The organism is Methyloversatilis sp. NSM2, assembly GCF_038066675.1.
In the GTDB taxonomy this organism is placed as follows: Bacteria; Pseudomonadota; Gammaproteobacteria; order Burkholderiales; family Rhodocyclaceae; genus Methyloversatilis; species Methyloversatilis discipulorum_A.
The window spans coordinates 222,055-444,932 of sequence record NZ_JBBUKV010000004.1 but is presented as its reverse complement, the minus strand read 5'-3'; the positions used below and the strand labels follow the sequence as shown (position 1 = coordinate 444,932).

The window sequence follows — 222,878 nt, the reverse complement described above, 5'->3', positions numbered from 1 at the left end:
TGAACCGCAACCTGCCGGGCGTACCGGTCATCGCGGTGGCCAGCAACGCCGAGGCGGCGATCCGTGCGTCAGAGGAAGAGCGTGCCGCGGCGATCGCCGGTGAAGCGGCTGCGGCTGCATATGGCCTGAAGATACTGGCGGCGAACATCGAGGACGATCCCGCCAATACGACCCGCTTCCTGGTGATCGGCGAACACGATGCCGGCCCGTCCGGTCGTGACAAGACCTCGATGATCTTCACCGTGCAGAACAAGTCGGGCGCGGTCGTGCGCCTGCTGCAACCGCTGGCCGAGCAGGGCGTCAGCATGACCAAGCTGCAGTCGCGCCCGGTGCGGGGCTTCGGCAACGGCGGCTGGCAGTACGTCTTCTATGTCGATATCGAAGGTCACCAGAGCGAACCTGCGGTGAGCGAAGCACTCTCACGCATCCGTGCCGAGGCCGGATCGTTGAAGGTACTCGGTTCCTACCCCGTTTCCGTGAGCAGTTCATGAGCGTCTTCGACCGCGCTGCGGCGCACATCCGTTCGATTTCCCCTTACCAGCCGGGCAAGCCGATTTCCGAACTGGCCCGCGAAATGGGGCTGGACGAGTCAGGCATCGTCAAGCTCGCGTCCAACGAGAATCCGCTGGGCATGAGCGACAAGGCTCGGGCGGCCGCGCTGGCGGCGATTGCCGACGTGCCGCGCTACCCAGACGGCAACGGTTTCGACCTGAAGCAGGCGGTTTCCCGGCATCACGATGTCGCGATGAACCAGATCGTGCTTGGCAACGGTTCGAACGACATTCTCGAAATGGTCGCCCGCGCGCTGCTCGGCCCAGGCAGCAGCGCCGTCTATTCGAAGCACGCCTTCGCCGTCTATCCGCTGGCGACGCTGGCGGCAGGCGCCATCGGCATCGAGGTGCCGGCGCTCGACTATGGTTGTGACCTCGACGCAATGCGCGCGGCAATCCGCGACGACACGCGCGTCGTGTTCATCGCCAACCCGAACAATCCGACCGGCACCTTCATCGAGGCCGGTGCGCTGGAGCGTTTCGTCGCCGCCGTACCGCGCGACGTGCTGGTCGTGCTGGACGAGGCCTACAGTGAGTACCTGCCCTCACATCTCGCCTACGACAGCGCGCGCTGGCTGGAGCGATATCCGAACCTGCTGGTGTCGCGCACCTTCTCCAAGGCCTATGGCCTGGCGGGTCTGCGCGTCGGCTATGGCATCGGTCAGTCGGACGTGATCGATCTGCTCAATCGCGTGCGTCAGCCGTTCAATGTCACCAATGTCGGTCTGGCGGCAGCCGTCGCCGCATTGGCAGACCAGGACTTCGTCCGCCGTTCGGCCGAGCTGAACGCGGCCGGCCTGAAGCAGATGGAAACCTTCTTCGACGGAGCTGGGATCGGCTACATCCGTTCCTATGGCAACTTCATCGCCTTCCGCGCCGGTGACGGTGCGGCAGTCAATCGTCGGTTGCTGGAACAGGGCGTCATCGTGCGGCCGATTGCCGGCTACGCGATGCCCGAGTGGCTGCGCGTCTCGATCGGCCTGGAAACCGAGAACGCACGCTTCATCGACGCGCTGAAGAAGGCGCTGGCGTGAGCGCACCGCTGATCGGACGTCTGGTCGTCGTCGGTGTCGGCCTGATCGGCGGCTCCTTCGCCGCCGCGCTGCGTCGTGCCGGTCAGGTGGGCGAGATTGTCGGCGTCGGCCGCAGCGCGGACAGCAAGCGCGAAGCGCTCGAACTCGGGCTGATCGATCGTGCTGAATCCGACTGGGCCGCTGCGCTCGCGGGCGCCGACCTGGTACTGCTGGCGATGCCGGTCGGCCAGATGGAGGCCGTCATGTCGGCGATGCTGCCCCACCTGCCGGCGCATACCGTAGTGACCGACGCCGGAAGCACCAAGGGCGACGTCGTGGCGGCGGCCCGTAGCTGCTTTGGCGAGCGCGTGGGGCAGTTCGTACCGGGGCATCCGATCGCCGGTGCCGAGAAGAGCGGACCGCAGGCGGCGCGCGCCGATCTGTACGAAAGACGCCGCGTGGTACTGACACCGCTCGCCGAGAATGGCGGCGCGGCCATCGAACTGGTGCGCCAGGCCTGGCTGGCCTGCGGCGCGCTGCTGACGGTCACCACGCCCGAGCACCACGATCGCTGGCTGGCGTCGGTCAGCCATCTGCCGCACCTGCTGTCCTTCGCGCTGGTTTCGGAACTGGCTGCGCGTCCGAATGCCGAGGAGATCTTCAATCTGGCCGGCGGCGGTTTCCGCGATTTCACGCGCATCGCGGCCAGTCATCCGGAGATGTGGCGCGACATCTTCTTTGCCAATCGTGAGGCGCTGCTGACCGAACTGAGCGCCTACGAAACCGAACTTGCACGCTATCGCGCGCTGATCGAATCCGGCGACGCGGCCCGACTCGAGGCGCTGATCGGTACCGCGCGCGAAGCACGCACCGCCTGGGCGCAACGCCAGGGCTGAACACAACATGAGGCGCCCCGGCGCCGTTCGAACACGATGAAGACCGAATTCCTTGATCTCCCCCCCGCGTCGTCCGCGCGCGGCACGCTGCGGCTTCCGGGCTCCAAGAGCATTTCCAACCGCGCTTTGCTGCTGGCCGCGCTGGCCGAGGGCGATACGCTGCTGCACGACCTGCTGTCGTCGGACGATGTCGACCGCATGCTCGACGCGCTGCGCACGCTGGCCGTTGACTGGCGCCACGCCGGTGGCGACGACTACCTCATCAGCGGCACCGGTGGGCGCTTCCCGGTCAAGAAGGCGGATCTGTTCCTCGGCAATGCCGGTACCGCCTTCCGTCCGCTCACCGCCGTGCTGGCGCTGATGGGCGGCGAGTACCGCCTGCATGGCGTGCCGCGCATGCACGAGCGGCCGATCGGTGATCTGGTCGATGCGCTGCGCCAGGTCGGAGCGCGCATCGACTACGAGGGCAACGACGGCTTTCCGCCCTTGCGCATCCATCCGGCGCAGATCAACGAAGTGCCGGTGGTGCGCGTGCGCGGCGACGTGTCCAGCCAGTTCCTGACCGGGCTGCTGATGGCATTGCCGCTGACCGGTCGCGCGGTGCGCATCGAGGTCGAGGGCGAGCTGATTTCCAAGCCCTACGTCGACATCACGCTGGCGTTGATGCGCCAGTTCGGCGTCAACGCCGAACGCGAAGGCTGGGCGGCGATCAATCTGCCGGCTGGTGCGCGCTACGTGTCGCCCGGCGAGTGCTTCGTCGAGGGTGACGCGTCGTCGGCGTCCTATTTCCTGGCCGCAGGCGCCATCGGCGGTGGGCCGGTGCGGGTTGAAGGCGTCGGCCGCGACTCGGTGCAGGGCGATGTCGCATTCGCGCAGGCGCTCGAACAGCTGGGCGCCGTGGTGGCGATGGGACCGAACTGGATCGAGGCGCGCGCGCCCGAGGGCGGGCGACTGCGCGCATTCGACCTCGACCTGAACCACATTCCGGATGCCGCGATGACGCTGGCCATCTGCGCGCTGTTCGCCGATGGCCCGAGCCGGCTGCGCAATATCGCCAGCTGGCGGGTCAAGGAAACCGACCGCATTTCCGCGATGGCGATCGAACTGCGCAAGCTCGGCGCCACGGTCGAGGAGGGCGCCGACTACCTCGCCATCACGCCGCCTTCGACCCTGACGCCGGGTGCTGCCATCGACACCTACGACGATCACCGGATGGCGATGTGCTTCTCGCTTGCCACGCTGGGGGGCGTACCGGTGCGCATCATGGATCCCGGCTGCGTGGCCAAGACCTTCCCCGAATACTTCAGGCGCTGGTCCGAGGTGGCGGCATGAACGACGTTCCGGTCATTGCAATAGACGGCCCGTCGGCCTCCGGCAAAGGTACGGTCGCCGCGCGTGTGGCGGCGGCACTGGGCTTTCACCTGCTGGACAGCGGCGCCCTCTATCGCCTCACCGCGGTGGCGGCGATGCGTGCAGGCGTTGCGCTCGACGATGAGCCGGCGCTCGGAAAGCTGGCGGCAGCGCTCGATGTACGCTTCGCCGACGGCTCGACCTGGCTGGCCGGGGACGAGGTGTCGGACGCCATGCGCAGCGAGGCGGCCTCGGTCGGCGCGTCGAAAGTGGCGGTTCATGGTGCGGTGCGTGCGGCCCTGCTTGAGCGCCAGCGCGCCTTCCGGCAGGCGCCCGGGCTGGTCGGCGACGGCCGCGACATGGGTTCGGTCGTGTTTCCGGACGCGCGCCTGAAGGTGTTCCTGACCGCCAGCGTCGAGATTCGCGCCGAACGCCGATATAAGCAGTTGATCGAAAAAGGTGTTTCTGCTAGTCTGGAAAGTCTTTCGCAAGATTTGCGGGAACGGGACGAGCGGGATCGCAACCGGGCACATGCGCCACTGGTGCAATTGCCTGACGCCATTCTGCTCGATACCAGTTCAATGACCGCAGATGCCGCCGTCCAGTTCGTGCTGGATGCGTGGGAAAAAGTGAAAGCGGGCTGAATGGCGTGTTCGCTTCCGGATGGTTCCGGATGCACGTCGGCAGCCCAAGGCGCACGGGGCGAGCAAGTCGCTCCCTGCTTTGTTCATACCTAACCCGTTGCCGCGCAAGCGGCTTTTGCCAATGTCCCAAGTTGCCCAGTCGTCCGACTCCATGGAAAGTTTTGCCGCGCTGTTCGAGGAAAGCCTCACGCGCCAGGAAATGCGCGCCGGTGAAGTCATCACCGCCGAAGTCATGCGCGTGGATCAGAATTTCGTCGTCGTCAATGCCGGCCTGAAGTCGGAAAGCTATATCTCGATCGACGAATTCCGCACCGATCGCGGTGAACTGACGGTCGCCCCCGGCGATTACGTCAGCGTTGCAATCGAAATGCTCGAGGACGGCTACGGTGAAACCCGCCTGTCCCGCGACAAGGCCAAGCGCATCGCCGCATGGAACGAACTGGAAAAGGCACTGGGCGATGGCTCCATCGTCAAGGGTCTGGTGTCGGGCAAGGTCAAGGGTGGCCTGACCGTCATGACCAACGGCATCCGCGCCTTCCTGCCGGGTTCGCTGGTCGACCTGCGTCCGGTCAAGGACACCACGCCGTACGAAAACAAGGAATTCGAATTCAAGGTCATCAAGCTCGACCGCAAGCGCAACAACGTCGTTGTGTCGCGTCGCGCAGTGCTCGAACTGACCGCCGGTGAAGAGCGCGAAAAGCTGCTCGAAAACCTCAAGGAAGGCACCGTCGTCAAGGGTATCGTCAAGAACATCACCGACTACGGCGCGTTCGTCGACCTCGGTGGCATCGACGGCCTGCTGCACATCACCGATCTGGCCTGGCGCCGCGTGCGTCACCCGTCGGAAGTTCTGGCGGTCGGTGACGAAGTCGAAGCCAAGGTGCTCAAGTTCGACGCCGAGAAGAACCGCGTGTCGCTGGGCCTCAAGCAGCTGGGCGAAGACCCGTGGGTCGGCATCTCGCGCCGCTACCCGCAGGGCACCCGCCTGTTCGGCAAGGTGACCAACCTGACCGATTACGGCGCATTCGTCGAAATCGAGCAGGGCATCGAAGGCCTGGTCCACGTGTCCGAAATGGACTGGACCAACAAGAACATCCACCCGACCAAGGTTGTCCAGCTGGGCGACGAGGTCGAAGTGATGATTCTGGAAATCGACGAAGACCGTCGCCGGATTTCGCTGGGCATGAAGCAGTGCATGCCGAATCCGTGGGAAGACTTCTCGATGAACCACAAGAAGGGCGACAAGGTCCGTGGCCAGATCAAGTCGATCACCGACTTTGGCGTGTTCATCGGTCTGACCGGCGCCATCGATGGCCTGGTTCACCTGTCCGACCTGTCGTGGTCGCTGCCCGGCGAAGAAGCCGTGCGCAACTACAAGAAGGGTGACGAAGTCGAGGCCGTCGTGCTGTCGATCGATGTCGAGCGCGAGCGCATCTCGCTCGGCGTCAAGCAGATGGATGGAGACCCCTTCACCAACTTCATCGCCACCCACGACAAGAACAGCGTCGTGCGCGGCACAGTGAAGACGGTGGATGCCAAGGGCGCCGTGATCGCGCTGAACGAAGATGTCGAGGGCTACCTGCGTGCTTCGGAAGCTTCGCGTGACCGCGTCGAAGACCTGACGACCATCCTCAATGTCGGCGACGAAGTCGAGGCGATGATCGTCAATCTGGACCGCAAGACCCGTTCGATCACGCTGTCGGTGCGTGCGAAGGATCAGGCTGAACAGAACGACGCGATCCAGAAGATCCAGGCTGAAGGCACCTCCGCCAGCAGCGGTACGACCAATCTGGGCGCGCTGCTGAAGGCAAAGCTGAAGAACTCCTGATCGTTTCGCACGATCGGTGTTCAAGTGACAACGCCGCCTGCGGGCGGCGTTGTCTTGTCATCACCCGGCAAGGTTGAAATCGCTCATCTGATACGTCATGACCAAATCCGAACTGATCACCCGGTTGGCCACCCGCTTCCCGCAACTGGTCGCCAAGGACGCCGATTACGCCGTGAAGATGATCCTCGATGAAATGACTGCGGCGCTGGTCCGCGGTGATCGCATCGAAATCCGCGGTTTCGGCAGCTTTTCGCTGAACCATCGTCCGCCGCGCGTGGGCCGTAACCCGAAGTCGGGCGAGAAGGTCATGGTTCCGGAGAAGCGGGTACCGCATTTCAAGGCGGGCAAGGAACTGCGCGAGCGCGTCGACAACGCGCTGAACACTGCAGGCCTCGTGGCCTGAAATCCGCCGCAATGGCGATACTTAACTGGCTGCTGCGCATCGTCGTCTTCCTGTTGCTGCTCGGCCTCGCGGCCCGCAACAGTGATCCGGTGACGGTGCGCTTCTTCTTCGGACACGAGTGGCGCGTGGAGTTGTCCCTCGTACTGCTCGCTCTGTTCTTCTTCGGCGCGCTGCTGGGCGCATTGGCCGGGTGGTCGCTGGCGCGCAGTCGCGCCGCGCACGACGGACAATCGCCGACCGCCGACTGACCCCCTTCCCACATGGAAATCGAACTCTGGTGGCTCCTGGCCCTGCCGCTCTTCTTCGGGCTGGGCTGGCTTGCCGCGCGCATCGACATCCGGCATCTGGTGCGCGAGTCGCGCGCGCTGCCGCGCTCCTACTTCGCCGGCCTGAATTTTCTGCTGAACGAACAGCCGGACCGCGCGATCGACTCCTTCATTGAGGCGACAAGCAAGGATCCGCAGACGGTGGAGCTCCAGTTTGCGCTGGGCAATCTGTTCCGCCGTCGCGGTGAAACCGATCGCGCGATCCAGATCCATCAGGCGCTCGCCGCCCGCGAGGACGTGCGTGCCGAACAGCGGCTGAATGCGCGCCTCGAACTGGGTCTCGACTTCCTCAAGGCCGGCCTGCTCGATCGTGCAGAGGAGACATTCGTCGGCCTGCGTGGCAGTGCGGTCGATATCGAGGCGCTGCACCACCTGCTGGATATCTACCAGCAGGAAAAGGAATGGCACAAGGCGATAGACATCGCCCGTGCACTGCCGGAAAACGAATCGCACCGCGCGCAGAAGGACATCGCGCAGTTCCTGTGCGAACTTGCCACACAGGCGTTGGCGCAGTCCCGCATGGGCGACGCGAGAAGCCTGCTCGGCGAGGCACTGGCCACGCATCGCAAGTGCGTGCGCGCATTGATGCTGCTCGGTGACGCCGCCGCCGCCGAGCAGAAGTGGGAAGAGGCAATCGAGCACTGGCAGCGCATCGAGCAGCAGAATCCGGTCTATCTGGCGCTGGTGGCCTCGCGCATGGCCGACGCCTACCGCAAGCTCGGACGCGAACGTCAGGGCATCACGCTGCTGAAGAGCTATCTCGAACGGCACGCCTCGCTCGATCTGCTCGACGTCGTGTTCAAGGAGGAGCTCGACACCGAAGGCCCCACGGGCGCGCTGACACTGGTGCGCGAGGAACTGCGCCGCAATCCGACCCTGCTCGGTCTGGACAAGCTGCTGGAGGCGCAGATGCAGACGCTGCCGCCCGAGGCGCGCACCGATTCCGATCTGATGAAGAACATCATTCACGCGCACACGCGGCGCGTCGCGCGCTACCGTTGCGACAGCTGCGGCTTCAAGGCGCGCCAGTTCCACTGGCGCTGCCCGGCCTGCGGCGGCTGGGAAACCTATCCGCCGAAGCGCACCGAAGAATTCGACCTGACACCCTGATCAACGCACCGAGCACCGCATGAGCCTGACGCTTCCCGATACCCGCAACGCGCGCATCCTGGTCGCCGGCGACGTGATGCTGGACCGCTACTGGTTTGGCGACGTGCAGCGCATCTCTCCCGAAGCGCCGGTGCCGGTGGTCAAGATCGACCGCGTCGAGGAAAGACCGGGCGGTGCCGCCAACGTGGCGCGCAACTGCGCGGCCCTCGGTGCGAAGGTAAGCCTGCTGTCAGTGGTCGGCGCCGACGACGCCGGTCGCACCTTGCGCGCGCAGATGAAGGCCGCGCACATCGCTGCCAGCCTGCACGAAGACCCGCAGCTCGACACCACGATCAAACTGCGCGTGATCGGCCGCCAGCAGCAGTTGCTGCGCATCGATTTCGAGAGCGCTCCGGCGCGCGAGGTGCTGTGTGCCAAACTCGACGAGTTCGCACGTCGCGTGAAGGACGTCGACGTGGTCATCCTGTCCGACTACGGCAAGGGCGCGCTGGCGGACATCCGCGACATGATGGACATCGCGCGTGCGGCCGGAAAGCCGGTGCTGGTCGATCCCAAGGGCGACGACTACACCCGTTACGCTGGTGCCACGCTGCTCAAGCCCAACCGCAGCGAGCTGCGTGAAGTGGTCGGCAGCTGGACTGACGACGACGATCTGGCGCGCCGCGCCACCGCATTGCGCGACGAACTGGGGCTGGGTGCGCTGCTGCTCACCCGCTCGGACGCTGGTATGAGCCTCTACGCATCCGATGGCGTGACGCACGAGCGCGCGCTGGCGCGCGAGGTGTACGACGTCAGCGGTGCCGGCGACACCGTGATCGCCGCCATGGCGGTCATGATGGCCAGCGGCTGTTCGCAGGTCGATGCAATGCGACTGGCCAATCGCGCCGCCGGCATTGTGGTCGGCAAGCTGGGCACCGCCGTGTGCGCGCTCGACGAACTCGCCGCCGACCTGCGCCACGGTGCCGCCTGAGCGGTATCCTTTCACGGTCATCCTTCCGGGAGTCGTCATGCGTCGCCTGTTCTGCATGCTGCTGTGCCTGCTTGCTGCGCCCGCCTTCGCAGTACTCGACCTGAACAGTGCCACGGAAGCCGAACTCGACGCATTGCCCGGCGTCGGGCCGAGCCGCGCGCAGGCCATCATCGAACACCGGACGAAGAACGGGCCTTTCACCTCGGTTGACGAACTGCGCAACGTGAAGGGTATCGGTGACAAGACCTTTGCCGAACTGAAGCCGCTGCTGGTCGTCGGCGCGGGCGCGCCGGCATCCGTCGCGCCGCGGGCCGACGTGCCCGCAGCTCCGGAAGCCGCGCCGGCGTCGTCCGGCGGTTTCCCTTGGTGGATCGTGGCAGTCGTTGCCGTCGGCGCAGCGATCGCTTTCGTACTGATGCGTCGGCGCGGCACGGCGCAGGCGCCCGCGCAAGCCCCGGTGCCGGTACCCGAAGCACCTGTGCCGCCCGCCAGGCCTGCTGCCGCCAGCGCACCGAAACCCGCAGCATCCTCGCCGCCGCCGCGTCCGGCAGGCGGCGCAGCGCACGCTACATCGGGTGCCGCATCCGCACCGCCGGCACGACCGGCGGGCGCGCCGCCTCGGCCGGCGGGCAGCAGTGCGCCCGCCCAGTCGTCTGCCGCACCGGCCGATACTGCAGCCGACGCTCCATCGTCCGCGCCGCCAAAGCCGGCGGGCGCGCCTCCGAAACCGGCCGGCTCGCGCTGAGACGGCTTCACCGAACCCAAGGCAGCCATGCAATACAAGACTCTCGAAGATTTCGTCGGCAACACGCCGCTGGTCCGTCTGCAGCGTATTCCGGGGGCCGACAACGACCGCCGTGGCAACGTCATCCTGGCCAAGCTGGAAGGCAACAACCCGGCCGGTTCGGTCAAGGACAGACCTGCACTGTCCATGATCAAGCGCGCTGAAGAGCGCGGCGACATCAAGCCGGGCGACACGCTGATCGAGGCGACCAGCGGCAACACCGGCATCGCGCTGGCGATGGTGGCGGCCATGCGCGGCTACAAGATGATTCTGGTGATGCCCGAGAACCAGAGCATCGAGCGCCGGCAGAGCATGGCCGCCTACGGCGCGGAACTGGTGCTGACCGCGAAGGAAGGCAGCATGGAACTGGCGCGCGATACGGCCGAGAAACTGCGCGACGAAGGCCGCGGCGTCATCCTCGACCAGTTCGGCAACAGTGACAATCCGCGCGCCCATATCGAAGGAACAGGGCCGGAGATCTGGCGCGACACCGACGGGCGTGTCACCCACTTCGTCAGTTCGATGGGCACCACGGGCACCATCATGGGCACCTCGACCTATCTGAAGTCGCAGAATCCGGCGATCCAGATCATCGGCTGCCAGCCGGAAGAGGGTGCGCAGATTCCGGGCATCCGCAAGTGGCCCGAGGCCTATCTGCCGAAGATCTACGACCGTAGCCGTGTCGATCGGCTGGAGTACGTCGGCCAGCACGACGCCGAGGAAATGACCCGCCGCCTGGCGCGCGAGGAGGGCATCTGCGCCGGCATCAGCTCGGGCGGCGCGCTGGTCGTCGCGCTGCGCATCGCGGCCGAGGTCGAGAACGCGACCATCGTCAGCATCGTGTGCGACCGCGGCGACCGCTACCTCTCCACGGGTGTTTTCCCTTCCTGATCGCCTGCGGGGCTTTTTTCTTGCGCTGACGCTGGCGGCGATGCCGCTCGCCGCCGATGCCGCGTTCGAGCTTCGCTTCGACCGGCTGTCGGCGTCGGCCATCACGCTGGACGATGTGCACGTCGAGGCCACGGCGCTGGGCGGTGGCCGTGCCCGCGTCCGTGCGGCGCGTGCGTTGATTGCCGGGCACACGCTGCAGCAGGTGCAGCTCGACTGCGCGGATTTTTCCGCCTTGCCCGAACAGCGCTGTCGCGGTGGGGTGCTGCGCGCGCGCGGCTACGGACCGTGGCCGCTCGAGTTTTCGGTGCGCGGTGCGCAGCGGGTGCTCGACGCGAATGTCCGCTTCTCGCCGGACCTGCGTGTCACTGTCGGCGGCATGCTGGCTGGCGCGCGCCGGCATCTGGCGCTGCAGGCCAAGGCGATCGACATCGCCCGCCTGCTCGCGCTCGAGCCCGCGCTGCAGTCCTTGCTGAAGGACTACGCGCCGGCCGGGCGCGCCGACGTCGAAGCCGTGCTGAAGGATTTCGGCGCCGCCCGATCGCCGTATGTCGAGGCGCGACTGCTGCTGACCGATGCACGATTCGCGTCGGCTGACGGTCTGCGTGCCGCCGAGGGTATTTCGCTCGCGCTTGCCCTCGATGCCACCCGGCAGGGCGAAGACTGGCTGGGCCGTGCCTCGGTGGACTGGAAGACCGGCGAACTGCTGTGGGACAGCATCTATCTGAAGGGCGGCGGGACGACGCTGGCGAGCGATTTCGTGCTGACTGCCGGCGGCCTTGAACTGCGCGCCGGCACGCTGGATCTGGCCGATGTGGGGCGGCTGAACCTGGAGGCGCGCTTCGCGCGGTCGCCGGCAACGCTGACGCGCGCGCGCGTCGAGGGTCGTTCGTTCGATCTCGACGCGCTGAACACGCGCTTCGTCGAACCGCTGTTCGCCGCGCGCGGCTGGCCGACCTTCGCATTGTCCGGCCGCGCCGACCTTGTCGCCGAATTCGACGCACAGGGAGCGACGGCCTCGACGCTGCATCTGGCCAATGCAGCCGTCGCCGACAAGTCGGGGCGCTGGTCGCTCGACGGCGTAAGCGCGGTTCTTCCGTGGCAGCGCGATGCGCAGACCGAGCCGCACGCAGCGATCACCTCAGCGCACTTCGACCGCTTGCCCTTCGGCGCGTTCGAACTGAAAGCACGCCTGGCGGCCGACCGGGTGTCGCTCGAACCGGTGCGCATACCGGTGCTCGATGCCGGGCTGCGACTCAATCTGCTCGATTTCCGAAGAGCCGACGGCCGCTGGCGCGGCGATCTGTCCTTTGATCTGGAACCGGTGTCGATGCCGGAACTGAGCGAAGCGCTGGGCCTGCCGCGCATGGCCGGCAGCCTGGGTGCCAGCGTGCCGCACGTCAGCTGGCGTGACGGCGTGCTCTCACTGGATGGTCAGTTGCTGATCCGCGTGTTCGACGGCTATGTTGCCGCCACCGGGCTGCGCGTCATCGAACCCCTCGGAACGACGCCGCGTGTTCTTGCCGACCTTGAGATGCGTTACATCGATCTGGAGGCGCTGACCGACACCGTCAAGTTTGGCCGCATCACCGGTCGACTCGATGGTGACGTGAAGGGGCTGGAACTGCTGCGCTGGCGGCCTGTGGCCTTCGACGCGCACATACGGTCGAGTGAGGGTGACTATCCGCGCGTGATCAGCCAGCGCGCGGTGCAGAACATCACCGCGCTCGGCGGACCGGGTGCGGCGGCGGCGATACAGCGCAGCTTCCTCGGTTTCTTCGAGCGCTTCGGTTATCGCCGCATCGGCCTGTCCTGCGTGCTGCGTGGCGACGTATGCGCAATGGACGGTCTGGCGAGCAAGGGCGGCGGATTCGTGTTGATCGAAGGCGGTGGCGTCCCGGCGCTCAGCGTGGTTGGCTACAATCGACGCGTCGATTGGCCGGAGCTGATCGAGCGACTGCGGCGGGTGACTGACGCGAAGCCGGTCGTCAAATGAATGGAGACACGATGACGAATGCGATGACCAGGACGATCTGCCTGATGCTGACGGGTGCTGCGCTGTCGGCAGCGTGCGTCACCATCAATATCTATTTCCCCGCCGCTGCCGCAGAGAAGGCAGCCGACCGCATCATCGACGAGGTGTGGCAGCTGAAGAAGGAACAGGACAGCAAGGCCCAGCCGGAAGGAAGCCAGCAATGAACACACTGAAACGCATGGTCCTGCTCGGTGCGATGTGGGCGACGACGGCATGGGCGCAGGGCAATATCGAGATCAACACGCCGGCGATCAGCCAGATCAAGTCAAGCATGCAGGCAAGACACACGCAGCTTGCACCGCATTACGCCTCCGGTGCAGTCGGTCTTGGTGCCGACGGCAACGTCGTGCTGCGCGATGCCAATGCAGTGCCGTTGGCGCAACGACAGGCGGTACAGGGCCTTGTCGCGCAGGAGAACACGGATCGCGCCGCGCTCTACCGCGAGATCGCCCGCGCCAACGGTCACCCGGAATGGGAGGCGGACATCCGCTCGACGTTTGCCCAGCGCTGGATCGAGCGCGCGCAGTCGGGCTGGTACATCCAGTCCGGCGCTCAGTGGTCGCGCAAGTAAGCGAATTCGAACAACACAAAGTCATCACGGGATTTTCATGGCCGCCGTACTCGTATTCGATATCGAAAGCATTCCGGACATCGCCGGCATCCGCACGCTCAACAACCTGCCGGATGAGCTGTCCGACGCCGAGGTGGCGGAGTTCGCCTTCCAGCAGCGTCGTGCCGCGGTCGGTCACGACTTCCTGCCGCTGCACCTGCAGCGCGTGGTGGTGATCTCGTGTGCGCTGCGCGACGCGAAATCGCTGAAGGTGTGGTCGCTGTCCGAGCCGGAGAACGGCGAGGGCCAGATCATCCAGCGCTTCTACGAGGGCATCGAGAAGCTGACGCCGCAGATCGTGTCGTGGAACGGCGCCGGCTTCGACCTGCCGGTGCTGCACTACCGCGGCCTGATCCATGGCGTGACCGCACCGCGCTATTGGGAAATGGGCGAGGGCGACGGCCCGGATGCGCGCGAGTTCAAGTGGAACAACTACATCAGCCGCTATCACTCGCGCCATCTGGATCTGATGGATCTGCTCGCGCTGTATCAGGGCCGCGGCAATGCGCCGCTCGACGATCTGGCGAAGCTGATCGGTTTCCCCGGCAAGCTGGGCATGGATGGCTCGGCTGTCTGGGGCGCCTGGCAGCGCGGCGAGATCGCTGGCATCCGCGATTACTGCGAAACGGACGTACTGAATACCTTCCTCGTGTTCCAGCGTTTCCAGCTGATGCGCGGCGTACTTGACCGCGCGCAGTACGACGCCGAGATCGCCTTCGTGCGCGAGTGGCTGGCGACCCAGCCGGGTGATCACTGGAAGGAATATCTGGCGGCGTGGAAAACAGCCTGACTCGACTGGCGTGAAAAAATGTCTTGAACGGGGGCGAGATTTCGCTATACTTGCGCCCTCTCTTCAGGCGCGTAGCTCAGCTGGTTAGAGCACCACCTTGACATGGTGGGGGTCGTTGGTTCGAGTCCAATCGCGCCTACCAACACACACTGCAGGGCTTGAAAGGCAGCGTTATGACACCGCGAACTCGTTTCACCCCGGTATCGATCACTGCCTGAGGCCTGCAGCCAAAGACGCACGTTCTGACGTGCGCAGACAGAAAAGTGCGGCCCAGGCCGCACTTTTTTTTCGTCTGCAGATTCCATTACATCCCCGTTACCGATTTCCGGAGCAAGACCATGGTCAACATCACCCTGCCTGATGGTTCGGTCCGCAGTTTCGAATCCGCCGTGACCGTGCGCGACGTCGCCGCGTCCATCGGCGCAGGTCTTGCAAAGGCGGCACTGGCCGGCCGCGTGGACGGCAAGCTCGTCGATACCTCCTTTGTCATCGAGAACGACGCGCAGCTGGCCATCGTGACCGACAAGGACGCCGACGGACTCGACATGATCCGCCACTCGACTGCTCACCTGCTGGCGTATGCGGTGAAGGAGCTGTTCCCGGACGCGCAAGTGACCATCGGCCCGGTGATCGACAACGGCTTCTATTACGACTTCTCGTACAAGCGCCCGTTCACGCCGGAAGATCTGGTGGCGATCGAGCAGCGCATGGCCGAACTGGCGAAGAAGGACATTCCGGTGTCGCGCGAGGTTTGGCAGCGTGACAAGGCGGTCGAGTTCTTCAAGTCCATCGGCGAGCACTACAAGGCGGAAATCATCGCGTCGATTCCGGCCGACCAGGACGTGTCGCTGTACCGCGAAGGCGATTTCATCGACCTGTGCCGCGGCCCGCACGTACCGTCCACTGGCAAGCTCAAGGTGTTCAAGCTGATGAAGGTGGCCGGCGCCTACTGGCGCGGTGACGCGAAGAACGAAATGCTCCAGCGCATCTACGGCACGGCCTGGGCGAAGAAGGATGAGCAGGACGCCTATCTGAACATGCTGGAAGAGGCGGAAAAGCGCGATCACCGTCGTCTGGCCAAGCAGCTCGACCTCTTCCACATGCAGGAAGAGGCGCCGGGCATGGTGTTCTGGCACCCGAAGGGCTGGGTGGTGTGGCAGCAGATCGAGCAGTACATGCGCAATGCGCTCGACCGCGCTGGCTACCGCGAAGTGAAGACGCCGCTGATGATGGACCGTGTGCTGTGGGAGAAGTCCGGCCACTGGGAGAACTACCGCGAGAACATGTTCACCACCGAGTCGGAGAAGCGTGACTACGCGGTGAAGCCGATGAACTGCCCGGGTCACGTGCAGATCTTCAACAACTCGCTGCATTCCTACCGCGACCTGCCGCTGCGCATCGCCGAATTCGGTTCCTGCCACCGCAACGAGCCGTCCGGCGCGCTGCATGGCCTGATGCGCGTGCGCGGTTTTGTGCAGGACGACGCGCACATCTTCTGTACCGAGGGCCAGATCACGTCCGAGGTGATCGCCTTCAACGAACTTCTGCAGACCGTGTATCGCGATTTCGGCTTCACCGACGTCGCGGTCAAGCTGTCGCTGCGTCCGCCGAAGCGGGCCGGTTCCGACGACGTGTGGGATCGCGCCGAGGCTGGCTTGCGCGACGCGCTTTCGGCGTCCGGCATGCAGTGGGAAGAACTGCCGGGCGAGGGCGCCTTCTATGGCCCGAAGATCGAGTACCACATCAAGGACGCGATCGGTCGCTCGTGGCAGTGCGGCACGCTGCAGCTCGATTTCGTGCTGCCTGAGCGTTTGCACGCCGAGTATGTGGCCGAGGACAACTCGCGTCAGCGTCCGGTCATGCTGCACCGCGCCGTGCTCGGTTCGCTCGAGCGTTTCATCGGAATCCTGATCGAAAACCACGCCGGAAACTTCCCTTTGTGGCTCGCGCCGGTGCAGGCGGTCGTGATGAGCATCACCGAAGCCCAGGCCGATTACGCTCAAACCGTTGCAAATGCGCTACGCGACGCCGGTCTGCGCGTCGAATGCGATTTGCGCGGAGAGAAAATAAACTATAAAATCCGCGAACATAGCTTGCAAAAGCTGCCTTACCAGATTGTCGTAGGCGACAAGGAGAAGGCAGCAAACGTGGTGGCCGTGCGTGCCCGCGGAAATATCGATCTCGGGCAGATGCCTTTGAGCGACCTGATTCAGCGTTTCGCTGATGAAATCGCTTCCCGGGGCATCGATCGCACGGCTTGATTTTTTTCGTCTCGGGAGTACGAGCATCAGTCAGCAAAAATCGCAGCGCACCAATTCGGAGATCAACGCCCCTGAAATCCGCCTCGTAGGCGACGAGGGCGAACAGCTTGGAATCATGTCTTCACGCCAGGCATTGGCCATGGCGGAAGAGGCTGGCCTTGATCTGGTCGAAATTGCGCCGCTTGCCAAGCCGCCGGTCTGTCGTCTGATGGACTTCGGCAAGTTCAAGTACCAGGAAGCCAAGCGCGCTGCCGAGGCGAAAGCCAAGCAGAAGCAGATCCAGGTCAAGGAAGTCAAGTTCCGTCCGGGTACGGACGAGGGTGACTACCAGATCAAGCTGCGCAACCTGACGCGCTTCCTTCAGGACGGCGACAAGGCGAAGGTCACCCTTCGTTTCCGCGGTCGTGAAATGGCGCACCAGGAGTTCGGTATCCGCCTGCTTGAGCGCGTGAAGACGGATCTCGAAGCACTGGCTGTGGTCGAGCAGTTTCCGAAGCTTGAAGGGCGACAGCTGATCATGGTGCTGGCTCCCCAGAAGAAGAAGGTCTGACCGACGCTTCTCAGGAATCTGCCGGGGTGATACCCGGCGATGCGCGAGGCAAAAGCCTCGCGTCGCCGACACATCAGTGTCGGCAAAACAAGTATTCACGGGTCTGAAAGTGCAGCGAGGGGTTCGCGGCCACCTGTGAAGATGACATAAATGGAGTTTTTGTCATGCCCAAGATGAAGACCAAGAAGGGCGCTGCAAAGCGCTTCAAGGTCCGGGCGAGCGGCAGCATCAAGCGTTCGCAGGCGTTCAAGCGCCACATCCTCACCAAGAAGACCACCAAGTCGAAGCGTCAGCTTCGCGGTACGACGGCGGTGCACGCCACGGACGACGCACGCGTCCGCAACATGTTGCCCTACGCATAAGGAGGCCGAACCATGCCGAGAGTGAAACGTGGCGTGACGGCACGTGCCCGTCATAAGAAAGTTCTTGACCAGGCCAAGGGTTACCGCGGCCGTCGCAACAGTGTCTACCGGATCGCCAAAGAAGCGGTGATGAAGGCGGGGCAGTATGCCTACCGCGACCGTCGTCAACGCAAGCGTCAGTTCCGTTCGCTGTGGATCGTGCGTATAAACGCCGCCGCACGTGAGCTGGGCATGACCTACTCCACGCTGATCAACGGCCTGAACAAGGCGTCGATCCAGGTGGACCGCAAGGTGCTGGCTGACCTCGCCGTGTTCGACAAGGCTGCGTTTGCCGCCATTGCGAACCAGGCCAAGGCCAAGCTCGCCGCCTGAGCGTCCCGTACGCAAAAAAAGGAGGCCAGGCCTCCTTTTTTTGTCCCTGAAATACCCGGGTAGAAGTCGATGAGTGATCTGGAAGCCCTTGTTTCGCAAGCTGAATCCGATTTTTCTGCCGCGGCCGACGCGGTCGTGCTCGAGCAGGTCAAGGCGCGCTACCTCGGCAAGTCGGGCAGCCTGACCGAACTGCTCAAGGGGCTGGGCAAGCTCGATCCCGAAGCGCGCAAGGAAGCGGGTGCGGCGATCAACGTCGCCAAGCAGAAGGTCGAGGCGGCACTGGAGGCGCGTCGCGACGCGCTGCGCCGTGCCGCACTGGAAGCGCGGCTCGCGGAAGAAGCGCTGGACGTCACGCTGCCTGGCCGTGGCCGTAGTCGCGGCGGTCTGCATCCGGTATCGCGCACGCTGGAGCGCATCGAAACGCTGTTCCGCGGCATCGGCTTCGACGTCGCGGATGGCCCGGAGATCGAAACCGACTTCCATAACTTCACCGCGTTGAACACGCCGGAAAATCACCCCGCGCGTTCGATGCACGACACTTTCTATCTGGAAGGTGCCAGCGACGTCATGCTGCGCACCCATACGAGCCCGATCCAGGTGCGCTACATGCAGGCGCACGTGGCGCGTCATGCGGGCGTCGACGTGATGCCGGAAATTCGCATCATCGCGCCGGGCCGTGTCTATCGCGTCGATTCCGATGCCACGCATTCGCCGATGTTCCATCAGGTCGAAGGCCTGTGGGTCGGTGAATCGGTCAGCTTCGCCGACCTGAAGGGTGTGGTGAGCGACTTCCTGCACCGCTTCTTCGAAACCGATCAGCTGGACGTGCGCTTCCGTCCGTCCTTTTTCCCGTTTACCGAGCCGTCGGCGGAAATCGATGTCGCCTTCATGAGCGGGCCGCTGGCCGGGCGCTGGCTGGAGATCGCCGGCTGCGGCATGGTGCATCCGAACGTGCTCGGCCACTGCGACATCGACGCCGAACGCTACACCGGTTTCGCCTTCGGCTTCGGCCCGGATCGCCTGACCATGCTGCGTTATGGCATCAATGACCTGCGCCTGTTCTATGACGGTGACGTGCGCTTCCTGAGCCAGTTCCGCTGAGGTTTCACTGACATGCAATTTTCCGAAAAGTGGTTGCGCAGCTTTGTCGATCCGGAGATCGACACCGCCGCGCTGTCTCACCTGCTGACGATGGCCGGCCTCGAAGTCGAGGAACTGGATCCGGCGGCGGCGGCCTTCACCGGCGTCGTGGTTGCGGAAGTGCTGTCGGTGGCACCGCACCCGGACGCGGATCGCCTGCGCGTCTGCCAGGTCAATGCCGGCGGCGAGCCGTTGCAGATCGTCTGTGGCGCGCCGAACGTCGCCGCAGGCATGAAGGTGCCCTGCGCTATCGTGGGTGCGAAATTGCCGGGCATCGACATCAAGCGCGCCAAGCTGCGCGGTGTCGAAAGCAGCGGCATGCTGTGTTCGGCACGGGAACTGGGCATCTCGGAAGAGGCCTCCGGTCTGCTCGCGCTGCCGGCCGATGCGCCGGTGGGTACCAGCATCCGTGAATACCTCGATCTCGATGACAATGTGTTCGTCATCAAGCTCACGCCTAACCGGGCGGACTGCTTCGGCATGACCGGCATCGCCCGCGAGGTCGCAGCGCTGACCGGTGCGCCGCTGAGCCTGCCGACAGTTGCCTCCGCACCGGTGAGCATCGCCGACGTGCTGCCGGTGAAGGTCGAGCACGCCGATCTGTGCGGCCGTTTTTCAGGCCGCGTCATCCGTGGCGTCAACGCCCGTGCGGCGACGCCGGACTGGATGAAGCGCCGCCTGGAGCGTGCCGGCATGCGCTCGATTTCGGTGCTGGTCGACATTTCCAATTACGTCATGCTGGAAATGAACCGCCCGAACCACGTGTTCGATCTTGATCGCGTGCAGGGCGGCCTGCATGTGCGCTGGGCGAAGGCGGGCGAAAAGCTGGTGCTGCTGAATGAACAGGCCATCGAACTCACCACCGATTGCGGCGTGATCGCCGACGACGCCGGTGTCGAAAGCTTTGCCGGCATCATGGGCGGCGCGTCGACCTCGTGCACCGACGACACGCGCAATGTCTATGTCGAGGCCGCCTTCTGGCTGCCCGATGCGATCCAGGGCCGTGCCCGTCGTTACGCCTTCTCCAGCGAAGCGGCGCACCGCTTCGAGCGTGGCGTCGACTTCGCCGACACGGTGGCCGGCGTCGAGCGCGTCAGTCAGCTCATCCTTGAGTTGTGTGGCGGCCAGGCCGGTCCGGTCGATGACCAGATCACCGCACTGCCGTCGCGCGATCCGGTGCGCCTGCGTCCGGCCCGCGCGGCGCGTGTGCTCGGCATCCGTTTCAGCGACGACCAGATCGCTGCGCTGCTTGGTCGCCTCGGCCTCGCATTCACGCGCGACGGTGCTGATTTCATCGTGCAGCCGCCGAGCTGGCGCTTCGATCTGCGCATCGAGGAAGACCTGATCGAGGAACTGGCGCGTCTGCACGGCTACGACAACATTCCGACCGTGCCGCCGGTGGGTCGCCTGGCGATGCCAGTGCTGCCGGAAGCGCGACGCGGCGCGTTTGCGCTGCGTCACCTGCTGGCTGACCGCGATTATCAGGAGGTGATCAATTTCGCCTTCGTCGAACGTCGCTGGGAAAGCGACTTCGCAGGCAACGATGCGCCGGTCGTGCTCGCCAATCCGATCGCCAGCCAGATGTCGGTCATGCGCTCGACGCTGATTGGTGGACTGGTCGACAACGTTGCCACCAACCGCCGTCGCCAGACCGAACGCGTGCGAGTGTTCGAGATCGGCCGCTGTTTCGCGAAGGATGCCGGTGCCCAGCCGGTTGCCGGCTATGCACAGACGCTGCGTATCGCGGCGCTGGCCTGGGGCGGTGACAGTGCCGAACAGTGGGGCGTCGCCACGCGCGCGGTCGACTTCTTCGACGTGAAGGCCGATGTCGAAGCGCTGCTGTGGCCGCGTCAGGCGACCTTCGCGGTGGCACGTCATCCGGCTTTGCATCCGGGGCGATCTGCGTCGGTCAGCCTCGACGGACAGGTCATCGGCTGCATCGGAGAGCTGCACCCGGAACTGGTCCAGCGTTACGAGCTGGGTTCGGCGCCGGTGCTGTTCGAACTCGATCTCGAACCGCTGCTCGAAGTGCCGATGCCGGCACATCGCACGCTGTCGCGTCAGCCCTCGGTGCGTCGCGATATCGCGCTGCTGCTGCCGCGGACGACCGCCGCATCGGCTGTGCTCGACGGTCTGCGCAGCGTCGCGCCAGGCATCGTGCAGGAGATCGCACTGTTCGACCTGTATCAGGGCAAAGGCATTGCAGATACGGAAAAAAGCTTTGCTTTCCGTATACTTATGCAAGATACTGAACGTACTTTGGCGGACGCGGAAGTCGACGCGGCCGTGCAGGAACTGGTGAGCTATGCACAGCGTGAGTTCGGGGCAAGGCTGCGCGCCTGAGGCGGCAGGGCGACAGGAGTTGAAGGGAGCCGCATGACCACACTGACCAAGGCCGAACTGGCGGAGATGCTGTTCGAACAAGTAGGGCTGAACAAGCGCGAAGCCAAAGATATGGTCGAAGCATTTTTTGACGAAATCCGTGACGCGCTTGAAAGCGGCGATGGCGTGAAGCTGTCGGGCTTCGGCAATTTCCAGCTGCGCGACAAGCCGCAGCGGCCCGGCCGCAACCCGAAAACCGGCGAAGAGATTCCGATTACGGCGCGGCGTGTCGTCACCTTTCATGCCAGTCAGAAACTGAAGTCGGCAGTCGAGGGCATCGCCTACGATGGAAACGACGAATAAGGAATCGCAGGCGCTGCCTGCAATTCCTGCCAAGCGCTATTTCACGATCGGCGAGGTCAGCGAACTGTGCGGCGTGAAGCCGCACGTGCTGCGCTACTGGGAACAGGAATTCACCCAGCTCAAGCCGGTGAAGCGGCGCGGCAACCGGCGCTACTACCAGCACCACGAAGTGTTGCTGGTGCGCCGTATCCGCCAGTTGCTGTACGAGGAAGGCTTCACCATCAGCGGTGCGCGCAACCGGCTCGACGATTCCGATCCGCGTGCGGCGGCGGCCGACGCTGCATCGACCGGCGGAATCGACGTCGCGGCGCTGCGCAGCGAACTCGAAGCGCTGCGCGATCTGTTGAGCTGAACGTATTCATTTTTAGTGCATCGCGGCCCCGCAAGCGGCAGTCCGCTGTTATACTTGCAGGCTGAGTCGGGGCGTAGCGCAGCCTGGTAGCGCACTTGCATGGGGTGCAAGGGGTCGCGAGTTCGAATCCCGCCGCCCCGACCATTTGTTTGTTTCCGGCAGTGCTGATGCGCTGGCCGATCTGCTCAAGCCGTTCCGTTCAGGAACGGCTTTTTGCTTTCTGGCGGTCACTGCGGCAGAGCGTTGTCGGCCACGCCGTCGTACCGCTCGGCACGGAGGAAGTCCATGCGCATGTCCGCGCAGATGACCGGCGGTGTTGTGGGGACGTTGATCGCGCTGGCGGTCTATGTCCTGGGTCCGGCCGGTGACACGCTGCGCGCCGGTCTGGCCATCTTCGTGTTCATCGGCGCACTGTGGCTGACCCAGGCGCTGCCGCTGACTCTCACCGCACTGCTGGTGCCGGTGTGCGCTGTGCTGTCGGGCCTGACGAGTGTGCAGCAGGCGCTCGCGCCCTTTGCCCATCCCATCATTTTCCTGTTCCTCGGTGGCTTCGCGCTCGCCGCCGCATTGTCGCGGCATGGCCTCGATCGACTGCTCGCACGTCGCGTAATGGCGCTCGCCGGCGGACGTCGTCTGCGCGCGCATCTGCTGCTGTTCGGGCTCGTTGCTGCGCTGTCGATGTGGATCAGCAACACGGCGGCGGCCGTCATGGCGCTGCCGCTGGCGCTCGGACTGCTGCCCGCCACGGCGGATGCGCGCGAGCGCACCTTCGTGCTTCTCGGGGTCGCCTACAGCGCCAGCATAGGCGGCATCGGCACCCTGGTAGGCAGCCCGCCGAACGCCATCGCGGCGGCGCAGGCCGGAATCGGCTTCGCCGAGTGGATGCGCTTCGGCATTCCCGCGGTGCTGCTGCTGATGCCGCTGATGGTCGGTGTGCTGTGGTTGCTGTTGCGGCCACCTGTCGACGGCGACGCGCCCTTGGTAACAGAAGAGCATTACGCGTGGACACCGGGCGCGCTTCTGACGCTCGTCGTGTTTGCCTGCGCGGTGCTGGCCTGGGTGTTCGGCGCACCGCTGGGTCGCCTGCTGGGTGTGGCCGGCGACATCGATGCGCTGATCGCGTTGATCGTGCTGAGTGCACTCGTGGCGGGCCGGGCGGTCGAGTGGAAGGACGTCGAGCGGCAGACCGAGTGGGGCGTGCTGCTGCTGTTCGGCGGCGGGCTTGCACTTGGTGCCGTGCTCGGAAGCAGCGGTGCAAGCAGCTATCTGTCCGACCGTCTGCTGAGCGTGATGGCCGACGCGCCGGGCTGGCTGATCGTGCTCGGCGTGGTGGCCTTCGTGGTCATGTTGACGGAGTTGGTGAGCAATACCGCTACTGCGGCGCTGCTGGTGCCCTTGCTCGTTGCGCTGGCGCCCGATGTCGGCCTCGATCCGCGGGGACTGGCGGTGGCCGCGGCGATTTCGGCGTCCTGTGCCTTCATGCTGCCGGTCGCAACGCCGCCGAACGCTCTGGTGTTCGGCACCGGCGCCGTCGCGGCGCGCGACATGATGCGGTGCGGGCTGCTGCTCAACCTGGTCTGCATCCTGGTGATCTCCGCTCTCGTCGGCGTACTCTGAACGCGTCCGGACGGCTGTGCGCGGCGCCGTGCTATAGTCCGCGGCTGATTTCGCGGGGCTCCGGCAGGGCGTGCGGCGGTGTGCCGGCAAGCCCGACGGCAAGACCTCGCGCCGTTTTCCCATGTGCGTCGCCGACATCCGGACCGCAATCCGGCCGCAGCTCCGGCGCACTCGACCGGCACCCAGGCGTCCGGTCGCAACCTTCGTTCCGCAGCCTTTCATGCGCATCCTGTTGTCTAACGACGACGGCTACTTTGCCCCCGGCCTCGAGGCGCTTGCCCGTGCGCTGACAGAGGTCGGTGATGTGACCGTCGTGGCCCCCGAGGCCGACCGCAGCGGCGCCAGCAATTCCCTTACGCTGGACCGCCCCCTCATCCTGCGCCGCGCGCGCAACGGTTTCTATTATGTCAATGGCACGCCGTCGGACTGCGTGCATCTGGCAGTGACCGGCATGCTCGACCATCTGCCGGACATCGTCGTGTCCGGCATCAACGACGGCGCGAACATGGGCGACGACACCATCTACTCGGGCACCGTCGCCGCCGCCACCGAGGGCTTTCTGCTGGGCGTGCCGGCCATCGCGATGTCGATGACACGCAAGGGCAGTGCGCACTACGAAACCGCTGCCCGCATCGCCTGCGACCTGGTGCGCCGCCTGACCGAGCGACCCTTTGCGGCGCCGGTGCTGCTCAATGTGAACGTGCCCGACCTGTCGACCGAGGAACTGAAGGGGATACAGATCACCCGCCTGGGTCGGCGCCACAAGGCGGAACCGGTGGTGCGCACGATCAACCCGCGCAACGAGACTGTTTACTGGGTCGGCGCCGCAGGTGCCGCGCAGGACGCCGGCGACGGCACCGACTTCCATGCAACGGCGAACGGCTTTGCGTCGATCACGCCGCTGCAGATCGACCTCACGCACGTGGCCCAGATGGGGCAGGTCCGGGACTGGCTGGGCGCATGACGTCGAAGGACGAGAGCCTCGCGCTGACGCGCGCACGGGCGCGCATGGTCGATCGACTGCGTGCGTCAGGCATCCGCGACGAGGGCGTGCTGGCGGCAATGCAGGCCATTCCGCGCCATCAGTTCGTCGAAGAGGCGCTGCGCAGCCGTGCCTACGAAGATACGGCGCTGCCGCTCGGTTATCAGCAGACCATTTCGCAGCCCTTCATCGTCGCGCGCATGATTGAACTTCTGCGCGTCGGCGGACGTCCTCTCGGCAAGACGCTGGAGGTCGGTGCGGGTTGCGGCTATCAGGCCGCCGTATTGTCGAAGCTGGCAAAGGACGTCTACGCGGTCGAGCGCATCGCGCCGCTGCTCGAACTGGCCAAGCGCAATCTGCGTCCGCTGCGTCTGCCCAATGTGCGCTTGAAACATGCGGATGGCACGGTCGGTCTGGCCGCGGAAGCGCCCTTCGATACAATCATTGTCGCCGCGGCGGCCACCACCGTTCCGATGCCGCTGCTCGAACAGCTGGCCGAAGGCGGCCGCCTCATCCTGCCGGTGGGCGCCGGCGACCAGACGCTGCGCATGATCGAGCATCAGCCGCAGCATCGCTTTGTCGAATCGAAACTGGATGCGGTGCGCTTCGTGCCGCTCCTGCCGGGGGTTGAATGAATAGAAGGCTGTGTGCGCTGTCCGTCGTGAGCCTGCTGCTGGCCGCGTGCGCCGGCACGCGTCCGGCTCCGGTGGAGGACCGCACTTCGGCGCCGGCAGCCGCACCGACGGCTGCGCCTGCGGCGACCGCAGCGCCGGCCACACGTGCCGGCTTCCACATCGTGTCCAAGGGCGAGACGCTCTACAGTATCGCGCTGGAGCATGGTCAGGACTGGCGTGATCTGGTCATCTGGAACCGCATCGAGAACCCCAATCTGATCCGCGTCGGGCAGGAACTGCGTGTCGTGCCGCCTGAGGGCGCGGTCGAAATACGTCCCATCGTGACGCCGGGAGCGGTCGAGTCCCGACCGCTCGAGCCGGCGCCGCAGCAAGCGGCGGCAACTGCTGCACCGACCGCGGAACCGGCCAACAGTGCCGTGCTGAAGCGTGAGCCGCGCGGTGGCGTCGAAGCCTATTCGGAAGAGGCGCTGGCGCGCATGAAGGGGGCGCCACTGGCAGCCGCCACCGTGGCACCGACACCGGCTGCTGCAGCGGCCGCGACGACGCCGGCAACGCCCGTCGTCGCGCCCGAGTCGTCCCGCTCGGAGGACGGTATCGAATGGAGCTGGCCGGCACAGGGCCGCATCATCGGCCGCTTCGGGGAAGGATCGAGCAAGGGCGTGGATGTCAGCGGCAAGCTCGGTGATCCGGTGCTCGCCGCGGCCGGCGGACGTGTCGTGTATGCGGGCGAGGCGATGCGCGGTTATGGCAAACTGGTCATCATCAAGCATGACAACACCTATCTGTCCGCGTACGCGCACAACAGCCGTATCCTGGTTCAGGAACGCGATACGGTGAAACGCGGACAAAGGATAGCCGAGCTCGGTGACACAGATACCGAAGCCGGCAAGCCCCGGCTGCACTTCGAAATACGGCGCCAGGGCAAGCCCGTCGATCCGCTGAAGTATCTGCCACCGAGATAGCCGCCATGTCCGATCTGTCGCTGCCTGATGATGCCGAACCCGTCGAGCCCATCGAGGACGACGCGGCGATCAGCGACATCGATACGCCGGAAGCGGTGGTCGAGGCGGTCGAGCCCGCCGAGGCGGAGTTCTTCGGCGACGCGACCCAGCTCTACCTGAACGAGATCGGCGCCAACCCGCTGCTGACGCCGGAAGAGGAGCTGTCGCTGTCGCGCCGCGTGCGCCTCGGCGACTTCGAGGCGCGGCAGATCATGATCGAGCGCAACCTGCGCCTGGTCGTCAATATCGCCAAGCATTACCTGAACCGCGGCATGCCGCTGCTCGATCTGGTCGAGGAGGGCAATCTCGGCCTGATCCACGCTCTGGAGAAATTCGATCCCGAGCGCGGTTTCCGCTTCTCGACCTACGCCACCTGGTGGATACGGCAGAACATCGAGCGCGCGATCATGAACCAGTCGCGCACGATACGGCTGCCGGTACACGTGGTGAAGGAGCTGAACCAGGTGCTGCGCGCAATGCGCAGCCTGGAATCGCGCAGCGGCGGCGACTGCTGCGCCGAGGACATCGCGCAGCTGCTGGCCAAGCCGGTCGAGGACGTGCGCCACATCCTGTCGCTGAACGAGCACACCGCCTCGCTCGACGCGCCGCTGGACATCGACCCTTCGCTGTCCATCGGCGAATCGCTGGCCGATGACGAGCAGGACGGGCCGGACGTGCAGATCCAGAACGCCGAGATCGGCTCACTCGTACACACCTGGATTTCGCAGCTCGGCGACAAGCAGCGCACGGTGATCGAGTACCGCTACGGCATCAATGGCTGCGAGATCGCGACGCTGGAAGAGCTGGCCGAACGGCTGGGCCTGACGCGAGAGCGGGTGCGCCAGATCCAGCTCGAAGCGCTGGCGCAGCTGCGCAAGATATTGCGGCGGGCGGGGGTGTCGAGGGACGTGTTGTTGTAGATTCCTGAGTGGCTCTCCCGCGCTCGCGGGCGCTTCGTGCTCAGTGATGCGACGGCGTCTCTTCTGCAAGCGCTGCAGTCGCGGTCAGAAGACCGCTCCCACGGGTACCCGCGCGGCGCTCTTTGTAGGAGCGGTCTTCTGACCGCGACGCGGCGGGTGATGCCGCATCGTGTCGGGTTCAAGCGACACCCGCGTTGAGTCGGCAAAGGGGGGCGCGCGAAGCCCCATTTGAAGGAGTGCCGGCCTTGCATGGCCGGCCCGTTCAGCGGGCGCGATCAGGGGCAGGCTTTCTGCGTATGCCCGCGCTGATCAACCAACCCAGGGCTGGCTTTGCACAGCCAGCCCGTTCGTCAGGCGCGATCACGGGTATGCCTTCTGCGTATGCCCGCGCTGATCGACGACCCCAGGGCTGGCCCTGCATGGCCAGCCCGTTCAGCGGGCGCGGCGCAGTGCGCCGCGAAACCCCCGCTTCACCCCATCGCCAATTGCGCTACGGTGCGCAGGCCGTAGTCGAACAGTTGCTGCAGCGCCGGGGCGAAGAAGGGCATCGACAGCAGCAGCATGACGAAGCCGGCGATCAGCGTGACCGGGAAGCCGATCGCGAACAGGTTCAGCGTCGGTGCAGCGCGGGTCAGCACGGCCAGTGCGATGTTCACCACTAGCAGCGCCGCGATCACCGGCAGTGCGAGCATCACGCCGGCCGAGAAGATGGTGCTGCCCCAGCGTGCGATCGCCATCCAGCCGCTGGCCGGGAACAGGTCGGCGCCGACCGGCCACCACTCGAAGCTGTTGCCGATCACCGCCAGCAACATCAGGTGGCCGTTGATCGACAGGAAGATGAGCATCGCGAGCAGGCCGAGAAACTCCGAAATCACCGGCGACTGCGCGGCGTTGTCCGGGTCGTAGAACATCGCGAAGCCCAGACCCATCTGCAGACCGATCAGTTCGCCAGCCAGATCGATCGCGGTAAACACGACGCGCATCGAAAAGCCGAGCGCGATACCGATAAGCATCTGCTGCAGCAATGCGAGCAGACCCGGCCACGAGCCGACGATCAGCCCCGAGGGCGGCAGCGCCGGGATCAGCGCCAGCGTCATTGCCGCGCCGAAGCCCATGCGGATGCGCGCCGGAATCGCGCGGTTATTCAGAATGGGCGCTGTCGCGATCAGTCCCAGGATGCGGGCCAGCGGAAACAGGAAGCCCGCCATCCACAGGTCGAGCTGGGCGGCGGACAGATTGATCACGTCAGCCGATCAGCGACGGAATGGACGAATAGAGGCGACGGATGTAGTCGGTCATCAGCGTAATCATCCACGGCCCGGCCAGCACGATGACCAGAAACACCGCAATCAGCTTCGGGATGAAGGAAAGCGTCATTTCGTTCACCTGTGTCGCTGCCTGGAAGATGCTGACGATGAGACCGGTGATCAGTGCGGCGCCGAGCATGGGCGCCGACAGGATGAGCAGGATTTCGACTGCGTGGCGGCCGATGTCGACGACGGTGGTGGGGGTCATGGGTACGGCTCCTTCAGATCTGGCCGAAGCTCGACACCAGCGTGCCGAGTATCAGGTTCCAGCCATCGACCAGCACGAACAGCATGAGCTTGAACGGCAGTGACACGATGACCGGCGACATCATCATCATGCCCATCGACATCAGCACCGACGCGACCACCATGTCGATGATGATGAAAGGGATGAATACGATGAAGCCGATCTGGAACGCCGTCTTCAGCTCCGACGTGACATAGGCGGGTACGACGACGCGCATCGGCAGTTCTTCCTGGTTGGCCACCTTGGGCGTGTTCGACAGCCGCATGAACAGCTCGACGTCGGGCTCGCGTACCTGTTTCAGCATGAAGGCCTTCAGCGGCTTCGAGCCGATGTCCAGCGCCTGTTCGAAGGTGATGCGGTTTTCAGACAGCGGCTGGTAGGCGTTGGCATAGATCTGCTCGCCGACCGGCGCCATGATGAAGAAGGTGAGGAACATCGCCAGCCCGATCAGCACCTGGTTGGGCGGGCTGCTCTGCGTGCCGATGGCCTGGCGCATCAGCGACAGCACGATGATGATGCGGGTGAAGCTGGTCATCATCAGCAGTACCGCCGGCAGGAAGGACAGACTGGTCAGCAGCAGCAGCGTCTGTATTGACAGCGACCAGTTGGTACCGCCGCCGGGCGCCGGCGTGCTGGTCAGCGCCGGCATCGACTGCGCCAGCACCTCCGGGGCAAGTGCGGCGGCGACAGCACCGGCGCCGAACAGCGGGAGCAGGCGGCGCGTCATGAGCGGGGCGCCTTCAACCGGGCGAGCAGCGCGCCGAAATCGGCGGCGGCCGGCTGTGCGCTGCTCTGCTGCAACTCACCGCGCGGCAGCGTGGCGATGCCGGTGACCGAACCGGGCGCGACGCCGACCACCAGCCAGTGCTCGCCGATTTCGAGCAGCAGCACGCGCTCGCGCGAGCCGACCGCGATGCCGCCGACCGTGCGTATCGGTGCCGGCCCGGCCAGCTTGCCGCCGGAAATGCGGCGCAGCAGCCACAGCACCGCGAACAGCGCCGCCAGCACGACGCCGAGCGCGCCCAGCATCTGGATCACTGCGCCGGCGCCACTTGGCGGCGTCGCGGGAGCAGCCGCGTCGGCGGCGTGCAATGCGCCACTCGATGCGAGCAACAGGAGAGCCATGCGTATCTTCATGGCCGCAGGTTAACGCGCGGGCCGCTATGGTCAGACCGGGAATAGACCCGGTTTCGGGCGGCAATTTCTGCCGCCGTGGCGCGAGGGCACGGACGCGCCTGTGGTACTTGAATCCGCTGCGCTCAGCCCTCGGCCGCCAGCGCCGTCAGTGCTTCGCGCTCGCGTACCTCGATGCGTCCGCGCGTCATCGCGATCCAGTTGCGCCGCTCCCACTGCTTCAGGATGCGGCCTACCGGTTCGCGCGTGCTGCCCAGGTCGGTGGCGATGCGGCTCTGCGTGTCTTCGAGCGCTGCGCCGTCGGCCGTGCGCGCGAGCAGCAGGTCGGCCAGGCGGGCGTCGAGGCGGCGGAATTTCAGTTCGTCGAGCAGGGCGATCATGTCCGACAGCAGCCGGCCGTAGTGTTCGAACACGAACTGGCGGAACTCGTCCGAGGTGTTCAGCAGCTTGCGGAAGGTGGCGCCGGCGATCGCCACCTCGCGCAGGTCGGTTTCCGCCGTGCTGGCAGCCGGGTAGCGCGCCACGCCGAGCAGGCATGAGGTGGTGAGCACGCAGGAGTCACCCGGACCGACGCGGTACAGCAGCACTTCGCGGCCATTGGCCGACAGCCGCTGTATGCGTGACCAGCCTTCGATGCGCAGGATGAAGTTGTTGCAGGCGTCGCCCTCGCGGTAGCCGGTCTCGCCCGCCGACAGCCGCACCTCTAAGCTGTTGGCGAGCAGTTCCTCGCGTGCCGCCGGTTCGAGGTCGGCGAGCCGCGGGAAGTGCGTAATCCAGTCGCGCCACTGACCGGGCGCGCCGACATATCGGCTCATGACTCCTCCATCCATCTTTGTTGTTGTCGAGGGATGCTATCCCGTCGGTGCGCAGCGAATGTGACTAAGTCGCAGATCGCCGGCACGGCGGCGCGTTCAATCGCAGGCAAACGACAACGGAGGAGACCGCCATGTCCCTGAATTCCTTGCGCGCGCTGTTGTGCGCCTGCGCAGCGCTGTGGCTGCTGCCGGCCGGTGCGGCCGACGAGCCTTCGTCCGACACCGAAGTCTGGCAGGGCGTGCGGGCCACGGTGTTTGCCGGACGCGAAATCGTCGAATCGAACGAGGTGATCGAGATCGAGGCGCCCTTCCGTGCCGAGGACGCCGCGGTGGTGCCGGTGGCGCTGCGTGCGCGGATCGACCAGACGCCCGAGCGGCACATCCGCAAGCTGTGGCTCATCATCGACGGCAACCCGACGCCGGTGGCCGCAGCGATCACGCTGAGCCCGGAGGCGGGGCGCGCCGACATCGAAACCCGCGTCCGCGTCGAGCAATACACCTGGATGCGCGCGGTGGCCGAAACCAGCGATGGCAAGCTGCACGCGTCCAGCAAGTTCGTGCGCGCCTCCGGCGGCTGTTCGGCGCCGGCCGGCAAGGACTTCGAGGAAGCGATGGCGCGGCTGGGCAGGATGAAGCTCAAGGTCGAGAACGACGCCGGAAGTGCCGCGGCCGCGACGCTGATGGTGAGCCATCCCAACCTGAACGGCATGCAGATGGACCAGGTCACCCGCCACTTCACGCCGGCTCACTTCGTGCGCCGCATCGAAGTGAGCTACGCCGGCCGCACGCTGCTGACCGCCGACGTCGACTTCGCATTGAGCGAGAACCCGCAGCTGCGCTTCCAGTTCAAGCCACAGGAAGGTGGCGAACTGCAGGCGAGGGTGATCGATTCGAAGGACCTCACCTTCACCCAGACCGTCGCCGTGAAGGGCGGCGCGCTCGCCAGTTCGAAGTAAGTCGGGCGCTCAGCGCCGGCTGAGCGCTTCCTCGATCTTCTTCTCGGTCTTGTACTGGCTCAGTGCATAGACCGCCCACAGAGCGGCCGGAATCCAGCCCAGCAGCGTGAGCTGTAGGATGAGACAGATGATGCCGGCCACCGGGCGGCCGATGGTGAAGAACACCATGAAGGGCAGGAAGATTGCGAGCAGCAGTCGCATGACGGACTCCCGGTTGAGCGAAGTGCGCTCAACGGTACAAGATTAAGCGGTCGAGTTGAAGCCCGCGTAAGCGCCCGGAACTGGCGATGCTGCTCCGCCGCAAGCGGCCTGTCAGCTAATCCGGGATAATCGCGGCATGGTATCCGTCGTTCATTCCCTCTCCAGCGCCGACGCGGCGCGCACCACACTCGAATTGCTGACCGACGGTCTGGGCGACGCCGAAGCGGACACGCTGCGCCGCGCCCACGACATGGTGACGCCGCTGTATGCCGAGCGCTGGCTCGGCACCGGCGAGCCGATGCACGAGCACGTGGTCGGCCAGGCGCTGATCTGCGCCTCGCTGCGGCTCGACCTCGAAACCCGGCTGGCGGCCTTGCTGTTTCCGCTGCACGAGGTGCAGGACGACGCCGGCGAACACATCGCGGCACATTACGGCCCGGCGGTCGCCGAACTGGTCGCCGGCCTGCAGCGTCTCGACAACCTGCGCCTGATCACCCGCGCCCACGCTTCGCAGAGCGTGACCGGCAACGACGCCGGCGGCGATCAGGCCGAGGTGCTGCGCAAGATGGTGCTGGCCATGGTGGCCGACGTGCGCGTAGTCATGCTGCGCCTCGCTTCGCGTGTGCAGAGCCTGCGCTGGCTCACCGCGCACCCGAACGACGACCGCCTCGACATGGCGCGCGAATCGCTCGACATCTATGCGCCGCTGGCCAACCGGCTGGGTGTCTGGCAGCTCAAGTGGGAACTGGAAGACCTGTCCTTCCGCTTCCTCGAACCCGACACCTACAAGCGCATCGCCAAGCAGCTCGACGAGAAGCGGGTCGAGCGCGAGGCCTTCATCGCCGACGCCATGGTGAAGCTGAAGGCCGAGCTGGAAGCGGCCGGCATCAAGGCCGAAATCCAGGGGCGGCCGAAGCACATCTACAGCATCTGGAACAAGATGCGGGCGAAGAAGCTGGAGTTTTCCGAGGTGTACGACGTGCGCGCGCTGCGCGTGCTGGTCGATTCGGTGCGCGACTGCTACGGCGCGCTCGGCATCGTGCACCAGCTCTGGCATCCGCTGCCGCGCGAATTCGACGATTACATCGCCCAGCCCAAGGGCAACAACTACCAGTCGCTGCACACCGCGGTGATCGCGCCGGATGGCCGTTCGCTCGAAGTGCAGATCCGCACCTGGGACATGCACCGCCACGCCGAGATGGGCGTGGCCGCGCACTGGCGCTACAAGGAAGGGTCAGGCCAGGACAAGGACTACGACGACAAGATCGCCTGGCTGCGGCAGCTGCTGTCCTGGCGCGACGAAATCGCCGATCACTCCGAGTGGGTGGAGCAGTTCAAGCGCGCCGCGCTCGACGACACCATCTACGTGCTGACGCCGCAGGGCAAGGTGATCGACCTGCCGCAGGGCGCGACGCCGGTCGACTTCGCCTACCGCCTGCACACCGACCTCGGCCACCGCTGCCGCGGTGCCCGCGTGAACGGCCAGCTGGTGCCACTGAACACGCCGCTCGACAACGGTCAGCGGGTCGAAATCATCGCCGCCAAGCAGGGCGGACCGTCGCGCGACTGGCTGGTGCCGCAGCAGGGCTACATCACCACGCACAACGCGCGGGTGAAGGTGCGCCGCTGGTTCGCCCAGATCGAGGAAGGCGAAACGCTGGCCCAAGGCCGCGCATGGTTGGCGCGCGAACTGGCGCGCGAGGGCGCGTCGCAGACCAGCCTGGAAGAGCTGTCGAACAAGCTGGGTTACAACAGCGTCGATGCGATGCACATCGCCTGCGCGCACGGCGAGGTCGGTCCGCGCGCCATCCACGTCGCACTGAAGGGCGAGGAGCCGCCGCCGGACGAGCCGGAAATCAAGCCGCGCGCGCCGCGCGCCACCGGCGAACGCGGTGTGCTGGTCGAAGGCGTCGGCAAGCTGCTGACCCAGCTCGGCCGCTGCTGCAAGCCGGCGCCGCCGGACCCGATCTCCGGCTTCGTCACCCGCGGTCGCGGCGTGGCCATCCACCGCAGCGACTGCCCGAACTACATCAATATGGTGGCGCGCAACCCGGAGCGGGTGATCGACGCGCAATGGGGCGAAGTGGCCGGCCGCGATCCGGACGCGCGCTTCGCTGCCGACATCCACGTCGAGGCGCACGACCGTCAGGGCCTGCTGCGCGATATCTCGGAAGTGCTGTCGCGCGAGAAGATCAACGTCACTGCGGTCAGCACGCAGTCCAAGGCGGGCATGGCGCGCATGAGCTTCACCGTCGAGATCGCTGGCGTCGGGCAGATCCAGAAGGTGCTCGGACTGATCCGCGACGTCGACGGCGTGGTCGAGACGCGGCGCGGCTGATTGCCGGCGCGCCGACGCCCCGTGCACTAGAACAGTTCGACCTCGCCGGTGCTCATCGTGCCGCGCGGCCCGGATTGCAGGGTCATCGACCGCGCGGCCTCGCGCGCATCGGCCAGCAGGCGTGACAGCACCTCGTTGCGTTTCTCGACCCGGGCGATGCCGTCGCGCTGTTCGCGGTCGCGGTGCGCATCGAACACGCCGTTCACGTAACGCGCCATCAGTTCGGTCTGCTCGCCGACCTTTGCCAGCAGCTGGCTCACCATGTCCTCGAACTGCATAGACACCATGCCCTGCATGACGGCCTCGTGGATCGCGGCCGACAGGCGGTTGATGCGGTCCGCCTGCTCTGCCGCGTGGCGGTTGATGTCCGACATCTGCTGCCACAGCTGGGCCGCGTGTGCTTCGGATTCGCGTGCCGCGCCGATGTCCGTGCTTGCCGACGCCGACACCGCGGCACCTGCTTCGCTGATTGCCTCGTGCACATCACTCAGCAGAGTGCTGATTTCCTCGCTGAACTGTTCGGTCCGCTGAGCGAGCTTACGCACCTCGTCGGCGACGACGGCGAACCCCCGTCCTGCTTCGCCGGCCCGGGCGGCTTCGATCGCCGCGTTCAGCGCCAGCAGTTCGGTCTGGCGGTTGATCTGGTTGACCTGGCCGATCAGGCCACGCACTTCGTCGAGCTTGCCGCGCACGCCATCGAAACGCGCCGAGATCGCGGCGCTGCCTGCGCTGAGCGCCTCGACCGTCTGTACGAATCCGGACAGCGCCTCCTGCGTCTGCGCGGCGAACCGTCCGATCTCCTCGCGCCGGCTTGCCTGTTCCTCGTCCGTCGCGAGGAGGCGCAGTTCCTCGACCATGTCCCGGAGTTTCGAGCGGCCGTTGGTTTCCCGCAGGTTGGCCGCTGCACCGGCCACCACGTCCTGCGAGCGCGCCAGGGCCTCTCGCAGTCGCTCGAACTGCTCCTGGCTGCCGCCGGCGAGGGCCGCGCACAGGTCGTCGTACTGGCTCACATTCCTGTCGATCTCCGCCATGCGCGCGCGCTGGTTTGCCGCAAAGCGCGCCCGCGCTCTGCTGCTCATCACCCGTGATGCGGCCAGGCTGGCAATCACCACGCCGATCAGTGCCGGGATCGTCCAGCCGGGGGGCTGGCTGAAGCTCAGGGCGGCGCAGCCCGCGCTGGCTGCGATCGCAATCCATGTCGCGATGTCGTCACCTCTCACACCCGTGTTCCTGCTCATTTCGCGCTTCCTTTCCGCATGATTTCTTGTTGTCCGATCTACGACCAAAGTGATATCGGAAAAGCCCCTCTGGCCTTTACGGTCTTTGTGTGAATTTTTCCCGGGAATGGTTCGGTACGGAGACCGGGAAGGAAAGCGTCGAGGGGAGCGAAGGGAGGGCGGGTCTTGCGGAGCGGGAAGAGGGCTGGCGGCCCCAACAGGAATCGAACCTGTACCTACCCCTTAGGAGGGGGTTGTTGTATCCATTCAACTATGGAGCCGCAGGGGCGCGATTGTAACCGCGCGCCGCGTCAGCGGACGAGGGTGTAGCGGTATTCGATCGGCGGGTGGCCGGGGTGGGCGTGGCGGTAGCGCAGGCGGAGCAGGGCATAGTCGCCCGTGCCGGCGCGGTCGAACATCGCGCGGCCCGCTTCGCCGCGGCCGATCAGTAAGTGCGCTCCCGGCTGCATCTGCGGCGCGGGTGCGTCGTCCTTCCAGACGACGACCTGCGCCCGCGGAAAGCGCACGCGCAGTACGCCGCCGAGCACCGGGTCGTGGGTGACGATGGGCGCGCGGCCGTCGTAGCCGGCGCTGCGCAGCGCGAGCGCCAGTTCGGCCGCGGGTTCGTTCAGTTCGTCCGGCCGGTTGCGCCAGCCGTCGAATACCGGCCGCATGCTGGCCATGAAGAGGTAGAGCAGCGCGAACACGATGAGCGTGCCGCGCAGCCAGTACAGCCGCGAGTGCGTGCTCAGCTGCGGTCGGCAGCAGAAGAAGGCCAGCGGCGCCATGAACAGCAGCGGCTGCAGCCAGCGACCCTTGAAATGAGTGGCGCCGCCGACCACCACCAGCGCGATCATCAGCAGCGCCAGCAGTCCGAGATAGCGGCCCCACAGGCGGCAGTGTGGCGATGCGGCGGTGGGCGCCCACGCGGCGCGGCCGAAGATCGCGGCGAAGGCGAGCGCCAGCGCGGCCAGTGTGGCCAGCGTGGCGCCGAGCAGGCTGCTCAGGCCGCGCACGACGCCGCCCGCCATACCGGGCACGGCGTCCAGCTTTTCCAGCGTGCGGGCGCTGGCCAGCTGCCAGTTGTCGAGCAGCCACAGCGCGTGCGGCGCGAGCACGACGAGCGCCAGCAGCGCCGCCGCGATCAGCCACGGGCTGCGCAGCATGGGCCGCGTGTCGCGCGACAGCAGTACCGCCAAGCCGAGTGCGGCCAGATAGACCGCGAAACTGTACTTGGACAGCAGGCCGAGCGCTGCGCACAGGCCGAGCGCGAGGTAGAGCAGCGGGCGCGGCTTCTCGATCAGTCGCTCGACCACGTACAGCGTGGCGGTGGCGACGGCGGTGGCCAGCACCGAATGCGTCAGGTCGCGCTGCGATTCCCAGCCGATCTGCGGAATCAGCAGCATGGACGCCGCGGCGAGCAGCGCGAGCGGCGGCGCCATCAGCCGGCGCGCGGCCAGCCAGACGAAGGCGTAGGTCGATGCGAGCAGCGTGTTCTTCAGCAGCGACAGCGACAGTACCGACACGCCGGCCACCTGGAACACCGCCCACTGCAGCCATGTGTAGAGCGGCGGCTGCGTGCCATAGCCGGCGGCCAGCTGCTGGGTCCACAGCGCCTGCTCGGCCTCGTCCAGTTCGAGCGCGTCCGACACCAGCGTGCGAGCCACGATGTGGGCGCCGAAATAGAGCAAGAGCAGCAGCCACGGGGCGCGGTGCGACGGTGTGGAAGCAGGGGCGTTCATGGCGTCGCAGTGTCGCCGCACATCTTTAATTTGGCGTTAACCGCGGCGCTGCACGATGACGGCTCTTCATGCCGGATCGTCCGCCCATGCCCCAGGTTCTCGAATTCGCCCAGCCGGAGTTGCCGGCGCGCGCCACCGCCGAGGCGCCGGAGGTGTCCGTCGTCGTGCCGGTGTTCAACGAATTCGACAATCTCGGCGATCTGGTCGATCGCATCCACGCCGCACTGGCCCCGACCGGCCGCCGCTTCGAGTTGATCGTCGTCGACGACGGCTCGCGCGACGGCAGCGGCGCGCTGCTGACGCGGCTGGTGGCCGAACGCCCGTGGCTGCGGCCGGTGCTTCTGGTGCGCAACTACGGTCAGTCGAGCGCGCTGCAGGCCGGCTTCGACCGTGTGCGCGGTCGCTACGTCGTCACGCTCGACGGCGATCTGCAGAACGACCCGCTGGACATTCCGGCGATGCTCGACCGCCTCGACACGGATCCCGACGTCGACATGATTTCCGGCTGGCGCCAGCAGCGGCAGGACAAGGCGCTGTCGCGCCGCCTGCCGTCGCTCATCGCCAACAAGCTCATTTCCGCCTCGACCGGCGTGCATCTGCACGACTACGGCTGTGCGCTGAAGGCCTACCGGCGGGACATCATCGACCGCATCCGGCTGTACGGCGAACTGCACCGCTTCATCCCGTCGCTGGCGCGCGACGCCGGTGCGCGCATCGCCGAAGTGCCGGTGCGTCACCACGCGCGCACGCGCGGCGTGTCGAAGTACGGCATCGACCGCACCTTCCGCGTCATCCTCGACCTGGTGCTCATCGTCTTTTTCATGCGCTACCGCCAGCGTCCGCTGCACGCGTTTGGGGCGCTCGGCCTGTGGCTGGCCACACCCGGTGCCGCCGTCCTTTGCTGGATGGGGCTGCTCAAGCTGTTCGGCCACGACATCGCCGGCCGGCCGCTGCTGATGGCCGGCGTCATGCTGCTGCTGATGGGCGTGCAGCTCATCGTTGCCGGCCTGATCGGCGAACTGCTCATCCGCATCTATCACGAAGGCCGCGGCCGGCCGCAGTACCACGCGCAGGAGCCGGAGGCGCGATGACGCGCGGCGCCGCGCTGCGCCTCGCCGCAGCCGGCGCGCTGCTGGCTGCGGTCATCCACGTGGCGGAACCCGCTGCGCTGATCGCGACGCTGCGGCAAACCGACCGCGACTGGCTGCTGCTCGGCCTGGTCGCGGCGCTGCTGTCGAACGTCGCCTCCGCGCTGCGCTGGCGTGCGCTCACCGCCTGGCTCGGTGCGGCCGTCAGCCCCTCGTTCGCGCTGCTCGCCTACTTCCGTGCGATGGCGCTGAACGCGCTGCTTCCGGGGGCCGTCGTCGGCGGCGATCTGTATCGCGCGCTGGCGCTGCGTCAGGCCGGTCTGCCGACACTCGACGCCGGCCTGTCGGTGCTGCTGGACCGCGGCAGCGGCCTGTGGGTGCTGCTCGCACTCGGTGCCGGCGCATTGCCGTTCGCTGCATCCTCCATCGCACTCCCACTGCCGCTGCCGGCTGTCTGGATCGACCTGTCGTGCGCGGTGGCGGCCGTGCTGCTGCTCACCGCGCCACTGCTCATGATTGCGTGGCCTATCAGCGGCGCTCGCGCGTTCGCCGCGCTGGCGCGCGTGCAGTCGCGATTGCGGCGTCCGCGGGTGCTGCCGCAGTACGCGCTGCAGATGGGCGCTTCGCTCCTCGTGCAGGCGCTGTCCATCGCCGCGCTTGCCTGCGGCGGCCGGGCGCTCGGGCTCGACCTGTCGCCGGCCGTGTGGGCGACGGTGGCGGCGCCGATCTTCCTGATGGCGGCGCTGCCGGTCAGCGTCGGCGGCTGGGGTACGCGCGAAGCGGCGGCGGCGGCGGTACTCGCCGCCTTCGGCGTGCCGGCCGCGCAGGCGGTCGCCGTGGCGCTGATCTACGGCGTGTTCGGTCTGCTGCAGGCGGCGCTGGGCGGCGCGCTGTTTGCCTGCCGGCCGCAAGCGGTGCCGCGCCTGGGCTGAGTCACCGCCGGGGCAGGGCGTATACTGCGCGCCCGCCTCCGAACCGCCCTCGCACGCCGCCCACCATGCCGCTGATCACCCTCGACAATGCCTGCCTTGCCTTCGGCGACCTGCCACTGCTGGACCACACCGCACTGGTGGTCGAACCGGGCGAGCGGCTGGCGCTGATCGGCCGCAACGGCACTGGCAAGTCCAGCCTGCTGAAAATCCTCGCAGGCGATGCGGCACTCGACGACGGCATCGTCTGGCGTCAGCCCGGCACGAAGATCGCCTACGTTGCGCAGGAGCCGCAGTTCGCCGCCGGTGCCCGCGTGTTCGATGCCATCGCGCAGGGCCTGGGCGAGCTGTCGCAACTGCTGATCGACTATCACGACGTGGCCGAGGCGGTCGCGCACGGCGACGAGAGCAAGCTCGACCGCATGGCCGAACTGCAGGACGCGCTGGAGCACCATCAGGCCTGGCGTTTCGAGCAGCGCATCGAACAGGCGCTGGTCCGGCTCAACCTGCCGGGCGACGCGACCGTGGAATCACTGTCCGGCGGCATGCTCAAGCGCGTGGCGCTGGCGCGCGCGCTGGTCGCCGAGCCGGACATGCTGCTGCTGGACGAACCGACCAACCACCTCGACCTCGACGGCATCGCCTGGCTGGAAGCGCTGCTCAACGATTTCCGCGGCGCCAGCCTGGTCATCACGCACGACCGCCGCTTCCTCGACAGCTTTGCCACCCGCATCATCGAACTGGACCGCGGCCTGCTACGCAGCTACCCCGGCCGCTACGCGCAGTACGTCGCGCGCAAGGCGGACGAACTGGCGGCCGAGGCGCTCGAATCGGCACGGGCCGACAAGCTGCTGGCGCAGGAGGAGGTGTGGATACGCAAGGGGGTCGAGGCGCGCCGCACGCGGGCCCAGTTCCGTGTAAAGCGGCTCGACGAACTGCGTGCACGGCGCGAGGCGCGGCGCGAACAGATGGGACGCGCGCGTATCGGACTGGATCGCGGCGAGGCCTCGGGCGAACTGGTGGCCGAGCTCGAAGGCGTGAGCAAGCGTTTCGGCGATCGCCCCATCGTGCGCGACTTCTCGACCCGCATCGTGCGCGGCGACAAGGTGGGCCTGATCGGCCCGAACGGCGCCGGCAAGACCACGCTGCTCAAGCTCATCCTCGGCCAGCTGGAGGCGGACGAAGGGCGTGTGCGCACCGGCAGCCGCATCCAGGTCGCCTACTTCGACCAGTTCCGCACCCAGCTCGACGAATCGGCCACACTGGCCGAAGTGATCAGCCCGGGTTCGGATTTCGTCGAGATCGGCGGCAAGCGCACGCACGTGATCGGCTATCTCGGCGACTTCCTGTTCCCGCCTCAGCGCGCGCGCGCCAAGGTCGAGTCGCTGTCCGGCGGCGAGCGCAACCGGCTGCTGCTTGCGCGATTGTTCGCGCGACCGGCCAACGTGCTGGTGCTGGACGAGCCGACCAACGACCTCGACATGGAAACGCTGGACCTGCTCGAACAGCTGCTGCAGGACTACGACGGCACGGTGCTGCTGGTGTCGCACGACCGCGCCTTCCTCGACGCCGTCGTGACGCAGACCATCGCGTATGAGGGCGACGGTCGCTGGCGCGAATACGTCGGCGGCTACAGCGACTGGATCGCCCAGCGCCCGGCCGCGCCGGCGTCGCCCGCCGCCACGCCGGCAAGATCAGCGCCGCCAGCGCCCGCGGCTGCGCCGGTCAAGACCGACAAGCCGGCCGCGGCGCCGAAGAGCAAGCTCAGCTTCAAGGAACAGAAGGAACTCGACAGCTTGCCCGACCGTATCGCTGCGCTGGAGGATGAACAGACCACGCTGACCGCACGGCTGTCCAGCGGCGCACTGGCGGGTCCCGAAGCGGCCGTCGTGTCGACCCGGCTGGGCGCGCTGGCCGCAGAAATCGACGCCGCGATGCTGCGCTGGGAAGAACTGGAATCGCGTCGCTGAGCCCGGTTTCTGTCGAATTTATTTACAGTTCATGGGCCGGCGAACGGCGCTATCCAGGATAGGTAAAAAACTTCATATATTTCAGTTTTGTGTAACACCCTGTTTTTCTGGAACGTGACTTGCTAAACGGCGGGTGACCACTCGGGAAAATATCCCTTGCCGTCGTGACAAGAACCCAGGAGACAGATCATGGCCATCCCCTTCCGCAAGAAGGTTCGCCTCGCCGCACTGACTGCGGCCCTTGCCGGCATCAACGCCGCACACGCCGCACCGACCGTTGATCTCGAGAACGTCGGTTGGGTCACCTACGGCGATGCCCGTTCCTATTCGCTGCCGATTTCCGGTCTTGAAGTGATGGCCGGGCCGGGCCAGATCGACATCTTTACCAAGCTCGGTCTGGGCGCCAACGGCCAGACAAGCAATGGTACGCCCGGTGTCGACGACGCCTTCGATACCCCGCAGGCAAACACCACCGAAGGCTTCCGCACCACGGCCGCAAACGAACCCAACAGTCTGGCTGGTGTGCTCGACGGCAGCTGGGACCGTTCCGGCTGGTGGGATGCCAGCCTGTCGGCGCTCAATGCCGAACTGAACTTCGACGAGAACTCGATCGTGTTCTTCTTCGCCAACAACGAAATCGGCTCCGGCGAGGACCGCGCCAGTCTGGCGGCGTGGATGCGCGTCGAGGTGTCGCAGATCAGCACGGGCACCATCCTCGGCCGCTTCGACCTGAGCAATGACTTCGACCAGGATGGCGTGTCGGTTTACGGCGGTCTGCCCACCTTCGACGGCTCGGGTGGCTCCGGCATCATTCTCGGCGGCTCAGATCTGTACACCGCGCCCGGCGCGCTGACCGAAGCAGGTCGTGTCGAACCGGTGCTCGCCGATTTCGTGCGCTCCGGCGGTCCGGTCTGTCTGGCAACGGTGCCGGGCGGTGAAGTCATCGTCGATTGCGCCGGCCCCTACGACCGCAAGGTCGAGCACAACCTGGGCGGTGATCGCGCTGCCTACGCCATCGTGATGACCGAGCTCGACGCACTGATTGCCAGCCTGCTCGGCGGCGACCTGAGCGACTACGCGATCCATGTCGACTATCGCCTCGGCTGTGGCAGCGAGGACGGCTTCGGTACCGTGCGGGAAGCGCCGCGTCAGAACCAGGACGTCGGCAACTGTTTCGACCGGTACGCGCTGAACGGCGGTGACGAGAAGCTGTTCATCGGCACCCAGGCGCGTACGGACATCAATGTGCCCGAGCCCGGTTCGCTGGCGCTGATCGCCGCGGCGCTGGCCGGGGTCGGCGCGCTGCGCCGCCGTCGCGGCTGATCGCGGCTTCTGCGGCACGCCGCACGTGAACGACAAAGGCCACCCGCGGGTGGCCTTTGTCGTTGTGGTGGCGTCAGGCGGGGCGTCAGTCCGCGTCCGGGGCGGCGTGATCGGGGAGCGTCGGCGGCGGCGAGCCATCCATCGGCAGACCCAGGCGGCCGAGCAGCGTTTCGTGGCTGATCCGCAACAGCTCCTCGATGTCCTTGAAATCGTCCGGCAACGCCGGGTCGTCCCAGCCCTTGGCGCTGTGACGGGCCAGATTGACCGCGTACTGCACGTTGCGCACGCGCGGCGACGGGTGGGCGGAACCACCCATCAGTTCGACCAGCAGCGCGGGCAGTCGCCAGCTCTTGGCCAGCGCCAGCTGCAGGTCGTGCGAAGTCACGTTGAACACCACCTTCTGCGCGGCCGCCGTGCGCATCGTCGGATTGGCGCGCAGCAGGTCGCGCAGCTTCAGCGACAGCTTCGGCGCGAACACCCAGCAGAGGATTTCCGCCACGTCGTGAAGCAGCGTGGCGACGGTGATCTCGTCGACGTCGATGTCGTGGCGCATCAGTGCCCACTCGCGCGCCCAGCCCGACGCCTTGCGCGCCCGCGCGATCACGCGCATGACGCCGAGCAGTGCCTGCTGATGATCGCGCAGGTGCTCTTCCAGCGTGGGCATCGACTCGAAATGATTGAAGAAGGGCGTGATGCCTATCATCATCAACGCCCGCTCAATGGTCGTGATGTCGGTATGCTGGCTGCGGCCGCGCTTCGCTTCGATGAAGGCGAGGACGCGCAGCGTCATCAGCGGGTCATGCAGGATGACCTGGGCGATGGTGCGGGCACTGACCGTGTTTTCGGCCTCCCGCAACAGAGCCAGTTCGCGGGTGGTGCGGGCAAGTACCGGCAGGGGCTTGTCGCTCATGAAAGCGACCCAGCCCTCCAGGGTGGCGTTCGACGCGTCGCGCATGTGTCAGGTCCTGTGGACGATGACCTGTTAACGGCTCCGCACGCCGCCTACTGAAGAGGTGGCGCCATGAAGCTTGTGTCTGTCTGCAAGCTGCGCAGGGCGCTCATCGGCGAGCCTCAGCTCCCGTCGTCGTCCTCGTCGCCGTCGGCGCCCTGCCAGCTGTCGTTGTCGGCGTCACCATCGGCCTCGGCCACCATCGTCATCGCGTTGATCTGCGCGATCTGGTCAAGCAGGCTCGGCATGGCCGGAATGCGCTCGTCGGACTTCAGCGGACGGCGATGATGGCGAAAACCCAGTGTTTCGGACGTCGGGCGCGGCATGGACATGACGGGACTCCTGATACTGTTTGACGGTGGTTGATCGCTGCTGCTCTGCTGATTACGACGTTTGACTCGCGGACTTGAAGGCATGTCGCACCCTCTTTGTGAAGATTCCTCAACGATGCAGCACCTGCCACGCCCGGATTGCGATCTGTTCTGCCGCGTCGTCGACAACTTCGGCGATGCCGGCGTGTGCTGGCGCCTCGCTCGCACGCTGGCGCGCGAGCACGGCTGGACGGTAAGGCTTTGGATGGACGCGCCACAGGCGCTGGCGCGGATCAAGCCGCAGGGCGCCGACGAGCCGGGCGTCGAGTTGAGGCACTGGACCGATGAGCTGCCCGACTGCGAACCCGCACATTGCGTCATCGAAGCCTTCGCCTGCCATCTGCCGCCGGCCCTCGTCGCGGCGATGGCGGCGTTGGCGGTGCCGCCGCGCTGGATCAATCTCGAATACCTGACCGCCGAGGAATGGGCGGACGGCTGTCACGGCCTCGCCTCGCAGGACCCGGCGACCGGCCTGACCAAGCACTTTTTCTTCCCCGGTTTCAGCGCGCGCACCGGCGGCCTGTTGCGCGAGCGCGACCTGTTCACTCGACGCGACGCCTGGCGCGCGGATGCCGCGCTGCAGCAGGCGACCTGGGCGCGTGTCGGCATGCGGCCGCAGCCCGGAGCGCTCCAGGTGTCGCTGTTCAGCTACGAGAGCCCGTCGATGTCGCCCCTGGTCGACGCGCTGGCTGCACGCGCTCAGCCGACCCAGCTCTGGGTGCCTGAGGGCAGGGCGCTGATCGCGCTGGCCGGCGTGCTGGCGCGGCCGCTGGTCGCTGGCGACGAAGTGCGACGCGGCGCGCTGCGGATCTGCGCGCTGCCTTTCATGGACCAGGACGACTACGACGCACTGCTCTGGCACTGCGATCTGAACATCGTGCGCGGCGAGGATTCATTCGTCCGCGCGCAGTGGGCGGCCCGTCCGCTGCTGTGGCACATCTATCCGCAGGACGAGGGGGCGCATCTGACCAAGCTCGATGCCTTTCTCGACCGCTATTCGGCCGGCCTCGACCCGGCGCCGGCAGCACGCTTGCGCGTACTGCATCACGGCTGGAGCGGCGGGGCGGCGATCGCACCGGCAGACTGGCTGGCGGCGCTTGCCGACCTGCCGCTGCTGACCGCGCACGCACGGGACTGGGCGACGCGGCTAGCGGCCACAAGCGACCTCGCAACCCAGCTTGTGTTGTTTAATCAGACACCTATATAATGCCGGGTTTGCCGCGACGGGCGTTGCAACAGGGGTTGCAAAGGTTCGCATGGCGGCCTCAACCCCACAGGAACACTGCATGAAAACCGCTCAGGAACTGCGCGCCGGCAACGTCGTGAAAATTGGCAACGACGCCATGGTCGTACTCAAGGCCGAATACAACAAGTCGGGCCGCAACGCCGCCGTCGTCAAGATGAAGATGAAGAACCTGCTGACCGGCTCCGGTCAGGAGACGGTCTACAAGGCCGACGACAAGTTCGACGTGGTCATCCTGGAGCGTCGCGAAGTCACCTACTCGTACTTCGCCGATCCGCTCTACACCTTCATGGATGCCGACTACAACCAGTACGAAGTCGAAGCCGAGAACATGGGCGACGCGCTGAACTACATCGAAGACGGCATGGCCTGCGAAGTCGTGTTCTACGAAGGCCGCGCCATTTCGGTCGAACTGCCGAACTCGGTCGTGCGTGAAATCATCTACACCGAGCCGGGCGTCAAGGGCGACACCTCGGGCAAGGTGCTCAAGCCGGCCAAGATCAACACCGGCTACGAAGTGGCGGTGCCGCTGTTCTGCGATATCGGCGACAAGATCGAAATCGACACCCGCACCGGCGAGTACAAGAACCGCGTGAAGTAAGCAGCCCGATCCGACCGCGCGCTCGGGCGGTCGGCGGACGAAAGAGGCCCTGCCATCGTGCAGGGCTTTTTTTTGCCCGGCGTCGCTGTCTTGCATGAGCGTCTCGGCGACCGCGACAGCGGCCTGAATTCAAGCCGGCAGACCGCAGCCGCCGCGGCCGGGCTTTTGTGGGAGCGAGCTTGCTCGCGATGGCGGCCTGAAGCGAAGCCCGCGGACCGCAGCGGCCGCGTCGCGGCCAAGGCCGCTCCCACAGGGGGCGCGCGCGACCTGCGGGCGGAACCGGGTTCTGTGGGAGGGGGCTTCTGACCCCGACAGCTGCCTTGATCGAAGCCTGCGGACCGCAGCGGCCGCGTCGCGGCCAAGGCCGCGCCCCACAGGGAGTGCCCCGGATCTGCAGCCGGCAGCGCGCAGTCCCGGGACCGGTTCCCGCAATCGACGTTTTCGTTGCACTGCGACAGGAAATCCCCGCGTCGACTTCCTAGACTGAAATCTTTCCGTCAAGCAGCCGTGTCATGCTGCCTGCATTGTTGGAGTTCAGACATCCACAACGAGGGGGATGGTCCATGTCACATATCGCCGATCTGCCGTTTCTGCCGAACGCACTCGAATCCGAATTCATCCCGCCGCTCGAACTGATCGAGCACGGGCAGTTCTACCTCATTTCGTGGGAAACGCAGCTCGCCGCGGCCGTCGCCTGGCAGGCGGCCGGCGGCAATGCGGACAACGATGGTGCGACGCTGCAGGCGGTGCCGCCGCGCGTCGAGCGGCGTCGGCGGGCCGAGGTGATTGCCTTCCCCGACCGCCGCGCCGCCTGAGTCAGACCTCGACCGGCTGCGCCGGGTCTTCGTCTACCTCGGCGTCCACCTCGGCACCGAGGAAACCGCCGCTCTGGTGTGCCCACAGCCGGGCGTACAGCCCGCCGCAGGCCAGCAGGCTGCGGTGGTCGCCTTCTTCGACGACGCGACCGCGGTCCATCACGATCAGCCTGTCCATCGCCGCGATGGTCGACAGCCGGTGGGCGATCGCCACCACGGTCTTGCCTTCCATCAGCCGGTAAAGACTGGTCTGGATGGCCGCCTCGACCTCGGAGTCGAGCGCGCTGGTCGCTTCGTCGAGCAGCAGGATGGGCGCGTCCTTCAGCATCACGCGGGCGATGGCGATGCGCTGCCGCTGGCCGCCGGACAGCTTGACGCCGCGTTCGCCGACGTGGGCGTCGTAACCGCGGCGGCCCTTCGGGTCGACCAGACCCATGATGAAGTCGTGCGCCTCGGCGCGTCTGGCGGCCGCGATCATGTCGGCGTCGGTCGCGTCCGGCCGGCCGTACAGGATGTTGTCGCGCACTGAGCGGTGCAGCAGCGAAGTGTCCTGGGTCACCATGCCGATCTGCGCGCGCAGGCTGTCCTGGGTGGCGTTCGCGATGTTCTGCCCGTCGATCAGGATGCGGCCGGACGGCAGGTCGTGGAAGCGCAGCAGCAGGTTGATCAGCGTGGTCTTGCCGGCACCCGAGCGGCCGACCACGCCTATCTTTTCGCCCGGGCGGATGTGCAGCGTGAGCCGGTCGATGACCGCGCCACCGTCCTGGCCGCGCGGCTTTTCGTAGTTGAAGGTGACGTCCTCGATGCGGATGTCGCCGCGCGTCACGTGCAGCGGCTGCGCGCCGGGCCGATCCACCACCAACTGCGCGCGCGACAGCGTATTGATGCCGTCGCGCACGGTGCCCACCTGTTCGAACAGCGACGCCAGTTCCCACATCACCCAGTGCGAAATGCCGTTCAGCCGCAGCGCCATCGCGGTCGCGGCCGCCACCGCGCCGACGCCGACCTGACCCTGTATCCACAGCCACAGGGTCATGCCGGCGGTCGATGCGATCAGCGCCATGCTCAGGATGTGATTCACCACCTCGAAACCGGTGACCAGCCTGAACTGCGCATTGACCGGGCGCATGAATTCGCGCATCGCCTCGCGTGCGTAATCCGACTCGCGGTCGGTATGCGAGAACAGCTTCACCGTCGCGATATTGGTATAGGCGTCGGTAATGCGACCGGTCATCAGCGAGCGCGCGTCGGCCTGCGACTGCGCCACCTTGCCCAGACGCGGCACGAAATACACCATCGCGCCCACATACAGCGCGAGCCAGCCGCCGAAAGGCAGCAGCAGCGTGAGGTCGAAGCCGCCCACCACGGTCACCATGGTGACGAAGTAGATGATGATGAACACCAGGATGTCGGCCACGATCATCCAGGTGTCGCGCACCGCCAGCGCGGTCTGCATCACCTTGGCGGCGACGCGGCCGGCGAATTCGTCCTGGTAGAAGCTCATGCTCTGGCCGAGCATGTGGCGGTGGAAATTCCAGCGCAGTCGCATCGGGAAACTGCCGGCCAGCGCCTGGTGTTTGATCAGGGTCTGCAGCGCAATCACCAGCGGGCTGGCGATCAGGATGCCGGCGAGCAGCAGCAGCGTGTCGCCCTCCTGCGCCCACAGCCGGGCCGGTTCCGTTTTGCCCAGCCAGTCGACGATGTCGCCCAGCATGGCGAACAGCATTGCTTCGAACACGCCGATCAGCGCAGTGCACACCGTCATCGCCGCGATATAGCCGCGCATGCCCTGCGTGCATGACCAGAGGAAGGCGAACAGGTCGTGCGGTGGCGTCGGCGGCTGGCCGGCGGGGTAGGGATCGATCCGTGTTTCGAAAAACTTCAGCAAGACGCTCTCCGCGTTGGGGCCCCGTGACAGCGGCCCCGGACCTTACAGGACAAGAACGCGGTCCGGCAGTTCGTTCTTCTTTGCGCCCGTGCCCGGAAAATGCTGCGCCAGCGTCGTGGTGATCGCCTGCACGCAATGCAGTGCGCCGTCGTGGAATTCGCCGCGGCGGAAACGCGTCTCCAGTTCGGAGCACAAGGCCGTCCAGTGCGCGTCCGGCACGCGGGCGCGCACGCCGCGATCGACCACGATTTCGATGTCGTGATCGGCCATCAACAGATAGATGAGCACGCCACTGTTGTGTTCGGTGTCCCAGACGCGCAGTGCCGAGAACACCTCGATCGCGCGCTCGCGCCCGCTCTGGCCACGCAGCACCGCGAGCGGGTGCAGTGCGTTCTCGACGACGAAGCGCAGTTCACCGGCATGGCGCGCTTCGCTTGCCTCGATCGCCAGCTCGATCGCCTCCAGCGTACGCGCCGGCAAGGCGCGGCGCAGCGCCCAGGGCAGGGCGAACAGATGTCTGAAGAAACGTCCGATCATGTCACCACCGTCCCGAGGCGCCGCCGCCTCCGAATCCACCACCTCCGCCGCCGAAGCCGCCTCCGCCGCCGTGACCGAAACCACCCCCGCCACCGAAGCCGCCGATGCCGCGACCGCCGCCGAACAGCGTGATCAGCAGCGCGGCGATGCCGGCGAGGATGGCGATCGGCAGCAGCCCGACCACGATCCAGGCGATGAATCCGACCACACCGCCGGTCGTCAGTGCGCCCGGCAGCCGACCCAGCATGGCGCGCAGGACGCCGCCAAGGCCTAGGGCGACGATGAAAAGCATGGGCGCGTACTGTTCGATCCCGCCGTCCCCGCCCGCCGCGGCGCGCGATGGTTCGGGCAACGGCTCACCGTCGATGACGCCTATCATGCGATCCACGCCGGCGCGGATGCCGCCGGCGAAATCGCCCTGGCGGAAGTGGGGCACGATCACGTCGGACACGATGCGCTTGGCCGCGATGTCGGTCAGCGCGCCCTCCAGCCCGTAGCCGACCTCGATGCGCAGTGCCCGGTCGTCCTTGGCCACCAGCAGCAGGGCGCCGTCATCGACGCCCTTGCGCCCGAGCTTCCACGTCTCGGCCACGCGCAGCGCGTACTGCTCGACCGTCTCCGGCGCCGTGCTCGGCACGACCAGCACGGCGATCTGGCTGCCCTTGCGCTGTTCGAAGTCCTGCAGCGTGCGCTCCAGCGCGGCGATGTCGGCACCGCTCAGCGTCGCCGTCTGGTCGCTCACGCGGGCGACCGGCGGCACCGCGAGCTGCGCGAAGGCGCTGGTGGCGACGAGGAACAGCGCGCCGAGGCCGGCGCGCAGGGCACGCATCCAGTTCATCTATCTATTGCGCCGGCTTCGGCGCCGCACCGCCGAAATCGACCGTGGGCGGACGCGATATCGCGGCCTCGTTCTCGACCGTGAAACCTGGCTTCACCTGATGACCGAACATCATCGCGGTCAGGTTGCTCGGGAAGGAGCGCACCGTCACGTTGTACTCCTGCACCGCCTTGATGTAGCGGTTGCGGGCGACGGCGATGCGGTTCTCGGTGCCTTCGAGCTGCGCCTGCAGATCGCGGAAATTGGCGTCGGACTTCAGGTCCGGGTAGTTCTCGGTCACCACCAGCAGGCGCGACAGCGCGCCCGACAGTTCGCCCTGGGCAGCCTGGAATCTTTCGAAGGCCTGCGGATCGTTCAGCAGTTCGGGTGTCGCCTGGATGGCACCGACGCGCGAGCGCGCCTCGGTCACGCGGGTGAGCACTTCCTTCTCCTGCTCGGCGAAACCCTTGACCGTATTGACCAGATTGGGAATCAGGTCGGCACGGCGCTGGTACTGGTTCAGCACCTCGGCCCAGGCGGCCTTGACCTGCTCGTCACCCGACTGCAGCGTGTTGTAGCCGCAGCCGGACAGCAGCGTGACGGTGAGAAGAGCGAGCAAAGACATCCACAACTTGCGCATTTCCTGCCTCCAGTGACCGGTTTGACCCGGACGAAGATGGGGGCGGGCGCCCCCGGATGCAAGAAGGATACAGGCGGGATGTGACGCTGCGGCCGTCCGGCCGCAGCGAACGGATCAATCCACTGCGGTCAGTGCGGTCTGGCTGAAGCCGGCGTCCACATAGGTGATTTCGCCGGTCACGCCGCTGGCGAGGTCGGACAGCAGGAAGGCGGCGACGTTGCCCACTTCCTGGATGGTCACGTTGCGGCGCAGCGGTGCGTTCTTTTCGTTATAGGCCAGCAGCTTGCCGAAGTTGCCGATGCCGGAAGCGGCCAGCGTCTTGATCGGACCCGCCGACACCGCGTTGGCACGGATGCCCTGCGGGCCGAGGCTGGCCGCGAGGTAGCGCACCGACGCCTCCAGGCTGGCCTTGGCGAGACCCATCACGTTGTAGTTGGGCAGTGCGCGCACCGCGCCCAGGTAGGAAAGCGTCAGCACCGAACCATTGCGGCCCTGCATCATCGGGCGCGCGGCCTTGGCCAGCGCCGGGAAGCTGTAGGCGCTCACTTCGTGCGCGGTGCGGAAGGCTTCGCGCGACAGACCGTCGAGGAAATCGCCGTCCAGCGCTTCGCCCGGCGCGAAAGCGATCGAGTGCACCAGGCCGTCCAGCCCGTCCCACTTCTTCGCCAGTTCGTCGAACAGGCCGGTGATCTGCGCGTCGTCACTGACGTCACAGGGCAGCACGATGTCGGAACCGAACTCCGCGGCCATCTTGGCCACGCGGTCGACGAAGCGGTCGCTCACGTAGGTGAAGGCCAGTTCGGCGCCTTCACGGTGACAGGCCTGGGCGATGCCGTAGGCGATCGAACGGTTGGACAGCAGTCCGGTGATCAGAATTTTCTTGCCGGCGAGAAAGCCCATGTGCGTCTCCAGAATTCCGGCATCCGGCCGGTTGGGGGAGGGCGGATTATAGGGGAAGCCGGCCCGGTCGCCACGCAGCTGCATGGACCTGCGCCGCACGTGGCAACATCGGGCTTTGCACTGCCCCGCCACACCGTGTCCTCACCCCCCGATCCGCACGCCGGACAAGCCGATGCCGACCTCTGGCAACTGTGGTTCGACGGCTGCGCGCTGCCGAATCCGGGCCGCCTCGGCCTGGGTGCGCTCATCATCGCGCCCGACGGCCGGCGGATCGAACTGTCCCGACCCGGCAGCCGCCACGGCTGCAGCAACGAAGCCGAACTCGAGGCGCTGCGCGTGGCGCTCGACCGCGCCCACGCCGAAGGCGCCCGCCGGCTGCTCGTCACCGGCGACAGCGACTTCGTCGTGCGCCACCTGAAAGGCGAGAAACAGACGGCGGTCGATGTCCTGCGTGACCGGCTCCAGGGTGTCGACGCCGTGCTGGCGAGCTTCGACGCGGTCGAACTCAGATGGGTGCCGCGCCACCGCAATCGCGACGCGGACCGACTGTCGCGTGCGGCACTCGGCCTGCCGGACAAGCCGGCGCCCGTGCCCGGTCGCGGGCGTCGGCGCTGAGCCGCGCCGCTCCCTTACGGCGCACTCTCCTGCACGCCAAGTTGTGCGGAGACGTGGTCGATGAAGGCGCGTAGCCGCGTCAGATGGCGCAGGTCACGGTGATAGCCGATGAAGACGTCACGGCCCGGTGGAGTTTCGCCCAGATCGATGCGACGCAGGTGGGCTACGCGATCGCCGAGCAGGCAGGGCAGCACCGCGATACCGGCGCCTGCACCGCACTGCGTGGCCTGCGCTTCCCTGCTGTTGCTGGCAAAACCGATGCGGGCGCGGGGCAGCTGCCGGCGCAGCCACAGCGCGTCAGGAATGTCGGCGAAGGCGCTGTCCATCGTGATCAGCACGCAGCCGGATCCATCGCCGGCCACCGGCACCGGCACCTGCGGCGCGGCATAGACCGCGTAGTCGAGGCGCATCAGCCGGCGCTGGACGATGTCGGGCTCGTCGAACGGCGTGATGCGGAACACCAGATCGGCTTCCCGTCGGGCGAGGCTGAACAGGCGGCTGTCGGTGACCAGTTCGACCGAAACGCCCGGATGCGTCTGACGGAAGCTCGCAATGAGCGGACTCAGCACATGCGCGCCGAACCAGTCCGACGACGAAATCCGCAGCAGACCTTCCAGCACGCCGGCGCTACCGGCCAGCGCACGTTCCAGTGCGAGTATGTCCTCTTCCACCCGGACCGCATGACTCAGCACCGTTGACCCGGCATCGGTGAGCACCAGACCGTCGCTGGTGCGCTGGAACAGCGTGTGGCCGACAGCGGTTTCGAACGCCCGCAGGCGCCGGCCCATCGTCGGCTGCGTCTGCCCGGTCAGGCGCGCGGCGCCGCCGAGCGTTCCGGCCCGGGCGATGGCGAGGAATATCTTCAGGTCTCTCCACTCCATGTCGGCTACGGCCCATGCAATTCTGAATGGAAGATGTTCATTTTATTGAATGTACATGCGTCGGTGCATGGAAAAGAATGGGCCACTTTCAACGACCGCGAAGCGAACGCCATGTACGCCCACACCCCCACCATGCAGGTTCTCACCGTCGAAGCCATCGATGGCCCCTTCGTTCGTCGCCAGCAGCTACGGCCGCAGCCGGCGCCCGGCGAGGTGCTGGTGAAGATCGCCGCCAGCGGCGTCAATCCGCTCGACACCAAGATACGTGCCGGCAAGGCGGCGCACGCGCGACATCCGCTGCCGGCCGTTCTGGGCATGGACATGGCCGGCACCGTGCTGGCCGTGGGTGAGGGCGTGACGCGCTTCCGCCCGGGCGATGCGGTGTTCGGCATGACCGGCGGCGTCGGCGGCGTGCCCGGCACACTGGCCGAGTATCAGGCCGTCGACGCCGATCTGCTGGCGCTCAAGCCGGCGGCGCTGTCGATGGCGGATGCGGCGGCGCTGCCGCTGGTCTTCATCACCGCGTGGGAGGGGCTGGTTGACCGCGCCCGGGTGAAGCGGGGTGACCGCGTGCTGATTCATGGCGGTGCGGGCGGCGTTGGTCACGTGGCGGTGCAGATCGCCGTTGCGCGCGGCGCGCGCGTCCATGCAACGGTGTCGGCACGCGACATGGAAGCGACGCGGCGCCTGGGTGCCGTGCCCATCGACTACCGCCACAGTGCGGTCGCCGACTATGTGGGCGAACACACGGCAGGCGAAGGGTTTGACGTCGTGTACGACACGGTTGGCGGCGCGACGCTGGATGCCTCGTTCGCGGCAGTGCGCACCTATGGCGGACACGTGGTGAGCTGCCTGGGCTGGGGCACGCACGCGCTGGCGCCACTGTCCTTCCGCGCGGCCAGCTATTCGGGCGTGTTCACGCTGCTGCCGCTGCTGACCGGCAAAGGGCGCGCCCACCATGGCGCCATTCTCGCCGAGGCGGCGCGCATGGCCGCGGCCGGCGAACTGCGTGTGCGGCGTGACGACTGCCGCTTCACGCTGGGCGACGTCGAGGCCGCGCATGCGCGGCTGCGTTCGGGCGAGGCGCGCGGCAAGATCGTGATCTAACTCGAATGAGACGGCGCCGCTGCGCGCTTACGCCGCAGCCCGCGTGCCGCGCCGCACGGCCGCTGGCGGCACGCCGAAACCGCGCATGAAGGCTTCGCGCATGTGGCGGCGGTCGCGGAAACCGGTTTCGCGTGCAATCACGTCCAGCGGGTGGCGGCTCTGTTCGATCATCAGGCGCGCTGCCTCCAGCCGCAGTCCTTCGACCGCCTTCGCCGGCGACTGACCGGTTTCGGCCGTGAATACGCGGCTGAACTGGCGCGGGCTCAGGTGCACCGCCTCGGCCAGTTCCTCGACCGAAAGAGGGCGGTTCAGGTTACGGCGCGCGTAGTCGAGCGCGCTCTGGATGCGGTCGGACTTGGGCGCCAGATCGAGCATTTCCGAGTGCTGGGTCTGGCCGCCCGAACGGCGCTGGTGCATCACCAGCTTGTGTGCCACCGAGCGCGCCACCTCCTCGCCCAGGTCCTTTTCGACCATGGCCAGCGCCAGATCGAGGCCGGCCGTCATGCCGGCCGAGGTCCATACCGGACCGTCGATGACGAAGATGCGGTCGTCCTCCATCCGGATGTCCGGAAAGCGCTTCTGCATCTCGCGCGCGAAGGCCCAGTGCGTGGTGGCGCGCCGGCCGTCGAGCAGGCCGGCCTCGGCCAGCACGAAGGCGCCGGTGCACACGCCGGCGACGCGCCGTGCGTGACGGCCGGCGCCGCGCACGAAGTCGCGCAGCGCTGCCGGCACAGGCTGGTCGAGCGGGTTGATGACGCCTGACAGCATCCAGGTGTCGGCGCGGCTGTCCGCATCGAGTGCGCGGGTCGCCACCTGCAGCCCGCCGGACGAACGCACGTTGCCGCCGGTGACCGAGTAGTTCTCCAGCGCGTAGAAGGGCTTGCCGGTCACGATGTTGGCGAACTCGAACACGGCCTGGGTGGCCAGCGACATGAGCTGGAAGCCTTCGGTCAGTACGAATCCGATGTGGTGCATGGCCGTTTTCAGGTGGTGTCTTAAAATATAACCATAAACGTCATTTGAGACATTCACAAGCGGCCCTAGCATGACCTCACCTTCACACCGCACAGGAGAACCGTCATGTCCCGCATCCATCAAGGCACTGCCCTCGTCACCGGCGCTTCGTCCGGCATCGGCGCCCTCTACGCCGACCGCCTCGCGCGTCGTGGCTACGATCTCATTCTGGTCGCCCGCAATCGCGAGCGGCTCAACGCGCTGGCCGGACGCATCACCCGCGACACGCAGCGCGTGGTCGAAGTGATCGTCGCCGATCTGAACGACCGCACCGGCCTGCGCGAGGTCGAACAGACGCTGCGCCAGGACGCAAGCATCACGCTGCTGGTGAACAATGCTGGCGTCGGCACCCACACGCCGCTGCTGGAAAGCAATGTCGACGACATGGAGCGCCTGATAGATCTCAACGTGACCGCGCTCACCCGCCTCACTTACGCCGCCGTACCCGGCTTCGTCGCCCGTGCCCGCGGCGCCATCATCAATATTTCGTCCGTCGTCGGCATCGCGCCGGAGACGCTGAACGGTGTCTATGGTGCGAGCAAGGCCTATGTGACCGCACTGACCCAGTCCTTGCACCACGAACTGGCCGAAACGGGCGTCCGCGTGCAGGCCGTGCTGCCGGGTGCGACCGCGACCGATTTCTGGGCCACCGGCGGCCTGCCGGTCGAGCACCTGCCGAGCGAAATCGTCATGCGTGCGGACGATCTGGTTGATGCCGCGCTAGTGGGCTTCGACCGCGGCGAGCTGATCACCATTCCGCCGCTGCACGCACTCGATCTGTGGGAGCGCTACGAGTCGGCGCGGCAGGCGATGAGGCCGCAGCTGTCGACCAATGTGCCGGCTGCACGTTACGGCGTCACGGCCTGAGGTCGGTGCCCGGTCCGCGGTGCTGCAGGTGCCGCTCGGTCCGGGTGTGTTCTTTGCGTCGGCGCTGGGCGGCCTTGAGTACTCGGCCGCGAGGCGCTGGCCTAGCTATCCGATGAAGAACAGCGCGATGCAGCAGCCCAGTCCGAGCACCCACAGCAGCGAACGCAGGTTCGCGCGATCGGCCAGATAGGCGCCGATATAGGCGACGCGCGCGGCGATGAAGGCCATCGCCAGGCCGTCTATCGTGCCCTGCGCGGCCTGCATGCGCTCGGCGACCAGCACGCCGGCGATGAAGATGGGCAGCGCCTCGAAGCTGTTCATCTGCGCCGCATGCGCCCGCGCCGGCAAACCCTGCAGCGTGGCCAGCCACTGCCGCGGGTTGTGATTGTCGAATCCGCCCTCGCGGCGCGGTTTGCCGAAGCCCTTCTGCTTGGCGATCCAGGCGCAGACGATGGGCAGCAGGCAGGCGATCAGGATGCAGAGTTCGGCGATGGTCATGGTGGGTTCGTGGTCCGGCGCAGGGGCGCAGTTCAGGGGGAGCAGCACGCGGCCCGCATTGTCGCGCAGTCACGCCGAGGCCGCGACACAGGGCTTGTTCCTGGCCGCCGCGCCGCCGCTGTAGGCGAATTCCGACAGCGCGTCCGGCGCGGGAACCGGAGCGCGAGCGCCCGGCTCTACGGGACGCTTCGTGCGCTCACGAAGTCGCGCCCGGTCTTCGACGCTGACGGCCGGGTGTGCAGGGAGGATAGACAACAACACCGGCACCGCCGGAATCCAATCCATCTATCCACAGGAGCGTCAGTCCCATGATGAAGAAGCTTGCAGTCTCCGCCGCGCTCGCGGCACTCGCCGCAGCACCGCTGTCCGCATCCGCCAACACTCCGGTCTCGCCGATCGGCCCCACCGTCACCGTACTGACCGCGACCCCGACGCTGGTCGGCGCCGGGGTCGGTGTCAGCGCCCTGGGCACCGGTTCGCTCAGTTTCGACGCCTCGGGCAACGCGGTCGGACTGTTCCCGATCACCGGCGGTTTTCTCGATCCGGATCTGTCCAACGCCAAGATCGAGCATGTCGGCAGCGGCCTGCGTCTGTCGCGCAGCGGCGTCGATGTCGATCTCGAGAACTTTCTGATCGACACCACGCTGGCACAGGACACCATCTTCGGTCAGGTGACGGTGGGCAGTACCGTGCTGAATGACGTTCCGCTGTTCACGCTGAGCGGCCTCAACCTGTTCCTGTCGGACACCGCCGGTGCGGCGCTGAACAGTTTCCTCGGCATTCCGAATCTCGCCGGTGCCCAGCTCGGCTTCGCGCTGACCAACCCGGTCGCGGCCGTTCCCGAGCCCGAGACCTACGCGATGATGATCGCCGGCCTTGGCGCCATCGCGGTGATGGCGCGTCGTCGCCGGCAGGCGCTGAAGATCTGACACACGCATGCTGAACTCGGGAAGGGCTGCGCAACGCGGCCCTTCCCGGCAAAGCAGTCCCCTGCAACCCCTGAAGTTTCGCGGCCTGCAACAGCGGCCGCGCAAATCGGCACGAAACGCCTGTCGACGGTCCGCGCGCACGGTCCGGTACGTGCCGCCGGCCCGCAAACCCTATGCCGGGACACTGTGCCGATCTTCCGATGCACACAGTTGTCGCCATGGTGCGCGCCGCATTCGTCCTGAGCGATGCAAGGCGCCGCTGCGCAGTTCCGCCGCCCGACGCGGATTTCAGCTGCCCCTCACCTAATCCGCAGGCATATCGATGAGCCGATCGGCCTAGCCATCGCGCGCCATGGAGTCATTGCACAGTCATCCGTGCTTTTGAGAATCGTTTAGCGGCATAGCCGACGCCAACCGCATTCCCCAAAAACAGATTCCTGGAGCACTCATGTCAACGTTGAAACTCACCGTGTCCGCGCTGGTCTCGGCCGGCCTGCTGACGCTGGGCGGGCCGGCCCATGCGCTGTCCAGCTTCGGCCTCGCCGTCCTGCCCGACACCCAGTTCTATTCCCGCTACGCGACACCCGCCGAGGGCAGCCAGTTCTCGAACCGCTACGGCAGCGAACCCTATATGGCGCAGACGCAATGGCTGGCGCAGCACGCGCGCGTGCTGGGCATCCCGTTCGTCGTGCATCTGGGCGACGTGGTCGACCAGCAGGACAAGCCGGCACAGTGGGGCGTGGCCGACAACGCGATGAAGGTGCTGGAGCAGGCCGGACTGCCGTATTCCATCCTCGCCGGCAACCACGACGTGACCAATGGCTGCGGCTACAACGGCAGCCAGAGCGACTGCACCGACGCCCAGCGCAACCTGGCGAACGAGCCCTATCTGCGCTGGTTCCCGACCACCCGCGCGCAGCAGAACGCCACCTTCGGCGGTCGCGACGCGAGCGGCTTTCACGAGTACCACGTATTCGAGGCGCAAGGTCAGCGCTTCATGGTGCTGGCGCTGTCGTGGCGCGTATCGGACGCCGGTTTCGCCTGGGCGCGCGAAGTGATGCGCGCCAACCCGACGCTGCCGGTCATCGTCACCACGCACGATGCGCTCGCCATCGAGAGCGACGGCAAGACCGCGAAGCAGACGCCGTACAGCGAACTGCTGTGGGAACGCCTGATCCGCGACAACGACCAGATCTTCATGGTGATCAACGGCCACAACCACGGCGCGGCCCGCACCACGCGCGTGAATGACTTCGGCAACAAGGTCGAGCAGTTCGTCGTCGATTACCAGATGGCCTATCAGGGCGGCAACGGCTACATGCGCGTGTACGAATTCGACCTCGGCGCCAACCAGATCAGGGCGCTGTCCTTCTCGCCCTGGGTACCGCAGAAGCCGCAGAACACGCTGAACCAGTTCGACGTCGCGGTGCTGACCGACGAGAACAACGAGTTCTCGATTCCGATGAATTTCGCCGAGCGCTTCCGCCGCTTCAACCCGCAGTTCGCCGCCGGTCAGGACAACCGCGAGGAGCCGCTGGTCGAAACCGTGCGCGAACTCATCCTGGCCGAGTACGACGACATCGAGCCGACCGTGCCGGTCGAGCCCTTCGACGCCGATGACTACGCACGCGCCCAGAACACGCTGGCCCACTGGCGCTTCACCGGCACGCCCGGTACCGCGGTCGTGGACGGCGGTCGCGTCGAGGATCTGACCGGCCGTAACCCGCTGGTGCGCGTGCCGCTCGAACGTGGCGCTCTGCTGGCTCACGCGAAGTGGTCGGACGACCACCACGCGCTGTCTGCCGCCAAGGGCAGCGTGTGCTTCGACGCCAACTCGAACCAGGGCGTGCGCCAGAGCTTCTTCCAGACGCTGCAGGGCGCGCCGCTGAACGACGACATGCTGCGCAAGGGCTATACCGTCGAAGCCATCGTCAAGTTCTCGAAGGACTGGACCGCCGCCAATAACCAGTGGATGACCGTGATGTCGCGCTTCGGTACGCGCGGCGACCTGCAGGGTTTCCTCGGCGGCTGGAAGGGCTCGTCCACGCTGCAGTTCGCGGTGTCCAACCTGCGCGAATTCCAGTGGGAGCCCACCATCTTCACCGGCGGCGCCGCATGGGTGAGCTGCGCCAGCGAGAACCAGACCTGCTCCTTCCCCGGTACCGCTCAGGTGCGCTACGGCGCCAACGGCCGCTTCAACACCCGCACCGCCACCGGCAGCATCCAGTGCAGCAACGCGGTGTTCGGCGATCCGATCTCCGGCACCGCCAAGTCGTGCGCCTACCTGACCGAGAACACCTACAACTCGAAGACCAACTGGTCCGGTGAAATCATGCTGGATACTTGGCAGCACGTCGCCATCGTCAATGACCCGGTCAGCCGTGACACCACGATGTACGTGGCCGGTGCGCCGGTGCTGCGCAACGTGCAGGCGGCCGACGGCGTGGCGGGCTTTGCCGGCACGCCCTGGCTGATCGGCGGTCACGCCACGGCCGGCGGCAGCGCCAACGGCTTCCTCGGCTGCATCAACGAAGTGCGCATCACCGAAGGCGCACTGACGCCGGAGCAGTGGCTCACCGCGCGCAAGACCCGCGTCAGCGGCACTGGTGGCCGTCAGGCCATCACCGGCACCGACGGCGACGACCTCATCGTCGGCAACGCGGCGGCTGACACCATCACCGGCAAGGGCGGCGCCGACACCTTCGTCTATCGCTCGCTGCGCGACGGTATGGACACCATCACCGACTTCGTGCCGGGCGAGGACAGGCTGAACCTGCGCGGCGTGCTCGCTTCGGTCGGCTACGCCGGTGCCGACGCGCTGGCCGATGGCCGGGTGCGCGTGATCGACAGCGCCGCTGGCGCGGTCGTGCAGGTCGACGCCGGAGCGGGCGCCTTCCGCAACCTGGTCGTGCTGCGCGGCATCAGTGCCGCCCAGGCCGCCGCGGCCGCGAACTTCGCCTACTGAGTGACCCGCGCACGAAACGCACTGCACTGAGCTGAAAGAGGGCGGGCCACCCGGGTGCCACCGCGGGCCCGCCCGACAAACCGACTGACCAAGGACTGAATCATGAAACTGAAAGCACTGATCCCCGCGCTCGCACTGTCATTTGCAGCGCCGTTTGCCTCCGCCGCCACCTTCAGCGACACCTTCGACACCGGCCTGTCCGGCTGGACGGCGCTGGGCGATGTCGCCCTCGTCAATGGCACGGTCGCACTGACCACCGCCAGCGCGACTTTCGAAGACGACATCGGTCTCGCGCTGAACCTGTCGGGCCACGATCCGCTGGCCGTCGGCATGCCCGATGGCCTGGAACAGGGCCTGAGCCTGCCGCTGGGCGCACTCGACGGCGACGCGCTGTCGCAGGCCACCGAAGGCTCGGCGCTGGTGCGCACCTTCAGCGTGACCGCCGGCGATCGTCTGCGCTTCGACTGGATGCTGTCGACCGTCGATACCGCCGAAACCGGCTTCGGTCTGGACTACGCCTTCGTCGTGATCGACGGCCAGCGCATCGATCTGGGCACCGCCGCCTCGGCCACCCCGTCTGGCAACGCGCCGTACGCCGCCCACACCGGCTGGTCGACCTTCGAATACGTGTTCACCGGCAGCGGCTCGGTCACGCTGGGCGTCGGCGTGGTCGACGTGCTCGACTACACGGCCAGCAGCCAGCTGCAGCTCGACAACTTCTCGATCGCCGCCGTGCCGGAACCCGAAACCTACGCGATGCTGATCGCGGGCCTCGGCCTGATAGGCGCGGCCGCCCGTCGCCGCGCACGCGACTGATTCCGGGGTCGTCTGGCAATGAAGAAGCCGGCGGGGCGTGCGCTCCGCCGGCTTCTTCCTTTCGTGGGCAGGGTCTGATGGCCGGATGAAAATGGGCGTACCCGGCTGCAGCGTGCCGCCCGGATGTCGCGCAGGGGCTTCCGTCCCGCCGAGGCGCTTGGCTGTTCCTCATTCGATTCGGCATTGCCGGAGCTGATCGTCATACGCACCACCGGCATCCAGGCACCTGTCCATCTCGGCCGCTTCAGAAAACTCTCCCCAAGCTGCCCACGCGGCCATCACGAGCGTTATCCAGAACAGGATGCTGACAACCGCTACGCGCATGCCGTTCGGATCGACATCCCTGCTAAACAGACGGCAGATGAGATAGCCCGGCCCTTTGACGATGACTTCGGCGACGACATCAATCAGAACCTGTCCGACGAAGCGGAACACGGTGCCGAGGACTTCGCTGGCGATTTCTCCGAGAGGCATGGTGAACTTAGGGTGGGAGACGATATAGCGGCGAGATATCGAGGCCTGTCCCCTACAAAGCGGATTTCTATCTAGCGCCTGCCTACTTGATGTACATGTACATAATCCGACTTTGGGCGTACGAGTAAGCGTTCTCGGACAGCCCCGGAAGGCACTTTCGAAGATGGAGCCGAACGTTTTCGTGGACCCTTTCATATGGTTCGTTGTAAAACGAGTGGGCACTTTTCTTCACAACGGCTTGTAGTCGTGTAGCCATGACAATTGCCTCCCTTACAGCCAGGGGGGAGGTGCTGGAATACTTGTTGAAAACTCTTTCTTCAAAATTATTGTCCGGTGGCTCTCCCCACTTTCCCATCTCCGAAAATATTGCTGCGATAAGATCAATTTTCGAATTTTCATTCATAGGAAAGATCAACGTGCAAGCTCAGGGGTGCGAAGCCGGCTTGTCGGCGAAGCGTCCCTCTGGAGCGGAACGTTAGACATTGGTATTACTCTCTGCGTAGATTCTTTCAAGCTCAACTTCGTCTTCGAGTGGTGAGAATTCCCAACACAATTGTTTTGAAATGCCGTTCAGATCTCCGAATAAGGTTCCAGCGTTTAGGCCGCAACGACTGAGATCTTCACGTAGCGCTGGAAAATATTTGCTAGGGATTTCGATTTTCCAAAGGCGATTTTTTTGCCGGGAGTTATTTTCTAGCGGGATAAAACCTGGACGGGTTGGCATGTAGCGATGTACAGTGAACCAACCGGATTGAGCAATTATTCTCGGTGTGAGATGGCGCGGACGAAAAATCAAAGTTCTTCTGGTGCTTAATGGATCGGCCATCTTTTCTTCGTCGGCATAATCATTTGATGTGCCAAAGAACATCCAGACTGCGCCGTTGGTTTTTCCCATGGGTGGTTTTTCGATAGCAAACCAAAGCGCTACCAGTGCATTAGTTGTCCAGTCCAGAAGACGAGTGGGTAAGCCGTGATGTTGAGCTAAAGCTAGCCAGTCCCAATCATCTCGAAGGTCACGAGACAGATGAGGTAGAGCCTGCCTCTTAAAGTCCCTGAGCATTTCTCTTTCGGCGTCGGGCATGCTGAACCGAGTACGAAAAGTAATGCGAGAAATTTTTGGCTCCAACTTCCATTTGGAGTCTGTATGGCCGCGAAAAAGCACATTCCGTTCACCTGTACATTGTTCTTCGATGTGTTGTAAGTAGTCTGGAAGTGAACAGACTTCTATGGTGGGGAAAGTATTTTTCTTGGTCATTGCAGATGAGAAAAATGTCTAGCGTTGGAGGTAACCGGACTGCCGCTTGCGGCAGGTCCGGTTGACCGAAAGGTTAGGCCTGCACGCCATTAGCTTACCTCCACACCGAGTGCCTCAAGTACTTCTTTAATTTTCATAGAGGTTGATGCGTAGCTGGGCGCATAGATTTTTGATGGGCTGGCAGCATCGCGAAGATGTTTTCGTGCCAGAAGCAATACTTGAGTCAAACTTTCGGCTTGCTCGCTTGTTAACGATTGAGGAATAGATGAATTAGACATAGTGGTTTAATTAGGTTAGAGAATTAATGCTGATAGGCACTCAGCTAGTTTGGCCTAACGACGCTGTAGAAAAACTCCATCTCGGGGCAAGCGCTTGCTTCCGGCCTTCGCCGGCTCGAAGTCGTTCGTCATCTTCTCAGCCTTCCGATCTTCGCTTCATCGTCGTTCCCTGACGTGTGCCGTGGCCGTTGCGGTGTGCGCCATTTCGCCCGCCAGCTTACCTAAGTCGCGTATCCGTGGTGCCCAAGCTTTTCGGTGTTGTGCGCCAGGACGTACAGCTTCCATTGCCCATCCACCTTCTCCCGCCCGCGCAACGTGAAACGGGCGAGCCGCTTGTGGTGCCACAGGTTGCCGAACACCGGTTCGACGGTGACAAACCGCGCGACAATCATCCGCTGGCATAAATGGGGTCCGTCCCTAATAACGATATAAGGCCCAATGTTGAAGGTAAAGGGCGGCCCGCTCGCGGAGCGGCTTTGACCGTAATGTTAGGAAAGGGCATTGGCATTTATCTATTTTGTAAGGATGTGCAGATTAAAATCTGAACTTAAGTTCTTCAAGTTTTTTAATCAAATCTTGCTCTGTTAGTACCATTTCATGCTTAGGAACGATGGTGATGGCAATTTGTCTTAACCATTTTCCAAAAACACTTATGCTAAGGACTAAAGTGGTAGTGCGCGGAAAAATTTTATCTGGCGCATAACTTGTAATAAATGCGGAATGCCCAAAAAATAAAATTTTCTTTGGCTTTTGAAGTGGGGGTGTTTTTGTGGCAAGAGCGTTGTTGTAAATTACTTGATTGGCTATTTCGTCAACCGATCCACTCAAGCCATAACTTTCATGTGGCCAAGCAGTTACAGATATATAAAATAGATCGCCGCTTGGGTTAATGAATTTGGCGCGTATGGCTCGATACGCCTCATCTTCGTGATGACTGATTTCTGCATTGTCAGCCACGATCGCAGAAACTGAGATAGTCTTGTCTTCAATAACCGCTGCAGAAGCTGCAACTGTTAAGAACAGGGGAATTACTCCTGAGATAATATGTCGCATATGCGCATTTCCTAACTTTGTTTTCTGGCGCAAATTTGCGCCATAACTATGGACGGCGGCGGGTAAACATACAGCCGTGACTGCTCTGAAACCCGCGTGGCAGCGTCATTATGGATGTTCCGACTGTTCATTCATACAGTATTAAACGGATGTGAAAAACCTCACCCTTTGATGCCGTCCGGTTTTTGATCACTGTACCGGAACATGCATCTGCCATCTACGCGGTCTACGGCTTCACGTACCGGGGACCGACCGGGCTCGTCGCGCGAGTGGCGAGATCGTCCCGTCCGGTCCCCGGCGCCGGCCGGATCAGAGGTAAATGCCGCCCGCTACCTCGATCCGCTGACCGGTGATCCAGCGTCCGCCGTCCGACAGCAGGGCGGCGACGGCGGCGCCGATGTCGTCCGGCAGGCCGACGCGGCCGAGGGCGGTCTGGTCGGCGATGGCGCTGTTCATCTGCGGGGTGTCGCGCACCATGCCACCGGCGAAATCGGTTTCGATGGCGCCCGGCGCAAGTGTGTTGACGGTGATGCGGCGATCGCCCAGTTCGCGCGCCATGAAGCGCGTCAGCACTTCGACGCCGCCCTTCATCGCGGCGTAGGCGGCGAAGCCGGGCAGGCTGAAGCGGGCCAGGCCTGAGGACACGTTCAGGATGCGGCCGCCGTCGGCGATCAGCGGCAGCAGCGCCTGGGTCAGGAAGAAGGGCGCTTTCAGGTGGATGCGGAACAGTTCGTCGAACTGCGCTTCGGTGGTGTCGGCGAACGCGGCATGGATGCCGATGCCGGCGTTGTTCACCAGATAGTCGAAACGGTCGCGTTGCCACTGCTGGCCGAGCGCCGACTTCAGCGCGTCGGCAAAGCCGGCGAAGCCCGCGCTGTCGGCGACGTCCAGCTGCAGCACGAGGGCGCGTGCGCCTTCGGCGATCACTTCAGCGGCGGCGGCTTCCGCCTCGTCGCGATGGCTGCGGTAGGTGATGACGACATCCACGCCCTGGCGGGCGAGGTGCAGCGCCATATTGCTGCCGAGGCCACGGCTGCTGCCGGTGATGAGGGCGATCTTGCGGTCTGCGTTCGTGCTCATGGATATCTCCTGGTAGCGAGGTCTGAAGGTGCGCGACGGGTAGGTCGCCAGCACGGATGCAGTCTATTGATCGGGTTTGTTGAGATAAACGCGGCTGGCTTTGTTACTCTGTCCATAATATTTGGACAATAAGACCGCTCATGGACCAGATCGAAGCGATGCGCATCTATTCCCGGGTCGCTGAACTGGGCAGCTTCACCGCCACCGCGGAGAACCTGGGACTGCTCAAATCGACGGTGTCGAATGCGGTGCAGCAGCTGGAGAGCGCGCTCGGTACGAGACTGTTTCATCGCACCACGCGCAAGGTGCAGCTCACCCAGGACGGCCAGGCCTATTACGAGCGCTGTCGCGATCTGATTGCCGACTTCGACGAACTGAATGCGCTGTTTGCCGCCGGCGGACAGGCGGATCTGCGGGGTCGGCTACGCGTCGATCTTCCGCTCGCGTTCGCGCGCGATCTGGTCATTCCACGCCTGCCGGAATTCCTGGCGCGTCACCCGCAGCTGGAAATCGAGGTGAGCAGCACCGACCGGCGGGTCGATCTGGTGCGCGAGGGTTTCGACTGCGTGCTGCGCGTGGGCGCGGTCGGCGACCACAGCCTGATCGCGGTGCCGCTCGGGCGCTTCGAACAGTTCAACTGCGCCAGCCGTGCCTACCTTGAACAGCACGGCACGCCGCGCACGCTGGCCGACCTGTCGATGCACAGGCTGGTTCATTACGCGCAGACGCTGGGCGCGCGTCCGTCCGGCTTCGAGTATGTGTCGCCGGACAGTGGCGAGGTGGTGAGCGTGCCGATGCAGGGCGCGATCACCGTCAACAACTCCGACGCCTACCGCGAAGCCTGCCGCGCCGGACTCGGGATCATCCAGGCGCCGCGTGTCGGCCGCTATCTGAACGACGACACATTGGTCGAAATCCTGCCCGACTACCGTGCCCCTTCCTTGCCGATCAGCCTGGTCTACGCCAACCGCCGCCATCTGCCGCTGCGGGTGAAGGCCTTCATCGAGTGGATGAAGGCAGTGATGTCCGAAAGGATGTGAAGCCGGCCGCACGGATGTCGGCTGCAATCGCGAGCAAGCTCGCTCTCACAGTTATCCGCACAGGAACGAGCGAGGGACCGCCGTGGGAAGCAGCCGATGTTGCCGACTGGGCCCTGACCCGGCGGCGCGCACTGCCCACCGCCGCTGTCGGGGTCAGAAGACCCCTCCCACAGAACCGCAGCTCCGGGCTGGGCCGCAGGCCACAGGCGCAACCTCTGTGGGAGCGGTCTTCTGACCGCGACACGGCTGTTGCTCGCCGCCGGCTTCGATCCCCGCAGCAATCGCGAGCAAGCTCGCTCCCACAATCTTCGCTGCAGGCCTGAGCGGGGGCTCTGTGGGAGGCGGCCTTTGCTGCTGATTCGGCAATGACCCGGCGCCGGGCACTGCCCGCCGCAGTCGGGGTCAAGACCCCTCCCACAGAAACCCCGCGCCGGCCTCGGATCGGGCGCGCCCCTTGTGGGAGCGGCCTTGGCCGCGATGCGGCCGGTGCACACCGCTGGCGTCCGTTGCGGAACGCCAGCGGGACACGCCCTCAGTAGGCGGTCTCGACCGCCCGCAGGTCGAACACCAGCACTTCGGCGTCACGCCCTTCGCTCAGCCACACCGCGTCGGCGCCGCGCAGCTTGAGGCCGTCGCCGCTGCCCAGACGCACGCCGTTCACCGTGACCTCGCCACGCGCAACGTGCACGTAGGCGTGACGCTCACCGCGCAGCGGCAGCGTGGCCGCCTCGTCGCCATCGAACAGGCCGGCATAGACCAGCGCGTCCTGACGGATGCGGATGCTGCCCTCGGCTCCGTCCGGCGTGACGACGGGGCGCAGACGGCCGCGCTTTTCCTCTGCGGCGAAATGGATCTGCTGGTAGCCCGGCGGCGTGCCGTGCTCGTCCGGCAGGATCCAGATCTGCAGGAACTTCACCTGCTCGGTCTGCGAACCATTGAATTCGCTGTGCGCGATGCCGCGGCCGGCGCTGATCATCTGGACGTCGCCCGGGCGGATCTGCGAGCCGTTGCCCATGGTGTCCTTGTGCTCCAGCACGCCGTCGAGCACGTAGGAAAAGATTTCCATGTCGCGGTGCGGGTGCATGCCGAAGCCGGCGCCGGGGGCGACGGTGTCGTCGTTGATCACCAGCAGGTCGGAAAAGCCGCGCTGTGTCGGGTCGTCGTAGTGGGCGAACGAGAAGGTGTGGCGCGAACTGAGCCAGCCGTGTTCGGCGACGCCGCGCTGGTCGGCGGGGCGGGTTTCGATGGCCGGGCGGGCGCTGAGGATGGGGGTGTTCATGGCGATCTCCTTCGTTGCGGGGTGCCGCGCGGCGGCACCCCTGCGTTCATGTGGGGCTCGGGTTCAGGCGGTACGGCGGGCGTCGAGCGACAGGGCGCCGCCACCGAAGGCGACGATCTGCAGCAGGCCGCCGGCGATGGCGACGTTCTTGAAGAAGTGGATGAACTGGTTCTGGTCGGACAGGTTGAAGTGGAAGCCGAAGGCGGTGACCAGGCTGAAGGCGGCGATCGCGGCGGCGACCCAGCGGGTGCGGTAGCCGACGACGAGGGCTGCGGCCAGACCGATCTCGACGAACAGCGCGCCGGCATAGGCCAGTTCCGGGAAGGGCAGGCCGACCGAGGCGATGTAGCCGATGGTGCCTTCCGCCTGGGTGAGCTTGCTGAAGCCGGCGAGCAGGAAGAGGGCGGCGAGCAGCACGCGGCCGGCAGCGGCGGCGATCTGTTGGGCGTCGGTGCTGCGCGCGGCCTGCTGAGCGGAGGAGGCCTGGATCGTCGAGGTGTTCATGGTCTGTCCTTTCGAGGGTGTCTGGGGTTGTCTGCCGGTGCGCTGTACTGATGCCGCAACCGATGGCTGAACTGTACTGTCGCGGAATTGGTTGATAAATCGGCCGTGGGTTGAAAGACTGTCACAATGGAGTGGACAGTAAGGTCGTGGAGCGCCGGATGAGCCAGCTTGAGGACATGCAGATTTTCGTCAGCACCGTGGATGCGCAGAGCTTCACGGCCGCGGCTGACCGGCTCGGGCTGTCGAAGCAGCTGATCAGCCGCCGCATCATGGCGCTCGAAGAGCGGCTGGGTGCCCGTTTGCTCGTACGCACCACGCGCCGGCTCAGCATCACCGACACCGGACGCGGTTTCTACGAGCGCGCGGTGAAAATCCTGCAGGACGTCGATGAGGCCGAGCAGCTCGTCGCCAATCAGAACGCGGCGCCGCGCGGCACGCTGCGGCTGACCGCGCCGATGTCCTTCGGCACGCTGCACCTGGGTCCGGCGATCGCGCGCTTCATGGCCACCTGGCCGGAAGTGACGATGGAACTCGATCTGAGCGACCGCTTCGTCGATGTCGTGGGCGAGGGCTACGACATGGCGGTGCGCATCGGCCAGCTCGGCGATTCGTCGCTGATCGCGCGCGCCATCGCGCCGACCCAGCTGGTCGTATGTGCCAGCCCCGCCTACATCGAACAGCACGGTCGGCCGCAGACGCCGACCGACCTGAAGGACCATCAGTGCCTGCTGTACGGACATTCGCGCAATGTCGAATGGCCTTTTCTCGACAAGGGCCGACCGTTCGCACTGCCGGTCAGCGGCCGTCTGCGTGCGAACAACGGCGAACTGGCATGCGACGCGGCCATCGCGGGTCTGGGCGTCGTGCTGCTGCCCACCTTCATCGTCGGCGAGGCGCTGCGCGCCGGCAGCCTGGTCAGCGTGCTCGACGAATACGCGCCGGCACCGCTGACCATCTACGCGGTGTATCCGCAGCACCGCCAGCAGTCGCGCACGGTCAAGGTGTTCACCGAATTCCTGCGCAACACCTTCGGCAAGACCAGCTTTTCCTGAGCGGCCAAGGGTTTCCGGGCGATCGACGCCGGTGCTTCGAAATTTTCCTTGAAAAAAGCACGACCGTTCGTATTATTGTCGTATGGGCAAGGGAGAACACACACGCACGGTCATTCTCGAAGCGGCGCTGGCGCAGGCCAGTGAGAGCGGCTTCGAATCGCTGACCATCGGTTCGCTGGCCGAACGCACCGGGTTGTCGAAAAGCGGGCTGTTCGCGCATTTCGGCTCACGCGAGGACCTGCAGTGCGCGGCCATCGATGCGGCGGCGCAGCTGTTTGCCGACACGGTGATGAAGCCGGCCTTCGCTGCCCCGCGCGGCGTGCCGCGGTTGTGGGCGATGTTCGAGGGCTGGCTGGGCTGGACGCAGCGCGGCGGTCTGGCGCACGGCTGCCCGATCCACGCGGCGTCGGTCGAGTACGACGACCGGCCGGGGCCGATGCGTGACCGGCTGGTCGGCCACTACCGCGCGCTGCAGCAGGCGCTGGACAAGGCGGTGCGCATCGCCATCGACGCCGGTCACCTGCGCGCCGATCTCGACATCGAGCAGTTCGCCTTCGACATGTTCGCCATCGTGCTCGGCTACTACCACGCCGCCCGACTGATGGACGACGCACGCGCCGGCGAGCGCGCGCGCGCCGCCTTTGCCCGCCTGCTCGCCGATTTCGCCGTTCCGGGAGCACTGCCATGAGTTCGATCGCCCTCCATCCGCCGCTGCGCGTGCGCCGCGCAGCCGGTCCATCTCTGGCGCCGGTGCTGCGCCACTACTTCCGCTTCGCCAGCCGCGTAGCACCCGAACTGGCACGCCGGCAGGCCGAGCGCCTGTTTACGACGCCGCCGCGGCCGCGCAGCGTGGCGCCTGCCGCATCACCCGCCCGGCGCGAAACGGTGAGCGCCGGCCGTCACGACCTCGCGGTATGGAGCGCCGGTCCGGCCGGCGCACCGGCGGTGCTGCTGGCGCATGGCTGGGGTGGGCGCGGTGCGCAAATGGGAACGCTGGCGACCTCGCTGCTTGCGGCCGGCCGGCGTGTCGTGTGGTTCGATCAGCCGGGTCATGGCGACAGCGGCCATGGCCGCGTCGGACTGCCGGATTTCGTGCAGGCGCTGCACGCGCTGGTGGCTACGCACGGACCTTTCTATACGGCGGTCGGCCACTCGCTGGGCGGCGCGGCGATCGGTCTGGCGCTGCGCGAGCGGGCCGATTTCGGGCGCGCGGTGTTCATCGGCGCGCCAGCGTCGATGCGCGAGCACACGCTGCGCTTTTCCGCGCTGATCGGCATTTCGCCGCGCGTGCGCGAGGCCATGCGCCGTCGCATCGAGCACCGCTACAACGTTCGCTTCGACGACATCGACCGCATCGACGCGCTGGGTGACGTAAACGTGCCGGCGCTGTTCGTGCACGACGTCGATGACGCGCAGGTGCCGTTCGAACACGCGCTGCGTCTGTCGGCCGCGATGCCGCAGGCGCGGCTGCTGCGTACCTGGGGGCTGGGCCACAACCGGGTGCTGAAAGACGCCGCCACCGTGGCCGCGGTCACGCATTTCATCTGTGGCGACGAGGCGCTGCCCGAGGTGCTGCCGGCCCTGCCGCAGCCGGCGCCGATCTACTGAACAGACGACGTTTCCGCGGCGCGTCTCTTTATGTGAATCAAAGTTGTATCATGTGAAACTTGTGCCCGCGTGCCTGCCGCGCCGGGCGCTTTTACACAGGACAACCAAGGAGACACAACATGTCGGAACGCATCGTCTTTCGCAGCGGTGAAGCACTGGTCGCCGGCGGCCCCCCGGGCACTGCAGCCGAACCCGAAGTCATCATCGGCGAACTGGACGGCCCGGTCGGCACTGCGCTGGCCACGCTGACCGGTGACCAGGTGAAGGGCCACACCCGCGTGTTCGCCATCCTGAACACCGACATCCAGGTGCGCCCGCTGACGCTGATGGTGAGCAAGGTGACGGTCAAGGACGAGCGCTACACCAACATCCTGATGGGCACCGTGCAGGCCGCCATCGCCAACGGCGTACTCGACGCCGTGCGCGCCGGCGACATTCCGAAGGAGAAGGCGAACGACCTCGGCATCATCGTGTCGGTGTGGCTGAACCCCATGGTGTCGACCGCCAAGGATCTCGACCACAAGATCCTGTTCGACATCCATCGTCAGGCCATGGCCAAGGCGATCAAGAAGGCGATGAACAATCAGCCGGACATCGACTGGCTGCTCGAGAACCAGGACAAGATCACCCACAAATACTACCAGATGGGGCTGGACGGGAAGATCTGATCCGCATCCGGCGGCACCTCTGAGGGTGCCGCCTCGGTTTCCCGCTCAGGTGGCGACCGTCTTGTCCTTGAAGCGGCAGATATCGACGATGCCGCACTGGCCGCACAGTGGTTTGCGTGCGGTGCAGGTGTAGCGGCCATGCAGGATGAGCCAATGGTGGGCGTGCTGCATGAATTCCGCCGGCACCACCCTGAGCAGTGCGTGTTCGACTGCCAGCACGTCCTTGCCGGGCGCCAGGCCGATGCGGTTCGAGATGCGGAAAATGTGGGTGTCGACCGCCATGGTCGGCTCGCCGAACACGATGTTCAGCACCACGTTGGCCGTCTTGCGGCCGACGCCGGGCAGCGCTTCGAGCGCGGCGCGATCGTTCGGCACCTCGCCGCCGTGCTTCTCCAGCAACTGGTGCGACAGCGCCACCACGTTCTTCGCCTTGGCGCGGAACAGGCCGATGGTCTTGATGTAGTCCTCCACGCCCTCGACACCGAGACTGACCATGGCTTCGGGTGTCGGCGCGACCGGGAACAGCTTGCGCGTCGCCACGTTGACGCCCTTGTCGGTCGCCTGTGCCGACAGCACGACGGCGACCAGCAGCTGGAACGGCGAGCCGTATTCGAGATCGCTCTTCGGCTGCGGGTTGGCTGCGCGCCAGCGCTCGAACAGGGTCTGTATTTCGGCCCGCGTGAGCCGGCTTGCACGCCCCGCCATCAGGCCGACGCGGCTTCGGCCGGCGTGTGCGGTGCGGCAGCGCGCGCCTGTACCCGCGCCACCCAGGCGTTGCGCGCGGCGATCAGCAGACCGAGGAAGATGAAGGCGCCGGGCGGCAGGATGGCCATCAGCAGGCCGCGGTATTCGTCGCCGAACACGCGGATTTCGTGGGCACCCGGGACGATCATATCGATGCCGGAGAACAGCGTGCCGGCACCGATCAGTTCGCGCGCGCCGCCCAGCAGCGCCAGCACCCACAGCAGGCCCACGCCCATTGCTGCGCCGTCCCAGGCAGCGGCCAGCGGCGAGTTCTTGGCGGCGAAGGCTTCGACCCGCGCCAGCACGATGCAGTTGGTGACGATGAGCGGAATGAAGATGCCCAGCACCAGGTAGAGGTCGTGCAGCCAGGCGTTGAAAGCCAGATCGAGGCAGGTGACCAGCGCCGCGATGATCAGGATGAACACCGGGATGCGGATCTCGTGCGGAATGAGCGTGCGCAGCGCGGCCACCGCGCCGCTGGCCAGTGCCATCACCAGCACCGTCGCCAGCGACAGGCTGACTGCGTTGACGAGCGTGTTGCTGACCGCCAGCAGCGGACACAGGCCGAGCAGCTGCACCAGCGCGGTGTTGTTCTCCCACAGGCCCTTGCGGCCGATGTCGCCGTAGACGGCGCGTTCTTCAGCGTTCATGCCGGTATCCCCCGAAGTGCTTGCTGCGCCGTGACGGTGGACGCGATGCGGCGCTCGATCATTCGAACACCTTGTCCGCTGATGTGCCGGCCGGCAGTGCGAACAGCGCATCGCGCACCGGCGCGATGGCCGCGGCGGCGCGACCGGCGGCGCGGATGACGGCGCGCGGCGAAATGGTGGCGCCGGTCATGTAGGTGAAATCGCCACCGTCCTTCCGGACTGTCCAGCTGGCGGCCTGCGCGGTGTCGCGGCCCGTGAACTGGCTGATCCACTTCGGCGACGCACGGTCCTTGGCCGGATCGATGTAGTCGCCCAGCCCGGGCGTTTCCTTGTGCGCCACCACGCGCACGCCGCCCAGCGTGCCGTCGGCGCGCACCGCCATCAGCAGCCGGATGGCGCCGCTGTAACCGTCCGCCGCCTGTGCCTCGAACACCAGTGCGACCGGTTCGTTGCCGCGGCGAGCGCGATGCAGCGTCACCGGGCCGTCGATGCCGAGCGCGGGCAGGGCGGGCAGCTGCACGGTGTCTTCGAGCAGCGCGTTGTCGTAGTCGCCACGCTGCAGCACCTGGGCGATCAGCTCCAGCCGGCGCGCCTCGACAGACGCCTGTATCGGCGCCTCGGTGGCGTCGTGGGTGAGCGCCATCAGTGCGGTGAAGGCGAGCGTAAACACGGCCAGCAGTGCGGCCGAGCGCATCGCGCTGCCGGCCGCGGTCGGTGCCGGCGGTTCCGGCGCCAGTTCGGCGGCGGCCAGCGCCTCGTCGACCACCGGCGTCTGCGCCTCGTCGCTCATGGCGCGCCTCCGTTCTTGTGGCCGAACACCGGCGGCTGCGTCTTCATGTCGATCAGCGGCACGCAGATGTTCATCAGCAGCACGGCGAAGGCGATGCCGTCCGGGTAGGCGCCGAAGGCGCGGATGAGCCAGGCGATCAGCGCGATGCCGGCGGCGAAGATGAGCTTGCCGCGCGGCGTGGTCGCCCCGGATACCGGATCGGTGGCGATGAAGAAGGCGCCCAGCAGGGTGCCGCCCGCCAGCAGATGGAAGGCCGGGCCGGCGTAGTGCGCCGGATCGATCAGCGAGGCGATGCCCGATACCAGCGACATCACCGCCAGAAAGGCGACCGGTACGTGCCAGGTGATGATGCGCAGCGCGAGCAGCAGCAGACCGCCTGCGCCCCAGGCCAGCGCCACCCACTCCCAGCCGGCGCCGGCGACATGGCCGAAGGCGGTCGAGTTCATCACGGCGGCGGTGTCGCCGCCGGTCATCAGGCCGGTGCGCAATGCGTCCAGCGGCGTGGCGCCGGTGACGCCGTCGAGCGCGCGGGCGCCGCCGAACACCCAGTCCATCTGCGTCGCGAAGTCGCCGAAATTGAGGCCGGGCCACTGCGACATCAGCGCCGGGAAACTGACGATCAGCAGCGCATACGCCAGCATGGCCGGGTTGAACGGGTTCTGCCCGAGGCCGCCATACAGGTGCTTGCCAATGATCAGCGCGAAGGCGGTACCGAGCACGGTGGTCCACCAGGGCAGCAGCGGCGGCAGGCAGACGGCGATCAGCCAGGCGGTGACCAGTGCGCTCATGTCGGTCAGTGCCGGCGCCACCGGGCGGCCGCGCAGCGCCAGCATCAGGGCTTCACAGGCGAGCGCGGTGGCGCTGGCCAGCGCGATCTGTACCAGCAGCGCGGCGCCGAACAGCCAGCTCTGCACGGCGATCGCCGGCAGCATGGCGACCAGCACCGTGGTCATCACGCGGCGCACGCTGGTGTTCTGGCGGAGGTAGGGTGAGTTGTACATCGTGTTCCGTCGTGATGGGGCGCGCGGCAGGCGCGCCCCGGTGTCATTCCGTCGGCTTGTCCGCCGTTGCGGTTTCGCTCGCCGTTTCGCCGCTGCCGGTGGCCACCATGTCGGCGGCCATCTTCCGCCGCGCCTCCGCGGCCTCGACCTGCGCCTGCTGGGCCGGCGTCAGCGTGTCGGTGTTCTTCGCCGCAACGGCCTCCTTCTGCGCCTTGGCGCGCGCCATCGCGGCCTCGATCAGGGCCTTCTTCGGATCCTCGGCAGCCGGGGCCGTTGCCGTTCCGCCTTCAGCGGCCGGCGCGTCGGTGGCAGCCGGTTTCGCCGCCGGCTTGGCTGCGCTGCGTGCCGCCAGCTTGGCCGCCTTCTCTTCCTTCTCGCGTTCGGCCCGCCAGTTGCGGAACTCGAAGCGCTCGCGTGCCGAGTCGGCGGCGTCCTTGTCGCGCTCGCGCGCCCAGATTTCGCTCTTCGCGTAACGGTAGTAATCGACCAGCGGAATGTGCGACGGGCAGACATAGGCGCAGCAGCCGCACTCGATGCAGTCGAACAGGTGGTATTCCTGTGCGCGGCCGAAGTTGCGTGCGCGCGAGTGCCAGTACAGCTCGAACGGCTGCAGATCGGCCGGGCAGGCGCGTGCGCATTCGCCGCAGCGGATGCAGGGCAGTTCCGGCTCGGGCGGCGGGAACAGCGCCGGCGACGAGGCGAGCAGACAGTTGGTGGCCTTCACCACCGGCGCTTCGACGCCGGGCAGCGGGATGCCCATCATCGGACCGCCCATGATGAGCTTGTCGGTGTCCGGCTTCAGACCGGCGTGTTCGAACACGAAGCCGATCGGTGTGCCGATGGCGACGTCGAAATTGCGTGGACGGTCCACATTGCCGGCGACGGTGACGATGCGGCGGGTCAGCGGTTCGCCATGTTCGAGCGCGTTCCAGACGGCGAGCGCGGTCGCCACGTTGAAGCACTGCACGCCGAAGTCGGTCGAGCGGCTGCCGTGCGGTACCTCGATGCCGGTCAGCACGCGGATCAGCTGCTTGGCGCCGCCGGCCGGGTAGCGCGTCGGCACGACGACGACGTCGAGCGAGGCGTGACCGAGCGCCGCGGCGGCGGCCTTCAGTGCGGCGGCGGCCTCAGGCTTGTTGTCCTCGACGCCGACCAGCACCTGCTTTGCCGCCAGCATCTTCTGCATCACCAGCGCGCCGCGCAGGATGTCCTCGGCCTCGCTGCGCATCAGCATGTCGTCGCAGGTGATGAAGGGCTCGCACTCGGCCCCGTTCAGCACCAGCGTGTCCGTGCCACCGGCCTTGCCGGGCGCGAGCTTCAGGTGACTCGGGAACACCGCGCCACCGAGCCCGACCACGCCGGCGTCGCGCAGGTAGTCGCGTACCTCGCCCGGTGTGGCCGCGTGCCAGTCGAAGGGCTCGCGCTCGATGCGCTGGTCCTGGCCGTCCGGTTCGATCACGACCGCCATCGACGACAGTCCTGAAGCGTGCGGCATCAGCCGCGGCTCGATCGCCACCACGTGGCCCGAGGTCGGCGCGTGCACCGCACTCGACACATTGCCGTCGGCCGCGCCGATGCGCTGGCCGTGCAGCACCCGGTCGCCCACCTTGATCAGTGGACGCGGTGTGCCGCCGATGTGCTGGTGCAGCGGAATGATCAGCTGCGGCGGCAGCGGCAGACGGGCGATCGGCTCGCGCGTCGATGCGCTCTTGTTCGGGTCCGGCTTGACGCCGCCATTGAACGAAAACAGCTTGCGCAGCATCAGGCGGCTTCCTTTGCTGCGGTTTCGGTCGATACCGGCTTCAGGTCGAACACCGGGTAGCGCCATTTCCAGGTTTCCACCGTTTCGGCCACCGGCACCATGTCGATGCAGTCGGCCGGGCAGGGCGGTACGCACAGTTCGCAACCGGTACAGAGGTCGGTGACGATGGTGTGCATCTGCTTGGCGGCGCCGACGATGGCGTCCACCGGACAGGCCTGTATGCACAGCGTGCAGCCGATGCAGGTCGCCTCGTCGATGACGGCCACCGATTTCGGCTTCTCGACGCCGTGCTCGGCGTTCAGCGGCTTGTATTCGCGGCCCAGCAGGTCGGCCAGCTTGCGCACGCCTTCGTCGCCGCCGGGCGGGCACTGGTTGATGTCCGCCTCGCCGCCGGCGATCGCGGTGGCGTAGGGCTTGCAGCCGGGGTAGCCGCACTGGCCACACTGCGTCTGCGGCAGGATGGCGTCGATCTTGTCGACCAGCGGGTCGCCCTGGGTCTTGAACAGCACCGACGCGGCGCCGAGCGCGGCACCGAGCGCCAGTGCAAGACCGGTCATCACGAGCAGTGCGGAAATCATGAGTCGAGCCCGGCGAAGCCCATGAAGGCCAGGCTCATCAGGCCGGCGGTGATCATGGCGATGGCGTTGCCGCGGAAGGGCACCGGGATGTCGGCGCCGTCCAGCCGCTCGCGGATGCTGGCGAACAGCACCAGCGCCAGCACGAAACCGGCGGCGGAGCCGAAGCCGAACAGCAGCGACTGCAGCAGGTTGTGGCGCGCCGCCTGGTTCAGCAGCGGTACGCCGAGCACGGCGCAGTTGGTGGTGATCAGCGGCAGGTAGATGCCCAGCACCTGATGCAGCAGCGGACTGGTCTTCTGGATCACCAGTTCCGTCAGCTGCACGATGGCGGCGATGACGACGATGAAGCTCAGCGTCGACAGATAGCCCAGGCCGTAGGGCTTGAGCAGGAAGGTGTCGATCAGGTAGCTGGACCCGCAGGCCAGCGTCAGCACGAACATGGTCGCCAGACCCATGCCGATCGCGGTTTCGAGCTTTTTCGACACGCCCATGAACGGGCACAGGCCGAGGATGCGCACGAACACCACGTTATTGACCAGCGCGGTGCCAAGCAGGATGAACAGGTAACTCGTCATGACGGGGCGAGGATTCGCCGGATGTTTTCCGCAGGCCGCGGCGCAGGATGCGCCGCGTAACCGGCGGATTATCCGGCACTGCAGCGCAGCACTCAAGCTGCCGCAGGCGTCGGCGGCCGGTTATGTGGACAGAACCGCAGCCGGGGCGGCCGTCCGGCCGCGTTCAGACCAGCGCCGGGGCGGCGGCGATGCAGTGCGGCAGTTGTTCCACCGGCAGCGGTCTGCTCAGCAGATAGCCCTGGAAGGCGTCGCAGCCGTGCGCGGACAGGAAAGCCATCTGGGCCTCGGTTTCGACGCCCTCGGCCACCACGTTCAGCCCGAGATTGCCGGCCAGCGACAGGATGGTGCGCACGATGGCGGCCGAGTGCGGGTCGCTCAGCACCTCGTCGACGAAGCTCTTGTCGATCTTGAGCTGGTCCAGCGGCAGCTTCTTCAGGTAGGCGAGCGAGGAGTAGCCGGTGCCGAAGTCGTCCAGCGCGAAGCGCACGCCGCGCTGCTGCAGCGTGCGCATGGTGGCCAGCGTCATGTCGAGGTCGCGGTGCAGCATGCTTTCGGTCAGTTCGAGGCGCAGCCGGCGCGGATCGGCGCCGCTGTCGGCCAGCGCCTGCTCGACCCGGGCGACGAAGCCGGATTCATGGAACTGCCGCTCGCTCACGTTCACCGCGATCGTCCACTGCGCCCGCAGCGGATCGTCGGCCCAGGCGCGCAGCTGGGTACAGGCGGTATCGAGCACCCACTGGCCGATCGGCAGGATGTGGTTGCTCTGTTCGGCCAGCGGAATGAAGGCCGCCGGCGACACCATGCCGCGCACCGGGTGCTGCCAGCGCACCAGCGCCTCGACACCGGTGATGCGCCGCTCGGCGTCGGTCACTGGCTGGTAGTGCAGCCGCAGTTCGCCGCGCTCCAGCGCGCCGCGCAGGTCGCGCAGCAACTGGGCGCGGGCGGTGGTGTTCTCCTGCAGCGTGGGGTCGAAGAAGCTCAGCCGGTTGCGGCCGCTTTCCTTCGCCTTGTACAGCGCCATGTCGGCCTGCTTCAGCAGTTCGTCGGCACGGTCTTCGGCGCAGTTGAAGAGCACGGCGCCGATGCTGGCGGTGGAGCTGACCATCTGTCCGCCGAGGTCGCATTCGCCCGCCAGTGCGTCGCGCAGCTTGTCGCCGATCTCACCGACGCGCAGCGAAGCGGCCTGCAGATCGATGCCGAGATTGCCCAGGATGACGACGAACTCGTCGCCGCCCAGTCTCGCCACGGTGTCCGTGTCGCGCACGCAGCTGCGCAGTCGCGCCGACATCTGCTGCAGCAGCGCGTCACCCTGGGCGTGGCCCAGCGTGTCGTTGATTTCCTTGAAGTTGTCCAGATCCATCAGCAGCAGTGCGCCGTGCTGCCCGTCGCGCACGGCACCGGCGATGGCCTGGTCGAGCCGGCTGTTCATCAGACGGCGGTTGGGCAGGCCGGTCAGTTCGTCGTGAAAGGCCAGCCGTTGCGCCTCCTGCTCGGCCTTCTTGCGCGTCGTGATGTCGGCGCGTATCGCGATGTAGCGCTGTGGCACGCCATCGGCGTCGACCAGCGGCACGATGGTGGTGTGCACCCAGTACAGCGAGCCGTCCTTGGCCCGGTTGCAGATGTCGCCGTGCCACACCAGCCCTCTTGAAATGGTTTTCCACATGTCGGCGAAGAACCCGGGCGCGTGCGTGCCCGAGTTGACGACGCGGTGACTGCGGCCGACCAGTTCTTCACGCGCGTACTGCGAAATCTCGCAGAACTTGTCGTTCACCCGGGTGATGACGCCGCGAGCATCGGTTTCCGCGACGATGGCGTGCGCGTCCAGCGCCGCCTTCAGCTCGCCAACCTCGCGCAGCGAGTCGAGTACGCGGCGCTGCGCGCGCTCGCGCTCGGTGGTGTCGTTGAGGATCAGCACCACGCTGTCGATGCCGCCGTCGGCGCTGCGTTCCGGCACCAAGGTCGATGACAGGTGGACGGCGTTGCCGTCGTCTCCCGTGAAATGGCAGTCGAACTCCACGCGCCGCCCCTGCAGGGCCTCGGCCAGCCGTGGCCGCATCTGTCCGGCCAGCTGCGGCGGCATCACCTCGTCCACCGTGCGGCCGACGATGTCGCTGGCGGTCCGGCCCAGGTGCAGCTCGTGCATCGGGTTCACGTAGCGGAAACGCAGGTCGCGGTCGATGCGCGCGATGTCGGCCGGCACGTTGGACAGTATCGTGTCCAGCTCGCGCTCGCGCTCGCGCAGCGACCGTTCCGAGCGCTGCAGCAGTTCGTAGGGCTCGCGCAGGCCGATGACGAAGGTCGCGCGATAGACGAAGGTGTAGGCGGCAATCTTGTACAGATGGCCGAACATGTTCATGAAATCCGACGCCGTCGTGTAATTGGTGAACGCCAGTTCGCCGATGCCCATCACGAAACAGGCGCAGGCAAGGTAGCGGGTGCGCTGGTCGGGCGTGACCCGGTTCTGCCAGAACAGCCAGCCGGCCACCGCCAGATTGCCGATGCACAGCACGTACTCGAAGCCGGCCTTGAACGCCGTAACGCCGACGCCGGGCACGAAAGTCATCGGAAAGAGGTCGAGAAACCAGGTACCAGCGACGAACAGCGCACCGGTGGCAAGCAGGCCGAGTGTCAGCCAACTGCTACGTGACCCGGGCAGCGCGATGCGTGCCGCCACCAGCGCGACAGTCAGCAGTTCGAACGAGCGGCCGGCCAGCCAGAAGAAGATGGCTTTCGCGGTGCTGCTCTCGGTCAGCAGGGCCGGCATGCCGGCGTAACTCAGTGCGTGGATCAGGTCGCTGCCGGCAACCACCGAAAAACCGAAGATGAGCGTGTTGGAGGCGTAGTCGCCGGACTGGTCGAAACGGTGCCAGGCCATGATGACGACCAGCGCCGACACCACGACCGAGAAGGTTTCGAGCAGAAGATGAAAGGCCAGCATCGCGCCATGCCGGCCCTCGAACAGCGGAATCGGCGGCAGCAGCGCTGCAACCAACATCAGCAGCAGGGCGATCAGGCAGACGACAGCCGGCGAACGCAGGCCGGCGGCACCGTCGACGGGTTCGGCATTTCGTGTGGGCATGTCGGTGACCGGGCCGGCTTCGCGTTGATCCAGGGTAAACGGCCGCCGCAGGCGGGGCCTTAAGCACGGATCGCACGCTATTGCTTATGTTGCAGCCGGTCAAGCTGCCCGGCCACCCCGGCAGATCATGCTGGCGGGGTGGCGGTCGAACGGGGGGTGAGCCTTAGAAATCGACCGTGGCGCTGAGCATGGCGGTACGCGGCGCGCCCTGCACCAGATAGCTGGAGCCGGGGTAGCCGCCAGCCGCCGCCCAGTAGGCGCGGTCGCTCACGTTGTCGACGCGGGCGCGGAAGGTGACGTCCTTGCCGGCGACTCGCGTGATGTAGCGCGCGCCGAGGTCGAAGCGCGTCCAGCTCGGGATGGACGCGGCGTTTTGCGCATCGAAGTACTGTGAAGCGGTATAGATGGTGCGTGCGTCCAGGCTCAGGCCGCGCAGCAGCGGCACATCCCACTCGACACCGAAAGTGTATTGGGCGGATGGCACGCCGATCGCACGATTGCCGTCGTTGCTGCCGCCGGCCGTGCGCTCCATTTCGGCGTCGATCCAGGTGGCGCCACCGAGCAGGCGCAGACCCTGCAGCGGTTCGCCGTACAGCGTGAGTTCGATGCCAGTGTTCTGCTGCTCGCCGCTGGCGCGGAACACGTTGTCGGCGCCGACGAAAGCACTCGGCAACTCGATCGAGAACACCGCCAGACCGGCGCCGAAGCGCTTGTCCTCGTACTTCACGCCGGCTTCCGTCTGCTTCGACACGAAGGGCGACAGGCGCTCGTTGGCATTGACCGCGGTGTTCGGCGCGGTGCCGCCACGGGTCAGTGCCTCGGCGTAGTTGGCGTACAGCGACATTTCCTGCGTGAGCTTGTACACCGCACCGACCGCCGGTGTGAGCTTGGTCTTGTCATAGGAGGTGCCGAATACCGCGTAGTCGTTGTAGGGAACGTCGATGATCTTCTGCAGCCGCGCGCCGAGTGTGAGCAGCAGTCGGTCGTTGGCGAAGGCCATCGTGTCGGCGAGGGCCAGACTGAAGCTGCGGGTCTTCTGCTGTGTCTGCGGCGAGTTCAGCTCGGGATTGGCGGCACCGCCCGGTCGTGCAACCGGTTGCGGGTCGTAGAGGTTATCGACGAAGGCGGCGCCGAACTCGTTCTCGTTCTTCTCGGTGCGCCAGTGGCCGGCTATCGACGCCGTCAGGCGGTGCTGGACCGCTCCTGTCGTCACCTGGGTACGGATACCGGCCTCGCCCGTTACCACCGTCTCGTCGCGATAGTTGTCGAAGCGGCTGGAGTTGATCGTGCCGTTCGAGTCCAGGAAGTGAAAGGGCAGCGAGTTGCGTTCCTTGCCACGGCGCGCGCCCACCGCCACCCAGGTAGTGGTGACGTCGCTCAGATCGAACTCTGCACGCACCGTGCCGAACACGGTCTGGTCGCCGGAGTAGATCCACGGCTGCGAATAGTTTGACGACGCGCTCGGCGGACGCGGGACGAATGTGAGACCGCCGCCGCGCAAGAGGCTTGGACGGCCCTTGATCAGGTTCTGGTCCTGCATGCCGACGTCCGCCGACAGCCGGAAGTCGCGGCCGCGGTAATCCGCGCCCAGCGAGAACATTTCGAAGTCCTTGCGTTCGTTGTCGATGCCGGTGCCGCCGACGCGTCGGGCTGCGTTCACGCGCAGGCCCAGTTCCTTGTTTTCGCCGAAGCGGCGCGCCACATCGGCTGCGAGGTAGTCCTGACCGCCGGTCTGCAGACCGTAGGTCAGGCGTGTCAGGTCCTCGTTCGGTGCGCGCTTGGGCACCAGATTGATCGAGCCGCCGATGCCGCTGCCTGCTGTGCCGCCCGGGGCGGCGCCGTTGACGAAGGTATTGGCGCCGCGCAGCACCTCGACGCGTTCGAGGAACTCGGTTGCCACGTACTGCCGTGGCAGCACGCCATACAGGCCGTTGTAGGCCATGTCGTCGGAGAACAGCGGGAAGCCGCGGATGACGTACAGCTCCTGGAAATTGCCGAAGCCGCGCGAAATGCGCACGGTCGGGTCATTGCGCAGCACTTCGGCGACGCCCGAGGCCTGCTGGTCCTCGATCAGCTGACTCGTATAGGCGGTGGTGCTGAACGGGGTGTCAAGCGTGCTCTGGTTGCCAAGTATGCCGATACGCGCACCCTTCGCCACCTGTCCGCCGGCGAAGGCGGGCGGCAGGCCGGCGGCCGACGCGTCGGCGCTGGCTTCGACCACCACCGGTGCGAGCGTGATCGGCGCCGACGGATCTTCGGTCTGCTGGGCGTGAGCGACGGTGCTGGCGAGCGCCGCCATGATGGCGAGCGCGAGGGGAGGGCGCGGGAAGGCTGGGGCGTTTTTCATTGCAGCGGAGGGCACGGTGTGCTGAGGTAGAATCGGAATCAACGAATCGTATTACGAATCGTTCTTGTTTTCGTGTCGTTTGCGACTTTTTGCACACCGTCGCGGCGTGCTGTCGTATCCCCGCTACCCCGAGTCCGGCCCCGTCCATCGATGAAATCCGCTACGCCCGACACCGCCACGGCTTCCTGTACGTCCGCCGTACGCCCCCGCGCCACCTCGCTGCAGCGATGGGTGTGGGTGCACAAATGGTCCAGTCTGGTGTGCACGCTGTTCATGCTGCTGCTGTGTCTGACCGGTCTGCCGCTGGTTTTCTATCATGAGATCGACCACGCTCTCGGCAAGCACATCGAGGCGCCGGAAATGGCTGCCGGCACCGCGCATCTGCCGGTCGACCGCATCGTCGAGTCGGCGCGCCGCCACCATCCCGATCTGGTGCCGCTCTACCTGTTCAAGGAAGAGGACGAGCCGGACATGTGGGTGGTCAAGATGGACACCCGGCCCGACACCGACGAGACGCAGGCGAAGTTTTCGGTGGTCGATGCGCGCACCGGCGAAGTCCTTGGCGAGCCCCGTTTCGACGAAGGTTTCATGCACCTGATGTACCGGCTGCACGTCGATCTGTTCGCCGGTCTGGCCGGCCGGCTGTTCCTCGGCTTCATGGGCCTGCTGCTGGTGGTCGCGCTGGTCAGTGGCGTCGTGCTGTACGCCCCTTTCATGCGCAAGCTTGATTTCGGCGAGGTGCGTCGCAGCCGCTCGACCAAGCTGTGGTGGCTGGACATGCACAACATGCTGGGCATCGTCACCATCACCTGGGCGCTGGTCGTGGGTGGAACCGGCGTCATCAACACCTGGGCCGACCTGATCCTGAAGGCCTGGCAGGCGGAACAGGTTGCCGCGCTGAAGACCGCCGGAGCCGGTGCCGCGCACGGCGGCAGCGCGGCGCCGCTGCAGTCGCTGGTCGACGCTGCACTGGCCGCCGAGCCGGGCATGGCCGTGGCCACCGTCGCCTTTCCCGGCACGCTGCTATCGACGCCGTCGCACTACGCCGTCTTCCTGCACGGCGAAACGCCGCTCACTGCCAAGCTGTTGAAGGCCACGCTGGTCGACCCGGTCAGTGCGGCGGTGATCGAAACGAAACCGCGCCCCTGGTACGCCACCGCGCTGCTGCTGTCGCAGCCGCTGCACTTCGGCGACTACGGCGGCCTGCCGCTCAAAATCCTGTGGGCGCTGCTCGACCTCGTCACCCTCGTCGTGCTGTGGAGCGGGCTCGTGCTGTGGTGGCGCAAGCACAGGCATGCCGCTGCGGCGCCTGCCAACGTCGCGCACGCCGCGACCACCGCGCGAGGTGGCGCATGAAGGGCGCGAAATCGAATGCCGCCATCTTCCGCTGGCCGCTGCTGATCGCCGTGCTCACCGCCGCCGGCCTGCTGTCGGCCCTGGTCGGCGACGAAGCCTGGGACGCCTTGTCGTGGGCGCTGCTCGCGGTGCCCGTGGGGCTGTGCGGGCATTTCAGTTTCGCCAGGCGATGAGCTGACGGCGTTGCGGGGGATGGCGGCGGATGCGGCGCCTCACTCGTCTATACGGCGCACTGTCAGCGTGAGGCCCTGCGTCTCGCAGTACGCACCAGATTGACTAAGGCGATCAGCAGGCAACCCAGCGCCGGCAGGCACCACACGAAGGCCGCATCGGTGTGCACTGTCTGCGTCGCCGCGTCGTAGTGGCGGCCGAGTTCGTTGAAGTCGATCCTGAGGTAACGCGAGTACCAGAGCCAGAAGAACGGCAGCGATGCCGCGAGCGGCAGAACGTCGCCGGAGGCCCTGATCAGTCGCGACAAGGGGCGCGCCCGGACCTTCATCGGAAACTCGTGCGGATCAGGCGGTGATGCCGCGGTATGCGGTCGCAACCAAAATTCACAGCTGATATACCACCTTGTCGCCGTCAACCTTCACCTTGCCAGTCGCCTGCAGATGGCGAACGATGGCCGCAACCTCGGCTTGGGAAATGCCCTTCGGAAACAGCGCCGCGACGGTGCTCGTCAGCGTCTTCAGCGTTCGTGGCCGTGAATTACCGCGCGTCTTCAAATTGGCGACCACCATTGCGATGCGGTCCGTCTTCTTCGGTGTGGGCGGCGCGGTAGGTTTCGGAGGAGCGGGCTCTGCGGGTGGGGTTGCGACGGCGACCGGTTTCGATATGGCCGGTGCGGGCGACGGGGCGGGCACTGTGACGGGCTTTGGTGTGGAAGCGACCGAGATGTTCGGGCACCTGAAGTGCCCCTTCTGATTCAGCACCACTTCGAACTTCTGCTTGATCGACATGCTGCCGAGCAGGGCATTCACGGTCTTGCAGCAGGCGACGCAGTTGTCGTCGCCATTGGCGCCGCCGTTGGCGATGGCCTGCAGGTGTTCGACGCTGGCGTCGTCGCGCGGCAGAGGCTGCTTGCAGAAGAAGCAGAGGCCGCCCTGGACGAACAGCAGGCGGTCGAGTGGTCGGGTCGGCATGGGCGTTTCCGGCTCTGTGCGGTCGACTATCCCGAAATCGTAGCGCATTCGCGTCGCTCTACCCGCCGGGCATGCGGTCCAGGGCGTGCTGCCACGTAAGGGATGAGTTGCAGGCCTTCACCCGCGTTCCTGCAGAAGACAAAATCGCGGGGCAACCCACCCGCGAATCGGTCTGATGGTTCAACCACCTCCGCCTGTTCGAACTGATGGGCCGCACCTCATCTGCCGAGCCCGGGAAAATTGCTATTGGCAACTCACCCATAGGACCGACCGCCTGCCCGCCGGACAGAACCCAGTTGGTCTGAGCAAAACCCAGTACGGGTCACACATGTGCGAAAGCGTTTGGCGGACGCACGTTCAAGTGGGGTTCGGATTAGTACGTCGTCTGCGAACACGTGCGGCCAGTGCAGCAATGCCGACCAAGGCGAGCGAACCCGGTTCAGGCACTGCCTGAAGTTCGATCGACGAAACCGTAAATACATTCTTGTCCAATTCCAACGGTATGATCACGAACGAGTTCGGATCACCGAACCAAGCGGCTGCCGAGCCTTTCGCCCGATAACATTGGTCTGTTGGGGGTAGAAAAATTCCAGTCGAACCGCCGATGCCGCCAAATCCGCCCAAATTGCAGGCGTAGCTATAAGTGCCGATATTTGACTCCGCAGACGAGGAGAAAACAGAGGTGAAGTCGATGGTTTCGGTGGGTAGGATCACTCCTAGGTCGATGTTTATGATGGTCGTGCTCCACCCGAAGTAGCCGTCTTCGAAGTTGTCGCTGCTGATTATTTCTCCCGTTGTGCTGCCGGTAATTCCATTCTTGTCTGCGGCAATTGATGCCCCTGCTTGCCATAGGGATTGGCCATTTACCAGGAGTCTTGCGTTGAAATTCGAACGCAGATATTCACCTTCGTCTAACGCAGCATAGATGTCGCTTTGCAATGCGCCAGAGAAAAGCTTGATGGATAAAGTGTAGTTTCTGGGGGTGTTGCTTTCATTTCTTATTTGACCGAAGAACGTAGTTGTGGCAGAACTCTGTTCTGTCGGACTGGTTGCTGAACTCCGAACTTGATATGAGCTCTCATCTGAAGCCATGGCGGAAGAACCGTAAGAACTCAATGTTGTCCTGCCCATAAATTGGCTGTAGTCGCGTTGCGACTGATAAAACGGGTTGCCAACGTAGCCAACCTCTAGCAGGTTGTTTTGAATAGGACTCGCCCATGCCGACGAAACAAGAAACACTGAGAATGGAAGTAAAGTCGCCGCAATCAGATGAAGGCGCATGAATGTCGATCTCCGAGTTTTTGGGGGTGATTTGAAACCACAGCTCGCTAGCAATATCCATGCCTTTTGGTTAAGTCTTTGAAGATGCAACGGCTGAGCAAAGATCTCTCTTCGGGATGTAAGGATCATCGACAGGTGGAGGTTGATGTCGAATTGGATCGGCCCTTGAATGCTGCTCAGTGAATGAGATCTACGATGTATGGCTGACCAGTCGTCCGGCGCTAACCGTTCATCAAGCGTCTCTGCGACGACCTCGCCTATTGTCCCCTGCTCTGGATCGTTCGCAGGGCGCCGTGCTCGGGCGGCCGACTGCAGTTGAGAGCTGTTTCTTGGAGCGGGCCTACATCCCGTTGTTTGGAGTATCCGTTTGCGGAGAGCGCTGACCCTGTCGGGAGGACTGAAGATTCTCTCGTGTGTGGTTCGACACGAGCACGACGTCGTCGGATATCGCCGGGCTGGCGCGTGTCAGTCGGCGACTGGGGGTTGAACCGTGGCCGAGAGCGTGCTTTAGCGCAGGGGAGCTGGCAAATCCTGTCGAACTCGTGGAGATTGCTCGGGCCCGTGTCGGGTCTGCTCAGCACGATTCGGGCACTCTTAGCTGTCAGGTCCCGGGAGAGGGCGTCCGCCGGCAGGCGTGCAGCCGGACGGTAGTTGCGAGTGATGCGGTCGCAACAATTGTGATGGGCTTCTCTTGCGTCGAAATGCCCAGATCGGATACCGCTGCGATCCCGGTTGCTCGGAGCTGCAAAATCTGGCGCCGGACTGCGATGCCTGCCTCAGGCACCGCACGCCGTTGAAGGCTCTACGACTTCATCAGCCCACCCAGCACCCCCATCGCCGCCTGCAACGCGTCGCCTTCGGGTGCCTTGCCATCGGGTGACAGCGTGTCGATAAGCTGCGGCAGCAGGCTGGCGAGGCCGGAGGACACTTCCTGCGAGGACATGCCGACCTGCTGGGCGACGCCGCCGATCTGTTCGGCGCCGAATACGGCCTTGATCTGGTCGCCGGAGATCGGCAGGTTGGGGCCGGAACCCAGCCACGAGGCCATGACTTCGCCCAGGCCGCCCTGCTGGAACTTCGCGATCAGCCCCTGCAGGCCACCGATCTGCGGACTGTTGATCAGGCTCATCGCGGCCTGGATCAGTGCGGCGTTGCCGCCGGCGCCGGATTGTCCGCCGAGCGCGCCGGCAACCTGTCCGGCGATCGAGTCGAAAAGTCCCATGACGTTCTCCTTCAGTGAATGAAAGGGCAGATTACGCCAGCCGCGTGACGAGTGGGAGGCAAGGCTTTCAGCCTATGAGTGGCCGCGTGTGCAGCCGGGTGTTCAGCGTATCAACCGTTTCCGCCCAGTCGGCGTCCTGGGCCACGGCGTCGCGCAGGAAGGCGGCCTGGGCGGGGTTCCAGAAGCGGGCTTCGTGCAGCGGGACGCCATTGTCGAGATGGCCACAAGTGGCGATGAAGCGCTCGATCGACCGCGCGTCGTTCGGCAGACCGAGCTGGGCGAACAGGGTTTCCATCGAATGCGGGCTGATGTCCATGACGTTCTCCTGACTGAGTGGGTACTTCAGGTACGAATGCGTGACGCGTGCGAAGTTCATTGCGTGCCCGACGCGCGTTCGCCCACCATTGCGCTGGGCGTCACCCATTGGTCGAACTGCTCGCCGCTCACGTCGCCCGAGGCAAGCGCCGCCTCGCGCAAGGTCAGGCCTTCGCGGTGGGCGCGGGCGGCGATCTTCGCCGCGCGGTCGTAGCCGATGTGCGGCACCAGCGCGGTCACCAGCATCAGCGACTGCTGCATCAGCGTGGCGATGCGATCGCGCCGCGCTTCGATGCCGGCGACGCAGTGGGCGTCGAAGCTGCGCATGCCGTCGGCGAGCAGGCGGATGCTCTGCAGCACGGCGCCGGCGATCAGCGGCTTGTAGACGTTCAGTTCGAAGTTGCCCGAGGCGCCGCCCATCGTGACGGCGACGTCGTTGCCGATGACCTGGGCGCACAGCATTGTGAGCGCTTCGCACTGGGTCGGGTTCACCTTGCCCGGCATGATGGAACTGCCGGGCTCGTTCTCCGGCAGCGCCAGTTCGCCCAGACCACTGCGTGGGCCGGAGGCGAGCCAGCGGATGTCGTTGGCGATCTTGCTCAGCGCGACGGCCAGCGTCTTCAGCGCACCATGCAGCGCAACCAGCGGCTCGTGCCCGGCCAGCGCAGCGAACGGGTTGTCGGCGCGCACGAAGGGCAGGCCGGTGCCGTCGGCCAGCTTGTTCGCCACCCGGGTGCCGAATTCCGGATGGGTGTTCAGGCCGGTGCCGACCGCGGTGCCGCCGATCGCCAGCGCATGTACTGCCGGCAGTGCTGCGACGATGGCCGAGCGGGCCAGCGCGAGCTGGGCGGCGTAGCCGGAGAATTCCTGGCCCAGCGTCAGCGGCGTGGCATCCTGCAGATGGGTGCGGCCGATCTTGACGATGTCGGCAAACGCGACCGCCTTGTCGGCCAGCTGCGCGTGCAGCGCGTCGAGTGCCGGCATCAGCGCGCGCCGGACGGCGTAGGCGGCGGCCACGTGCATGGCCGTCGGGAACACGTCGTTCGACGACTGGCCCATGTTTACGTCGTCGTTCGGGTGCAGCGTGCGCGCCTCGCCGCAGTCGCCGCCCATCAGCTGCGAGCCGCGGTTGGCCAGCACCTCGTTCATATTCATATTGGTCTGCGTGCCGGAGCCGGTCTGCCACAGCGACAGCGGAAACTCGTCGTCATGCTGGCCGGCGAGCACCTCGTCGGCGGCAGCGACAATGGCGGTCATCCGCTCGGCCGGCAGTTTGCCCAGCCGGCCATTGGCCAGCGCTGCCGCGCGCTTGACCGCGGCCAGCGCGTGTATCAGTTCGCGCGGCATGCGCTCGGTCGAGATCGCGAAGTGCTGCAGCGAGCGCTGCGTCTGCGCGCCCCACAGGCGGTCTGCCGGCACCTCGATCGGGCCGAAGGAATCGTGTTCGGTACGGGTGACGTTGGGCGGCTGCGTGGCGGTATCCATGGCGGTCTCTCTTCGAAGCCAGTTTTCAGGATAGGACATGACGACGCCACGGTCCGGCCGCCGGTGTGATGACGACGGTGCTGCGGTACACTCCGGGCCGGTTTCAGCCGTCTTCCGCACTTCATCCCTCTCCGTGTCCGACATTCCCGCCACCTTTGCACCCGACGGCCCGCTGGCCCGCGCCATCCCCGGTTTTACGCCGCGCACGCAGCAGACCGAAATGGCCGAACGCGTGGCCCAGGCCATCGCCGACCGCAGCGTGCTGGTGGTCGAGGCAGGCACCGGCACCGGCAAGACTTACGCCTATCTGGTGCCGACGCTGCTGTCCGGCGCCAAGGTGATCGTGTCTACCGGCACCAAGACGCTGCAGGACCAGCTCTACGGCCGCGATCTGCCCACCGTGCGCGGTGCGCTCGGCGTGCCGGTCAGCATCGCGCTGCTCAAGGGACGCGCCAACTACCTGTGCCATTACCACCTCGAACGTTCGCTGCAGGAGGGCCGTTTCGGCTCGCGTGAAGACGCCTCTCACCTGCAGGCCATCGCCCGCTGGGCCAAGGTGACCAGCACCGGCGACAAGGCGCAGTGCAGCGAGGTGCCGGAAGAGTCGGGCGCCTGGTCGCATGCGACCTCTACGCGCGACAACTGCCTGGGTCAGGACTGTCCGAACGCCAAGGAATGCTTCGTCACCGCCGCGCGCCGCGAGGCGATGGAGGCTGACGTGGTGGTGGTGAACCATCATCTGTTCTTCGCCGACCTGATGCTGCGCGACGAGGGCGTGGCCGAACTGCTGCCGGCCTGCAACGCCGTCGTGTTCGACGAAGCGCACCAGCTCGCCGAGACCGCCAGCCTGTTTTTCGGCGAATCGGTATCGACCTCGCAGATGCTCGAGCTGGCGCGCGACACGCGGGCCGAGGCGCTGGTCGGCGCCAAGGACTTCAAGCAGCTGCCGGAATCGGCCGAGCGCCTGGTGAAGGCGGTGCGCGACCTGCGGCTGGTATTCCGCGAGGAGAACGTGCGGCTGTCGGCGGCACAGATCGACGAGCGCCCGGCGTTCGCACCGGCGCTGGCCACCGTGCTGGAGGCGCTGAACGAACTGGCCGGTCTGCTGGAAACGCAGGCGGCGCGCAGCGAGGGGCTGGAGAAATGCTGGCAGCGCGCGCTCGACCTGATCGCCCGCGTCGAGCGCTGGCAGGCCGGCGAGAAAGCGGGCGAGCAGTCGGACCGCGTGCGCTGGGCCGAGGTCTATACGCAGGCGCTGGCGCTCAACGCCACGCCGCTGTCGGTGGCCGACATTTTCCGCCGGCAGATGGAAGACAACCCGCGCGCCTGGATCTTCACCTCGGCCACGTTGTCGGTGGGCAACGATTTCGGCCACTACTGCGGCGAACTGGGGCTGCACAACGCCGAAACCGCGCAGTGGGGCAGCCCCTTCGCCTACGAACAGCAGGCGCTGCTGTACGCCCCGGAAAACATGCCGGAGCCGTCGGCGCCGACCTATGCCGAAGCGGTCGCGAAGGCCGCGTGGCCGCTGATCAAGGCCTGCCGTGGCGGCGTATTCGTGCTGTGCACCTCGCTGCGCGCGATGAAGCGCATCCACGAACTGATCGAGGACAAGCTGTCGGCTTACGATCCGGAGCGGCCGCTGCTGATGCAGGGTCAGGCCACGCGCAGCGAACTGCTGGACCGCCATCGCGCCGCCGGCAATGCGGTGCTGGTCGCCAGCCAGAGCTTCTGGGAAGGCGTGGATGTGCGCGGCGACGCGCTGCAACTGGTCATCATCGACAAGCTGCCGTTTGCGCCGCCGGACGACCCGGTGCTGTCGGCGCGCATCGAACACCTGAAGAAACAGGGGCGCAACGCCTTTTCCGAATACCAGCTGCCGCACGCGGTGATCAGCATGAAGCAGGGCGCCGGCCGCCTCATCCGCGACGAGCGCGACCACGGCGTGCTGATGGTGTGCGACCCGCGGCTGGTCGAGAAGCACTATGGCAAGGTGATCTGGCGCAGCCTGCCGCCGATGCGCCGCACCCGCAGCGCCGACGTCGCGGTGCAGTTTCTTGAAAGTCTTGCCGGCTGAAAGCTGGCGGGAGTCGAAGCCGGCGGCCCGCAGCGGCCGCGTCGCGGCCAAGGCCGCTCCCACGAGGTCGGCGCCCGAACGGCGGCTGGAGCTCGGGGTCGGGGCTCTGTGGGAGGGGTCTCCTGACCCCGACGGCAGCTTGCGTCGAAGCTGGCGGTCCGCGGCGGCCGTGTCGCGGCCAAGGCCGCTCCCATGGGGTCGGCGCCCGAGCGGCGGCTGGAGCCCGGGAGCGGGGTCCTGTGGGAGGGGTCATCTGACCCCGACAGTGGCCTGAACCGAAGCCCGCGGCTGCTGCTTACCGCCGGTACCGCTCCGGCGATACCGGGCGCTTGCTACACGTCATGAACGCAGGCGCCTTGGCGTGCCACACTGCGCGGCGTGTGATCGGGAGGCGGTGTGTTCGCAATCGAAATCTGTCTGCTGCTGCTGGCGCTCGGCGTCAGCGCACTCATGCGGCCCTGGCGCATGCTGGCCGGGCCGCTCGGGGGCCCGTGGGCAGCGTCGCTGGTGGTGCTGTCGCTGCTGTGGGTGCTGCCGCAGATGCTGCCCAGCGGCATATCGATCCAGCTTTCGGGCGCCTGCCTGCTGGTGCTCATGTTCGGCTGGCCGCTGGCGGTGATCGAACTGGTGCTGGTCGCGCTGGCGGTATGGCTGCTCGGCAATCTCGGTTTCGCCGCGGTGCTGTCGCAGCTGGTGTGGATAGGTCTGGTGCCAGCCACGCTCGCACTGGCGCTGGGCGAAGCCTTGCGCCGCGGCCTGCCGGCGCATCCCTTCATCTATGTGCTGGGTCGCGGCTTCATCGGTACCGCGATGAGCATCTTTGCGGCCGGTGCGGCCTACGAGTTCATCCACCACCTGCTTGGCGGCGTCGCCGTCGAGCACGCACTGGTCGCGCGCTGGCTGATGGCCTGGGGCGACGCCTTCCTGACCGGCATGCTGGTGGCGGTCTTCGTCGCCTTCGTGCCCGAGTGGCTGGCCACCTGGTCGGACCAGCGCTACCTCGGGTCGCCGCCCCCGCCGCCACCTTCGTCCTGAGCGCGCTCAGGCACTGCGCACGCGCGGTGCGTCCGGCTCCGGTTTCGCGAAGGCGCGCTCGGCGCGCAGGGCTTCGGCCAGCGCACGCTGACCGTCGCGTTGCGCCGCCTCGATCAGCGTCAGATCGATGATGTCGCGCTGCGCGTGGCTGCCGCCGAAGCGGTGCGACACGTGGCGGATCGGCCGCAGCAGGCGCACGGTACTCGCGTAGTCGCCCTCACCAAAGGCGGCGATGCCGCGCGTGGCGGCACGGCCGACTTCGGCGATGAAGCCGGCGTTGTCGCCTTCGCCTGCCAGCGCCATTTCCTGGGCGTCGATCAGGCTGCGCATCTGCGCGGTGCGGCCGGTGGCAGCGAACGCCATCATCGCGTGCATGTCGCTGAAGGCGTAGAGGCTGCGCGCGGCCATCGGTGCCCAGCGATCGGCCACGGCCTGCCAGCGTTCGCCGACATCGATGCCGCGCAGATGCAGCCGCCACAGCAGCGCCGACATGTCGATGAAGTCGAATACGAGGCCCGGTGCGCGGCCGAATACGGCCTCGTCGAACAGCGCGAGCACTTCGTCGATTTCGCCGACGCCGAGATGGAACAGCGCCAGATGCCAGTGGTTGTGCACGGCGAGGAAGCTGTCCTGTGCCCATGCCTGAGGTGCGGCGCGCATCCAGGCGATGCCGTCGCGGCGACGGCCCTGCATTTCCATCACGTGGGCGACCGCGTGCTGCGCCCAGCCGTCACGCGGCTGGATCTCGACCGCCTGCCGGCCGTAGCGCTCTGCACGCAGGTAGTCGCCGGTCTCTTCCAGTCCGAAAGCCAGCATGCCGGCCACCGCGTGCCAGGCCGGCATGTCCATGCTCCAGGCCGGAAGGGCGCGGGCGATGCGGTCGCGCAGCATGCGCGAGTCGCCGAGCAGGAAGTCGCATTGCTGGCCGGCCTGCAGCGCCAGCACGTCGAGCGGGTGATCGATCGCGATGTCTTCGAGCACGCGCGCGGCGGCGCGCCAGCGGCCCGCGGTCATCAGCGCGACCGCACGCAGGTGGCGGCTTTCGCGTTCGTTCGCCGGCAGCTTCGCCGCCGTGGCGTGGGCGGCGGCGGCGACCGGAATGCCGGCCGGCTCGGTGCCGAGCAGGTGCAGATAGGCACGCAGCACGTGGCCCATCACCATGTCCGGCGCCTCGGTCAGCGCGCGGTCGATGGTGGCGACCGGGTCGCCGATGAAACAGCGCAGTTCGTGCTCGGCCTGTTCCAGCAGTTCGATGCTGCGGGCGGTCGCACCGGTGAGCGCGAGGCCGGCGGGGTTGTTCAGGGACATCGTTTCACTCCTGTGGTGGTTGAACACAGGCGTATCTACGTACTCCGCTGCGGACTGGAGACAGGCGGGGCGTGACCGGTGTCACGCCCGGTCTTCATTGTTGATAGGCCAGTTCGAGGTCGGTGTCGAGTTCGATCACGCAGTCGAGCACGCGGCTGGTCAGGGTCTCGTCGTCGTCGGTCCACATCGAATCGGGTTCGTCGTCGCGGGTGGACAGCGGTGCGATGTCGAAATCGACGAACTGGTCGCCGATCTTCAGCACCGTCATGCCGGAAGCGTGGTCGGCCAGGGTCCAGTCGTCCGGCACCTGCAGCTCGGCGGTCACGCGTACGGTCAGTGTCTTCATTGCAGTCTCCTATGGAAGTGCAGCACTGTACCGCGCATGCGTCCGCTCACACAGCGTTGTCGACACGCGCCCGGCTGAGCATCTGAAGTGCCTGCAGTACGGCCTTGACCTTGAACGGGCGCAGCAACACATGATCGATGCCCAGATCGCGCAGGCGTTGTACGTCCTCCACGCCACAACTGCTCATCGTGACCGCCAGCGGCGTACGTGCGCTGCATAGCGTCCTGCCACTCCGCAACTGCTCGATCAGGGCGTAACCACGGTCGTCGATACAGACCAGAACGCCGTCGTAGGAAGCGGTGGCGAGCAGCGATGCTGCGGCGTCGCTGCCACTCGTTTCGTGGACGTCGGCGATGTCGAGGTCGCGGGCCACCAGTGCGATGGTGCGCCGGACCATGAAATCCGGCTCGATCACAAGCAGCAGCGGGCGTCGTGTGCGGTGCGCGCTTCTCTCCACGTCAGGCGCCTCCTGCGCCGCGCGGACGCGCGGTCAGTTCCTCGACGACCAGCGCACGCAGGCTGCCCAGTATGCCCAGATCCATTTCATCGAGCCTGCGCGGTGCCTGGTCTATCAGACACAGTGTGCCGACGACCAGGCCGGACGCCAGACGCAACTGGGCGCCGGCGTAGAAGCGTATGTGCGGTGGGCCGGTTACCAGCGGGTTGTCGGCGAAGCGCTCGTCGAGCAGCGCATCCTCGATCACCAATGGCACATCCATGCTCAGCGCATGGCCGCAGAAGGACACTTCGCGCGATGTTTCGCAGGCGTCCAGACCGACGCGGGACTTGAACCACTGACGGTTCTCGTCGACCAGAGAGATGAGCGCGATCGGCACGTCGAACTCGCGCGCCGCGAACTGCACGATGCGGTCGAAGCGCTCTTCCGGCGGTGTGTCGAGCAGAAGCAGCGCGCGCAGCGCGCCAAGTCGTTCGCTTTCGTTCTCGGGGATCGGGGGCTGCTTCATGGTCAACTCGACTGGACAGACCGTTGAGGGGCGGAAGGAGGAGCCTTCCGGTTGCACATCCGTCGGCCGCACCGTACCGTGTCGCCCGGACTTTTCGCAAGGCCTCGTGGGAATGACCGTCAATCTTATCGAACTCGAAAGCGGCGATGCGCCGATCGCCACCGTCATCGTGCTGCACGGTCTTGGCGCCGACGGCAACGACTTCGTGCCGGTGTGCCGGCGGCTGGATCTCGATGCCGTCGGCCCGGTGCGCTTCGTGCTGCCGGACGCACCGGAACGCCCGGTCACGCGCAACGGCGGCTACATCATGCGCGCCTGGTTCGACCTCTACGCGCCAGGCGCCGGGCAGGAAGCCGAGGCCGACGTGCGCGCGTCGCAGGCGCTGGTCGATGCGTTGATCGCACGCGAGGTCGAACGCGGCGTGCCGGCGTCGCGCATCGTGCTGATGGGGTTCTCGCAGGGCTGCGCGATGGCGCTGTTCGCCGGGCTGCGGCACGCCGAGCGGCTGGCCGGCATCGTCGGGCTTTCCGGCTATCTGCCGCTGGCGGCCGCGACCGCCGATGAGCGCAGCGAAGCGAACGCCGACGTGCCGGTCTTCCTGGCGCACGGCACGCAGGACGGCGTGGTCACGATCGACCGCGCACTGGCCACGCGCGAGGTGCTCGACGCGCTGGCCGTGCCCTACGAGTGGCACGACTACGACATCGACCACGAGGTGAGCATCGAGGAAATCCGCGACATCAACCGCTGGCTGCTGCGCGTGCTGGCCTGACGGCGTTGCCTTCCGCGCAGGCGCCTCTGCGAACGCGATGCCCGCATCGTTGAGGTGCTTGACCCGGTGCGGTGTCCGATCAGGGGCACTGTCGCGGTCGGAAGACCGCTCCTGCAGCGGCTGGGCTCTTCAGCTCAGTCCACCCAGCCTATCCGCCCCTGTCCGGCGTCGTTGAGCCGGGCGATGAACGATGCCGCGTCGGGCTCCGGCAGGCTGATCGTCATCGTGACCACCGAGTCGTGGGTGACGTCGACCAGCGTGGCGCGAGCGGCGTCGATCTCTCGCCGCACCGTACCTTCGAGCGCATAGGGCAGGGTGCAGCGGAGCATGCGCAGCTTGGTCAGTGGCACCTTGACCGCACCGGTCAGTGCCGACGCGACCGCGTCGGTGTAGGCTCGCACCAGACCGCCGGCGCCGAGGTTGATGCCGCCGTAGTAGCGCACGACGGTGGCCAGCACGCCTTCCAGATCCTGATGGCGCAGCACTTCCAGCATCGGCCGGCCGGCCGTGCCGCTGGGCTCGCCGTCATCGACCGCCGCCGACTGACCGCCGGCCAGCAGCGCCCAGCACACGTGGGTCGCACCCGGGTGCTGGCGCCACAGTTCGAGCACGCGCGCCTGCGCCGAAGCGCGGTCGCGCATCGGCTCGACGCAGCCGATGAAGCGGCTCTTCTTGATCGTGAGGTCGCTGTGGACCGCGCTGGCGAGGGTGTTCGGCATGGGGCGGCAAGCTTAGCGCAGTGCGCCCCCGGCCGGGCTTCAATGCGTCAGAGCATGGCCTCCTGCTCGCCCTTCTCGTCGTGTTCCAGCATCCAGTGCGCCAGCTCAAGCCGTTCCGGCGGCAGCCCGGCGTCGAGCCACGGCATCGCCGCCTGCAGCGCGATCGCGATGCCATCCGGTTCGCAGGCGATGCGCCGCCGCGGCTGTACGGGGCGAACGCCCTTGCGTATGCTCCGCGCGTGGCCAACGCGCGGTTGGCGATGCTCCGGGGGAGAGCGGAATGCGTGGCATGTTCGTATTGATGGCGATCTGCGGTGCGCTGAGTGGCGCGGCGCAGGCGCAGACTGACTGGCTGTCGGGCATGCCGACGGTGAAGCAGGTTGAGTCGGCGGTGCAGGGACGCAGCGAGCGCGACACTGCTGCGCAGACCAGTGCCGTGCTGCAGATCATGGACGGCGTGGTGCAGAGCCTGTCGCCCAAGCCCTTCGATGCGGACCGGCTGGCGCCGGACGTGAAGCGCCGCCTCGGCGAATACCGCGCTGCACGCGAGCGCATCGACGCACGCGAGACGGCGAAGTTCTCCGGCAGCAGCTGCGAGGGCGATCACTGCGAGAAGTACCTCTATCCGCGCTGCCAGCAGAAGTACGTGTTCTCGCCCGAGTTCTACCGCGTGGTCATGGATCGCCACTTCGCACCCGAATGGCAGCGCAGCTGGGTGCCGAAGGTGCATGGCACCTTGTGGCAGCGCGCGCTGAAGCTGCCGGCCGGCACCACCTTGCCCGCCGGCTTCGGTGATGGCCCGCCATGCTCCGGTCGGGTGGCCGGCGCCGACTACAGCGAACCGGGCATACTCGATTACGCCACCGCCGGCACCGACATCGGCCTCGACCTCGTTGCCAGTCTGCTGGTGGGCGACGTGCGCACCTACCGCAAGCCACGCGAGCTGCTCGACGACGTGATGCCCGGGCTGCTGCTGGCCGCTGGCGCTGCGGTGATGCTCATCGTGCTGGCACTGCGCCAGACCTTGCGCGATGTGTCGCTGGACCGCGGCAATGCGCGCAAGCTTGTGTCGTCGGTGCCTTACGAACTGGATATGTTCGCCGGCGACATCCAGGGTTACAGCCGCGGCATCGAAACCATCACCACGGTCAGTGGCGGACAGAACAACACGCCGGTCACCAGTTCGTCGCGCAGCGTACTGCACGAGCGCTTCTTCCTGGTCGGGCCGGTCGGCGGCGAGGTCGAAGTGAAACTGACCGACGCCGACTCGGGTGCGCGCGACGGCCACCGGATGACCGCCGCGTGGATACAGAAGCCGGGTAAGACCGGCGGACCCTGGCTGTTCATGCGCAACCACACGATGCGCACCACGATGTGGTTCGGCAACAACGCGAAAAAGCCTTACGGACTGCGCAGTTGGCCGGTGTGGGCGCTGGCCGCGCTGTTCGTCGGCACCTGCATCTGGATCGGCGTGCGCGCCGATGCACTGCGCGTCGTCAAGGACGGCTGGGACGTGACCGGTCATCTGCTCGTATGGTTCGGTCTGCCGGCGCTGCTGGTGGTTGCCTCGCTCTTCATGTGGATCTACGCGGTGCGCGGCCGCAGGCTTTCGCGTTTCCGCCGCGAGGTGGACGAACGACTGATACCTGAACTCGATCGCGCTGCCGGCCTCTGAGCTGCCGCAGTCGCTCGCCCTTTTTGCTTCCTGGAACTTCCCGATGTCTGCCGATGCCCGCCGTTTTCTTTTCTTCGCAGCGCTGACCGGCGCACTCGCCGTGATGCTCGGCGCCTTCGGTGCCCATGCGCTGAAAGCGCGGCTGGACGAGAACATGCTCGCCGTGTGGCAGACCGCAGTGCAGTACCACTTCTGGCACGCGCTGGCGCTCGGGCTGGTCGGCCTGCTGGCCATTCACCTGCGTGATTCAGGGGCGCTGCGCGTTGCCGGGTGGTTGATGCTGCTGGGCATCGTCGTGTTCAGCGGCAGTCTTTACGCGATGGCCTTGAGCGGTGTGCGCGCACTTGGGATGGTGACGCCGCTGGGCGGCCTTGCCTTCATCGCCGGCTGGCTGGCGCTGGCAATCGCCGTCAGGCGCTGAGACGGCGAGGGCACCACCTCCCGCCCGGCCGAGAGACGACCGCTACCGGTAGGGGCCGCGCCGTGCGCTCAGTGCAGTTCGGGCCGGTGCACCGCGCAGAAGCGCTCGACCGCTGCCTTGGTGCGTGCCCGCTGCTCCATGTCGAGGCGCTGCGAGGCCTGTTTTTCCGCGTCCTGCAGGATGCGCAGCATCAGGTCGGCGCCGCCGTCGCTCTGCAGCATGGCGCCCGCCAGCGTGGCGGCCAGCATGGTGGGCAGGCCGGTGTAGTCGGCGAGCACGTCGACTTCCAGTTCGCTCAGATTGCTGTGATCGAGACAGTCGCGCAGTGACAACATGACGTTCGCGTGAAAGGTGTGGGGCCTGGGCACTATACCGCCCCGGACGGCGGTCGCTGTTAGAATTTTGCGTTGCAATGTGACGACGGCTGCCGGATGCGGGGCCGCTCACATCCGTTCCATCAGCCACAGGTTTCCTTTCATGCTAGACGCCCAACTGCTGCGCAGCCAGCTTGCTTTCGTTCAGGAACGACTCGCCCTGCGTGGCTACACGCTCGACGTCGCCCGCTTCCAGTCGCTGGAGGAAGAGCGCAAGCGCATCCAGACCGACACCCAGGACCTGCAGGCAAAGCGCAACGCTGCATCGAAGCAGATCGGTCAGCTCAAGGCCAAGGGCGAGGACACGTCGGCGGTGATGGCCGAGGTGGCCGGGCTGGGCGACGCGCTGAAGGCGGGCGAGGAACGCCTCGCCGCGCTGCTGGCCGACATCCAGGCCTTCGTCGCTTCGCTGCCCAATCTGCCGCACGAGTCGGTGCCGGTCGGCAAGTCCGAGGCGGACAACGTCGAGGTGCTGCGCTGGGGCACGCCGCGCAGCTTCGATTTCGAGGTGAAGGACCACGTGGACGTCGGCACGGCGCTCGGTGGCCTCGACTTCGAAACCGCGACCAAGATCAGCGGCGCGCGCTTCACGCTGCTGCGCGCCGGCATCGCCCGGATGCACCGCGCGCTCGCCCAGTTCATGCTCGATACGCATACCACCGAACACGGCTACACCGAGCTGTACGCGCCCTATATGGTCAACGCCGACAGCATGTTCGGGACCGGCCAGCTGCCGAAGTTCGAGGAAGACCTGTTCCTGGTGTTGCCTGGTGGCGCATCAACGTTGAAGGGCTTGACCGATCCGTCGACGGAGCAACTCGTCCGCAACCGGTACTACCTGATCCCGACCGCCGAAGTGCCGGTCACCAACATCGTGCGCGACACCGTGCAGCCGGCCACCGGCCTGCCGCTGAAATTCGTCTGCCACACGCCGTGCTTCCGGTCGGAAGCGGGTTCCTACGGGCGCGACACGCGCGGCATGATCCGCCAGCACCAGTTCGACAAGGTCGAACTGGTGCAGATCGTGACGCCGGACCGCTCGTGGGACGCGCTGGAGGAACTGACCGGCCACGCCGAAACCATCCTGCGCCGGCTCGAACTGCCTTACCGCAAGGTGGCGCTCTGCACCGGCGACATGGGTTTCGGCGCCGCCAAGACCTACGACCTCGAAGTGTGGCTGCCGGCGCAGAACACCTACCGCGAAATCTCGTCCTGCTCGAACTTCGAAACCTTCCAGGCCCGCCGCATGCAGGCGCGCTTCAAGAACGAACAGGGCAAGAACGAAATCCTGCACACGCTGAACGGCTCCGGCCTCGCGGTCGGTCGCACGCTGGTGGCGATCCTGGAGAACTACCAGCAGGCCGACGGTTCGGTCGTCGTGCCGGAAGCGCTGCGCCCGTGGATGGGCGGCGTCGAGCGCCTCGGCGCCTGACACGCAAAAATCGCGCCGACGCTTTCCGCCGGCGCGACCCCTGTGCTACACTGCGCGCCGCTTCGCGACCACGAAGTTCGCAGTAACCCGGAGAGGTGGCAGAGTGGTCGAATGTACCTGACTCGAAATCAGGCGTAGGCGCAAGTCTACCGTGGGTTCGAATCCCACCCTCTCCGCCAATATTCAAGCACTTAGGCCAATCCTTCGGGGTTGGCCTTTTGCTTTTCTGCCCCTGTGTAGCCACCTTGTAGCCAAAAAGCGTTAGTCAGCGTGGGCTGCATCCTTCGTTTGCCCGTGCCTTCCCGTTGCATCTACTTCCCTTCGGATGCCAACATCAACCCCCGTAGATATTCATCAATAGCCGCACATGACAGAGAAGCGTTCCAAGCTGGGGCTTTGGGCAACTGCTGTTTGGATTGTGGGTGCAATTGCCTTGCTGCTTGTGCGCCAAGAAGCAGCCTTGAAGATGACTCCGAACGAATGGGGTGACTTCTTCTCAGGGCTGTTTGCGCCGCTGGCGTTCCTTTGGTTGATCCTGGGCTATATGCAGCAAGGGGAGGAGCTGCGGCTGAGCACGGAAGCGTTGCGCCTTCAGGCCGAGGAGCTGAGGAACTCCGTGGAACAACAGCGAGCGTTAGTAGAGGTTTCGCGCCAACAGGTCGAAAGTGAGCGAGCGGCTCTTGAGTATGAGCGCGAGCTGCGGGAGGTAGATACCAGTCCAAAGTTCATGATTACGCCAGGCGGAGGCGTCTTTCTAGGCGATGGCCAATCAACCTACGAATTGATCTTCACCAATGCTGGCGCTGCAGCATCTTCCTTTACCGCAGTCGTCACCTTTGGCGACGGGAGGCTCATTCACCTTGTGAGCAGGACCTTCGTTAAGGCGGGAGACGAGTGGCGAGCGCAAATGACATTGCCGAAGCCTCTTACAGACCATGAGGCAAAACTGACGCTAAAGTACAAGAATCCAAACGGAGTCGAAATTCGGAAGTCTTTTAGCGTTGGTCCTGAAACAGATGAGCTACATAGCCAACTAGAAATCCGCACAGTTGCATAGTTCGATGAAGCTCTTAGCCCGCTGCTGGGTAGAGGATTCCAACCGGATGGTGCTATTGGAACGGCGTCTGCTGATGGGCACCTCTTTCGCTTTCGCTTCCGTTGCGGCTCAAATCGAGGAGCTGGTCAGCCAAATTGTCGCGGTCGCTGACGGCAACACCATAATGGTTCTGGACGTAGACCCGCGCTAGCACGAGGTGAGGCTGCAGGCCATTGATGCCCCCGAGAAGGCGCAAGGCCGCTGGCGCGCACCGATGCGGCATCTAGCCTCCCGCGTGTTCTCACAGCAGGTGGTGGTCGAGTACCACACGAAGGACCGCTACGGCCGGATCGTCGGGCTTGTCCGGCTTGATGGAGTCGACATCAACCATGATCAGATTGCGGGCGGTGCGCATGGCTCTGTTGGAAGCACACCAGGGAGTTACCGAGAGAAATGCAAACGGACTATGCTGTGGCCGAAGACGTTGCCAAGGCGCGCCAAGTTGGTGTGTAGCAATCCTCACTTGCCGCGCGTCGTTGGGAGTGGTGGCATAGAAATCCTATCAACTAGAACAAAGCAAGGAGAGTCGTGGCAATGGGAATTGTGCTCTTAGTGACGATGGTTTATGTGATGATCAAGACCTCGGGCGAACTCAAGAGAGAGTCGGCGGTTATCACTCAGTTCTATGGTGCTGACAAGCTACGTTCGTTGGTGTTTCTGTTCCCGTTTCTCGCCTTGCCTCTCTTAGCTCGCACGCTATTCCCTGCCGCAATGTACTTCTTACCGCTTGCCATCGCCTTCTTCGTCTTTGTCTACTTCACCGCTCGCAAGCAGCGTCTCGGGCTGGAGTGCTCAGGCACGGACCGCGTGAAGACAGCCATTGCGGCGACATCGTCAGTCGAGGTCTGGAGTGCGATTGCCGCGGCATGGAATCTAGTGGCTCTCGTCTATGACGTTGGAACCACTACAATGATCCGCGCAGGCACATATTCCTGAAGAGACTAGAAGGCGATATTGCGAGGACTTCAAGGAATCGGTTAGCCGACATCAAGGCTAATCGCGTGTCGCAAAACGAGAACCAGACTGCGTTCTGGTGAATCGCCCCGGGTTTTCTGGACGCCGATCTGCGGTCTGTCTTGCAGGCGTAGTCCCGGGGCGCGTCACTCACTGCGCGACGGCCGAAAGCAGTTCTTCCTTGCGCTGTTTCATCTGCTCGCCCAGTTCCGAAAGGTCGAGATCGGTGTCCTTCACCTTCGGGAACATTTCGTTCTGTTCTTCTTTCACGTGATGCTTCACGTACTCGGAGAGCACTTTCACCTTTGCGTCGTACATCTCGCCGTCCGGTTCGACGTCCTTGATCTGCGCGATCAGGTCTTTCAATGACGCGTGCTCGACGGTCGCCTCGGGTACCAGTTCCTTGTCCTTCAGTGCAGCTTTTACAGCCGGATAGAAGATTTCTTCTTCAATCTGGGCGTGCACGTCGAGCTCCGTACAGATTTCATGCACGAGTTTCTTCTTCTGAGCGCTTGTGCGGGCGGCCTCGTACTGCTCGAACAGTTCGCTGACGTGCTTGTGGTCGGCGCGAAGAAGGGTCAGCGCCTCCTGCGATTTGCGCGGGGATGAGTTTGACGAATCGGCCTTCATGTCGGGAATCTCCGGTCAGTAGATGGGATGTGTGCGAGGAGCCTCGGCGGCGCCCGCCGGCACTTGCTAGCAAAGCGGGTGCCCTGCGGGCCGCGTGCGGGTCACATCCTCTTGATCGGGCTGCGGGGCCGGTCGTACGCGCCTAGGTCGCGTCGTTGCACGGCCCGGGGGCGTACTCGACCCGGTTGCGGCCGCCGCTCTTGGCGCGATAGAGCGCTTCGTCGGCCTTGCGCAGCAGGGCCGAGAAATCGAGGCAGTCGGGCATCAGTTCGCCGATGCCTATGCTCAGCGTGTAGTGCGCCGGCTGGCCGTCGAATTCGGGCGGGTTTTCGGCAACCCGCTCCATCAGGCGCTCGGCGAAGGCGCGCGCGCCGTCCAGTGCGGTGTGCGGAAGCAATACGGCGAATTCCTCGCCGCCGAGACGACCTGCGCTGTCCGAATCGCGCAGCAGGCTGGACAGGATGATGGCGAAACTGCACAGCACGGCGTCGCCGCCGGCGTGGCCGAAATGGTCGTTGATGCGCTTGAAGTGGTCGAGGTCGGCCATCAGCACGGTGAGCGGCGTTCCGTAGCGGCGGGCGCGCACGAACTCCTCCTCGGCGACTTCGAAGAAATGGCGGCGGTTGGCGAGGCCGGTCAGCGCGTCGGTGTTGGCCAGGATGCGTACCGCCTCTTCGGCCAGCTTGATGCGCGTGATGTTCTCGTGGCTGAGCAGCACGCGTTCGCGCGCCGCGTCCATCGGCGTCACCTTCAGGCTGAACCACTGCCGCTCGTGCGGCGCGTGGCACGCGTACTCCATCTGGAACAGCGCCGACCGGCCGAGCATGACCGACAGGATGCCTTCGCACGCGGCCTCTGCATGGGGGGCCTCGTCGCGGTCGCAGCGGGCGAGGGCGTCGAGATAGTTCACGCCGATGAAGGTCATGTTGCCGGTGTAGCCGCCGCGCTCGGCAAAGGCGCGCCAGCTGGAATTCGTCTCGACGATGACGCCGCGTTTGTCGAGCACGGCGACGTGGGCGGTGATGGCGTTCAGCGCTGCGGTCTTGAGCTGACGGTCGGCATCGCGCTCGGCTTCGAGCCGGCTGCGGTCGGTGATGTCGACGAACATGACGACGATGTGTCTCAGACGATGCTGGGTGTCGAACTCGGGGTAGGCGTGGACCAGCACCCACAGCGTATCCGTGTCGTCGTGACGGACGCCGACCACGACGTCGTTCATTTCCTGGCCGGACACGAGCACGCGGCGCAGCAGATCGCGTTCCGGTGCCAGCGCCTCGCCGCTCTGGTCGATGAAGCGGCAGCCAAGCTGGGCGATCGTCCGGCCGGCGAGCAGCGCCGAATCCATGCGCAGGATGCGGCAGGCTTCCGGATTGCCGTACAGGATGCGGGCGTCGGGCGCGCAGACCAGCACGGCCGCGTGCAGGTTGTGCATCAGCAGGCGGTGGCGCAGTTCGCTGTCGGCCAGCGCGGTCTGCGCCAGATGGCGGTCGTGGACGTCCTCGATCACCGCGATGAAGTGCGAGGGGGCGCCCATCTCATCGAGCAGCAGAGAGATCGTCAGGCGCGCCCAGGTGGCGGTACCGCTCTTGTGCAGCAGGCGCTTCTCGATCGAGTAGGTGGTCTGTTCGCCACTGCGCACGCAGCGCAGCGGGTGAATGTCCAGCGAGATGTCTTCCGGATGGGTGATGGCCTCCATCGTCAGCGTGCGCAGTTCGCTGGCGCGAAAGCCGAGGATGTCGCACAGCTTCGGGTTGACGCGCAGGAAGCGGCCTTCGAGGTCCATCAGTGCAATGCCGACGGCGGCCTGGTCGAAGGTGCCGCGGAAGCGCTGTTCGCTCTCGCGCAATGCGTGTTCGGCGAGCTTGCGGCCCGACATGTCGCGCACGATGCCGAGCACGCAGCGCTGGCCGTCGAACACGACGCGGCTCGCGTTCAGTTCGATCGGCAGTTCGCGCCGGCCGCCCTTCATGCGGAAGCGCAGTTCGTAGCGCCCGGGCGGTTCCTCGCCCTCGCCGGTCCGTTGCCGGAAGCGCTGCACCCACAGTTCGAGGAAGTCCGGCGCCACCACCGCGTCGAAACCAAGTCCGACGAAGTCGTCGTGCTCGTAACCGAGCATGCGCGGCAGCGCGGCGTTGGCAAAGATGAAGCGGTAGTCGCGGGCGATGAACACGCCGTCGGTCATGCGGTCGAGCAGGGTGCGGAAAACCGCACCGTCGGCACCGGTACCCTGACCGATGACGGTTTCCGTGCCCGTAATGTTCAGCCCCGGATTGCTGTCCACGCCGTCCGCACCTCCATCCGCAGCATGCGGCGCCTCAGGGCGCCGACCCGCCGGCCGCCTATGGTGCGCTTGTCATGCGCGCCATGACAAGCGCTCGGTCCCGCTCACGCGGACTTGCTCTGCGCCAGCTCCTGCAGCGCATACGCATACGCCTCGGGAAAATCGATCAGCGCTGGCGACGAGCCGGTCTGAATAGAGCGGTAGAGACCGAACTGCGTCTTGTATTTCAGGCTGCCGATGGCCAGCGGGCCGATGCTGAGGAAGCGGGCCGGACCGACTTCGACCGGAATCGCACGATCGTTCACGCCTATGCCTTCGATGCCGGACGGCGGCACGGCGTTGGTGTCGGCACAGGCGATCAGCTTGCCGCCGGCCTCCAGCACTTCGGCATCGAGGATGCGGATGCCGGCCTTGGCGGCGCTGACGGCGATTTCGCTGTCGGCGATCACATTAACCTTGTCGCGGTGGGTTTCAGCGGACACCCATTCGACCTTGGCGTTGTAGCGCTCGCAGAAGCGCAGCGCCGCCTTGGAGTCGTCGTCGGCCGTGAGCTGGCACAGCCGCGCCTTCGCGCCCTGTCGTGCGGCAAGGATGGCGGTGCACAGGCCGACCGGGCCGGTGCCGAACACCGATACCGTGCGCCCGGCCAGACCGGAGCCGGTGCTCGCATTGACCGCCTTCTCGACCAGCGCGACCACGGCGGCCGAGGTGGTGTAGGCGCCGTTCGGGTCGGCGAACACGCCGACCTGGAAGTCGCCGACCATGGCGCTCTTGGCGGACTGGAACATGTCGGTCGCCATATGTACGTCACGGCCACCGATGAAGATGCCGGTGTCGTTGAAGCGATTGGGCGGGCGACAGAAGATGGCGTCCTGTACCAGCGCGGTCACGTTCTCCGGGCGGATGCCGGTGAGCGGTATCACCTGATCGAAGCCCGCATCGGCGGCGATGGTCACGTCGAAGGGGCTGATATTGCTGCCCGGCACCAGGAAATAGAGTATGCGTTGGGTCATCTAGTTGTCTCCTCGCTCCACCATGGCGTGTGGCTGCCGCCGTACCGCGCGGGATGCTGCGGCGCACGGCGTACAGACCAGTCATATCGACGGTGGGGGACGACAACTTGAATCGGCAGGCCTTCAGTCCGCCGGCGCCCGGCATGCGGCCTGCGGCGCGTCGCTGACGCCAAAGTCGCTGATTGCCCAGGCCAGCCGCGTGCCGTGGCTGCGGTTGAAGGCGTCCATCCAGGTCTCGACCGCGTCGCTCAGCGCGCGGGCGCCCGCGCTGTCGGGGCGCAGGAAGTCGGCGTGCGGCACCGCGCGGGTCAGCTGCGTCACCTGTTCGGTAATACCCTGCATGAAGGCGTCGACCGGCAGTCCGGCCGGGGCGGCTTCGCCCCGTGCCACCTCGACGCCCGGTCTGGCGAGCAGGCTCAGCGTGTGGCCGTCCTGCGTACAGGCGCGGATCAGCCGGTCGGTGCCGGCGCGCACATAAGCGCGTTCGGGCGGCTCTCCCGCCTGTGCGCCGGTCGTCGCGGCGGCCAGAAGAATGAGTGCAAGTAACTGTTTCATCGATTCATTGCGCTTCGCCGGTCGGCAGGAAGCGGGCGTCGACCACTGTCCAGCGCTGGGCGCCGGAACGGGTTTCGGAACAGCCGAGCTGGCGGACGCTGCCGTCCGGAGGCAGGTCGTGGCGGCTGCGGTCGGCGGTCAGTACGTCGAGGTACCAGCGCTCGACCCACACCCGCAGCGTGCGGCTGCGGTCGCGATTGCGCAGCCCGGTCATCGTGCCGCCCAGCTGCACGCACTGAGCTTCGGGCTCGGCCACCCATTCGAGCGCGGCGTGCGCTGCATGATCGACGTCGCTGGCTGCAGCCGTGGCCGAGCACAGCGCCAGCAGTGACCAGGCTGCCCTCACTTCACCACCGCGCGCGCCTGCAGTTCCTTCACGTAGCTGCGCCATTTCTGCTCGATCAGCGACTCAACGATGCGCGGCTTCACGTCCTCGAAACGCGGCGGCTGCGCCGGACGCACGTCCTCCAGCCGGATCAGGTGCCAGCCGGCGCCGCTGCGCACCGGGGCGTCGCCCACCTTGCCGCGCGTCATCTGCGGCAGCGCGGCAGCGAATTCGGGCGAGAACTGCCCCTCCGGCGTCCATTCGAGCAGGCCGCCGGCCGGCGCGCTGTCGCTGTCCTTCGAGTGGGCCTTCGCCAGATCCTCGAAGCGGGCGCCCTTGCCCAGCTGGTCCTGCAGCGATTTCGCCTGTGCTTCGTCGGCGACCAGGATGTGGCGCACCCGGTATTCGCGCTCGCCGGCTCGACTCGACAACGTGTCGTAGACCTTGCGCACCTCGGCGTCGGCCGGCTGCGTGTTCAGGAAGAAGTCCTCGCGCAGCGCGTTCAGCAGCGCCTGCTGGCGCATGAATTCGATGCGCGTCTTCAGCGCTTCGCTGCGGCCGAGCTTGCGTTCCGCCTCCTGCGCCAGCACTTCGCGCCCGATCAGTTCCTCGCGCGCCTGGCGCGACAGATCGGGCGATGCCGGACGGCCCTGGCGGATCTGCTCCTTGATGATGAAATCGAGCTGGGCGCGCGGTACCGGCCGGCCATTGACCGTGACAACGGTGTCGGTGGCGGCGACGGCCGGCAGGGCGACGAGTGTGGCAAGAGCGGTGGCAAAGGCGGTGGCGAGCAGGCGGCTGCGATGCATGGCTTCGATGTGCGGACGTGACGGAAAAGGAAAGCACTATCCGCGACTGCGGACGTCGCTGCAGGCGGTGTCTGCCCCGGATTCCGGTGAGGATGTCCCGACTGCCCCTGACCCTCTTTCGCTGCGGGGGCTTGTTGCGGCGCACGAAAGGATTACGCTGTCGGTTCTCGTAAACACCCGCTGCTCACGAGGCGGCGGCACAGGGAGAACCCTCATGTCCAAGCACCAGAAAACCTTCCAGCTCACGATCCGCCACATCGACCTGATCGAAGACGCGCTGCGCGACAAGATCGGCTGTCTGGCGCAGGTCGCTGTCGCCAGCGGCGACGTGGCCGCGAGCGCCGGCAACGATGCGCTGATCCACGAACTGAACGAGCTGCTCGGCAGCCTGCACAACCAGAAGATCTTCTACAGCCAGGTCAACCGGACCGGCGTGCCGGCGGGCTGAGCCTGCCCCGGCGAGTCAGCGCGCCGGCCGGCGGCTTCAGTCGCCGCGCGGCAGCGGACGCAGCCGTGCCAGCGCCGTCGTGCTGGCGGCGACGGCCTCGTCCAGCCCCTCGCTGCGCGCCCAGGCGGCGATGCGCGTCAGTTCGATCTCGCTGTCGCGCGCGCCGTCGAGCGCCTGCTGCAGGCACTGCGACATGCGCGCCGGCCGCGCCAGTGCGCGCGCCGCGCGGGCGCACATCAGCGCGGCGGCCGGCGCGTGCGGCTCCGCCTCCATCCACTCGTCGGCCATCTGCGCCACTGTCGGCCAGTCCTTGCGCGACAGCGGTTCGAGCAGGCGCATGAACCAGGGCTGATGTGCTGGCAACTGCGCCCACAGCGCAGAACCGGGCAGTGGCTTCGGCGCCTCTTCGGCGCGTTCGCGCAGGCGGTCGGTCCAGTCGGCAGGCATCGCGAAGTACTCGGTGCGGCCGGCGCTGGTCAGGAAGGTGGTGATGCCGATCAGCCGGCCTTCCTCGTCGAACAGTCCGCCGCCGCTCGCACCCTGCAGGAAGCCGGCCGAGGTCTGGATGACGTGGCTGCCACCTGCTGAATGCAGATCGACGATGAGGCCGCGCGCAAAATGCGCTTCCATGCCGCCCGAGTAACCGTGGGCGAGCACGCGTTCGCCCAGCGCCAGGGTGTGAGTCGGGCGCAGCTCGACCGCCGGGTAGGGCAGCGGCTCGGCGGTGCGCAGCAGGCAGAGATCGCGCGACACGTCGGCGCGCTGGCCGACCACCGCGTGTCGCGCCAGCCCGCGCGACAGCACGATGATGCGGGCGTGGCGCGTGACGTGGCAGTTGGTCAGTGCGCTGTCCGGCCCGATCACGACGGCCGAGCCGACCGACAGATTGTCGTCGTCGCCCAGTGCCGACACCTTCAGCACGGCGCGCGACATCTTCATCATGGCTTCGGCTGATGGCGCGGCGCCAGTCGCGGTCGAGGCGCCGATACAGGCGGCGGCGATCAGCAGCCGGCGCTTCACGGCGTGGCGGTGTCCGGCGGAAAGCGTGCGTTGAAGTGGCGTTCGCGGCTGTCGTCGACCTGCACGTCGAGGTGGCGCGCATCGGCGGCGATGCCAAAGCGCAGATAGGGATTGCGGCTGATCGAAATGTCGAGCTCTGCGTCGAGCAGCGGGCGTCCGTCCTGCAGCAGGCGCAGTGCGCGCACGTAATCGGCGGCGACGTAGCCGCGCGTGTCCAGATCGACTTCGAGTCCGGAGTGGTTCGGGTGGCGGATGCGCAGTTCGACCTCGCTGCGCCCGCCTGCCGTGTCGAAGCGGCGCATCGACATGCGGCCGATCGCCGCCTCGCCGTCGTCTGCCGGACCCATCGGCGCCGAACAGCCGCCGGCGGCGCGCACGAAGTGCTCGGCCATGTAGAGCCGGCCGTCGTCGGTTTCGCCGATCGCGCGCACCATGGTGTAGCGCTCGACGCGCAGCCGCGTCTCGATGCTGCCCACCACCGCGTCGTGCAGCGTGAAGCGCGCGGCGAGCGGCGACGGGTTCTCGTCGACCAGCAGCCACAGCGTGCGCAGTGCGCCGCCCGCCGGGCCCACGTGCAGCGCAACCGGCACCATCGAAGCGTCTTCGGCGCGGTCCGGCGCTTCGAGCGCCAGCACGGCGCTGTCGGTGTGCAAGCGGCGTTCGCCGAACAGCGCGCTGCGCACTTTCGGCCAGGCCGCATCGGCCGACGCCGGCGGCAGCGCGCCGACGAACAGCGACACCGCCAGCAGCCAGCGCGCCGGCGAGGTCGCCGCCCGCAGTGTCGGCAGCGCGTTCATCAGGGTTTGGCGGATGCTTCGATCTGCGTGCGCACCGCGTCGAGGCCGGGGCGCATCAGCGCGCGCAGTGCCTTCACCGCGCTCTCGTCGTCCATGCCGGCGGCCGGATCGTTGCCGGTGTCGGCGCGGTAGCCGCGCGCCTGCCACACCAGCTTGCTGCCGCTGCCTTCGGCCTTGACGGTGAGCCGGCCGGAGTAGGAACTGACCGGCAGCACGGCCGGGTCGGCGTTGCCGGAGCGGTAGTTCATGCTCATCGCGGCCGCGTCGTAGTCGTCGAGCTGTTCGGTCACGGTGCCGGTCGGCAGCGTCAGCGTGCGGGTCGAACCGGCTTCGTTGCCGCGGTCGGCCGACGAGGCCTTGATCGCCGGATTCCACTTCGCGATGCCGGCGAAGTCGCCGACCACCGCCCATACGGCGGCCGGCGGCGCGGCGATGACGACCGACTCGTCGATCTTCTGCGGCGTCGGTCCGTGCGCCACGGCGAGCGGTGCGAACAGTGCGAAGGTGAGAACGGACAGCGGGGCTTTCATGGATCAGGCACTCCTGAAGGTGAACAATCGTTGGGCGCGGCGGCGGACGGCCGACGGCGCCGGTGCGAGGCTGGCGAGCAGTGCCGCGAGGCCGGCCAGCGCGAACAGCGGGCGCAGCGCGAACCGGGTGTCGGCGACGCGGCCGCCCGGCAGTGCACGAAGCTGGGCGGCGATCTGCTCCGGCGAGCGTGCGACCGCGACGCCGAGACCGGTGCGCTGGGCCAGGTCTTCGAGCACGTCGTCGCGGCGCAGCGACAGGTGGTCGTTGTCGGAGCCGGGCGCGCGCTGCGGCGCGTTGCGGATGTCGCCGCCCAGCTTCTCCATGTCGAGCACCGACAGCGTCGGCGCGCCGGCGCTGGCGAAGCCGGCGGTGTCCTCGGCGGTCCAGTAGCCGTCGATGCGGCCCTTCTCGCCGAGCTTGGGTACCGGCTCCGGCTGTTCGCCGCCGACCCCGAACAGCAAACCCGGTACCTCGCCTGCCTCGCCGTCCCAGGCCGGTATGCGGCCGGGGTGCAGGGCCGGCGCCTGGTGGCCGTCGGTGAAGAAGGCGAGGGCGGCGCCCGGCGTCATCCGGCGGATGTCGTCGAGTGCGGAGTAGGTGCCGTAGTACAGATGGCTGTCGGCCGCCCACGCCATGCGCCAGTCGATGTGGCCGATGGCGTCGCTCAGTGCGGCGCGGTCGATGCAGACGTCGACCGGCATCAGCAGCGGCTGCGTGCGCCGCTCGACGAAGATGGACACGCCCACCTGCGTGCCGCAGGGCAGACGGTCGAGTGCCGCGATGGCCAGCTGTTTCGCGTGGTCGAGCCGGCCGATGCGGGCGTCGGCCGGGCCGACGTCGCGGGTGTTCATGCTTTGCGTGATGTCGAACACCATCATGTAGGTGCCGACGCGCCGTTCGATCGGCACGGCCGGATCGACCAGCGCCACGCCAAGACAGGCGCTGGCCGCGACGAGCAGCCAGAAGCGCGCGCCACGGCCGCGCAGGGTGTCGGCGAACTTCAATGCATGCCCCGCGGTGCGCCGACCATCTCGGTCCACGCCGCCTTGTCGGGCAGCGCGTCGTCATCGACCTTGGTTTCCTTGCCGTCCTTGCGCCAGTTGCGCACTTCGTAGTCGGGCACCAGCACCTGGGCCAGTTCGAAGTTGTAGCGCGTGCCCCAGTCCTCAGGCTGTTCGCGCAGTGCGCGGCGGTAGCCGGTCTTGGCCAGTTCGACCAGGGTGATGGCGCGCGCCGCCGCACCCTCGCCGGTGGCGACCTCGATCGCCCGCCGCAGGTAGATGTTGGCGGCATTGACCCGGGCGGCCCGTGCCAGCACCGGGTCGCCACGCAGTTCGGCCTGCGCTTCGGCTTCGCTGTAGGCGGCCAGCGCCGCGTCGTTATCGCGCTTGCGGTCCAGCGTTACGGCGCGGGCGAACAGCACCATCGGTGGTGCGCCGGCGTCGGCCACGCCGTCGCGCATCTGCCGGTTGGCGTCGTGCGCGCGCCAGCCCTGCCACAGTGCGTGCAGGCTGGCGGCCGCGGCGAGTGCGGCCAGCAGGTAGAGCAGTGTGGCCGAGCGGCGGCGCAGCAGGTGAAGGAGTGCGGACGGCGACATCAGCGTGACCATGCGGGAACCTCGAAAGTGCGGGCGGCCAGCAGCAGCAGGCTGCAGGCGAAGGCGATGCCGATGAACAGCCCGCCGAGGTCCTGCCGCGGCGGTGTTTCGCGGTAGCGCAGCGGCTGGTTCTGCAGGCGGGCGACGTCGGCGATGGCGCGGGCGAGCGCGTCCGGCGTGTCGGCTTCGTACAGCCGGTAGGGCACGCCGAGGTCGCGGAAGTACTCGTTCAGGAAGTACTCCGGTGCCGGATCGAAGCCGGCTTCCGGGTCCGGCGGGTCGGACGGACCGCGGCCGCCGGCGGTGCGCAGGAAGATCCAGTACAGCGCGCTGCGGTTCTCGGCGAACAGGCGGCGGATCTGGTTCTGCTTGCGCACGTCGATCTGCGCGGCGCCGTCCGACACCAGCAGCACCACGCGCGAGCCGGTCACCGGCTTGTCGCGGAACTGTTCCAGCGACATCGTCAGGCCAGCGGCGATATTGGTCAGCCCGACGCCGGGCGCGGCCGACGCGCGTATCGCGGCGCGCACCGCGTCGTGGTCGGCGGTCAGTTCGAGGCCATGCACCGGCGCCGTGCTGAAGGACACGACGCCGAACAGGTCGCGCGGGCGCTCGCGCACGAAGTCTTCGAGCAGGCGGGCGGCGGCGCGGCCCTTGGCTTCGTCGCCCTGCTGCGCGTCACGGCCGGCGAAGCCGTCGCTCATGCTGGCGCTGCGGTCCAGCGTGATGACGACGTGGGCGCCGGTGCCGATCCGTTCGACGTCCTCGCCCTGGCGGTGCGGACCGGCCAGCGCGACGACGCTGCTGAGCACCGCCAGCGCACCGAGCAGGCGCAGCGCGACGGCCAGCGCGCGCGATGCCGGATCGGCCGGCACGCCGGGCAGCCAGCCGTGCGGCAGCGTGCGCTGGCCGTGCCACAGCAGCGGCAGCAGCGCGAGCAGTGCAGCCCACAGCCAGTGCGGATGATCGAAGGACATCATGTCGCGCTCACGCCGCTTCGACGACGGCGGACGGGGTGACCGGACACCGCCGCGCGCCGAGCCGTTCGCGGTCGCGCAGTGCCGCCAGCAGCGGCAGCAGCGCGTCGGGCTGCGTGTAGCGCGGGTCGGGCGGCAGGCCGTAGAAGCAGGCTCGCGAGGCGGCGAAGGCTGCTTCCAGTGCCGGCGCCTGATCTGCAAAGGTCGGGTGGGCGGCGATGAAGTCCGGCAGCGTGGAGGCGAAGAGGGTCTGCCCGGCGCTTTCATTGCACGCGTGGTGCAGCGCGCGGAAGGCCAGTTCGAGCGCTTCCGCGTCGTCGCGGCCGCGCAGCGCGCGCACGCTGCGCCAGGCGCGGGCGAACGGACGTGCGCGCTGCGCGCCCAGCCGGCCGGCCACCCACAGTGCAGCCAGCAGCAGTGCCGCCGCGGCGCCGGCCCAGCCCAGCGCACGCGCGAGCGGCGCGCTGCTGTCGAAGCCGGTGGCGCGGTAGCCCGGATGCACGCTGCTGACGATGTCCTTCTTCGACGCCCAGTGCAGCAGCGGCGCCGTGCTCAGATCGAAGGCCGGCACCTTGATCTCGGCCACCGCGTTGTCCTTGCGAAAGCGCAGCACGGTGGGCGACAGGCGCAGCGTCTGCGGCGCGCGCACGCTTTTCATCAGCTGCCACTCCAGCGTGTAGAGGCGGCAGTCGGCACAGCGCCCGGGCGCGTCGGCGACGGCGAGGCTGCGCAGTTCGAACTGGCGGTCGCCCTGGCCCGGCTCCGGCAGGCCGTCGCGGTCGGGCGTCCAGCCGGGTGCCACTTCGAGTGTCAGTCGCACCGGCACGGTGTCGCCGATGCGGTAGCCGAAGTTGCGCGGCCACTCGATCTGCTTCAGCGTGACCGTCGCCATCGCCGGCACGGTGAACAGGCTGAGCAGCAAGGAAAGAAGTGCAGGGACGGAGGACCGTTTCATGTCTGCAGGAAGTAGCGGTTGAACTGCACCGGATCGATGCGATCGTCGATGAACAGCGGCGGGCGTCCATGGCGCAGCGCGATGTGGCGCAGCCGTTCGCGGCGGGCCGTCCGTGCCTCGTCGAAGGCGCGGGCGAGAGCCGGGCGCTGCAGCAGCAGGCGCTCGGCGCCGCTTTCCAGGTCGCGCAGGCGGGCGATGCCCCAGCGCGAAGAGGCGTGCTGCTCCCGGCTGTCGCCGAGTAGCACGGTGACCACGTCGTGCCGGGCGAGACTGCCGAGCACGCGGTTCAGGCGCTCGTCCGGCATATGGCCGTCGGTGAGCAGGAACACCAGCGAACGCCGGCGCGGCAGCAGCGGGGCGGCTTTGAGCAGTGCGCTGTTGTCTTCGCCATCCGGCGCGTGGGCGCGCAGCCGGGCGAGCGCGGCGCGCGCACCGGCCGCGCTGCGGCAGGGCGGCAGTGTCAGTTCCGCACGTATGCGGTGGTCGCAGGCGATCAGTGCGAACGGATCGCCGATGCGCCACGCGGCGTGCGCGATCGCCTCCGCGAGTTCGGCGGCCAGCGCATGCCGGTGCGTCGCGCCGTGGTAGTCCATCGAGCGCGACACGTCGACCAGCACCACCACCGGCACCACGGCCTGTTGCCGGAACAGCCGCACCCACACGCGCTCCGACGGATCGCGCAGCGTCGCCCGCAGGTCGAGCCGGCGCGCGTCGCGGTTGCCGGTCAGCGGCACGCTGCGTTCGAAGTCGTGCCCCGGGCCGGACAGCGTGCCGCGGTGCGCGCCCGGCGTGACCGCGCGACTGCGCCAGCGCAGCGCGTAGGCGAGCGCGGACGCTGTCATGGCGAGGCGACCTGGCGCAGCACCTCGGCGACGAAGGGACGGGCGTAGAGCGGGCGCTGCGTCTCGTACACCGGGTTCAGGCACAGGCGGTGCGCGATCGCCTCGAAGAACACCGCGTGCAGGTCTTCCGGCACCAGGCGGTCGCGGCCTTCGAGCCAGGCCTGCACGCGGGCGGCGCGCGCCAGCATGGCCACACCGCGCGGGCTGGCGCCGGACAGGATGAACTGGTCGATGTCGACGTCGGACAGCTGCACGCCGTAAAGCGCGGGCTGGCGCGTCGCCAGCCAGAGGTCGACGCCGTAGTCGTCGAGTGCCGGGCTGGACTGCACGGTGTCCTGGATGGACTGCGCGACGTCGTTCAGGCGCGTGTGGTCCAGCATGCCGGGCTCGACGCTGGAGATCAGCGCGTCGGCGTCGTGGAAGCGGGTGTCGAACATCAGGCCGCGCAGCTGGTCGCGCGCGTCCGGCGCCTCAACCGACACTTCGAGCAGGAAGCGGTCGCGCGCGGCGGAGGGCAGTTCGAAGGTTTCCTCGCGTTCGACCCGGTTGCGGTCGGCGAACACCTGCATCCACGGCAGCGTGTACTCGCGGTTGAACGCGCTGACCGTGCGTTCGGCCATCAGGCGCAGCAGCAGCGCATGCACCTGTGGCCGCGCGCGGTTGATCTCGTTGAAGAAGAACACCGCCAGTTCGCTGCCCTGCGCGATCAGCGGGCCGGGTTCGACGCGCGGCCGGCCGTCGTCGCCGACATAGGTGTGATAGACGAGGTCGCCCGGCATCAGGTCCACGGTGCCTTCGATGCGCTGGTAGGCACCGCCGATGCCGCGTGCCACCGCCTTCAGCAGCGTGGTCTTGCCGACGCCGACATCGCCTTCGAGCAGCACGTGGCCGCGGGCGAACACGGCGATGGTCATCAGTCGCACGGTGCGCGGCATGCCGACCAGCACCGCGTTGAGCTGGCGCTCGAAATCGAGCGCACGGACCCGCCATGCCGACAGGTCAACAGGTTCGGAGTGCATCCGGGATTCCAGATCGGGTTGGCCGCGAGGGCGCGGCTGGAAAGGCGTGACGGACGGCGCGCAGCGCCGCGTTCCGCGAGGCCTTCGGGAGCCCGGCCGGACGAGCGGGGCGCTCGCCCGGCCGGGAAGACACGACGATCAGTTCACGTCGTACTTGAAAGTGCCGGTGGCGTTGAGCTGCTCGACGCGCTTGGCGTTGCGCGCTTCCATCTGCTTGATGGAGTCGCCTTGCTTGGACAGTTCCTTGGCGTCGTGCTTCGGGTCGTACTTGGAGCCGGCGACCTTGGCCGGATAGCCCGGCTTCGGCTCCCAGCAGTCGCCGGCCGCCTTGCACTTGGTGCCGTCGTAGGCATGGGCGCCGCCGGCCAGCAGCAGGAGTGCGGAAGTGGCTGCAAGACGGGCTGCGGTGCGGATCTTCATTGTCATTCCTCCGTGGTTGTGATGTGGGTGCTGCACGTGACGACCCGGACGGGGCCGGGCCGAAAACTTCGCCTTCCTCAGTTCGCCTGCTTCCACAGCGCCTTGGCCGGATCGCCCTTGTAGACCGAGCGGATCCAGCTCATGATCACCAGGATTTCGTCCTGCGACAGGTGCCCGCTCTGCGGTCCCATCATTCCCTGCAGACCGCCGTAGATGCTGGAGAACAGCCCCGGATCGGTGGCATTCGCCGGGTAGGTCCAGTAGTCGTCGGCCAGGCCGGGGCCGAGCTTGCCCTCGGCGTGGTGACCGTGACAGCCCGAGCAGGCGGTCGAGTACAGCGACTCGCCTTCGGCGATCTTGGCGGCGTCGGTGTTGTAGGGGTTGATGCCCGTCTGTTTGAAGGACTTCACCGCCGGGCTTTCCTCCTTGCCGGAGAAATCGAGCGGCGAACCTTCGATGATGTTGTAGAAGCGCGGCGGGCTGCCGGCGGCGATCGCCGTGGCGATGGCGCCACCCATCAGGGTTGCCGCGACCAGTTTGCTGACTTGAAACTTCATCCCTTGCTGTCCTTGTTTCCTTCGGCCACCGGGTGCGGCGGCAGAATCTGTATGCCTTCGGCGCGCAATACGCCCTCGATGTCGTCGCGACTGCGCGCGAGCGCGGCTTCGATGCGGGCGAGCAGTGCGTGGTCGTCCTTGCGCACGGCGATGGCGGTATCGAAGTGGAAATGCACCGGCTCGCCGTTCGACTTGCTGGCCTGGGCCGGTACCTGCGTGACCTTCAGCGGCGTCGCTGCGCTCTTGATGTAGCGGGCGACCGACGGTGCCCAGGCCACGGCGACGTCGATCTCGCCGGCGGCCAGGTCGCGGATCAGCTTTTCGCTGTCATAGCGCACGTAGCGGTTGCGCGGCGCCTTGTTGCCGCCGAGCGACATCATGTAGCGGAAGCTGTCGGCATAACGGCCGAGCTGGACCAGCATCACTTCGGCCGGTGTGCCGGGTATGACGCCGATGTGCGCGGTCTGCAGTGCGGGGCTGTCCCAGCCGGTCACCTCCTGGCCGAAATCGGCGCGGGTGACGAACACATAGCTCGAACGGTAGTAGGCGCGGGTCGTGGCGACGCGGGGATCGCCCGCATCGACGCCGAGCATGACGTCGCACTTGCCCTTGTCGAGCAGGTCGCGCACCACGTAGCGCGGGTCGCTGAAGCCGACGCGCTCCAGTTTCATGTCCATGGCCGCCGCCAGCTTTTCGGCGATGCGGTCCTCGAATCCTTCGCCCCGCTCGTTGGCGTAGGGCATCTCGTTATCGGCCGCGCACACCTTGAGCGTGCCGGCGGCGTGCGCGACGCTGCCGAGCGCGCACAGCAGCGCTGCAATGAGGGTCTGTTTCATCGTGGATCTCCTGCCTGAAACGGGCATGGCGCCACGCGCCATGCCCGGTACGTCTTACAGCGAGAACACCATCACGCCGCCGCCCATCTTGGTGTACTGCTGGAGCTCCTTGAAGGCGCCCACTGCACCGAGACCTGCGGTCGGGTCGGTCAGGTCGAACACGAGGCCGACACCGGGCCAGCCGCCGACGCCGTAGTAGATGGCGACGTACTGCTTGCCCTTGTGCTCGTAGGTGACCGGGTGGCCGATGACGCCGGACGGGAGCTTGAATTCCCACAGCGTCTTGCCGTTGTCGGCGTCGACCGCCTTGATCAGACCGTCCAGCGTGCCGTAGAAGACGAGGTCACCCGCGGTGCTGGTCGTGCCGCCCCAGACCGAGAACTTCTCGTCCTTCACCCACTTGAACTTCGACGTCTTGACGTCGTAGGCCTTGACCTGACCCATGTTGCCGTTGTTGCCCGGGGTGGCGTACATGTTCAGCGTGGCACCGACGAAGAACTGACCTGCGCGGTAGGGCAGCATGAACGGCTCCCAGTCCATGCAGATCATGTTGGTGCCGAGCATGACCAGTTCGCGCTTCTTGTCGATCGAGTCGTGGCCCTGGTTGTGATAGCCCATGGCGGACGGGCAGATGCCCTTGGCCAGGTGGTCCATGCGGGTCGAGTACTCGGGATCGCGGATGGGCACGCCCTTCTTCATGTCGTAGCCCTTGAACACGTTCACCGACGGGTCGATCTTGTCGGCGCGAACGAGGTTGCCGTTTTCGCGGTTCAGGGTGTAGACGATGCCGTTGCGGTCCGGGTGGGTCAGCAGCTTCTGCTTCTTGCCGTCGACCACCTGGTCGGACAGGCCGATCCAGTTCACGCCGGCGTAATCCCACTCGTCATGCGGCGTCTTCTGGAAGGCGAACTTGGCCTTGCCGGTCTTCACGTCGCGACCCCAGATGGCCATCGTCCACTTGTTGTCGCCCGGGCGCATGGTTTCGTTCCACGGTGCCGGGTTGCCCGAGCCGTAATACATCAGCTTCAGTTCCGGGTCGTAGGCGTACCAACCCCAGTTGGTGCCGCCGCCGATCTTCCATGCGTCGCCTTCCCAGGTCGAGGTGCCGAGGCCCTTCTGACCGTAGTGCGGGTTGGCCATGTTGAAGTCGTCGGCCAGCAGGATGTCCTCGTCCGGGCCGGTGGCGTAGGCGCGCCAGACCTGCTTGCCGTCCTTGATGCGGTAGGCGGTGACGTAGCCGCGCACACCCAGTTCCGCACCCGACGAACCGACGATGACCATGTCCTCGACCACCATCGGCGCCTGCGTCAGCGTGGAGCCGACCTTCGGGTCGGAGTTCTCCATCTTCCACAGTTCCTTGCCGGTCTTGGCGTCCAGCGCGACGATGTGGCCGTCGAGCTGGGTCTTGAAGATCTTGCCGTCACCGTAGGCCAGACCGCGGTTCACGACGTCGCAGCAGGCGACCGCGCGCACCGAGGCGTCCTGCTTGGGCTTGTGTTCCCACAGGATCTTGTTAGGGTTGTCCAGATCGATGGCGTAGGTGATGTTGGGGAAGGGCGTGTGGATGTACATGATGCCGTTCACCACCAGCGGACCGCCTTCGTGGCCGTGCAGCACGCCGGTCGAGAAGGTCCACGCGGCCTTCAGGTTCTTCACGTTGCTGCGGTTGATCTGCTTCAGGCCGCTGTAGTGGCTGTGGTCGTAGTCCTTGCCCTGCATGACCCACTGGCGATCGTCCTGCGAAAGCTTGATCAGCTCGGCGTTGGCGAGCGCGGCACCCGATGCGGACGCCAGCGCGAAACCGGCGATCGCGGTGGCGACGGCGCGGCTCAGACGTTTCTTGTGCAGACCGGTCCGGCCGGTTGCTCTTTTCAGTGACATAGCGGTTTTCTCCTCCTTGGGTGGGGCGCGTGGGGATACGCGCATTCGCTTTCATGCGATCCGGGAGCCGGACCAGAACAGACCTGTGGGCCCGGAGATCGCAACCGCGGACGCTGCCGTCGACAGTCGGCCAGCGCTGCGGTCGAGCGAACTATAGGAATGTGCAGTGCAGCGATTGCGGTGTGCTGCGCATTGCAACGAGGGGATTTTGTCCCTCGGCTCCGGCGCTACCATCGACGGCACCGGCACCCCTGAAGCCGGATGTCCCGCCGCACTTCCATCGCCTCCGAATGACACTGAAGAACCGCCTGCTGCTGATCGTGCTCGTGCTCATGTGCCTGCTGCTGCTCACGCACGGCTTCCTGCACTACAAGGCGTGGCGCAGCGACTCGGTCGAGGAGATCGAGTCGGGCACACGTCTGGTGCTCCTGCTGCTGCCCGAGGACATGCCGCTGAACGCCGGCGACGGCCGCTCACCCATGCTCGATTCGCTGCTCGAACGCGTGCAGCGCATGAAGGACATCCGCCACGTGCGCATCGACGTGCTCGACCTTGCCGGTCGTGTGCTCGCCTCGTCCGACACCCGAGGTGCCAGCGGCTGGCCGGCGCCGGACGAGGCGCCGGTGCAGGCCGACGGCACGGTGCGCATGAAGCCGTGGCGGCTCAATGGCGAGATCGCCGGCTTCTATCGCGTGTCGCCGATGCCGTCCGACGAGATGCGCGAGAAGTGGGAAGGCTTCAAGCGGCTGAGCTATCTCACCGTGGCCTACAGCGTGCTGCTCGGGCTGCTGCTGTACTGGGCCATCTGTCGCGCGCTGGAACCGGTGCATGCGCTGCGCACCGCGCTGCGCGACATCGAGTCGGGCCGTCTCGACGCGCGCCTGCCGGCCTTCCGCCTGCCCGATCTGGCGGAACTGTCGGCCTCGTTCAACCGGATGGCCAATTCGCTGGCCGAGGTGAGCCGCGAGCGCTCGGCGCTGCTGCGCAAGATCATGGTGATGGAAGAGCAGACGCGGCGCGCCATCGCGCGCGACCTGCACGACGAAATGAGCACCTATATGGTGGCGATGCAGCCGCACGTCGCGGTGCTGTCGGCCGCCTGCCGGCGTGAGCCGGCGCTGGCCCGCTACAGCGGCAGCGCCGAGGCGCTGGGCGGCCACCTGGCGCAACTGCTGGGCCGCGTGCGCGTGCAGCTGGAATCGCTGCACCCGGTAGAGATCGACGCGCTCGGTCTCTACAACGCGCTGCGCCAGCTGGTCGAGCAGCGCAGCGCGCAGGCGCCGCGGCCGCTCGAACTGGTGCTCAACCTCGAAGGCGAATCGGCCGACGCCGGACCGACGGTCGAGGCCAGTGCCTATCGCATCGTGCAGGAGGCAGTCACCAATGCCTTCAAGCATTCCGACTGCTCGCGCCTGCTGATAGGCGTGAGTACCGAGCAGGGCAGCGACGGCCGCGTGCTCAAGCTCGACATCTGGGACAACGGCAGTGCGCACGGCATACCGACCGGCGTGGCCGGGCTGGGCATGCTGGGCATGCGCGAACGCGCGCTCGCGCTGGGCGGCGTCTGCAGCGCCGGCCCGGCTACCGGCGGCGGCTGGCGCGTCACTGTGCGTCTGCCCTTCGCACGCAATGAACAGGAGATCACCGCATGAACAACCGACAGACCCGCATCCTTCTGGTCGATGACCACGCCGTCGTGCGCACCGGTTACCGCGCGCTGCTGGAGATGAACGAGGCGCTGCTGGTGGCGGCCGAGGCCGGCACCGCCGACGAGGCCTACGCGGCCTACCGCAAGCACGCGCCGGACGTGGTGGTGATGGACATCATGCTGCCCGGCTCCAGCGGCATCGAAGCCACGCGGCGCATCGTCGCCTTCGATGAACAGGCGAAGGTGCTCATGTTCACGATGTGCTCGCACCCGACCGTGGTGCAGCAGGCGCTCGACGCCGGCGCACTCGGCGTGCTGACCAAGGACAGCCCGGCCGAGCAGCTGGTCGACGCGGTGCAGTCGGTGGCGCGCGGCAAGCGCGTGCTGAGCCGGCAGGTGGCGGAAAGCGTGGCCTTCTCGCACTACCTGCCGGAATCCAAGCTGTTCGGTTACCTGACGCCACGCGAATTCGAAATGTGCCGCCTTCTGGTGTCCGGCCATTCGATCGACGCCATCGCCGAACAGCTCAACCTGAGCCCGAAGACAGTGGCCAACAAGCTCAGCACCGCGCGGCGCAAGCTCGACGTCAGTTCCGACATCGAACTGGTGAAGCTCGCCTCTGAAGTCGGTCTGGTGCCCTGGGTGACCGAGCGCCGGCTGGGCCTGACCGACGCGCCGCCGGCGTCGCGCTAGGGACTGTTGCCAATGAATCGCGCGCGGCCCGCGATTCAATGGCAACAGACCCTAGGTGCCGTGCTCCGGCTCGTCGTCGGCGGCAAGCGCCCACGGATCGAAGGGATCCGGCAGCGTGCGCCAGGCGGCCGACCCGGCGGCCATTTCGGCGTCGGTCAGCAGACAGGCGTCGAGTTGCTGGCGTATCCACGCCTCGTCCATGTCCATGCCGATGAATACCAGTTCCTGGCGACGGTCGCCGAAGGGCGCCAGCCAGCGCGCCTCGATCTGCTTCAGGTAGTCGAGGTCGGTCGGCCAGTCGGCGCGGTCCACCGCCGCCCACCACAGGCCGGCCGGGCGGTTGCGACAGATGCCGCCGGCCTGTGCCCATTCGCCGGCGAAATCCATGCGGCTGGCCAGCCAGAAGAAGCCCTTGCTGCGGATGACGCCTGGCCATTCGTCGTGGATCAGGTTCCAGAAGCGCTGCGGATGGAAGGGGCGGCGCTCGGTCCACGAGAAGCTGCGGATGCCATAGGTGTCGGATTCCGGCACGTGGGTGCCGCGCATTTCCTGCAGCCAGCCCGGCGCTTCGGCGGCGGCGTCGAAATCGAAGCGACCGGTGTCGAGGATGCGGTCCAGCGGCACGCGCCCTTCGGTCGACTCGACCACGTCGGCGCGCGGGTTCAGTGCGCGCAGTATTGCGTGCAGGCGGCTGCGTTCGTCGGCGCTGACCAGATCGCACTTGTTCAGCACGATCACGTCGGCGAACTCGATCTGGTCGACCAGCAGGTCGACCACCGTGCGCGCGTCCTCGTCGCCGAGCGATTCGCCGCGTTCGGCGATCATGTCCTGGCTCGAGTAGTCGCGCAGGAAGTTGTACGCATCGACCACCGTCACCATGGTGTCCAGTCGCGACACCGATGACAGGCTGCTGCCATCCTCGTCTTCGAAGGTGAAGGTTTCGGCCACCGGCAGCGGTTCGGAAATGCCGGTCGATTCGATCAGCAGATAGTCGAAGCGGCCTTCGCGCGCCAGCCGCGATACCTCGATCAGCAGGTCTTCGCGCAAGGTGCAGCAGATGCAACCGTTCGACATTTCGACCATGCGGGCGTCGGTGCGCGACAGCTGCGCGCCGTTGGCGACGAGCTGGGCGTCGATGTTCACTTCCGACATGTCGTTCACGATGACCGCCACGCGGCGGCCTTCGCTGTTGGACAGCACGTGGTTGAGCAGGGTGGTCTTGCCGGCGCCGAGAAAGCCCGACAGCACGGTGACCGGAAGTCGTTCGTTCATGATGGTGTGGTTTCCGTTGTCAGAACACCGCATCGAAGGCGGCGACGATGCGCAGCCGGTGCGGGGCGTCGAGGTGGGGGGAGCGGTGGATGACGCCGCGGCCGGCGTTGTCCGGCCACAGTTCGCCCTTGAGCAGCATGATGTCGCCGGCGGTGGCGCGACCGATGCCGGCGGCGTCGGTCATCACGGCGTCGCTGCCGAGGCGGCTGCGGTCGGCGCAGCGCTCGTCCAGCCATTCGGTGGCCGGACCGATCCAGGTACAGAGCAGGCGCAGGGCGACGCGGTCGACGTGCCAGCGCGGACACATGGCGCGGTCCAGCACTTCGATGCGCACACCGACGCGCGTGCAGCCGGTGAGGTCGGCCAGCAGTTCGGACAGTCGTTGCACGTCGGCATCGACGGTGTCGCGCCCCGGCAGTTCGGGCAGGGTGCCGGTGGGCAGCGGGCTGCCGGCGTCGATCACCGCGCGCCGTCCGCTGCCCAGTGCGCCGCTGGCGTGCGCCGCATCCAGATAGTCGGCCAGGCCGGGCGGCAGAGGGCGGTGCAGTCGCACCAGATTGACGAACGGATCGAAGACCTGCGCCAGATCGGTCAGCGTGACGGCGTCGACGGCGCGGGGACAGGATGTCGCGGGGGCGGGAGGTTGAAATCGAATGTTCATGGTGCTTGCAGGCGGGGCGTGCCCGCCTGCCTCGCCCTCAGCGCGCGCGTTGTGCAGCCACCGTGCCCAGCATCAGCAGACCGCCGAGCAGCATGGCCCAGCTCGCCGGTTCAGGCACCGGCGGTGCGACCGCGAAGTCGATGTAGAAAGTGCCACCGTCGCGCACGGCGGTATTGCTGCCCAGGTTCACCAGCGAGAACTGCGCGGTGTAGGTGCCGACCGCGGCGGCCGCGTCGGTGTAGAAGGTCGGCACGAAGTCGAAGCCATTGCCGTCGCCCAGCAGATAGAGGTTGCCGCTGTCGAACAGGTCCATGTCGCCATTGGCGGCGACCTTCAGACCCGGCGTGATGTACTCCAGCTTCAGCGCGACCTGCACGCCGTCGAGCTGTGCGTTCCAGCGGTTGGCGCTGCTTGCGTACAGCACCGCCTCGGCGCTGCCGGCGGCGCCGTCGGCCAGCGACTGGATGGACGACGCACCGAGGTAGCTGTAATCGTGATGAGCGACGCTGTCATCGAGCACGCCGCTGACCAGCTTGCCGGCGAATGCTCCGCTGCCTGCGCTCAGCGCGAGCGTGCCGGGCAGCGGTGAAATGCGTGCCGACAGTTCCGGAATGCGGTTGTTGGCGTTGCTGCCGTTGATGACCGGCGCTGCGGCGCTGCCGGTATAGCTGTAGGCGCCGATGCCGTGGAAGTGGTTGCCGTGCTCCATCAGATAGGTGAGGCGGCCGTAGTTCGGATTGGCCAGGCCGGCATAGGTGCCGCTGGCAATCGTCGCCAGGCTGTCGATCCCGATGTAGAAGCCGATGCCTTCATCGGCGCGCAGCGGCTCGCTGGCGTGTGCGAAGCCGGACATGAGGCCGGCAATGACGAGCAGGGCGCGGACTTTCAAGATGCTCTCCTTTGTTGATAATCGAATATCAAAAGATACGGGGCGTAGTCTTTTTTGTAAAGGAGATTGCATTATCATTAGAGGCTGATCATCCGGAGACCTCTCATGCGCGCGCCCATCCGCTTCATGCACCTTGCTGCAGCATTGCTGTCCTTCCACGTCGGCGCGGCACACGCCCTCCACTTCGACGTCGCCATCGGGCTCGACCAGGGGCCGGCGGCCGGCAGCAGGATCACGGTCGGTGCCTACGGCGACCTGCCGTTCGAGCAGTTGCCGATCGACGTCCACACCGGATACATGGTGTTCCCGGGCGACTTCGGCGACTTCGAGGGCGGGCCGAAAAGCACCGACGATCCGGGTTTCCAGGCTTTCCCGGGCAGCCTGTCCGGCGCCAGCGGTGCCCGAGATTTCATCGGTTTCAAGGCGGTCGGCACGCTGTTGCAGTGGGATGCCGCCAGCGGCACATGGTCGGCCGCCGATGACGGCGTCGGCATTCGCCTGTACGGCGCGGTGCCACCGGCGGTGGCCAACGCCTACATCCAGTCGCTGATCAATCCGCGCCTGGCACCGCCCGGTGCAGCGGCGAATTTCGAGTTCTATTCGCAGGGCACGCTGTTTACCGGCGCCGGCATCGAAGGCCCGGTCGCGGCGACGATAGACGACGCGAACGCCAACGGCGGCTTCCATGCGCACCTGGACTGGTTCATCGAAGGCGCGGCACCGTCCAGCGCCTACATGGTGACGCTGCAACTGACCGACGCGACGTCGATAGGGGGGCGCGGACGCTACATCGATTCCGATCCCTTCCACGTGGTGTTCAACTACGGCCTCAGTGCCGAACAGTACGAAACTGCCTTCATGTCGCGCGTCAGCCTTCCGGTGCCCGAGCCATCGAGCTGGGCATTGATGGTGGCCGGTCTCGTGCTGACGACTTCGCTCGCGCGTCGGGTCAGAAGCTGACGCTGAGGCCGGCTTCGACGCTGCGCCCCGGTTCCGGCGAGAAGCTGCGCAGGAAGGACACCGGGTTGCGCGCTTCGGCATTGAGCAGATTGCGCGCCTTCAGGTACAGGGTCAGCGTGCGGCCGCCGTCGAGCGGACGCACGTGGTTCAGGTTGGCGCTGACCAGGGTGTAGCCGTCGCTGGCGGTTTCGTTGGCGCCCGGCCTGTCCTGCGCCGCCTGTCGCGTCACGCGCACCCGCCCGGACCACGCCTCCTTGCTTATCGCCAGCTGCGTGCCGAAGCGCAGCGGCGGCATGCGCGGCACGTCTTCGTCCAGCGCCGGCAGCCGGGCGCGCACGGCGTCGGCGAAGATCGACCACTCGACATCGCCGAAGCGGCTGGCCGCCCACTTCAATGCCAGTTCCGCTTCGAATCCCCTCAGCTTGGCGCGGCTCTGCGCGTACTGAACCACCTGCAGACACTCTTCCAGGCGGACACAGGCGAAACGGAACTGCTCTTCGGCGGTGTCGTAGAAGAAGGCTTCGCTGCGCTGGAAGATGTAGTTGCTGACGTCGTTGGCGTACACGCTGACCGCAGCGCGCAATCGCGCATCCTCGTACAGCGCCGACAGGTCGATCGAGCGCGCGCCCTCCTTGTTCAGCCCGGGGTCGCCCAGATCGTAGGTGCGGGTCGCCAGGTGGGCGCCCAGCGAATAGAGCTCGTGGATTTCCGGCGCGCGTTCGGCATGCGCGGCGCTGACCGTAAAACTCAGTGCATCGGCAGCCTGCCAGCGCAGCGACGCGGAAGTGCTCTGTGCGTTGATGTTGCGCCGCGGAAAGCTCACCGCGAAGCCGCCGGCAAGTTCGCGATCGCCGGCTTCCATGCGCGTCATTTCGCCGCGCCAGCCCAGTTCGAAGCGCAGGCTGGAGACGTCGACATGCTGCGTTGCGTAGAGGGCGGAACTGCGCATAGAGGTCTGCGGAATGAAAGCTTCGACGCCGAGCGCCGAGAAGTCGCGCCGTGTGTGGTGCACACCGACCGTGCCACCGAGGTGTTCGCCGAAAGCGAGCTCCAGTTCGATGCGCTGTTCGATCGCCTTATTGCGGAAGGTGGTGGCGACGGCGCCCTGATCGACTTCGTCGTGCCGGTAATCGACGTGCGCCCCGGTATAGCGCAGCGACTGCAGCCAGCCTTCGCCCAGCCATTCGGCGCGGGTGTCGACGCGGCGGTTGTCCATCACGATGCGCACCCGGTCGTCGCCACCGTGCGAGTGGCCGGGGGCGGGCGGAATGCCGTAGTCGTTCGACGCGTTGTTCACGGCGGCGCCCAGCAGCGCGTTGCCGATGAACAGGCTGCCGCCCAGCGTGCCCGAGGCGGCGCGTGCATCGCTGTTGTACAGACGCCCGCAGCTGTTGCGCGTGTTGATCAGGCCGAACTGCTGCTGCACGGCGTCGTCGTCGACGGCGCAGCCGGCGATGCGGGCGTCACCGCGATCGCGGCTGCTGGCCGAGGCGTGCAGCGCGAACGGGCCGCGGCCGCCGTCGAGCCGCAGTGAACTGATCCTTTCCGACGCGTTGGTGTTGTAGCCGAGGTCGACCGCGCCGCTGAGTGCCTTCTGCGGCAGTCGCGTCGGAATGCGTTCGTCGGCCACGTCGACCACGCCGCCGATGGCGCCGCCGCCGTAGCGGATGGTGGCCGGGCCGCGCAGGATGCGCACCGAATCCGCCACCGCCGTATCGGCAGTCGATGCGTGATCGGGGCTGAAAGTAGTGGCGTCGTGCGTGCCGCCGCCATTGCTCAGTACTTTCACCCGCGCACCGCTGAGGCCGCGGATGACCGGCAGGCCGACGCCGGTGCCGAAGGAGGCGTTGTGCACGCCCGCTTCGTCGCCCACCGTTTCGCCCAGCGTCGCGCCCTTGCGGTCGCGCAGCGCTTCGCCGCGCAGTCTGGATGCGCCCGCTTCGTTCGCCGCGCCCGGCGTCTGGGTGTCCTCGACGCGGATGGCGGGCAGTTCGATGGCGTCGGGGCTGTCGGCGACGTCCTGCGCTTGCACGCAGCAGCACGCGCAAAGCAAGAGTATGGACAGGCTTCCGGCGATGCCAGGGGGCCGGATCGCCTTCGGGCGAGGACGGACGGATCGAGAGGACATGCTGCGGCGGGGAGAACGATGATTGCTATTGCTAATAGTATCGCGTTATCGTTAACGGCGATGTTCTGTCCCATTCCGTTCTCACCAAGGAGCAAGCGATGAAATATTCCGGACCCGGTTCTGTACTGCGTGCGCTAGGCATGACCGCATTTCTCTCAACCCAGCTCTTCGTGGCGGCGCAGGCGGCCGATCACGCGGGCGATATCGAGGTCGGCATGGCGGCGGGCGCGCTGGTGGTCGATCCCGAGGGGTTGGCGCAGATTGCCGCCAATGGTTACCGCCTGTTCGAAGCGGATTTCCGTGATTTCAGTGGTGGCCTGTTCAAGACCGACGACCCGGGCTTCGTCGCGGAAGAGGGCGCGCTCGATGTCGGGCTGGTCGTCGGCTACCGCGGCCTGGGCGTGCTGCAGTCGTGGAACGGTTCGATGTGGACCAGCAGCGGTCCTTCGGTCTTTGTATCGATCGAGGACGTGCTGGGCACGATCACTTCATTCGGCTACGGCGCGGTCACCGATCCTGCCGGCGCGATCGCCCAGGTGTCCGGTGCCGGCGACATCCACTCGCACCTGGATTTCTCGATCGGCGGCACGGACCGCGCGCTGGCCGGCGCCTACCTGATCACGCTGCAGCTCGAAGCGAACGGCGTGCTGGCGTCGTCGCCGTTCTACATCGCCTTCAATAACGGGCTCGATGAAGCGGCTTTTGAAGGCGCGGTCGGCGCGCTGATGGCGCCGGTGCCGGAACCGGCAACGTGGGCGATGCTGATTGCCGGCGTCGGTCTGGTGGGCGCGCTCGGCCGTCGCCGTCAGTGCGTGTGATCGTGGTCGTGCGGATGCGTGTGCCCGGCTGAGGGCGCACCGTCCGCGTTTCCTTTTCCGCTGCACGCGCTGCAGCGGCCGAACAGCGTCACGTCGTGCGCCTCGACCGAGAAACCGGCGGGCGCCAGTGCGTTCCAGTCGGTCTGGCATTCGGCGATGTCGAACACGCGGTCGCACTGCAGGCACTTGAAGTGATGATGGTGGCCGAGGTGGGCTACCTCGTAGCGCGGTGCTTCGCCCGGCAGGCTGACTTCGCGGATGCGGCCTTCTTCGAGCAGCAGCTTGATGTTGCGATACACGGTCGCCAGCCCGAGCGCCGGCGCCTCGCTGCGTGCCAGCGCGTGCAGTTCAGCCGGCGACAGCGGCCGGCCGGCCGCTTCGATGGCGCCGAGTATCGCGGTGCGCTGACGCGTATTGCGCTCCATGAGTGCGCTCAGACCTCGTCCGGCACGGCGGTGCCGGTGTGCAGATGCATGATCTGCCAGCCGTGCGCACGCGCGTGCGCGTCCAGCGTCGGGTCCGGATCGACCGCCACCGGATTGGTCACCCGGGTGAGCAGCGGCAGATCGTTCAGCGAGTCGCTGTAGAAGGTGGTGCGGCGGAAGCTGCCGAAATACAGCCCCAGTTCTTCCAGCCAGCGTTCGACGCGTTCGATCTTTCCTTCGCGGAAGGCCGGCGTGCCGCGCGGCTTGCCGGTAAATTCGCCGTCCTGCTGCGCGGGGATGGTGGCGACCAGATGCGGCACGTCGAGCTCGCGCGCGATCGGACCCGTGATGAAGCTGTTGGTAGCGGTGACGATGGCGCACAGGGCACCGCTTTCCAGGTGACCGTTCACCAGGCCGCGCGCACCGTCGGTGAGGCGCGGGCGGATCTGCTGCACCATGAACTCGGCATGCCAGGCGTCCAGCTCGGCACGCTTGTGGCGCGACAGCGGCGCCAGCTGGAAGTCGAGGAATTCGTGGATGTCCAGCGTGCCGGCCTTGTACTGCGCGTAGAAGGTCGCGTTGCGCGCCTCGTACAGCTCGCGGTCGAGCACGCCCTTGGAGATCAGGAATTGCGCCCACTCGAAGTCCGAGTCACCGGCGAGCAGGGTGTTGTCGAGGTCGAAAAGTACCAGTTCCATGGCGGTATCCGTATCAGATCAGTCTGGTCTGCATGACCTCGCGCAGCAGCGGCAGTGTCACCGGGCGCTGGCGGGTCAGCGAATGTTCGTCGAGCAGGTCGAGTATGCCGAGCAGCGAGCGGATGTCGCGCCGGCCGTGCCGCAGCAGGTAATCGAATACCTCCTGTTCGACCTTCATGCCGCGCGCGGCCGCGTGTGCCTGCAGTAGTTCGATGCGCTCGTCGTCGTGCAGCGGCTGGATGCAGAAGGGCAGCATCTGGCCGATGCGGGTGCGCAGATCCTCGCGCAGCGGCAGCATGCGCGGCGCGCTGTTGCCGGCGGCGACCACAGTGATGCCGCGCGCCTGGGCCAGATTGATCGCGCGGAACAGCGCGCCCTGCGCCTCGGGCTCCAGCAGATGGATGTCGTCGAACAGCCACAGTTTCGCGTGCGTCGCCTCGAGCGCGCCGATCAGCGTATCCGGCAGCGTGAAGTTGATCTGGTCGACTTCGAGGTAAAGCCCGCGCGCCTTCGATTCGGCGGCCAGCGCGCGCAGCAGGTGGGTGCGACCGCTGCCGCTGTCGCCCCACAGATAGACCGCTGCACCCGGCTCGTCGCCGGTCATGCCGCGCAGATGGGCAAGCAGGTCGCGATTGGCGCCGGCCACGAAATTGCTGAGGCTGGGAGCGGCGATCGGACGGATGTCGAGCAGGAGCTGACGCATCATTCGATGATCTTGGGCGCGTCGCCCTGGTAGAAATGGCTGGCCAGATAGTGCCGCCTGACTTCACGCAGTCCCACCAGCAGGGCAGCCGATGCGGGCAGCGCGATCAGCACGCCGACGAAGCCGAACAGCTGGCCGAAAGCCATCAGCGCGAAAATGACCGCCAGCGGGTGCAAGCCGATGCGTTCACCCACCAGCCAGGGCGTGAGCAGGAAGCTCTCCAGCAACTGGCCCAAGCTGTAGACGATGGCCACGCCGATCACCGGCGGCCAGCCCTGGAACTGCAGGGTGGCCACCAGCAGCGACAGCAGCAGGCCGGTCGAGAAGCCGACATAGGGGATGAAGCCGAGCAGGCCGGACAGCAGGCCCAGCGGCAATGCGTAATCGACGCCGGCGATCCACAGCCCGACGCTGTAGAACAGCGCCAGCGCCGCCATCACCGACAGCTGCCCACGCAGGAATTCGGCCAGCACCGCGTCGATCTCGTCGACCAGCGACAGCGTGCGGTTCAGCCACGGGCGCGGCACCAGCTTGGCAACGCGATGGCGCAGTTCGCGCCAGTCACGCATCAGGTAGAACATGACGACCGGCGTCAGCAGCACGTTGGCCACGACGCCGACGATGACCGCGCCCTGGCTGCTGACGTATTCCAGCGCCACCATTAGATAGTCCTGCGCGCTGCTCCAGTTCTTCGTGATGAAACGCTTCAGGCTATCCACGTCGAGTTGCAGCGTGACGCCGAAATGCTGCTGCAGCCAGGGCACCAGCTGGTCGTGTGCCGCCGTCAGATAGGCGGGCAGGCGCGCGATCAGCGTGCGCACCTCCTGCTGGATCACCGGCACCAGGATGAGGATGAGTCCGACCACCAGACTGATCACGAACAGGATGACCAGCACCACCGCAAGCGTACGCGGCACGCGCCGCCTGCACAGTCGTTCGACCAGCGGCTCGAAGATGTAGGCCAGCACCAGGCCCAGCATGAAGGGCGACAGCGTCGGTCCGAGCAGCCACAACAGGCCGACGATGGCCGCGCCAACGCCTGCCCAGAGCAGGGTTTGTTTGCGGTTGATGCCGGGAGGGGTCATGGCGGGGTGCGGGCCGGGGTAGAATGCGCACCCTTGGGGCGGAATGCGCGAATGCGGTGCAAAAACGCCCCGCAGTTTAGCAAGATTCCGCTGCACTCCCGTTCATTCATCCTGTTTTCCCGGCGCCCGGCGCCTCATACGTCATGACTTCATCCAAGGATTCCCGCGCTCCCCTCAGTTACGCCGCTGCCGGTGTGGATATCGACGCCGGCGATGCGCTGGTCGAGCGCATCAAGCCGCTGGCCAAGCGCACGATGCGCCCGGAGGTGATCGGCGGCATCGGCGGTTTCGGCGCGCTGTTCGAGGTGTCGAAGAACTACCGCGAACCGGTGCTGGTGTCCGGCACTGATGGTGTGGGCACCAAGCTGAAGCTCGCCTTCCAGCTCGACGGTCACGACACGGTGGGCCAGGATCTGGTGGCGATGAGCGTCAATGACATTCTGGTACAGGGCGCTGAACCGGTGTTCTTCCTCGACTATTTTGCCTGCGGCAAGCTCGACGTCGATACCGCGGCACGGGTGGTCGGCGGCATTGCCCGTGGCTGTGAACTGGCGGGCTGTGCGCTGATCGGCGGTGAAACCGCCGAGATGCCCGGCATGTACCCAGCCGGTGAGTACGACCTCGCCGGCTTTGCGGTCGGCATTGCCGAGAAGAGCCAGCTCATCAGCGGCGAAACCATCGCCGAAGGTGACGTCGTGCTCGGCCTGGCCTCCAGTGGCGCGCATTCGAACGGCTACTCGCTGCTGCGCAAGATCCTCGAACGCGACGCGCCGGACCTGAATGCCGATTTCCATGGCCGCACGCTGCGCGAAACCGTGCTCGAACCGACCCGCATCTACGTGAAGCCGCTGCTGGCGCTGATGAAGGAAGCACCCGGGCTGGTGAAGGGCATGGCCCACATCACCGGCGGCGGTCTGCTCGACAACGTGCCGCGCGTGCTGCCGGCCGGCCTGTCGGCGCACATCGACGCGTCCTCGTGGACACTGCCGCCGCTGTTCGCCTGGCTGCGCGAGGCTGGAAACGTGGCCGCGCAGGAAATGTACCGCGTGTTCAATTGCGGCATCGGCATGGTGGTGATCGTGTCGGCGGCCGATGCCGACCGCGCGACGCAGTCGCTGACCGCGGCTGGCGAGACCGTCTATCGCATCGGCCGCATCGAGCGCTGCGGCGAGGGCGAGGCGCAGACGGTTGTCCGCTGATCCAGAAGTGCGGAGCGCCGTACGGCGCTCCATGCGCTGCCTGCCTTCCAAGCGGGCAATAAAAAACCCGCCATTGGCGGGTTTTTTATTGCGGCCCGGGCATTACGCCAGGCGGCTAGGAAGCCTCACTTGAGCTTGGTTTCCTTGTACATCACGTGCTTGCGAGCCTTGGGATCGAACTTCATGATCTCCATCTTTTCAGGCTTGGTGCGCTTGTTCTTCGTGGTCGTGTAGAAATGACCGGTGCCGGCAGTGGATTCCAGCTTGATCTTGTCGCGTCCGCCCTTGGCCATGACGTCTTTCCTTCCTGTCTATGCCGGCTGAGCCGGATTGCATTGTTCCGGCGTGGCCGGAAATCTCAGATCTTTTCGCCGCGTGCGCGAATTTCGGCGAGCACGGTTTCGATGCCCTTCTTGTCGATCGTGCGCAGACCCTTGGTGCTGACGCGCAGGCTGACAAAACGGCCTTCGGACTCCAGCCAGAAACGGCGTTGCTGGAGATTGGGCAGGAAGCGGCGCTTGGTCTTGTTGTTAGCGTGGGAAACGTTGTTACCCACCATCGGCGACTTCCCGGTAACTTGGCAAACGCGGGACATGTTTCGAGCTCCAGAATCGGAAAAGCTCGCGATTATAGAGTACGGATCCGGTTTTGTTCAAGTTCTTCAAAGAATTCCGCGCTCGGCAAACGAGCAGGTCGCGCCGCTGCCGACGATGACATGGTCGAGTACGCGTACATCGATCAGTGCCAGCGACTGCTTCAGCGACTGTGTCAGGAGGTCGTCCGCGCGGGACGGCTCCGCCACGCCGGACGGGTGATTGTGGGCGAGGATGACGGCCGCCGCATTGTGCGCCAGTGCCAGTTTCACCACTTCGCGCGGATAGACGCTGGTCTGCGTCAGCGTGCCGCGGAACAGTTCGACCGCCTGCAGCAGCCGGTTCTGCGCATCGAGCAGCAGCACCATGAATACCTCGTGCGCCAGTCCGCTCAGTCGCAGCTTGAGCCAGTCGCGCACCGCTTGCGGTGAGCTCAGTGCGTCGCGCTCCTTCAACTGTTCGCCCAGGGCACGCCGTGCCAGTTCGAATGTGGCCTTCAACTGTACTGCCTTTGCCGTTCCCATCCCCTTGACCCGGCACAGATCGGCGATGCTGGCGCTGCCCATGCTGGTCACGCTGTCGTCGAAATGCGCCAGCAGGTCGCGCGCAAGATCGACCGCCGATTTCCCGCTGACGCCGACGCGCAGGAAGATGGCCAGCAGTTCGGCCGACGACAGCGCCTCGGCGCCTTGCAGCAGCAGTCGCTCGCGCGGCCGCTGGTCCGCGCTCCAGTCCTTGATCGCCATCGCGTTACAATCCGTCGTCGACTCGGCGCAGGATACTACATTGTCATGAATTCCAAGGCGGAGCTGTCCGGGCGCACCATCGTGCTGGCTGTCACCGGTGGCGTGGCGGCCTACAAGTCGGCGGAACTGGCGCGCTTGCTGATCAAGGAGGGCGCGCGCGTACGCGTCGTGATGACCGAGGCGGCCAGTCACTTCATCGGCGCGGCTACCTTTCAGGCCATCACCGGTGAGCCGGTGTGGTCTGACCTGTGGGATGCGCGCATGCCGAACGGCATGGCGCACATCGATCTCACGCGCGACGCGCAGTTGCTGCTGATCGCGCCCGCCACCGCCGATTGCATCGCGAAGCTCGTGCAAGGTCGTGCCGACGATCTGCTGAGCACGCTGTGCCTGGCGCGTGACGCAGGGTGTGCGCTCATGGTGGCGCCGGCGATGAACCGGCAGATGTGGGAACACCCGGCGACCGTCCGCAATATGAATACGCTGCGCGGCGATGGCGCCATTGTCGCCGGGCCGGCGGCGGGCGAGCAGGCCTGCGGCGAGGTCGGCCTTGGTCGCATGGTGGAGCCGGCCGAACTGCTGGAGGCAGTGCTTGCGCATTTCACGCCGAAGACGATGGCTGGCCGGCGCGTGCTGATCACGGCCGGACCGACCGCTGAAGCCATCGATCCGGTGCGCGTCGTCACCAATCTGAGCTCGGGGCGCATGGGCTACGCGCTGGCGTGCGCGGCGGCGAGGGCAGGCGCCGATGTGACGCTGATAAGCGGCCCGACCGGGCTGGCAAAGCCCTTCGGTGTCGAGCGCGTCGATGTGAACAGCGCGCTGTCGATGCACGATGCGGTGCTGTCACGCTACGCCGCCTGCGATGTATTCATTGCGGTCGCTGCGGTCGCAGACTACCGGCCAGCGGCGCCCAGCGACCGCAAGATAAAGAAGAGCGCCGACACGCTGTCGATCGACATGGTGCGCAATCCGGACATCCTCGCCGACATTGCGGCGCGCGCCGATGCGCCGTTCTGCGTCGGCTTCGCGGCCGAGAGCCATGACCTCGACACCTACGCACAAGGCAAGCGGGTGGCCAAGAAGCTGCCGCTGGTCGTCGGCAATCTGGTGGCCGACGGCCTGGGCAGTGAGGACAATGCGGTCGTGCTGTACGACGCCGACGGACGCCATCCGCTTGCGCGAGCGTCCAAGCCGGACATCGCGCGCGCCATCCTCGAACACATTTCCCGATTGCTGAAAGACTGAAGATGTCCACTCTCGACTACAAGATTCTCGACGAGCGGTTGCGCGAATTGCCGCCGTCCTATGCAACGCCCGGTTCAGCCGGTCTGGACCTGCGCGCCTGCATAGACACGACGACCGTGTTGCGTCCGGGCGAGACGCTGCTGGTGCCCAGTGGCATCGCAATCCACCTCGAAGATCCCGGACTGGCTGCGATGGTGCTGCCGCGCTCCGGCCTCGGTCACAAGCACGGCATCGTGCTCGGCAATCTGGTCGGGCTGATCGACTCCGACTACCAGGGGCAAATTTTTGTATCGCTGTGGAACCGTGGCGCGAGCGAATTTGTCCTCCAACCATTGGAGCGGATCGCTCAACTCGTCGTGGTGCCCGTCGTACAGGTGGCTTTGCGCGAAGTGCTTGATTTTGCTGCATCGCAACGAGGCGACGGCGGTTTCGGATCTACGGGCGGACGCTGACAAGTTCAGGGGCGACAACCCTTTTTTTAATGGAAGTGCCGCGGTAAGCTTACGAGTTCAGGAAAGCGCCAGCCATAAGCCGACACTTATTCCCGGTCCAACGCAGGTCATGTAATCCTTTTGACCGGAAGATCGTTTTTTTCCACTGCAACACCCACCAATCAATTGAGGAGAGCTGATTGTGATTCGCAAACATCTGGCAACCGTCGTGCTGGCCGCGCTGGCTTCGACCGCGATGGCGCAGGAAGCACCGTACAAGGTTGCCGAGGGCAACAAGGTGGACGCCAAGACCCTGCTGGGTTGGAAGACGTGGCGTTCGGCCGCCTGTGAGCGTTGCCATGGCGCGAACCAGGAAGGCATGGTTGGTCCTTCGCTGATCGAAGGTCTGAAGAAGTACACGAAGGAAGAGTTCGTCGGCATCGTCGTCGATGGCACTCACGCAGACCGCGGCATGCCCCCGCACCCCTTCCTGAAGGGTGAGAAGATCGACGGTCTGTACGCCTACCTGAAGGGTCGCTCGGACGGCAAGATCGCCCCGGGCAAGGTCACCCCGATGGAGTAATCCCGGTCCGGACGATCAACGATCGTCCTGTCCGATGAGAGCCCGCCGCAGAGCGGGCTTTTTTTCGTCCGTCGTGTCGGCCGCGACGGGCGAGGCGATGCGACGATGGTCCTCCACAACGAAAAACGGCGCCCTTTTGGGGCGCCGTCCGTGATGCTGCAGGGGTAGGCTTACTCCATGCGTTCGTAAGCCGGCAGCGTCAGAAAGTCTTCCAGTTCGGTGGCCACGCACATATCGCCAAACAGCTTGGCGGCACTGGCGTAGGTTTCGGTGTAGGCGTCGCCGAGCAGGGCGCGGATCTTGTCCAGTTCCTGCGTGATCAGGCTGCGCACCATGTCGGCGGTCACCTTGCGGCCGTCGTCGAGGATGCCCTTCGGACTGCGGATCCACGACCACACCTGGGCGCGGCTGATTTCGGCGGTCGCCGCATCTTCCATCAGGCCGTGGATGGGCACGCAACCGTTGCCGTCCATCCATGCACCCAGATACTGGATGCCGACATTGATGTTGGTGCGCAGACCGGTTTCGCTGATCGGGCCTTCCGGACGGAAGTCGAGCAGATCGGCGGCGCCGTAGTTCACGTCGAGCTGCTTCTCGATCTGGTTCGGCTTGTCGCCGAGCACCGACACGAACTCTTCCATCGCTGCCTGCACCAGACCCGGGTGAGCCACCCAGCCGCCGTCGTAACCGTCATTGGCGTCGCGGCGCTTGTCCGAACGGATGCCGGCCATCGCCTTTTCGTTGGCGTCCGGATCGTTCTTGTTCGGAATCAGCGCGCTCATGCCGCCGATCGCCGGGGCGCCGCGCTTGTGGCAGGTCTTGATCAGCGACAGCGCGTAGGCGCGCATGAAGGGCACGGTCATCGTGATCTTGCTGCGATCGGCCAGGCAGAAATCGCGATCGTTACGGAACACCTTGATGCACGAGAAGATGTAATCCCAGCGGCCTGCGTTCAGGCCGGCGCTGTGATCGCGCAGTTCGTACAGGATTTCTTCCATCTCGAACGCGGCGTGCAGCGTTTCCACCAGCACGGTGGCCTTGATCGTGCCGCGCGGGAGGCCGAGCATTTCCTGGGCGGCGACGAACACGTCGTTCCACAGGCGGGCTTCGCGGTGGCTCTGCAGCTTGGGCAGATAGAAGTAGGGGCCGGCGCCGCGGGCGAGCAGTTCCTTCGCGTTGTGATAGAAGTACAGCCAGAAGTCGAACAGGCCGCCCGACACGCGCTGACCGTCAATGGTCACGTGCTTCTCGTCGAGGTGCCAGCCACGCGGGCGCACCTGCAGCACGGCGACCTTGTCGTTCAGCTTGTAGGTCTTGCCCTTGTATTCGACGCTGATCGTGCCGCGCACGGCGTCACGCAGGTTGATCTGGCCTTGCACCTGGTTGTCCCAGGTCGGCGAATTCGAATCCTCGAAATCGCTCATATAGCTGTCGGCACCGGCGTTCAGCGCATTGATGATCATCTTGCGCTCGGTCGGGCCGGTGATTTCGATGCGGCGGCATTCCAATGCCTTAGGCAGCGGCGCGATCTTCCAGTCGCCTTCGCGCACGTGCAGCGTATCAGCCAGGAAATCGACCGGCTTGCCAGCGTCGATCTCGGCGGCGCGGGTCACGCGCGCGGCGAGCAGTTCGCGGCGACGCGGTTCGAACTGGCGGTGCAGCTGGGCGAGCAGCGACAGCGCTTCGAAGGTCAGGATGGTCTGGTATTCGGCGCTGACCGGAGCGGCGATGCTCACACCGGCGGGCAGATCCATGGCCCGGTTCAGCTTGTCTGCAGATTCAGCGATAGTCATGTGCGTGCGCTCCGATAACGGTTCGAGAGCCGGTATGACGTGAGCGTTCTTGCTCCGTGCTCCGGACAGGTTGGCCGTCCCTCACACCCGATCGGCGGCGGTGGTGCCGTCGTCGGGCGGGTGTGCCGCAGCGGGCGGGTTGCGCACGGTGCGGACGGGAGGACCGGGGTCTAACGTCCGATGCATCAGACCAGGTTGTGCCCGGCATGAATTGCTGCATCTGCACAAATACTAGACTTTCCTTATGCATCCGTTAAGCTTTCCTTAAGTACATTTATCTTTTACTTTTAGTACAAAATGGATCGCTTCAAGGAGATAGAGTCCTTCGTTTCGGTTGCGGCGCACGGCAGTCTTTCGGCGGTTGCGAAACTCGAAGGCGTACAGCCGGCCGTGATCGGTCGGCGCATGGATGCGCTGGAAGAGAGGCTGGGCGTCAAATTGATGCTGCGCACTACGCGCAAGCTGACGCTGACGCATGAGGGCAGTGCCTATCTGGAGGATTGCCAGCGCATTCTCAACGAGCTGGCGAGTGCGGATGCTGCAGTGACCGCTGGCGGCGCCAGGGCCACCGGCCTGCTGCGCGTTAGCGCGCCGGCCGGCTTTGGCCGGCGCCACGTGGCGCCGCTGGTGAAACGCTTCATGGCGCTGAATCCCGAGGTCAAGATTTCGCTCGATCTGACCGACCGCATGGTCGATCTGGTGAACGAGAACGTGGACTGTGCGGTGCGCATCGGCAGCCTGCCCGATTCCAGCATGATCAGTATCAAATTGGGCGAGACGCGACGCGTCGTCGTCGCGAGCCCGGACTACCTCGCCCGCTTCGGCAAACCCGGGCACCCGTATGACCTCCTCCAGCATCGTTGTCTCGGCCTCGGGCCGAACCGCTCGCAGGCGCGTGGCTGGAGTTTCATGGCGCACGGCGAGCCGATTACGCTGCGCATCACCCATCTGGTCGAATGCAACGACGGTGCCGTGTTGCGTGACTGGGCACTGAGCGGGCTCGGGCTGGCCTGGCGTTCGTACTGGGAAGTGCGCGAAGACCTGGCGAACGGAGCGCTGGTCGAGGTTCTCGGCGACTTTGCGGCGCCGCCCATGGGCATCTATGCGCTGTTTCCGCAGCGTCGTCATCTGCCCTTGCGGGTGCGGCTCTTCGTCGATCTGCTGAAGCTCACCTATGGCGACCTGGCTTACTGGGAATCCGGCGGTACATTCATTCCCGATCTGCCGCAGCCGATAGAGGACTAAGGAAGGGGAAACAAAAAAGCCGCCCGGCGAGAGCCGGGCGGCTTTTTCAATTCAGCAGACCCGCTGTTGCGGGTCCGGTCCATCTCAGTGGAACTGCTCTTCTTCGGTCGAACCGGTCAGCGCGGTCACCGACGAAGTGCCACCCTGGATGGTGGTGGTCACGTCGTCGAAGTAGCCGGTGCCAACTTCCTGCTGGTGCGACACGAAGGTGTAGCCGCGGTCGCGGGCCGCGAATTCCGGCTCCTGGACCTTTTCCACGTAGGCGGACATGCCGCGGGCCACGTAGTCCTGGGCCAGATCGAACATGTGGTACCACATGTTGTGGATGCCGGCGAGGGTGATGAACTGGTACTTGTAACCCATCGCGCCCAGCTCGCGCTGGAACTTGGCGATGGTCGCGTCGTCGAGGTTCTTCTTCCAGTTGAACGACGGCGAGCAGTTGTAGGCCAGCATCTTGCCCGGGAACTTGGCGTGGATCGCGTCGGCGAAAGCCTTGGCGAAAGCCAGGTCAGGCGTGCCGGTTTCGCACCAGATCAGGTCGGCGTACGGGGCATAGGCCAGACCGCGCGAGATGGCTTGTTCCAGACCCTTCTTGGTCTTGTAGAAGCCTTCTGCGGTGCGCTCGCCGGTGACGAAGGGCTTGTCGATCGGATCGCAATCGCTGGTCAGCAGGTCGGCGGCTTCCGCGTCGGTACGGGCCAGGATCAGGGTCGGGACGCCGTAGACGTCGGCGGCCAGACGGGCGGCGATCAGCTTCTGCACGGCTTCCTGGGTCGGCACGAGCACCTTGCCACCCATGTGACCGCACTTCTTCACGGAGGCCAGCTGGTCCTCGAAGTGCACGCCGGCGGCGCCAGCGCGGATCATTGCCTTCATCAGTTCGTGGGCGTTCAGCACGCCGCCGAAACCGGCTTCGGCGTCGGCCACGATCGGGGCGAAGTAGTCGATGTAACCCTTGTCGCCAGCGTAGACGCCCTTGGCGTGCTGGATTTCGTCAGCGCGCTTGAAGCTGTTGTTGATGCGGCTCACGACGGTCGGAACCGAGTCAACCGGGTACAGCGACTGGTCCGGGTACATCGCTTCGTACGAGTTGTTGTCGGCAGCGACTTGCCAGCCCGACAGGTAGATCGCCTTGACGCCGGCCTTCACCTGCTGCATGGCCTGACCACCGGTCAGCGCGCCCAGGCAGTTGATGAACGGCTCATTGTTGACCAGATCCCACAGCTTTTCCGCACCGCGGCGGGCCAGCGTGTACTCGACCGGGAAGGAACCGCGCAGGCGATAGACATCCTCGGCGGTGTAGCCGCGCTTGATGCCCTTCCAGCGGGGGTTCTCGTCCCAATCCTTCTGAATCTTGGCGATTTCCTGTTCTTTCGTGCTCATTGCATGTCCTCGAAGAAAAAAACAACCCGAACAGGCAGCCTGCGCCACCCGTAAGCCCTGACTTTGAAATGCTTCCTGAAACGGTGCTGACACCCATGCCGGACCGTGCGGTCCGGGCATCCTTCGGCCGATGAACCGATGCGGGCCGATCCACGAAACCCGCGTGGGCCTGTCGCAGCGGTTGGCAGCAAGCAGACCGGGCGCCCGGGAAGCCGACCGATGAATGGAACCGGACGGCTATCGTGACGGGCTCAAGTATAAAGAGGCTTTGGCAAAGCAACAAGAGGTCTTGTATAAGACATAAGAAGTCGTGTTTTCAAATAAAACAAAGACTTGTCCTGTTGGCTCTGTTGTGTGTGTGAAAAAGTGCAGAAAAATCTGCAGAAACTTGTGCGCTGCGAAAGGCGCCGTCGACCCCGGACCGCGAACGCCGGTCGCGCGCACGCTCAGATCAGCGACCGTGGGCAGACGATGACGCCGTCGGCATCGGCATAAAGGTACTGGCCGGGTACGAAGTCGATGCCGCCGAAGCTGACGGTGAGGTCGACCTGGCCTTCATTGCGTTTGACCGTCTTCAGCGGATGCGTACCGAGCGCGCAGACACCGATGTCCATCTCGCCGATCGCTGCCGAGTCGCGGATGCAGCCGTATACGACGATGCCGGCCCAGCCGTTCTTCACCGCCAGGGCGGCGATCTGGTCGCCGACCAGCGCGCGGCGCATCGAACCGCCGCCATCCACCACCAGCACGCGGCCGTTGCCCGGCGCTTCAAGTGCCTTGCGAACCAGACCGTTGTCCTCGAACAGCTTCAGCGTCGTGATCTGGCCACCGAAGGCAGCACGGCCGCCGTAGCTGCGGAACATCGGTGCACAGATGCGCAGTTCGCTTTCGAATTGGTCACACAGGTCTGCGGTGTGGATGTCCATGAGTCGTCCTTTCTGTTCGGGAGGCGTGGCAGACAAAAAAAGAGGCGGCCATTATGGCCGCCTCGGTTGCCGGTGTGGGCGCCTATCAGGCGGGCGTCGCGAGTTCTTCCTCGTCGAACACCAGTTTCACCTTCTTGTCGCCGTCGAGGTCGATGGTCACCTTGCCGCCGCTGGTCAGGCGACCGAACAGCAGTTCGTCCGCCAGCGCGGAGCGGATGGTGTCCTGGATCAGGCGCGCCATCGGACGCGCCCCCATCAGCGGATCGAAGCCCGCCTCGGCCAGCCAGCTGCGCAGTTCTTCCGAGAACTGCACGTCGACCTTCTTCTCCTGCAGCTGACCCTCGAGCTGCATCAGGAACTTGTCGACCACGCGCAGGATGATTTCGCGGTCCAGCGGCTTGAACGAAATGATGGCGTCCAGGCGGTTGCGGAACTCCGGCGTGAACAGGCGCTTGATGTCGGCCATCTCGTCGCCCGGCTGACGCTCGGTCGTGAAACCGATGACCGACTTCTGCAGCGTCTCCTGGCCGGCGTTGGTCGTCATGATGATGACCACGTTACGGAAATCGGCCTGACGACCGTTGTTGTCGGTCAGCGTGCCGTGGTCCATGACCTGCAGCAGGATGTTGAAGATGTCCGGGTGTGCCTTCTCGATTTCGTCCAGCAGCAGCACGGAGTGCGGCTTCTTGGTCACTGCTTCGGTCAGCAGACCGCCCTGATCGAAGCCGACATAACCCGGAGGTGCGCCGATCAGGCGACTGACCGCGTGACGCTCCATGTACTCGGACATGTCGAAGCGGATCAGTTCGATGCCCATGCAGTAGGCAAGCTGACGAGCGACTTCGGTCTTGCCGACGCCGGTCGGGCCGCTGAACAGGAAGGAGCCGATCGGCTTGTTCGGATTGCCGAGACCGGAGCGTGACATCTTGATCGCGGTGGCCAGTGCATCGATCGCGTTGTCCTGACCGAACACCATGTTCTTCAGGTCGCGGTCGAGGTTGCGCAGTGCCGAGCGGTCGTCGTTCGACACATGCTGCGACGGCACGCGCGCGATCTTGGCAACGATTTCCTCGATCTCGGTCTTGCCGATCACCTTCTTCTGCTTCGACTTCGGCAGTACGCGCTGCGCCGCACCGGCTTCATCGATCACGTCGATCGCCTTGTCCGGCAAGTGACGGTCATTGATGTAGCGCGCCGACAGTTCCGCGGCCGACGAAAGCGCCGTCGACGAGTACTTCACGCCGTGATGCTGTTCGAAGCGCGACTTGAGGCCCTTCAGAATGGACACGGTCTCCTCGACGCTGGGCTCGGTCACGTCGATCTTCTGGAAGCGGCGTGACAGCGCATGGTCCTTCTCGAAGACGCCGCGATATTCGGTGTAGGTGGTCGCGCCGATGCACTTCAGCTGGCCCGACGACAGCGCCGGCTTCAGCAGGTTGGACGCGTCGAGCGTTCCGCCCGAGGCGGCGCCCGCACCGATCAGCGTGTGGATCTCGTCAATGAACAGGATCGCGTTCGGGTTGTCGAGCAACTGCTTCAGCACCGACTTCAGACGCTGTTCGAAATCGCCGCGGTACTTGGTGCCGGCGAGCAGGGCGCCCATGTCCAGCGCGTAGATGGTCGCGTCGGCCAGGATGTCCGGCACGCGGCCTTCGATGATGCGGCGTGCGAGCCCTTCGGCAATGGCGGTCTTGCCGACGCCGGCTTCGCCGACCAGCAGCGGATTGTTCTTGCGCCGACGGCACAGTGTCTGGATCACGCGCTCGAGTTCATGGTCGCGACCGATCAGCGGATCGATCTTGCCCATCAGCGCCTGTGCGTTCAGGTTCTGCGTGAAGCTGTCGAGTGCGCCGCCCGCCTGGCCGCCTTCCTGTTCCTGCTCGCCCTGTTCCGACTCGGGCTTCGCCGCAGCGGCCGGCTGGGCCGCCTTGGTGATGCCGTGCGAAATGAAGTTCACGATGTCGAGGCGGGTCACACCCTGACGTTGCAGGAAATACACGGCGTGCGAATCCTTCTCGCCGAAGATGGCGACCAGCACGTTGGCACCGGTCACTTCCTTCTTGCCCGAGGACTGCACGTGCAGGATGGCGCGCTGGATCACGCGCTGGAAGCCGAGTGTCGGCTGGGTGTCGATCTCTTCGCTGCCATCGACCACCGGCGTGTGCTCGTTAATGAAGGCCGACAGTTCCTTGCGCAGCTCATCGATGTTCACTGCGCAGGCACGGAGCACTTCCGCTGCCGAAGGATTGTCGAGCAGGGCGAGCAGCAGGTGCTCGACCGTGATGAATTCATGGCGCTTCTGTCTCGCTTCGACAAAGGCCATGTGAAGGCTGACTTCCAACTCCTGCGCGATCATTTCAATTTTCCTCCATCACGCACGCCAGCGGATGCTGATGCTGGCGCGCAAAGGTACACACCTGTTCCACTTTCGATGCCGCAACGTCCTTGGGGTAGATGCCGCAAACGCCGGCCCCCTCCGTATGTACCTTGAGCATGACGCGCGTGGCCTGTTCCCGGTTCATGCCGAAAAACTTCTGAAGGACTCCAACCACGAAGTCCATCGGGGTGTAATCGTCATTCAGCACCATGACCTTGAACAGAGGTGGGGGCTTGACCCGTGTCTTTTCAAGCTCGAGGAGTGAATCGTCCTGCCTGCGTGTAACCATGGTCCCATTCTAATCACAAACATCGGGTGTGCAACACGAGAAGCTGTGTCGCTTTTCCGCTGTTTCGCGACATCGCGCACCGCCTGTTCACGTCTTTGGACAACGCGTTCCGGCAAGCGTGCGCCGACAGCTTTCGACGCTTCGATGAACGCTGTCCAAGATGGCCGGAAAATCGTCGCAAAAGTCTGCCGTGGTGCAGCATGGAAACGTGTTGACCGCCTGCTTCATCTGGGCTAAAAGCCGTTCTGTGTTTGGTTCAAGCTCTCGAGTGGTCGCAGTCCTAGACCGTTGTCGAGTTCCGGCGCGGTCGGTAGTTCCCGGGGTCAGAACATCAGAACTTGAAGTACAAACATGTACGGGAGCTTCGGCTCATTTGAGAGGTTGAGAGGATAAGATCAATGGCAACTGGTACTGTTAAGTGGTTCAACGATTCCAAGGGTTACGGCTTCATCACGCCGGATGATGGCAGCGAAGATCTGTTCGCTCATTTCTCGGCGATCCAGATGGGTGGTTTCAAGACCCTGAAGGAAGGCCAGAAGGTGACGTTCGACGTGACCCAGGGACCCAAGGGCAAGCAGGCCGCGAACATCCAGGCTGCTTGATCCGGTCCTGAGGATTCGGAAAACAAAAAACCCGGCGCAAGCCGGGTTTTTTGTTTCTGCAGCTGGGCGTCCTGCGACGCCCGCTGTCACCGTTACATGCGGGCGATCATGGCGCGCCCGAATTCCGAGCACGACACTTCGTTCGCACCGTCCATCAGGCGGGCAAAGTCGTAGGTGACCTGCTTGTCGCCGATGGCGCGTTCCATCGACGCGATGATGAGGTCGGCCGCTTCCAGCCAGCCCATGTGACGCAGCATCATTTCGGCCGACAGGATGAGCGATCCCGGATTCACCTTGTCCAGGCCGGCGTACTTCGGTGCCGTGCCGTGGGTGGCTTCGAACACTGCATAGGCGTCCGAAATGTTGGCGCCCGGGGCGATGCCGATGCCACCGACCTGCGCCGCCAGCGCGTCGGAGATGTAGTCGCCGTTCAGGTTCAGCGTCGCGATCACGTCGTAGTCGGCCGGTCGCAGCAGGATCTGCTGCAGGAAAGCGTCGGCGATGGCGTCCTTGACGATGATGTCGCGGCCGGTGTTCGGGTTCTTGAACTTGCACCACGGTCCGCCGTCGATCGGCTCGGCGCCGAACTCGTTCTGCGCGAGCGCGTAGCCGAAGTCGCGGAAGCCGCCTTCGGTGAACTTCATGATGTTGCCCTTGTGCACCAGCGTGACCGACTTGCGGTCATTGTCGACGGCGTACTGCAGGGCCTTGCGAATCAGGCGCTCCGAGCCTTCGCGCGACACCGGCTTGATGCCGATGGCGGAGGTCTCCGGGAAGCGGATCTTCTTGACGCCCATTTCGTCGCGCAGGAACTTGATCACCTTGCGCGCATTGTCCGATTCCGCCTGCCATTCGATGCCGGCGTAGATGTCTTCGGTGTTCTCGCGGAAGATGACCATGTCGATCAGGTCCGGCTGCTTGACCGGGCTGGGCACGCCCTTGAAGTAGCGCACCGGGCGCAGGCAGACGTAGAGGTCAAGTTCCTGGCGCAGCGCGACGTTCAGCGAACGGATGCCGCCACCGACCGGCGTCGTCATCGGGCCCTTGATCGAAACGACGTATTCCTTCAGCGCGGCCAGCGTGTCTTCCGGCAGCCAGACGTCCGGGCCGTACATGCGGGTGGCCTTCTCGCCGGCGTAGACCTCCATCCAGGTGATCTTGCGCTTGCCGCCGTAGGCCTTGGCCACGGCTGCATCGACGACGTCCTTCATCACCGGCGTGATGTCCACGCCGATGCCATCGCCTTCGATGAACGGAATGATGGGATTGTCCGGCATCGGCTGGCCGGCAACGATTTTTGTCCCCTCGGCGGGAATCTTGATGTGAGTGGTACTCATGCCATCCAGCTCCTTGGTGTGTTGTCTGGTTATTGGCCCTGTGACGGTGTTGCCGCCGGCGGGCTCCCGCGATTATCCCCCAATCAAGAAATGATGCGACATTCCTGTCGGCCGCGTGTTCCGCACCGCGGCGCGCGCGCGCCCATTAGAATCCCGCGCTTGACGATACGAGCGGACTTGCCATGAATCTTCCTGCCGGGCAGAACCAGGTTGCGCTGGCCATCGCACAGGCGCTGATTGACGGCTTCGACAAGCACTACACGCTGTTCCGTGCCGTCAGCGGTACGGCCAAGCAACGGTTCGAACAGGCCGACTGGCCGGGGCAGCAGCGCTGCATCCGCGAGCGCATCCAGTACTACGACGACCGAGTGCGCGAGTGTGTGGACCGGCTGCACAACGAGTTCCACGCCGACTCGCTGGACGACAACACCTGGCAACAGGTGAAGCTGCTCTACATCGGCCTGCTGGTGAACCACCGGCAACCGGAACTGGCCGAAACCTTCTTCAATTCGGTCACGACGAAAATCCTGCATCGCAAGTACTTCCACAACGACTTCATCTTCGTGCGCCCGGCGATCTCGACCGAACTGATCGAGAGCTCTCCGCCGACGTGGCGCAGCTACTACCCGAACCAGACCGGTCTGCGCGTCGCGGTGAAGCAGATCTTCATCGACTTCGACTGGCAGCGGCATTTCACCGACCTGGACCGCGACGTCGACTACATCATGCGCGCGGCACTCGAGCACGTTGGCGGCGACTGGCCGGCGCGCGAGGCCAATCTGCAGATCCAGGTACTGAATTCCGCCTACTACCGTAACAAGGCCGCCTACGTGATCGGCAAGGCGATCAACGGTCACCTCGAGTATCCGTTCATGGTCACCGTGCTGCACGACCGTAAGGGCGGGCTCTTCCTCGACACCATCCTGCTGGAACCCTGGCGGGTCAGCGTGATGTTCTCGCTGTCCCGTGCCTACTTCATGGCCGACATGCAGGTGCCTTCGGCGAACGTGCATTTCCTGCGCACGCTGATGCCGAAGAAGCCGCGTTCGGAGCTCTACACGATGCTCGGGCTGGGAAAGCAGGGGAAGACCATGTTCTTCCGCGACCTGATCAACCATCTGCGTCACTCGAACGACAACTTCGTCGAGGCGCCCGGCATCCGCGGTTTGGTCATGCTGGTGTTCATGCTTCCGTCCTACCCCTACGTGTTCAAGATCATCAAGGACAAGTTCGGCAGTTCGAAGGACACCGACCGGGCGACGGTGAAGAAGAAGTTCCTGATGGTGAAGCAGGTCGACCGTGTCGGTCGCATGGCCGACACCATCGAGTACTCGGACATCGCGCTGCCGGCCCACCGCTTCTCGCCCGAACTGCTGGAACAGCTGGACCAGCTGGCGCCGTCGATGATAGAGCGCGATGGCGACACGCTGGTCATCCGCCACTGCTACATCGAACGACGGATGATTCCGCTCAACATCTTTCTGGAAACGGCGAACGAGGAGCAGATCGACCACGCGGTGTACGAGTACGGCAACGCGATCCGCGAACTGGCGGTCGCCAACATCTTTCCTGGCGACCTGCTGTGGAAGAACTTCGGCGTCACCCGCTACGGTCGCGTCGTGTTCTACGACTACGACGAGATCGAATTCCTGACCGACTGCAACTTCCGTCGCATACCGCCGGCGCCCAGCCCGGAGTACGAAATGTCCGGCGAGGTGTGGTACTCGGTGCAGCGCAACGACATCTTCCCCGAGGAATTCGCGACCTTCCTGCTGTCGACGCCCAAGGTGCGTGCGGCCTTCCTGAAGTATCACCGCGATCTGCTGGACGTGAAGTTCTGGCAGGAGACGCAGCAGCGCATCCGCGAAGGCCACATCCAGGACTTCTTCCCCTACCCGGAGGAACTGCGTTTCGCGCGCCGCTTCGGCCACCTCCAGGGGCAGCCGGTGGCCAGTGCGTGAGCCGTCTGATCCTGCTGAACAAACCCTATGGCGTGATCTGCCAGTTTTCGCCGGATGGCATCCATCCGACGCTGGCTGATCACGTCGACGTGCCCGGAGTCTATCCGGCGGGCCGTCTTGATACCGACAGCGAAGGCCTGCTGCTGCTGACCGACGACGGCGCGCTGCAGCACCGCATCACCGATCCGAAGCACAAGCTGGTCAAGCATTACCGGGTGCAGGTCGAGCGCGAGCCGGACGAGGCGGCGCTGGAACGGATGCGCGGCGGGCTACAGTTGAAGGACGGACCGACCCGGCCCTGCTCGGTCGAGCGCATCGCCGAGCCGGACGATCTGTGGCCACGCAATCCACCGGTGCGCCATCGGCTTTCGGTGCCGACCTGCTGGCTGGAGATCGGCATCAGCGAGGGCCGCAACCGGCAGGTGCGGCGGATGACGGCAGCCATCGGTCACCCGACGCTGCGCCTGATACGCGTCGCCATCGGTCCGTGGCAGCTGGGCTCGCTGCAGCCCGGTCAATGGCGGGATGCCGAGGCCGGGCTTCTCGCCGGGAGACACGTGCGCGCATGAGGCCCGTTCAGGGCATCCGCTGCGGGCTGACATCGATCAAGAAGTCGCTGGCGCGCATCATTCATCATTCACCATCGGGATGTTCTGCCTGTCATGAAGAAATCGCTACTCTGCAGCCTGCTTGCGCTGAGCGCACTGAGTGCCTGCGCCGACATGCCCACGCTCGAACTCGGTGTGGGCATGTACCGCATCAAGGCCGAAGTCGCACATACCAACGCGGCGCGCATGACCGGGCTGATGCACCGGACCGAGATGCCGTCCGATGCCGGCATGCTCTTCGTGTTCACCCGGGCGGCCAAGCACTGCATGTGGATGCGTAACACCTTGATTCCGCTCAGCGTCGCCTTCATCGATGACAAGGGTCACATCATCAACATTGCGGACATGCAGCCGCAGACCGAAACATCGCATTGCGCCGAGCGCCCGGCGCGCTATGCGCTGGAAACCAATATCGGCTGGTTTGCCGCGCGCAAGCTCCAGGCCGGCACGCGCATCGCGGGAATCGAACGCGCGCCCGCGCCGGAATGAGGAAAGGAGACACCATGGACCCGATACATCACCGCATCGACTACACCAGCGGTTCGCTCGACGAGACCGAAGCGGCCGACAATCCGCTCGACCAGTTCCGCTTCTGGTTTGCCGAAGCGGGCCGCGAGGTCGAGCGCGATCCGAACGCGATGACGCTGGCCACGGTTGGTGCGGACGGGCGTCCGAGCGCGCGCATCGTGCTGCTGCGTGGCTATGGCGAGGACGGCTTCGTGTTCTTCACCAATTACGACAGCCGCAAGGGCGCCGAGCTGGAGACCAACCCGCACGCAAGCCTGCTGCTGTTCTGGGCCGCGCTGGAGCGGCAGATCCGGATCGAGGGCACGGTGAGCAAGGTCAGTGCGGAAGAATCCGATGCCTACTATTCACTGCGCCCGTTGGGCAACCGGCTGGGAGCATGGGCATCGCCGCAGAGTCGGGAAATCCCCAGTCGCGAATCGCTGGTCAGGCGTGTGCGCGAATTCGAGGAGCGCTTCGGCTCGACGCCGCCGCGCCCGGAAAACTGGGGCGGCTACCGGCTGCATCCGGATGCGATCGAATTCTGGCAGGGACGCAGCGACCGCCTGCACGACCGTCTGCTCTATCGCCGCGAGGGAGCCGACTGGACGCGTGTCCGACTGGCGCCCTGAACCGGCGCCTCAGTCGGGCAAACCCATTTCCTTCCCCAGTCTGCGGGCGGTGCGTGGGTCGTACTGGCCGATGCGGCGGTATTCGGCGAGCAGGCCTTCTTCGTCGCCGACGGCCCGGCAGGCCTGACACAGCGCGTAGCTCGCGCTGCCATTGAAGGGTTGCAGTTCGACCGCACGCTTTAGTGCTTCGACCGCCTCATGCGCTCGCCCCAGTTCGCTCAGCAGCAGTCCGCAGCCATACCAGGCCTGATCGAGCGCGGGGTGCAGGCGCACTGCGATGGCCATCTGCGCCAGCGCGTGCTCGAGCTCGCCACGGCGATGCAGCAGGAAGCCGAAGTTGTAGCGGCTGACGGCGTCGTCCGGTGCGAGTTCCACCGACCGTTCGAAGGCGAGCAGGGCGTCGTTGTGCAGTCGCTCATCCTGCTGGCAGAGGAAGCCGATCATGCGCCAGGCGGCCACACGCGCTGGATCGACCGCGATGCAGCGGCGAAAGGCGGCAACGGCCCGTTCGTTCTGCCGCAGGAGGGCCCACAGCTGACCGGCGGCATAATTGATCGCCGGCCCCAGCGCTGAGCTCATGCGTCCGGGTGAGCGAGTGCCTCGAACAGGCCGCGGGTGGATGCGTCGGCATCCTGCGGCAGTCGGCCCGACGCCAGCGCGCGCGCCATCTGCTTGCCGTACTCGACACCGTACTGATCGAAGCTGTTGATGCCGAGCAGCCAGCCCTGCACGAACACCTTGTGCTCGTACAGCGCGATCAGCTGGCCCAGCGTGCGTGGCGTCAGTTCCGGCATCAGCAGCGTGGTGCTTGGCTGGTTGCCGGGGCAGGCGACATGTGGCGCGAGCCGGGTGGCCTCCTGCTCGGACAGACCGCCGCGCTTCAGTTCGTCCATCGCCTCGTCGCGCGTCTTGCCGCGCATCAGCGCGGCACTCTGCGCCAGCGCATTGAGCTGCACCATGCGGCTGCGGTCGTCGCGCGCTACGCGCGGCACGATGAAATGCATCGGCATCATCCGCGTGCCCTGGTAAAGCTGCTGGTGGTAGGCGTGCTGGCCGACGATGCCTGAGCCGCCCCACACCACCGGCGAGGTGGGCGCCCGGCTCAGCTCGCCGGTCGAGGTGCAGCGCTTGCCATTGCTCTCCATTTCGAGCTGCTGCAGGTAGGACGGCAGACTGCGCAGCAGGTGGCTGTAGGGCAGCACCGCGAGTGTTTCCAGACCCATGCCGCTGGCGTTCCAGAAGTCGATCAGACCGAACAGCACCGGCAGGTTCGCGTTCATCGGCGCGCGCGTGAAGTGCTCGTCCATGTCGCGTGCGCCGTCGAGCATTTCGCCGAAGGCCTGCATGCCGATGGCGCAGGCCAGCGGCAGCGAGATCGAGGACCAGACGGAATAGCGCCCGCCGACCCATTCCGGCAGGAAGAGGCAGCGCTGCGCCGGCACGCCCAGTTCCTGGGCAGCCGCCGGGCGGTTGGTGACGGCGAACAGGTGCTGGCCGACGCCGGCCGTGCCCAGACCGTCGGCCAGCCACTTCATCGCGACCTGCGCGTTGGCCAGCGTTTCCTGGGTGGTGAAGCTCTTCGACGAAATGACGAAGGCGGTGTGCGCCGGTTTGCAGTCGCGCAGTGCGAGGTCGAGGGCGGCCGGATCGAGATTGGCGACGAACTTGACCACCGGACCGTTGATCTGCGGCTCCAGCGCCTCCATCGCCAGGCGCGGCCCGAGGTCGGACCCGCCGATGCCCAGGTTGACGATGTGGGTGATGGTCTGACCGGTTGCGCCGAGCAGTTCGCGGTTGCGGATCAGCCGTACCCAGTGTTCGAGCGAAGCGCGGCAGTCACGTACGACGTCGGCGTGGGCGCCGTCGCGGGCGCGCAGTGCCATGTGCAGCGCTGCGCGGCGCTCGGTGAAATTGATCTGGTCGCCGGCCGCCAATGCGCGGATGCCGCGCGGCAGATCGAGCGCGCTGACAAGATCCATCAGCATCGCCATCGTTTCGCCGTCGACGCGCTGCTTCGAGTAGTCGAGCAGCCAGCCGTCGTAACGCAGCGAGAAGCGCGCGAAACGGTCGGGGTCCTGCTCGAAGAAGTTGCGCAGGTGCACGCGCGACAGCTGGATCGCTTTTGATCGCAGTGCGGGCCAGGCGGAGGTCTGCATCAACAGGTTCATGTCATCCGGCGCCTCGTGTCACCCTTCGTTTCAGTGTCTTGCGTACAGCAGGAAGCGCTCGTGCCGGTCGCCGGGCCGGCGGCCTTCCCACTTCAGAGTCCAGCTTCCGTCCAGCGACGGCGGCTTGCCGCCCCGGCCGTGATAGGCCAGCAGCAGGTCGCATTGCTGCCCCGATCGGCCCGCGATGTTCAACGGTTTCAGATCGAGGAAGTAGTAGAACGCCGCACGCTGGCTGTCCTGCAGGCCGGTGAAGGCAACGCAGCCATGCTGCGCCGGCAGGTGTTCGCCGATCATCCGCGCTACGTCGCGATAGCTGCGACCGTAATCTATCCACGGCAGCCACAGGCTGCTGACGAGAAACCATATCAATACCATGCCGCAGCCCCAGCTGACGGCCCCGCGTGTCGGTGTTCGTGGCGAACGCCACAGCAGCCATATCCAGGCGGCACTGATGACGATCGCAGGTATCAGTGCCAGCAAGGATATCGACATTTCGAATCCAGGTTCCAGTCGCGCGAAGGTGCGCGCCAGTCGCTCCGGCCAGCCTGTCGTCATGGCTATCCAGCCGAGCCATATGATGAGGCCCAGCAGTGAAAAGGTCATGACACCGAACCAGTCGAGTGCGTTCGCGGCTCCCCGGCGCAGTCGGGGCAGGCCGGCGCTGCCGAGCACGACCAGCGGTGCCAGCAAGGGAAGTGCCCGCTGATTGCGGGCCGCACCTTCACCGGCGAGTTGCATGAACAGCAGCAGGAGCACGATCAGCGGCAGCGTCAGCACCGGCGAGCGCCACTGTTCGCGGCGCTGCCACAGGGCCCAGCCGGCGACGGGCAGCGCCGGCCAGGCGTACCAGGCGAGCACCTTGACCCAGCTTCCGGCGCCGCCAGCAAGGTGTTCGACATCCGGCAGCAGTCGCTGCAGGTCTTCGGCCCAGACGCGGGCGGCCAGCTCGGGGCGTTCCAGCTGCAGTGCGATCAGCCAGCTGGCGGCGAGCACTGTGCCGACCGCCATCGCCAGCGGCAGCGCACTCATGCGCACTGCCGAGGTCGCCACCGTGCGCCACACCGGCAGCAGCGGCATGGCGGCGGCGGTCAGCAGCAGCACGGCGGTCAGCCACAGGCCGGTGCCGAGGCCGGAGATGGCCAGCGCGACGATCAGTACGAGTGCGCCCTGGAGCGGTCGCCGCGCGATCAGCGCGAGCGACCACATGCCCAGTCCGAGTGCGGCCAGCAGTGTGGTCGACGATTGCGCGTCATGCAGGTGGGTGACGGCACCGATGCTGGCGATGCCGATCAGCGGGGCGATGCGCGCAGCCGGTGCACCGTAGAGCTCACGCGCGGCGCCCGCACTGCCGAGCAGCCACAGTGCAAGAAAGAAGGCGCTGGCGAGGCGCGCGCCGTCGGCGAAGCTGATGCCGACCCATTCCGCCGCCTGGCCGGTCAGCGAAGCCAGCCAATGGAACAGCGGCGGGCTGTCCAGCCAGAGCTGGCCGGCCAGTTGCGGGATCAGCCAGCCCCCCTCGCGGGCGAAGCCCAGTGCCACGCCGATGTTGAGCGCGTCGTCGCCCTTCCACGGATCGCGGCCGAACAGACCGGTCAGCAGATAGACCAGGCACAGCGCGATCACGAATCCGGTTTCGGGTGGGTCGCCGATCAGCGGACGGCGGGCCGGGTAGGACTGCGAAGGAAGTGACATCGACGACGATCAGTGAACAGTGGCCCGGATTTTATGGGGACTCCGCCGCGCGTGGGGTGGGCGACGGTTGATCCGGCAAGTGCAGAAACAAAAAAGGCAGCCAGAGGCTGCCTTTCTGCTGCGGCGCTGGGCTGGAATCAGCTGCGCGGCACGTTTGCGTACTTCTGACGGAAGCGCTCGACGCGACCGGCGGTATCGACGATCTTCTGCTTGCCGGTATAGAACGGGTGGCACGAGGCACACACTTCGATGTGCAGCGGCTTGCCCATCGTCGAACGGGTTTCGAAGTTGTTGCCGCAGGAGCAGGTCACTGCGACGACTTCGTAGCTGGGGTGAATGCCTTCTTTCATGCTGGTTTCTTTCTCAAGCGCTCGAAGGCGGGCGGCCTCGTGCGGATCATCGAACCCCGGGTCGGCTGAGCCTGACGGCTGTGCAGACGGTACCCGCGGAGGAAAAACGTGGATTATGGACGGATTTTCATTCCGGTTCAAGGGGCTGCGCCGCCTTGGCGCAGGTGTGTGCGGGCCGGGCATCGTCCTCCGGCATCACGGTGACGCGTACCTCGACCACGTGCTCGCCGCCGCCGAGGATGACGCCGCGCATCGGCGTGACGTCGCTGAAATCGCGACCCCAGGCGACCGTGATGTGCTGGTCGTCGGGCTGAACGCAGTTGGTCGGATCGAAATCGAGCCAACCCGCGCCCGGACAGAACACCGACACCCAGGCGTGTGAGGCGTCGGCGCCGATCAGGCGCGGCTGGCCGGGCGGCGGCTGTGTCAGCAGATAGCCGCTGACATAGCGTGCCGGCAGACCGAGCGAGCGCAGGCAACCGATCATGAAGTGGGCGAAATCCTGACAGACGCCGCGTCGCTGCTTGAGCAGCGTTTCCAGCGGCGTGCTCACGGTGGTGGCTTCCGGGTCGAATTCGAAATCGCGATGGATGCGCCGCATCAGCGCACAGGCGGCGTCGAACAGCGGCCGGTCGCGGTGGAAGTCGAGCCGGGCGTAGCGAGCCAATGCGGCCAGCGGCTCGATGTGCGGGCTGGCGTACAGGTACTGGCAGGGTTCGAGCAGCGGCGCCGGCCCGACCTGGTGAAGGCGGTCGCGCACGTGTTCCCATGCGGGCGACTGCGGCCTTGGCGCGTCGCCGATGCGCCTTACGTCGACTGTCGATGTGGCGAGCACCGCCAGTTCCTCATGCGCGGCGCCGACCGAAATGTGTTCAACCCGATTGCCGAAGTAGTCCGTCCGGCGCTCGCGCTCGGCCGGCACCGGCGTAATGTCGACCCGGTGCGCGAGTGTCGTCTGGCGCGGCGTCTCGCGCGGCGTCAGATGCAGAAGCTGGCGCGACATCGATACCGGCCAGGCGTAGCGGTAGTGCGTTTCGTGCAGCACGTGATAGCGGACCTGCGTCATCGGCGCTCCTCGGTGCCCGTCCACGCGCCGTCGGAGTGACTGAAGAAGCGCAGCCCGAGCTGTTCCGACAGCGCGTAGGCGGCGCTGCTCAGTCGTTCGAGCAGGGTGTCTAGCCGGGTCGAACCGGTGTGCAGGTCGGCCTCGGGCCGCAGCGACAGCAATTCAGCCACCGCGTCCGACAGTGCGGCCGGCTCCAGCGCGCCAAACTGTGCGGCGAGCCGCGCCAGATAATCGGTCAGGCCTAGCGCCTGGTAGGCGACCGAGCGCGGGTTCGTCTCGTCGCGCACCAGCAGATCCAGCACCGGCAGCCATTGCGGACGCGTCATGTAGCGCGAACGGTAGGTGATGGTGCTGTCGGCCAGTTCGAGCAGCCAGTCTGGCGCGTCGCTGGCCGCCGCCAGCGCGTGGCGCAGCACGCCGCACATGAACTGCAGCCGCTCGATTCGACGGCCCATCGACAGAAAGCGCCAGCCCTGGTCGCGCGTCATGCCGTCGAGTGCGAAACCGGACAGCGTCATCATCGCCTGCACGCAGCGGTCCAGCCGCTCCAGCACCTCGCCCGGCTCGCTCGGCTGGGCGGCGCTCAGTTCGTCGGTCAGCCGGCTGATCACCCGCCAGTTGTCGAGCGACATCCGCTCGCGCAGGCTGAACGCAACGGTCGACAGCTGGTGCAGACCGCCGGCCAGCGACCCGGGGGCCGCAGGGTCGAGCACGGCGGCACGCAGCGTCGCGCCGATGTCGTCATCCGGCTCGGCGGGCAGCAGGCCGTTGTGCTGGCACAGCGCGGTCAGCGCGTGGTCGCGGATGTCGTCCAGCTCGATGTGCTGGGCGATCGTTGCGCGCAGCAGTCGCGCGCTGTTGTCACAGCGTTCGCAGTAGCGGCCGAACCAGAACAGGTTCTCCACGACACGACTGGACAGATTGCTGCCGGCACGCACCAGCTCGGCTGGCGACACCGAGCGGCGCAGCAGGCTGAAGGTGTTGACGGCGCCGTGCGTCAGCACCCAGGTGTCCTTGCTCGAACCGCCGCGTTGCATCGCGATCACCCGCGCGTCGCGCTCGGACGCCACACGGGCGAGTCCGCCCGGCATCACGGCATAGCCTTCGGGCGAAGCACAGGCGAACACGCGCAGGCCGACCGCGCGCGCCGCCAGACGCCGTGGGTGCTGGGTGTCCCAAACCGGAGCCTGCGACAGCTGCACCAGTTCCTGGGCGACGTAGTGGTGCGGACGCGCGCGCATTTTCGCGATCAGTGCGGAGCGCGACTTGCGGTCGAGGTCGGCGCCGAACACCGAATCGATGCGCAGCTGCGGGAAGGCCGGCTTGATCACCAGCGTGTCGAGGCGGGCGATGGCGTCTTCCAGCGCCGCCTCTTCGCCGCACCACCAGGTGGCGAGCGAGGGCATGGCCAGCGGCTCGCCGAGAAGACGTTCGCACAGTCGAGGCAGGAAGCCGAGCAGGGCGCCGGTCTCCAGCAGGTTGGAGCCGAGCGCGTTGGCAATCAGCACATTGCCGCGTCGCGCCGCGTCGACCAGACCGGGCACGCCGAGCGCGGAATCGGCTCGCAGTTCAAGCGGGTCGCAGAAGTCGTCGTCGAGGCGGCGCAGCACGGCGTGCACGCGGCGCAGACCGGACAGGTGCTTGAGCCACACCTTGCCGTCGCGCACCAGCAGATCCGAACCTTCGACCAGTGGAAAGCCGAGGTAGCGCGCCAGATACGCGTGCTCGAAATAGGTTTCGTTGTAGGGGCCGGGCGTCAGCAGCACGGTCAGCGGTGGGCCATCCCCCTCCGGCGCGTGCTGCGCCAGCGTGTCGCGCAGCGTGGCGAAGAAGCTGGCCAGATGTTCGACGTGCAGGTCGCGGAACTGTTCGGAAAACACACGCGAGATGACCAGCCGGTTTTCCAGCGAGTAGCCGGCGCCGGACGGCGCCTGCGTGCGGTCGGCGAGCACCCACCAGCGACCGTCGGGCGAACGCGCGAGATCGGCCGCATAAAGGTGGAGGTGGGTGTCGCCCGGTACCTTCAGCCCGTGACAGGGTCTCAGGAAGCCGGCGTGGCCATAGACCAGCGCGGGCGGCAGCAGGCCTTCGGCCAGCATCTGCTGTGGCCCATACACGTCCTGCAGGATGTGGTTGAGCAGCCGCGCACGCTGTGCGATCGCGGCAGAAATCTGCGTCCATTCGTCGGGCGGGATGATCAGCGGCAGTACGTCCAGCTCCCACGGACGCTCGACGCCGCGCGGGTCGGCATAGACGTTGTAGGTGACACCGTTCTCGCGAATCTGCCGGCGCACCGACGCCAGCCGCTCCTGCATCTGTTCCGGGCGGGCGCGAACCAGGGTGTCGAACAGCGCGCGCCAGTGCGGGCGCAGTGTCCACGGGGCGGACAGCAGTTCGTCGTAGCGTGGTCCGGTTTGCGGGTAGTGCTCGAGCAGTTGGCGGGGCATCGGTGTTGCTGTCTTGGTGCGGGACTCGTGGTCGGGTGCGCACTGCGTTGCGCCAGCCGTGCGCGTGGCGCACGAATCAGATGAGGGCAGACCCTAGCACAGACCTTGCATGATCCGCTTCGCACTCCGAAGTGATGCACTGATAAAAATGAGGGACAGCGACGATGCACAACATTGCGGTAATCGGGGCGGGCATGGCGGGATGTACGCTCGCGCGACGACTGATCGACGCCGGGCGCTCGGTCCAGGTGTTCGACAAGGGCCGTGCAGCCGGTGGTCGCATGGCCACGCGCGCGGCCGGTCGGCTGCGCTTCGATCATGGCGCGCAGTTCATGTCGGTGCGCGGCGAGGCCTTGCACGGGCGCCTCTCCGACTGGCAGCGCGCCGGTGTCATCGCGCAGTGGCCCGCAGCCGCGATTGATGGCGATCCGCGCTGGGTCGGCGTGCCCGGCATGAATGCGCTGGCGCCGCGCCTGCTGTGGGGCGCCGAGGTCCGTTCGCAGATCGCCATCACCGGTATGGGGGCAGACCGTCTCGGCTGGTGGCTGGCCGGCGAGGCTGGCATGCTGGCTGACTGTTTCGACGCAGTGCTGGTGACCTTGCCGGCGCCGCAGGCGGCCGGCCTTTTCGAGCGCTGCGCCGGCATGGACATCAAGCCCTTCCTGGACGCCATGCAGGACATCCGCTACGCGCCGTGCTGGACGCTGATGCTGTCGTTCGCCGAGCGAATCGCGGCTGACGATTGCCTGCGCTTCGACACTGGCGGCGCGCTGAACTGGGCGGCGCGTGACAGCAGCAAGCCGCAGCGAGACGCCGCGCAGGAGTGCTGGGTGGTGCACGCCGATGCGCAGTGGTCGCAGGACAATCTCGAGCGCTCACCGGAGGAGATCGAAACCCTGCTGTTCGAGGCTTTCGCTGCCGCCACCGGGTGTACCGCGGCGCCGCTGCATCGCTGCGCCCATCGCTGGCGCTACGCCCGTGTGATCCGGCCACTCGGCCTTCCCTGTCTGTGGGACGCCGACAGCAAGCTCGGCTATGCCTCCGACGGCTGTCTGGGCGAGCGCATCGAGAATGCCTTCGACAGCGCCAACGCGCTGGCCGACCGGGTTCTGGGTCTGGTCGATTGAAATGCCGGCAGCGGCTGTCGTGCTGCCCCGCACCATGTTCGACTTCGTTAAATCCATGTGTTCATTGAAGAAAAAGTGTCCAGAGATTGAACACGCCCGGAAAATTTTCGTTTCTCAACCATAAAGTCGAGTGGGCCGCTCCCGTTGGTTCACGCTGATCGAAGCGCCACCGCGTTGCCGATCGGGAATTCAGGGAGAGAGAGATGAAACTATTCGGCCGCCAGTCCTCGAACGGGCGCGCAGGCATCGAAACGCTGCAGACGCGACTGGGCGAGCTGGAATCGCGCCTTGCCGCGGTACGCAGTACGCCCTCGTTCGTCAGCGGATATGTTGCACCGGACGTCGACATCGACCGCGTCGCGCAGGCCATCAAGGCCCGTTTTCCGGGTGTTGCGCTGACCCTGAGCACCACCGCCGGCGAACTGTGCAGCGCCGCCGGTTCGTCGCTGTACTGTGCCGCGCCGGACGGACGCGACCGCGTCGTGCTGCAATTGTTCGACCGCAGCGTGATCGGCCAGGCGCAGGTGGTGGCGATACCGCTGGCCAGCGAGGACCTGCGGCAGAACGGTCGCGTGATGGACTACCGCGAGCGCATCGAGCGTCTGGTGCGCAGCATCCAGGGCACGCAGGTAGCGATGGACATCGATCACCGTGACACCTTTGCCTATGTGCTGTTCGACGGCCTGTCGAATTCCGAATCCTTTTTCATGGAAGCGCTGTACGAAGCTGGCCGCTTTCCCTGTCTGTTTGTCGGCGGGTCGGCCGGCGGCAAGCTCGACTTCAAGGACACCTGGCTGCACGACGGTAACCGCCGACTCAACAACCACGTGCTGGTGACCTTCCTGAAGATGGCGCCGCAAGTGCGTTTCGGCGTGTTCAAGAGCCAGAACTTCGAAGCCACGCAGACCCGCTTCCAGATATTCAGCGCTTCGGTCGAACGTCGCCAGGTGAATCTGGTGATCGACGAGGACGGCCGCGCGGTGTCGCTGATCGACGCGCTGTGCAGGACTTTCGGCTGCGAGCGCAGTCAGCTGTCGGCCAAGCTCGACAGTCACTCCTTCGCCATCCGCGTCAACGGCGAGCTGTTCGTGCGCTCGGTGGCGACGCTCGACTTCGACCACGACCGCGTCGACTTCTACTGCGACGTGGCGCCGGGCGAGGAACTGGTGCTGGTGCGACGCACGCCCTTCGCCGCCACCACCGAACGCGATTTCCGCGCCTTCATGTCGAACAAGCCGGGTCAGCCGCTGGCTGGCATGTTCAACGACTGCGTGCTGCGCCGGCTCTACAACGGCGCCGAACTGAGCGGGCTGGACCGCGTGTTCAGCGGCATCGACGTCGCCGGTTTCTCGACCTTCGGTGAGATCCTCGGCCTGAACCTGAACCAGACGCTGACCGCAGTGTTCTTCTTCAGGCTGCAGCAGGGCGAAGTGTTCCGCGACGAGTATGTCGACAACTTCGTCGCCCATTACGGCGAGTTCAAGGCCTTCTTCCTGCGCCGGCAGAACGCCAAGCTGGCCGGCATGTCGCGCGTGATGGTGCAGCAGATCAGCGATTACCGTGGCGGCAACTTCGGCAGCCGGCTCGATCCGGGCAACGTCGACCCGAGCATGGTGCCGGTGGTACGCGATCTGAACCACCTTGGCGAAATCATGCTCGACGCCCAGCGCACGCGCGAGGCGACCGCGAGCCAGCTCGAAGCCTGTGCCAACGATCTGTATGGTTCGGTGGGCGAGCTGACGACGCGCTTGAGCGACCAGCAGGGCGTGATCCAGACCGCGGTGCGGACCGTCGATACGCTGGCCGGTCAGGCGAACGAGGTGGGCAGCAGTGCGCGCGACCTGTCGCACGCCAGCGACCGCATACAGCGCGTGGTCGAAATGATCCAGCAGATCGCCGATCAGACGAACCTGCTGGCGCTGAATGCGGCGATCGAGGCGGCGCGTGCCGGCGAAGCCGGTCGCGGTTTCGCCGTGGTGGCCGACGAGGTGCGCATGCTGGCCGAGAAGTCGCGCAACAGCGCAGGCGTGATCGGCAAGGACATTTCCGCGCTGGCGGCGGAGATCGTGCGCGTGGCGCAGATGATAGAAGCGCAGTCGACCGGCGTTTCAGGCCTGACCCAGGTGCTCGAAACCATCGATACCTACAGCAGCGAAACCGCCGGCGTGGCCGGGCACACGCGTGGCGTGGCCGACGTGCTGAAGGGGCTGACCGGCGCAACCCACGCAGTGCGCGCCTGACAGGGGCGGGCGGTCGACGTGAAAAGGCGACAGCTCCGCTGTGGGCGGGCGCTGTCGCCAAGGGGGAAGCGGATCGGAAGTGCGCGCGATCGCGGAAGCCGCCGGGCCTGATCGGCGCGGCGGCGGTCCGTTTCAGTGCAGCGCCTGTTCCAGGTGTTTCACCAGTTCGCGCAGTTCGCTCGAGGTCGAGTGCAGGCGGGTGGCGGCCTCGCCGACCGACTGCACGCTCGAGTTGGTCTGTTCCACCGTGCTCGATATGCGTTCCATGCTGCACGCAACCTCGTGTGAGGCGAGCGACTGCTGGCGCAGCATCTGGGTGATTTCCTCGGAGTAGTTCGCGGCTTCGCGGCTGGCGTCCCAGATGCCCTGCAGGCCGGTGCTGCTGGCCTCGATTTCGCTCGTCGAACGGGCCACCTCGCCTGCCGTCGCGCTCATCGTGTCGACCGCCGAACCGGCCAACTGGATGATGTCGGTCACGGCCGAGCCGATGTCCTTGGTGCTGGTGCGGGTACGCTCGGCCAGCTTGCGCACCTCGTCGGCGACCACGGCGAAGCCGCGACCCTGCTCACCGGCGCGCGCCGCCTCGATGGCCGCGTTCAGCGCAAGCAGATTGGTCTGTTCGGCGATGTCGTTGATCACCTGCGATACCTCGCGGATCTTCTCGACTGACGCGTTCACCTCGGCGATCCGCTCCTGCGACTGCGTCACCACGCCGACCACGCGATGGCTGCTGGCGATGCCCGCTTCCATCGTCTTCATCGCGTCCTGCGCACTGTGCTCGGTGCGTTTGACCGCTTCGAGGCCGCGATCGGTGTTGCTCGACACCTCATTGATGGACACGCTCATTTCTTCCATCGCCGCGGCCACCTGCATCACATTTTCGCCCTGTGCGCCGGTGGCCTTGATCAGGGCGCGCATCGCGTCGTTCAGTTCCTTAGAACGGTCGTCGACTTCGCGCGCGTTCACCAGAACGTCGGCGAACATTGCGCGCAGGTGGATGCGCATCACTTCCATCGCGACGAACAGCGGGCGCAGCGGCCCCGACGGCGCCTCGATCTGCTTGGCCAGCTTGCCTTCGTCCAGTTCCAGCATGGTGCGGTGTAGGCTGTCGAGGCGGCCGGCAACCGTGCTGTTCTGCCATGCGGCGGTGCCCAGTGCCACAGCGGCGGCGACGCCCGACAGACCCAGGCCCCACGCTCCGCCGACTGCGCCGCCGGCCAGCGCCAGTGCCGACGTCACGCCGGCGCCGAGCCAGACACGGCCGGCCAGGCCGAGCTTGGATTTGCTGATCGGCGTGCGGGGGAATTTCGCGGTTTTGTCGCGGACCGCGCGGTAGAGCGTTTCGGCGGCGGCGACTTCGTCGCGCTTGGGCGCGTTGCGCACCGACTGATAGCCGACCGTACGGCCATCGATCGTGATCGGCGTGACGAAGGCTTCGACCCAGTAATGGTCGCCGTTCTTCGAGCGATTCTTGACCAGGCCGCGCCACGGCTGACCGGCCTTGATGGTGAGCCACAGGTCCTCGAAGGCTTCGGGCGGCATGTCCGGGTGCCGCACGACGTTGTGGTTGTGGCCGACCAGTTCCTCGCGGCTGAAGCCGCTGATGCTGACGAAGGACTCGTTGGCGTAGGTAATGGCGCCCTTCAGGTCAGTCTTGGTGACGATGGGTTTCCCGGGCTCAAGGAAGACTTCTTTCTGCGTGACGGGCAGATTTATTTTCACGGCGACTCTCCAGGTGGCGTGATCCCTCCCGGAAAGGACTGTCGGGCTTCATGCAAGCAAGGCGAACGGTCACGCAATTCCGGAGGCATGAGCCATTAACGGCTTCCATCCGGAAAGCTTCACTGAGATGTGAAATTTTTCCCGCAAGGGTTGATTTCGGTCAATTGTCCGGCGAGAAGCGCCCCGGGCTCAGCGCCAGTGCCAGATCCCGTTCGAGCGGCAAAGGATCGCCGCAAAGCCTTGCTGCGAGCAGTTCGGCGCCGAGCGCGTTCCACACCAGGCCGCGCGCACCGAGGCCGGTCAGCAGGTGCAGGCCGCCCGTTTCGCCGATCAGCGGCAGACGGTCGGGTGTTGCAGTCCGAAACGAGGTGCGGCCAGGCAGTGTTGCAGCTTGCGGCGGCGTGCAGGCCTCCGGCAGCAGGCGTTCGAGGCGGGCCAGATTGCCGGCGTGACTGTCCTCGCGCACCGCAGTATCGGCGTCGCCGATATCGAAACTGGCGCCGAGATTGAGGTCACCGTCCGGCGTCGGGCAGATGTAGCCCTCGCGGCACACGGTCACATGCAGATTGGGCAGCAGGCTGCGCGGCAGCCGCGTCACCTGGCCACGTACGCGGGTCAGTGGCAGCGGGTGCGGCAGCAGCGCACAGGCGTCTGCCGCGTTGGCCAGCACCACCGCGTCGGCGTCGATCAGCGTGCCGGCGGCGGTGCTCACGGACCAGCGGTCGACGTCACGGGTCAGCGACAGCGCCTCAGTGGACATCAACCGGCTGACTGCGGCGCCGGCGCGCTCGAGATTGGCGTCGCACAGGCTGGCCGGATTCACCCAGGCGCCGCGCGGGAACCACCAGCCGCCAAGTGCGACCGGATAGCCGATGCGCCGCGTCATTTCCCAGTCCGACAGGTAGCGCACCAGCGCCTGCGGCAGCGCGCCGGTTTCGCACACCTCGCGCTGCAGGTGCTCGTGTTCCGCGTCGTGGGCGATCTGCATTACGCCGGTCGGCCCCCACTTCAGCGGCCGACCTTCGCCAGCCAGCCGCCTCATGTGGGCGGATGCGTGCAGGAAGGCGGCACGGGAAAAACGCGCGATCACGCTGTCGTCGCGGGCGATCATCGGTCGCAGCACGCCCGCCGCATTGCCCGACGCCTCCTGCGCCGGGGCTGCGTGGCGCTCGATCAGCAGCACTTCGGTGCCGCGCGCGGCCAGTCGCTCGGCGACCGCGCAGCCGGCGAGGCCGGCGCCGATCACCGCCACCCGCTTCGGCGCCGTCGGCTCGGGCCGATGGCGCAGTGCCGCGGCCTGCGCACCCGGGTGCAGGTGGCCGGTCAGCATGTGGCGCTTCGGTCCGAAGCCGGCCTGTTTCTCGCTCACGAAGCCGGCGCCGGCAAGCGCGTCGCGCACGCCGGAGGCGACGCTCCAGGTCGCCAGCGTGGCGTCCGCGGCTGCGAGGCGCGACAGCTGTTTACATATGTAGGGCGACCACAGTTCAGGATTCTTCGCCGGCGAGAAACCGTCGAGAAAGATAGCGTTGGCGCGCAGCGTCAGCTGCGGCAGCAGGTGCTCGGCGTCGCCCAGGCCCAGGGTCAGGATGACGCGGCCGCCGTCGAACTCGATGCGATGCAGTCCGCGCACCGCCAGCGGCCAGCGCTCGACCAGCTTCTGCGCCATGTCGGCCATGTCCGGCGGCAGCAGGCGCTGGTAGGCGATGGCCAGGTCGTACTGCGCGAACGGGTGCTTCTCGACCGACACGAAGTGCAGTCGTGCGCAGCGGTCCGGGCTGTCGCGCCAGGCGCGCCAGGTGGCGAGGAAATTCAGGCCGAGGCCGAAACCGGTCTCCAGCACGACGAAGCGTTCGCGGCCGGCCCAGCGTTCGGGCAGGCCATTGCCGGCGAGGAACACGTGCTGCGCCTGCGCCAGCGCACCCTCCGACGAGTGATAGACGTCGCCGTAAGCGGCCGAGCGCGGCGTGCCGTCGTCGGCGAATTCGAGCGGGGCCGGAACCAGAGGCTGAAGAGGTCGGGACATGGTGCAGTCAATGAAAAGCAGAACGCCGATCAGGACCGGCGCCGCGGGCATCGGTTCGATCGGCGTTCATCGGGGGCCGTGTCGGGGGCGGGGCGCTTACTCGCGACGCATCTGCGGGAACAGGATGACGTCGCGGATGTTGGCCGAATCGGTCAGCAGCATGACCAGGCGGTCGATGCCGATGCCGCAGCCGCCGGTCGGCGGCAGGCCGTGTTCGAGCGCGCGGATGTAGTCGGCGTCGAAATACATCGCTTCCTCGTCGCCGGCGTCCTTGGCTTTGGCCTGTTCCAGGAAGCGGGCCGCCTGGTCTTCCGGGTCGTTCAGCTCGGAGAAGCCATTCGCGATCTCACGGCCGACGATGAACAGCTCGAAGCGCTCGGTGATCTCCGGCTGCGCGTCCGAACGGCGCGCCAGCGGGCTCACTTCCGCCGGGTAATCGATGATGAAGGTCGGTTCCCACAGCTGTGCTTCGGCGCAGGCTTCGAACAGCTGCAGCTGCAGCGAGCCGAGGCCGCCCGGCTTCACCTTCTCGCCGTGGGTCACGATGGCCTGCTTCACGAAAGCCTCGTCGGCCAGCTGTTCTTCGGAATACTGCGGGTTGTACTTGCGGATGGCCTCGACGATGGTCAGCCGGTGGAAGGGCTGGCCCAGGTCCAGTTCGCGGCCCTGGTACATGAACTTGGTCGTGCCCAGCGCCTGTTCGGCGCAGTGGCGCAGCAGGTATTCGGTGTAGTCCATCAGCTGCCGGTAGTCGGCGTAGGCCTGATAGAACTCCATCATCGTGAATTCGGGGTTGTGGCGCGGGCTGATGCCTTCGTTGCGGAAGTTGCGGTTCACCTCGAACACCTTCTCGAAGCCGCCGACCACCAGCCGCTTCAGGTAAAGCTCGGGCGCGATGCGCAGGAACAGCTCCATGTCGAGCGCATTGTGGTGGGTCTTGAAGGGCTTGGCCGCGGCGCCGCCGGGGATGGGGTGCATCATCGGCGTTTCGACCTCGAGGAAGCCCTGGCGCGTCATTTCGGCGCGGATGGCGCTCATCATGCGGCTGCGCGCGACGAAGGTGGCGCGCGAGTCGTCGTTGGTGATCAGGTCGAGGTAGCGGTAGCGGTACTTCGCTTCCTGGTCGGACAGGCCGTGGAATTTCTCCGGCAGCGGGCGCAGCGCCTTCGACAGCAGGCGGATGGCGTCGCACTTCACGGTCAGTTCGCCGGTGCGGGTACGGAACAGCGTGCCGGAGCAGCCGACGATGTCGCCCAGGTCCCAGTGCTTGAAGGCGCCGTGCACCTCTTCGCCGACGCCGTCATTGGTCACGTAGAGCTGGATGCGGCCAGACATGTCCTGGATGGTGGCGAAGCTGGCCTTGCCCATCACGCGCTTCAACATGACGCGGCCGGCCAGCTGCACGCGCTCCGGATGCGCTTCCAGCGACTCGGCGGTGGCCGTTGCGTGCTGGGCGGTGATTTCGCCGGCGTAGTGCGTGCGCTGGAAGTCGTTCGGGTAGGCGCCGCCGGCTTCACGCCACTGGCGCAGTTTCTCGCGCCGCTCCGCGATGATGTGGTTGTCGTCGTCGGCAGGCAGTGCGGCGTGGTCGGTCATGATGGGCTCGAAAGATGGGCTGCGCACGCAGGTGCGTGCGGGTGGGCTGCGCGCGCAAGTGTGCGCAGCAAAAGCGAAAGCCCGCGATTTTCGCCGATAGCGGGCAGCCGGCACAAGTGCGCGGCTGCCGCGCCGGCCCGGGTGATCAGGCCGAAGTCAGCTTGAGACCGAGGATGCCGGCGACGATGAGGCCGACACAGACCAGTCGCGCCGCGTTCGCCGGCTCGCTGAACAGCACGATGCCGAGGATGACGGTGCCGACCGCGCCGATGCCGGTCCACACTGCGTAGGCGGTGCCGACCGGCAGATTGCGCATGGCGATGCCGAGCAGCACGACGCTGATGATCATCGTCACTACGGTGAAGGCCGAAGGCCAGAAGCGGCTGAAACCGTCGGTGTATTTGAGGCCGATCGCCCAGGCGCATTCGAACAGGCCGGCGATCACGAGGATGGTCCACGACATGAGTTCAACTCCGGATATCGGGGCCGTCCCCGTCGCAAGAAACACCGCACGGGTCGTCCCGCCGGCGGCGTGCGTGTTGCACACAGGGAATATTCGTTTCTTTTGATGCACAGGTCAAGGTGCGGCGCGTCAGCGCAGGCCGAGCCGTTTCGCCAGCCGCTGCAGGTTGGCGCGGTCCAGCCCCAGTTCGCGCGCGGCGGCGGCCCAGTTGTGACCGGTGCGCTCCAGTGCGGCGGCGATGGCTTCGCGCTGCAAGCGGTCGACCGCGCTGCGCAGGTCGCCGACCGGGCCAGCCGGATCGCTGACCGGCGCCGGTGTCTCGGCCGGCACTGGCGGCGACAGTTCGAGGTGGGCGGCGTCCAGCGTCACGATGCGCGGCCGTTCGTGGGTGCCGGCCAGCGCCTTCAGTGCGGCACGGCTGATCAGGTGCTCCAGTTCGCGCACATTGCCGGGCCAGTCGTGGGCGAGCAGGGCGGCCTGCGCGTCCGGGGCGAGGCGCAGGCCGCGCAGACCGAGGCGCGCACGGTTCTGTTCGAGGAAGCGGCCAGCCAGCAGCAGCACGTCGCGGCCGCGTTCGCGCAGCGGCGGCACGTGCAGCGGATAGACGCCGAGCCGGTGGTAGAGGTCGGCCCGGAAGCGGCCGGCGCGGACTTCCTCTGCCAGATCGCGGTTGGTGGCGGCGATCACGCGCACGTCCACATGGACTTCCTGCTCGGCACCGATGCGCTGCAGCTGGCCGCCCTGCAGCACGCGCAGCAGCTTGGCCTGGGCCGCCAGCGGCAGTTCGCCGATCTCGTCGAGGAAGAGCGTGCCGCCGTCGGCCAGCGCGAACTTGCCGCGGCGCTCGGTCAGCGCGCCGGAAAAGGCGCCGCGCACGTGACCGAACAGTTCGCTCTCGACCAGGTTGTCGGGCAGGGCGGCGCAGTTCAGGCTGACCAGCGGCCGCGCCGCGCGAGCCGAGGCGGCGTGCAGCGCGCGGGCCACCAGTTCCTTGCCGACGCCGGTTTCGCCGTGGATCAGCACGGTGAGCTCGCTGCCGCCCACCAGTTCGATTTCCTTCAGCAGTCGCCGGTGCGCGGCGCTGTGGCCGACCATGTCGCCGCTGCCGGCAGGGCTGGCGCCGGCCGCCTCGCGGTAGGCCTCGGCGCGCAGTTCCTCGTTCTCGGCCCGGCGCGCCAGCGTGTCGATGCGCTGCGCGGCCTTGACGGTGGCCGCGGCCAGGCTGGCGAAGCCGGCCAGCATGTCGAGGTCGGCGCCGGCGAAGCGCGCCGGGTCGAGGGCGTCGAGCGTCAGCACGCCCCAGGGCTGTTCGTCCAGATAGAGCGGGCAGCCCAGGCAGTCGTGTACTTCCAGATGTGCGCCGTGGCCCGGTATCAGTCCGTCATAGGGGTCGGGCAAGGGGCAGTCGGCGGCGAAGCGGGTCGGTTCGCTGCGTTCGAGCAGCGCCGCCAGGCGCGGGTGCTCGGCGATCAGGAAGTGACGACCCAGCGTGTCCGGGCTCAGGCCGTCTATCGCCAGCGGTACCAGACGGTCGCCATCCAGCCGCAGCAGCGCGGTGGCGTCGCAGGGCAGCAGTTCGCGCAGCGCCTGCAGAAGTCGTCGATAGCGCTCCTGCGCCGGCAGGTCGCGCGACAGGTCGTCGACCAGCGGAATCAGTGCGGACAGCAGCGGGTGTGTGGTCATTGTGACGCGGTGTTGTCGAAGTGACACGAATGCAGTGTAGTCGTTTCAACTCGATGGTGCTGCAAGTGACTGATCCGAATGAGACCGTTCCATGGCACGGCACTTGATAGTGAAGGCGTGCCCGCGCGTCACGGGACTTTCGCGCCGGCGTTTCATTCACTGTCAGGAGAAAACCATGCTGAGCCCGGAACACCGAGCCGTCATCAAGGCCACCGTGCCGCTGCTGGAAAGCGGCGGCGAAGCGCTGACCACGCACTTCTACCGCATCATGCTGAGCGAACACCCGGAGGTGCGGCCGCTGTTCAATCAGGCGCACCAGGCCAGCGGCGACCAGCCGCGCGCGCTCGCCAATGGCGTGCTGATGTACGCGAAGAACATCGACCGTCTGGAAGCGCTCGGCCCGCTGGTCGGTCAGATCGTGCAGAAGCACGTGTCGCTGCAGGTGCTGCCCGAGCATTACCCCATCGTCGGCGGCTGCCTGCTGCGCGCCATACGTGAGGTACTGGGCGCCGAGATCGCGACCGACGCGGTGATCGAAGCCTGGGCCGCGGCCTACGGTCAGCTGGCCGATCTACTGATCGGCGCCGAGGAGTCGGTCTATGCCGACCACGCGCAGGCCGACGGCGGCTGGCGCGGTGCGCGCGCTTTCCGTGTCGCGCGCAAAGTGCGCGAGAGCGAGGAAATCACCTCTTTCCATCTCGAACCGGTGGACGGCCAGCCAGTGCTGCGCCACGCGCCGGGCGAATACATCGGCCTGCGGGTGAGCATCGACGGCCAGGAAATGCGCCGCAACTACTCGCTGTCGGCCGCCGCCAACGGTCGCGACTACCGCATCAGCGTCAAGCGCGAGGCGGGCGGCCGGGTGTCCGGTCATCTGCACGACGCGGTGAACGTGGGCGACGTGCTCGATCTGTTTCCGCCGGCCGGCGATTTCACGTTGCGTGCATCCGACCGTCCGGTGGCGCTGATCACCGCCGGCGTCGGCATCACGCCAGCGCTGCCGATGATGGAAGCGGCGCTGGCCGAAGGGCGCGAGGTGCACTTCATCCACTGCGCGCGTCACGGTGGCGTGCATGCCTTCCGCGATCACGTCGAAGCACTGGCGCAGCGGCACCCGAAGCTGAAGCGCTTCTATGTCTACAGCGAGCCGCGCGACGGCGACCAGGCGCACGCCGAAGGCTTCATCGAGCGCCTGCATCTCGAACGCTGGCTGCCGCAACCGTCGGCGCTGGACGCCTACTTCCTCGGCCCCAAGCCTTTCATGGCGCGGGTGAAGAAGCAGCTGTTGGAACTGGGCGTGCCGGCTGCACAGACCCATTACGAGTTCTTCGGACCGGCGGCTGCACTCGACGGCTGATCGTAGCCTGCGGCCGGTTGCGGCCACGTCGCGGCTTGGGCCGCTCCCACAGGGCGTGCCCGATCCGCGGCTGGAGCGGAGGTTCTGTGGGAGGGGTCTTCTGACCCCGACAGCGGCGGTGGGCAGTCCATAGACCGCGTCAGCAGCAATCGCTACCGACCCTCTGACACGCTCAGGCCTCGGCCGTCTCTTCCTCCACCGCCAGTGCTGTGCGCGGTCCTGCGGCGCGCAGTTCCTGCCCCCAGTCGACGATGGCGAAGCGGCCGTCGGCGTGTTCGACGATGGCGGTGCAGCTGTCCACCCAGTCGCCGCAGTTCATATAGGTCAGGCCCTGCACCTCGCGCAGCGATACTGCGTGGATGTGGCCGCAGATCACGCCATCGACGCCGCGCGTGCGCGCCTCGTGCATGACCGAATCCTCGAAGTCGTAGATGAAGCTGACCGCGCTCTTCACCTTGCGCTTGGCGTAGCCGGCCAGCGACCAGTAGCCGGCGATGCCCAGCGTGCGGCGCAGCCAGGACAGCCGCGAATTGATGCTGACCAGCAGGTTGTAGGCGACGTCGCCGAGCAGGGCCACCCAGCGGTGGTGGCGCGTGACCTGGTCAAAATCGTCGCCATGCACCAGCCAGTAGCGGCGGCCATCGGCAGCCTGGTGGATGCACTCGCGCTGCAGTTCGATGTCGCCGAACACGGTGCCGGTGTATTCGCGCAGCGCCTCGTCGTGATTGCCCGGGATGAAGATGACCTGCGTGCCCTTGCGCGCGCGGCGCAGGATCTTCTGCACGACGGTGTTCTGCGACGGCGTCCAGTGGATGGAGCGGCTCATCGCCCAGAAGTCGATGATGTCGCCGACCAGATAGAGGTAGTCGGATTCGTGGTGGCGCAGGAAATCGAGCAGTGCGTCGGCCTGGCATCCACGCGTACCGAGGTGGATGTCCGACAGAAAGATGGCGCGCACGCGCCGGACGAGAGGATCGGGAGCATTCACGCCGACGATTCAAGCCCATCCGTGTGACAGGGCGGTGACGTGATGCCTGCTCGCAGCCCGCCGCGGTGACCGTTGTTGCACGAACGCAAAGTCACGTGTAAGCGGCAAAAGGAAATGGCCGCGATTTCTGCCGATGCCTGTCCCCATGGCACAGGCGCTGCCCACCGGCAGGTTGCGCATGGCGATGCCGAGAGGCACGACGCTGATGATCATGGTTACGACGGTGAAGGCCGAAGGTCGGAAGCGGCTGCAACCGCCGGTGCATTTGAGGCCAAGTGCCTCCTCGCGCATTCGAACAGGCCGGCGATGGCTCACGACATGAGCGGACATTCCGGTCTTGCCGGGGGTGTCCCCGACCGGGGTGAGCCGGTGGTCGGGGCGCCCCGCCAGCCGCTCGCTCGCTGAATGGGATTGTTGCGCGGTACGAATCTCCGTTTCGTGCGTGAATCCGCCAAGTCAGGACGGCGTATTTCTTATGCTGTCCGGAATGGTCAGGATGTCTATAGTGGGGTAAAGCACCGCTCGCATTTCCTTCTGTTGCCGCCTTCCGTCCTTCTGTCTTGTTCAACCCGGAAAGGAGAACTCGTCGGTCCAGCGCAGTTTTCGAAGAACTGAAAACAATCAGAGGAGAATCAGATGGGCAGCTCGACGCAAAGTGCATTCAGCCTGTTTGTTCTGTCCGCCGCCCTTGCGGGCTGTGCGAGTCAAGGCGTTCAGCGCAGTACGGCCGCACCCGCAGGCATCCCCCCTCCAAAGCTCGTCGTGTTCATGGTGGTGGATGGCTTTCCGCAGGAACAGGTCACCAAGTACTACGACCAGTTGTCCGAGGGGGGGCTGAAACGGCTCATCGACCGCGGCGCATGGTTCAGCAACAACCACTACAGCCATGCGACCACCTACACCGGCGTGGGTCACGCCACGCTGCTTTCCTGTGCGCATCCATACAAGCACGGGGTGATCGGCAACGACTGGCTGGACAAGAAGACCGGTGCGCGGGTGTATTCGACCGAGGACAGTCGCCACACCTATCTTGACGAGGAAACGCCGAAGCATGCCGGCACCTCGCCGTTCAACATGAAGGTGACCACCGTCGGCGACGAACTCATCTATGCCAACGGCAGCGCAAGAGTGGTCACGATTTCCGGCAAAGACAGAAGCGCCATCGGCCTCGCGGGGCAGCTGGGTACCGCCTACATGCACAGCCCGGCAACGGGGCGTTTCATCACGTCGACCTATTACATGTCCGATTACCCGGCATGGTGGAAGAGCTTCTACGAGTCCCGGCCGCAGGACCGCTACTTCGGGCAGATGTGGACCCCCTTGCTGCCGGACGAGTCCTATGCCCGCTCCGCGCCTGATGACCGGCCGTGGTCCACCAATTACAAGGGACTGGGCACCAAGTTCCCGCATCCGATCAGCGGAGGAGCGCAGACGCCATCGAAGGGTTATTACGACGCCATGCTGTGGACGCCATACGGCGATCTGCTTACGCTTGATTTCGTGAAGGCGGCGATCGAGGGTGAGAACCTCGGCAGCAATCCGGCGGGGGTGCCGGACCTGCTTGCGATCAGCTGGACCAGCCATGATTACGTGCATCACCTTTTCGGGGCGGAAAGCAAGCAGGCGCACGATCACACGCTGAGGCTGGATCGCGTGTTCGAGGATTTCTTCAGTTACCTCGACCGGCGATTCGGGCTGGACAACGTGCTGATCACGCTGAGCGCGGACCATGGTTTCATGAACATCCCGGAGTACAGTGCATCCCGGCGGATCGATGCCGGACGCATCGATCCGGAGAAGATGATCGAAGCGGTGAATGCTCATCTATGGGCTCGTTTCCCGTCTCTTGACGGCAAGAAGGTCGTGACCACGTGGTGGAATCCCACGCTCTACATCGACTACAAGCTGGTGGACGGTGCGCGGCTTTCCCGCATCGACGTGGAAGAGTCCGCCGCTGCCGTCCTGCGCGATTATCCGGGGGTGGAATCGGTCTACACGCGGAACCGGCTAGAGGCGGGGCAGCTGCCGGATACGAAGATGAGCAGACAGGTGTATCTCGCGTGGCACCAGTATCTGAGTGGCGACATCGTCGTCATGAACAAGCCCAACTGGTACCTGTTCGCAAAGCCCTTCGGCTACGCCGCGACGCATGGTTCGCCCTGGTCCTATGACACCAACGTGCCGCTCATGATGATGGGCTCGCGCTGGGTCCGGCCTGGAAAATACGCCAATTCGGAGGTGGTCGATCTCGCGCGCACGCTTGCGTATGTGCTCAACGTCCGACCGCCCAACGGTTGCGAGGGCAGGGTACTGGACGAGATCGTACGGACTGCGCCGGGGCGCTGAAGGGTGGCCGCTCTCTTGATGGCGCCCGGTCAGGTTCCGGGCGCCGCGACCTTTGTCGCCCGTGGCATCCGCAAGGCGTTCCGGCGCGGGCAGCAGGTGGTGCCGGTGCTGGACGTGCCGCGATTCGAGCTTGCGCCAGCGTCCTCGGTCGGCCTGTCCGGTCCCAGTGGCTCGGGCAAGAGCACGCTGCTCAATGTGTTCGCCGGCATTCTCGACGCGGATGCCGGCGAAGTGGTGGTGGGCGGCATATCGCTGACCGGTCTGGCTCCGGCCGAACGCGATCGCTTCCGTGCCCGGCATATCGGCTACGTGTTCCAGACCTTCAATCTGCTGCCGCCCTTGAGCGCTCTTGAGAACGTGATGGTGCCGATGTCTTTCTGCACGGTGATCAGCCGCGGAGAGCGACGCGAGCGAGCCATGAATCTGCTGGCACAGGTCGATCTGGCGACGCGGGCGGACCGGCTGCCCGCGGAGCTGTCCTACGGTGAGCAGCAGCGTGTGGGCATCGCCCGCGCGTTCGCCAATCAGCCGCGGCTGGTCCTGGCGGACGAACCCACCGCCAGTCTCGAACCCGGCCTCAAGCACCGGATTGCGGAACTGCTGGTGCAGTGCTGCGCGTCAGTCGGAGCCAGCTTGCTGGTCGCGTCCCACGACGAAGCCGTACTCGGCCACATGCAGCGCGTGGAGCGCATGGAGCGGATCAACCGCAGGGCAGGAGGCATGGAATGAGTGCGTTCTCGCTGGCCTGGCGCTACCTGCACGCACGGCGACTGCTCAACCTGCTCACCGCACTGACGGTGGCGCTCGGCGTGACGCTGGTGGTGGCATCGGCCGCGCTGTCAGGTGCCGGCCGTGACAGCGTGGGGCGTACCACGGGCGGCTATCAGTTGCTCGTGGCAGCCAAAGGCAGTCCGTTGCAGGCGGTATTGAGCAGTCTTTTCTTCATCGACGAGCCGACCGGTCTCGTACCTGCATCCGTCTGGGAAAAGCTGAGCGTGGACGCTGGTGTGGCGCGGAGCGTGCCGCTGAACATGGGAGACAGTCATCGGGGGTTTCCCGTTGTCGGAACCACGCCCGGCTATTTCGACCTGATTCGCGATCTGTCCGGACAAACGCCCAGAGCGGAGCCGCCACGCGGCTTCGAGCGACCCTTCGAGGCGGTGCTGGGTGCCGTCGTTGCCCGCCAGCTCGGACTGGCCGTCGGCGACCAGTTCAATGCCGCACATGGAATGGCCGAACTGCCGGCCGATCTGGCGCGTACGCACGACGTTTCTCCCTACACGGTCGTTGCGGTACTCCAGCCGACCGGACTGCCCATGGACAGGGTCATCTTCACGACGCTCGAGACGACCTGGCTGCTGCATGGCCTGTCTCCGCCCGACGCAGCGGAGCGGGGTCACATGCCTGCGCCCGGGGTCACCGCCTTGCTGCTGCAGGGACATACCTACGCCGACATGCAGAGGCTGGCGGCGCTCGCCGGACAGTCCGACGGGGTGCAGGCGATCTTCCCGGCGCGCATCGTCACCCGCCTGCTCGGGTACCTGAACACAGGCGAGCAACTGCTGACTGCGCTGTGCTGGCTGCTGGTGGCGGCCGCCGGCATGGCGGTTGCGATCTCCATGCTGGCCGCCACGATAGAGCGCAGGCGTCAGATCGCCACCTTGCGCGCCCTGGGTGCGAGCCCGGGCGTGGTGGCACGCGTGGTGCTGTACGAGGCCGGTCTGGTCGCGCTGACGGGCGCCTGTCTGGGTGTGGTTGCCGGTCGCCTGCTGGCGCACGGCCTGGCGTGGATCATGGCGTCCCGCACAGGCCTGCTGCTGGAACCCGCGTCGATGTCCAGCGGTGACGTCACCGCCGTGCTGTGCGTCGTAGCGATCGGCCTGACAGCCAGCGCGCTCCCGGCCTGGTCGGCATGCCGTCAGGATATCGCAAGCCATCTGGTGCCTTCGCCATGACCAGGCGCGATCGAGTTCGCGCCATCGTGCTGGCACTCTGTCTGGGCGTGATCCTCTGTCCGGCCGCCAGGGCGGCGGAGCGCATACGCTTCGCTGACTTCTTCATCGGCGAAACCTGGCAGGCCGGGGTGGGCATGTCGCCGAAACTGCGGCTGTCGTCGAAGATGACCTCGCTCCACGGCCGTCAGGTGGAACTGCTGGGCTTCATGGACGGCATGCTGCCGAGGGACGGCATGTACTTCATGATCATCAGAGAGCCGGTGCTGGGGTGTCCCTTCCATTCCGTTGAGTTCGACTGGTCCGGCTTCGCCGCGGTGTTCGTGCGCAAGGGGACCGACTACATCGACGGACCCATACGCGTTACCGGTCGGCTGGACGTCGGGCGGCGTCTCGATGAAACCGGCTTCGAAAGCTACGTGCGGATCTACGAAGCCGAAATCGTGCGGGTGCGCTGAAGGTCGGTCATCCATCTCCACGCATGGGCGCTTCGCGCACAACCGCGTGCCCGATATCCGATCGTGATCAGGCGGCCCCGCCACCACGCATGTAACGGCCGCAATCGTGGCGGAGCGGCGTGATCGGTCGGTGCGGACTGGCGAAAAAAGGGCACGCCGCAGCGTGCCCTGGAATCGACCGGCCCGGCGCCCTGCGCGCCGGAGGGTCGAGGTGGATCAGTACATCAGCTGCACGCCGAGCACGAACTTGTCGGTGTCGGTACCGGCGGCGTTTTCCATGTCGGAGTACACCGCGGTGATGCGTGCATTGTGGCCGGACATCACATAGGTCAGGCCGAAGTCCCACTGCTTGGTGTCGCCGCCGGCGTCGGCGTTGAACTTCTGGTAGCGGGTGTAGGGCTGGAACTGGCCGATGCCGATCTTGGTCGGGATCAGGTAGGCGGCGGTCAGCAGCCAGGCGTCACCGGCCTGTGCGCCGCCGCAGTTGTTGACGTTGGCGCAGGCGACGGCCGGCGCGTCGGTCACGCCGTCGGTGTCGTAGTCGTACCAGGCGCCTTCCAGCGTCACCACGCCGCCACCGGCGAGCTTGGTTTCATACAGCGCGTCGATGTTCCAGGCGCGGTAGTCGCCGCGGGCGAGTGCGGTGCCGACACCGTTCTTCTGCGTCTGGTAGGCCATGCCGACGGTGAAGATTTCCTTGCTGCCGAAATAGCTGTTGGTGCCGTAGTAGCCCAGTTCCGGATCGAGGAAGCTGTATGCGATACGGGTGGCGTACAGCGGATCGTCCGAGTCGTTCGACAGGCCGGTGCCGCGGTTCTTGCCCTGGTAGGCACCGACCGAGTACAGCAGCTTGCCGCCGAGCACGTTACCCCACAGCAGCGCGCCGTCGTCGCGGCCGGTGAAGGCGTTCGGGTACTGCGACACCATCGGGTATTCCCACACGTTGGCGAAGTAGGGGCCGGCCATGTTGGCGCGGTCGGTCGGCGGCAGCATGCGGCCGAACCAGAAGTTCACGCCTTCGGTCAGTTCGAACTGGGCGACCGCGTCGAGGATGCGCATCGACTCGTCGGACTGGCGCTCGAAGTTGATCATGCCGCCGATGTTCTTGGTGATCTTGCCGCTGGTGATGATACGGACCGAGTCCACCGAGAAGTCGTTCGAACGCGAGGTGCCGTTCGGTGCCGCGTCTTCGGCGTTGGTGTAGGAGGTGCGCGCCCACAGGCTGAGCGTCAGATAGCTTTCGCCGGGACCGGCAACGGTGACGCCCGCGTTCGCGCTGCCGCAGGCGGCGAGGGCGACGGCAAGAGCACTGGCTTTGCGCAGACGGTTCTTGGTGATGTTCTTCATGGTGCTGGACTCCCGGTTGTTGAGGTTCAAGGTGCGAGGTTCAAAGAGCGGACTGCATTGACGGACTGCAAATGGGGCGGACCGGGTGATCAGTGACTGATCATCCAGGGGCGTTTCGTCGGGAAGGCCTTGGAGCCGTCGCGCGCGACGGCCGTGGTCTTGCTGGTTTTTCCGCTGCAGCATGAGCAGCCGGGGCCGTGCGTGCGGCTGGCCAGCTTGGGCTCGTGGCGTGCGCGTTCATTGGTGGCATGCGCGCTGCGCAGCTGGCCCGGCATGTCGGCGAAGGCCGGTGCCGAAATCAGCTGGCGCGCGGCCGGCTGGCCGCAGGCCGGGCAGAGGCAGGGCGCGTCCCGCTGCGCGATGCTGCGCATGGCGGAAAAGCTGCCATGCGCCTCGCAGTGAAAGTCGTAGGTCGGCATGGCAGCGTCCTCAGACGTCTTCCGAGATCGGCATCTGGATGCTGCCGTCGAGGAATTTCTGCGGACCGGCTTCGGTCGGCATGATGTCGAAGTCGAAGATGTCGGTCGGCAGCCACAGCGTCGCGCAGGCATTCGGAATGTCGACCACGCCGCTGATGTGGCCCTGCACCGGTGCCGTGCCGAGGATCGAATAGGCCTGGGCGCCCGAGTAACCGAACTTCTTCAGGTATTCGATCGCGTTCAGGCAGGCCTGCCGGTAGGCGACATGCACGTCGAGGTAATGCTGCTTGCCCTGCTCGTCGACCGAGATGCCTTCGAAGATGAGGTAGTCGTCGTACTTGGGCGTGATCGGGCTGGGCTTGAAGATCGGGTTCTTGACCGCGTACTTCTTCATGCCGTCCTTGATGATGTTCACCCGCAGGTGCAGCCAGCCGGCCATTTCGATGGCGCCGCAGAAGGTGATTTCACCGTCGCCCTGCGAGAAGTGCAGGTCGCCCATCGACAGGCCGCCGCCCTTCACATAGACCGGGAAGTAGATGCGCGAGCCGCGCGACAGATCCTTGATGTCGCAGTTGCCGCCGTGTTCGCGCGGCGGCACGGTGCGGGCACCTTCCATCGCCGCCTTGTCGCGGGCTTCGCCCTTCAGGCGGCCCATGTGGGCGGTCGGTGCGCACGGCGGGCAGCCCAGCGGCGGCACGCGCTCGGGGTCGGTGTTGATGAAGTCGATCTCACGCTTGTTCCACTCTTCGAGCAGCTTGGGATCGGGCAGGCAGCCGATCAGACCCGGGTGGATCAGGCCGGCGTACTTGACGCCCGGCACGTGGCGCGATTCGGTGAACATGCCCTTGATGTCCCAGATCGACTTCTGCGCCAGCGGGAAGTGGTCGGTCAGGAAGCCGCCGCCGTTCTTCTTCGAGAAGAAGCCGTTGAAGCCCCACAGGCTGTCTTCCTTGGCGCCGATGTCGAGGATGTCGACCACCAGCAGGTCGCCCGGCTCGCAGCCTTCGACGCCGATCGGGCCGGACAGGAAGTGCACCGTCGTCAGGTCGACGTCGCGCACGTCGTCGGCGCTGTCGTTGTTCTGGATGTAGCCGCCGGTCCAGTCATAGGTTTCGATCTTGAAGTCGTCGCCCGGCTTCACCCACGCGACGATGGGGATGTCCGGGTGCCAGCGGTTGTGCACCATGTCGTTCTCATACGGCGACTGCTTCAGGTCTACCTTGATCAGGGTCTCTGCCATGTTGATCTCCTTGGGTGGAAGGGGCGGTTGGGCGGTGTTGCGGCGGTGGGCGGGGTCAGACGGACAGGAACTGCTTGATGTGCGCGGTATCGGTTTCGGCGCGGGTGCTCTCATGGACCAGGCGGCCGCCTTCGATGACGAACAGGCGGTCGGCCACGTCCATCGCGAAGCTGAGCACCTGCTCGGACACGACGATGGTGATCTGGCGCAACTTGCGGATTTCGTTCAGCGCGCGCGCGATGTCCTTGATGATCGACGGCTGGATGCCTTCGGTCGGCTCATCGAGCAGCAGCACCTTGGGGTCGGTCACCAGCGCGCGGGCGATGGCGAGCTGCTGCTGCTGGCCGCCGGACAGGTTGCCGCCCTTGCGGCGGCGCATTTCCCACAGCACCGGGAAGAGGGCGTAGATCTCGTCCGGCACCTTCTTGACCTTGGCGTTTTCGAGGCCGGTGTGGATGTTCTCCTCGACCGTGAGCGTCGGGAAAATCATCCGGCCCTGCGGCACGTAGGCGATGCCCTTGGCGACGCGCTTGTAGCTTTCGTCCTTCGACACTTCGTTGCCGGCGACTTCGATGTGGCCGCTCTTCAGCGGCAGGATGCCGATCAGCGACTTGAACAGCGTGGTCTTGCCCATGCCGTTGCGGCCCATGATGGCGACCGTTTCGTTGGCGTTGGCTTCGAACGAGATGCCGTGCAGTGCCTCGCTCTGCCCGTAGGCGACATGTACGTCCTTGACGTTGAGCATGGTGGTGTCCTTATGCGTTGACTGGCGCGTGGGTGGGGTCGCGGAGACTCAATGGCCCAGATAAACGTCGATGACCTTGGGATCGTTCTGCACCTTGTCCATCGACCCTTCGGCGAGGATCTTTCCCTGGTGCATGACGGTGACCTTGTGGGCGATGCGCTTGACGAAATCCATGTCGTGCTCGATCACGATCACCGAACGGCCCTTGCAGATGCGCTGCAGCAGTTCGGCGGTCAGTTCGCGTTCGCGCACGCTCATGCCGGCGATCGGTTCGTCCAGCATCAGCAGCTCGGGCTCCTGCATCAGCAGCATCCCGATCTCCAGCCACTGCTTCTGGCCGTGGCTGAGCAGGCCGGCCTCGGTGTCGAGGGCGCTGCCGAGGCCGATCTCGTCGGCCACCGACTGCACGCGCGCCTTCACCTCGTCGGTGCAGCGGAAGCCGAGCGCGCCGAGCACGCTGCGGCCGCGCGGGAAGGACACTTCCAGGTTCTTGAACACCGAAAGGTTTTCGTAGATCGACGGCGTCTGGAACTTGCGGCCGATGCCGGCGCGCACGATCTTGTGTTCCTGCAGCTTGGTCATCTCCACGTTCTTGAACTTGATGCTGCCGCCGCTGGCCTTGGTCTTGCCGCAGATCAGGTCGAGCAGCGTGGTCTTGCCGGCGCCGTTCGGGCCGATGATCACGCGCAGCTCGCCGCGATCGACGTAGAGGGTCAGCGCGTCGATCGCCTTGAAGCCGTCGAAGGACACGGTGAGGTCCTCGATCGCCAGTACGAAGTCGGTATTGCTCATGTCGGTCTCCTGTCAGGTCGGGCGCGGGTCAGGCCGACTGGCCCTGGACGCCGCCGGGCAGTGCGGCGGGCGGTGCGGACTTGTGGGTGGGGGCCGAGGGCGGTGCCGGCGGTTCGCCCGCGGACGCAGCCGGCTTGGCGACGGACTTGCGACGCGAGAACCAGGGCTTCACGTGGCTTTCGTACAGACCGGCCAGGCCGTTGGGGAAGGCGAGCACGACGCCGATGAACAGCGCGGCCATCAGGAACAGCCAGAGGTCGGGCGCGCTCTCCGAGAAGTAGGTCTTGCCGGCATTGACCAGCAGCGCGCCATACACCGCGCCGACCAGCGACATGCGACCGCCCACCGCGGCGAAGATGACCATTTCGATCGACGGCACGATGCCGACAAAGGACGGCGACATGAAGCCGACCTGCAGCGTGAACATCGCGCCGCCGATGGCCGAGATGCCGGCCGCCAGCACGAACACGAACACCTTGAACATCGCCACGTCGTAGCCGGAGAAGCGGACGCGGTCTTCCTTGTCGCGCATCGCCAGCAGCAGGGTGCCGAGCTTGGACATCTGTATCCAGCGGCAGAGCAGGATGACGCCGATCAGCAGCGCGGCATTGACGAAGTACAGGACGTACTTCGACGAGTCGTCGCGGATGTCCCAGCCGAGCAGGGTCTTCAGATCGGTGATGCCATTGACGCCGCCGGTGTAGCCCTGCTGGCCGATGATGAGCACGGTCAGGATGAGTGCCACCGCCTGCGTGATGATGGCGAAATACACGCCACCGACCCGGCGCTTGAACATGGCGAAGCTGATGATGAAGGCCAGCAGCATCGGCACCAGCACCACCGCGATCAGCGCCAGCGGCAGGTGGTTGAACGGCTCCCACCAGAACGGCAGCTCGGTGATCTGGTTCCAGTCCATGAAGTCCGGAATGCCCGGCGTGCTCTGGATCTTGGTCGATTCCGGATCGGAGGCCTCGAGCTTCAGGAACATCGCCATCATGTAGCCGCCGAGGCCGAAGAACACGCCCTGGCCCAGGCTCAGGATGCCGCCGTAGCCCCACAGCATGACGAGGCCGACGGCGACGAAGGCGTAGGTGAGGTACTTGCCGACGAGGTTCAGACGGAAGATGTCCATCGTCAGCGGGAACACGACCATGATGACGAGCGCGAGGATGAGCACGCTCCCCATGCCGGTTCGTGCAGCCCAGTTCTTGAATGCGTCCATGTGAATCTCCTGGAAGGTGCGAAGTCGGTGCGGATCGCGTTCAGCGGCGGATCTTCGAGGCGAAGAGGCCCTGCGGACGGATCATCAGGATGGTCACGATGAGCAGCAGCGTGAGTACCTTGGCCATCGAGCCGGTCAGGAAGAACTCGGCGATCGACTGCGTCTGGGCGATGCCGAAGGCCGACGCCACGGTGCCGAGCAGCGAAGCGGCGCCGCCGAAGGTCACCACCAGGAAGGCATCGACGATGTAGAGCGAACCGGAAGTCGGGCCGGTCGAACCGATGGTGGTGAAGGCCGCGCCGGCCACACCGGCGATGCCGCAGCCGATGGCGAAGGTGAGACGGTCGGTGCGCTTGGTGTTGATGCCGGTGGCGTTGGCCATCGCCCGGTTGGCGACGGTGGCGCGCACACGCAGGCCCCAGCGCGACTTGTACAGCGCGAGCAGCACGCCGCCGGTCACCACGGCGGTGAGGCCGAGCACGAACAGGCCGTTGATCGGGATGTCCAGCCCTTCGGACGGCGCCCACGAACCCATCAGCCACTCGGGCAGGGTCGGGCTCACTTCCTTCGGACCGAAGGTCGAGCGGAACACCTGCTGCATGCCCAGCGACAGGCCCCAGGTGGCGAGCAGCGTATCCAGCGGACGTTTGTACAGATGCCGTATCAGCGCCCACTCGGTCAGCCAGCCGAAGGCGAAGGCGATGAAGAAGGCGGCGATGATGGCGATCGGAAAATAGGCTTGCACCAGCCCCGGCGCGTAGGTTTCCGTCAGGCTGGAGAACATGAAGATGGTGTAGGCGCCGATGGTCATGAATTCGCCATGCGCCATGTTGATCACGCCCATCTGGCCGAAGATGATGGCGAGGCCGAGGCCCATCAGCAGCAGGACCGAGAACAGGCTCAGCCCGGCGAAGCCCTGCATCAGGGCGATGTTGTAGATTTCGTCGAACGACATGACGGACCTCCGGACGGTGGGCCGGGCACTGCCCGGCCGTGCAGGGAAAGGAGGCGCGCCGCCCGGTCTGCGCCGGGGCGGCGCGCCGGGGTATTACTGGTAGCCCTTCGGGAACGGATTCGGCTCGATCAGCTCAGCCGATTCGGCGACCACCTTGAAAGTGCCGTCCGGCTGGCCTTGGGCGATGCGTGCCTTCGACCACAGGTGGTGGTTCTCATGCAGCTTCACGTAGCCTTCCGGTGCGGTCTTCAGTTCGATGCCGGGCGAGGCGGCGACCACCTTGTCGACATCGAAGCTGCCGGCCTTCTCGACCGCGGCCTTCCACAGCCAGGGGCCGAGATAGCCCGCCTGCGTGACGTCGCCGATGACCGACTTCGGGCCGTAGGCCTTCTTGAACGCTTCGACGAAAGCCTTGTTGTTCGGGTTGTCGAGCGACTGGAAGTACTTCATCGAGGAGTAGAAGCCGGCGAAGTTTTCACCGCCGACGCCCAGCATTTCGTCCTCGGTCACCGACAGCGTCAGCAGGAACTGCTTGACGCCGGTGATGCCAGCCGCCTTCAGCTGCTTGTAGAAGGCCACGTTGGAGCCGCCGACCACGGCTGCGAAGATGCAGTCCGGCTTGGCGACCTTGATCTTATTGATCAGCGAGTTGAAGTTGGTGTGGCCGAGCGGGTAGTACTCCTCGCCGACCACCTTGCCCAGCTTGCCGACCGACTCGATGTGCTTGCGCGCGATCTTCATCGACGTGCGCGGCCAGATGTAGTCCGAGCCGACCAGGAAGTAGGTCTTGGCCTTCTTTTCCTTCGACGCCCAGTCGAGACCCCAGATGATCTGCTGGGTGGCTTCCTGGCCGGTGTAGATGACGTTCTTCGACTGCTCCAGACCTTCGTAGAAGGTCGGGTAGTACAGCAGGCCGTTCTCCTTCTCGAACACCGGCAGCACCGCCTTGCGCGAAGCCGAGGTCCAGCAGCCGAACACGCAGGCCACCTTGTCGTTTACCAGCAGCTTCTTCGACTTCTCGGCGAAGGTCGGCCAGTCGGAGGCGCCGTCTTCCTTGATCACCTTGATCTTGCGGCCGAGGATGCCGCCCATCGCGTTGATCTGGTCGATCGCCAGCTGTTCGGCCTGGATGGAGCCGGTTTCGGAAATCGCCATCGTGCCGGTGGCAGAGTGCAGCTGACCCACGATGACTTCGGTGTCGGTCACCGCGAGCTTGGTCGTGTTGACCTTGGCCGTCGGGAACTGGGCGTTGCCGAAGCTGACGCCGGGCACCATCAGTGCCGGTGCTGCGGCCATGCCGAGCAGAACCTTGCGGCGTTGTTCGTCGGTGAGCGGAGCCGGAATCGTGTCTTTCTTGTCAGCCATATCGTTTCTCCTGAGCGGAAGGGGTTGGGGAGCTTCAGGCGATCCGGTTGCGGCCGTTGAATCGTTTTGTGCACTGCACCGCAATCGCTCGCTGCGGTGCGAAAAGTAGTGTTCGGGGGTGCGTAGCCGGAATACGTCGATTGACGTATGTGCGTACTCGGCGCAACACCCGCGATCGGGGTGGGCCGGTGCTAAGGTGGAATCCTGCGCTGTCGCACTGCACCAGGATGTTGCCGAGGGCACCGTCGGGGTGCGCGGCGTGGAGGGAAGCTGCACTTGGGCTCCGGGCGGCGCGCGGTTCCGCTGCCCGGAGCATTTCTTGCATGGTGTGGCCTCGATCGCGTCAGCGCCTGCCCCGATGTCCGAAGCCACCCACCAGATATTCAAGATCCGCCGCGACTACAACACCTGGGTCGCCAACGAGACGCTCGAGGATTACGCGCTGCGCTACACGCCGCGCAGCTTCCGCAAGTGGTCGGAGTGGCGGGTCGCCAACACCGCCTTCGGCGCGGTGTCCTTCCTGGCGCTGGAGGCGATAGGCGGCGCCATCGCGCTGAACTACGGCTTCACCAATGCGCTGTATGCCATCCTGCTGGTCGGGCTGATCACCTTCCTGACCGGTCTGCCGATCAGCTACTGCGCCGCCAAGTACGGCGTGGACATGGACCTGCTCACGCGCGGCGCCGGCTTCGGCTACCTCGGCTCGACCATCACCTCGCTGGTCTACGCGAGCTTCACCTTCATCTTCTTCGCCATCGAGGCGGCCATCATGGCGCTCGCCTTCGAAATGTATTTCGGCCTGCCGCTGGCGTGGAGCTATCTGCTGTGTTCGGTCGTCGTCATTCCGCTGGTGATCCACGGCGTCACGCTGATCAGCCGCATACAGCTGTGGACGCAGCCGCTGTGGATCGTGCTGCTGGTGCTGCCCTACCTCGCGGTGTGGTGGCGGGCGCCGCACCTGTACTCGGAATTCACCGGTCTGGCCGGCCGCAGTTCGGGCAGCAGCGAATTCGACTGGATCATGTTCGGTGCGGCGTCGACGGTGGCGATCTCGCTGGTGGTGCAGATCGGCGAACAGGTCGATTACCTGCGCTTCCTGCCGGAGAAGACGCGCGAGAACCGGGTGCGCTGGTGGGCGTCGGTGCTGATCGCCGGTCCTGGCTGGGTGGTGCCGGGCATGGTGAAGATGCTGGGTGGAGCCTTCCTCGCCTTTCTCGCGCTGCAGGCCATGGTGCCGGTGGACCGCGCGGTCGAGCCGACGCAGATGTATCTCGCCGGCTTCGCCTACGTGTTCGATTCGCCGGCCGTCGTGCTGGCGGTGACCGCGCTGTTCGTCATCGTGTCGCAGCTGAAGATCAACGTGACCAATGCCTACGCCGGCTCGCTCGCCTGGTCCAACTTCTTCGCCCGTCTCACGCACAGCCATCCGGGTCGCGTCGTGTGGCTGGTGTTCAACGTGGTGATCGCGCTGCTGCTGATGCTGCTCGGCGTGTTCGAGGCGCTGGAGCACGTGCTGGGGTTGTACGCCAATCTCGCCATCGCCTGGGTCGGCGCACTGGTGGCCGACCTGGTCGTGAACAAGCCGCTCGGTCTGTCGCCGTCGCACATCGAGTTCAAGCGCGCCCATCTGTACGAGATCAACCCGGTCGGTCTGGGCTCGATGCTGATCGCCACGCTGGTATCCGTGCTCGCCTATACCGGCTGGATGGGCGACATGGCGCAGGCCTTTTCGCCCTTCATCTCGCTGGCCACCGCCTTCGTCACCGCGCCGCTGATCGCGCTCGCCACGCGCGGCCGCTACTACCTCGCGCGGCGCAGTGCCACGCAGTGGCGGCCGGGCCAGACGGTGACCTGCCACGTCTGCGAAAACAGCTTCGAATCGGAGGACATGGCGTACTGCCCGGCCTACGGCCAGCCCATCTGTTCGCTGTGCTGCACGCTCGAATCGCGCTGCCACGACCGCTGCAAGACCGACGCCAGCGCCGCTGACCAGCTGCACGCCTTCCTGAACGCCATCCTGCCGATGCAACTGGCGCGGCGCGTGAATTTCCGCGTCGGCCATTTCCTTGTGGTGTTCCTGTCGCTCACCGTGCTGCTCGCGGTCATCTTCGGCGTCGTGTTCTACCAGGAGGCCATCGTCAGCGGCCTCTACCCGGCGGCGCGCGACAGCCTGCAGCTCACGCTGTCGAAAACCTTCGCGCTGCTGGTGCTGCTGTGCGCGGTGTGCGCCTGGTGGATCGTGCTCGGTTCGGAAAGCCGGCGGCTGGCGCAGGACGAATCGAACCGGCAGAACCAGCTGCTGATGCGCGAAATCGACGCCCACCGCAAGACCGACCTCGCGCTGCAGAAGGCCAAGGACGCCGCCGAGTCGGCCAACCTTGCCAAGACGCGCTACGTGACCGGCATCAGCCACGAACTGCGCACGCCGCTGAACAGCATTCTCGGCTACGCGCAGATCCTGCTGCGCGAAACGGGCGGCAGCGGCAGCACCGGCAAGGGCGGCGGCGACGACACGCAGAAGCGCGCGCTCGGTACCATCCTGCGCAGCGGCGAACATCTGCTGGGCCTGATCGACGGCCTGCTCGACCTGGCGCGCATCGAGGCCGGCAAGCTCAGGCTGGATCCGGCGCCGATGCCGCTGCGCGAACTGCTGGACGATCTGGCCAAGATGTTCGAGCCGCAGGCGGCGCGCAAGGGCCTGCAGTTCCGCATCGAAACGACCGGCCGCCTGCCCGACTACGTGCGCGTCGACGCCAAGCGGCTGCGCCAGGTGCTGATCAACCTGCTGGCGAACGCGGTCAAGTTCACCGAGCAGGGCGAGGTGGTGCTGCGCATCGATTACCGGATGGAAGTGGCGCGCTTCGAAATCGCCGACACCGGCCCCGGCATCGCGGCCGACGACCACGCACGCATCTTCATGCCCTTCGAGCGCAGCAGCAGCGGCCGTGTGATCGCCGAGCCGGGAACCGGCCTGGGCCTCAGCATCACCCGCATGCTCACCTCGTTGATGGGTGGCGAACTGACGCTGGAGAGCGAGCTTGGCCGCGGCTCCACCTTCCGCCTGCGGCTCTACCTGCCTGAATACCTGTCGGTGCCGACGCAGACCCGTTCGTTGCGCACCATCATCGGCTACGAGGGCCCGCGCGTGCGCGTGCTTCTGGTCGATGACGATGCGACCCAGCGCCACATGCTGACCGGCATGCTGGCGCCGCTCGGCTTCGACGTGGACGAGGCGGCCAGCGGGCGCGAGGCGCTCGATTGCGTCGCCCGCGTGCGCCCGGACGTGGTGCTGCTGGACATCAATATGGACGGCATGGACGGCTGGGATACCGCGCGCCGGCTGCGCGAGTTCGACGGCGCGCCGATACCGGTGCTGATGGTGTCGGCCAATGTGTTCGAGAACCGCAGCGAACTGCTGCGCACCGCCGGCTGCGCCGGCTTCGTGCCCAAGCCTGTCATGGAGTCCGAACTGCTGGACCAGCTGCGCGAGGCGCTGGACCTGACCTGGCATGTCGACGAACCGGCCGACGCCGCACCGCCGAAGACGGAGCCGGCTGCCGACGCGCCGCTCGCAGCGCTCGACGACGAAGAGCGCGCCGCGCTGCTGCGTCTGTCGCGGCTGGGCCACGTCAATGGCATCGCCACGCTGCTGGACGCGATTTCCGAACGGTCCGAAGCCGCACGCGAAGACTGCCGTCGCCTGCGCGCGCTGGTCGACGGCTTCGACCTCATACGCTTCACACAACTATTACAACGCGACGCCCATGCTCTCTGAATTCCATCAACCGGTCGTGCTCGTCGTCGACGACGCGCCCGATTCGCTCGGCTTCCTGTGCGACGCGCTGTCGCAGGCCGGCTACACCGTGCTGATCGCGCACGACGGCGCGTCGGCGCTGGCCCGTCTCGAATGGGTGGTGCCCGACGCCATCCTGCTCGATGCGGTGATGCCCGGTCTGTCCGGCTTCGAAACCTGCCGCCGCATCCGCGAGGAGCCGGGGCTGACTCATGTGCCGGTCATCTTCATGACCGGCCTGTCGGGCACCGCCGAAGTGGTCGAAGGCTTTACCGCCGGCGGCACCGACTACGTGGTCAAGCCGCTGCGCGTCGAAGAGGTGCTGGCGCGGCTTACCGCCCACGTGCGCAACGCGCGCGCGGTGCGCATCGCACGGCAGGCGGTCGACGTGGCCGGCCTCGGCGTGCTGGTGGTCGATGCGCTCGGCCGCGTCGCGTGGCGCTCGCCACGTGCCGGCGAGTGCCTGGGTCAGTTCGGTATCGACCCGGCGGCGGCCACCGCAGACTGGCTGGGCGACCCTGCCGGCCTGACGGCGGACCCGGCGGCCGATGCGCGACTGCTGCGCGAGCAGGGCGACCAGGCGCTTTATGCGCGCAGCCTGGGCGCGGTGGGCCTGGGCGAGCACATGCTGCTGCTTGATGTCAGGAAGCGCGGCGAATCGAGCACCCGCATCGCTGGCGCCCAGCTGACGCCGCGCGAGGCCGAGGTGCTGTCCTGGCTGGCCAAGGGCAAGACCAACCGCGACATCGGCGACATCCTCGGCATGAGTCCGCGCACTGTTAACAAGCACCTCGAGCACATCTACGAAAAGCTCGGCGTCGAAACCCGCGCCGCCGCAGCCGCACTGGCGATGCGCGCGTCCAGCGACTGAACAGGCACCGCCCCGTGTCTGTTCGCAATCGCGAACGGCGTATGCAGCGCATGTGGCACGGCCTAGTACAGCAGCTGCAGGCCCAGCACGAAGCGGTCGAGCGATGTGGCGCCCTGCGTTTTCGCACTCGAGTACACCGCGGTGAGGCGCGCGTTGTGACCCGATATGACGTAGTTCGTACCGACGTCCCACTGTTCGGCGCGCGCGCCGGCGTCCGGATCCAGGCGCTGGAAGCGCACATAGGGCTGAAAGCGGCCGGGGCCGACCGCGTGCGGGATCAGGTAGCCGACGGTGAGCAGCGCGGCATCCGCCTGCAGCGCACCGCCGCAGTTGCTCACCCGCGAACACAGCGGGTCGGCGGGCGCCACGTCGGCCACGCCGTCGGTGTCGTAGTCGTACCACGCGGCCTCGACGGTGAGCACACCGCCGGAGCGCAGGCGCGTCTCGTACAGCGCGTCGACGTTCCACGCGCGGTAGTCGCCGCGGGCGCCGGCCACACCGACGCCGTCCTTCTGGCTCATCAGCGCGGCGCCCAGCGTGAACACCTCCTTGTCGCCGTAATAGGTGCTGGTGCCGTAGTAGCCGGGTTCCGGGTCGAGGAAGCTCCAGGCGAAGCGGGCCGCGAACAGCGGCTCACTGGAGGCATTCGACAGACCGCCGCCGCGGTTCTTGCCCTCGAACACGCCGACGCTGTAGAGCAGCCGGTCGGCGTACAGATTGCCCCACAGCAGCACGCCGTCGTCACGACCGGTGAAGGCGTTCGGATAGAGCGACACGAAAGGATAGCCCCACACGTTGGCGAACTGATTGCCCGCCATGTTCGAGCGGTCGGTCGGCGGCACCAGCCGGCCTGCCCACAGGTTCAGCCCCTCTGCCAGCTCGAACTGCAGGATGGCGTCGAGCAGCTGCATGTCCTTCGCCGGCGGGCGTTCGAAGGTGAGCGTGGCGCCGACGCGCCGGCTGAATTTCGCCGACGACAGCAGGCGGACCGAATCCAGCGTGAAGCCGCTGTCGTGCGCACTGCCGCCGGCCGGGCGCGCCTCTTCGGCATTGACGTAGGAGGCGCGCAGCCACAGGCCGAGCGTCAGCGAGCTGTCGCCGGAGCCCTGCAAAGTCATCTGGGCGTCAGCAGTGCTGGCGCAGAGCAGCGCGGCGCTGGTGAGCAGCGCCTGGCTGGAAGGCAGCGTCCATCGCAGACGCGTGAAGCGGCGGAAGGTCATGGTGGCGATCCTGAACGGTGGCGCAGGGCTGGCAGCAGCCAGGCGCGCGGGTGGCGTCGGGAGTCCGGTATCCGGAGTGCGGCGTCCGGAATCCGGTCGTGTCGTCTGGCCGCGATCGCACGGGGGGGCGTTGCGGCAGCGCCGACAGGGCAAGGATGTTTGCCGCGTCGGTAAGCCGTTTCCGCACCGATGTGGTGCATTCAGGCGGCGAATTTCTCCGCCATCGGGCGTTCGGCGACCCACTGCAAGGTGCAAGGCCAGTGCCAGGCGGGCATGGCTGATGCATGCAGACCCACGCGACGATCGCCTTTCCGCCTGATCGTCCCCCGAACCGGAGTCAGCCATGACAGAACGCCTATGGACTTTCGCCGCCGGTGCCGACGGCCCCTGGCGCATTACCGAGGTACGCGCCGTCATCGGCGAAGCGCTGGCCGAAGCGCCGCGTCTCGACCGCATCGCCGGCGATGCAGCGCGCAGCGGCCTGTGGTCGCTGCGCGGCATCACCAGCAACGAGCGCTACGTCACCCGTGACGAGAAACAGACGCTGACCGCCGCGTCACCGTCGCTCGGCCGCAGCGGTGCGGCCTGCGCCGTACTGATCCCGATCCGCAAGTCGGCGGCCTGGTGGGCGCTGGCGCAGGACGAGCGGCGCGCCATCATGGAAGAGCAGTCACACCACATCGCGCACGGTCTGCGCGTGTTGCCCGCGGTGGCGCGGCGGCTGCATCACTGCCGCGACCTGTCGCCGGACGAGCCCTTCGATTTCCTGACCTGGTTCGAATTCGCGCCGGAACACGAAGCGGCGTTCGACGCGCTGCTGGACGTGCTGCGGGCGTCGCCCGAATGGGCCTACGTCGAGCGCGAGTTCGAGGTGCGGGCGCGGGTGGACATGGGGCCGGAGAACTGAGTCCGCCGGCCCCCTGGATGCCGCACTACCAGACGGCGAGGTCGGTGCCGCCCGCGCCGATCCGGATGTCGCCGAACTGGGCGCGCCCTTCGCCGCGTCCGAACACGCTGTTGGCGATCAGCCACACACGCACGATGCGTTGCGGCGGCGGCCCGCCGACCGCCTTCGCGTAGTCCTGCAGCACATTGCGCGACTCGTTCAGCCAGCGGCCGAGGTCGGTGTTGCCGGAGCGCGCCACGACATGGGTTTCGCGGTCCTTCCAGCCGGGCAGCGGGCAGCGGAAGGTTTCGCCGACCGGCAGCGCGCTGCTCCACAGATAGGTCAGATCCTGCCCGTTGTCGAATTCGACCGCGATGCTGATGTAGTCGTGCGTGATCACGCTGTTCTCGGCCTGTTTGCCCGGCAACTGGTCCACCCGCCACGACCACTTGAGCTCGGTGTCTTGCGTCAATGCGACCTCGGCCGGTTTCTGCAGGATGGCGACGTCGTTGCGCGTGTGCGCGTGCATGCGGCGCTTCGGGCCGCCGTCGTCGTCGCTGGCGCGGACCTCGCGGAAGATTTCCGCCGGGCCCAGTTCCCACAGGTACTGCCAGCCGTCGGGCGCGACGGGTGGCGACTGCAGACGGGCCAGGGCTGGCGCCGCCCAGTCGGGCGCAGCCGGATGCAGGGCCAGTGCCGCGAGGGTGGCCGCGACGTCGGCATCCGGTGCCCAACGGATCAGCGCCACGCTGACGCCGCCGCCTGTGTCGGGGCTGGCGGGCTGCGCCTCACCCTGGTAGCGGCCCCTCGCGTCGAGCCAGCGGGTGGGCAGGTTCTTCAACTGCACGGTGCCGTTCTCCGCGGCGGTGAAGGTATCGGTGGCGTCGAGGCCGCGCGAGATCGCTCCGTTCTCGCCGATGCGACGCCACAGCTGGAGGGGCGCTTCGAGCGAAATATCGTAGTGACGCGACAGCCAAACGCGCCCCTGCAGCAGCACGGTCACCCGATCGCCGGCCTTCACCGGGAAGCCGCTGTCCAGCCAGGGCGTGTGTTCCGCGCCAAGGTAGAGCACCTTCATGCCGGTAACCGCGCCGTCGGCCAGCGGCGCAACGGCCGTCTTCACCGCTTCCTCGAAGCGCTCGTGGGCGGACTGCGCGCCCGCACTGCCGGCGGCCGCTACCGCCAGGCTCAGCACGAGGCTGCGCCACAGATGTTTCATCGTCATTCCGTTTCCTTCCTCATTGGCCGTGCAATGCCGCACGCATGAAGGGTGGCAGCAATTGCGCGCTGAAGGCAGGGCTGTACAGAGGGCGGGGCGCCGTTCCCGGCGATGCGGATGGAAGATGCCTGCTTCGCGGCCAGCGCAGGCGTGGGGTGGTGCGGACATCACGTCCACCTGCTCAAACAAGTAACATCACGCCTTCGCAAATTTCCCACACCGCCTTCCGGCATGTCCGTTTCCGGCTCCGTCGCCCTCTATTTCGTCGCTTCGCCGCTGCAGTACCTCGCCGCCCGGCGCATTGCGCAGGCGTTCGAGCCCGGCGCACGGCAGGTGCTGGTCTGGTACAAGCCGGGCATGAAGTCGGCCGTCGATCCGGCCGAATGGGACGCGTGTACCTATATGCCGTGGCCGCGCTGGGAGCCGCTGCCCGGCGCTTTTGGCCGGCATCGGCGGCTGCGCGCCAACATCGGTCTGGTGAGCGGGCTGGTCGGGCAGTGCGAGCGCCTGATCGTCCACAGCGCGGTGTTCGATACCGAGGCGATCAATTACTTCCTGCACGCCTTGCCGCGCGCGGTCGGCGCGCGCGAAATGCGTGCGCGCATCCTGCCCGACGGCCTGATCTCGATCCGCCGTTATCCGCTGAGTTTCACGAAAAGACTGGCGCAGCGCGTGCGGCTGCTGCGCAGCCTGTTCGCACCGGAACTGCGCTATACCTGTTTTTCCGGCGACCGCATCGGCTCGGATGCGCCGTTCTGTGACCGCATCTACGTGTTGCCCGGGCTGCCGCACGAGTACCCGGCCGACAAGGTGGTGGTGCTGCCACCGCTGGTCGATGCGCCAGCGCCGGCTGCGGACGACACGGTGCGTCGCGCGCTGGTGGTGGGGCAGCCACTGACCGGCTTCGGGCTGATGAGCGCCGCCGACGTGGCGGCGACCACGGTACGCATACGCGACTGGCTGGCGGCGCAGGGAATCACCGATATCGACTACAAGGCGCACCCGAAGGATGCGGGACACGAACTGCGTCATCCCGACTACCGGCTCATCGAGCCGGACTGCGCACTGGAGGTTCATATGGCGCGCACCCCTTACGCCGCGGTGGTCGGTGTGCGCTCGACAGCGCTGCTGATCGCGCGGCAGATCTACGCACCCGAAGTGCGCGTGCGCGCTTTCGGCTGGCCAGCGGTGAACTTCAAGACACCGGATGAACGGAAGGACATGAGGACGACTTTCGAGCAGTGCGGCGTGGAGATCGAATGAACTTCACCAATTTCCGCGCGCGGATACCCGCGATCAATTCATGGCTGCTGGCGGGCGTGTTCTTCTCGATACCGCTCACGGTAGCGCCTGCCTACTGGTTCAGCGCGCTCATTCTCATCCTCTGGCTGATCGAGGGACGCTACAGCGCGAAGCTGCGTGCGTTGGGGGCCGAGCCGCTGGTATGGATATTCGCCGCCTACTACGGAGTGTTTCTGCTGTCCTTGCTGTGGACAGCGGATCTGGAGTGGGGGCGACGCATGAGTGGACGTCAGGGCTTCTTTCTGTTGTTTGCGCTCTATTTCAGCGTGGCGAGGCGCGAGCATTTCGGTCGCTATGTATCGGCCTTCCTGCTGTCGATCGCGATGTGCGAGCTGCTGGCTTTCTACAACTGGGCACAGTTGAACGTCTGGCCCGATCTGCCCGAGGGCATCAGGGTCGAGAAGGGTGCGGACGATACGGCACCTTTCGTCGATCGCATGATGTACACGCCAGCGCTAGCGTTGGCTGGGTACTTGGCGGGGTATCGTCTGCTGTTCGATGCGCGTGGGATTGGCCAGCGCGTGCTGTATGCAGGGCTGATCTTGGCCACCACGCTCAATCTGCTGATTGCCGGCGGACGCGCCGGGCTGCTTGGCTTCCTCGTGTTGTTGGCCTTGCTGATCTTCCAGCGTTGCGCGCGCCGCCCATTGTTGGCAGGTGTTCTGGCGACGCTGCTGGCGGGTGGATTAGTGGCGGGTGGCTATTTCGGCAGCGACTACTTCCGCGCGCGTGTCGACGCGGGTATCGACGAGGTCGTGAATTACGAACAGCGCGTCGATTCATCGATGGGTCTGCGCATCGTGTACGCGCTCAATTCGGCGCGAATGATCGCAGAGTCACCTTGGTTGGGCGTTGGCATCGGTGATTTCGAGGCCGAGTACGCGCGGATCAACGCACAACACACGCCGGACTGGACGCCGATCTACAACCCGCACAACCAGTATCTCTACGCGCAGGCCAATGCCGGCATAGCCGCCAGCCTCCTCTTGCTTGCCGTGCTGTTCTTTCCGCTGCTGCGCCGTGGGCCGGTCGATGGCAGACAGCGTATCCGGCTGGCCCTGCCGGTGCTGTTCATACCGATCTGCCTGTTTGAGTCCTATCTGATGCGCTCCAATCTGAGCCTGATGTACGTGCTCTTCCTTGCCGCCTTGTGGACCGGCGCGCGGGAGCGACCGGCTTGAAGCGCATCCTCATCGTCCGCACCTCGGCCATCGGCGACGTGGTGTTCGCGTCGCCGCTCGCAGCGGCGATCCGGCGGACGCATCCGGACGCCTTCGTCGCCTGGCTGGTCGAGCCCGGCATCGATGCGCTGATCGCGCACGATCCGAACGTCGACGCCCGCATCCTCTGGCCGAAGGCGGAGTGGACGCGGCTGTGGCGCGAACGCCGCTACGGTGAGCTGTGGCGGCGGGTGAGGGCACTGCGCGCCGAACTGCTGAGCCATCGCTTCGACACCGTGCTCGATCTGCAGGGGCTGCTGAAGAGTGGCTTTCTCGCCTGGCTGGCCGGTGCGCGCACGCGCATCGGCCTCGGTTCGCGCGAGGGGAGCCAGTGGCTGATGACGCGGGTGGTGCCGCGCGGCGGCGACATCGCGCGCATTTCGTCCGAGTACCTGCACCTGGCCGAACAGCTCGAACTGGACACCGGCGACTTCCTGCCGACGCTGCATGTGTCGGCTGACGCGGATGCGCGCGCGCACGCACTGCTGGCGGAGCACGGGCTCACGCCCGGCCGTTACGCGGTGTTCGCCGCCTTCACGACGCGGCCGCAGAAGCACTGGTTCGAGGACGCCTGGCAGGCGCTGGCACCGGCACTCGCCGCCCGAACCGGTCTGACACCGGTGCTGCTCGGCGGACCGGCCGACGCCGAGGCCGCCGCGCGCATCGCCGCCGGCGCGCCGGGGCTGGTCAATCTGGTCGGCCGCACGAAGCTGCCGGAGGCGGCCGCGCTGGTGCGCGGCGCCGGCCTGCTGGTCGGCGTCGACACCGGACTCACGCACATGGGCATTGCCTTCGCGACGCCCACCGTGGCGATCTTCGGTTCGACCTGTCCCTATACGAATACCGGTCGCACCAATGCGCGGGTGATCTGGCTGGGCCTGCACTGTTCGCCGTGCAAGCGCCGGCCGACCTGCGGCGGCGCCTACACCTGCCTGCGCGACATCACGCCGGAACGGGTGCTCGATGAGGCGGTAAAGGCGCTCGCGGCATGAAGGTGCTGCACGTCGAAGCCGGCAAGCATTACTACGGTGGTGCGCGTCAGGTCGCCTACATCGTCGAAGGACTGGCGCGGCGCGGTGTTTCCAATGTGCTGGCCTGCCCGCCAGGCGCCGGCATCGCCGCCGCCTGTGCCGGCCACGCGCAGGTGGTCGAGATGACGATGGGCGGCGATGCCGACGCCGGCATGGCGCTGCGTCTGGCTCGCCTGATCCGCGTCGAGCGGCCGGACATCGTGCATCTTCACAGCCGGCGCGGCGCCGACCTGTGGGGCGGCATCGCCGCAAAGCTGACGGGCACCCGGTGCGTGCTGTCGCGCCGCGTCGACAACCCCGAGCCGCGCTGGCTGGTTGCGCTGAAGTACCGGCTGTACGACCACGTGATCACCATTTCCGAAGGCATACGCGAGGTGCTGCTGTCGGAGGGGCTGGCCCCGCAGCGTGTGAGCTGCGTGCGCAGCGCGGTCGATGCCGCACCCTATCTGCAGCCGGTGGACGCCGCCGCCTTTCGCCGCGAATTCGGGCTGCCGGAAAACGCGCGCGTGATCGGCGTCGTGGCCCAGCTGATCGCCCGCAAGGGGCATCGCTATGTGATCGAAGCGATGACGGCGCTGCGGGCAAGTCACCCCGACGTGCGGGTGATCTTCTTCGGGCAGGGGCCGTTGCGCGAGGAACTGGAAGGCGAGGTGGCGGAGCGCGGATTGACGGAGGTCATCCGCTTCGCCGGCTTCCGCACCGACCTGCCGCGCTGGCTGGGCGGGCTCGACATCCTCGCGCATCCGGCCGACATGGAAGGGCTGGGCGTGTCGCTGCTGCAGGCTTCGGCCGCCGCGGTGCCCATCGTCACTTCACGCGCCGGCGGACTGCCGGAAGCCGTCGCCGACGGCGTCAGCGGACTGCTGATTCCGCCGGGCAACGTGGCCGCGCTGACCGCGGTGCTGGCACGTCTGCTCGACGACGCCGGATTGCGCCGACGTTTGGGCGAGGCGGGCAGGGCACGCATACTGGCGGAGTTTTCGGTGGATGCGATGGTCGAGGGCAATCTCGCCGTCTATCGCCGGCTGCTTTCACACAACTGAATACGGATACGACATGACGACGACTGACCGCCGCATCGTGTGGCTGCTGATCGCCTACACGCTGATGCTCGCACTGCTCCCGCTGGTGCTGAACGAGCAGGCCTTTCAATGGACCTTCTCCGAGGTGGGGCCCTTCGAGCAGCTGTCCATCGCCGGCTGGCTGGGCACCGCCGTCATCGTGCTGCTGCGCATCCGCCCGCTGCGCGCGCGCGCCTGGGCCTTCGCGCTGCTGTGCCTGGCGTTTGCCGCGCGCGAGGCGGACTGGCACAAGCTGTTCACCGGCGAAAGCTTCCTGAAGAACAGCTTCTACCGTGACGCGGCGCGTCCCTTCGAGGAAAAGCTGATCTGCGGTGCGATCGCCCTCTTCCTGGTGGCACTGGTGCTGTACGCCGGTCTGGTGATCGCGCGCTTCCTGTTCCTGCAGGGTGGCTGGCGTTCGCGGTCCGGCGCCTGGCTGATGGCCGGCACCGCGCTGGTCGTGGTCGGCAAGCTGATCGACCGTCTGCCGGCCGTGCTGTCGGTGGATTACGGCATCGAACTGGGCCCGCTGACCAAGCACTACTCGGCGGCCTTCGAGGAAGGGCTGGAAATGGCGCATCCATTGATACTGGCGTGGTCGGTGTGGATCAGTCAGACCGGGCGGCGTTACCTGTCGTGAGTGATCTGCGCGGCTGTTCGCGCGTGCCGGCGAGTGCGCAGACCGGGCCGCACGAACAGCTCGCGGCGCTGATCGAACGCCGCCGCGGGCAGGTTTTCCGCAAGCCGGTCGCCCCCTACAGTGCAGAGGCGTTCGCGCGATTCTCGGCCGTCTGTCCGCCGGGCGCGCCGCTCATCGTCGACAGCTGCTGCGGTGTCGGCGAAAGCACCTTGCATCTGGCCGAACGCTTTCCCGGTCATTTCGTGCTCGGCGTGGACCAGTCGGCCGACCGCCTGTCGCGCGCCCCGGCACTGCCGTTCAATGCACTGCTGCTGCGTGCGGACATGGCGGACATCTGGCGTCTGCTGCATGAAGCTGCTTATCGGCCGGCGCGCCAGTACATGCTGTATCCGAATCCGTGGCCCAAGATCGGGCAACTGGCGCGGCGCTGGCCGGCGCATCCGGTGTTTCCGCGGGTGCTCGCGCTGGGCGGCAGCATCGAATGCCGCAGCAACTGGCGCGTGTACGTCGAAGAGTTCGCTCTGGCAGTCAAACTGATCACGGGCATCGATGCCTGCGTCGACGAATATGTCCCGTCGATGCCGATCACGCCGTTCGAACGGAAGTATCTGGCGAGCGGGCACGCGCTGTACCGCTGCGGTGTGCATGCAGGTTGACGACAACGGGCGGATCGCCGATGGCGATCCGCCCGTGCGCAACCGCATCTGGCGCGGTCACAGCTGCGTCATCAGTTCACGTTGAAAGGCACGAAGTCCGGATCAGCCGGCGCCGCCGGTGCGATCGGGCTCGGGCGCTGGGTGATTTCGGCCCACGCCTGTTCCGGATTGCCACCGCGCGCCTGCTGCGCCTCGGCGGCGCGGTGCCAGCCGGTGTCGTTCGGATAGTCGTCGCTGCGGTACAGCGGGTCCGCCGCGGCGGCGGGTGCAACCGGCGTCGGGCGGGCGGTCACCGCGTTGCGGGCGTCGACTGCGTCGCTCGTCATCGCGCCCTGACTGCCAGCGGGCAGGGATTCGACCGTGTCGTTCATGTGCTCGGTCGGGTAGGTGGTTTCGGCCATCGCGCCGGCGGACGTGATTACGAAGGCGGCGGTAACGAAGGTCTTGAGGACGGTCATTGCAGTCTCCTTGGATAGCGTGGATAGCGGATACCGGGATCGGCATCCATGGACTGCAGTGTCGACGCTGGCGGCCCGGCCGGCTGTCGGCGGGAGGGCAGCCGCTGTAGGCGCCATGCCTGTGCGTGTAGGAAGCTGGAAGGGTCCTGGTCACCGATGATGTGCCGGCGACCTCGGCGAGATCGCACTGCCGGGGCGGCATACGCCGCGCCCTGTCGTCGACGGACGCGCTGTCGGACAATGTCGGAACATCGGATCGGCGCGAGGTGCGCGATCCACACCTATCCGGAGCGTCATGGACTACAACTGTGTCGAATGCGGCGCGTGCTGCGCCAGCTTCCGTGTCGATTTCCATCCGTCGGACGGCGAGGCGCAGGGCGGGCGTGTGCCCGAGGGTCTTTACGACGAACTGAACGTATCGATCGCCCGCATGCGCGGCACCGACGACGCCCAGCCGCGTTGTCGCGCGCTGCGCGGGCGGATCGGCGAGCAGGTGAGCTGTTTCATCTACGACGAGCGGCCCGACCCCTGTCGCGAGTTCGAGGCAGGTTCGGAAGCCTGCCTGCGTGCGCGGCGCCGGCATGGGCTGGCGGAGGTGGCCTGACGCATAAGCCAGCCGGTGGAGCGCCTTGCGTGGTTCTTGTGGGAGCTTGCTCGCGCTAGCGGCGTGGGCGGACGTTCAGCCGACGATCAGTGGCTCGGGTTCGATGTCGACCCCGAAACGCTCACGCACGCTGGCCTGGATGTCTGCGGCCAGCTTCAGCAATTGATCGGCGGTCGCCTGACCGTGATTCACCAGCACCAGCGCCTGCCTGTCATGTACACCGGCGTCGCCGCGCCGCGTCCCCTTCCAGCCGCAACGGTCGATGAACCAGGCCGCGGCGAATTTCACCGCGCCGTCGGTCGCCGGGTAGTGCGGCGCGTCCGGGTGCGCGGCGAGCAGGCGCGCGGCTTCGTCGGCGGGCAGTACCGGATTGCGGAAGAAGCTGCCGGCGTTGCCGATCACGGCTGGGTCCGGCAACTTGGCGCGGCGCACCGCGCACACGGCGTCGAACACGTCGCGCGGGGTGGGGCTGGTGACGCCGCAGGCTGCCAGTTCGCGCTGCAGATCGGCGTAATCCGCACGCACCTCGGGTCGCGTGCTCAGCCGGAACACGACGCGGGTGATGATGGCGCGGCCGGCCAGGCGACGCTTGAACACGCTGTCGCGGTAGCTCATCGCGCAGTCGGCAACCGTCAGATCAAGCCAGCGCCGGTCCTGCATGTCCCAGGCTTCGACGCGCTCCAGCCGGTCGACCAGTTCGACACCGTAGGCGCCGATGTTCTGGACCGGTGCGGCACCGACGGTGCCGGGAATGAGAGCAAGGTTCTCCAGGCCGTACCAGCCCTGGTCGAGCGCGTGACCGACCCAATCGTGCCAGTTTTCGCCGACGGCGACGGCGACGCGGACCGTGCAGCCGTCGTGCGCCAGCAGTTCGATGCCGCGCGTGCGCATCTGCAGCACGGTGCCCGGAAAGTCGGCCGCGAACACGATGTTGCTGCCGCCGCCGAGGACCAGGATGCGCTCGCCACGCTGCAGCAGCGCCTCGGTCAGCGACGGCAGATCGGTCGCGTCGTCCACCGGCTGCAGACGCGCCGCACGGGCGGGCAGATGCAGCGTGTTCAGATCGCGCAGGTCGGCGTCGGGAAGGGCAGGGGCAATCATGACGAGCCGTGAGTCGGGTCGCGAAGCGCTGGCGCTGGGGCGCGCAGTATAGCCAGCGGGCTGCGCTGCGGCATGGTGGGCGGCTTGGCTTGAAAACGAATAAAAGATATCATATATAAGACTTGAACCGCCTTCGCGCGCAGTGGATTTTGCGCTGCGCCATGCAAGGTTGCGGTCGTCGGCAAGGTGCAGATTCAAAAGCACTTTTTCGAGGCTGCTTCGGTGCAAGCCGCGGCTTTTCAGTCCGCGTCTTCGTGCGACGCACCATCAAGACGGTGTGTCGTTCTATGATGCGGTATACCCGTCTACCGGAGGACTCACCGTGCTTGAAGCTTACCGTGCCCATGCCGCCGAACGCGCTGCGCTCGGCATCCCGCCGCTCGCCCTCGATGCGAAGCAGACTGCTGAACTGATCGAGCTGATCAAGAACCCGCCTGCCGGCGAGGAAGCCTTCCTGCTCGACCTGCTGACCCATCGCGTGCCGCCGGGCGTGGACGACGCCGCCAAGGTGAAGGCCTCCTTCCTGGCCGCCGTGGCGCACGGTGACGTCAAGGTCGCACTGATTTCCAAGGCCAAGGCTACCGAACTGCTGGGCACCATGGTGGGCGGCTACAACGTGAAGCCGCTGATCGACCTGCTGGACGACGCAGAAGTCGCCGCGGTTGCCGCCGAGGGCCTGAAGAAGACCCTGCTGATGTTCGACTACTTCCACGATGTCGCCGAGAAGGCGAAGGCCGGCAACGCCAAGGCCAAGGAAGTGGTGCAGTCCTGGGCCGACGGCGAGTGGTTCACCAGCCGTCCGGAAGTGCCGAAGTCGATCACCGTCACCGTGTTCAAGGTGCCGGGCGAAACCAATACCGACGATCTGTCGCCGGCGCCGGACGCGACCACCCGCCCGGACATCCCGATGCACTACCTGGCGATGCTGAAGAACACCCGCCCGGATGCGGCCTTCAAGCCGGAGAAGGACGGCGTGCGCGGCCCGATGCAGTTCATCGACGACCTGAAGAAGAAGGGCCACCTGGTCGCCTACGTCGGCGACGTGGTCGGCACCGGCTCGTCGCGCAAGTCGGCGACCAACTCGGTCATCTGGGCCACCGGCCAGGACATCCCCTTCGTACCGAACAAGCGCTTCGGCGGCGTCACGCTGGGCGGCAAGATCGCCCCCATCTTCTTCAATACGCAGGAAGACTCCGGCTCGCTGCCGATCGAAGTCGACGTGTCGAAGCTGGAAATGGGCGACGTGATCGACGTGCTGCCGTACGACGGCAAGATCACGAAGAACGGCGAAACGGTCGCCGAGTTCGCGCTGAAGAGCGAAGTGCTGCTGGACGAAGTGCGCGCCGGTGGCCGCATCAACCTCATCATCGGCCGTTCGCTGACCGCCAAGGCGCGTGATTTCCTCGGTCTGGGCGCATCGACGCTGTTCCGCCTGCCGAAGGCGCCGGTCGACACCGGCAAGGGCTACACGCTGGCGCAGAAGATGGTCGGTCGCGCCTGTGGCCTGCCGGAAGGCAAGGGCATCCGTCCGGGCACCTACTGCGAACCGAAGATGACCACGGTCGGCTCGCAGGACACCACCGGCCCGATGACCCGCGACGAACTGAAGGATCTGGCCTGCCTCGGCTTCTCGGCCGACCTCGTCATGCAGTCCTTCTGCCACACCGCCGCCTATCCGAAGCCGGTGGACGTGAAGATGCACCGCGAACTGCCGGCCTTCATCTCGAACCGCGGTGGCGTTGCGCTGCGTCCGGGTGACGGCGTGATCCACTCCTGGCTGAACCGCCTGCTGCTGCCGGATACCGTCGGCACCGGTGGTGACTCGCACACCCGTTTCCCGATCGGCATTTCCTTCCCGGCCGGTTCCGGTCTGGTCGCCTTCGGTGCGGCCACCGGCGTGATGCCGCTGGACATGCCGGAATCGGTGCTGGTGCGCTTCAAGGGCACGATGCAGCCGGGCGTCACGCTGCGTGACCTGGTGCATGCGATTCCGCTGTACGCGATCAAGGCCGGTCTGCTGACCGTGGCCAAGCAGGGCAAGAAGAACGTGTTCTCCGGCCGCATCCTCGAAATCGAAGGTCTGCCGGATCTGAAGGTCGAACAGGCCTTCGAACTGTCGGACGCCTCGGCCGAGCGTTCGGCCGCCGGCTGCACGATCAAGCTGAACAAGGAGCCGGTGCAGGAATACCTGCGTTCGAACATCGTTCTGATGAAGAACATGATCGTCAACGGCTACCAGGATGCCCGCACGCTGGAGCGCCGCATCAAGTCGGTCGAAGCCTGGCTGGCCGATCCGCAGCTGCTGGAAGCCGACAAGGACGCCGAATACGCGGCCGTGATCGAGATCGACCTGAACGACATCAAGGAACCCATCGTCTGCTGCCCGAACGATCCGGACGACGCCAAGTTCATGTCCGAGGTTGCCGGCACGAAGATCGACGAAGTGTTCATCGGCTCCTGCATGACCAACATCGGCCACTTCCGTGCCGCCGGCAAGCTGCTGGAAGGCAAGAAGGACATTCCGGTGCGCCTGTGGATCGCCCCGCCGACCAAGATGGACGCCTCCGAACTGACCAAGGAAGGCTATTACGCCACCCTGGGCGGCGCCGGTGCGCGAATGGAAATGCCGGGCTGCTCGCTGTGCATGGGCAACCAGGCGCAGATCAAGGAAGGCAGTACCGCGATGTCGACCTCGACCCGCAACTTCCCGAACCGTCTGGGCAAGAACACCAATGTGTTCCTCGGCTCGGCCGAACTGTCGGCGATCTGCTCGAAGCTGGGCCGCATCCCGACCCGCGAGGAGTACCTGGCGGAAATCGGCGTCGTCACCAAGGACGCCGACAAGGTCTATAAGTACATGAACTTCGACCAGATCGAAGAGTACGCAGAGACCGCGAAGGAAGTGGCGGTCTGACCGTTGCCGCAGCACGCAGTGAAGACGGCCCGCAACCGCGGGCCGTTTTTTTTGCCTGTCGCACCGCGATTCCGGCGCCACGGCGGCGGCCGGACGGGCGTCTCGCGGCGAAATGCCGCGGCGAAGCGCATCGGCGGGAGGCGTGCGTCACGAAGCGCCGCTCATGTTGCAGCGCGATGGTGCCGTCAAGAACAGGACCGAATCCTGCGGGCCCCGCCCATGACGCCTGACCTGTTCAATCTCGACGTGCTGCTGGTCGAACCCTCCTCGACGCAGACACGCATCATCCGCGAGCGCGCGGCGGCGGTCGGCATCATGAAGATCCGCGAGGCCGATGGCGTGCAGTCTGCGCTGGCGGCGATGTCCGCCAAGGTGCCGGATCTGGTGATCAGTGCGCTCTACCTGCCGGACGGCGACGGCACCGAACTGGTCCAGGCGATGCGCAATACGGCCGAACTGCAGCAGGTGGCCTTCGTACTGGTGTCCAGCGAAACCCGGCCGCAGGCGCTCGATGCGGTGCGCCAGTCCGGCGTCTGCGGCATCCTGCCCAAGCCCTTCACCAGCGCGCAGCTGCAGCGGGTGCTGTCGGCAACCCTGGACTTCCTCGCCGACGACACGTCGCCGGACGAAGACATCGACTACGACGCGCTGCGCGTACTGCTGGTCGATGACAGCGGCAATGCGCGCCGCTTCATGCGCCGCGTGCTGGAGAACATGGGGCTCAGCGACATCGTCGAGGCCAGCGATGGCAGCGAAGCCGTGAAGCTGCTGGACCAGACCCTGTTCGACCTCGTCGTGACCGACTACAACATGCCGGAGATGGACGGACAGGCGCTGGTCGAATACGTGCGCCAGCAGAGCTGGCAGGCCTCGGTGCCCATCCTGATGGTGACCAGCGAATCCGACATGGGGCGCCTGGCAGCGGTCGAGCAGGCGGGCGTGTCGGGCATCTGCGACAAGCCCTTCGAGCCGGCCACCATACGCGCACTGCTGAAGAGCGCGCTGCGGCACACCGCCTGAGCAGGCCTCAGCCGGCAGCCATCCGGCGCTTCAGCGCCGGACCGGCGGTGGCGGCCAGGTCGCGCATCATGCGCTCGGTGGTCGCCCAGTCCACACAGCCATCGGTGACCGAACAGCCGTAGCGCAGTTGCGACAGGTCCTTCGGAATCGGCTGGTTGCCCGCTTCGAGGTGGCTTTCGATCATGACGCCGACGATGGAGCGGTTGCCGTCGCGGATCTGTCCCGCCACGTCGGCCAGCACCAGCGGCTGCATTTCCGGCTTCTTGAACGAGTTGGCGTGCGAACAATCGACCACGATATTGGGCGGCAGACCGGCCTTGATCAGCGCCTGTTCGGCCAGCGCGATGCTGACCGAATCGTAGTTCGGCCGACCGGCTCCGCCGCGCAGCACCAGATGACCGTGCGGATTGCCGCGCGTGCGGATGATGCTGGAGCGGCCATAACGGTTGATGCCGAGAAAGCTGTGTGGGCGCGAGGCGGAAATGATGCCGTTGATCGCCGCGTCGAGGTCGCCGTCGGTGGCGTTCTTGAAGCCCACCGGCGTCGACAGCCCGCTGGACATTTCGCGGTGCGTCTGCGATTCCGAGGTGCGCGCGCCGATCGCCGTCCATGAGATCAGATCGCCCAGATACTGCGGCGAGATCGGGTCCAGCGCCTCGGTCGCCGCCGGCAGGCCCAGTTCGGCCACGTCGAGCAGGAAGCGGCGCGCCAGGCGCATGCCTTCCTCGATCTGGAAGCTGTCGTCCATGAAAGGGTCGTTGATATAGCCCTTCCAGCCGACCGCGGTGCGCGGCTTCTCGAAATACACGCGCATCACCAGCAGCAGCGCGGGCGACAGTTCGTCCGACAGGGCGCGCAGCCGGCGTGCGTAGTCCATGCAGGCCTGCGGGTCGTGCATCGAGCAGGGGCCGACCACGACGAACAGGCGCGGATCGGTCCGCTCCAGGATGGCGCGCACCGCCTCGCGGCCGGCCCGCACGGCCGCTTTCGCCGCTTCGCTGAGCGGCGCTTCGCTCTTGATGTCGCCCGGTGCCGGCATCACTGAAAAACTCTCGATGCGGCTGTCTTCGAGTGTGGTGTCGGTGTTCATGATCAGTCTCCCCGTTTGTCATGCCAGTCAACGCCGACCGGCGCGTGCTGTCAATCGCGCCGGTCAAGGAAAGCGTGAATGGCGGGCGGAGACCGCGTCAGTGCATGGCGTGCCGGGTGCCGTTCCAGCGCACGCGGTAGATCGCGTCCGCGGCGTCGTCGGACACCAGCAGGGAACCGTCGGGCAGTACCAGCACGTCGGCCGGCCGGCCGGACACCGCGTCGTTGCGGCCGAGGAAGCCTTCGACGAAGGGGGTGTAGCTGGTGACCGTATCGCCGTCGAGCCGCGCCACCATGACGCGGTAGCCGTCGCGCACGCTGCGGTTCCACGAACCGTGCTCGGCGATGAACACCGCGCCGCGATACTCGTCCGGGAACTGCGATCCGGTGTAGAAGCGCATGCCCAGCGGCGCCACGTGGGCGCCGAGCCGCAGCACCGGCGGCGTATAGTCGGCGCACGACCGGCCCTTGCCGAATTCCGGATCGGCGATGTTGCCGCCGTGACAGTAGGGGTAACCGAAGTGCTGGCCGGCCTTGCTGACGCGGTTCAGCTCGCAGGGCGGCGTGTCGTCGCCCATCCAGTCGCGGCCGTTGTCGGTGAACCACAGCTCGCCGGTCTTCGGATGCCAGTCGAAACCTACGGTGTTGCGCACGCCGCGCGCGTAGATTTCCAGTCCGCTGCCATCCGCATTCATGCGCATGATGTTGGCAAAGCCGTCCTTGTCGCGGTCGCAGATGTTGCACGGTGCGCCGACCGGCACGTAGAGCTTGCCGTCCGGGCCGAAGGCGATGAACTTCCAGCCGTGCGCGCTCTCCTTCGGGAAGCGGTCGCTGACCAGCACCGGCTTGGGAGGCGCGGCCAGCTTGTCGTCGATGGCCGGCAGTTTGACGATGCGGTCCAGCGAGGATACATACAGGTCACCCTCGTGCCAGGCGACGCCGACCGGCATGTTCAGCTGGCTCGCAATCCTGACCGCCTTGCCGGCCTTCATCGTCGCCGGGTCGAAAGCGATGGCGCTGACATGGCCGGCGCGCGAGCCGACGTACAGCCGGCCGGGCGCGCCCAGCGTCATCGCACGCGGATTGTCGACCTGTGCCCACAGCTCTATCGTGAATCCGGGCGGCACGCGCAGCTTTTCCAGCGCGGTTTCGGCGTGGGCGAGGGCGGAGCCGAGCGCAAGCGCGCCGGCGAGCAGGAGGCTTCGTATCATGGTGGTCATCCTGTCATCAGATGCGGAATCGACCGGCCTGCGGCGCCGGTGTTCCGCAGTGGAGCGAACATGAAGCTGGTCAGCTGGAACATCCAGTGGGCGCGCGGCTGCGACGGCCGCGTCTGCACCGGGCGTATCGCCGACATCGTGCGTGCCTGGGGCGACGCCGACGTGATCTGCCTGCAGGAGGTGGCGGTCGGTTTCGACACCTTGCCCGGAATGCAGGGCGAGGACCAGGTGAAGCAGTTCCGCGCGCTGTTTCCGGACTTTACCGCGGTCTTTGCGCCGGGCAGCGACCGCCTCGGCGACGATGGCCGGCGCCTGCAGTTCGGCAACCTGACGCTGTCGCGCCTGCCTGTGCTCGCTGTCTGGCGCCGTCTGCTGCCGTGGCCGGCCGACGACAGCGTACCCGGCATGCAGCGCGCGGTGGCGGAAGTGACCGTCGCGACCCCGAGCGGACCGCTGCGCGTGCTGAACACGCACCTCGAGTACTACTCGGCAATCCAGCGCATGGCGCAGGTGGAGGCCCTGCGTGCACTGTCGGCCGAGGCGCTGGCCCACCTGCGCGCGCCACCGCGGAGCAAGGACACGAACCCGGCTTTCCTGCCGCCGCCGCGGCCCGCGGCGGCGCTGCTGTGCGGTGATTTCAACTGCGAGCCGCACAGTGCGGAACACGCGCGGCTGACTGCGCCGGCCGACGAAGCGGGCGCCGACTGGATCGATCTGTGGACGCACTGCCATGGCAACCGGCCGCATGCGCACACCGTCGGCCTGCACGGTGCCGACTGGCCCGATCATCCTTACTGCTGCGATTTCGCTCTGGCGACGCCGGCATTGCTGCCGCGCGTGATCGGCATCGATGTGAACGCCTGCACGGACGCCTCGGATCATCAGCCCCTGCGGGTGGAACTGCGCGACTGAAGCGCAGTCATCAGATCAGGACAGTTGCGGAAGGATCGTCAAGGCGTGCGGCTGCGGTCAGGCGATGTCGTCGGGATCGAGCAGACGCTCTATCGTGGCGATGCGATCGCGCAACAATAGTTTTCGTTTCTTCAGCCGTCGCAGCAGCAGTTCGTCGCGCGACTGCACGTCATGCAGGTCGGCGATGGCCTGATCGAGGTCACGGTGTTCGGCGCGAAGCGCGTCCAGCGTGGCGCGCAGTTCCTGTTCTTCCATGCCTGGCGCACTGCCGGGCGGCGGCGCCTACTCCGTTTCGGGGACAGGCCCGGATGTTAGGTGTCACACAGCGGGGGCGCAAGCGCCCTTCAGCAAAGCAGTACCCGGCCGTTAGTTCACTTGAAAGGCGGCGGGTGTGCCCCATCTGCACTGCAGGGACGCGGTGCAGGAAGCTGCGGCGGGCATTCTGCCGTTGCGTGTTGTACAGCCGCACCAGCCAAGGAGAACCATCATGCACATCATGTTCAACAATCCGCTGGTCTATGTGGTCGAGTACGCAGGTCTGGAAGCCGTCGAGGTGATCGACAAGCGCATCGGTCGTGGCGCCCTGATCCGCGACGACGCAGCACGCCGTTTCCGTGAGGAACTGAAGGAACTGGTCGATCACGACGAAGAGGTCGGGCCGGAAGAGTTCGATGCCTTCATGGGGCCGTGGGAGGCGCTGCTGACGCAGCCGGCGATCTACCACTGACGCAACCACCGGCCGCCCGCGGTGTTTCGCCGCAGGCGGCCGCTTCGGTAAGATGCGTGTCCGCAGAACCTGCACGCAGCATCCGCATTCCGATGAGCAAGGCCTTCACCAAGGAAACCGACACCGAAGAGGACGATCCCGAATCGGTCAGTGCGCTGCCACCGGGCAGCAAGAACTACATGACGCTCGCCGGCTACGGCCGTCTGCGGGCCGAACTCGACGAACTGGTGCGCAGCGAGCGCCCACGCATCGTCGAAACTGTGGCCTGGGCCGCCTCTAACGGCGACCGCTCCGAGAACGGCGACTACATCTACGGCAAGAAGCGGCTGCGCGAGATCGATCGCCGCATCCGTTTCCTGATCAAGCGGCTCGAGTCGGCCACCGTGGTCGACCCCAGGGAACAGCAGAACCCGGAACAGGTGTTCTTCGGCGCCACCGTCGATTACGAGGACGAGGACGGCCCGCACACCGTGCAGATCGTCGGCGTCGACGAAGCCAATGCATCCGACGGTCGCATTTCGTGGATATCGCCGCTCGCCCGCGCGCTGCTCAAGGCGCGCGAGGGCGACACCGTGCGCTTCCAGAGCCCGGCCGGACTGCGCGAGATCGAGGTGACCGAGGTGCGCTACGAGTGAGCCTGCACGTGCTCGCGGGCAGGCGTGTGCTCCGGTTGCTGGCGATCGTGCTGTGCGTGGCGCTACTGCCACCGTCGCACGCACGGATGGTGGCTTTCGTCATCGATGGCGCGATCGCGGACAGCATCTGCTCGACGCGCTCCGGCGAACCGGATGCGCCCGCTGCGCTTGCAACGCATTGTCCGTGGTGCTGCAGCACCGGCGGACTGGCTCCGCCGCCGTCGCAAGCGACGGTGCGCATCAGTCCGGTCGTGCTCCGATCGCTCGAAGGCTCTGCGCAGGCACCGCAAGCTGCCGGGCCGCGACCGACCGTGAGGGCGCGCGCTCCGCCGCCTCCGGGCGCCGCACATCAACCTCAGACGGAGCGCGCCTGCGCTCCGGACCTGCTGTCGCCGCCGCGCGGCAGCGAGCCACTTTTTCGGAGTCGGATACGATGAAATCCCTTATTGCAGCCAGCCTGATCGCGTTTGCCAGTGCCGGCGCCCTGGCGCAGGTCACGGTGAAGGATCCCTGGGTGCGTGCCACGGTCGCCCAGCAGAAGGCCACCGGCGCCTTCATGCAACTGACCGCCAGTGCGCCCGCCCGACTGGTCGAGGCACATTCGCCGGTTGCCGGCGTGGTCGAGATCCACGAAATGTCGATGGCCAACAACGTGATGCGCATGCGCGCCGTCGCTGGGCTTGAACTGCCGGCCGGACGCACGGTGGAACTGAAGCCCGGTGGTTACCACGTGATGCTGATGGACCTGAAATCGCCGATTGCCGAAGGCCAGGAGGTGCCGCTCACGCTGGTGTTCGAGCACGCCGACCGCAAGCGTGAAAGTGTGGTGGTCAAGGCGCCGGTACGCGGCCTGGGTGAAGCAGCCGATCATCATCACGGCCACAAGCACTGACAGTTCGTCCCGCGGCCAGCAGGCGCAAGCATGCGTGGATCGCGACCGGTTCGGTTTGAGCCGGAGTGAAGGTAAAGGGAGGAGGCCCGCAGCGATGCGGGCCTTTTTTCGTTCATCCTCCCGACCGGAGCTCGATCAACGGCGCTCACGGCGCCGACGCGACGTTCGTGTCTTACAGATGCCTGCCCGCATGGAATATAGGCGGGTGGCGGCCGAGCCCGAGCGCGCGCTGTCTTCGGCACCTCCCTGCATGTCCTCGCCCGATCGTCGGGCGCCAGTCCTACACCCTGTCGGAACATGGCTACATCCAAATGTCACGAGCTTGCCAGACTGCAAGCAAGGGCATCGTCCCGGTGCCGGCCATCAACAGGAGACTCAAAATGACGCTCACCAGATCCATGGTCGTACTTGCACTCGCCGCGTTTTCCGCATCGGTCTACGCCGAGCCGACTTATCCGAACAAGCATCAGAAGGAAGTGATTCCCGAGGCGCAGCAGTCCGACAGCCAGAAGAAGTTCGAGCCCGAGCAGGACAAGGGCAGCCAGTCCTCCCAGTATCCCAGCAAGCACTCGAACGAGACGGTGCGTGACCGCGACACCAAGAAGAAGGCGTCCGAACGCGCCAGCGAGCGGGAACAGAACGCATCGGGCCAGACCGTCCCGGAACCCCGCAACTGATGTGACCGGGTGCTCGGCCGGCCGCTCGCCGCTTCCGCGGTGAGCGCGCCGGCCGATCTCCATCTGGCGGGTATGCGGATTGCCACCTTCGGACCATGAGCCGTGCCTCCCGCTTTCCAGCGCGTGATGGCGAAGCATGAACCTGGAGGAGAGGCGCGATGGAACCGCTCGATCTGCTGCAGTGGCCGGCGATGGCGACGACATTGATCGCGGCCTGGCTGGTCGCCTCCACATCGGCACGCCGACGCAAGCACGGCTTCTACTGGTTCAGCGCCAGCAACGGTCTGTGGGCGGTGTGGGGTCTGTATGCAGGTGCCTACGCACTGGTGCTGATGCAGCTTGGCCTGTTCGCGCTGAACGTGCGCGGGATGGTGAAGGCAGCGCGTACCGCCAGCAGCGGCGCAGCGGGCGTCCCCCCGGATGGATCGCCGGACGCATCCCCACTTCTTAGGAGACAGGATCGATGACGTCGTACAGGGTTGCACTGATTCCCGGAAGTCTGCGCAAGGACTCGTTCAACCGCCGTCTTGCCCTTGCGATCGGCAAGCTGCTTCCCGATGGGTTCGACACCGTGATGGTGGATATCGGCGTACTGCCGCTGTACAGCGAGGACGACGACAGCGCGCCGGCGCCGGCGGTCAGCCACTTCAAGGCGACGATCGCCGAAGCGCAAGGTGTGCTCTTCGTGACGCCGGAGTACAACCGTTCCATTCCCGGCGTACTGAAGAATGCGATCGACCACGGCTCGCGACCCGCCGGCAAGAGCGTGTGGGCCGGCAAGCCGGCCGGCATCGCCGGCGTTTCGCCGGGCTCGCTCGGTACGGCGCTGGCGCAGCAGCATCTGCGCAACGTGCTGTCGCATCTGGACCTGCCGACGCTCAACGCGCCGGAGCTCTTCCTACGCTATCGCGACGACCTGTTCGACGCGGACGGCGCACTGGCGCGGGGTTCGACCCGTGACCTCGTCAGCACCTGGGTGCAGCGTTACGCCGCCTGGGTACGGCAGCACGCCGCTTGAGGCCGCTTCTCACGCCGCGTCGCGGCGCACGAACCAGATCGGTGCGCGCGGCAGCGCCGGCATCCGTCCGAAATCGATCCGCGCGTCGCGGCCGTCGCGCTGCAACGCCGTGTGCTGAAGCAGGAAGCCGAGGGAGGTCGAGGCGAGCGCAAGCACCGTGTCTTCACCCGGGCAGCGATGATGCTGGAGGACGTCTCCGCTCCCCTGCGGAAGAAAGGCAAATGCGGGCGGATTGCCGCTCGCAAAGCGGGCAGGGTTGAACTGCTCCGGGTGTTCCCACACGCGGGGGTCGTGATGCGTGCCGTAGATTTCCAGCAAGGTGCGGCAGCCTGCTACGAATTGGATTCCCCGCCACTCGAAGGGGCGCCGGACGCGCGCGGCGAGTGCCGGAAAGAACGGATAGTAGCGCCGCACCTCGTTGATGAAGTGATGCAGCAGCGCGGGCGGTGCGCCCTGCAGTTGTGCCGCCAGCGGGGGATGGGTGAGCACGGCGTGGGCGGCCAGCACGACGTAGACCGACACGGCAACCACCGGTCGCAGTACGTTCAGCAGTTCCACCGCGGCCACCCTTGACGCGAGCGGTCTTCCGTCCGCATCCAGCCAGGCTGCGATGCGGGCCAGCGCGCACTCGACCGGGAGCTCGATCTCTCCGGCTCGCAGCGCGTCGATCCGCCGGCTGAGCCAGTTCTCCAGATCGATGCGGGCCATGCGGGCGCGCAGATGGGGTATCAGCCCGCGCGCTGCGTCGTCGAACAGCGACGCCAGCTGGCGGGCGCGTCGCGACAGATCTCCGGTATCGGGCGTCGCACCCGACCATTCGAACACGGCCTGTGCGAGCACGTGCTGGGCGGTGGCGTAGAGCGGCAGCCTTGCTTCGGATCCGCTGCCTTGCAGTGCGGCCATCCAGTGGGCGATGACGCCGTGGCTGAGCGCCGACAGCGCTTCCGCATCCAGCAGGTCGACGAAGAAGCCCTTGCGCGCGCGATGATCGACGCCGTCGAGCTGCTGCACTCCGCCGCGACCGAACAGCGTCGCCGCCACCGGCTCCGGTGCGGCTCCGCGTCGCTCGAACCGGTCCTCGTCGTAGAACAGCGCGGCGGCTTCGCTCCCCACCATGCAGATTACCGGTCTGAGCAGCAGACGGGTTTCGAACATGTCGCACCCCGCGGTCGACGCATGGCGGGAGATGAAGCGGTACGGATCGGACAGGAAGGCGAAGCTGCTGTCGCTGCTTGCAGCCTGCACCAGTGTCGATATGACGGACATGGCGGACCGCCCTGAAAGATGGTGAGCTCCCGCTGCAGCAATCGGGATGCCGGGCGATTGCGTGCCGTGCCGCGCTGAAAAATCTGCGTCCGACATGTAATTCGTGCCCGCCGGTCGCCGTCCTTCCACGCAGTCCTTCCATCCACGCGCCGGTCCTGCCGCCGCCTGCTGACGGGAACCCCGGTTGCTTCGTGCCGGCGGTCACCCCACAGGAGAAGGTCATGAGCGCAAAACAGCAGCAACAGGGCAAGTCGGACAACGATGGCAGGCAACAGGGCGGCCAGAAGACGTCACAGCAACACAGCGGTCAGCGCCAGGAGGGTCACCAGCAGGCGCAGCAGGACGGCCAGAAGTCTGGCCAGCAGCAGGGCGGTCAGCACGACGGGCAGAGATCCTCGCAACGGCATGGCGGCCAGCAGCAGGCCGAGGCACCGGCTGGGCAGCCGGTACCGAATCCGGTACAGATGCAGAAGTTCCTCGGCGGGCTCGATTACCCGGTCAAGCGGGCTGATCTGATCGAGCGCGCGCGCGCCGGGGGCGCGGACGAGAACACGCTGGGAGCGCTGCTGCGCATCCCCGACCGTGAGTACGACAGTCCGGTATCGGTGTCGAAGGAGGTCGGTGATCTTGACTGACACCGCACGCGGCGCGGACGGGCACGCCGAGGGTCAGCCTTCGGCGTGCCCGTCCGCGCTCGGTTTTTCCGCAGCGGACATCATCGCCGCGCACGACGCCTATCTCGATGGTGTACCCCTCGCCCCGCGTGAGCTTGCGGGATGGCGCTGGATCGAGGAGAACCATCGCTGCAATGCCGCGCTGTGGCGCGAAGAGGACAAGGCCCGGCGTACCGACGTGCCGGACGCCGAAATCGTGCGTTGCAAGCGCAGCATCGACCGCTACAACCAGCAACGGAACGACGCGGTCGAGGCGCTCGACGAATGCGTGCTCGGCGCGCTGGCCGGTACCGTCAAGCCGCAGCCGGACGCGCTGCAATCGAGCGAAACGGTGGGTGCGATCATCGACCGCCTGTCCATCCTGTCGCTGAAAATCTTCCACATGGGCCTGCAGACACGGCGCGCCGACGCCAGCGAAGAGCACGTCGCGAAGTGCCGCGCCAAGCTCGACGTGCTGGTCCGGCAGCGGCGCGACCTGGCAGCCTGCCTCGACCGTCTGCTGGAGGGCCTCAGCAGCGGGCGCGCCATCTTCCGCACCTACCGCCAGTACAAGATGTACAACGACCCGGCGCTGAACCCGGAACTGTACGGGCGCAAGGACACTCCGGTCATCACCCCGGCGCGCGACGAGGACATCGGCGTCGATGGAGCTTTCGCACTGCCGGAGCACAGCCGGTGAGCACGGTGCTGCATCCGGCGGCGGAAGACGGCCTGGACCTCGGGGCGGTCGAGCGCATCGCCGTGCTGCGCGCCAATGGCCTCGGCGATTTCATCTTCGCGCTGCCGGCGCTGCGCGCACTGCGGCTGCGCTTTCCGGACGCGCAACTGGTACTGCTCGGCAAGCCGTGGCACAAGCGCTTTCTGACCGGCCGCGGCCCGGTGGTGGACGACGTGGTGGCGTTGCCGCCGATCACCGGCGTCGGGGTGCCGCCGGAGCAGGGCGCGCGCGAGGACCCGCGTGCCATCGACGCCTGCATTGCAGGTCTGCGCGAGCGGCGTTTCGATCTCGCCTTCCAGATGCACGGCGGGGGCCGCTACTCGAACCCCTTCATCGGGCAGATCGGCGCCCGCCACAGTTTCGGCCTGCATACTCCGGACGCCCTCCGCCTGGAGCGTTCGGTGCCCTATATGAGACTGCAGAACGAGCGTCTGCGTCTGCTCGAGGTTGCAGCGCTCGCCGGTGCGCACACCCGGGAGCTCGATCCGCGACTGCCGGTGCTGGTGCGCGACGAGGTGGAGCTGGAGTCTGTTCTCCGTCTGCCGAACGCTCCGCTGGCGGTGCTGAACCCCGGTGCGACCGACCCGCGACGACGCTGGCCACCGGCACGCTTCGCCCGCGTCGGCGACGCGCTGGCCGCCGCCGGTGCGGCCGTCGTCGTACAGGGCGACGTCTCCGAGCGCGTGCTCACGGCCGCCGTCGTCGCCGCGATGACACGGCCGGCGATCGACGTCGGCGGCCGACTGTCGCTGGACGGGCTGGCCGCGCTGCTCGGGCACGCCTGCATCGTGGTCGGCAACGACAGCGGACCGCTGCATCTTGCACAGGCGGTCGGCGCGGCGACGGTGGGTCTTTACTGGCTCGTCAATATTGTCGTGTCCGGCCCGCCGACCGCGCAGCGCCGGCGCGTTGCGTGGTCGGTGACCAGCGACTGTCCGGTCTGCGGTCGCGACAACGTCGCCGTGCGCTGCGAGCACGACCCCTGCTTCGTCGATGACATCACCGAGGACGAAGTGCTCACGCTGACGCTCGATCTGTGGGAGCAGGAGCGTCGCGATCGAGCAGCCCGCGGAGCTGTCGCATGACCTCGGCCTGACCCTGATCGGTGGTCCCGTCGTCCGGCGCCATCACGCACCGATGGCGCGTGCGGTCTTCCGGCGCCCAGCGTTCAAGCTCGGAGCAACGGAAGATGACGACCGACGGCGTGCGCAGCGCAGCCGCAAGGTGGGACACACCGGTGTCGTTGCACACCAGCAGACGGGCACCGCCGATCAGTGCGGCCAGAGCGCCCGCGCTGATCGGCGACGCGGCGTCGATGGCCGGAGCGCGCATCGCCTGGCGCACGCGCGCCGTCAGCGCCTTTTCCTCGCCCGACCCGGTCAGCACGACCGTCCAGCCGGTCAGCGCGTGCACGGCGTCCGCCACTGCGGCGAAGCGTTGCGCCGGCCAGCGCCGCCGCGGATCGCGTGCGCCGGGGTGGATGCAGACGTAGGGGCGGCCGGCCAGCGCGAAGGCGATACCGCTGGTCGCCAGTTCCGAGTGGTCGGCCGACAGCAGCGGAAATTCCAGCCTGCGGTACGAGGATGGCGCGCCGAGATGGTCCATCAGTGCAAGCAGCCGCCCGACCTCGCTGCCGCGCGTCGGGTAGGGCAGACAGCTTCCGTTCTCGTCCGGCTGGCCGAAGCCCGCCTGACGCGCAGCGCCGAACAGCGCCACGACCGGGTTCGAAAGCCAGCCGCTGCCGTGCATCTGTATGGCCAGATCGAAACCTCGCGTCTGCGCCTCCGCGACGAAGGCGGGAATCGCCGACAGATCGGGTGCCCGCTCTGGCAGGCCGGGAAAGCCGGGAAAGGCCAGGAAGTCGTCGATGTAATGCGGAAAACGTGCGGCGAGTCCGGCTGCCCAGGGCAGGCCGACAAGCGTGATCGCTGCGTCGGGACAGCGCATGCGCAGCGCGCGCAGCGACGGAATGGCGCACAGCATGTCGCCGAGCTGAAGCGCCCGGAACACGACGATGTTGCGCGGACGGATGCGACTCAGAAGCGGTGCGTGCATGACGGTTCTCCGGTGGCGGACCGCGATGCCCTGCAATTGGCGGACCGGGGGCGGACCGGGAACGCCGATTGCTGCGCTCGCTGCAGCTCCGCGTCCGTCGTGCCGCCACCCTGCGTGGCCGCCACGGTCGCGGCTTCACGCGGCGGCGACGGCGCCGCACTGGCGAAAGGACGGGCGATGACGGACAAACGAGAAGACACGATGCCGGCCGGATGGTCGCAGCTGGCAGGATTTCCCGGTGGCGGCATCTTCGGTCGCGGCCGGCGCGGCCGCCTGGCCCCGCTGTCGGCGTCGCGGCCTGCAGGCGCGGCGAAGCCGCCCGCGGGCGCGGTGGGCCGGACAGCCTTCGCGCGCGAGCTGCTCGCCGGCCTGCAGCAGCCGCGCAAGACCACACCGTGCAAATACTTCTACGACGCGTGTGGCGCCGCGCTGTTCGAACAGATCTGCGCGCAGCCGGAGTACTACCTGACGCGGGCCGAACTGTCGCTGCTCACCCGCCACGCGACGCGCCTGACCGAGTGCATCGGCGACGACGCGGAACTGATCGAGTTCGGCGCCAGCTCACCGGTCAAGGCGTCGGTGCTGCTGCACGTGATGCGCCAGCCGGCCGCTTACGTGCCGGTCGACATTTCGGGCGGGGCGCTGCTCGAGACGGCGGGCGCCATTTCCACCGCCTTTCCCGGTCTCGACGTGCGTCCGCTGATGGCCGACTACACCGGCGATACCGCGCTGACGCACGCGCTGGATCCAAAGCGCCGGCGCGTCGGTTTCTTCCCGGGCTCGTCGCTGGGCAACTTCGAACCGGATGAGGCACTGGCCTTCCTGATCCGGCTGCGCAAGCTGCTGCAGGGCGGTGGCCTGTTGATCGGCGTGGACCTGGTCAAGGATCCGACCCGGCTGCACGCCGCATACAACGACGCCGCCGGGGCGACGGCGGCCTTCAACCGGAATGTGCTGGTGCGCGCGAACCGGGAGCTGGGCGCCGACTTCAGGCCGGAGCAGTTCGCCCACTACGCCTTCTACGACCCGGTCGCCCGCCGCATCGAGATGCATCTGGTGAGCCTGTGCGATCAGGACGCCCATGTGGCCGGCCGCACGCTGCACTTCGACGAGGGCGAATCGATACGCACCGAGTATTCGCACAAGTACACGGTGCCGGACTTCCGCGCACTGGCCACCCGGGCCGGCTTCCGCCCGCGGCTCAGCGTCATCGACAGCGAGGGCCTGTTCAGCCTGCACTGGCTGGAGTCGCCCGCCTGAGCGGGCTACCGCCCCGTTTTCCTTTCGTCACCACAGGAGCTGCCATGTTGCCGACCACCGCCGAACGCGTCCCGATGAACACATCCGAAGCCGTGAACGAACTCATCCGTACGCGCACGCTGAGGAATCTCGACCGCGCCGCGCTCGGCGACCGCGGCACGATAGACCGGCGGCTGGCCGAACTGGACAGCGAGTGGGACATCGAACGCTGTCTCGAGGTGAATGCCGCGTCGGCGTCGATTGCCGGCTGCCTGCTCGGGCTGTTCGTGAGCAGGCGGTTGTTTGTCGTGCCCGCGCTGGTCGGCGGCTTCCTGCTGCAGCACGCGCTGCAGGGCTGGTGTCCGCCGCTGCCGCTGATGCGCCGGCTCGGCGTGCGCACGCTGAGCGAGATCGATGACGAGCGGCAGGCGCTGCTCGCCTTGCGCGCCCGCAAGTCGGCCGACGGACTCGGCCGCACGCTGCGCTGAGGGCGCCGCATGACCGAATCCGCAGGCAAGGCAGGCGGCAGCCTGTTCAGTGGCGACGACATCTATCTTTTCCGCGAGGGCTCGCATGCGCGGCTGTACCAGCGGCTGGGCTGTCATCTCGGCTCGCCGCGGCCGGGCGACGGTGATCGTGGCGACGCCCGCTTCGCCGTCTGGGCGCCGAACGCCCGGGCGGTCGAGGTGGTCGGCGACTTCAACGGCTGGTCGCATGGTCACCCGCTGCAGGCGCGGCTCGACGACTCGGGCATCTGGGAAGGATGCGTGCCGGGCGTAAGCCGGGGCGACGCCTACAAGTACCGCATCCATCGCGCCGACGGTCACGTCATCGACAAGGCCGATCCGTTCGCCTTCTTCTGCGAACAGCCCCCCGCCACGGCGTCGCGCGCCTGGCGCTTCGAGTACGAGTGGAAGGACGCCGCATGGATGGCGTCGCGCGCGGCACGGCAGGCGGCCGACGCGCCGATCAGCATCTACGAGGTCCATCTCGGCTCGTGGCTGCGGCCGCACGAGGGCACGCTGCCGACCTACCGCGACATCGCGCAGCGGCTGGCCGACTACGCCTGCGACATGGGCTTCACCCACGTCGAACTGATGCCGGTGAGCGAGCATCCGTTCTACGGCTCCTGGGGCTATCAGTGCACCGGCTACTTCGCGCCAAGCTCGCGCTACGGCACGCCCGAGGACTTCATGTTCCTGGTGGATACGCTGCACCAGGCCGGTCTCGCCGTCATCCTCGACTGGGTGCCGTCGCACTTCCCGGCGGACGCGCACGGTCTGGCGGTATTCGACGGTACCCACCTGTACGAGCACGTCGACCCGCGGCAGGGCTTTCACCCGGAATGGCATTCCTGCATCTTCAACTACGGCCGGCACGAGGTGTGCGCCTTCCTGCTGTCGAGCGCGCTGTTCTGGATCGACCGCTACCACGTCGACGCGCTGCGCGTCGATGCCGTCGCTTCGATGCTCTACCTCGATTACGCCCGGCGCGACGGAGAGTGGGTGCCCAACCGCTACGGCGGGCGCGAGAACCTCGATGCGGTGGCCTTCCTGCGCAGTTTGAACCAGGCGGTCGCGCGCGATCACCCGGACGTGCTGACCATCGCCGAGGAATCGACCTCCTGGCCCATGGTGTCGCGCGCGGTGCATCTCGGCGGTCTGGGCTTCAGCCAGAAATGGAATATGGGCTGGATGAACGACACGCTGGCCTATCTGCGGCATGACCCGGTGCACCGTCGCTTCCATCACGGCGCCGTCACGTTCTCGATCTGGTACGCCTTCCAGGAGAACTTCCTGCTGCCGCTGTCGCACGATGAAGTCGTGCATGGCAAGGGTTCGCTGCTGGCGCGCATGCCGGGCGACGAGTGGCAGCGCTTTGCCGGCCTGCGCGGCCTGTTCGGTTACATGTGGGCGCATCCGGGCAAGAAGCTGCTGTTCATGGGCGGCGAATTCGGCCAGTGGCGCGAGTGGGCGCATGAGGGACAGCTCGACTGGCATCTGCTGGACCATCCGCTGCACGCCGGCCTGCGCCGCTGGGTGGCCGATCTGAACCGCATCTACCGGAGCTGCCCGGCGCTGCACGAACTGGACTTCGACGCCGCCGGCTTCCGCTGGGCGGTGGCCGACGACGCCGACAACAGCGTGCTCGCCTTCCTGCGTCTCGCCCGCGACGGCCGCTGCCTGCTCGCGGTCTGCAACTTCACGCCGGTGCCGCGCACGCACTACAGCGTCGGCGTGCCGCACGGCGGCAACTGGCGCGAACTGCTGAACAGTGACGCCGCACTCTACGGCGGCAGCGGTGCCGGCAATTTCGGCAGCACGCAGGCGGTCCCGGTGCCGATGCACGGGCAGCCGTGGTCGCTGAATCTGACGCTGCCGCCGCTGGCGGTGCTGTGGCTTGTTCCGGAGGACGAACACGATGGATCATCTGCCTGATCTTCCGGCCGAGGGCCGCATTCGGGCCGTCGTGTCCGACCTGATGCCGGCAGTCGACGGCGGCCGCTTCGCGGTGAAGCGCAGCCTCGGTGAAACGCTCACCGTGGAGGCGAGCTGCTTTGCCGACGGCCATGACTCGGTGCTGGCGCTTCTGTGCTGGCGGCGCGACGACGAGAGCGCGAACAGCTGGCACGCGGTGCCGATGCAGCCGCTGGGCAACGACCGCTGGCGCGCGACGCTGCGCCCCGATCGCTGCGGGCGCTGGTGGTATTCGGTGTCGGCCTGGGTCGACCCCTTCCGTTCGTGGCGTTCGCAGATGGCGCGCCGTACCGACGACGCCGACATCCGCCTCGCCGCACTCGAGGGCGCATCCCTGGCCGAAGCGGCGGCATTGCGCGCGGGCGAGGCGCTGGCCGACCGCAACCAGCTGCTGCGCTGGGCGGAGCGACTGCGCAATGACGGTGCGCACGCCGACGCGCCGGCGCTGAAGGCGCTCGCTCTGGACGATACGATGGCCGAGGTCGCCGCCCGCCATCCCGACCGTCGCTGGCCGGCTGTCCATCCACCGATGCCGCTTGATGTCGACCGCGCGCTGGCGCGCTTCAGTGCCTGGTACGAACTGTTCCCGCGCTCGCTCGGCGAGGGCGGCCGGCACGGCCGCTTCGACGACGTGATCGCGCGGCTGCCGGCGATTGCCGCGATGGGCTTCGACGTGCTCTACCTGCCGCCGGTGCATCCGATCGGTCGGGTGCGGCGCAAGGGACGGAACGGCGTGGTCGTCGCCGGACGCGACGAGCCGGGCAGTCCGTGGGCGATCGGTGCGGCCGAAGGCGGCCACACCGCAGTGCATCCGCAGCTCGGCACGCTCGACGATTTCCGCCGTCTGGTCGGCGAAGCGAAGCGCCATGGCGTCGACATCGCGCTGGACATTGCGCTGCAGTGCGCGCCCGATCACCCGTGGGTGACCGACAGTCCGCAGTGGTTCCGTCGTCGCCCGGACGGCAGCGTCCAGTACGCCGAGAATCCGCCGAAGAAGTACCAGGACATCTATCCCTTCGATTTCGAGTGCGAGGACTGGCGCGGTCTGTGGGAGGCGCTGGCCGGCATCTTCCGGCACTGGATCGCGCAGGGCGTCAAGGTGTTCCGGGTGGACAACCCGCACACCAAGTCCTTCGCTTTCTGGGAGTGGCTGATCGGTACGCTGCGCCGCGAGCACGCGGATCTGGTGTTCCTGTCCGAGGCCTTCACGCGACCGCAGGTGATGCACCGCCTGGCCAAGCTCGGCTTCAACCAGTCCTACACCTATTTCACCTGGCGCAACACGCGCGCCGAGCTGACCGACTACCTGGAGGAACTGAGCGCAGGGCCGGGACGCGACTACTTCAGGCCCAATCTGTGGCCGAACACGCCGGACATCCTGCCCGAGTACCTGCAGAGCGGCGGTCGCCCCGCCTTCGTCGCGCGGCTCGTGCTGGCGGCAACGCTGGGCACCAGCTACGGCATCTACGGGCCGGCCTTCGAGCGCATGGAGGCACGCCCGCGCGAGCCGGGCAGCGAGGAGTATCTCGACTCCGAGAAGTACCAGCTGCGCGAGGGCGGACACGCCGACGGCGACGGACTGGCGCCGCTGATCACCACCATCAACCGCATCCGTCGCGACAACCCCGCGCTGCAGTTCCCGGGCGGCCTGCGTTTCCTGCCGGTCGACAACGAACAGCTGATCGCCTTCGCGAAGCACGATCCGGCGAGCGGCAACGCCGTCGTCGTCGTCGTCAATCTGGATCCGCATCACGTGCACACCGGCTGGCTCGAACTCGATCCGGCGGCGTACGGCGGCGGTGACGACGAGGGCAGCGTGCAGATGCACGACCTGCTGGGCGGCGAGCGCTATCAATGGACACCGGGACGCAACTTCGTGCGGCTCGATCCGCAGCGTCTGCCGGCGCACGTGTTCCAGGTGCGGCGGCGCGTGCGCAGCGAGCGCGATTTCGACTACTACCTTTGACCGGAGGCGCCATGGATCGCATCGACGCCGGCGCTGCCGGCCCGCTCCACCCGCAGCCGGCGGACGACCCGCTGTGGTTCAAGGACGCGGTCATCTACGAACTGCACGTCAAGGCCTTCTTCGACTCGAACGACGACGGCGTCGGCGATTTCGCCGGTCTGACGCAGAAGCTCGACTACATCCGCGATCTCGGCGTGGACACGCTGTGGTTGCTGCCCTTCTACCCGTCGCCGCTGAAGGACGACGGCTACGACGTGGCCGACTACCACGGCGTGCTGCCGGCCTACGGCACGCGCGCCGACTTCCGCCACTTCGTGCGCGAGGCGCACCGCCGCGGCCTGCGCGTGATCACCGAGCTGGTGATCAACCACACCTCTGACCAGCATCCCTGGTTCCAGGCCGCCCGCCGCGCACCCAAGGGGTCGTCCAAGCGCGACTACTACGTGTGGAGCGACGACCCGAAGCGCTACGCCGGTACGCGCATCATCTTCACCGATACCGAAACGTCGAACTGGACCTGGGATCCGGTCGCCGGCGCCTATTACTGGCACCGCTTCTTCAGTCACCAGCCCGATCTCAATTTCGAGAATCCGCGCGTACTGCGCGCGGTCCTGCGCACGATGCGCTTCTGGCTGGACATCGGCGTCGACGGCTTCCGTCTCGATGCCGTGCCCTACCTGCGCGAGCGCGAGGGCACGACCAACGAGAACCTGGCGGAGACGCACGCCACCATCCGCGAAATCCGCCGCGTCATCGACGAACACTATCGCGGCCGCATCCTGCTGGCCGAAGCCAACCAGTGGCCGGAGGACGTGCGCGAATATTTCGGTGACGGCGACGAATGCCACATGGCCTATCACTTTCCGCTGATGCCAAGACTGTTCATGGCGCTGGCGCAGGAGGACCGCTATCCGGTCACCGACATCATGCGGCAGACGCCGGACATACCGGAGAACTGCCAGTGGGCCATCTTCCTGCGCAATCACGACGAACTGACGCTGGAAATGGTGACCGATCGCGAGCGCGACTACATGTGG

222 protein-coding genes, 4 tRNA genes and 2 pseudogenes (2 of these 228 only partly in view) are annotated in these 222,878 nt (G+C 66.3%); 115 read left to right on the top strand and 113 right to left on the bottom strand.

Annotated elements, in window-relative coordinates; all coding sequences use genetic code 11:
- The 31 genes from pheA to rpoS all read left to right on the top strand — a co-directional run.
- Positions 1-491: the 3' portion of a prephenate dehydratase gene (pheA, locus tag WJU27_RS09840; protein ID WP_020163937.1), read on the top strand. The gene continues 610 nt to the left of window position 1, outside the view; only the last 491 of its 1,101 coding nucleotides appear in the window; the start codon falls outside the window, past its left edge; the stop codon is at positions 489-491.
- Complete coding sequence (gene hisC, locus WJU27_RS09835; protein ID WP_341421999.1) at positions 488-1,585, top strand: histidinol-phosphate transaminase; 1,098 nt, start codon at positions 488-490, stop codon at positions 1,583-1,585. The genes pheA and hisC overlap by 4 nt, the downstream gene beginning before the upstream one ends.
- Positions 1,582-2,460 carry a prephenate dehydrogenase gene (locus WJU27_RS09830; protein WP_020163939.1) on the top strand — a complete coding sequence of 293 codons (879 nt, stop codon included), beginning with the start codon at positions 1,582-1,584 and terminating at the stop codon, positions 2,458-2,460. Before hisC ends, WJU27_RS09830 begins: the two co-directional genes overlap by 4 nt.
- 36 nt (positions 2,461-2,496) lie before the next feature.
- Positions 2,497-3,792, top strand: a complete 1,296-nt coding sequence (aroA, locus tag WJU27_RS09825; RefSeq protein ID WP_341421998.1) for a 3-phosphoshikimate 1-carboxyvinyltransferase — start codon at positions 2,497-2,499, stop codon at positions 3,790-3,792.
- A complete protein-coding gene (gene cmk / locus WJU27_RS09820) occupies positions 3,789-4,454 on the top strand; it encodes a (d)CMP kinase (RefSeq protein ID WP_341421997.1) in 666 nt (221 codons plus the stop codon). Before aroA ends, cmk begins: the two co-directional genes overlap by 4 nt.
- A gap of 121 nt (positions 4,455-4,575) precedes the next feature.
- Positions 4,576-6,282: a 30S ribosomal protein S1 gene (rpsA, locus tag WJU27_RS09815; RefSeq protein WP_024300568.1), complete on the top strand. Its 1,707-nt coding sequence runs from the start codon at positions 4,576-4,578 to the stop codon at positions 6,280-6,282.
- Positions 6,283-6,379: 97 nt separating this feature from the next.
- The gene (locus WJU27_RS09810; RefSeq protein WP_019919106.1) at positions 6,380-6,685 is read left to right on the top strand and encodes an integration host factor subunit beta; all 306 of its coding nucleotides are present in this window, start codon (positions 6,380-6,382) and stop codon (positions 6,683-6,685) included.
- Between the two features lie 11 nt (positions 6,686-6,696).
- Positions 6,697-6,933, top strand: a complete 237-nt coding sequence (locus tag WJU27_RS09805; RefSeq protein WP_020163942.1) for a LapA family protein — start codon at positions 6,697-6,699, stop codon at positions 6,931-6,933.
- Positions 6,934-6,945: 12 nt separating this feature from the next.
- Positions 6,946-8,121, top strand: coding sequence for a lipopolysaccharide assembly protein LapB (gene lapB / locus WJU27_RS09800; protein WP_020163943.1), 1,176 nt, complete (start codon positions 6,946-6,948; stop codon positions 8,119-8,121).
- 19 nt (positions 8,122-8,140) lie between these two features.
- Positions 8,141-9,091 (top strand): D-glycero-beta-D-manno-heptose-7-phosphate kinase, encoded by a 951-nt coding sequence (rfaE1, locus tag WJU27_RS09795; RefSeq protein ID WP_020163944.1) that lies wholly within the window; start codon positions 8,141-8,143, stop codon positions 9,089-9,091.
- Between the two features lie 37 nt (positions 9,092-9,128).
- On the top strand, positions 9,129-9,836 hold the full coding sequence (locus WJU27_RS09790) for a ComEA family DNA-binding protein (RefSeq protein WP_341421996.1): 708 nt from the start codon (positions 9,129-9,131) through the stop codon (positions 9,834-9,836).
- Positions 9,837-9,863: 27 nt separating this feature from the next.
- Positions 9,864-10,766: a cysteine synthase CysM gene (cysM, locus tag WJU27_RS09785; RefSeq protein WP_020163946.1), complete on the top strand. Its 903-nt coding sequence runs from the start codon at positions 9,864-9,866 to the stop codon at positions 10,764-10,766.
- A complete protein-coding gene (locus tag WJU27_RS09780) occupies positions 10,750-12,759 on the top strand; it encodes a hypothetical protein (RefSeq protein WP_341421995.1) in 2,010 nt (669 codons plus the stop codon). Before cysM ends, WJU27_RS09780 begins: the two co-directional genes overlap by 17 nt.
- A gap of 23 nt (positions 12,760-12,782) precedes the next feature.
- Positions 12,783-12,962: a hypothetical protein gene (locus WJU27_RS09775; protein ID WP_051091699.1), complete on the top strand. Its 180-nt coding sequence runs from the start codon at positions 12,783-12,785 to the stop codon at positions 12,960-12,962.
- Entirely contained in the window at positions 12,959-13,369 is a 411-nt protein-coding gene (locus WJU27_RS09770; RefSeq protein ID WP_296809976.1) for a YdbL family protein, read from the top strand. Before WJU27_RS09775 ends, WJU27_RS09770 begins: the two co-directional genes overlap by 4 nt.
- 37 nt (positions 13,370-13,406) lie before the next feature.
- Positions 13,407-14,198: a 3'-5' exonuclease gene (locus tag WJU27_RS09765; protein ID WP_296809978.1), complete on the top strand. Its 792-nt coding sequence runs from the start codon at positions 13,407-13,409 to the stop codon at positions 14,196-14,198.
- 65 nt (positions 14,199-14,263) lie between these two features.
- Positions 14,264-14,340 (top strand) — tRNA-Val (locus WJU27_RS09760).
- Between the two features lie 196 nt (positions 14,341-14,536).
- Positions 14,537-16,459 carry a threonine--tRNA ligase gene (gene thrS / locus WJU27_RS09755; protein ID WP_341421994.1) on the top strand — a complete coding sequence of 641 codons (1,923 nt, stop codon included), beginning with the start codon at positions 14,537-14,539 and terminating at the stop codon, positions 16,457-16,459.
- Positions 16,422-17,009, top strand: a complete 588-nt coding sequence (gene infC / locus WJU27_RS09750; RefSeq protein WP_081629073.1) for a translation initiation factor IF-3 — start codon at positions 16,422-16,424, stop codon at positions 17,007-17,009. Before thrS ends, infC begins: the two co-directional genes overlap by 38 nt.
- Before the next feature lie 164 nt (positions 17,010-17,173).
- Positions 17,174-17,371, top strand: a complete 198-nt coding sequence (gene rpmI / locus WJU27_RS09745) for a 50S ribosomal protein L35 (RefSeq protein WP_019919094.1) — start codon at positions 17,174-17,176, stop codon at positions 17,369-17,371.
- Positions 17,372-17,383: 12 nt separating this feature from the next.
- Complete coding sequence (rplT, locus tag WJU27_RS09740; protein WP_024300567.1) at positions 17,384-17,743, top strand: 50S ribosomal protein L20; 360 nt, start codon at positions 17,384-17,386, stop codon at positions 17,741-17,743.
- Between the two features lie 69 nt (positions 17,744-17,812).
- A complete protein-coding gene (pheS, locus tag WJU27_RS09735; protein WP_341421993.1) occupies positions 17,813-18,844 on the top strand; it encodes a phenylalanine--tRNA ligase subunit alpha in 1,032 nt (343 codons plus the stop codon).
- 12 nt (positions 18,845-18,856) lie between these two features.
- Positions 18,857-21,226: a phenylalanine--tRNA ligase subunit beta gene (gene pheT, locus WJU27_RS09730; protein ID WP_341421992.1), complete on the top strand. Its 2,370-nt coding sequence runs from the start codon at positions 18,857-18,859 to the stop codon at positions 21,224-21,226.
- A gap of 33 nt (positions 21,227-21,259) precedes the next feature.
- Positions 21,260-21,568, top strand: coding sequence for an integration host factor subunit alpha (locus WJU27_RS09725; RefSeq protein WP_008062640.1), 309 nt, complete (start codon positions 21,260-21,262; stop codon positions 21,566-21,568).
- Entirely contained in the window at positions 21,552-21,920 is a 369-nt protein-coding gene (locus WJU27_RS09720) for a MerR family transcriptional regulator (protein WP_020163956.1), read from the top strand. The genes WJU27_RS09725 and WJU27_RS09720 overlap by 17 nt, the downstream gene beginning before the upstream one ends.
- A 67-nt stretch (positions 21,921-21,987) precedes the next feature.
- Positions 21,988-22,064 (top strand) — tRNA-Pro (locus WJU27_RS09715).
- Positions 22,065-22,205: 141 nt separating this feature from the next.
- On the top strand, positions 22,206-23,537 hold the full coding sequence (locus tag WJU27_RS09710; RefSeq protein WP_341421991.1) for an SLC13 family permease: 1,332 nt from the start codon (positions 22,206-22,208) through the stop codon (positions 23,535-23,537).
- A 220-nt stretch (positions 23,538-23,757) separates the two neighbouring features.
- Positions 23,758-24,501: a 5'/3'-nucleotidase SurE gene (surE, locus tag WJU27_RS09705; RefSeq protein WP_020163958.1), complete on the top strand. Its 744-nt coding sequence runs from the start codon at positions 23,758-23,760 to the stop codon at positions 24,499-24,501.
- Positions 24,498-25,154, top strand: a complete 657-nt coding sequence (locus WJU27_RS09700) for a protein-L-isoaspartate(D-aspartate) O-methyltransferase (protein WP_019919015.1) — start codon at positions 24,498-24,500, stop codon at positions 25,152-25,154. The genes surE and WJU27_RS09700 overlap by 4 nt, the downstream gene beginning before the upstream one ends.
- On the top strand, positions 25,151-26,116 hold the full coding sequence (locus tag WJU27_RS09695; RefSeq protein ID WP_341421990.1) for a peptidoglycan DD-metalloendopeptidase family protein: 966 nt from the start codon (positions 25,151-25,153) through the stop codon (positions 26,114-26,116). The genes WJU27_RS09700 and WJU27_RS09695 overlap by 4 nt, the downstream gene beginning before the upstream one ends.
- A gap of 5 nt (positions 26,117-26,121) precedes the next feature.
- Positions 26,122-27,075: an RNA polymerase sigma factor RpoS gene (rpoS, locus tag WJU27_RS09690; RefSeq protein ID WP_019919013.1), complete on the top strand. Its 954-nt coding sequence runs from the start codon at positions 26,122-26,124 to the stop codon at positions 27,073-27,075.
- A gap of 470 nt (positions 27,076-27,545) precedes the next feature.
- On the opposite strand, the gene fliR is transcribed toward rpoS, so the two are convergent.
- The 5 genes from fliR to WJU27_RS09665 all read right to left on the bottom strand — a co-directional run bounded on the left by fliR (position 27,546) and on the right by WJU27_RS09665 (position 30,578).
- Complete coding sequence (fliR, locus tag WJU27_RS09685) at positions 27,546-28,319, bottom strand: flagellar biosynthetic protein FliR (protein ID WP_341421989.1); 774 nt, start codon at positions 28,317-28,319, stop codon at positions 27,546-27,548.
- 1 nt (position 28,320) lies between these two features.
- On the bottom strand, positions 28,321-28,590 hold the full coding sequence (gene fliQ, locus WJU27_RS09680) for a flagellar biosynthesis protein FliQ (protein ID WP_341421988.1): 270 nt from the start codon (positions 28,588-28,590) through the stop codon (positions 28,321-28,323).
- Positions 28,591-28,603: 13 nt separating this feature from the next.
- Positions 28,604-29,356 (bottom strand): flagellar type III secretion system pore protein FliP, encoded by a 753-nt coding sequence (gene fliP, locus WJU27_RS09675; RefSeq protein ID WP_341421987.1) that lies wholly within the window; start codon positions 29,354-29,356, stop codon positions 28,604-28,606.
- Positions 29,353-29,754 carry a flagellar biosynthetic protein FliO gene (fliO, locus tag WJU27_RS09670; RefSeq protein ID WP_341421986.1) on the bottom strand — a complete coding sequence of 134 codons (402 nt, stop codon included), beginning with the start codon at positions 29,752-29,754 and terminating at the stop codon, positions 29,353-29,355. The genes fliP and fliO overlap by 4 nt, the downstream gene beginning before the upstream one ends.
- A gap of 134 nt (positions 29,755-29,888) precedes the next feature.
- Complete coding sequence (locus tag WJU27_RS09665) at positions 29,889-30,578, bottom strand: Crp/Fnr family transcriptional regulator (RefSeq protein ID WP_341421985.1); 690 nt, start codon at positions 30,576-30,578, stop codon at positions 29,889-29,891.
- Between the two features lie 131 nt (positions 30,579-30,709).
- Between WJU27_RS09665 and WJU27_RS09660 the strand changes: the two genes are divergently transcribed.
- Positions 30,710-31,534: a quinoprotein dehydrogenase-associated SoxYZ-like carrier gene (locus tag WJU27_RS09660; protein ID WP_341421984.1), complete on the top strand. Its 825-nt coding sequence runs from the start codon at positions 30,710-30,712 to the stop codon at positions 31,532-31,534.
- Between the two features lie 9 nt (positions 31,535-31,543).
- On the opposite strand, the gene WJU27_RS09655 is transcribed toward WJU27_RS09660, so the two are convergent.
- Positions 31,544-31,735, bottom strand: coding sequence for a YqaE/Pmp3 family membrane protein (locus WJU27_RS09655; RefSeq protein ID WP_020163964.1), 192 nt, complete (start codon positions 31,733-31,735; stop codon positions 31,544-31,546).
- A 136-nt stretch (positions 31,736-31,871) separates the two neighbouring features.
- Here WJU27_RS09655 and WJU27_RS09650 point away from each other — a divergent pair, with 136 nt between their 5' ends.
- Positions 31,872-34,073 carry a RelA/SpoT family protein gene (locus WJU27_RS09650; RefSeq protein ID WP_020163965.1) on the top strand — a complete coding sequence of 734 codons (2,202 nt, stop codon included), beginning with the start codon at positions 31,872-31,874 and terminating at the stop codon, positions 34,071-34,073.
- Between the two features lie 26 nt (positions 34,074-34,099).
- On the opposite strand, the gene WJU27_RS09645 is transcribed toward WJU27_RS09650, so the two are convergent.
- The gene (locus WJU27_RS09645; RefSeq protein ID WP_341421983.1) at positions 34,100-35,104 is read right to left on the bottom strand and encodes a methyl-accepting chemotaxis protein; all 1,005 of its coding nucleotides are present in this window, start codon (positions 35,102-35,104) and stop codon (positions 34,100-34,102) included.
- On the opposite strand from WJU27_RS09645, the gene WJU27_RS09640 reads away from it, so the two are divergent.
- Positions 35,103-35,333, top strand: a complete 231-nt coding sequence (locus tag WJU27_RS09640; protein WP_157257212.1) for a hypothetical protein — start codon at positions 35,103-35,105, stop codon at positions 35,331-35,333. The genes WJU27_RS09645 and WJU27_RS09640 overlap by 2 nt on opposite strands.
- 163 nt (positions 35,334-35,496) lie before the next feature.
- On the opposite strand, the gene WJU27_RS09635 is transcribed toward WJU27_RS09640, so the two are convergent.
- A tRNA-Arg gene (locus WJU27_RS09635) sits at positions 35,497-35,571 on the bottom strand.
- Positions 35,572-35,601: 30 nt separating this feature from the next.
- On the bottom strand, positions 35,602-37,032 hold the full coding sequence (locus tag WJU27_RS09630) for a glycosyltransferase family 39 protein (RefSeq protein ID WP_341421982.1): 1,431 nt from the start codon (positions 37,030-37,032) through the stop codon (positions 35,602-35,604).
- 86 nt (positions 37,033-37,118) lie between these two features.
- Between WJU27_RS09630 and WJU27_RS09625 the strand changes: the two genes are divergently transcribed.
- The 4 genes from WJU27_RS09625 (at position 37,119) to WJU27_RS09610 (ending at position 42,342) form a co-directional block, all read left to right on the top strand.
- Complete coding sequence (locus WJU27_RS09625; protein WP_341421981.1) at positions 37,119-38,123, top strand: glycosyltransferase family 2 protein; 1,005 nt, start codon at positions 37,119-37,121, stop codon at positions 38,121-38,123.
- Positions 38,120-39,052 (top strand): lysylphosphatidylglycerol synthase transmembrane domain-containing protein, encoded by a 933-nt coding sequence (locus WJU27_RS09620; protein WP_341421980.1) that lies wholly within the window; start codon positions 38,120-38,122, stop codon positions 39,050-39,052. Before WJU27_RS09625 ends, WJU27_RS09620 begins: the two co-directional genes overlap by 4 nt.
- 65 nt (positions 39,053-39,117) lie before the next feature.
- Positions 39,118-41,019, top strand: a complete 1,902-nt coding sequence (locus WJU27_RS09615; protein ID WP_341421979.1) for an ATP-binding cassette domain-containing protein — start codon at positions 39,118-39,120, stop codon at positions 41,017-41,019.
- 189 nt (positions 41,020-41,208) lie between these two features.
- Positions 41,209-42,342, top strand: a complete 1,134-nt coding sequence (locus WJU27_RS09610; RefSeq protein ID WP_341421978.1) for a PEP-CTERM sorting domain-containing protein — start codon at positions 41,209-41,211, stop codon at positions 42,340-42,342.
- An 85-nt stretch (positions 42,343-42,427) separates the two neighbouring features.
- On the opposite strand, the gene WJU27_RS09605 is transcribed toward WJU27_RS09610, so the two are convergent.
- A complete protein-coding gene (locus WJU27_RS09605) occupies positions 42,428-43,297 on the bottom strand; it encodes an HDOD domain-containing protein (RefSeq protein ID WP_341421977.1) in 870 nt (289 codons plus the stop codon).
- 116 nt (positions 43,298-43,413) lie between these two features.
- Positions 43,414-43,623, bottom strand: coding sequence for a hypothetical protein (locus WJU27_RS09600; protein ID WP_341421976.1), 210 nt, complete (start codon positions 43,621-43,623; stop codon positions 43,414-43,416).
- Positions 43,624-43,738: 115 nt separating this feature from the next.
- On the opposite strand from WJU27_RS09600, the gene earP reads away from it, so the two are divergent.
- The 3 genes from earP (at position 43,739) to WJU27_RS09585 (ending at position 46,321) form a co-directional block, all read left to right on the top strand.
- Positions 43,739-44,869 carry an elongation factor P maturation arginine rhamnosyltransferase EarP gene (earP, locus tag WJU27_RS09595; RefSeq protein WP_341421975.1) on the top strand — a complete coding sequence of 377 codons (1,131 nt, stop codon included), beginning with the start codon at positions 43,739-43,741 and terminating at the stop codon, positions 44,867-44,869.
- Between the two features lie 79 nt (positions 44,870-44,948).
- On the top strand, positions 44,949-45,506 hold the full coding sequence (gene efp / locus WJU27_RS09590; protein WP_019918995.1) for an elongation factor P: 558 nt from the start codon (positions 44,949-44,951) through the stop codon (positions 45,504-45,506).
- A gap of 563 nt (positions 45,507-46,069) precedes the next feature.
- Complete coding sequence (locus tag WJU27_RS09585; protein WP_020163975.1) at positions 46,070-46,321, top strand: hypothetical protein; 252 nt, start codon at positions 46,070-46,072, stop codon at positions 46,319-46,321.
- Between the two features lies 1 nt (position 46,322).
- Here WJU27_RS09585 and WJU27_RS09580 read toward each other — a convergent pair whose 3' ends face one another.
- From WJU27_RS09580 to fabI, 5 genes are all read right to left on the bottom strand, one after another.
- Positions 46,323-48,209, bottom strand: a complete 1,887-nt coding sequence (locus WJU27_RS09580; RefSeq protein ID WP_341421974.1) for an ABC transporter ATP-binding protein — start codon at positions 48,207-48,209, stop codon at positions 46,323-46,325.
- 42 nt (positions 48,210-48,251) lie between these two features.
- A complete protein-coding gene (locus tag WJU27_RS09575; protein WP_020163977.1) occupies positions 48,252-48,746 on the bottom strand; it encodes a TPM domain-containing protein in 495 nt (164 codons plus the stop codon).
- Between the two features lies 1 nt (position 48,747).
- A complete protein-coding gene (locus WJU27_RS09570; RefSeq protein WP_341421973.1) occupies positions 48,748-49,584 on the bottom strand; it encodes a TPM domain-containing protein in 837 nt (278 codons plus the stop codon).
- 4 nt (positions 49,585-49,588) lie between these two features.
- Positions 49,589-50,203: a LemA family protein gene (locus WJU27_RS09565; RefSeq protein WP_296810101.1), complete on the bottom strand. Its 615-nt coding sequence runs from the start codon at positions 50,201-50,203 to the stop codon at positions 49,589-49,591.
- A 114-nt stretch (positions 50,204-50,317) separates the two neighbouring features.
- Complete coding sequence (gene fabI, locus WJU27_RS09560) at positions 50,318-51,103, bottom strand: enoyl-ACP reductase FabI (protein WP_020163980.1); 786 nt, start codon at positions 51,101-51,103, stop codon at positions 50,318-50,320.
- Positions 51,104-51,238: 135 nt separating this feature from the next.
- Here fabI and WJU27_RS09555 point away from each other — a divergent pair, with 135 nt between their 5' ends.
- Positions 51,239-51,718 carry a ribonuclease HI family protein gene (locus WJU27_RS09555; protein WP_051091702.1) on the top strand — a complete coding sequence of 160 codons (480 nt, stop codon included), beginning with the start codon at positions 51,239-51,241 and terminating at the stop codon, positions 51,716-51,718.
- Between the two features lie 14 nt (positions 51,719-51,732).
- On the opposite strand, the gene WJU27_RS09550 is transcribed toward WJU27_RS09555, so the two are convergent.
- Entirely contained in the window at positions 51,733-52,599 is an 867-nt protein-coding gene (locus WJU27_RS09550) for a LysR family transcriptional regulator (protein WP_341421972.1), read from the bottom strand.
- Between the two features lie 111 nt (positions 52,600-52,710).
- Here WJU27_RS09550 and WJU27_RS09545 point away from each other — a divergent pair, with 111 nt between their 5' ends.
- A complete protein-coding gene (locus WJU27_RS09545) occupies positions 52,711-53,706 on the top strand; it encodes a zinc-dependent alcohol dehydrogenase family protein (protein WP_341421971.1) in 996 nt (331 codons plus the stop codon).
- Between the two features lie 27 nt (positions 53,707-53,733).
- Here the strand turns inward: WJU27_RS09545 and WJU27_RS09540 are convergent, their stop codons facing one another.
- Positions 53,734-54,681, bottom strand: coding sequence for a GlxA family transcriptional regulator (locus WJU27_RS09540; protein ID WP_341421970.1), 948 nt, complete (start codon positions 54,679-54,681; stop codon positions 53,734-53,736).
- A gap of 105 nt (positions 54,682-54,786) precedes the next feature.
- On the opposite strand from WJU27_RS09540, the gene WJU27_RS09535 reads away from it, so the two are divergent.
- The gene (locus tag WJU27_RS09535) at positions 54,787-55,587 is read left to right on the top strand and encodes an SDR family NAD(P)-dependent oxidoreductase (protein ID WP_341421969.1); all 801 of its coding nucleotides are present in this window, start codon (positions 54,787-54,789) and stop codon (positions 55,585-55,587) included.
- Between the two features lie 105 nt (positions 55,588-55,692).
- Here WJU27_RS09535 and WJU27_RS09530 read toward each other — a convergent pair whose 3' ends face one another.
- Positions 55,693-56,085: an MAPEG family protein gene (locus tag WJU27_RS09530; protein WP_341421968.1), complete on the bottom strand. Its 393-nt coding sequence runs from the start codon at positions 56,083-56,085 to the stop codon at positions 55,693-55,695.
- 308 nt (positions 56,086-56,393) lie between these two features.
- Between WJU27_RS09530 and WJU27_RS09525 the strand changes: the two genes are divergently transcribed.
- From WJU27_RS09525 to WJU27_RS09515, 3 genes are all read left to right on the top strand, one after another.
- Positions 56,394-57,014 carry a PEP-CTERM sorting domain-containing protein gene (locus tag WJU27_RS09525; protein WP_341421967.1) on the top strand — a complete coding sequence of 207 codons (621 nt, stop codon included), beginning with the start codon at positions 56,394-56,396 and terminating at the stop codon, positions 57,012-57,014.
- A gap of 448 nt (positions 57,015-57,462) precedes the next feature.
- Positions 57,463-59,979, top strand: coding sequence for a LamG-like jellyroll fold domain-containing protein (locus tag WJU27_RS09520; protein WP_341421966.1), 2,517 nt, complete (start codon positions 57,463-57,465; stop codon positions 59,977-59,979).
- Between the two features lie 102 nt (positions 59,980-60,081).
- Positions 60,082-60,795, top strand: a complete 714-nt coding sequence (locus tag WJU27_RS09515) for a PEPxxWA-CTERM sorting domain-containing protein (protein WP_341421965.1) — start codon at positions 60,082-60,084, stop codon at positions 60,793-60,795.
- A 168-nt stretch (positions 60,796-60,963) separates the two neighbouring features.
- On the opposite strand, the gene WJU27_RS09510 is transcribed toward WJU27_RS09515, so the two are convergent.
- The 5 genes and pseudogenes from WJU27_RS09510 to WJU27_RS09490 form a co-directional block, all read right to left on the bottom strand.
- On the bottom strand, positions 60,964-61,269 hold the full coding sequence (locus tag WJU27_RS09510; protein ID WP_341421964.1) for a hypothetical protein: 306 nt from the start codon (positions 61,267-61,269) through the stop codon (positions 60,964-60,966).
- A 475-nt stretch (positions 61,270-61,744) separates the two neighbouring features.
- On the bottom strand, positions 61,745-62,524 hold the full coding sequence (locus WJU27_RS09505) for an FRG domain-containing protein (protein ID WP_341421963.1): 780 nt from the start codon (positions 62,522-62,524) through the stop codon (positions 61,745-61,747).
- Positions 62,525-63,023: 499 nt separating this feature from the next.
- Positions 63,024-63,200: pseudogene (locus WJU27_RS09500) on the bottom strand (transposase); the annotation flags it as partial.
- Positions 63,201-63,336: 136 nt separating this feature from the next.
- Positions 63,337-63,855: a hypothetical protein gene (locus tag WJU27_RS09495; RefSeq protein ID WP_341421961.1), complete on the bottom strand. Its 519-nt coding sequence runs from the start codon at positions 63,853-63,855 to the stop codon at positions 63,337-63,339.
- 309 nt (positions 63,856-64,164) lie between these two features.
- Complete coding sequence (locus WJU27_RS09490) at positions 64,165-64,935, bottom strand: SDR family NAD(P)-dependent oxidoreductase (RefSeq protein WP_341421960.1); 771 nt, start codon at positions 64,933-64,935, stop codon at positions 64,165-64,167.
- 140 nt (positions 64,936-65,075) lie between these two features.
- Here WJU27_RS09490 and WJU27_RS09485 point away from each other — a divergent pair, with 140 nt between their 5' ends.
- Positions 65,076-65,975, top strand: coding sequence for a LysR family transcriptional regulator (locus tag WJU27_RS09485; protein ID WP_341421959.1), 900 nt, complete (start codon positions 65,076-65,078; stop codon positions 65,973-65,975).
- A 532-nt stretch (positions 65,976-66,507) separates the two neighbouring features.
- Here the strand turns inward: WJU27_RS09485 and WJU27_RS09480 are convergent.
- Both WJU27_RS09480 and WJU27_RS09475 read right to left on the bottom strand, forming a co-directional pair.
- On the bottom strand, positions 66,508-67,254 hold the full coding sequence (locus tag WJU27_RS09480; RefSeq protein WP_341421958.1) for a pirin family protein: 747 nt from the start codon (positions 67,252-67,254) through the stop codon (positions 66,508-66,510).
- Positions 67,255-67,317: 63 nt separating this feature from the next.
- Positions 67,318-67,758, bottom strand: a complete 441-nt coding sequence (locus tag WJU27_RS09475) for a DoxX family protein (protein WP_341421957.1) — start codon at positions 67,756-67,758, stop codon at positions 67,318-67,320.
- A 158-nt stretch (positions 67,759-67,916) separates the two neighbouring features.
- Here WJU27_RS09475 and WJU27_RS09470 point away from each other — a divergent pair, with 158 nt between their 5' ends.
- The 4 genes from WJU27_RS09470 (at position 67,917) to fae (ending at position 71,086) form a co-directional block, all read left to right on the top strand.
- The gene (locus tag WJU27_RS09470) at positions 67,917-68,810 is read left to right on the top strand and encodes a LysR family transcriptional regulator (protein WP_341421956.1); all 894 of its coding nucleotides are present in this window, start codon (positions 67,917-67,919) and stop codon (positions 68,808-68,810) included.
- Between the two features lie 82 nt (positions 68,811-68,892).
- Entirely contained in the window at positions 68,893-69,498 is a 606-nt protein-coding gene (locus WJU27_RS09465; RefSeq protein WP_341421955.1) for a TetR/AcrR family transcriptional regulator, read from the top strand.
- Positions 69,495-70,418: an alpha/beta fold hydrolase gene (locus tag WJU27_RS09460; protein WP_341421954.1), complete on the top strand. Its 924-nt coding sequence runs from the start codon at positions 69,495-69,497 to the stop codon at positions 70,416-70,418. Before WJU27_RS09465 ends, WJU27_RS09460 begins: the two co-directional genes overlap by 4 nt.
- Positions 70,419-70,537: 119 nt before the next feature.
- Positions 70,538-71,086, top strand: coding sequence for a formaldehyde-activating enzyme (fae, locus tag WJU27_RS09455; RefSeq protein WP_018229895.1), 549 nt, complete (start codon positions 70,538-70,540; stop codon positions 71,084-71,086).
- 45 nt (positions 71,087-71,131) lie between these two features.
- On the opposite strand, the gene nth is transcribed toward fae, so the two are convergent.
- From nth to WJU27_RS09410, 9 genes are all read right to left on the bottom strand, one after another.
- Positions 71,132-71,791 carry an endonuclease III gene (gene nth, locus WJU27_RS09450; protein WP_341421953.1) on the bottom strand — a complete coding sequence of 220 codons (660 nt, stop codon included), beginning with the start codon at positions 71,789-71,791 and terminating at the stop codon, positions 71,132-71,134.
- Positions 71,791-72,480, bottom strand: a complete 690-nt coding sequence (locus tag WJU27_RS09445) for an electron transport complex subunit E (RefSeq protein ID WP_341421952.1) — start codon at positions 72,478-72,480, stop codon at positions 71,791-71,793. Before WJU27_RS09445 ends, nth begins: the two co-directional genes overlap by 1 nt.
- Before the next feature lie 58 nt (positions 72,481-72,538).
- The gene (locus WJU27_RS09440) at positions 72,539-73,270 is read right to left on the bottom strand and encodes an RnfABCDGE type electron transport complex subunit G (protein WP_341421951.1); all 732 of its coding nucleotides are present in this window, start codon (positions 73,268-73,270) and stop codon (positions 72,539-72,541) included.
- Positions 73,267-74,271, bottom strand: coding sequence for an RnfABCDGE type electron transport complex subunit D (locus tag WJU27_RS09435; RefSeq protein WP_341421950.1), 1,005 nt, complete (start codon positions 74,269-74,271; stop codon positions 73,267-73,269). Before WJU27_RS09435 ends, WJU27_RS09440 begins: the two co-directional genes overlap by 4 nt.
- A 43-nt stretch (positions 74,272-74,314) precedes the next feature.
- On the bottom strand, positions 74,315-76,033 hold the full coding sequence (rsxC, locus tag WJU27_RS09430) for an electron transport complex subunit RsxC (RefSeq protein ID WP_341421949.1): 1,719 nt from the start codon (positions 76,031-76,033) through the stop codon (positions 74,315-74,317).
- The gene (rsxB, locus tag WJU27_RS09425; protein ID WP_020164006.1) at positions 76,033-76,611 is read right to left on the bottom strand and encodes an electron transport complex subunit RsxB; all 579 of its coding nucleotides are present in this window, start codon (positions 76,609-76,611) and stop codon (positions 76,033-76,035) included. Before rsxB ends, rsxC begins: the two co-directional genes overlap by 1 nt.
- The gene (gene rsxA, locus WJU27_RS09420; RefSeq protein ID WP_304000864.1) at positions 76,608-77,186 is read right to left on the bottom strand and encodes an electron transport complex subunit RsxA; all 579 of its coding nucleotides are present in this window, start codon (positions 77,184-77,186) and stop codon (positions 76,608-76,610) included. Before rsxA ends, rsxB begins: the two co-directional genes overlap by 4 nt.
- A 163-nt stretch (positions 77,187-77,349) precedes the next feature.
- A complete protein-coding gene (locus tag WJU27_RS09415) occupies positions 77,350-80,265 on the bottom strand; it encodes a bifunctional diguanylate cyclase/phosphodiesterase (RefSeq protein WP_341421948.1) in 2,916 nt (971 codons plus the stop codon).
- Positions 80,266-80,428: 163 nt separating this feature from the next.
- Complete coding sequence (locus WJU27_RS09410) at positions 80,429-82,612, bottom strand: TonB-dependent receptor (RefSeq protein WP_341421947.1); 2,184 nt, start codon at positions 82,610-82,612, stop codon at positions 80,429-80,431.
- Between the two features lie 150 nt (positions 82,613-82,762).
- Between WJU27_RS09410 and WJU27_RS09405 the strand changes: the two genes are divergently transcribed.
- Entirely contained in the window at positions 82,763-83,968 is a 1,206-nt protein-coding gene (locus WJU27_RS09405; protein ID WP_341421946.1) for a PepSY-associated TM helix domain-containing protein, read from the top strand.
- The gene (locus tag WJU27_RS09400) at positions 83,965-84,141 is read left to right on the top strand and encodes a hypothetical protein (RefSeq protein WP_341421945.1); all 177 of its coding nucleotides are present in this window, start codon (positions 83,965-83,967) and stop codon (positions 84,139-84,141) included. Before WJU27_RS09405 ends, WJU27_RS09400 begins: the two co-directional genes overlap by 4 nt.
- A 62-nt stretch (positions 84,142-84,203) precedes the next feature.
- On the opposite strand, the gene WJU27_RS09395 is transcribed toward WJU27_RS09400, so the two are convergent.
- The 6 genes from WJU27_RS09395 to fumC form a co-directional block, all read right to left on the bottom strand.
- Complete coding sequence (locus WJU27_RS09395) at positions 84,204-84,467, bottom strand: hypothetical protein (protein ID WP_341421944.1); 264 nt, start codon at positions 84,465-84,467, stop codon at positions 84,204-84,206.
- A 55-nt stretch (positions 84,468-84,522) separates the two neighbouring features.
- Positions 84,523-85,158 (bottom strand): HNH endonuclease, encoded by a 636-nt coding sequence (locus WJU27_RS09390; protein WP_341421943.1) that lies wholly within the window; start codon positions 85,156-85,158, stop codon positions 84,523-84,525.
- Positions 85,159-85,467: 309 nt separating this feature from the next.
- Positions 85,468-86,391: a PEP-CTERM sorting domain-containing protein gene (locus WJU27_RS09385; RefSeq protein ID WP_341421942.1), complete on the bottom strand. Its 924-nt coding sequence runs from the start codon at positions 86,389-86,391 to the stop codon at positions 85,468-85,470.
- 802 nt (positions 86,392-87,193) lie between these two features.
- Positions 87,194-87,613 carry a YidB family protein gene (locus tag WJU27_RS09380; RefSeq protein WP_341421941.1) on the bottom strand — a complete coding sequence of 140 codons (420 nt, stop codon included), beginning with the start codon at positions 87,611-87,613 and terminating at the stop codon, positions 87,194-87,196.
- A gap of 67 nt (positions 87,614-87,680) precedes the next feature.
- A complete protein-coding gene (locus WJU27_RS09375) occupies positions 87,681-87,929 on the bottom strand; it encodes a DUF2789 domain-containing protein (RefSeq protein WP_029143603.1) in 249 nt (82 codons plus the stop codon).
- A 56-nt stretch (positions 87,930-87,985) separates the two neighbouring features.
- A complete protein-coding gene (gene fumC, locus WJU27_RS09370) occupies positions 87,986-89,413 on the bottom strand; it encodes a class II fumarate hydratase (RefSeq protein WP_341421940.1) in 1,428 nt (475 codons plus the stop codon).
- Positions 89,414-89,546: 133 nt separating this feature from the next.
- On the opposite strand from fumC, the gene WJU27_RS09365 reads away from it, so the two are divergent.
- Together WJU27_RS09365 and WJU27_RS09360 are read left to right on the top strand one after the other, a co-directional pair.
- Positions 89,547-91,490, top strand: coding sequence for an ATP-dependent DNA helicase (locus tag WJU27_RS09365; protein ID WP_341421939.1), 1,944 nt, complete (start codon positions 89,547-89,549; stop codon positions 91,488-91,490).
- A gap of 396 nt (positions 91,491-91,886) precedes the next feature.
- Positions 91,887-92,525, top strand: coding sequence for a hypothetical protein (locus WJU27_RS09360; protein ID WP_341421938.1), 639 nt, complete (start codon positions 91,887-91,889; stop codon positions 92,523-92,525).
- A 6-nt stretch (positions 92,526-92,531) separates the two neighbouring features.
- On the opposite strand, the gene WJU27_RS09355 is transcribed toward WJU27_RS09360, so the two are convergent.
- From WJU27_RS09355 to WJU27_RS09340, 4 genes are all read right to left on the bottom strand, one after another.
- Positions 92,532-93,833 carry a tetratricopeptide repeat protein gene (locus WJU27_RS09355; protein ID WP_341421937.1) on the bottom strand — a complete coding sequence of 434 codons (1,302 nt, stop codon included), beginning with the start codon at positions 93,831-93,833 and terminating at the stop codon, positions 92,532-92,534.
- A 94-nt stretch (positions 93,834-93,927) separates the two neighbouring features.
- Positions 93,928-94,179, bottom strand: a complete 252-nt coding sequence (locus WJU27_RS09350; RefSeq protein WP_020164020.1) for a hypothetical protein — start codon at positions 94,177-94,179, stop codon at positions 93,928-93,930.
- Positions 94,180-94,225: 46 nt separating this feature from the next.
- Positions 94,226-94,636, bottom strand: a complete 411-nt coding sequence (locus tag WJU27_RS09345; RefSeq protein ID WP_020164021.1) for a hypothetical protein — start codon at positions 94,634-94,636, stop codon at positions 94,226-94,228.
- A 1-nt stretch (position 94,637) separates the two neighbouring features.
- Entirely contained in the window at positions 94,638-95,144 is a 507-nt protein-coding gene (locus WJU27_RS09340; RefSeq protein ID WP_020164022.1) for a GAF domain-containing protein, read from the bottom strand.
- 112 nt (positions 95,145-95,256) lie between these two features.
- On the opposite strand from WJU27_RS09340, the gene WJU27_RS09335 reads away from it, so the two are divergent.
- On the top strand, positions 95,257-95,916 hold the full coding sequence (locus WJU27_RS09335; RefSeq protein ID WP_020164023.1) for an alpha/beta hydrolase: 660 nt from the start codon (positions 95,257-95,259) through the stop codon (positions 95,914-95,916).
- 134 nt (positions 95,917-96,050) lie between these two features.
- On the opposite strand, the gene WJU27_RS09330 is transcribed toward WJU27_RS09335, so the two are convergent.
- Positions 96,051-96,635, bottom strand: coding sequence for an IMPACT family protein (locus WJU27_RS09330; protein ID WP_020164024.1), 585 nt, complete (start codon positions 96,633-96,635; stop codon positions 96,051-96,053).
- Positions 96,636-96,915: 280 nt separating this feature from the next.
- Here WJU27_RS09330 and WJU27_RS09325 point away from each other — a divergent pair, with 280 nt between their 5' ends.
- Positions 96,916-98,310, top strand: a complete 1,395-nt coding sequence (locus WJU27_RS09325) for a hypothetical protein (RefSeq protein WP_296810165.1) — start codon at positions 96,916-96,918, stop codon at positions 98,308-98,310.
- A 43-nt stretch (positions 98,311-98,353) separates the two neighbouring features.
- Positions 98,354-98,731, top strand: coding sequence for a DUF423 domain-containing protein (locus tag WJU27_RS09320; protein ID WP_341421936.1), 378 nt, complete (start codon positions 98,354-98,356; stop codon positions 98,729-98,731).
- Positions 98,732-98,799: 68 nt separating this feature from the next.
- On the opposite strand, the gene WJU27_RS09315 is transcribed toward WJU27_RS09320, so the two are convergent.
- Positions 98,800-99,066 (bottom strand): hypothetical protein, encoded by a 267-nt coding sequence (locus WJU27_RS09315; protein ID WP_020164028.1) that lies wholly within the window; start codon positions 99,064-99,066, stop codon positions 98,800-98,802.
- Between the two features lie 142 nt (positions 99,067-99,208).
- Here WJU27_RS09315 and serS point away from each other — a divergent pair, with 142 nt between their 5' ends.
- The 6 genes from serS (at position 99,209) to WJU27_RS09290 (ending at position 102,569) form a co-directional block, all read left to right on the top strand.
- Complete coding sequence (gene serS, locus WJU27_RS09310) at positions 99,209-100,537, top strand: serine--tRNA ligase (RefSeq protein WP_341421935.1); 1,329 nt, start codon at positions 99,209-99,211, stop codon at positions 100,535-100,537.
- 89 nt (positions 100,538-100,626) lie between these two features.
- Positions 100,627-100,716 (top strand) — tRNA-Ser (locus tag WJU27_RS09305).
- A 188-nt stretch (positions 100,717-100,904) separates the two neighbouring features.
- Complete coding sequence (locus tag WJU27_RS09300) at positions 100,905-101,594, top strand: hypothetical protein (RefSeq protein ID WP_341421934.1); 690 nt, start codon at positions 100,905-100,907, stop codon at positions 101,592-101,594.
- A 4-nt stretch (positions 101,595-101,598) separates the two neighbouring features.
- Entirely contained in the window at positions 101,599-101,784 is a 186-nt protein-coding gene (locus WJU27_RS09295; RefSeq protein ID WP_341421933.1) for a hypothetical protein, read from the top strand.
- Positions 101,785-101,847: 63 nt separating this feature from the next.
- Positions 101,848-102,186 (top strand): thermonuclease family protein, encoded by a 339-nt coding sequence (locus WJU27_RS21020; protein WP_445928431.1) that lies wholly within the window; start codon positions 101,848-101,850, stop codon positions 102,184-102,186.
- The gene (locus WJU27_RS09290) at positions 102,168-102,569 is read left to right on the top strand and encodes a hypothetical protein (RefSeq protein WP_341421932.1); all 402 of its coding nucleotides are present in this window, start codon (positions 102,168-102,170) and stop codon (positions 102,567-102,569) included. The genes WJU27_RS21020 and WJU27_RS09290 overlap by 19 nt, the downstream gene beginning before the upstream one ends.
- A 168-nt stretch (positions 102,570-102,737) precedes the next feature.
- Here WJU27_RS09290 and WJU27_RS09285 read toward each other — a convergent pair whose 3' ends face one another.
- From WJU27_RS09285 to WJU27_RS09260, 6 genes are all read right to left on the bottom strand, one after another.
- Positions 102,738-103,217, bottom strand: coding sequence for a hemerythrin domain-containing protein (locus WJU27_RS09285; protein WP_020164030.1), 480 nt, complete (start codon positions 103,215-103,217; stop codon positions 102,738-102,740).
- Positions 103,218-103,359: 142 nt separating this feature from the next.
- Positions 103,360-105,498 carry a PAS domain S-box protein gene (locus WJU27_RS09280; RefSeq protein WP_341421931.1) on the bottom strand — a complete coding sequence of 713 codons (2,139 nt, stop codon included), beginning with the start codon at positions 105,496-105,498 and terminating at the stop codon, positions 103,360-103,362.
- 104 nt (positions 105,499-105,602) lie between these two features.
- A complete protein-coding gene (locus tag WJU27_RS09275; protein WP_020164032.1) occupies positions 105,603-106,511 on the bottom strand; it encodes an NAD(P)-dependent methylenetetrahydromethanopterin dehydrogenase in 909 nt (302 codons plus the stop codon).
- Between the two features lie 123 nt (positions 106,512-106,634).
- A complete protein-coding gene (locus WJU27_RS09270) occupies positions 106,635-107,066 on the bottom strand; it encodes a hypothetical protein (protein WP_020164033.1) in 432 nt (143 codons plus the stop codon).
- Positions 107,067-107,070: 4 nt separating this feature from the next.
- Positions 107,071-107,412 (bottom strand): hypothetical protein, encoded by a 342-nt coding sequence (locus WJU27_RS09265; protein WP_020164034.1) that lies wholly within the window; start codon positions 107,410-107,412, stop codon positions 107,071-107,073.
- A complete protein-coding gene (locus WJU27_RS09260) occupies positions 107,409-108,200 on the bottom strand; it encodes a peptidyl-prolyl cis-trans isomerase (protein WP_341421930.1) in 792 nt (263 codons plus the stop codon). Before WJU27_RS09260 ends, WJU27_RS09265 begins: the two co-directional genes overlap by 4 nt.
- Positions 108,201-108,414: 214 nt before the next feature.
- Here WJU27_RS09260 and WJU27_RS09255 point away from each other — a divergent pair, with 214 nt between their 5' ends.
- On the top strand, positions 108,415-108,648 hold the full coding sequence (locus WJU27_RS09255; protein WP_020164036.1) for a hypothetical protein: 234 nt from the start codon (positions 108,415-108,417) through the stop codon (positions 108,646-108,648).
- A 36-nt stretch (positions 108,649-108,684) separates the two neighbouring features.
- Here the strand turns inward: WJU27_RS09255 and WJU27_RS09250 are convergent, their stop codons facing one another.
- From WJU27_RS09250 to WJU27_RS09190, 13 genes are all read right to left on the bottom strand, one after another.
- Complete coding sequence (locus WJU27_RS09250; protein ID WP_341421929.1) at positions 108,685-109,668, bottom strand: S1 family peptidase; 984 nt, start codon at positions 109,666-109,668, stop codon at positions 108,685-108,687.
- Positions 109,665-110,465 carry a quinoprotein dehydrogenase-associated SoxYZ-like carrier gene (locus tag WJU27_RS09245; protein WP_341421928.1) on the bottom strand — a complete coding sequence of 267 codons (801 nt, stop codon included), beginning with the start codon at positions 110,463-110,465 and terminating at the stop codon, positions 109,665-109,667. The genes WJU27_RS09250 and WJU27_RS09245 overlap by 4 nt, the downstream gene beginning before the upstream one ends.
- Positions 110,465-110,995 carry an SRPBCC family protein gene (locus tag WJU27_RS09240; protein WP_020164039.1) on the bottom strand — a complete coding sequence of 177 codons (531 nt, stop codon included), beginning with the start codon at positions 110,993-110,995 and terminating at the stop codon, positions 110,465-110,467. Before WJU27_RS09240 ends, WJU27_RS09245 begins: the two co-directional genes overlap by 1 nt.
- A gap of 3 nt (positions 110,996-110,998) precedes the next feature.
- The gene (locus WJU27_RS09235) at positions 110,999-112,000 is read right to left on the bottom strand and encodes a hypothetical protein (protein WP_341421927.1); all 1,002 of its coding nucleotides are present in this window, start codon (positions 111,998-112,000) and stop codon (positions 110,999-111,001) included.
- On the bottom strand, positions 111,997-112,605 hold the full coding sequence (locus tag WJU27_RS09230) for a hypothetical protein (protein ID WP_341421926.1): 609 nt from the start codon (positions 112,603-112,605) through the stop codon (positions 111,997-111,999). Before WJU27_RS09230 ends, WJU27_RS09235 begins: the two co-directional genes overlap by 4 nt.
- Entirely contained in the window at positions 112,593-113,573 is a 981-nt protein-coding gene (locus WJU27_RS09225) for a vWA domain-containing protein (RefSeq protein ID WP_341421925.1), read from the bottom strand. Before WJU27_RS09225 ends, WJU27_RS09230 begins: the two co-directional genes overlap by 13 nt.
- 7 nt (positions 113,574-113,580) lie before the next feature.
- Entirely contained in the window at positions 113,581-114,492 is a 912-nt protein-coding gene (locus tag WJU27_RS09220) for a hypothetical protein (RefSeq protein WP_341421924.1), read from the bottom strand.
- Between the two features lie 29 nt (positions 114,493-114,521).
- Entirely contained in the window at positions 114,522-115,367 is an 846-nt protein-coding gene (locus WJU27_RS09215; RefSeq protein ID WP_341421923.1) for a DUF58 domain-containing protein, read from the bottom strand.
- A complete protein-coding gene (locus WJU27_RS09210; protein ID WP_020164045.1) occupies positions 115,364-116,386 on the bottom strand; it encodes an AAA family ATPase in 1,023 nt (340 codons plus the stop codon). Before WJU27_RS09210 ends, WJU27_RS09215 begins: the two co-directional genes overlap by 4 nt.
- Positions 116,387-116,524: 138 nt before the next feature.
- Complete coding sequence (locus WJU27_RS09205; protein ID WP_304000921.1) at positions 116,525-116,806, bottom strand: methanol dehydrogenase; 282 nt, start codon at positions 116,804-116,806, stop codon at positions 116,525-116,527.
- Positions 116,807-116,883: 77 nt separating this feature from the next.
- The gene (moxG, locus tag WJU27_RS09200; RefSeq protein ID WP_020164047.1) at positions 116,884-117,363 is read right to left on the bottom strand and encodes a cytochrome c(L), periplasmic; all 480 of its coding nucleotides are present in this window, start codon (positions 117,361-117,363) and stop codon (positions 116,884-116,886) included.
- The gene (moxJ, locus tag WJU27_RS09195) at positions 117,360-118,199 is read right to left on the bottom strand and encodes a methanol oxidation system protein MoxJ (RefSeq protein ID WP_296810192.1); all 840 of its coding nucleotides are present in this window, start codon (positions 118,197-118,199) and stop codon (positions 117,360-117,362) included. Before moxJ ends, moxG begins: the two co-directional genes overlap by 4 nt.
- Before the next feature lie 54 nt (positions 118,200-118,253).
- Positions 118,254-120,080: a methanol/ethanol family PQQ-dependent dehydrogenase gene (locus WJU27_RS09190; protein WP_304010319.1), complete on the bottom strand. Its 1,827-nt coding sequence runs from the start codon at positions 120,078-120,080 to the stop codon at positions 118,254-118,256.
- A 290-nt stretch (positions 120,081-120,370) separates the two neighbouring features.
- On the opposite strand from WJU27_RS09190, the gene WJU27_RS09185 reads away from it, so the two are divergent.
- Entirely contained in the window at positions 120,371-121,732 is a 1,362-nt protein-coding gene (locus WJU27_RS09185; protein ID WP_020164050.1) for an ATP-binding protein, read from the top strand.
- Positions 121,729-122,421: a response regulator transcription factor gene (locus WJU27_RS09180; protein WP_341421922.1), complete on the top strand. Its 693-nt coding sequence runs from the start codon at positions 121,729-121,731 to the stop codon at positions 122,419-122,421. The genes WJU27_RS09185 and WJU27_RS09180 overlap by 4 nt, the downstream gene beginning before the upstream one ends.
- 51 nt (positions 122,422-122,472) lie before the next feature.
- Here the strand turns inward: WJU27_RS09180 and zigA are convergent, their stop codons facing one another.
- From zigA to WJU27_RS09165, 3 genes are read right to left on the bottom strand one after another with little or no spacing between them, the layout of a single operon-like run.
- The gene (zigA, locus tag WJU27_RS09175) at positions 122,473-123,693 is read right to left on the bottom strand and encodes a zinc metallochaperone GTPase ZigA (protein WP_341421921.1); all 1,221 of its coding nucleotides are present in this window, start codon (positions 123,691-123,693) and stop codon (positions 122,473-122,475) included.
- Between the two features lie 19 nt (positions 123,694-123,712).
- Positions 123,713-124,354, bottom strand: coding sequence for a DUF1826 domain-containing protein (locus tag WJU27_RS09170; RefSeq protein ID WP_341421920.1), 642 nt, complete (start codon positions 124,352-124,354; stop codon positions 123,713-123,715).
- A gap of 37 nt (positions 124,355-124,391) precedes the next feature.
- Positions 124,392-125,243 (bottom strand): all3515 family Zur-repressed PEP-CTERM protein, encoded by an 852-nt coding sequence (locus tag WJU27_RS09165; protein WP_341421919.1) that lies wholly within the window; start codon positions 125,241-125,243, stop codon positions 124,392-124,394.
- Positions 125,244-125,348: 105 nt separating this feature from the next.
- Here WJU27_RS09165 and WJU27_RS09160 point away from each other — a divergent pair, with 105 nt between their 5' ends.
- The gene (locus WJU27_RS09160) at positions 125,349-126,203 is read left to right on the top strand and encodes a PEP-CTERM sorting domain-containing protein (protein WP_341421918.1); all 855 of its coding nucleotides are present in this window, start codon (positions 125,349-125,351) and stop codon (positions 126,201-126,203) included.
- Here the strand turns inward: WJU27_RS09160 and WJU27_RS09155 are convergent.
- Positions 126,193-128,235 (bottom strand): TonB-dependent receptor, encoded by a 2,043-nt coding sequence (locus tag WJU27_RS09155; protein ID WP_341421917.1) that lies wholly within the window; start codon positions 128,233-128,235, stop codon positions 126,193-126,195. The two genes, WJU27_RS09160 and WJU27_RS09155, sit on opposite strands and share 11 nt — an antisense overlap.
- A gap of 236 nt (positions 128,236-128,471) precedes the next feature.
- Between WJU27_RS09155 and WJU27_RS09150 the strand changes: the two genes are divergently transcribed.
- Positions 128,472-129,149 carry a PEPxxWA-CTERM sorting domain-containing protein gene (locus WJU27_RS09150; RefSeq protein ID WP_341421916.1) on the top strand — a complete coding sequence of 226 codons (678 nt, stop codon included), beginning with the start codon at positions 128,472-128,474 and terminating at the stop codon, positions 129,147-129,149.
- Here WJU27_RS09150 and WJU27_RS09145 read toward each other — a convergent pair.
- The 4 genes from WJU27_RS09145 to WJU27_RS09130 are packed head-to-tail and all read right to left on the bottom strand — an operon-like array spanning position 129,137 to position 132,060.
- Complete coding sequence (locus WJU27_RS09145; RefSeq protein WP_341421915.1) at positions 129,137-129,574, bottom strand: Fur family transcriptional regulator; 438 nt, start codon at positions 129,572-129,574, stop codon at positions 129,137-129,139. The two genes, WJU27_RS09150 and WJU27_RS09145, sit on opposite strands and share 13 nt — an antisense overlap.
- A gap of 8 nt (positions 129,575-129,582) precedes the next feature.
- Positions 129,583-130,272, bottom strand: a complete 690-nt coding sequence (locus tag WJU27_RS09140) for a histidinol-phosphatase (protein ID WP_020164059.1) — start codon at positions 130,270-130,272, stop codon at positions 129,583-129,585.
- Between the two features lie 13 nt (positions 130,273-130,285).
- Positions 130,286-130,978, bottom strand: coding sequence for a DnaA regulatory inactivator Hda (gene hda / locus WJU27_RS09135; RefSeq protein WP_341421914.1), 693 nt, complete (start codon positions 130,976-130,978; stop codon positions 130,286-130,288).
- Complete coding sequence (locus tag WJU27_RS09130; protein ID WP_341421913.1) at positions 130,975-132,060, bottom strand: AI-2E family transporter; 1,086 nt, start codon at positions 132,058-132,060, stop codon at positions 130,975-130,977. The genes hda and WJU27_RS09130 overlap by 4 nt, the downstream gene beginning before the upstream one ends.
- Positions 132,061-132,203: 143 nt before the next feature.
- Here WJU27_RS09130 and purM point away from each other — a divergent pair, with 143 nt between their 5' ends.
- The gene (gene purM, locus WJU27_RS09125; RefSeq protein ID WP_029143609.1) at positions 132,204-133,259 is read left to right on the top strand and encodes a phosphoribosylformylglycinamidine cyclo-ligase; all 1,056 of its coding nucleotides are present in this window, start codon (positions 132,204-132,206) and stop codon (positions 133,257-133,259) included.
- Between the two features lie 125 nt (positions 133,260-133,384).
- On the opposite strand, the gene rpmG is transcribed toward purM, so the two are convergent.
- The 3 genes from rpmG to radC form a co-directional block, all read right to left on the bottom strand.
- Entirely contained in the window at positions 133,385-133,552 is a 168-nt protein-coding gene (gene rpmG / locus WJU27_RS09120; RefSeq protein ID WP_019918910.1) for a 50S ribosomal protein L33, read from the bottom strand.
- 65 nt (positions 133,553-133,617) lie between these two features.
- A complete protein-coding gene (rpmB, locus tag WJU27_RS09115) occupies positions 133,618-133,854 on the bottom strand; it encodes a 50S ribosomal protein L28 (protein WP_024300540.1) in 237 nt (78 codons plus the stop codon).
- A 66-nt stretch (positions 133,855-133,920) separates the two neighbouring features.
- Positions 133,921-134,598, bottom strand: a complete 678-nt coding sequence (gene radC, locus WJU27_RS09110; protein ID WP_020164063.1) for a RadC family protein — start codon at positions 134,596-134,598, stop codon at positions 133,921-133,923.
- A gap of 45 nt (positions 134,599-134,643) precedes the next feature.
- Between radC and coaBC the strand changes: the two genes are divergently transcribed.
- From coaBC to WJU27_RS09095, 3 genes are all read left to right on the top strand, one after another.
- Positions 134,644-135,846: a bifunctional phosphopantothenoylcysteine decarboxylase/phosphopantothenate--cysteine ligase CoaBC gene (gene coaBC / locus WJU27_RS09105; protein ID WP_341421912.1), complete on the top strand. Its 1,203-nt coding sequence runs from the start codon at positions 134,644-134,646 to the stop codon at positions 135,844-135,846.
- 2 nt (positions 135,847-135,848) lie between these two features.
- Positions 135,849-136,298, top strand: coding sequence for a dUTP diphosphatase (gene dut / locus WJU27_RS09100; RefSeq protein WP_296810214.1), 450 nt, complete (start codon positions 135,849-135,851; stop codon positions 136,296-136,298).
- A gap of 181 nt (positions 136,299-136,479) precedes the next feature.
- The gene (locus WJU27_RS09095) at positions 136,480-136,860 is read left to right on the top strand and encodes a c-type cytochrome (protein ID WP_020164066.1); all 381 of its coding nucleotides are present in this window, start codon (positions 136,480-136,482) and stop codon (positions 136,858-136,860) included.
- Positions 136,861-137,030: 170 nt separating this feature from the next.
- On the opposite strand, the gene aceB is transcribed toward WJU27_RS09095, so the two are convergent.
- A complete protein-coding gene (gene aceB / locus WJU27_RS09090; RefSeq protein ID WP_051091674.1) occupies positions 137,031-138,653 on the bottom strand; it encodes a malate synthase A in 1,623 nt (540 codons plus the stop codon).
- A gap of 297 nt (positions 138,654-138,950) precedes the next feature.
- Between aceB and WJU27_RS09085 the strand changes: the two genes are divergently transcribed.
- The gene (locus WJU27_RS09085) at positions 138,951-139,898 is read left to right on the top strand and encodes a LysR family transcriptional regulator (RefSeq protein ID WP_020164068.1); all 948 of its coding nucleotides are present in this window, start codon (positions 138,951-138,953) and stop codon (positions 139,896-139,898) included.
- Positions 139,899-139,982: 84 nt separating this feature from the next.
- Here the strand turns inward: WJU27_RS09085 and aceA are convergent, their stop codons facing one another.
- From aceA to clpS, 4 genes are all read right to left on the bottom strand, one after another.
- Entirely contained in the window at positions 139,983-141,281 is a 1,299-nt protein-coding gene (gene aceA, locus WJU27_RS09080) for an isocitrate lyase (RefSeq protein WP_019918902.1), read from the bottom strand.
- 446 nt (positions 141,282-141,727) lie between these two features.
- Positions 141,728-142,207, bottom strand: coding sequence for a ribonuclease E activity regulator RraA (rraA, locus tag WJU27_RS09075; RefSeq protein ID WP_341421911.1), 480 nt, complete (start codon positions 142,205-142,207; stop codon positions 141,728-141,730).
- Positions 142,208-142,292: 85 nt separating this feature from the next.
- Positions 142,293-144,563, bottom strand: a complete 2,271-nt coding sequence (gene clpA / locus WJU27_RS09070; RefSeq protein WP_019918900.1) for an ATP-dependent Clp protease ATP-binding subunit ClpA — start codon at positions 144,561-144,563, stop codon at positions 142,293-142,295.
- 1 nt (position 144,564) lies between these two features.
- Positions 144,565-144,873, bottom strand: coding sequence for an ATP-dependent Clp protease adapter ClpS (gene clpS, locus WJU27_RS09065; protein ID WP_008061043.1), 309 nt, complete (start codon positions 144,871-144,873; stop codon positions 144,565-144,567).
- A 398-nt stretch (positions 144,874-145,271) separates the two neighbouring features.
- On the opposite strand from clpS, the gene WJU27_RS09060 reads away from it, so the two are divergent.
- A complete protein-coding gene (locus tag WJU27_RS09060) occupies positions 145,272-145,475 on the top strand; it encodes a cold-shock protein (protein WP_019918899.1) in 204 nt (67 codons plus the stop codon).
- Positions 145,476-145,567: 92 nt separating this feature from the next.
- Here WJU27_RS09060 and icd read toward each other — a convergent pair whose 3' ends face one another.
- A complete protein-coding gene (gene icd / locus WJU27_RS09055; RefSeq protein ID WP_024300538.1) occupies positions 145,568-146,812 on the bottom strand; it encodes an NADP-dependent isocitrate dehydrogenase in 1,245 nt (414 codons plus the stop codon).
- A gap of 182 nt (positions 146,813-146,994) precedes the next feature.
- Here icd and aceK point away from each other — a divergent pair, with 182 nt between their 5' ends.
- The 4 genes from aceK (at position 146,995) to pdxH (ending at position 150,517) form a co-directional block, all read left to right on the top strand.
- Positions 146,995-148,773: a bifunctional isocitrate dehydrogenase kinase/phosphatase gene (gene aceK, locus WJU27_RS09050; protein ID WP_341421910.1), complete on the top strand. Its 1,779-nt coding sequence runs from the start codon at positions 146,995-146,997 to the stop codon at positions 148,771-148,773.
- Positions 148,770-149,342 (top strand): pseudouridine synthase, encoded by a 573-nt coding sequence (locus WJU27_RS09045; RefSeq protein ID WP_341421909.1) that lies wholly within the window; start codon positions 148,770-148,772, stop codon positions 149,340-149,342. The genes aceK and WJU27_RS09045 overlap by 4 nt, the downstream gene beginning before the upstream one ends.
- A gap of 93 nt (positions 149,343-149,435) precedes the next feature.
- Positions 149,436-149,870 carry a DUF192 domain-containing protein gene (locus tag WJU27_RS09040; RefSeq protein WP_020164073.1) on the top strand — a complete coding sequence of 145 codons (435 nt, stop codon included), beginning with the start codon at positions 149,436-149,438 and terminating at the stop codon, positions 149,868-149,870.
- 14 nt (positions 149,871-149,884) lie between these two features.
- Positions 149,885-150,517, top strand: a complete 633-nt coding sequence (gene pdxH / locus WJU27_RS09035) for a pyridoxamine 5'-phosphate oxidase (protein ID WP_341421908.1) — start codon at positions 149,885-149,887, stop codon at positions 150,515-150,517.
- 9 nt (positions 150,518-150,526) lie between these two features.
- Here the strand turns inward: pdxH and WJU27_RS09030 are convergent, their stop codons facing one another.
- The 6 genes from WJU27_RS09030 to WJU27_RS09005 form a co-directional block, all read right to left on the bottom strand.
- Positions 150,527-151,096 (bottom strand): tetratricopeptide repeat protein, encoded by a 570-nt coding sequence (locus tag WJU27_RS09030; RefSeq protein ID WP_341421907.1) that lies wholly within the window; start codon positions 151,094-151,096, stop codon positions 150,527-150,529.
- Positions 151,093-152,685, bottom strand: coding sequence for a glucose-6-phosphate isomerase (pgi, locus tag WJU27_RS09025; protein WP_341421906.1), 1,593 nt, complete (start codon positions 152,683-152,685; stop codon positions 151,093-151,095). Before pgi ends, WJU27_RS09030 begins: the two co-directional genes overlap by 4 nt.
- A 30-nt stretch (positions 152,686-152,715) precedes the next feature.
- The gene (locus tag WJU27_RS09020; RefSeq protein ID WP_341421905.1) at positions 152,716-154,377 is read right to left on the bottom strand and encodes an ArnT family glycosyltransferase; all 1,662 of its coding nucleotides are present in this window, start codon (positions 154,375-154,377) and stop codon (positions 152,716-152,718) included.
- Between the two features lie 137 nt (positions 154,378-154,514).
- Positions 154,515-154,727 carry a 50S ribosomal protein L31 gene (gene rpmE, locus WJU27_RS09015; RefSeq protein ID WP_304000948.1) on the bottom strand — a complete coding sequence of 71 codons (213 nt, stop codon included), beginning with the start codon at positions 154,725-154,727 and terminating at the stop codon, positions 154,515-154,517.
- A gap of 127 nt (positions 154,728-154,854) precedes the next feature.
- Positions 154,855-155,793, bottom strand: coding sequence for a transglutaminase family protein (locus WJU27_RS09010; RefSeq protein WP_341421904.1), 939 nt, complete (start codon positions 155,791-155,793; stop codon positions 154,855-154,857).
- Positions 155,790-158,240, bottom strand: a complete 2,451-nt coding sequence (locus WJU27_RS09005; RefSeq protein WP_341421903.1) for a circularly permuted type 2 ATP-grasp protein — start codon at positions 158,238-158,240, stop codon at positions 155,790-155,792. The genes WJU27_RS09010 and WJU27_RS09005 overlap by 4 nt, the downstream gene beginning before the upstream one ends.
- Before the next feature lie 164 nt (positions 158,241-158,404).
- Between WJU27_RS09005 and WJU27_RS09000 the strand changes: the two genes are divergently transcribed.
- The 3 genes and pseudogenes from WJU27_RS09000 (at position 158,405) to WJU27_RS21010 (ending at position 161,607) form a co-directional block, all read left to right on the top strand.
- Positions 158,405-159,367, top strand: coding sequence for an NAD(P)/FAD-dependent oxidoreductase (locus WJU27_RS09000; RefSeq protein WP_341421902.1), 963 nt, complete (start codon positions 158,405-158,407; stop codon positions 159,365-159,367).
- 203 nt (positions 159,368-159,570) lie between these two features.
- A pseudogene (locus WJU27_RS21015) lies at positions 159,571-160,722 on the top strand (FIST signal transduction protein); the annotation flags it as partial.
- A 168-nt stretch (positions 160,723-160,890) separates the two neighbouring features.
- Positions 160,891-161,607, top strand: a complete 717-nt coding sequence (locus WJU27_RS21010) for a methyl-accepting chemotaxis protein (RefSeq protein ID WP_438636493.1) — start codon at positions 160,891-160,893, stop codon at positions 161,605-161,607.
- Positions 161,608-161,739: 132 nt separating this feature from the next.
- Here the strand turns inward: WJU27_RS21010 and WJU27_RS08990 are convergent, their stop codons facing one another.
- The 5 genes from WJU27_RS08990 to norR all read right to left on the bottom strand — a co-directional run bounded on the left by WJU27_RS08990 (position 161,740) and on the right by norR (position 169,094).
- Complete coding sequence (locus tag WJU27_RS08990) at positions 161,740-163,329, bottom strand: methyl-accepting chemotaxis protein (RefSeq protein WP_341421900.1); 1,590 nt, start codon at positions 163,327-163,329, stop codon at positions 161,740-161,742.
- A gap of 160 nt (positions 163,330-163,489) precedes the next feature.
- Positions 163,490-165,352: a bifunctional tRNA (5-methylaminomethyl-2-thiouridine)(34)-methyltransferase MnmD/FAD-dependent 5-carboxymethylaminomethyl-2-thiouridine(34) oxidoreductase MnmC gene (gene mnmC / locus WJU27_RS08985; RefSeq protein ID WP_341421899.1), complete on the bottom strand. Its 1,863-nt coding sequence runs from the start codon at positions 165,350-165,352 to the stop codon at positions 163,490-163,492.
- Between the two features lie 96 nt (positions 165,353-165,448).
- A complete protein-coding gene (gene lysS / locus WJU27_RS08980) occupies positions 165,449-166,948 on the bottom strand; it encodes a lysine--tRNA ligase (protein ID WP_341421898.1) in 1,500 nt (499 codons plus the stop codon).
- A gap of 145 nt (positions 166,949-167,093) precedes the next feature.
- Entirely contained in the window at positions 167,094-167,411 is a 318-nt protein-coding gene (gene sugE / locus WJU27_RS08975) for a quaternary ammonium compound efflux SMR transporter SugE (protein WP_019918882.1), read from the bottom strand.
- 129 nt (positions 167,412-167,540) lie between these two features.
- Positions 167,541-169,094 carry a nitric oxide reductase transcriptional regulator NorR gene (gene norR / locus WJU27_RS08970; protein WP_341421897.1) on the bottom strand — a complete coding sequence of 518 codons (1,554 nt, stop codon included), beginning with the start codon at positions 169,092-169,094 and terminating at the stop codon, positions 167,541-167,543.
- A 175-nt stretch (positions 169,095-169,269) separates the two neighbouring features.
- Here norR and hmpA point away from each other — a divergent pair, with 175 nt between their 5' ends.
- On the top strand, positions 169,270-170,451 hold the full coding sequence (hmpA, locus tag WJU27_RS08965) for an NO-inducible flavohemoprotein (protein ID WP_341421896.1): 1,182 nt from the start codon (positions 169,270-169,272) through the stop codon (positions 170,449-170,451).
- 172 nt (positions 170,452-170,623) lie between these two features.
- Here the strand turns inward: hmpA and WJU27_RS08960 are convergent, their stop codons facing one another.
- On the bottom strand, positions 170,624-171,439 hold the full coding sequence (locus tag WJU27_RS08960) for a UDP-2,3-diacylglucosamine diphosphatase (RefSeq protein WP_341421895.1): 816 nt from the start codon (positions 171,437-171,439) through the stop codon (positions 170,624-170,626).
- 9 nt (positions 171,440-171,448) lie between these two features.
- Positions 171,449-171,730 carry an SMR family transporter gene (locus WJU27_RS08955; protein ID WP_341422113.1) on the bottom strand — a complete coding sequence of 94 codons (282 nt, stop codon included), beginning with the start codon at positions 171,728-171,730 and terminating at the stop codon, positions 171,449-171,451.
- A gap of 345 nt (positions 171,731-172,075) precedes the next feature.
- Here WJU27_RS08955 and WJU27_RS08950 point away from each other — a divergent pair, with 345 nt between their 5' ends.
- Genes WJU27_RS08950 through WJU27_RS08935 form a run of 4 tightly spaced genes read left to right on the top strand, consistent with a single transcriptional unit; the run spans position 172,076 to position 176,195 of the window.
- Positions 172,076-173,785 carry an alkaline phosphatase family protein gene (locus tag WJU27_RS08950; protein ID WP_341421894.1) on the top strand — a complete coding sequence of 570 codons (1,710 nt, stop codon included), beginning with the start codon at positions 172,076-172,078 and terminating at the stop codon, positions 173,783-173,785.
- An 18-nt stretch (positions 173,786-173,803) separates the two neighbouring features.
- Positions 173,804-174,514, top strand: coding sequence for an ABC transporter ATP-binding protein (locus tag WJU27_RS08945; protein WP_341421893.1), 711 nt, complete (start codon positions 173,804-173,806; stop codon positions 174,512-174,514).
- Positions 174,511-175,740, top strand: a complete 1,230-nt coding sequence (locus tag WJU27_RS08940; RefSeq protein ID WP_341421892.1) for an ABC transporter permease — start codon at positions 174,511-174,513, stop codon at positions 175,738-175,740. Before WJU27_RS08945 ends, WJU27_RS08940 begins: the two co-directional genes overlap by 4 nt.
- Positions 175,737-176,195 (top strand): hypothetical protein, encoded by a 459-nt coding sequence (locus tag WJU27_RS08935; RefSeq protein WP_341421891.1) that lies wholly within the window; start codon positions 175,737-175,739, stop codon positions 176,193-176,195. The genes WJU27_RS08940 and WJU27_RS08935 overlap by 4 nt, the downstream gene beginning before the upstream one ends.
- A gap of 216 nt (positions 176,196-176,411) precedes the next feature.
- Here WJU27_RS08935 and WJU27_RS08930 read toward each other — a convergent pair whose 3' ends face one another.
- From WJU27_RS08930 to urtA, 8 genes are all read right to left on the bottom strand, one after another.
- The gene (locus WJU27_RS08930; protein ID WP_341421890.1) at positions 176,412-177,542 is read right to left on the bottom strand and encodes a hypothetical protein; all 1,131 of its coding nucleotides are present in this window, start codon (positions 177,540-177,542) and stop codon (positions 176,412-176,414) included.
- An 89-nt stretch (positions 177,543-177,631) separates the two neighbouring features.
- Complete coding sequence (locus WJU27_RS08925; protein WP_020164090.1) at positions 177,632-177,961, bottom strand: FmdB family zinc ribbon protein; 330 nt, start codon at positions 177,959-177,961, stop codon at positions 177,632-177,634.
- Between the two features lie 10 nt (positions 177,962-177,971).
- Positions 177,972-179,201: a formamidase gene (fmdA, locus tag WJU27_RS08920; RefSeq protein WP_304029281.1), complete on the bottom strand. Its 1,230-nt coding sequence runs from the start codon at positions 179,199-179,201 to the stop codon at positions 177,972-177,974.
- Positions 179,202-179,256: 55 nt separating this feature from the next.
- Positions 179,257-179,946 carry an urea ABC transporter ATP-binding subunit UrtE gene (urtE, locus tag WJU27_RS08915; RefSeq protein ID WP_341421889.1) on the bottom strand — a complete coding sequence of 230 codons (690 nt, stop codon included), beginning with the start codon at positions 179,944-179,946 and terminating at the stop codon, positions 179,257-179,259.
- 48 nt (positions 179,947-179,994) lie between these two features.
- Positions 179,995-180,738 (bottom strand): urea ABC transporter ATP-binding protein UrtD, encoded by a 744-nt coding sequence (gene urtD / locus WJU27_RS08910; RefSeq protein WP_304010249.1) that lies wholly within the window; start codon positions 180,736-180,738, stop codon positions 179,995-179,997.
- A 28-nt stretch (positions 180,739-180,766) separates the two neighbouring features.
- On the bottom strand, positions 180,767-181,960 hold the full coding sequence (gene urtC / locus WJU27_RS08905) for an urea ABC transporter permease subunit UrtC (RefSeq protein ID WP_341421888.1): 1,194 nt from the start codon (positions 181,958-181,960) through the stop codon (positions 180,767-180,769).
- Positions 181,961-182,000: 40 nt separating this feature from the next.
- Positions 182,001-182,915, bottom strand: coding sequence for an urea ABC transporter permease subunit UrtB (gene urtB, locus WJU27_RS08900; protein ID WP_020164093.1), 915 nt, complete (start codon positions 182,913-182,915; stop codon positions 182,001-182,003).
- Between the two features lie 93 nt (positions 182,916-183,008).
- Positions 183,009-184,280 (bottom strand): urea ABC transporter substrate-binding protein, encoded by a 1,272-nt coding sequence (gene urtA / locus WJU27_RS08895; RefSeq protein WP_020164094.1) that lies wholly within the window; start codon positions 184,278-184,280, stop codon positions 183,009-183,011.
- Positions 184,281-184,638: 358 nt separating this feature from the next.
- Between urtA and WJU27_RS08890 the strand changes: the two genes are divergently transcribed.
- Together WJU27_RS08890 and WJU27_RS08885 are read left to right on the top strand one after the other, a co-directional pair.
- Positions 184,639-188,055 (top strand): ATP-binding protein, encoded by a 3,417-nt coding sequence (locus WJU27_RS08890; protein WP_341421887.1) that lies wholly within the window; start codon positions 184,639-184,641, stop codon positions 188,053-188,055.
- On the top strand, positions 188,045-188,944 hold the full coding sequence (locus tag WJU27_RS08885) for a DNA-binding response regulator (RefSeq protein WP_304010242.1): 900 nt from the start codon (positions 188,045-188,047) through the stop codon (positions 188,942-188,944). Before WJU27_RS08890 ends, WJU27_RS08885 begins: the two co-directional genes overlap by 11 nt.
- A gap of 62 nt (positions 188,945-189,006) precedes the next feature.
- On the opposite strand, the gene WJU27_RS08880 is transcribed toward WJU27_RS08885, so the two are convergent.
- The gene (locus tag WJU27_RS08880) at positions 189,007-190,164 is read right to left on the bottom strand and encodes a hypothetical protein (protein WP_341421886.1); all 1,158 of its coding nucleotides are present in this window, start codon (positions 190,162-190,164) and stop codon (positions 189,007-189,009) included.
- Positions 190,165-190,507: 343 nt separating this feature from the next.
- Here WJU27_RS08880 and WJU27_RS08875 point away from each other — a divergent pair, with 343 nt between their 5' ends.
- The gene (locus tag WJU27_RS08875) at positions 190,508-191,071 is read left to right on the top strand and encodes a chlorite dismutase family protein (RefSeq protein ID WP_341421885.1); all 564 of its coding nucleotides are present in this window, start codon (positions 190,508-190,510) and stop codon (positions 191,069-191,071) included.
- Between the two features lie 25 nt (positions 191,072-191,096).
- Here the strand turns inward: WJU27_RS08875 and WJU27_RS08870 are convergent, their stop codons facing one another.
- Positions 191,097-192,275: a DUF3047 domain-containing protein gene (locus WJU27_RS08870; RefSeq protein ID WP_341421884.1), complete on the bottom strand. Its 1,179-nt coding sequence runs from the start codon at positions 192,273-192,275 to the stop codon at positions 191,097-191,099.
- A 225-nt stretch (positions 192,276-192,500) separates the two neighbouring features.
- Between WJU27_RS08870 and WJU27_RS08865 the strand changes: the two genes are divergently transcribed.
- From WJU27_RS08865 to trmB, 6 genes are read left to right on the top strand one after another with little or no spacing between them, the layout of a single operon-like run.
- A complete protein-coding gene (locus WJU27_RS08865) occupies positions 192,501-193,532 on the top strand; it encodes a polysialyltransferase family glycosyltransferase (protein WP_341421883.1) in 1,032 nt (343 codons plus the stop codon).
- Positions 193,529-194,752, top strand: coding sequence for an O-antigen ligase family protein (locus tag WJU27_RS08860; RefSeq protein ID WP_341421882.1), 1,224 nt, complete (start codon positions 193,529-193,531; stop codon positions 194,750-194,752). Before WJU27_RS08865 ends, WJU27_RS08860 begins: the two co-directional genes overlap by 4 nt.
- On the top strand, positions 194,749-195,783 hold the full coding sequence (locus WJU27_RS08855; protein WP_341421881.1) for a glycosyltransferase family 9 protein: 1,035 nt from the start codon (positions 194,749-194,751) through the stop codon (positions 195,781-195,783). The genes WJU27_RS08860 and WJU27_RS08855 overlap by 4 nt, the downstream gene beginning before the upstream one ends.
- Positions 195,780-196,865, top strand: coding sequence for a glycosyltransferase (locus WJU27_RS08850; protein WP_341421880.1), 1,086 nt, complete (start codon positions 195,780-195,782; stop codon positions 196,863-196,865). Before WJU27_RS08855 ends, WJU27_RS08850 begins: the two co-directional genes overlap by 4 nt.
- A 13-nt stretch (positions 196,866-196,878) precedes the next feature.
- On the top strand, positions 196,879-197,523 hold the full coding sequence (locus WJU27_RS08845; protein ID WP_020164104.1) for a hypothetical protein: 645 nt from the start codon (positions 196,879-196,881) through the stop codon (positions 197,521-197,523).
- Positions 197,520-198,179 carry a tRNA (guanine(46)-N(7))-methyltransferase TrmB gene (gene trmB / locus WJU27_RS08840; RefSeq protein ID WP_341421879.1) on the top strand — a complete coding sequence of 220 codons (660 nt, stop codon included), beginning with the start codon at positions 197,520-197,522 and terminating at the stop codon, positions 198,177-198,179. The genes WJU27_RS08845 and trmB overlap by 4 nt, the downstream gene beginning before the upstream one ends.
- A 71-nt stretch (positions 198,180-198,250) precedes the next feature.
- On the opposite strand, the gene WJU27_RS08835 is transcribed toward trmB, so the two are convergent.
- Positions 198,251-198,637, bottom strand: coding sequence for a hypothetical protein (locus WJU27_RS08835; RefSeq protein WP_020164107.1), 387 nt, complete (start codon positions 198,635-198,637; stop codon positions 198,251-198,253).
- Positions 198,638-198,932: 295 nt separating this feature from the next.
- On the opposite strand from WJU27_RS08835, the gene WJU27_RS08830 reads away from it, so the two are divergent.
- Positions 198,933-199,241: a YkgJ family cysteine cluster protein gene (locus WJU27_RS08830; protein ID WP_341421878.1), complete on the top strand. Its 309-nt coding sequence runs from the start codon at positions 198,933-198,935 to the stop codon at positions 199,239-199,241.
- Between the two features lie 75 nt (positions 199,242-199,316).
- Here WJU27_RS08830 and murB read toward each other — a convergent pair whose 3' ends face one another.
- Complete coding sequence (gene murB, locus WJU27_RS08825) at positions 199,317-200,342, bottom strand: UDP-N-acetylmuramate dehydrogenase (protein ID WP_341421877.1); 1,026 nt, start codon at positions 200,340-200,342, stop codon at positions 199,317-199,319.
- Positions 200,343-200,664: 322 nt separating this feature from the next.
- Here murB and acnB point away from each other — a divergent pair, with 322 nt between their 5' ends.
- Together acnB and WJU27_RS08815 are read left to right on the top strand one after the other, a co-directional pair.
- A complete protein-coding gene (acnB, locus tag WJU27_RS08820; protein WP_341421876.1) occupies positions 200,665-203,256 on the top strand; it encodes a bifunctional aconitate hydratase 2/2-methylisocitrate dehydratase in 2,592 nt (863 codons plus the stop codon).
- 219 nt (positions 203,257-203,475) lie between these two features.
- Positions 203,476-204,276, top strand: a complete 801-nt coding sequence (locus WJU27_RS08815) for a response regulator (protein ID WP_296810290.1) — start codon at positions 203,476-203,478, stop codon at positions 204,274-204,276.
- A gap of 7 nt (positions 204,277-204,283) precedes the next feature.
- Here the strand turns inward: WJU27_RS08815 and WJU27_RS08810 are convergent, their stop codons facing one another.
- Together WJU27_RS08810 and WJU27_RS08805 are read right to left on the bottom strand one after the other, a co-directional pair.
- The gene (locus WJU27_RS08810; RefSeq protein ID WP_341421875.1) at positions 204,284-205,366 is read right to left on the bottom strand and encodes a 3-deoxy-7-phosphoheptulonate synthase; all 1,083 of its coding nucleotides are present in this window, start codon (positions 205,364-205,366) and stop codon (positions 204,284-204,286) included.
- A 97-nt stretch (positions 205,367-205,463) separates the two neighbouring features.
- Complete coding sequence (locus WJU27_RS08805) at positions 205,464-206,585, bottom strand: PQQ-dependent sugar dehydrogenase (RefSeq protein ID WP_341421874.1); 1,122 nt, start codon at positions 206,583-206,585, stop codon at positions 205,464-205,466.
- A 60-nt stretch (positions 206,586-206,645) separates the two neighbouring features.
- Between WJU27_RS08805 and WJU27_RS08800 the strand changes: the two genes are divergently transcribed.
- On the top strand, positions 206,646-207,497 hold the full coding sequence (locus WJU27_RS08800) for an endonuclease/exonuclease/phosphatase family protein (RefSeq protein ID WP_341421873.1): 852 nt from the start codon (positions 206,646-206,648) through the stop codon (positions 207,495-207,497).
- Between the two features lie 57 nt (positions 207,498-207,554).
- Here the strand turns inward: WJU27_RS08800 and WJU27_RS08795 are convergent, their stop codons facing one another.
- Positions 207,555-207,752 (bottom strand): DUF465 domain-containing protein, encoded by a 198-nt coding sequence (locus tag WJU27_RS08795; protein ID WP_019918851.1) that lies wholly within the window; start codon positions 207,750-207,752, stop codon positions 207,555-207,557.
- A 232-nt stretch (positions 207,753-207,984) separates the two neighbouring features.
- On the opposite strand from WJU27_RS08795, the gene WJU27_RS08790 reads away from it, so the two are divergent.
- The 6 genes from WJU27_RS08790 to WJU27_RS08765 all read left to right on the top strand — a co-directional run bounded on the left by WJU27_RS08790 (position 207,985) and on the right by WJU27_RS08765 (position 211,446).
- Positions 207,985-208,224 (top strand): DUF3567 family protein, encoded by a 240-nt coding sequence (locus WJU27_RS08790; RefSeq protein WP_020164115.1) that lies wholly within the window; start codon positions 207,985-207,987, stop codon positions 208,222-208,224.
- Positions 208,225-208,316: 92 nt separating this feature from the next.
- Positions 208,317-208,859 carry a transcription elongation factor GreB gene (gene greB, locus WJU27_RS08785; protein ID WP_020164116.1) on the top strand — a complete coding sequence of 181 codons (543 nt, stop codon included), beginning with the start codon at positions 208,317-208,319 and terminating at the stop codon, positions 208,857-208,859.
- A 433-nt stretch (positions 208,860-209,292) separates the two neighbouring features.
- Positions 209,293-209,751 (top strand): copper chaperone PCu(A)C, encoded by a 459-nt coding sequence (locus tag WJU27_RS08780; RefSeq protein ID WP_341421872.1) that lies wholly within the window; start codon positions 209,293-209,295, stop codon positions 209,749-209,751.
- Between the two features lie 380 nt (positions 209,752-210,131).
- Complete coding sequence (locus tag WJU27_RS08775; RefSeq protein WP_341421871.1) at positions 210,132-210,428, top strand: hypothetical protein; 297 nt, start codon at positions 210,132-210,134, stop codon at positions 210,426-210,428.
- Positions 210,429-210,586: 158 nt separating this feature from the next.
- On the top strand, positions 210,587-210,895 hold the full coding sequence (locus WJU27_RS08770; protein ID WP_341421870.1) for a hypothetical protein: 309 nt from the start codon (positions 210,587-210,589) through the stop codon (positions 210,893-210,895).
- Positions 210,892-211,446: an NADPH-dependent FMN reductase gene (locus WJU27_RS08765; RefSeq protein WP_341421869.1), complete on the top strand. Its 555-nt coding sequence runs from the start codon at positions 210,892-210,894 to the stop codon at positions 211,444-211,446. The genes WJU27_RS08770 and WJU27_RS08765 overlap by 4 nt, the downstream gene beginning before the upstream one ends.
- Positions 211,447-211,455: 9 nt before the next feature.
- Here WJU27_RS08765 and WJU27_RS08760 read toward each other — a convergent pair whose 3' ends face one another.
- The gene (locus tag WJU27_RS08760; protein WP_341421868.1) at positions 211,456-212,712 is read right to left on the bottom strand and encodes a cytochrome P450; all 1,257 of its coding nucleotides are present in this window, start codon (positions 212,710-212,712) and stop codon (positions 211,456-211,458) included.
- 221 nt (positions 212,713-212,933) lie between these two features.
- Here WJU27_RS08760 and WJU27_RS08755 point away from each other — a divergent pair, with 221 nt between their 5' ends.
- The 3 genes from WJU27_RS08755 to WJU27_RS08745 are packed head-to-tail and all read left to right on the top strand — an operon-like array spanning position 212,934 to position 215,189.
- Complete coding sequence (locus WJU27_RS08755; RefSeq protein WP_341421867.1) at positions 212,934-213,347, top strand: DUF2795 domain-containing protein; 414 nt, start codon at positions 212,934-212,936, stop codon at positions 213,345-213,347.
- On the top strand, positions 213,340-214,065 hold the full coding sequence (locus tag WJU27_RS08750) for a DUF4254 domain-containing protein (protein ID WP_341421866.1): 726 nt from the start codon (positions 213,340-213,342) through the stop codon (positions 214,063-214,065). Before WJU27_RS08755 ends, WJU27_RS08750 begins: the two co-directional genes overlap by 8 nt.
- Positions 214,062-215,189, top strand: coding sequence for a glycosyltransferase family 9 protein (locus WJU27_RS08745; RefSeq protein WP_341421865.1), 1,128 nt, complete (start codon positions 214,062-214,064; stop codon positions 215,187-215,189). Before WJU27_RS08750 ends, WJU27_RS08745 begins: the two co-directional genes overlap by 4 nt.
- On the opposite strand, the gene WJU27_RS08740 is transcribed toward WJU27_RS08745, so the two are convergent.
- A complete protein-coding gene (locus WJU27_RS08740; RefSeq protein WP_341421864.1) occupies positions 215,122-216,159 on the bottom strand; it encodes a glycosyltransferase family 9 protein in 1,038 nt (345 codons plus the stop codon). The two genes, WJU27_RS08745 and WJU27_RS08740, sit on opposite strands and share 68 nt — an antisense overlap.
- 177 nt (positions 216,160-216,336) lie before the next feature.
- Here WJU27_RS08740 and egtD point away from each other — a divergent pair, with 177 nt between their 5' ends.
- The 5 genes in view from egtD to treS are tightly spaced (at most 44 nt apart) and all read left to right on the top strand, a layout consistent with a single transcriptional unit that may run on beyond the window.
- Positions 216,337-217,419, top strand: coding sequence for an L-histidine N(alpha)-methyltransferase (egtD, locus tag WJU27_RS08735; protein ID WP_341421863.1), 1,083 nt, complete (start codon positions 216,337-216,339; stop codon positions 217,417-217,419).
- Positions 217,420-217,463: 44 nt separating this feature from the next.
- Complete coding sequence (locus tag WJU27_RS08730) at positions 217,464-217,886, top strand: hypothetical protein (RefSeq protein ID WP_341421862.1); 423 nt, start codon at positions 217,464-217,466, stop codon at positions 217,884-217,886.
- 9 nt (positions 217,887-217,895) lie between these two features.
- Positions 217,896-219,836, top strand: coding sequence for a 1,4-alpha-glucan branching protein GlgB (gene glgB / locus WJU27_RS08725; RefSeq protein WP_341421861.1), 1,941 nt, complete (start codon positions 217,896-217,898; stop codon positions 219,834-219,836).
- Entirely contained in the window at positions 219,820-221,841 is a 2,022-nt protein-coding gene (locus WJU27_RS08720; RefSeq protein ID WP_341421860.1) for an alpha-1,4-glucan--maltose-1-phosphate maltosyltransferase, read from the top strand. The genes glgB and WJU27_RS08720 overlap by 17 nt, the downstream gene beginning before the upstream one ends.
- An 11-nt stretch (positions 221,842-221,852) precedes the next feature.
- Positions 221,853-222,878 carry the 5' portion of a maltose alpha-D-glucosyltransferase gene (gene treS, locus WJU27_RS08715; protein ID WP_341421859.1) on the top strand. The gene runs 2,325 nt beyond the window's last position, so 1,026 of the gene's 3,351 nt are visible here — the first part of the coding sequence; it begins with the start codon at positions 221,853-221,855; its stop codon lies off the right edge, out of view.

Coding starts and splice junctions, on each gene's coding strand:
- hisC (WP_341421999.1), top strand. CDS start 488: ATGAGCGTCTTCGACCGCGCTGCGGCGCACATCCGTTCGATTTCCCCT.
- aroA (WP_341421998.1), top strand. CDS start 2,497: ATGAAGACCGAATTCCTTGATCTCCCCCCCGCGTCGTCCGCGCGCGGC.
- cmk (WP_341421997.1), top strand. CDS start 3,789: ATGAACGACGTTCCGGTCATTGCAATAGACGGCCCGTCGGCCTCCGGC.
- rpsA (WP_024300568.1), top strand. CDS start 4,576: ATGTCCCAAGTTGCCCAGTCGTCCGACTCCATGGAAAGTTTTGCCGCG.
- WJU27_RS09810 (WP_019919106.1), top strand. CDS start 6,380: ATGACCAAATCCGAACTGATCACCCGGTTGGCCACCCGCTTCCCGCAA.
- WJU27_RS09805 (WP_020163942.1), top strand. CDS start 6,697: ATGGCGATACTTAACTGGCTGCTGCGCATCGTCGTCTTCCTGTTGCTG.
- lapB (WP_020163943.1), top strand. CDS start 6,946: ATGGAAATCGAACTCTGGTGGCTCCTGGCCCTGCCGCTCTTCTTCGGG.
- rfaE1 (WP_020163944.1), top strand. CDS start 8,141: ATGAGCCTGACGCTTCCCGATACCCGCAACGCGCGCATCCTGGTCGCC.
- WJU27_RS09790 (WP_341421996.1), top strand. CDS start 9,129: ATGCGTCGCCTGTTCTGCATGCTGCTGTGCCTGCTTGCTGCGCCCGCC.
- cysM (WP_020163946.1), top strand. CDS start 9,864: ATGCAATACAAGACTCTCGAAGATTTCGTCGGCAACACGCCGCTGGTC.
- WJU27_RS09775 (WP_051091699.1), top strand. CDS start 12,783: ATGACCAGGACGATCTGCCTGATGCTGACGGGTGCTGCGCTGTCGGCA.
- WJU27_RS09770 (WP_296809976.1), top strand. CDS start 12,959: ATGAACACACTGAAACGCATGGTCCTGCTCGGTGCGATGTGGGCGACG.
- WJU27_RS09765 (WP_296809978.1), top strand. CDS start 13,407: ATGGCCGCCGTACTCGTATTCGATATCGAAAGCATTCCGGACATCGCC.
- thrS (WP_341421994.1), top strand. CDS start 14,537: ATGGTCAACATCACCCTGCCTGATGGTTCGGTCCGCAGTTTCGAATCC.
- infC (WP_081629073.1), top strand. CDS start 16,422: ATGAAATCGCTTCCCGGGGCATCGATCGCACGGCTTGATTTTTTTCGT.
- rpmI (WP_019919094.1), top strand. CDS start 17,174: ATGCCCAAGATGAAGACCAAGAAGGGCGCTGCAAAGCGCTTCAAGGTC.
- rplT (WP_024300567.1), top strand. CDS start 17,384: ATGCCGAGAGTGAAACGTGGCGTGACGGCACGTGCCCGTCATAAGAAA.
- pheS (WP_341421993.1), top strand. CDS start 17,813: ATGAGTGATCTGGAAGCCCTTGTTTCGCAAGCTGAATCCGATTTTTCT.
- pheT (WP_341421992.1), top strand. CDS start 18,857: ATGCAATTTTCCGAAAAGTGGTTGCGCAGCTTTGTCGATCCGGAGATC.
- WJU27_RS09725 (WP_008062640.1), top strand. CDS start 21,260: ATGACCACACTGACCAAGGCCGAACTGGCGGAGATGCTGTTCGAACAA.
- WJU27_RS09720 (WP_020163956.1), top strand. CDS start 21,552: ATGGAAACGACGAATAAGGAATCGCAGGCGCTGCCTGCAATTCCTGCC.
- WJU27_RS09710 (WP_341421991.1), top strand. CDS start 22,206: ATGCGCATGTCCGCGCAGATGACCGGCGGTGTTGTGGGGACGTTGATC.
- surE (WP_020163958.1), top strand. CDS start 23,758: ATGCGCATCCTGTTGTCTAACGACGACGGCTACTTTGCCCCCGGCCTC.
- WJU27_RS09700 (WP_019919015.1), top strand. CDS start 24,498: ATGACGTCGAAGGACGAGAGCCTCGCGCTGACGCGCGCACGGGCGCGC.
- WJU27_RS09695 (WP_341421990.1), top strand. CDS start 25,151: ATGAATAGAAGGCTGTGTGCGCTGTCCGTCGTGAGCCTGCTGCTGGCC.
- rpoS (WP_019919013.1), top strand. CDS start 26,122: ATGTCCGATCTGTCGCTGCCTGATGATGCCGAACCCGTCGAGCCCATC.
- fliQ (WP_341421988.1), bottom strand. CDS start 28,590: ATGACCCCCACCACCGTCGTCGACATCGGCCGCCACGCAGTCGAAATC.
- fliP (WP_341421987.1), bottom strand. CDS start 29,356: ATGACGCGCCGCCTGCTCCCGCTGTTCGGCGCCGGTGCTGTCGCCGCC.
- fliO (WP_341421986.1), bottom strand. CDS start 29,754: ATGGCTCTCCTGTTGCTCGCATCGAGTGGCGCATTGCACGCCGCCGAC.
- WJU27_RS09665 (WP_341421985.1), bottom strand. CDS start 30,578: ATGAGCCGATATGTCGGCGCGCCCGGTCAGTGGCGCGACTGGATTACG.
- WJU27_RS09660 (WP_341421984.1), top strand. CDS start 30,710: ATGTCCCTGAATTCCTTGCGCGCGCTGTTGTGCGCCTGCGCAGCGCTG.
- WJU27_RS09655 (WP_020163964.1), bottom strand. CDS start 31,735: ATGCGACTGCTGCTCGCAATCTTCCTGCCCTTCATGGTGTTCTTCACC.
- WJU27_RS09650 (WP_020163965.1), top strand. CDS start 31,872: ATGGTATCCGTCGTTCATTCCCTCTCCAGCGCCGACGCGGCGCGCACC.
- WJU27_RS09640 (WP_157257212.1), top strand. CDS start 35,103: ATGCGCGCGCGCTGGTTTGCCGCAAAGCGCGCCCGCGCTCTGCTGCTC.
- WJU27_RS09645 (WP_341421983.1), bottom strand. CDS start 35,104: ATGGCGGAGATCGACAGGAATGTGAGCCAGTACGACGACCTGTGCGCG.
- WJU27_RS09630 (WP_341421982.1), bottom strand. CDS start 37,032: ATGAACGCCCCTGCTTCCACACCGTCGCACCGCGCCCCGTGGCTGCTG.
- WJU27_RS09625 (WP_341421981.1), top strand. CDS start 37,119: ATGCCCCAGGTTCTCGAATTCGCCCAGCCGGAGTTGCCGGCGCGCGCC.
- WJU27_RS09620 (WP_341421980.1), top strand. CDS start 38,120: ATGACGCGCGGCGCCGCGCTGCGCCTCGCCGCAGCCGGCGCGCTGCTG.
- WJU27_RS09615 (WP_341421979.1), top strand. CDS start 39,118: ATGCCGCTGATCACCCTCGACAATGCCTGCCTTGCCTTCGGCGACCTG.
- WJU27_RS09610 (WP_341421978.1), top strand. CDS start 41,209: ATGGCCATCCCCTTCCGCAAGAAGGTTCGCCTCGCCGCACTGACTGCG.
- WJU27_RS09605 (WP_341421977.1), bottom strand. CDS start 43,297: ATGCGCGACGCGTCGAACGCCACCCTGGAGGGCTGGGTCGCTTTCATG.
- WJU27_RS09600 (WP_341421976.1), bottom strand. CDS start 43,623: ATGTCCATGCCGCGCCCGACGTCCGAAACACTGGGTTTTCGCCATCAT.
- earP (WP_341421975.1), top strand. CDS start 43,739: ATGCAGCACCTGCCACGCCCGGATTGCGATCTGTTCTGCCGCGTCGTC.
- efp (WP_019918995.1), top strand. CDS start 44,949: ATGAAAACCGCTCAGGAACTGCGCGCCGGCAACGTCGTGAAAATTGGC.
- WJU27_RS09585 (WP_020163975.1), top strand. CDS start 46,070: ATGTCACATATCGCCGATCTGCCGTTTCTGCCGAACGCACTCGAATCC.
- WJU27_RS09575 (WP_020163977.1), bottom strand. CDS start 48,746: ATGATCGGACGTTTCTTCAGACATCTGTTCGCCCTGCCCTGGGCGCTG.
- WJU27_RS09570 (WP_341421973.1), bottom strand. CDS start 49,584: ATGAACTGGATGCGTGCCCTGCGCGCCGGCCTCGGCGCGCTGTTCCTC.
- WJU27_RS09565 (WP_296810101.1), bottom strand. CDS start 50,203: ATGCGCAAGTTGTGGATGTCTTTGCTCGCTCTTCTCACCGTCACGCTG.
- fabI (WP_020163980.1), bottom strand. CDS start 51,103: ATGGGCTTTCTCGCCGGCAAGAAAATTCTGATCACCGGACTGCTGTCC.
- WJU27_RS09550 (WP_341421972.1), bottom strand. CDS start 52,599: ATGGAGTGGAGAGACCTGAAGATATTCCTCGCCATCGCCCGGGCCGGA.
- WJU27_RS09545 (WP_341421971.1), top strand. CDS start 52,711: ATGTACGCCCACACCCCCACCATGCAGGTTCTCACCGTCGAAGCCATC.
- WJU27_RS09540 (WP_341421970.1), bottom strand. CDS start 54,681: ATGCACCACATCGGATTCGTACTGACCGAAGGCTTCCAGCTCATGTCG.
- WJU27_RS09535 (WP_341421969.1), top strand. CDS start 54,787: ATGTCCCGCATCCATCAAGGCACTGCCCTCGTCACCGGCGCTTCGTCC.
- WJU27_RS09530 (WP_341421968.1), bottom strand. CDS start 56,085: ATGACCATCGCCGAACTCTGCATCCTGATCGCCTGCCTGCTGCCCATC.
- WJU27_RS09525 (WP_341421967.1), top strand. CDS start 56,394: ATGATGAAGAAGCTTGCAGTCTCCGCCGCGCTCGCGGCACTCGCCGCA.
- WJU27_RS09520 (WP_341421966.1), top strand. CDS start 57,463: ATGTCAACGTTGAAACTCACCGTGTCCGCGCTGGTCTCGGCCGGCCTG.
- WJU27_RS09515 (WP_341421965.1), top strand. CDS start 60,082: ATGAAACTGAAAGCACTGATCCCCGCGCTCGCACTGTCATTTGCAGCG.
- WJU27_RS09510 (WP_341421964.1), bottom strand. CDS start 61,269: ATGCCTCTCGGAGAAATCGCCAGCGAAGTCCTCGGCACCGTGTTCCGC.
- WJU27_RS09505 (WP_341421963.1), bottom strand. CDS start 62,524: ATGACCAAGAAAAATACTTTCCCCACCATAGAAGTCTGTTCACTTCCA.
- WJU27_RS09495 (WP_341421961.1), bottom strand. CDS start 63,855: ATGCGACATATTATCTCAGGAGTAATTCCCCTGTTCTTAACAGTTGCA.
- WJU27_RS09490 (WP_341421960.1), bottom strand. CDS start 64,935: ATGAGCACGAACGCAGACCGCAAGATCGCCCTCATCACCGGCAGCAGC.
- WJU27_RS09485 (WP_341421959.1), top strand. CDS start 65,076: ATGGACCAGATCGAAGCGATGCGCATCTATTCCCGGGTCGCTGAACTG.
- WJU27_RS09480 (WP_341421958.1), bottom strand. CDS start 67,254: ATGAACACCCCCATCCTCAGCGCCCGCCCGGCCATCGAAACCCGCCCC.
- WJU27_RS09475 (WP_341421957.1), bottom strand. CDS start 67,758: ATGAACACCTCGACGATCCAGGCCTCCTCCGCTCAGCAGGCCGCGCGC.
- WJU27_RS09470 (WP_341421956.1), top strand. CDS start 67,917: ATGAGCCAGCTTGAGGACATGCAGATTTTCGTCAGCACCGTGGATGCG.
- WJU27_RS09465 (WP_341421955.1), top strand. CDS start 68,893: ATGGGCAAGGGAGAACACACACGCACGGTCATTCTCGAAGCGGCGCTG.
- WJU27_RS09460 (WP_341421954.1), top strand. CDS start 69,495: ATGAGTTCGATCGCCCTCCATCCGCCGCTGCGCGTGCGCCGCGCAGCC.
- fae (WP_018229895.1), top strand. CDS start 70,538: ATGTCGGAACGCATCGTCTTTCGCAGCGGTGAAGCACTGGTCGCCGGC.
- nth (WP_341421953.1), bottom strand. CDS start 71,791: ATGGCGGGGCGTGCAAGCCGGCTCACGCGGGCCGAAATACAGACCCTG.
- WJU27_RS09445 (WP_341421952.1), bottom strand. CDS start 72,480: ATGAACGCTGAAGAACGCGCCGTCTACGGCGACATCGGCCGCAAGGGC.
- WJU27_RS09440 (WP_341421951.1), bottom strand. CDS start 73,270: ATGAGCGACGAGGCGCAGACGCCGGTGGTCGACGAGGCGCTGGCCGCC.
- WJU27_RS09435 (WP_341421950.1), bottom strand. CDS start 74,271: ATGTACAACTCACCCTACCTCCGCCAGAACACCAGCGTGCGCCGCGTG.
- rsxC (WP_341421949.1), bottom strand. CDS start 76,033: ATGCTGCGCAAGCTGTTTTCGTTCAATGGCGGCGTCAAGCCGGACCCG.
- rsxB (WP_020164006.1), bottom strand. CDS start 76,611: ATGATTTCCGCACTGCTCGTGATGACCGGTCTTGCACTGGCGCTCGGT.
- rsxA (WP_304000864.1), bottom strand. CDS start 77,186: ATGACGAGTTACCTGTTCATCCTGCTTGGCACCGCGCTGGTCAATAAC.
- WJU27_RS09415 (WP_341421948.1), bottom strand. CDS start 80,265: ATGCCCACACGAAATGCCGAACCCGTCGACGGTGCCGCCGGCCTGCGT.
- WJU27_RS09410 (WP_341421947.1), bottom strand. CDS start 82,612: ATGAAAAACGCCCCAGCCTTCCCGCGCCCTCCCCTCGCGCTCGCCATC.
- WJU27_RS09405 (WP_341421946.1), top strand. CDS start 82,763: ATGAAATCCGCTACGCCCGACACCGCCACGGCTTCCTGTACGTCCGCC.
- WJU27_RS09400 (WP_341421945.1), top strand. CDS start 83,965: ATGAAGGGCGCGAAATCGAATGCCGCCATCTTCCGCTGGCCGCTGCTG.
- WJU27_RS09395 (WP_341421944.1), bottom strand. CDS start 84,467: ATGAAGGTCCGGGCGCGCCCCTTGTCGCGACTGATCAGGGCCTCCGGC.
- WJU27_RS09390 (WP_341421943.1), bottom strand. CDS start 85,158: ATGCGCTACGATTTCGGGATAGTCGACCGCACAGAGCCGGAAACGCCC.
- WJU27_RS09385 (WP_341421942.1), bottom strand. CDS start 86,391: ATGCGCCTTCATCTGATTGCGGCGACTTTACTTCCATTCTCAGTGTTT.
- WJU27_RS09380 (WP_341421941.1), bottom strand. CDS start 87,613: ATGGGACTTTTCGACTCGATCGCCGGACAGGTTGCCGGCGCGCTCGGC.
- WJU27_RS09375 (WP_029143603.1), bottom strand. CDS start 87,929: ATGGACATCAGCCCGCATTCGATGGAAACCCTGTTCGCCCAGCTCGGT.
- fumC (WP_341421940.1), bottom strand. CDS start 89,413: ATGGATACCGCCACGCAGCCGCCCAACGTCACCCGTACCGAACACGAT.
- WJU27_RS09355 (WP_341421937.1), bottom strand. CDS start 93,833: ATGTCCCTGAACAACCCCGCCGGCCTCGCGCTCACCGGTGCGACCGCC.
- WJU27_RS09350 (WP_020164020.1), bottom strand. CDS start 94,179: ATGAAGACACTGACCGTACGCGTGACCGCCGAGCTGCAGGTGCCGGAC.
- WJU27_RS09340 (WP_020164022.1), bottom strand. CDS start 95,144: ATGAAGCAGCCCCCGATCCCCGAGAACGAAAGCGAACGACTTGGCGCG.
- WJU27_RS09335 (WP_020164023.1), top strand. CDS start 95,257: ATGACCGTCAATCTTATCGAACTCGAAAGCGGCGATGCGCCGATCGCC.
- WJU27_RS09330 (WP_020164024.1), bottom strand. CDS start 96,635: ATGCCGAACACCCTCGCCAGCGCGGTCCACAGCGACCTCACGATCAAG.
- WJU27_RS09325 (WP_296810165.1), top strand. CDS start 96,916: ATGCGTGGCATGTTCGTATTGATGGCGATCTGCGGTGCGCTGAGTGGC.
- WJU27_RS09320 (WP_341421936.1), top strand. CDS start 98,354: ATGTCTGCCGATGCCCGCCGTTTTCTTTTCTTCGCAGCGCTGACCGGC.
- WJU27_RS09315 (WP_020164028.1), bottom strand. CDS start 99,066: ATGTTGTCACTGCGCGACTGTCTCGATCACAGCAATCTGAGCGAACTG.
- serS (WP_341421935.1), top strand. CDS start 99,209: ATGCTAGACGCCCAACTGCTGCGCAGCCAGCTTGCTTTCGTTCAGGAA.
- WJU27_RS09300 (WP_341421934.1), top strand. CDS start 100,905: ATGACAGAGAAGCGTTCCAAGCTGGGGCTTTGGGCAACTGCTGTTTGG.
- WJU27_RS09295 (WP_341421933.1), top strand. CDS start 101,599: ATGAAGCTCTTAGCCCGCTGCTGGGTAGAGGATTCCAACCGGATGGTG.
- WJU27_RS21020 (WP_445928431.1), top strand. CDS start 101,848: ATGCGGCATCTAGCCTCCCGCGTGTTCTCACAGCAGGTGGTGGTCGAG.
- WJU27_RS09290 (WP_341421932.1), top strand. CDS start 102,168: ATGGGAATTGTGCTCTTAGTGACGATGGTTTATGTGATGATCAAGACC.
- WJU27_RS09285 (WP_020164030.1), bottom strand. CDS start 103,217: ATGAAGGCCGATTCGTCAAACTCATCCCCGCGCAAATCGCAGGAGGCG.
- WJU27_RS09275 (WP_020164032.1), bottom strand. CDS start 106,511: ATGACCCAACGCATACTCTATTTCCTGGTGCCGGGCAGCAATATCAGC.
- WJU27_RS09270 (WP_020164033.1), bottom strand. CDS start 107,066: ATGAAACAGTTACTTGCACTCATTCTTCTGGCCGCCGCGACGACCGGC.
- WJU27_RS09260 (WP_341421930.1), bottom strand. CDS start 108,200: ATGCATCGCAGCCGCCTGCTCGCCACCGCCTTTGCCACCGCTCTTGCC.
- WJU27_RS09255 (WP_020164036.1), top strand. CDS start 108,415: ATGTCCAAGCACCAGAAAACCTTCCAGCTCACGATCCGCCACATCGAC.
- WJU27_RS09245 (WP_341421928.1), bottom strand. CDS start 110,465: ATGAACGCGCTGCCGACACTGCGGGCGGCGACCTCGCCGGCGCGCTGG.
- WJU27_RS09240 (WP_020164039.1), bottom strand. CDS start 110,995: ATGAAAGCCCCGCTGTCCGTTCTCACCTTCGCACTGTTCGCACCGCTC.
- WJU27_RS09230 (WP_341421926.1), bottom strand. CDS start 112,605: ATGGTCACGCTGATGTCGCCGTCCGCACTCCTTCACCTGCTGCGCCGC.
- WJU27_RS09225 (WP_341421925.1), bottom strand. CDS start 113,573: ATGATGTCCTTCGATCATCCGCACTGGCTGTGGGCTGCACTGCTCGCG.
- WJU27_RS09215 (WP_341421923.1), bottom strand. CDS start 115,367: ATGACAGCGTCCGCGCTCGCCTACGCGCTGCGCTGGCGCAGTCGCGCG.
- WJU27_RS09210 (WP_020164045.1), bottom strand. CDS start 116,386: ATGCACTCCGAACCTGTTGACCTGTCGGCATGGCGGGTCCGTGCGCTC.
- WJU27_RS09205 (WP_304000921.1), bottom strand. CDS start 116,806: ATGAAGATCCGCACCGCAGCCCGTCTTGCAGCCACTTCCGCACTCCTG.
- moxG (WP_020164047.1), bottom strand. CDS start 117,363: ATGAAGTTTCAAGTCAGCAAACTGGTCGCGGCAACCCTGATGGGTGGC.
- moxJ (WP_296810192.1), bottom strand. CDS start 118,199: ATGAAACAGACCCTCATTGCAGCGCTGCTGTGCGCGCTCGGCAGCGTC.
- WJU27_RS09190 (WP_304010319.1), bottom strand. CDS start 120,080: ATGTCACTGAAAAGAGCAACCGGCCGGACCGGTCTGCACAAGAAACGT.
- WJU27_RS09185 (WP_020164050.1), top strand. CDS start 120,371: ATGACACTGAAGAACCGCCTGCTGCTGATCGTGCTCGTGCTCATGTGC.
- WJU27_RS09180 (WP_341421922.1), top strand. CDS start 121,729: ATGAACAACCGACAGACCCGCATCCTTCTGGTCGATGACCACGCCGTC.
- zigA (WP_341421921.1), bottom strand. CDS start 123,693: ATGAACGAACGACTTCCGGTCACCGTGCTGTCGGGCTTTCTCGGCGCC.
- WJU27_RS09170 (WP_341421920.1), bottom strand. CDS start 124,354: ATGAACATTCGATTTCAACCTCCCGCCCCCGCGACATCCTGTCCCCGC.
- WJU27_RS09160 (WP_341421918.1), top strand. CDS start 125,349: ATGCGCGCGCCCATCCGCTTCATGCACCTTGCTGCAGCATTGCTGTCC.
- WJU27_RS09150 (WP_341421916.1), top strand. CDS start 128,472: ATGACCGCATTTCTCTCAACCCAGCTCTTCGTGGCGGCGCAGGCGGCC.
- WJU27_RS09145 (WP_341421915.1), bottom strand. CDS start 129,574: ATGGAGCGCAATACGCGTCAGCGCACCGCGATACTCGGCGCCATCGAA.
- WJU27_RS09140 (WP_020164059.1), bottom strand. CDS start 130,272: ATGGAACTGGTACTTTTCGACCTCGACAACACCCTGCTCGCCGGTGAC.
- hda (WP_341421914.1), bottom strand. CDS start 130,978: ATGATGCGTCAGCTCCTGCTCGACATCCGTCCGATCGCCGCTCCCAGC.
- WJU27_RS09130 (WP_341421913.1), bottom strand. CDS start 132,060: ATGACCCCTCCCGGCATCAACCGCAAACAAACCCTGCTCTGGGCAGGC.
- purM (WP_029143609.1), top strand. CDS start 132,204: ATGACTTCATCCAAGGATTCCCGCGCTCCCCTCAGTTACGCCGCTGCC.
- rpmG (WP_019918910.1), bottom strand. CDS start 133,552: ATGGCCAAGGGCGGACGCGACAAGATCAAGCTGGAATCCACTGCCGGC.
- rpmB (WP_024300540.1), bottom strand. CDS start 133,854: ATGTCCCGCGTTTGCCAAGTTACCGGGAAGTCGCCGATGGTGGGTAAC.
- radC (WP_020164063.1), bottom strand. CDS start 134,598: ATGGCGATCAAGGACTGGAGCGCGGACCAGCGGCCGCGCGAGCGACTG.
- coaBC (WP_341421912.1), top strand. CDS start 134,644: ATGAATTCCAAGGCGGAGCTGTCCGGGCGCACCATCGTGCTGGCTGTC.
- dut (WP_296810214.1), top strand. CDS start 135,849: ATGTCCACTCTCGACTACAAGATTCTCGACGAGCGGTTGCGCGAATTG.
- aceB (WP_051091674.1), bottom strand. CDS start 138,653: ATGACTATCGCTGAATCTGCAGACAAGCTGAACCGGGCCATGGATCTG.
- WJU27_RS09085 (WP_020164068.1), top strand. CDS start 138,951: ATGGATCGCTTCAAGGAGATAGAGTCCTTCGTTTCGGTTGCGGCGCAC.
- aceA (WP_019918902.1), bottom strand. CDS start 141,281: ATGAGCACGAAAGAACAGGAAATCGCCAAGATTCAGAAGGATTGGGAC.
- rraA (WP_341421911.1), bottom strand. CDS start 142,207: ATGGACATCCACACCGCAGACCTGTGTGACCAATTCGAAAGCGAACTG.
- clpA (WP_019918900.1), bottom strand. CDS start 144,563: ATGATCGCGCAGGAGTTGGAAGTCAGCCTTCACATGGCCTTTGTCGAA.
- clpS (WP_008061043.1), bottom strand. CDS start 144,873: ATGGTTACACGCAGGCAGGACGATTCACTCCTCGAGCTTGAAAAGACA.
- WJU27_RS09060 (WP_019918899.1), top strand. CDS start 145,272: ATGGCAACTGGTACTGTTAAGTGGTTCAACGATTCCAAGGGTTACGGC.
- icd (WP_024300538.1), bottom strand. CDS start 146,812: ATGAGTACCACTCACATCAAGATTCCCGCCGAGGGGACAAAAATCGTT.
- aceK (WP_341421910.1), top strand. CDS start 146,995: ATGAATCTTCCTGCCGGGCAGAACCAGGTTGCGCTGGCCATCGCACAG.
- WJU27_RS09040 (WP_020164073.1), top strand. CDS start 149,436: ATGAAGAAATCGCTACTCTGCAGCCTGCTTGCGCTGAGCGCACTGAGT.
- pdxH (WP_341421908.1), top strand. CDS start 149,885: ATGGACCCGATACATCACCGCATCGACTACACCAGCGGTTCGCTCGAC.
- WJU27_RS09030 (WP_341421907.1), bottom strand. CDS start 151,096: ATGAGCTCAGCGCTGGGGCCGGCGATCAATTATGCCGCCGGTCAGCTG.
- pgi (WP_341421906.1), bottom strand. CDS start 152,685: ATGAACCTGTTGATGCAGACCTCCGCCTGGCCCGCACTGCGATCAAAA.
- WJU27_RS09020 (WP_341421905.1), bottom strand. CDS start 154,377: ATGTCACTTCCTTCGCAGTCCTACCCGGCCCGCCGTCCGCTGATCGGC.
- rpmE (WP_304000948.1), bottom strand. CDS start 154,727: ATGAAAGAAGGCATTCACCCCAGCTACGAAGTCGTCGCAGTGACCTGC.
- WJU27_RS09010 (WP_341421904.1), bottom strand. CDS start 155,793: ATGACGCAGGTCCGCTATCACGTGCTGCACGAAACGCACTACCGCTAC.
- WJU27_RS09005 (WP_341421903.1), bottom strand. CDS start 158,240: ATGCCCCGCCAACTGCTCGAGCACTACCCGCAAACCGGACCACGCTAC.
- WJU27_RS09000 (WP_341421902.1), top strand. CDS start 158,405: ATGCACAACATTGCGGTAATCGGGGCGGGCATGGCGGGATGTACGCTC.
- WJU27_RS21010 (WP_438636493.1), top strand. CDS start 160,891: ATGTCGCGCGTGATGGTGCAGCAGATCAGCGATTACCGTGGCGGCAAC.
- mnmC (WP_341421899.1), bottom strand. CDS start 165,352: ATGTCCCGACCTCTTCAGCCTCTGGTTCCGGCCCCGCTCGAATTCGCC.
- lysS (WP_341421898.1), bottom strand. CDS start 166,948: ATGACCGACCACGCCGCACTGCCTGCCGACGACGACAACCACATCATC.
- sugE (WP_019918882.1), bottom strand. CDS start 167,411: ATGTCGTGGACCATCCTCGTGATCGCCGGCCTGTTCGAATGCGCCTGG.
- norR (WP_341421897.1), bottom strand. CDS start 169,094: ATGACCACACACCCGCTGCTGTCCGCACTGATTCCGCTGGTCGACGAC.
- hmpA (WP_341421896.1), top strand. CDS start 169,270: ATGCTGAGCCCGGAACACCGAGCCGTCATCAAGGCCACCGTGCCGCTG.
- WJU27_RS08955 (WP_341422113.1), bottom strand. CDS start 171,730: ATGCGCGAGGAGGCACTTGGCCTCAAATGCACCGGCGGTTGCAGCCGC.
- WJU27_RS08950 (WP_341421894.1), top strand. CDS start 172,076: ATGGGCAGCTCGACGCAAAGTGCATTCAGCCTGTTTGTTCTGTCCGCC.
- WJU27_RS08945 (WP_341421893.1), top strand. CDS start 173,804: ATGGCGCCCGGTCAGGTTCCGGGCGCCGCGACCTTTGTCGCCCGTGGC.
- WJU27_RS08940 (WP_341421892.1), top strand. CDS start 174,511: ATGAGTGCGTTCTCGCTGGCCTGGCGCTACCTGCACGCACGGCGACTG.
- WJU27_RS08935 (WP_341421891.1), top strand. CDS start 175,737: ATGACCAGGCGCGATCGAGTTCGCGCCATCGTGCTGGCACTCTGTCTG.
- WJU27_RS08930 (WP_341421890.1), bottom strand. CDS start 177,542: ATGAAGAACATCACCAAGAACCGTCTGCGCAAAGCCAGTGCTCTTGCC.
- WJU27_RS08925 (WP_020164090.1), bottom strand. CDS start 177,961: ATGCCGACCTACGACTTTCACTGCGAGGCGCATGGCAGCTTTTCCGCC.
- fmdA (WP_304029281.1), bottom strand. CDS start 179,201: ATGGCAGAGACCCTGATCAAGGTAGACCTGAAGCAGTCGCCGTATGAG.
- urtE (WP_341421889.1), bottom strand. CDS start 179,946: ATGCTCAACGTCAAGGACGTACATGTCGCCTACGGGCAGAGCGAGGCA.
- urtD (WP_304010249.1), bottom strand. CDS start 180,738: ATGAGCAATACCGACTTCGTACTGGCGATCGAGGACCTCACCGTGTCC.
- urtC (WP_341421888.1), bottom strand. CDS start 181,960: ATGGACGCATTCAAGAACTGGGCTGCACGAACCGGCATGGGGAGCGTG.
- urtB (WP_020164093.1), bottom strand. CDS start 182,915: ATGTCGTTCGACGAAATCTACAACATCGCCCTGATGCAGGGCTTCGCC.
- urtA (WP_020164094.1), bottom strand. CDS start 184,280: ATGGCTGACAAGAAAGACACGATTCCGGCTCCGCTCACCGACGAACAA.
- WJU27_RS08890 (WP_341421887.1), top strand. CDS start 184,639: ATGTCCGAAGCCACCCACCAGATATTCAAGATCCGCCGCGACTACAAC.
- WJU27_RS08885 (WP_304010242.1), top strand. CDS start 188,045: ATGCTCTCTGAATTCCATCAACCGGTCGTGCTCGTCGTCGACGACGCG.
- WJU27_RS08880 (WP_341421886.1), bottom strand. CDS start 190,164: ATGACCTTCCGCCGCTTCACGCGTCTGCGATGGACGCTGCCTTCCAGC.
- WJU27_RS08875 (WP_341421885.1), top strand. CDS start 190,508: ATGACAGAACGCCTATGGACTTTCGCCGCCGGTGCCGACGGCCCCTGG.
- WJU27_RS08870 (WP_341421884.1), bottom strand. CDS start 192,275: ATGACGATGAAACATCTGTGGCGCAGCCTCGTGCTGAGCCTGGCGGTA.
- WJU27_RS08865 (WP_341421883.1), top strand. CDS start 192,501: ATGTCCGTTTCCGGCTCCGTCGCCCTCTATTTCGTCGCTTCGCCGCTG.
- WJU27_RS08860 (WP_341421882.1), top strand. CDS start 193,529: ATGAACTTCACCAATTTCCGCGCGCGGATACCCGCGATCAATTCATGG.
- WJU27_RS08850 (WP_341421880.1), top strand. CDS start 195,780: ATGAAGGTGCTGCACGTCGAAGCCGGCAAGCATTACTACGGTGGTGCG.
- WJU27_RS08845 (WP_020164104.1), top strand. CDS start 196,879: ATGACGACGACTGACCGCCGCATCGTGTGGCTGCTGATCGCCTACACG.
- WJU27_RS08835 (WP_020164107.1), bottom strand. CDS start 198,637: ATGACCGTCCTCAAGACCTTCGTTACCGCCGCCTTCGTAATCACGTCC.
- WJU27_RS08830 (WP_341421878.1), top strand. CDS start 198,933: ATGGACTACAACTGTGTCGAATGCGGCGCGTGCTGCGCCAGCTTCCGT.
- murB (WP_341421877.1), bottom strand. CDS start 200,342: ATGATTGCCCCTGCCCTTCCCGACGCCGACCTGCGCGATCTGAACACG.
- WJU27_RS08815 (WP_296810290.1), top strand. CDS start 203,476: ATGACGCCTGACCTGTTCAATCTCGACGTGCTGCTGGTCGAACCCTCC.
- WJU27_RS08810 (WP_341421875.1), bottom strand. CDS start 205,366: ATGAACACCGACACCACACTCGAAGACAGCCGCATCGAGAGTTTTTCA.
- WJU27_RS08805 (WP_341421874.1), bottom strand. CDS start 206,585: ATGACCACCATGATACGAAGCCTCCTGCTCGCCGGCGCGCTTGCGCTC.
- WJU27_RS08800 (WP_341421873.1), top strand. CDS start 206,646: ATGAAGCTGGTCAGCTGGAACATCCAGTGGGCGCGCGGCTGCGACGGC.
- WJU27_RS08795 (WP_019918851.1), bottom strand. CDS start 207,752: ATGGAAGAACAGGAACTGCGCGCCACGCTGGACGCGCTTCGCGCCGAA.
- WJU27_RS08790 (WP_020164115.1), top strand. CDS start 207,985: ATGCACATCATGTTCAACAATCCGCTGGTCTATGTGGTCGAGTACGCA.
- greB (WP_020164116.1), top strand. CDS start 208,317: ATGAGCAAGGCCTTCACCAAGGAAACCGACACCGAAGAGGACGATCCC.
- WJU27_RS08780 (WP_341421872.1), top strand. CDS start 209,293: ATGAAATCCCTTATTGCAGCCAGCCTGATCGCGTTTGCCAGTGCCGGC.
- WJU27_RS08775 (WP_341421871.1), top strand. CDS start 210,132: ATGACGCTCACCAGATCCATGGTCGTACTTGCACTCGCCGCGTTTTCC.
- WJU27_RS08770 (WP_341421870.1), top strand. CDS start 210,587: ATGGAACCGCTCGATCTGCTGCAGTGGCCGGCGATGGCGACGACATTG.
- WJU27_RS08765 (WP_341421869.1), top strand. CDS start 210,892: ATGACGTCGTACAGGGTTGCACTGATTCCCGGAAGTCTGCGCAAGGAC.
- WJU27_RS08760 (WP_341421868.1), bottom strand. CDS start 212,712: ATGTCCGTCATATCGACACTGGTGCAGGCTGCAAGCAGCGACAGCAGC.
- WJU27_RS08755 (WP_341421867.1), top strand. CDS start 212,934: ATGAGCGCAAAACAGCAGCAACAGGGCAAGTCGGACAACGATGGCAGG.
- WJU27_RS08740 (WP_341421864.1), bottom strand. CDS start 216,159: ATGCACGCACCGCTTCTGAGTCGCATCCGTCCGCGCAACATCGTCGTG.
- egtD (WP_341421863.1), top strand. CDS start 216,337: ATGACGGACAAACGAGAAGACACGATGCCGGCCGGATGGTCGCAGCTG.
- WJU27_RS08730 (WP_341421862.1), top strand. CDS start 217,464: ATGTTGCCGACCACCGCCGAACGCGTCCCGATGAACACATCCGAAGCC.
- glgB (WP_341421861.1), top strand. CDS start 217,896: ATGACCGAATCCGCAGGCAAGGCAGGCGGCAGCCTGTTCAGTGGCGAC.
- WJU27_RS08720 (WP_341421860.1), top strand. CDS start 219,820: ATGGATCATCTGCCTGATCTTCCGGCCGAGGGCCGCATTCGGGCCGTC.